This window comes from Alcanivorax sp. VBW004, assembly GCF_009718865.1.
Lineage (GTDB): Bacteria > Pseudomonadota > Gammaproteobacteria > Pseudomonadales > Alcanivoracaceae > Alcanivorax.
In genome coordinates this window covers 213,288-440,942 of record NZ_WNHC01000001.1, presented here as the reverse complement: position 1 = coordinate 440,942, position 227,655 = coordinate 213,288, and the positions used below count along the sequence as shown (strand labels likewise).

The window sequence follows — 227,655 nt, the reverse complement described above, 5'->3', positions numbered from 1 at the left end:
TGGTGGCGCTTGACCCAGGCCAGCCAGCTGGCCAGCACCAGCACCAGCGAGGCGGCCATGGCGCCCAGCAGGAAGGTGCGCCAGATCAGGCTGAAGAAGCGGCTATCCAGCCCGTCGATGCCCGTGCCTACCACCCAGTACAACAGGCGACACACCGGCAGCAAAAAGGCCATGAACAGCACCGCAAAGGCGAAGGCGGAGATCAGCCAGGCAAAACGCGGTCGCACGCGCATGACCTGCCGCCCTCCCAGTTCGCTGAAACGGGCCCGGCGCCGGCCACGGCGCTCCAGCCACAGGGAGACCAGCACAAACAGCAACAACAACGACGCCAGCTGCGCCGCCGCCTGTAAATTGAACAGCCCGTACCAGCTTTTATAAATGGCAGTGGTAAAGGTGTCGAAGTTGAATACTGACACCGCCCCGAAGTCCGCCAGGGTTTCCATCAACGCCAGCGCCAGCCCGGCAGCAATGCCCGGCCGCGCCATGGGCAACGCCACTTTGAAAAAAGCACGGAGCGGGCCATCACCAAGAATCCGTGCCTGCTCCAGCACGGCACGGCCCTGGGCCTGGAAGGCCAGCCGCGCCAGCATGTACACATAGGGGTAAAGCACCAACGAGAGAGTCACCACAACCCACAGAGGATGGCGGGCGCTGAAGCCTGGGAAAGCACTCCACCAGCTGCGCATCTGGGTCTGGATCGGCCCGGCATAGTCGAGCAGATCCACCAGCACGAACGCCAGCACATAGGCGGGCATGGCCATGGGCAGCAGTAACGCCCATTGCAGCCAGCGACGACCGGGGAAATCCAGGGTGGCCACACACCAGGCCAGGGTGATGCCCAGCAGCGACACGCCAATGGCCACGCCGATCATCAGGAATACCGTGTTGCCAATCAGGCGCAACAGCACCGTGTCCATCAGGTGCTGCCAGGTCGCCCATTCCTGCTGTCGCCAAGCAGCGAGCAGCACCAGAATGGGCACCACGACCAACAGGGCCAGCGCAATCACGCTGGCCCCACTGAACGAAAACGCGCCGCGCCGAATCACCGGTTAGCGGTATCCGGCGCGGTCCATCAGTTTCACCGCCTCCACCTGGAGGGCACCGGCCACACTCACGTTCAGATCATCAGACTTGAACTCGCCCCAGGAGCGCACCTCTTCCGGGGGTTTCACCGACGCATTCACCGGGTATTCCAGGTTGCGGTCGGCCAACAGTTGCTGGGCGGCGGGCTGGGTCATCCATTCCAGCAGGGCTTTGGCTTTTTCCGGATGCGGTGCATTCGCTGTAACCCCGGCACCGGAAATGTTCACGTGCACGCCGCTGGACTCCTGGTTGGCCCAGAACAGCCCCAGCGGCAGCTGCGGATTATCGCGCTTCATGCGGCCGTAGTAGTAGGTATTAACGATGCCCACATCACATTGGCCGGCAACGATAGCTTCCATCAAGGCGGTGTCGTTGGAGAACACATCCGTGGCCAGGTTGGCCACCCAGCCGCGCACGATTTCTTCGGCCTTTTCTTCGCCAAGACGCTCAATCATGGTCGCCACCAGCGACTGGTTGTAGACCTTCTTGGAGGTGCGCAAACACAAGCGCCCTTTCCATTTCGGGTCGGCCAGGTCTTCGTAGGTAGACAGCTCGCTGGGCTGCAACCGGTCCTTGGAATACACCAGTGTGCGAGCGCGCACGGTCAGGCCATACCATTGCTTTTTCGGGTCGGTGAGCGCATCGGGCACATTGTTTTTCAGCACCACGGATTCCACCGGGTTAAGCAGGCCTTTTTCTGCCGCATTCCACAGATTACCGGCGTCCACGGTGATCAGCATATCCGCCGGGGAGCGTTCACCCTCGGCCTGCAAACGGGCGGTGAGGGCCGAGGCATTGTCGGTGATGTAGCGGATTCGCACACCGGTGGCCTCGGTGTAGGCATCGAACACCGGTTTGATCAGGTGATCGTTGCGGGAGGTATACACCACCAGCTCTTCATCGGCGGTCGGTTCGGAACACCCCCACAGGCCAGACGCCACAACCAGGGCGCCAACTATGATGCCAAACACGCGCATATCCATTCGCTCCAATTATTCGCAAACAAGAATGATTCTTAACTTCCACCAGTATGGCAGCTAACGCCAGTCAGCTCTAGCGCCAAACGCTGGCGGTTTTGCCCGGGCCGGCAAATCCGTGGTTCGCCCCATGGCCTGACGGGCGAAAAAACCTTTCACCGGGCCGGCCTGATTCACCCAGCGCATGCCCGTGTTCCGCAACCAGCGCACCGGCATGGCACGCTGCTCGAACAGGGACTGGAAGCCGCGCATGGCATTCTGCATCAGCAGGTTTTCGCCGCGGCGGCGGCGCTGATAACGCGCCAGGGCGGCCGGGTCGGCACAGTCTCGCCCGTGCTCACTGGCCCGCGCGATTTCTTCTGCCAGCACCGCCGCATCCAGCAAGCCCAGGTTCACACCTTGCCCGGCCAACGGGTGTATCACGTGGGCGGCATCGCCCACCAGCGCCAGACCAGTCGCCACATACTGGCTGGCGTGACGCTCCTGGATCGGGAACACCGCCCGTTCGCTGAGCAGGGTCACCGGCCCCAGGGCGTCGCCCACGGCGGCCTGCAATTCTGCCGCGAAAGAGACCGCATCCTTGTCGCGCAGTTCCGCAATTCGTTCCGGCCAGCCAGACCAGACGATGGAACACTGACGCTGATCCCCTTGCTCCGCGTCCGTGAATAACGGCAACAACGCCAGCGGCCCGCTTTCCATAAAGACCTGGCGGGCACAGGCGCCATGGGGCTGCGCAGTGGCGATGGTGGCCACCAATGCATGATGGCCACTGTCGCGCGGACCACCACTGATGCCCGCCTGTTCGCGCACCTGCGAGCGGGCACCGTCGGCGCCTATCAGCAGGTCTGCCTGCCAGTGTGTATCGCCACTGCGCACCGCCCATTGGCCGGTGTCGGCATCGCGGCGCAGGGCATCCACCTGCACGCCGCACTGCCAATCCAATGTCGGCAAGGTGGCCGCTTTCCGATACAACGCGGCAGCCAGGTGGCCATTCTCCAGCAACCAGCCCAGGCTCTCGGCGCCCACCTCCTCCGCCTGAAACAGCACCTCGCCGGTGCCATCCTGGTCCCATACCTGCATGGCACTGTAGGGCTGCACCCGCGACGCATCCAGATAATCCCACACCCCGGTATTGCGCAGCAGCCAATGGCTGGCTTCGGTAAGCGTGGACACCCGCAACTGCGCCGGGCCCTGCGGCATGGCCGGGGCAGGCGCACCGTCCAGCACGGTCACCTTCAACCCTTGCTCCGCCAACAGCACTGCCAGCACCCCACCGGTCATGCCACCGCCAACGATGATGATGTGTTGTTCGTTACTGCCAGTCATATAGTTCACCCAAAGGACAGAAATGCCCCTCCACCGTCAGCACCATTCAACCAGCCGCGAAGTTCAAAGTTTAAAGTTCAAACGCGAGGCGGGTTTGGTGCCAATCTGAACGGAAGGTGTTTCGCGCTGAATCGCGGGTTCGGACTTCGGGTACCAAGCCCCCCCTTTGCCCGCGCCTTTCAACTTTAAACTTTGAACCTTCAACTGTTCTTAAAGCCCCATGGCCCGTTTTGCAAAACCACTACGCAGCCCGGGCAGGATATCCATGGCTACCAACCCCAACTGGCGACTGTGCGCAAACAGCGGCTGCTGCACCCGGAACAATTCCGGCACCCAGCGGGATGCCTGGCTGATCAGGGCCTGATCCTTTTCCCGTTTTTGTGCGTAGGCCTGCAGGGTCGCCAGGCTACCGGGGTCGGCATTGCCACCCACGGTCTGCGCCAGCGCCAGCAGATCCCGTACCGCCAGATTAAAGCCCTGCCCGGCTACCGGGTGCAGGGTGTGAGCGGCATTACCGACCACCACCCCATGGGGCACCACCTGGGCACAGGCATCGGTGAGGATCAGCGGGTAACGCTGGCGCTCACCGATACCACCAAGGCGTGGCGCGTCCGCCGGACAACAACCCTGCAGCTGCGCCAGTGCTTCGTCGTCCGCCAACGCCATCCACTGGTTCACCTGCTCCCGCGGGCCGGTCCACACCAGCGCCATGCGCTGATCGGGCAGCGGCAACAAGGCCAATGGGCCGTCATTCAGAAAGCGTTCGTAGGCAATACCCTTGTGCGATTCTTTCAGGGACAGGTTAGCGATCAACGCATCGTGACCGGTGTCGTGATCCCGAGCACTGATACCCAGCCACTCCCGGGTCTTGGACCGGGCGCCGTCGGCGGCAATCAACAGCGGCGTTTCCACCACCTCGCCACTGGCCAGAGTGACCTGGTAACCGCCCTCTTGCCGGCGAATACCCGACAAGGTATCCGGCGCCCGCACCTCAATGCCCTCATCCGCAAACAAGGCACCGAGCAACACAAATCCCAGCCAGCGGTTTTCCACCACCGCACCCAGCTGCGCCACCCCTTCTTCTGCGGCGGACATGCGCGTTATGCCAAGCCGCGATTGTCGCGACACATGCACCGTACCGATAGCCGCCGCGTGCTCACGAACGGCATTGCCAAGGCCAAGATCATCCAGCACCGATAACGTCCCCGCGGACAAAGCAGTGCTGCGGGCATCAAAACTGGGAGTCAGGGGGGGAGCGTCGGGCAGGGACAGCGGGTGACTTTCGATCAGCATCACCCGGGCGGCACCGTGACGACGCAACAACAGCGCCAGCAAGGCCCCGGCCATACCACCGCCAACAATCACCAAAGGCTGTTGCGTCATTCCAACGTCCATTTTCGCTGTAGGAGCACCACTTGGGGCGCGAATCACCAAAGTGCCGAGTTACGAAAAACATAAAGCCCAGGCTTTTCGATACTCGGCACTCGTTACTCGCGACTGCCCTTCATTATCTTTTCAATCTCTGCCACGTCCTTCGGCACCTCGTGACTAAGCACTTCGCAGCCGGTTTTGGTCACCAGCACATCATCCTCGATGCGAATGCCAATACCCCGCCATTGCTCGTCCACTGTGGTGTCATCCGGCGCCACATACAGTCCCGGCTCCACGGTCAGCGCCATGCCCGGCTCCAGTTGGCGCCATTGTTCCTGAATGCGGTAATCACCCACGTCATGCACATCCAGGCCCAGCCAATGGCCGGTGCGGTGCATAAAGAATTGTCGGTAGCCTTCCGTTTCCACCAGCTCGTTGAATTCCCCTTTCAACAGGCCCAGGTCGATCAGCCCCTGAGTCAGTATATTCACCACCTGTTCGTGGGGCACGTTCCAGTGGTTGTCCGGGTGGGTAGCTTCGATGGCCGCATACTGGCTGGCCAGCACCAACTCATACAGCGCCTGCTGTGGTTTGCTGAATGTGCCGTTGACCGGAAAGGTACGGGTAATATCGGATGCATAATGTTCCAGCTCGCAACCGGCATCCACCAGCACCAGATCACCGGCTTTCAGCTTTCCGGTGTTTTCGATGTAATGAAGGATGCAGCTGTTGGCGCCGCCACCGACAATGCTCGGGTAGGCCGGGCTGCGCGAACCGTGGCGCATGAATTCGTGGATATATTCCGCTTCCAGCTGGTATTCCATCATCCCCGGTTTAACCGCCTGCATGGCGCGCACATGGGCGCCGGCTGAAATGCTGGCCGCCTTGCGCATCAGCTTGCCTTCTGCGGCGGATTTGAACAGCCGCAGGTCGTGCAGATGGTGGGCCAGCGCCACAAACTCGCCGGGCGGGTGCGCGCCACTGCGCACCCGTTCGCGAATGCTGTTGACCCAGCCCATCAGGCGCCGGTCGAATTCGCTGTCGTGGCCCAGATCGTAATAGACCCGTTCACTGCCTTCGATCAGCCCAGGGAGAATTTCATCGATATCGCTGATCGGGAATGCATCGTCCGCATCGTATTCCGATACTGCACCTTCCGGCCCGGCACGGTAGCCATTCCAGATTTCCATGGTGCGATCGCGGTCGCGGCAGAACAGCACATACTCGCCATGCTCCCGACCCGGCAGCAGCACCATCACCGCTTCCGGTTCAGCAAAGCCGGTGAGGTACCAGAAATCGCTGTTCTGCCGGTACGGATATTCCACGTCCCGGTTACGGGTGCGCTCCGGGGCGGCGGGCAGAATGGCAATACTGTTGGGCCCCATGATGGTCATCAGTTCCTGACGACGACGGGCAAACTCCTGGCGGCTGATACTCAAAACGACTCCTTAAATAACGCAACAGGCGGCACGCTTCACGCAACACGCCAGACGTCTGACGCCCAACACTTAATGCCGGGTTGGCGGTGTTTTATCCGCTGGCGCCGACTCCGGCTTGCCCTGATGACGCATGACCAGTTCAGTGTAAATCATCAGGGCAGACATGCGGCAGTGCTCGGCCACCTGCTCGAACATGTCTTCCTCCGCGTCGCCGTCATCATCCGGCGTGGCGACCTGGCTGATCGCCGCCAGATCCGATAGCGCTTCCTGTACACCCGGCGACAGATCCTTGTCGTGGGTGTTGGCCGAGCCGGTGCCAAAGCCCACCAGGAAGCCTTCGCTCCACTGGGCCAGTGCGGCCACCCGCAAGCCCAGATCATCCTCATCCGCCGGCAGCAGCAGATTCAGCTCCAGACCGGTGCCCTGATAACCGCCGTGCAACTGGTCCCGAACCGCCAGCAAGGCACCATTCATCTCGGCACCGAAACCCTCCGGCATATCCACGTGGGCAGCCAGCACCCCAAGCAGTTCCTCATTATGGCCGCCGTGACCGGTGGCCAGCAGGCCGGCAATCACCCCCTGCAATTCACTGGGAGAATGCTTTACGCCGGCCGCAGCCAGCCCCTGGACGAGAACCTCAAAATCAATATCGTTGGACATGCGTCTTTCCGTTTTCAACAGCCGGTGATCCGCTGGCGCGGCGGCCCCGGGAAGCAGAGTTGGGGATTACCTGAGAAGTGTGTGCTAAGTGGCTATCACACTTGAATTTCATTGACCCTTACAGACCCCACACCTATAGTACAAAAAGCCTGCAATCCGGGTGGGGGCGCCATCACCGGAAAATACCGGTAAGGTGCAGGGGAGCTACCTTAGGCGAACAGCGACCATTTTGCCATGACGACGGAACAACAACTGAGGCAACTGGAAGCCCGAGTCGATGACCTGCTGCGCATCAGCGCGCGGCTGCGTCAAGAGAACCAGGCCTTGCATGATCGCGAGAGCAAACTGGTGGAAGAACGGGCCCAGTTACTGAAAAAAAATGATGCGGCCCGCAGTAAAGTCGAGGCCATCATCTCGCGTCTGAAATCTCTCGAGCAGGAATCCTGAACGTGACCGCCTGCCTGACTCTGACTCACAGCCAATGCGGTGTAATCCGGAATGTCTAACGAAAACTCCCTGGTAATTCATCTACTGGACAAGGAGTATCGCGTCGCCTGCCCCGCCGGGGAACAGGACAACCTGCTGGCGGCCGCCCGTTATCTGGACGAACAGATGCGCGAAGTGCGTGATGCCAATGTCATCGGCCTGGAACGCATTGCCATCATGACGGCCCTGAACATGAGCCACGAACTGCTCCGCGCCCGCCAGAGCGTCTCCCAGGATTCCGAAAGCGAAGCCCGGGTGCAGGCCCTGCTCGGCCGCCTGGAAGACGAAATCCAGGCCTTCGAAGACGCCCGCCGGAAACTGTAACTCTTCTCCGCCTCGCCTGTAGGAGCACCTCTTGCAGCGGCTTCGCATCCAGACCAAGAACCACCAACGAAATCCCTGCCCTGTCAAGACTGACCCACCCCCCGCACCACTGATATAATGTCCTCAAGTGCTTCCTGGCCCGTGCGCCAGAGGGTCAAGTCCCCTTGCCGATAATGTACTACCCGGGGGCATATATTGCCTTGTCCGTGTGCATGTCCGCCTATTGAGCGGAAAGCCTGAGGGCAAGGCTGCTGCCGCCACCTTGAACCTTCGGTTCAAGGGTCAAACCCGCAGCGGCGGGCCGGGAAGCACCCTTTATTATCGCTGACGCCGGATACCCGATGCCTGACGCGAAAATCACCACCACGCGGCAACGCCAGCAATTACGCCGCCAGTTCCGGCAGCAACGTCGCGCCCTCAGCGTCGGCCAACGCCGCCGCGCCAGCGCCCGTTTCGGCCCAGCCCTGGCCCGGGCCATACAACACCGCCCTGCCCGCCACGTGGCTATCTACCTGCCCAACGACGGCGAACTGGATGTACGCCCCGCCCTGCGCCACCCTCGCTTTCAGCAGGCCTCCACCTATCTGCCTTTTGTCGACGCCCTGCGCCCCGGACACCTGCAATTTCGCCTCTGGCAGCATCACCATCCCATGCGCGCCAATGCCTACGGCATTCACGAACCCGCTCTGCGCTATCGTGGGCGGGCCCTGTGGGCGCTGGATGTGATTATCCTGCCCGCCGTGGCCTTTGATGAGGCGGGGTATCGACTGGGCATGGGAGGGGGCTACTACGACCGCACCCTGGCACAACTGGCACGGCATCCGCGCCGGCCACGGCTGGTGGCCGCCGGGTACGATTTTCAGAAAATGGCGCGAGGTGAGATACCGGTGGCCCCGTGGGACCAACCGGTGGACAGCGTGGTTACTGCTGCGTCTGAGTAACGGTAATGCCTGCACTGTCAGCGTAACGCTGGTAATCCGGTTCATTTCCACCATGAGTCAGGCTGCTAACCAGCACACCTAACCCGAAAACAACCGCCAGTAGCACCAGGGCGTCCGGCTTTTTCTTCATTGTTCTATTCCCCAAAATGGTACAGCAATATGAAAAAAGTGACCCAAAAGTATTAACAAGATTGTCACCTTAGTCTGATTTAACAGCATAAAATGCCAAGTGGGTCAAAATTTGATCATTTCCAAATGTAAAGTCAAGCAGTTAGCGCTGCTTGCTGACACTTCTTAACAGAACACCCCGCTAACTCTCCAGTGTCGCAGGGCGTATTTCACGTCAAGCTAACACGGTGCGCACACAGCAGACAATGTAAAATCAACAGGTTAGCGATCATCGGGCGAAAAGCAGGACACTGACAAGCCAGCAACGGCTACGCCGATTAACTGACCGGTTAAACCGGCGTTAGTTCAAAAATAGCCGGTAGGCAGGGTTGTCGCTTTCTTCCACCATGGGATAGGGCACCTTCTTGAGGTCGGCCAATAGCCTGGCCTGCTTGCCCTCCTCCACCTGGAAACCCACGAGCACACGGCCATAGGCCGCGCCATGGTTGCGGTAATGGAACAGGCTGATGTTCCATTTTTCGCCCAGCGACTGCAGAAATTTCATCAACGCCCCCGGGCGCTCCGGGAACTCCACCCGAAACAGACGCTCCTGCAGGTCCTGGCGTGAGGTATGGCCTCCAACCAGATGGCGGATATGCAGCTTGGCCATTTCGTTGCCACTCATATCCACCACCGGATAACCACGCTCCTGCAATTCGCTCATCAGCGCCTGCAGCGCCTCACCGCCCGGGCGTAACTGGATACCCACAAAAATATTGGCATCGCGATCATCGCTGTAACGGTAGTTGAATTCGGTGATTCCGCGCCGCCCGAGGGCCTGACAGAATGCCCGAAACGCCCCCGGCTTCTCCGGAATGGTCACCGCCAGGATCGCCTCGCGCTGCTCACCCAGCTCGGCACGCTCTGACACATGACGCAGGCGGTCAAAATTCACATTGGCGCCACTTTGAATCGCCACCAGGGTCTGGTCTCGCACATCGTGCTTCGCCACCCAGTTTTTCAAACCGGCCAGTGCCAGCGCCCCCGCCGGTTCGCAGATGGCACGGGTATCCTCGAACGCGTCCTTGATGGCCGCACAGATTTCATCGGTGCTGGCGGTGATCACCTCATCCACATGGTCACGCAGCACCTTGTAGGTTTCCTTGCCGATCTGCTTCACCGCAACACCGTCGGCAAACAGCCCCACTTCAGGCAGCGTAACCCGACGCTTTTTCTCCAGCGCCGCTTTCAGGCAGGCCGCATCCTCCGGCTCGACCGCGATCACTTTCACATCCGGGCGCACGTATTTCACATAAGCCGCCACACCGGCCGCCAAGCCACCGCCGCCCACCGGAATGAAAATAGCATCCAGATCGCGGCTTTGCTGACGCAGAATCTCCATGCCCACCGTGCCCTGGCCGGCAATCACATCCGGATCATCGTAGGGATGAACAAAGGTCAGGTTGTCACGGGCCTGCAGTTTCAGGGCCTGGGCCAGCGCTTCATCAAAACTGTCGCCGTGCAGCACCACCTTGCCGCCATGGCGACGCACGGAACTTACCTTGATGTCCGGCGTGGTGCGCGGCATTACGATGGTTGCCTTGATGCCCATGGACGACGCGGCCAGCGCCAGCCCCTGGGCATGATTGCCCGCCGACGCGCAGATCACCCCAAGGGCAAGCTGCTCTTGCGTCAGCTGACACAGCTTGTTGTAGGCACCACGCAGCTTGAAGGAGAACACCGGCTGCAGATCCTCACGCTTGAGCAGCACCCGGTTGCCAATACGTTTGGAAATCAACGGCGCTGCATGAATGGGAGTTTCCACCGCCACGTCGTAGACGCGGGATTGCAGTATCCGTTTAACGTATTTGTCCAACATGGAGGGTTCCGGGCTCATTCTGTGAAGGGAAAGGAATAGTCTAGGGGCTGGCCGCCACAAATGCGATAGGCCGGGGTCGAGTCAGGGGCGCCGCTGGCCTATAATTGGCGCACCTTTCACGGTCGACACACACCCACACTACGACAGGACAGCCTCATGGATCAGGATGCGCTGAAAAAGCAGGTGGCCGAAGCCGCACTGCGTTTTGTCCCCGAAGGGGAAATCATCGGCGTGGGCACCGGCTCCACCGCCAACTTCTTTATCGACGGACTGGCCACCCTCAAGGATCGCATCAAAGGCGCCGTAGCCAGCTCCGAGACTACTGCCGAACGCCTCAAGCAACATGGCATTGAGGTTTTCTCGCTGAATGATGTAGGCAACCTGTCGGTGTATGTGGACGGGGCAGACGAAGTGAACAGCCACCGGGAAATGATCAAGGGCGGCGGCGGCGCACTCACCCGGGAAAAAATTGTCGCCGCCGCAGCGCGGGAATTCATCTGCATTGTGGATGTCTCCAAGCAGGTGAAACGCCTCGGCGCATTCCCACTACCGGTAGAAGTCATCCCCATGGCCCGCTCTTATGTGGCCCGTAAACTCGTCGCACTGGGTGGGCAACCGGAATACCGCGAAGGCTTTGTCACGGACAACGGCAATATCATTCTCGATGTGCACAACCTGGATATCACCAACCCGATTGAACTGGAAACCACGCTCAACAATATCGTTGGCGTCGTCACCAATGGCCTGTTCGCCAAGCGGCCTGCCGACGTGGTTCTGGTAGGCGAAAATGGCACCGTGAACCAATACTGAGGCGCGACGGAAAACGCTAAAAACTGTTCATCAGTCAACGCTTACAAGAACAAAAAAAGGCCGCGAATCGCGGCCTTTTTTGATCCCGGAAAGAATATTAATCCCAGAAGTTATACCAGGATTTTTCTTTCTTCTCAGCGTCCGCCTTGGCATCCGCTTTCGCCTCCGCATTGACACCGGCGGCCCCCGCTTTCATTTCAGCGTTGGCATTGGCGCCAGCCCCTTGCGCATTATTCATGGCATCTTCATGACGCTGACGCGCGGCGTCACGGTTTTCTTCCATTTTCTTCATGTTGGCATCGTGCTTGGCACGGGCATCATCGCCCATGGCGTTTGCGTCATCCTTCATGGCATCACGCTTTGCCTTGGCGTCTTTTTTCATCTCGTCATGGCGGGCTTTGGCATCGCTCTCCATTTGATCACGCTGCGCCCGCGCATCTTTTTCTGCCTGCTTGGCATCTGCCTTGGCCGCATCTCGCTGGTCACGAACAGTCTGTTCAGCAGCATCGGCATCTGCCTGGGCATTCACGGCAGCATTGACGCCTGCATTCAGGTCTGCCACGGCAGCCTGACTCAACAAGACCGCACCGGAAGCAGCGGCCAACATCCATTTACTGTTCATCATAGACTCCTTGTAAAAACGCAAAATTCCCTAGTCAGGAACCGTGAATCCACATTGTTACAAAGCGGCAACGGGCTCAAGTAACAAAGCGTAAAAAAATGCCTTTAGGCCAGATACTCGTCAATAATCGCGAAAATTTTACGTCTGAACGCTTCATTTTCATTGGCAAGCTGGTGACGAGCCCCGGGCAGCATACGAATATCGGGGCTTTCAAATTTTTTCTTGATCATCTCCAGGTTATATTGCCAATCAACCGTTTCATCCTTGTCCCCCTGAATCACCACCGGCGACACCTTTATTCGCGACGCTTTTTCAAAACCCGGCATCCATTTCTTCAGGGCGCTCACCCAGATGGCGGAAATACGCCGCGCCTGCAACGGGTCCCTGTTTTCCAGAAAATCGAGAAAATCCGGATCGTTGGAATTGATGGTAAAAACCCGTTTCAGGGTTTTGGCAAACGGACTGACCACGGTGTGCAACCAGCGCGCGGTTCCCCACTTGAACGGTCGCACCAGTGGCGCCAGCAGAATCACCTGCTCGAAAGGGTTTTCATCACCCTCACCACGGCTGACCAGGTAATCCATCACGATGGCCCCCCCGGTGCTCTGGGCAATCACATGCCAGGGCTTGGGAAAAGAATTGGTAGCCAGTGACAGACACTGCTCCAGCACGTCGCGGTAGGTACGGAAATCGTCGATCACGGCCTGCGGGCCCGTACTCAAGCCATGGCCGGGCAGATCATAGGCGAGTACCGCATAGCCCAGTTCCAGCACATGACCGATCACATGCCGGTACAATCCCACATGGTCAAAGTAACCGTGACAGATCAGCACGGTACCACGCGGCTGATGGGGCGGCCGGGGCCGCCAGCCATGCACGGAAAGCATATGCCCCGCCGCCTCGAAATAACCGAAGCCATGCTCCAGGTCCGGCAGGCGATCGGCAAAATTGAGACCGTAGTACGCCACATAGCGCTGGCTGGATTCACTCAGCGGGTCGAAAGCCTCCCAATTCAAGGGCTGCCACTGCTGAATAATCTGATCGCGATCGAATGGGTTTGCCATAGCCGGTAACGGATCTCCACGGTTTACTCACGGCACCTACCGATAATACGGGCCTGGGAGGAATCACACCATGCATCTGACAACCGATACACTCAAGGATTTACCCCGCGGGGAGCGGGTCAATCTGATCAATAGCCTGTCCGGCTTCAAAAGCGCCAACCTGGTGGGCACACGCTCCGAGAGCGGACAGGAAAACCTGGCCATGGTCGGTTCCTGCTTTCATATCGGGGCCGACCCGGCATTGATGGGGATGATTTTGCGTCCGCATTCGGTGGATCGGCATAGCCTGGAATACCTGCAGGGCAGTGGCGTTTATACGCTCAACCAGGTCCATGCTGACATCCTCGAAGCCGCCCACCAGACCGCCGCCCGTTACCCGCGGGAGATCTCCGAGTTTACCGCTACCGGGCTAAGTCCGGCTTATCTGCCCGACTTTTCCGCCCCCTTCGTGGCACAGGCGCGGATAAAACTGGGCATGGCGGTGAGGAAGTGCAGACCCTGGCGGTGAACAACACCGTGCTGGTGATCGGTGCCATCGAACATATCCTGCTACCCGACGATGTGCTGGGCGATGATGGCCTTGTCGATATTGAACGGGCCGGGACGGTGGCCCTGTCGGGGCTGGACAGCTACCACCGTAGCCAGCGTATCGGGCGGCTCAGCTATGCCAAGCCAGACAGGCCCGCACACTGGCTGACAAGCGACGACGACTGATCAGGCAGCGGGCGCTGCCTGGGTCAATGCCAGCCAGCCCCACCAGCCGGTTAACACCAGGATCGGCAGCGCCAGCAGCAGCCCCCATAGCACCAGCCGATTGGCCCAGGGATTCAACGTCGGGTGGCGCAGCGCAAAGCACGGAGACGCCGGCACGGGTAGTAACAGAATCGCAAACCCCCATAACCAGCGCCGCTGACCGAATGCCGTCAGCATCAAACTGAGCCAGCCCATCCACAATATGCCGACCCCCACCGCGGACAACATGGCCAGCGGCAACGCCACCCACTGGTGCTCAATATAAAATTCCAGCAACGTATTCAGCATGGCCCGCCATCATTGCGATCAGAAAAGTGAAGATAAGAGAGGATTCACTGCATTGTCCTGTTCCTCCGCGACCAGTCAACGCACTCGCCCCGCCCATTGCAACAACCTTGCGCCACATCAATAAACGCCAGCCTGGCCGGGAACCATATCGCCCCGCACATACACTAAGTAACCAACAACGTCTCACAAGGACACACCATGACCCCATTTCGCCTTCCGCTGCTCCTGGGCAGCGCCGCACTGTTACTGGCTGCCTGCACAGGGCAGCCGACCAACGAGGTACGCACCATGGTTGAAGAGAGCCAGCTGCGTGGAGAAGCCTGGTCCGTCACATCGCTTAATGGCGAAGACGTCACTGACGCTACCGTCACGCTGAACTTTCATCAGCCTGGGCAAGTGGCCGGCAAGGCCGCCTGCAACAACTACATGGCCACCTACGTGCAGAACGAGGACAGCTTCACCATCACCACCGGCGGCGTCACCATGATGGCTTGCCCAGCACCACTGATGGAAATGGAGCGGCAATTTTTGGACGCCCTCAAGGGCGTCAAGCACGCCGACATTAACAAGCAGGGCCAACTGATTCTCACCGGCAGCGATGACATCAGGATTGAAGCCAACCGGTAAAAAAGGGGCCTCACGGATTCGCGCGGCATGGCACCCACCAAAGCCGCTTGATAGCAGCTCCAAAAAACAAAAGGCCGCACCCAATCGGGCGCGGCCTTTTTGTTTTGATCTACGTGTTGCCTGCTGCGTCTCTTATTTAACCCGCGGATCCAGATCACCGGACTCATAACACTGGAACATGGTTTCCAGGCTGATCGGCTTGATCTTGTCCGCATGGCCTGCTGTACCAAAGGCTTCATAACGGGCGATACAGATATCACGCATGGCGGTGATGGATTCTTTCAGGTACTTACGCGGATCAAACTCGGCCGGGTTCTGGGCCAGGAAACGACGGATCGCCCCGGTGGACGCCAGACGCAGGTCTGTATCGATGTTGACCTTGCGCACACCGTGTTTGATGCCTTCCTGGATTTCTTCCACCGGCACCCCATAGGTTTCCGGAATTTCACCACCGAATTCATTGATGATAGCCAGCCAGTCCTGCGGCACGGAAGAGGAACCGTGCATGACCAGGTGGGTATCCGGAATGCGCTGGTGAATCGCCTTGATCTGCTCGATGGCGAGGATGTCACCAGTGGGCGGGCGAGTAAACTTGTACGCGCCATGGCTGGTGCCGATGGCAATCGCCAGGGCATCTACCTTGGTTTTCTTTACGAAATCCGCCGCTTCTTCCGGGTCGGTGAGCATCTGCTCATGGGTCAGTTTGCCTTCCGCACCGATGCCATCTTCTTCACCGGCTTCACCGGTTTCCAGTGACCCCAGGCAACCCAGCTCGCCTTCCACGGACACACCACAGGCGTGGGCCATGTCCACGGTGCGACGGGTCACGTCCACGTTATAGTCGTAATCGGTGGGCGTCTTGCCGTCTTCACCCAGTGAACCGTCCATCATCACCGAAGAGAAACCCAGCTGAATAGAACGCTGGCAAACAGACGGGCTGGTGCCATGATCCTGGTGCATCACCACGGGGATATGCGGAAATTCTTCCGTGGCGGCGAGAATCAGATGGCGCAGAAACGGCGCGCCGGCGTATTTACGAGCGCCGGCAGATGCCTGCACGATGACCGGGGAATTGGTTTTGTCCGCGGCTTCCATGATGGCGCGCATCTGTTCCACGTTGTTCACGTTATAAGCCGGTACGCCGTAGCCAAACTCGGCAGCGTGATCCAGCAGCTGTCGCATGCTTACTAGTGCCATGATGTTTCCCCTTCGTTAATCCGTTCGCGGTGCGCCGCACCGCCTATACTTCGTCCATTGCAGCCTGACGCCAAAGGCCTGACGCTTGACGCCTGTGGGTTTTAGCGTCAGGCATCTGGCGTCCAGCATCAGGCGCTCTATCAATCCTTCGCCCGTGCCTCAAGCATGGCCACCGCCGGCAGTACTTTGCCTTCCACAAATTCCAGGAAGGCACCGCCGCCGGTGGAGATATAGCTGACATCATCAGTGATACCATACTTGTCCACTGCGGCCAGGGTGTCACCACCACCGGCAATGGAAAAGGCATCCGAGTCGGCAATGGCCAGGGCCATTTCCCGGGTGCCTTCACCGAACTGATCGAATTCGAATACACCCACCGGGCCATTCCAGATAATGGTCTTGGCTTCCTTCATCAGCGCCGCCACGATGTGTGCGGTCTGCGGGCCCACATCCAGAATCATGTCGTCGTCGGCCACGTCTTCCACCTTCTTGGTGACCGCCTCGGCAGACTCGGCAAATTCCTTGGCCGTCACCACATCCACCGGAATCGGAATGTGTACTTTCTCGGCAATTTTCCGTGCGGCGGGAATCAGGTCTTCTTCATAGAGAGACTTGCCCACCGGATGACCGGCCGCCGCCAGGAAAGTGTTGGCGATACCACCACCGACCACCAGCTGGTCAACCACATCCGACAACGATTCCAGCACTTCCAGCTTGGTGGACACCTTGGAACCACCAACGATGGCCACCAACGGTTTCGCCGGTGCGTCCAGGGCCTTGCCCAAAGCGTCAAGCTCATTGGCCAGCAGCGGGCCGGCACAGGCCACCGGTGCGAACTTGCCCACCCCATGGGTAGACGCCTGCGCACGGTGAGCGGTACCGAAGGCATCCATCACATAGATATCACACAGCGCGGCCATTTTTTGTGACAGCGCTTCGTCGTCTTTCTTTTCGCCTTTATTGAAGCGAACGTTCTCACACAACACCACCTGACCGTCGGCCACCTCGACCCCGTCCAGCCAGTCCTTGACCAGCGGCACATCACGGCCCAGCAAACCACCCAGATGATCAGCCACAGGCTGCAGGGAAAACTCGTCGGCGTATTCACCTTCGGTGGGGCGGCCCAGATGCGACATCAACATCACCCTGGCGCCCGCCTTGAGCGCATGCTCGATGGTCGGCAGGGAGGCACGGATACGCGCATCACTGGTAACCTTGCCGTCTTTCACCGGCACGTTCAGGTCTTCACGGATCAGAACGCGTTTGCCTGCCAGATCCAGGTCGGTCATGCGTTTGAAGTTCATCGTTCACTTACCTCATTAAATTCTGCCAGACGCAACACGCCTGACGCCGAACGCTAAAGCAACACGTCAGGCGCCCAGCCTTGAGCTCCCAGCCTTGTTCAAAGCCAATTCACTTACCCAGTCCAGCAAACGGTTGGCATAGCCCCATTCGTTGTCGTACCAGGCCACCACCTGCACCATGTCGCCCTGCACCCGGGTCTGGGTCACATCGACGATGGCGGATTCCGGGCGGTGATTGAAATCCACGCTGACCAGCGGGGCATCATTGTAGCCAATCAGGCCCGCAGACGCCGTTGCCTGTTGCTGCAGCCACTGGTTGAGACTGTCCTCATCCGGTGTCTGTTCCAGTCGCAACGTCAGCTCCACCATGGCCACGTTCAGGGTCGGCACACGGATGGAGTCGCCGTTGATTCGCCCGGCAAGGGCTGGCAGCACCTGCTGCACCGCACCGATGGCGCTACTGGTGGTCGGCACAATATTCTGTGCCCCGGCCCGGCCCCGGCGCGGATCCCGGTGGACATGGTCCAGCAGGGTCTGGTCCGAGGTGTAGGCATGGATTTCTTTCATCAACACCTGCTGGATGCCGTACTGCTGATCCAGCCGCTGCAACAGAGGTGCGATACAGTGCGTGGTGCAGGACGCCGCTGACAGCACCTGGCTGTCGTCACGCACATCCTCGTGATTAACGCCGTACACCACGATCTGGTCAGCCAGATCAAAGGGCACCGCACCGATAATCACTTTTCCGGCACCGGCCTGCAGATGGCGCGATGCCCCGGCATGGCTGCGGAAATGGCCGGAACATTCCAGCACCAGATCCACACCCAGCTCGCCCCAGGGCAACAATTCCGGCCTGGGCTGCTCCAGCAGCATGGGCGCCTGCTTGCCGATACGCAGCATGCCTTCGATCAGCTCTGCCGGCTCCGCCAACCGCCCGTGGGTGGTGTCGTAGCGAGTCAGGTAGAGCAGGTCTTCCGGGCGCCCCTTGTCGTTGATCGCCGCCAGCGTAAACGGCGCCTGCCAGCCGGCGCCTTCGCGCTCGGCCAGGGCACGCACAAAAGAGCGCCCGATACGACCGTAGCCATTAATAGCGATGCGCATCAGGCTGCGCCTCGCTGGACGCCGGACGCCAGACGCCAGACGCTAAAAGCCTTAACCTCGCATTCCGTGACCACCGTATCGGAAACGGCAAGGCCATGGCACGCGGGCACGGCCCATTGCGTCAAGCGTCCGGCATCAGGCGTCCGGCGTTTCATTACAGCAACGACTCCACCGCATCCTGCACCGCTTCAGCAGTAATATTGAAGTGCTTGAACAGGTCACCGGCCGGGGCGGACGCGCCAAAGCTGGTCATGCCCACCACCTTGCCGTCCAGGCCCACGAAGCGGTACCAGTAGTCCGCAATCGCCGCTTCCACGGCCACCCGGGCGCGCACGTCGCTGGGCAGCACGCTGTCCTGGTAGGCCTTGTCCTGGGCCAGGAATTCTTCCACGCAGGGCATGGACACCACGCGGATGTTTTTCCCGCTGAGCGCCTGGGCAGCTTTCACTGCCAGCTCCACCTCGGAACCGGTGGCAATGATGATGGCGTCCGGGGTGCCTTCACCGGTCTGCAACAGGGTGTAGCCCCCCTTCTCCACGTCGGCCAGCTGGTCGTTGCCGCGCTCCATGCAGGGCAGGCCCTGGCGGGAGAAGATCAGCGACGACGGGCCATCCTGGCGTTGTACCGCCTTTTTCCAGGACACCGCCGACTCCACCGTGTCGCAGGGGCGCCAGGTACGCATGTTCGGGGTCAGACGCAGGTTGGCCAGCTGCTCGATGGGCTGGTGGGTCGGGCCGTCTTCGCCCAGACCAATGGAATCGTGGGTGTAGACCAGAATGTTCGGCTGATGCATCAGCGCCGCCATGCGTACCGCATTACGGGCGTATTCCATGAACACCAGGAAGGTGCCACCGTAAGGGCGCAGACCACCATGCAGGCACAGGCCGTTCTGGATGGCAGTCATACCGAATTCGCGCACGCCGTAGTGAATATAGTTGCCACTGGCATCGTCGGCAGTGACCGACTTGCAGCCTTTCCAGATGGTGTTGTTGGACCCGGCCAGGTCAGCGGAGCCGCCGGCCAGTTCCGGCAGCAACGGACCGAAAGCGTCCAGGGTATTCTGACTCGCCTTGCGGGTAGCGACCTTGTCGCCTTTTTCCTGACACTCACGGATATAGGCATCCGCCTTGTCGGCAAAGTCTGCCGGCAATTCACCCGCCTGCCGACGCAGAAACTCCGCCGCCAGCTCCGGGTACGCGGCCTGATAAGCCTCGAAACGCTGCTGCCATTCGCTCTGCGCCTTGGCACCCGCTTCCTTGGCATCCCAGGCATCCTTGATGTCCGCCGGGATTTCAAACGGGCCATGTTCCCAACCCAACTCTTTACGGGTCAGGGCAATTTCATCTTCCCCCAGAGCGGCGCCATGGGAATCTTCCTTGCCCTGCTTGTTGGGGCTGCCGAAACCGATAATGGTCTTGCAGCAAATCAAGGTGGGCTGATCCGTATTGGCGCGGGCATTTTCCACCGCCACGGTAATTTCTTCCGGGTTGTGGCCATCCACATTGGGGATCACCTGCCAGCCGTAGGCGCGGAAACGCTCCACGGTATCGTCGGTGAACCAGCCTTCCACTTCACCGTCGATGGAAATGCCGTTGTCGTCATAAAACGCCACCAGCTTGCCCAGACCCAAGGTGCCAGCCAGGGAAGCCACCTCGTGGGAGATACCTTCCATCATGCAGCCATCACCCAGGAAACAATAGGTGTTGTGGTTCACCACGGTGTGCCCTTCGCGGTTGAACTGCCCCGCCAGCATTTTCTCGGCCAGCGCCATGCCCACGGCATTGGCCAGGCCCTGACCCAATGGGCCGGTGGTGGTTTCAATGCCCGGCGCATCGCCGTATTCCGGGTGTCCGGCGGTGGCACTGCCCAACTGGCGGAAGTTCTTGATGTCATCCAGGCTGACACCGTAACCGGTCAGATGCAGCAGGCTGTACAGCAGCATGGAGCCGTGGCCGTTGGAGAGCACAAAACGGTCACGGTCGGCCCAGGTCGGGTCAGCCGGGTTGTGCTGCATAAAACCGCGCCACAGCACTTCGGCGATATCCGCCATGCCCATGGGTGCACCGGGGTGCCCGGAATTGGCTTTCTGTACCGCATCCATGCTCAGGGCACGGATGGCATTGGCGAGGTCACGGCTGGCGGGGGCGCTGGGCATGCAGGGCTCCAAAACTGACTGGTGGCTGAAAAGGGGCGCTATTGTCCCTCAAGGGGGTAATAGCTACAAGCGCAAGCACCCACCGGCAGCCTGCCTCCGCCTGTTTGCGTGCCGCATGGCACCTGTTTCAGGCAGCGAGTTAAGGTAACACCAAAACCTATATCAATTTATTTTGATTTAGTTTTGGATTGCGCTAGACTCCCCCTCTATGAATGCACTGGCTCCCTCTCTACCGGATGTGACCGATCATCTGGCGGGCTTTCTCAAGGCCGCCGGGGACCCGTTACGCCTGCAGGTATTGCAGGTGCTGGGCCAGAACAGCTTCGGGGTGCTGGAGCTGTGCGAGATCATGGCCATGAAGCAATCCGGCATGAGCCACCACCTCAAGGTGCTGGCAAAAGGCGGACTGGTGGAAAAGCGCCGTGAGGGCAACTCCATTTTCTACCGTCGTCGCCTGCCCCAGGTGGATGACGCAGAGGGTGCCGTTCACAGCGCCTTGCTCGACGAGCTGGATGATGGGTCCCTCAATGAGGAAGTCGCGGCGCGACTGGAACAGGTGCAACAGCAGCGTGCCGAGCAAAGCCGCGCCTTTTTTGCCCGGCACGCCGAACAGCATGATGCCCAGCAGGAGCTGATCGCCGAGTACGGGCAATATGCCGAGCAGGCCTGCGAGCTGCTGCTGCGCGCCAGCCCGGAAGGAAAGCAGGTGCTGGAAATTGGCCCCGGTGACGGGCTTTTCCTGCTGGAGCTCGCCGGGCATTTTGAACAGGTTATCGGCCTGGACAATGCCGAGGCCATGCTCAAACGGGCGCGCAAGGCCGTCGCCAAACGGTCAAATGTGGAACTGATACTGGGAGACTGGCCGGAAGCCGCCAGCAACCTGCCCACGGTCGACGCCGTGGTATTGAACATGGTGCTGCACCACTTGCCCGCACCGGCCAGCGCCATCCGCGCCGCAGCAGAACAACTGCAGGCCGGCGGCACACTGCTGATCACCGACCTGTGTCGGCATGACCAGCACTGGGCCCACGAGACCTGCGGGGATTTCTGGCTCGGCTTTGATGAAACCGACCTGGTGGACTGGGCCGGCCGTGCCGGTCTTGAGTTGCAGGAAAGCCAGTTTCTGGCACTGCGCAATGGGTTTCAGGTCCAGGTAAGAACATTTGAAAAACGCGACACGCTTACACGCAGCACGCAGCACGCTGTTCGCGAATAAGTATGTGGCAAAAACGAAAACAACTTGCGCCGCGATCCTGCGCCGCATGGAGATTAACCCGGTTTTCGCGTGATGCGTGTCAGCGTGTTACGTGCAAGCAATTAACTTTAAGGGAGCACTCCAGCAATGAGTGAATATTCCATCTTTACCTCCGAATCCGTGTCCGAAGGCCATCCGGATAAAATGGCTGACCAGATCTCGGACGCCATTCTGGATGCCATCATCAAGGATGACCCCCACGCCCGCGTGGCGGTGGAAACTTTGGTAAAAACCGGCATGGCCGTGGTCGCCGGTGAAGTGCGCACCAACACCTACGTGGAGCTGGAAGACATCGTTCGCCAGGTGATCCTGGATATCGGCTACGACAGCTCCGAGAAAGGCTTCGATGGCGCCAGCTGTGCCGTCCTTAACGGCATCGGCAAACAGTCCGCCGATATCGCCATCGGTGTGGACGAAGCCGAAGAGAAAGAAATGGGCGCCGGCGACCAGGGCCTGATGTTCGGCTTCGCCACTGACGAAACCGATACCCTGATGCCCGCCCCGGTGTACTACTCCCACCGTCTGGTGGAGCGTCAGGCCGAGCTGCGCAAGAACGGCACCCTGCCCTGGCTGCGCCCGGATGCGAAAAGCCAGGTCACCCTGCGTTACGACAACGGCAAGCCCGTGGCCGTGGATGCGGTGGTGCTGTCTACCCAGCATTCCCCGGACATCAAGCTGGCCGACCTGCGCGAAGCAGTGATGGAAGAAATCATCAAACCCGTGCTACCGGAAGAATGGCTGCACAAGGACACCCTGTACCACGTGAACCCCACCGGGATTTTCGTGATCGGTGGCCCCATGGGTGACTGTGGCCTGACCGGCCGCAAAATCATCGTGGACACCTACGGCGGCATGGCACGCCACGGTGGCGGCGCCTTCTCCGGCAAGGATCCGTCCAAGGTCGACCGTAGCGCGGCCTACGCCGGGCGTTACGTGGCCAAGAACATTGTCGCCGCCGGGCTGGCCAGCAAGTGCGAGATCCAGGTGAGCTACGCCATCGGCGTGGCCGAGCCCACCTCCATCTCGGTGAACACTTTCGGCACCGGCAAGATCAGCGACAACGCCATCGTCGATCTGGTCCGTGAACATTTCGATCTGCGCCCGCGCGGCATTATCGAAATGCTCGACCTGCGCAAGCCGATCTATCGTCCTACCGCCAGCTACGGCCACTTCGGCCGCGAAGGCTTCAGCTGGGAAAAAACCGACAAGGCCGCCGACCTGGCCAAGGTACTTTAAAAGAAACGCTTGCACGCAACACGCTTCACGCAAGCACGCCAGACACCGCACGGCTCAGGGAGGAGCCATGCATAGACGCTACAAGGATCTACGGGTGTGGCAATCCGCGATACAACGGGTTATTGCCACACATCAGCTCACACGAACCTTCCCTGCGGAAGAAAAGTTCGTACTGACTCAACAAATGCAGCGCTCTGCATTGAGCATTCCTTCCAATATTGCAGAAGGATACGGAAGAGGAAGTGACGCAGCTTTACGCCGCTTCCTGCTCATTGCAAGAGGCTCATTGTTTGAACTGGAAACACAGGCTCTGATCGCCGCCCAACTTGGCTATCTGAAGGTGGAATCACTTCAGGAAGCGATAGACAAAGTGTTCGCCCAACTGGCCGCACTGATTCGGCGCATCGGCGAACAGTAATTTTTTCAGCGTGATGCGTGCAAGCGTGTTGCGTGCAAGCGGAGACTCACCATGAACGCAAAAACCGATACCTTTACCGACTATAAAGTCGCCGATATTTCCCTGGCAGATTATGGCCGCTCGGAAATTCACATTGCCGAAACCGAAATGCCGGCACTGGTTACCATTCGTGAAAAATACCGTGCCGAGCAGCCGCTGAAAGGCGCCAAAATCATCGGCTGTATTCACATGACCATTCAGACCGCCGTGCTGATCGAAACCCTGGTCGCATTGGGTGCCGAAGTACGCTGGTCCAGCTGCAACATCTTCTCCACCCAGGACCACGCCGCTGCCGCTATCGCAGCCGCTGGGGTGCCGGTTTTTGCCTGGAAAGGTGAAACGGAAGAAGAGTACATGTGGTGCATCGAGCAGACCTGCCGTGACGGCAACGGCGAGCTGTGGGAAGCCAACATGATTCTGGATGATGGCGGCGACCTGACCGGCTACATCCATGAAACTTACCCGGCCATGCTCGACAATATTCACGGCATTACCGAAGAAACTACCACGGGTGTACACCGTCTCTACGAAATGCTGAACAAAGGCACCTTGAAAGTGCCGGCGGTAAACGTGAACGATTCCGTCACCAAGAGCAAAAACGACAACAAATATGGCTGCCGTCATTCCCTGAACGATGCCATCAAGCGCGGCACCGACCACCTGCTGTCCGGCAAGAAAGCACTGGTTGTCGGTTACGGCGATGTGGGCAAGGGTTCCGCCCAGTCCCTGCGCCAGGAAGGCATGATCGTTAAGGTTACCGAAGCAGATCCGATCTGCGCCATGCAGGCCTGCATGGACGGCTTTGAAGTCGTCAGCCAGTACAAGGACGGCATCAACGATGGCAGCGAAGCCTCCATCAACACCGAGCTGCTGGGCAACACCGATCTGCTGGTGACCACCACCGGTAACTTCAATGTCTGCGATGCCAACATGCTCAAGGCCATCAAGAAAGGCGCCGTGGTCTGCAACATCGGTCACTTCGACAACGAAGTGGACACCGCCTTCATGCGCAAGACCTGGGAATGGGAAGAGGTGAAGCCACAGGTACACAAGGTATGGCGTGACAAGGCCGCCGGCGACTTCCTGCTGCTGCTCTCCGAAGGGCGCCTGGTCAACCTGGGCAACGCCACCGGGCACCCCAGTCGCATCATGGACGGCTCCTTCGCCAACCAGGTCCTCGCGCAGATGTACCTGTTCGATCAGGGCTACGCCAACCACTCTGACGCAGTGAAAGAAAAAATGCTCAAGGTGGAAGTGCTGCCCAAACAGCTGGACGAAGAAGTGGCCCGTTACATGGTGGAAGGTTTCGGTGGCGTGATCACCAAACTCACCAAAGAACAGGCCAACTACATCGGCGTCGGCGTGGAAGGCCCCTTCAAGCCGGAACATTACAAGTATTAACGCAGGCACGCGACACGCATCACGCAACAGGCGTGGTGCGTGATGCGTGCAGCATGAAGCGAGCTCGTTATGAAACGAATCAGTTTTGAGTTTTTCCCTCCCAAGACAGAACAGGGAAAGGAAAAGCTGCTGGCGACCCAACAAAAACTGCAGGTGAAGAACCCGGAGTTTTTTTCCTGCACCTTTGGCGCCGGCGGATCCACCCGTGACAACACCCGCGACATGGTCAACAAGCTGCGCGAGCAGCATGGCGATACCGCACCGCACCTGAGCTGCATTGGCCAGAGCCGCGAGGAAATTCTCGAGCTGGTGAACGGTTACAAAGCGGCAGGCGTCACCCGCATTGTCGCCCTGCGTGGCGACCTGCCCTCCGGCATGGGCTACGCCCAGAGCGAGATCAAGTACGCCGACGAACTGGTGCAATTGATCCGTCAGGAAACCGGCGATCACTTCACCCTGGAAGTCGCCGCCTATCCGGAAATGCACCCGCAGGCCCGCAGCTTTGAAGACGACATTGCTCACTTCAAGCGCAAGGTCGACGCTGGCGCCAACAGCGGCCTGACACAGTATTTCTATAATGCCGATGCCTACGGCTATTACATGGATGCGCTGCACAAGGCCGGCTGCAATGCCCCCGTCTACCCGGGCATCATGCCGATTCTCAATGTGGCCAACCTGCTGCGTTTTTCCAGCACCTGCGGTGCCGATGTGCCACGCTGGCTGCAAAGCAAACTCAACGACATCAAGGACGACGATGCTGCAGTAAAAGCCTTTGGCGAAGAAGTGGTCACCCGGCTGTGCGAACGGCTGCTGGCCATGGGCGCACCGGGCCTGCATTTCTACACCATGAACCAGGCAGGCCCGAATCTGCGCATTCTCGACAATCTGGGAATGTGACAAGAGACGCTGCACGCAACATGCTTCACGCGGCAACGCGGGTTGGGTTAAGTGCCATACGGCAACCGCCCTGCCCGCGAAAGGTCAATTGAAAGTTCAAAGTGGAAAGTTGAAAAGCGCAAAACCCTGGAACTTTTCCAGCTTTCCTTTTCTATTTCTTGTAGCTCGTAGCTCGTAGCTCGTAGCTCGTAGCTCGTAGCTCGTAGCTCGTAGCTCGTAGCTCGTAGCTCGTAGCTCGTAGCTCGTAGCTCGTAGCTATGCTTTTCCGCTATAAACATTAGCGCATATTTGTATTTCTCCTCCTTCCTCACTCGCCCTACCCTTAATCAGACACACCGTCACGGAGCGTCTCCTGCGCACCCGCCACAAGCAGGTTGTCAGGCCGCTCCCCAATCCCGGTGACTCGATTCCGGGAGGAGGTTCATCATGCCCGCCCGCGCGCTGGCCGATTTTCTCGATAACAACGGCGTGAATTATCACTGCTACAACCACCCGCCCGCTGTTACCGCTTCAGAGGTAGCACAGTCCGCCCATATTCCCGGCCGGCATATGGCCAAGACCGTGATTGTGGACGTGGATGGAAAGCTGGCCATGGCCGTGCTGCCTGCCAATCAATATCTGGACCCGGAAAAATTACGCCTGGCCCTGCAGGCCAATCGCGTTGAGCTGGCCAGCGAAGACGACTTCAAGGATTGCTTCCCGCTCTGCGAACCCGGTGGCGAGCCCCCCTTCGGGAATCTGTACAACATGAACGTGTATGTGGACGACACCTTGCTCAGCGAAGACTGGCTTGCCTTTAACGCGGGCACGCATACAGAAGTGATAAAAATGGGCATGGGCGATTTTCTTCGCCTCAGTCAGGCCCAGGCGTGTGCCTTTGCCATGCTGCATTGATTCCCTGCCATCGGTTTCCCCTTTCCCCGCCTTCCAGGCGGGGCTTCTTTCTTCAGGTTCATCGCGGATTAGAGTGAATAACACGCTTTTCGCCGTCTGACGGGCTTATCACAAATACCCGGCACTTTGCCAAACGCTGGACGCCGAATACCTGACGTAGAACCCCCATAGCCTGAGAGGTTGCCGTTTTTGCGCAGAGAGCATGGCGACCAAGGTTTTTAGGTTTTGAAGTCAAGCGTCCACCGTCGGGCATCCGGCGTCCTACGGTTACCAGGGCAGGATAATGAGACAAGTTCTGAAACCCGCTGATCACTCAATTCCGCAATGAACCTTTCTTTAAGGATTAAAGTGAACCTCACAGGCCCATGCCTCGCCGGCTGTCATCGTTCGTTCGCGTCCCCATGGTATGCTAAGGCGAAATGATTGATGGAAAGACACGCATGCCCTCTCGCACCCCTCAGCACCCGCTTCGTCGTACCAAGATTGTTGCCACCGTTGGCCCCGCCTCTGCACCGGAACCCATGCTCGACACACTGATCGGTGCGGGCGTGAACGTCTTCCGGCTGAATTTTTCCCACGGCACGGCAGAGACCCACCGGGATACCACCGACAAGATTCGCCGCTGCGCCGAGCAACGCGGCCAGCACGTGGCCATTCTGGCGGATCTGCAGGGACCCAAAATCCGCATTGGCTGCTTCCGTGACGGCCCCATCATGCTCAGCGCCGGGCAGCCCTTTACCCTGGACACGGCCCTGCCGGATGACGCCGGCGATGCCGAACAAGTCGGCGTCAGCTATCCGCCTCTACCCACCGATTGTCAGGCCGGGGATATTCTGCTGCTCAATGACGGCCTGCTGGAACTGGAAGTGAACGCCATCAACGGCACCCGTGTGGAATGCACCGTGCGGGTGGGGGGCGAACTGTCTGATCACAAAGGTGTCAACCGCAAGGGCGGCGGCCTCAGTGCCCGCGCCCTCACCGAAAAAGATCTGGCCGATATCCTTACCGCCGCCGACATGGATGTGGATTTCCTGGCCCTGTCCTTTCCCCGCGATGCCGCTGATGTGGAAGAGGCTCGCCGCCGCTACCAGAGCGCCGGCGGCAAAGGTGGCATCATTGCCAAAATTGAGCGCGCAGAAGCGGTGGCGGATGACGACACCCTGGACGCGATCATCGTGGCCTCAGACGGGGTCATGGTGGCCCGCGGCGATCTGGCGGTGGAAATTGGTGATGCGGAGCTGGTCGGCGTGCAGAAGCACATCATCCGCCGGGCGCGGGCGCTGAACCGTTTCGTGATCACCGCCACCCAGATGATGGAATCCATGATCCACAGCCCCCAGCCGACTCGGGCGGAAGTCTCCGACGTGGCCAACGCGGTGCTGGATGGCACCGATGCGGTGATGCTGTCAGCGGAAACCGCAGTGGGGGATTTCCCCGCTGAAACCGTGCAGGCCATGGACCGCATTATTCTTGGCGCCGAACGCACCTGGCAGGAACGCAGGACCGATCGGCCCATCAATGACCGTGCGGACAACATTGATGAAGTCATCGCCATGGCCGCCATGCAGGCCGCCAACCGGTTGAGCAACGTAGCGGCCATTATCGCCATGACGGAAACCGGCAACACCCCGCGGCTGATGTCACGGCTGCGCTCGGGCATGCCTATTTATGCCTTTACGCCCTACCCCTCAAGCCAGCGGCGGGTGGCGATTCTGCGCGGCGTTCATGCCATCCCCTTTGACAGCCACGCACTGGCCAGCGACACCGTCAACCGGCAGGCGGTGAGCATGCTGGAAGCCATGGGCGTGGTGCAGACCGGCGACCGGATTCTGATCACCAAGGGCAACTACGACGACGCCCACGGTGGCACCAATACACTGAAAATCGTGGAAGTGGGCGGCAATATTCAATAAGAGGGACGCTCTGCAAAATTAACCACACCGGTTTGATTTGCTGCCCTCCTCGCACACCCCGGCCGGCAAGACGCTTGGCGCTAGATGCCCGACGAAAAACCTGCAGCCTGCAGGTTTTCCAGTCAGGCATCTGGCATCCAGACTGCAGCGTTCAAATAACATTCCTACACCATTCCCATACGCAAAAAGACGCCAATAGCGGTACGCCCGTTCTAGACTGAAATCAAACAGGCTCCGTAAGGCGTATAACAATGAAAATCGGTCTGGTTGTGGATTCAGGTTGTGACCTGCCCAAAGACTTTATTGATGCCAACAACATCCTAGTGATGCCGGTTCCGATCCGCATCGGCAAGGAAATCTATGTGGATGACCGGGACCCACAGCGGGCCCGGGAATTCTATGCCCGCCACGAAATCGACAAGAGCCACGACGCAGAAACCGCGCCGCCCTCCGTAGAACAGATCCGCACCCTGTTACTGGACCATGCCGTGGGCGAATTCGATTACGCCCTGGTACAAACCGTTCCCAAGAGCCGCAGCCCCATTTACGACAACGCCACCGAAGCCGCCCATGCCATACTCTCCGGCTACAAAAAAGTCCGCGAGGCCGCCGGCCGGGAAGGGCCCTTCCGCATTCGTGTCAGCGACAGCCAGACCCTGTTCGCCGCACAGGGCGTCCTTGCCGCCGAAACCGTTCGCCTGATCAATGCCGGCACCAAAATTGGCGACATTCGCCAACGCATCAGCGATCTTACCCCCAAGACCACCGGCTATGCGGTGGTGCCAGACCTTTACTACGTGCACAAACGCGCCCGTAAAAAGGGAGACAAGAGCGTTGGCTTTGTCGGCGCGCTGATGGGCTCGGCCCTGGATATCAAACCGATTCTCTGCGCCCGCCGGGACCAGACCTTTCCGGTCGCCAAGGTGCGAGGCTTTGAAAGCGCAGTGGAAAAAATGTTTGCCCACGCCTGCCAATGCGTGGAAGACGGATTGCTGACACCGATTGTCTGCGTCAGTTACGCCGGCGACCCGGATGCCGCCTTCCAGATGCCCGGCTTCAACGCCCTGAAAGCCGCTACCGAGAAACACGATGTCCAGTTGCTGGTCAGCCATATGGGGCTCACCGGCGGCGTGAATATCGGCCCCGGCGCCATCAGCGTGGGGTTTATCACCGACCAGGAAAACTTCCAATAATCGCCGATTACCGGTCATTCGACCGGCCAAGCCGTTTGCCCCTTTTTTCCCGCGACAAACCCGTTAGTATGTCCGCGCACCGTGCACCAATAATGACGCTGGACAGAACGCAAAATAATCCCGGCGCAGGCACACAAAAGCACGATTGCCTCATTGGCTAACGGGAGAAAACAATGCAAATCGGTCTGGTGGTCGACGCAACGTGCGACCTGCCAAAACACTATATTGATCAACATCAGATACAGGTCCTGCCCATATCCATCCGCATCGGTGACGCTGTGTTTGTGGATAGTCGCGACCCTAAACAGCGCCAGGATTTTTACGCCGACAACCGGCTGGACAAAGGCCAGGACGCCGAATCCGTCCCCCTCGACACTGACGCGTTCCGCCAGTTCTTCCTCGACAGAATCGTCAGCCAGTACGACTATGCGCTGGTTCAAACGCTGCCCGCCAGCCGTAGCCCCATGTTCAACAATGCCACCCGCGCATCCCATGGCATCTTGCGCGACTACAAAGCGGTGCGAGCAGAAGCCGGCGTTGAAGGCCCTTTTGCCTTGCGGGTTACCGATAGCCAGACCCTGTTCTGCGGCCAGGCAGTGCTGGCTGCTGCCACCATCAACATGATTGGCAAGGGCATGCGCGTCAGCGCTGTCCGCAATCGGGTTAACGCGCTGATCCCGTTCACCAGCGGTTATTCTGTGGTCGATGATCTTTACTATGTGCAGAAACGTGCGCGCAAGAAAGGCGACAAAAGCGTCAGCTGGCTAAGCGCAAAACTGGGCAGCACGCTGGATATCAAGCCCATCCTCTGCGCACGGGCAGGCGAATCGTTTCCTGCAGACAAAGTGCGTGGTTACCCGGCCGCTGTGGAAAAAATGTTCACGCATGCCTGTGACTGCATTCGCCAGGGCCTGCTGGAACCTGTTGTCTGTGTCAGCTATGCCGGCGACGAAAACCGTATTGCCGAATTGCCTGGCTTCCGTGAATTAAAACTGTGCGCCAAACAACACGGCGTAGAACTGCTCAGCACCGGCATGAGCCTTACCGGTGGCGTCAATCTTGGCCCAGGTGCGGTCAATGTGGGCTTTATCAGCGAGACCACCACCTTCTCCTGACACCCTGGCGGCTCCGCTGGCTGCACAGGCAATCCATGCCTGCCTGTGCAGCCACACCTGCCGCTTTCTGACTTGTAAAATCTCCCCCCAGCGCTTTCTCAAGCGCCGCCCGAATACGGCTTTTCGGCAACAGTCTTCTTTCAGCTTTGCTGGCATAGTAGCGCCTGAATTGAAGGAGGAACCATGTCTGATTCCATCAGTACCTTGAAAAACAAGGGCTTGCCAGCCGATGCGCTGGCCTTTATCGAGTCCTTGCCCGCTGACCAGGCCAGCAAACTGGCGGACACCGTGCTCGCCGCACTGGAAACCAAAGACGCCCGCGTGGAAAAGGCCATGAATAATGCCTTGAACGTAGTGCCCGGGCCTTTCCGTCGCCCAGTCAAAAAGATGTTGTTCGGTTAAGTCAGCAGGAGACAGATCATGCATATTGAAACCCAGGCCGAGCTACTCAAGCTGAGCCGTCTGCTGGAAACCGACGAAGCCGACATGGCCTTTCTGGACGGCCAGGACCTGAATGCCCTGGCCGCGTTCCGTAACAGCGTTTCCAGTTTTTTCTATGAACAGCACCAGGACAGCTACCAGCGCCTGGCCGGTATCAGCAAGCTGGTGCCCACCGGTGCCAGCGCCAAACTGGCAACCACCGTGCTGGGGTCTGTGCTGGCCGCCGGCATCGCCTCCGAGCTACCCGCCGAGCGTGCCATCAAGCTGGCTGACAAGCTGCCCGACGATTTTCTTGCCAAGCTGTGCATCCACCTGGAGCCGACTTATTCCCGCGCCTTGCTGGCCACCATGCCCGACAAGATTGTCGCCACCGTTGCCAAGGCACTGCTGGCCATGAATGAGCACATCACCCTGGCCCGCTTTGTCGCTGTGATTCAGCCATCCGCCCTGAAGGCCGTGACCAGCACTGTTAATGACGGTGAAGCCATGGTGAAAATCGCGCTGTATCTGGAAGACAAAAGCAAACTCGACACCCTGCTTGGGCTACTCAGCGAGACCCAGCAACGGGCCACACTCAAAGCCGCCACGGACCATGAGCTGTGGCCCGCCGTGCTGTCACTGAATGGCCACCTGAACACCCAGCTCCGCGGCCAGATGGGCAACCTGGTGGCCGAACAGGGCGAAACCGTGCTGAGCCGTATCATTGAAGTCGCCAGTGACCAGCAGCTGTGGACCAACCTGCTGCAGGCAGTGAATGCCATGGACAATACCCATCAGCAGGCCGCGGTCAATGTGGCCAAGCTGCGCGAAGAGCACATCATGGAAAGCCTGATCACCACCGTGGCAGAAGAAAACAGCTGGGATGAATTACTGCCGCTGCTGCCGCTGCTGGACCATGCCCACTTGACCCCGGCACTGGATGTGCTCACCGAACGCCAACCCCAGACTCTGGATCAGGCACTCAGCCAGGCCCACGACAGCAACCTGCTGGGGCTGTTCGGGCACTTGCCGGAAGGAGAAGAGCAGCGTGTTGCCAAGGCACTGAAAAGCCACGCGACGGATAGCTGGCAGGCATTCGTTGCGCGTAACAGCGATGCTCAGGAAATCGCCTCCCTCAAAGCCCAGCTGGGCTGAGAGGCGTTAGCTGCGAGGCCGGGTTGCGGCTACCCCGCACCCGGCCCCGACGACGATCACGAACGACCCGCCGGGTACTGCGGCAAGTCATCGTCGATGGACCACCAGTTACAGGCTGAATCCACGTAAAAGTGAAACGCCGGCCGAGTCACCAACGGCTCATTCAACAACCCCGCCCGGATACGCACCACACCCGGCAGGCTTTCAAGGCGACTCAACACCGGCGAACCGCACTCGCGACAGAACACTCTCTGCTTGCCCGGCGTTGACTCATACCCTTTCAATAAATCTTCCCCACGCACCCAGCGCAACTGCGTCGTATCCACCGGAATATTGGTAACCAATGCGGCGCCCTGTGCCTTGCGACACTGCTGGCAGTGGCACACCTGTATCGGCTCCAGCTCACCGTCAATCTCGAACGCGACGCCACCGCAAAGACAACTTCCTGTGTACATATTCATTCCATTTCAGTTGCTGTAGGAGCGCCACTGGCGGCGCGATTACCTGAGTATCGAGTTGCGAAAAGCGATTTTCGAAATTCAAAACCTGAAAACCACATTGTTTACGGTTTTCGCTACTCGATACTCGCAGCTGCTTTTATCGCGCCGCCAGCGACGCTCCTACAAAAGAATGTTTCGGCACCTTATCAACGCGCCATATGCTCCACCAGAAAGTCCACGAACTGACGCACCTTCGGTGACAAGTGCCGATGACGGGGATACACCACCCACACCGCCGTGTGGGTGCAGGCATACTGATCCAGCACCGACACCAGATCGCCGCGTGCCAGATCGTCCGCCACATAATAATCCGGCAATTGCACCAGCCCGATGCCCTTGCGCGCTGCGTCCAGCAAGGCCACTCCGGAGTTGCCTTTCCAGTTCCCCTGCACCTTGCTGTGGCGATGCTGGCCGTCCACATCGAAGGCCCACTGCTCCGAGGACCCCTGCAGGCAATTATGGCCACCCAACTCGCCCAGGGTATGGGGCCGGGCATGGCGCTCGAAATACGCCGGCGATCCCACCACATATTCCCGCCGGGGGCAGAGCCTGCGGGCAATCAGGGAGGAGTCCGGCAAGGCCCCGGTGCGGATCGCCACGTCGAACCCCTCATCCACGATATCCACCCGCCGGTTGGTGAAATCCAGCTGCACTGACAACTGCGGATGGCACGCCAGAAAGTCGTTGACCAGCGGCGCGATAAAACGCTCGCCAAAGGTGGTGGCGCAGGTCAACCGCAACACACCGGTGGGCTGCTGCTGGAAGTCACTGATCGCATTCAGTGCTTCCTGAAACCCATCGAACAACTGGCAACAGTGATCAAAGTAAACCGCGCCGGCATCCGTCAGGGTAAGCCGCCGGGTGGTGCGGTACAGCAACTGCGTCCCCAACTGGGTTTCCAGCCGCGCCACCAGCCGGCTCACGTGAGAGCTGGAGACCCCCAGGTCCCGGGCGGCGCGCGCAAAGGATCCCAGCCGCACCACCTCCACGAAGGCCTCAATTCGGTCCCAATGCTGCATTGTTGCTCCTGAGCAATAATCTATTGCCGAATTGTGCCTTATAGCCTGATTCGTGTCTGCGTATAGTGAATCCACTTACTCGTGGTTCGTTCGGCCGATCCAACGACGTAAACCGGCATCAGCCGGTCTGCGCGGGGCCCAACCACCACTCAAATGCCGTTATCGCTGGAGTCATCATGAAATCACGCGCCGCTGTGGCCTGGGAAGCAGGCAAACCCCTGGTTATCGAAGAAGTTGATGTGGCTGGCCCGAAAGCCGGTGAAGTGCTGGTGCAGATCGTCGCCACCGGTGTCTGCCACACGGACGCCTACACCCTGTCCGGGAAAGATCCGGAAGGGCTGTTCCCTTCCATTTTCGGCCATGAAGGCGCCGGTATCGTTCAGGAAGTGGGCGAAGGCGTCACCAGCCTGAAACCCGGCGACCATGTGATTCCGCTCTATACCGCCGAATGCCGCCAGTGCAAATTCTGCCTCAGCGGCAAGACCAACCTGTGCCAGGCGGTACGCGCCACCCAGGGCAAGGGTCTGATGCCGGATAACACCAGCCGCTTTTCCCTGAACGGCAAACTGCTGCACCACTACATGGGCACCAGCACTTTCTCCGAGTACACCGTGGTACCGGAAATCTCCCTGGCCAAGGTGAGCAAGGAAGCGCCGCTGGACAAGATCTGTCTGCTCGGCTGCGGCGTTACCACCGGCATTGGCGCAGTACTCAATACCGCCAAGGTAGAAGCAGGATCCACCGTGGCGGTGTTCGGCCTCGGCGGTATCGGCCTGTCGGTGATTCAGGGTGCGGTGATGGCCAAGGCTGAACGTATCATTGCCATCGACACCAACCCGACCAAGGAAACCCTGGCACGCCAGTTTGGCGCCACCGACTTTATCAACCCGAAGGATTACAACGATTCGATCCAGGAAGTGATTGTCGAACTCACCGACGGCGGCGTGGATTATTCCTTCGAGTGCATCGGTAACGTGAACGTGATGCGCTCTGCCCTGGAGTGCTGTCACAAGGGCTGGGGTGAATCCATCGTTATCGGCGTGGCCGGTGCCGGCGAAGAAATTTCCACCCGCCCGTTCCAGCTGGTCACCGGCCGGGTCTGGAAAGGCTCCGCGTTCGGCGGCGTCAAAGGCCGCACGGAATTACCCGGTTACGTGGATCGCTACATGAAAGGCGAGATCAAGATTGATGAATTCGTCACCCACACCATGGGACTTGAAGACATCAACACAGCGTTTGATTTACTGCACGAAGGAAAAAGCATTCGCTCGGTGATTCTTTTTTAAGAGGCAATAAATTCCGACCGTAGGAGCACCTCTCGAGGTGCGAACCAGCTTGAGAGAGACCCTTCCGGCCAAGGTTCGCACCTCGAGAGGTGCTCCTACAGCGGCTTCGTTAGAAAGGTTAAATCATGTCTGATATCGAACTGGTTTCTGCCACCAAATCGTTTGGTGGCTGGTTGAAGCGCTACAAACATCGCAGCCAGGTACTCAACTGCGAAATGATCTTTGCCATTTATCTACCCCCAGCGGCAGAAGCGAATGACGTTCCACTGCTGTGGTGGCTGTCCGGGCTGACCTGCACGGATGAAAATTTCATGCAGAAAGCCGGCGCTCACAAAACTGCCGCGGAACTGGGGCTGGCGATTGTCTGCCCGGATACCAGCCCGCGCGGCACCGACCTGCCCGGTGAGCATGAAAGCTACGACTTTGGCTCCGGCGCCGGCTTCTATGTGAATGCCACCCAATCACCCTGGAGCCAGCACTACCGCATGTACGACTATGTGACGGAAGAATTGCCGGCGCTGGTACAGGAACATTTCCCACTCACCGGCAAGCAGGCCATCAGCGGCCATTCCATGGGCGGCCATGGCGCACTCATCTGCGCCCTGAAAAACCCGCGCCGCTACACCTCGGTCTCCGCCTTCGCCCCGATCAGCAACCCGATGCAATGCCCCTGGGGCGAAAAAGCGTTGGCCGGCTACATGGGCGACAACAAGGATAACTGGAAAGCCTGGGATAGCTGCGAGCTGCTGAAGGAAAAAGGAAGTGCGTTACCACTGATGGTCGATCAGGGGGATGCGGATAATTTCTATACCGATGGACAGCTACGCCCGGAAGCACTAAGCGCGGCCTGCGAAGAAGCCGGCGTACCGATCACCCTGCGCATGCAGCCCGGTTACGGCCATTCCTATTTCTTTATCGCCAGCTTTATCGACGACCATCTGAAGTACCACTTTCACCATCTGAGTCAGCCAGCGTAGCCGCTCGCTGTACAGGTCGACCCAGGAAAAACCTGGGCCGACCTGCCCTTCTCTCACATCACTACTTCGCCTGAAAGGCGTCCAGCAACAGGGCGCTGTTGGCTTCAACCGCCGTGGTAATCGCCAGTGCGGGATTTTCGATACGGAATTTCGGGTTGTGATTCAGAGGCGGCAACTCCCCTGTCTGCATGTAGTTCTTCATCACATCCGCGGCGCCGCCACCCACTTCCACAAACAGGGTTTCAGCGCCTTCGATACCCGCCACCAGCATGGGAAAATCCTCGGACCCCATTACCGGGGGAATACCCGGCATCAACCGTTTCTTACCCAGGCTGGCGGACAGGGTGGCATTGGCCTGCTCGGCCAGGGAAGGCGCATTCACCACCGGTTCCGCATAACCGAGCATGGTGTAGGTGGGGGCTCGCTCTTCGGGAACACCCGCCGCATCGGCGATGCCCTGGGTTTCACGCTTGATGGCATCGAGCAGGGTCTGGCGGGTGGATTTTTCATACCAGCGCAGATTCACTTTCAGGGTGCCGGTTTCGGGAATCACGTTATGGGCTTCCCCCACCTGCATGGCGCCTACGGTCAACACGGCGGGTTCCTGGGCCGGAATATTACGGCTCACAATGGTCTGATACGCCATCACCGTACGCGCCCCCATGACCACCGGATCGATGGTGCCTTCCGGCCGGGAACCATGGCCTCCGATACCGGTAAGATGAACATCCAGCTGGTCACTGCCGGCCATGCGACGCCCGGCTTTTACCGCCACAGTACCCGACGGCCATACCGGGTAGATGTGTGCCGAAATCAACAACGAGGGCTCTGGTACCTTGTCGTACAAGCCGTCGTCCACCATGGCCTGAGCCCCGGCAATCAGTTCTTCCGCTGGCTGCCCCACCAACACCAGGGTGCCGGACCAGCTATCGCGGGTTTCCATCATTACCTTGGCAATACCCAGCAACCAGGCGGTGTGCGCATCATGGCCACAGGCATGGGAAACGTACTGGCTGCTGCCATCGTCGAGCGTAACCTGTTTCTTGCTGGCATAGGGCAGGCCGCTGTCTTCCTTCACCGGCAGGGCATCCATGTCGCTGCGGAACATGATGACCGGCCCTTCGCCATTTTTCAGTACTGCCGCCAGCCCCGTTTGCGCAATACCGGTATGCACCTTGTAACCCATTTTTTTCAGCTTTTTGGCCACCAGCGCAGCAGTCTCGTCCAGTTGAAAGGCCAATTCCGGGTTGGCGTGAACCTGCTGGAAAATCGCCTCCAGATCCTGGCTCTGCGCCTGGGCCAGCTGGCGAACCGTCTCACTTAATGCCGGTGAAATCGCCGCGCCTGACAGGCCCGGCAGCGCCAAAGCGGCCGCCACCAGCGGCCCCCGAAGAATGTTGGCTGTGAACATGCTCTCTCCCGTGATTCATTTTTGGAATTGTATTTCATAAATGAATCACGGCGGCCCGGCCCGGTCAAGAAAAGCCCCGCCCCTTATGCCAGAAGTGGGACATAGCCCGGCTGCCCGCGGACCGCATCCAGCCAGGCCCTGACGCCGGGATAGGCCTGCAACGAAAAACCGCCTTCATCCGCCACATGGGTGTAGGCGTACAAGGCAATGTCCGCAATGGAGTAGCGCCCACCCACGAAGAAAGGCTCGGCCTGTAAATGCCGCTCCATCACTGCCAGTGCCTCATGCCCCTTTTGCTGTTTCTCTTGCAAGGCATCCGCATATTTTTCCGGTTCACCCAGCACATGCAGCCAGTAACGGGAAGTCGCAATATTGGGTTCGTGGTTGTACTGCTCGAAGAACATCCACTGCAGCACCTGGGCCTGTTCAAAGGCATCAACGGGCATTAGCTGGCTGTCTCGCGCCAGATACCAGAGCGCCGCATTGGATTCCGGCAGGGCTCTTCCCTCCGGGGTTACCAGCACCGGGATACGGCCGTTAGGGTTGATCGCGAGGAAGTCGTCGCTGCGGGTTTCGCCACGAGTAATGTCTTTTTCCACTCGCTCGAAAGGGACACCAAGCTGTGCCATGGCCAGGCGTAATTTGTAGCAGTTACCGGAAGAGGCAAATTCATACAGGCGATACATATCAGATCCTTCTGATAAGGAATCAAGCACCCCGGCGACAGAATTTCACCGCACCGGGAATCGGGCATCGAGACTGCCTTGTTTCAGAAAAGCGCACAACCACCGGCTTGTCGAGCCACCCTGCTAAATGCATCGCGGTACAGCCGCAAAGCAGCATACAAAAGGTTCATCGCGGAATTGAGTGATCAGCCAGCTCCAGAACTTGTCTCATTATCCCGACTTGGCAGCCGCTGGACGCCGGATGCCCGACGAAGGACGCTTGCATTCAAAACCTGAAAACCTTGGCCGCCATACTCTCTGTGCAAAGTGCATGACCCGATTATTGCCATCAATGATAGCCTCTCAGGCTATGGCGGTTTACGTCAGGCATCCGGCGTCGAGCGTTTGGCAAAGTGCCGGGTATTCGGGATAAACCAGGCAGATGGCGAGAAACGTGTTAGTCACTTTAATCCGCGAAGAACCTAAAAAAAGCCAGGGCATTGCCCTGGCTGGCTCGGGAGAACATAACTTTATTTCAGGAAAATAGTTCTTCAGCGCCTTCCTAGCTTTTCATGATTTCGGCCAGGCGCTGATTAATGGTGCCGGTACATTCGCTGATGATGTCATCGATAATCTCTGCACAGCTCGGGTAACTGTCGATCAGGCCCTGCACCATGCCAGACGTCCAGATACCACCATCGATTTCACCGGAAGTGAGCGCAGCCTTGCCCTTCACGCCGGCAACCAGATCCACGATATAGTCGAACTTCATGTCCTGACCTTTTTCGCGTTCGATTTCATTAACTTTGGTGGCCACCCGGTTTTTGTAAACGCGGGCGGTGTTTTTCAACGGGCGGAAGATCAAAGCGGTGTCCAGTTCGGAGGCTTCGGCAATGGCCTTTTTCATGTTTTCGTGTACCGGGGCTTCTTTGGAAGCCAGGAAACGGGTACCCATATTGATGCCGTCGGCACCCAGCGCCAGACACGCCGCCATCTGTGCCCCCGTACCGATACCACCGGACGCCAACATGGGAATCTTCAACACGCGGGCGGCGGCCGGCAACAGTACCAGGTTGGGGATATCATCTTCACCGGGGTGGCCGGCACATTCGAACCCATCCACGGATACCGCGTCCACACCCACTTTTTCCGACTTGAGCGCATGCCGCACGGACGTACATTTGTGCACCACCTTCACCCCGTATTCCTTGAACAGGGGCATGTGCGGTTCCGGGTTACGGCCGGCGGTTTCCACCACGGTGACACCGTTTTCACAAATCACCCGGGCGTATTCCTCGTAGGGCACCGGCTTGATGGTCGGCAGAATGGTCAGGTTCACACCGAAGGGCTTGTCGGTCATTTCCTTGCAGCGTTTGATTTCCTTGTCCAGGTCTTCCGGGGTCGGCTGCGTGAGGGCGGTGATAATGCCCAGACCGCCGGCATTGGAAACAGCGGCGGCAAGCTCCGCATAACCCACGTTCTGCATGCCGCCCTGAACGATCGGGTACTCAATGCCCAGCAATTCGGTAATACGCGTTTTCATCGATGTTCCTCTCTCATAGTGCCTGTCTCCACCAGCCTCTCAGTTCAGCGTCGTTTCAACGTATAGAGGGCGTCTCGCGGAGCACGATGGCGGGAAATTAATCACGCCGCACGGCGTGCCAGCAATGACCGGAATTCTCACCGACTGGATTGGTTCGGGTAGCAACGCCGACAACCATAGCCCAACACCCGCTGAATTCGCGGCCTGCGCGTTTCGCCGATCCACGTCGGCCGAAAGCACCAAACTACACAGCATTTTCTGTTTTGTATGCCATGGCGGTCTGTTTTCTGGCCCGTGCCGGAGTGGTGCCGGTCCAGCGGCGGTAGGCCCGACTGAAGGCACTGTGCTCGGAGAACCCCAGCAACAGGGCAATATCCCCCAGGGTCAGCGACAGGTCGGCCAGATAGTGGCGGGCCAGTTGTTCGCGGGTACGGTCCAGCAATTCCCGCCAGGTTAATTGCCGTTCCGCGAGGCGCCGTTGCAGGGTACGCACGGACATATGCAGCTCCGCTGCCAGGCGCGGCAGGGTCACCGCCGCTTCCGGCATCAATCGCACCATTGCCTGTTGCAAGGCCCGGTCAAAACTGTCGGAATCCGGCAGCGCCAGCAGCATGGCCTGGGCCTGCCGGTCCAGCAGGCTGCGCATGCTCGGGTCGCTGTGCGGCAAGGCAATGGCAAGAAAATGGACAGGAAAGGCAACGCAGGTATGCGCCTGAGCGAACTGGACCGGGCACCCGAAGAAAGCTTCAAACGCCGCCCGGATCGACGGCCCGGGGGCCGGGAAGGCGAAGGCAACGCGGGTCGGCACCGGTGGTGTATCCACCTGCCGACGCAGGAAGCTGACCAAGGCCGCGATAGCCACACTGTCCGCCAGCTCCCCGGTGGAATCCGCTCCGGGCCAGCGCACCAGCATCTGATCACCTTGCCCCACCACCTCCACCATATCCTGACCATAGAACAAGGTCTCATAGCGCTGGTAAGCCAGCATGGCTTCGCCCAGAGTCCGGCAGGTGAGAATCAGATAGCCCAGCATGCCCACGTGGCGGGGCTGGATCATGGCGCCGATTTCCAGCCCCGGCGCCAACCGCTCCGGGCGCAACAACACTGCCTGCTGAAGCAGATCCCGCCACAGCGGTAACGGCACCACATCCGCTGGCGAACGGCTGTCCAGTACTGTGCGTAATGCGGGGGCGGGCAGGTTTTCCCGGTCCAGCCAGTCGGTCAGCAACTGAACCCAGGCACCGGTGACTCGCATGGCAGCGGCCATGGTCTCTCCTTGCGGGTGACATTTACCCTGTTGGCGTAAATTGTCAAAAATAAGGCATAGAGAGTCAATACTATCAGCCGCGCTTGTCGCACACTGCCAACATCAACACTCCACCGCGCTCCTCACCGAGCTTCGAGGTTTCTATGGCACTGATGGACTGGTTCAACACTATCTGGCTGAACAGCGGGTTGGCACCCCTATGGAATGTCCTGCCCGACTGGCTGGCCCTGGATGCCCGACAGCTGATTTTTGTCGTGGCGACGCCGCTTTTTATTGGCCTGTTCCTGTGGGAGTACCGCAAAATTCGCCACAACAAGAAACTGGTGGATGGTCGTGAATCCTGGCTGAATTTCATGCTGGGGGCGGGCTACCAGACCACCGAGCTGCTATTCGCCGGGCTGATTGCCTTCCCACTTTATGCCTTTGCGTATCAGCACCGATTGCTCGACATTGAGCTCAACGTCTTTACCGCCATCGCCCTGTGGTTCCTGGTGGATTTCTGCTACTACGGTTTCCATCGCACCTCGCACCGGGTGCGCTGGTTCTGGGCCGCCCATGTGACCCACCACTCTTCCGAGCGGATGAATTTCTCCACCGCCATGCGCCAGAATGCCACCAACATTTTCAACGGCGGCTGGTTGTTCTATGTGCCGCTGGCCTTTCTCGGTTACAACCCTGTATGGATAGGGGTGTGCTATGCACTATCGCTGGTGTACCAGTATTTCATCCACACCACCCTGGTGGGCAAACTGCACCCGGCCATCGAATATATCTTCAATACGCCCAGCCACCACCGGGTACACCACGGCCGCAATCCGGAATATATCGACCGGAACTACGCGGGCGTTTTCATCATCTGGGACCGCCTGTTCGGCACCTTTGTGGAAGAAAAAGACGACCAACCGGTGGAATACGGCATCACCCGCCCGGTGTACAGCAATAGCCTGGTGGTGAACTGGTGCCACGAATACGTGGACATGTTCCGGGCTATAGGCCAGAAAGGACCACTAATACAACGCCTGAAACATCTATGGAAACCACCGGAATGGGAGAGGGAGCAATAGTGAGTTGAAAGTTTAAAGTTGAAAAGCGCGGGACAGCGCGGTAATAACGGAAATCCCGTGCCCGCGCACTGAGTATTTTTGGGGCGACCCGCGGCGGCAAAATGACCGACTGGCACCCACCTTGCTCGCGTTTTAACTTTCAACTTGGAACTTTGAACGGACGCCCGCCAGCGCCTGCTGATAGAAACCCCACGCCATCACCCCGGCAAGCACATTGCCGAATGCCGCGCCCAGGGCAAAGCCACCAAAGCCACCCAACTCGAAGCCCAGCCACAACAACGGCAGGTAACACAGGAACAAACGCAAAAAAGAAATCAGCATGGCGCGCATGGGCCAGCCCAACGCATTGCTGGCCGATACCACCAACATGCAAACGCCCAGAAAACCATAGCTGGGCGGCATCCAGCGAATCAGCACGGTCAGGTAGGCCTGCACCGCCGGGGTGTCGACCAATACGCTGGCCAGCGGTGCCGCCAGCAACGCCATGACCAGCCCCAGCAGCACCTGCCAGGTGATCACCATGCCCGCCGCCACCTGCATCAGCCGCCGCACAGTGGCCCAGTCGTTGCCGCCATAACAGCGTCCCAGCCAGGGCGGCAGCGCCATGGTCATGCCCAACACCAACACGATGGAAAAACTTTCCAGCCGGCTGGCCATGCCCCAGGCGGCCACCGCCTGGTCACCGGAGCGGGCCACCAGCGCCGTGGCCACCATGGCCGCCAGCGGCGGCATCAGCTGGCTGATCATGGCCGGGCCAGCAATGTGTACAAACGGCCAGGCCGACGCACGCATCTGCACCAGCATGCCGGTACGTTGCACCCAACCCTTGCCCCGCAAAGACAGGGCCACAATCACCCCACCGATGGAAAACGCCAGCAGTGTCGCCAGCGCCGCACCGGCCAGGCCAAAGCCCTGCCAATCACCAATACCAAAAATCAGGATCGGGTCGAACAACAGATTCAGCAGGCTGGTGAGCACCATCATCATGCCGGGAAAACGCGTGTTGCCGTGGGCGCGAAACAGGCTGTAGCCAAAGTACACGACCCCACCGACCCACATGGCCGGCACCTGCAAGGCCCAGAAGGGCCGGATCATGGCGCGAATCTCTTCACTGGCGCCGAGCAACGCAAAGGCAGGCTCCTGGATCAACCACAGCACCAGCACCAGCATGCCCTGCAGCACACCACCACCAACCAGCACCAGCGCCCCCAGCCGGTTGGCCTGCTCCTGCTGGCCGGCACCGATAGCCCGGGAAATCAGCGCGGCAATGGCGATGCCGATGCCCACCTGCACACCGATGACCAGAAACGCCAACGGAAAGGTGAACGACTGGGCCGCCAGCGGCGCCGTACCCAGCCGAGCCACGAAGATACTGTCGACCAGATAAAACCCCAGCAGGGACATGACGCCCAAGGCCATGGGCCAGGTCTGCTGCCAGAGCTGGCGGACAAGAGTCATTGTTGAGAGGCTGGATTCAGTCACGGGCGATCCGGGTCAATGGGAAAACGTGGCGAGGGTAACACGTTCCCCCGTAGGAGCGACGCTCTCTGTGCCCTACAGGGATGAGCCGCGAACCTGCTTGAGGCAGGCCGTGCCAAGCACGATTCGCGGCTCAAGCGCCGCTCCTACGGAGGGTCTTTACAGCGGTTGCAGGCGGTCCACCAGTTTGCCGGTTTCCACCAGCTCCAGAAATTCATCACCCAGCCGCTGGCTTTCGGCCACCGCCTTGCGCCAATACGCCTCACGGCCAGCATCATCGCCAAGGTAATGTTTGAAGTCCGTGCGGTCGGGCAGCTTGCCGTGGGGCAGGCTGGCCAGATACTCCCGGGACGGGGACACCAGCAACAGGCGCCGCAACCGCTGCGGGTCACCGTTGCGCCAGCGCAGGGGCTTGTCGAACCAGCCGGGGATCACCCGATCGGTGAAGTGCGGGTACAGCACGATGCCGTCGCTCTGGTAAGGCAGGTCCAGGTGATAGTCGAGCATGCCCCCGTCGCGATAGACGCCATCCGGGGCGCCGGGCAAGGCCGTCACTCCATCCAGCACCATGGGGATGGCGGCACTGGCCAGCAACGCTGCGCGCAAATTGTCCGCCTGCAAGTCCACGTGGTGGGTGGTGAAATCATTGAGCGGGCCCACCGGCAAATCCGCGCCTCGCGGGTAGACCAACCCACGCTCCATAAACAGGCCCGTGGCACGGCGGCTGAGCAGGTTGGTACCAATCAACCCCGCCAAACCCAGCCCCAGGCCCAGACCGCCGCGGCGGGCCATCAGCCCACGGCTGCGAATCACCACGATTACCAACCGATAATCCGGGTTATGCAAGATACGCTGGTCGCGATCCTGTAATAGTTCCGACAACATCTGCTCGCAGCGATGGCTCACATCTTTCGCCGTAATGCCCTTGGGGAAACGCTGCCGGGTGTAAAGTTCGGCCAGGCGGGACAAGCCGGTGCGGGCATCGCCCATGGTAATGGCGGCAAACCGCCAGCTGCCAATGGAGGCACCAATCAAGGTACGCGGGCGCGGCGCCGACGGCAGAAAATCCCCGAACACCGCCTGATCCAGGCCGTTGATCCCCAACGCCTTCGGGCCACCGGCCGCCCCGGGAACGATGTCCACATCGGCGGCCCGCAGGCCATGCTCGCGTAAATGCGCAATCGCATCGCTGCCCGCGCGCAGAGTCAGCGCCGGGGCTGAGGTATGAATGGCGACCACCCGATATCTCCGATATCCGCTCCAGAAAGGCCCGTTATGCTAGCGAGAAACGGGGGCAGAGCGAAATAGCATTCCACTATCAGCAAAGAGAAGCAGCACGCACCACGCCGCAGGCGACACGCAAAATCACTCTGTGTCGGCCAAAAAATCACCCAATGCGCGGGTAAACGCCAGTGGCTGGCTCATCAGCGGCACATGCCCGGATCTGGGCAGAACAACATGTCGGGCACCGATCAAACGGGCAAACTCGGCCTGCCCCTGGGCGGGATACAGGGGGGAGCGGGCGCCGGTAATCACCGTGGCCGGCACTCCCCAATCGGCCGCAGAGGACCGGTAGTCATGGGCACCAAACAGGTAGGCATTCAGGTACGCACGGATATCCGCCAGTTCCGTCACCGGCAACACCCGCGCCCATAGCGACGACCAGCGGGCCGTTGCACTGAAGGCGGAGTGCAGCCCCCGACGGCCAGCAATCTGCCCGAGGATATCGGTCAACCTTGACAGGATGGCCGCGCGCAACCCCGGCGCCAGGTTGGCAATGCGGCCCTGGTCTGGCGCACCGTCCAGCAAAGCCAGCAGCTCACGCAACTGGGCGAAGAAATGCCCCTGCCGCGCGCCGAACAACCCGTGAGACCAGTCCGCCTTGTTATCGGTACAGGGCGACTGATCAATATGCAGGTAGCATTTTACCGGAGAAAAATCCCCATGAGCATGCCAGTGCAGGCTGGTGGTCGCCCCCAGGGAATAACCCACCAACGGGAAATCGCGCAGGCCAAAATGGTGAACCAGGTCTTCCATGTCCTGCATGTGATTGTGGAACACATCCGCCTGGTTGAAACGGGCCGCTGCCGAACCGCCAGCACCGCGCAAATCAGGAATCACAAACTGGAAACGACGCAGAAAGGGGAACACGAAGGGAAGCCAGTCACGGCCTTGCATCCCCAGGCCATGCAGCATCAGCACCGGCTGACCTCGGCCCAGCAAACGCACGCGCAGCGTGGCACCATCCCTGGCAGGAAATAACGGCATCAGGCTCCCCCTGGTGTTGGCACCTGTTTTTCGCAGGTGCTCTTATTCTTTTGGCCGTGCAGATTATTCGCCGTACAGGCAAAGATAGGCCGTATCGATGGCCACTTTTACCTGAAATTTCTGGTTCGCCTCAATCTCGAAAGTCTCACCGGCAGCAAACGTCTGCCAGTCGGCACTGCCCGGCAGTTTCACCGTCAGGGCACCACTGGTCACCGTCATGGTTTCATACTCACTGGTGCCGAATTCATAATCCCCCGGCGCCATCACACCCACGGTGGCCGGCTTGGATTCGGTTTGAAAGGCGATGGATGCCACTTTGGCATCGAAGTATTCGTTGACCTTGAACATACAAGCAACTCCGCTGATTCAATGGAGGCGCGAGTATGCCAAAAGCCGGGCCAAATCGCCGCTTATTTCCACGTGCTGGTAATGGCAACGCCCTGCCGCACCGTTTTGGTTACCGGGGTTTTGGCGGCGATCTCCAGCAAACGCTGCCGCTGCTCATCGCTGAGTGGCGCACTGCAGACCAGGATACGGTCGATGTGCTCGCCACCGTCCTCATCCCGGTAAAAATCCAAACGCACATCAATATCACCCAGCTCCCAGCCTTTACGCTCGGCATACATACGCAAGGTAATCGAGGTGCAGGCACCGAGCCCGGACAGCAATAGTTCATACGGGTTGGGGCCACTATCTTCGCCCCCCATTGCCGCGCCCTCATCGGCACTGAGGCGATGCTGGCGTACGTTGATTTGCTGGGCATAATGATGGTGGCTGTGAAGGCTGACTGTGGCCATAAGGCGCGTCCTTTCCCTTGCTTTCCATTGTTGTCACCGCGTTCCATACTCGAAGCATAGTCACGCCCCGCATCTGGACTATGCCACGGAGACAGCCATGAGCAATACCCACGCCAGCGGCGAAACGGTGGAATGCCCCAACCTTGCCAGCCAGCCTACCCTGACGCCCGTGGATTCGCGCAAAAGCATCCTCGGCAGCGGCCTGCCCATCATTCGGCATTTGCCCAGCCGCTCACAGCGGCTCATTGGCCCCTGGTGTTTCCTCGACCACATAGGCCCCACCGACCTGACCCCCGATAATGCAGTCGATGTAGGCACCCATCCGCACATCGGGCTACAGACCGTGACCTGGTTATTTGAGGGCGCACTGCTACACAAGGACAGCCTGGGTTATGAGCAAGTAATCGCCCCCGGCCAGCTGAATCTGATGACCGCCGGCCATGGCATCTGCCATTCCGAGGAAAGCCCGCCGGGATTCAGCGGCCCCATGCACGGCCTGCAATTCTGGATCGCGTTGCCCGCCGAGCATGAGGATATCCCGCCGGCCTTTGCCCACCACACTGACCTGCCCCAGTGGCAACAGGATGGCGCCGACATCACCCTGGTGGTGGGCGAGCTGGCCGGGCGCCGTTCTCCAGCGACGGTTTTCTCGCCACTGGTGGGCGCCGATATTGTTGCCGCACAAGCCTGCCGACTGACCTTGCCCATCCCTGCGGATTTTGAGCTGGGGCTGTGTATCAATGAAGGCCATGCGGAACTGGAAGGAAAAACCCTGGAGAGCGGCGAGCTCTACTATCTGGGGCAGGGCCGCGAGACTCTGGTCCTCACTCTCTCGGCCGGCAGCCGCATCATGCTGCTGGGCGGCGAGCCGCTGGGACAGCCTGTGTTGTTATGGTGGAATTTTGTCGGTCGAGATCAGGAGCGGCTGCAGCAGGCGGTGATCGACTGGCAACAATGGCCCAACGATCGCTTTGGCGAGGTCTCCGCCTACCAGGGAGCACCGTTGACAGCGCCCACGCTGGATCCGTCGGTGCGATTGAAATAAGCGCGGGGTAGATCGCCCTCCCCGGTAGGTCGAATTAGCCTGAAAGGCGTAATCCGACATTCAGCGATGAGGCAAATAGCAAGGTGGGTTGTCGGCTTACGGCTACGCCCTAAGCCGACTTACACAATCAATTAACTGCCTTCAACCTGCTGGCAGAACATCGCCATGTCGGGATCAGCAAACCCTTTGTGAGTAATGATGGCATCGTAAACCTTGCCTGCCTGAACCGGACAAGACACCGTCGCAATCAGGCTGTCATCCGCAGCATCTTTCACTTCCACTTCCAGACGGCTGCTACCATTGGGGGTATCCGAAAAATAAGCTGTGGCTTTGCCATACTGCAGATCTGGAATTGTGCCGATAGAGAAAGCAATGCCTGCCTGCTGACTCATGGCATGAATAAAGCGCACCCCAACGTTTGATGCCATCACAGAAGGCGTCTCTTGACGGAAAGCGTTCAGTAGCGGAGAGCTGTCTGCCAAATCCCCCATCAAGACGAGGGTGTAATTCCCACCCGCTGCCAGCGATATGTCTTTATCCGGTAAATCCACAGTGCTTCTGCGTGGCTGAAAATTGACGGTTTCGTTATCGGCATCCAGTTTCAGGTTCATCCCGCCTTGTTCATCGGTGGAATACCCCACATCTTCAAACAGCGGGTCTGAGGCCTTATTGGTGACCACATCCACACGAATACTTGCTGCATCCGGAGCGGTAAAATCCGTCAGCTGATTGTGGAAATAGAGACTGGCTGGTGCACGCAGCAAATCTTCCACGTCATCATCGTCACCGCCACAGCCGGACAAGACTACTGCGCTGGCTACCGCCAGCATTCCGATCATTCGCATAGATCCTCCCGAGGCAAACGCGAAAGGGGCATCGTAATCATACCGATGCCCCGTTTTTTGGTATTGGTTGGCAGTTCAGAGGTTTTTCGTAGTGAGAAGTTCCCGCCGCTCAGTTACTGAACGGCTGGCAGTACAGGGAAATCTGGTCGTCATCGCTGTCGAATTCCGTGTACGCAATAATGGCATCGTAGCTGCGGCCGCTGCTGACGCTGCAACTCACATCATCGATGATCACGCCCTGGGTTTCGTTGTTGACGGTCACTGCCAGGTTGCTACCCGCACTCAGGGATACGTAGCTGCTGCCATCGCCATATTCCAGTCCACTGACCAACGCCTGGCCACCGGGGGCGCTACCGCTGGCGGTGACGCTCAGCTCATCGCCGGACAGACGCGACAATGTGTTGATAAAGCGCACCCGAATCTGCCCGCTACCCACATCCATTCTCTGGTGGCTGAACGTTTTCAACTGGCGGTTATCCAAGGTGGTATCGCCCATCAAAACCACTGTGTAGCGATTGCCCCCGGTCAGCGTCCGGTTGATCGGGCCGTTAACCAGAGTGCTGCCAGAGTTAACCCCGCGGGCATCGAACGCCACGGACTCGCTGTCATCATCCAGTTCCAGGCTGTTAGAGCTCACGCTGCCCCGGGTGGTGTAGGCCACACCACTCTCCACCGCAGTGGTCTGGTTATCCACGAACAGATCCACGGTGATATCGTCTTCACTGCCCCCGCCCACTTGGGTGAGCTGGTTATGGAAGTAAAGCTGGGCGCTGTCGCTGGAGGAAAAAAGGCCGCCATCGTCGTCTTCATCACAGCCAAAGGCGGACAACCCGGCCACTGAAGCCGCCAGCACCAATCGTAGAAAAATCATCGTTCCTCACTCCCGGAAGGGGTCTCATCCGGTTCGCTTTCGACCGGTAACGCAGGCACACCTTCCTCGTTAAATTCACGGATAAAGATACCCCAGAACGCCACGAAAAGGGCAGCCAGCAAAGGCCCCACCGCAAACCCGGTTATCCCGAACATGGCCAGCCCGCCCAAGGTGGAAAACAACACCACATAGTCGGGCAGCTTGGTATCGCGACCCACCAGAATCGGGCGCAGCAGATTGTCTACCAGACCGATGACGAACACCCCGAACAGAATCAGGATCGTCGCCTCCTTCATGTCACCTACGGCGTAGAGGTACAGTGCCACGGGGAACCAGATCAGGCCCGCGCCCACCGCCGGAATCAACGACAGCACGGCCATCACCACGCCCCACAACAAGGCCCCGGGAATGCCCAGCCACCAGAAGATCAGGCCACCCAGCGCACCCTGGGTAATCGCTACCAACAGGTTACCCTTAATGGTGGCACGGGTGACTTCGGCAAACTTGGCAACCAGCAACTTTTCACGCTCATCGCCCAGCGGCAACGCGCGAATCAGCATGGCTACCATGGAGTCGCCATCGCGGATCAGGAAAAACGCCAGGTACAGCATCAGGCCCAGGTTGAGGAAAAACTGGAAGGTGTTCTGCCCCACCGCCAGCGCCCGCTTGGCAAGGAACTGGCCCGCCCCGGTAAAGGCTTTGACCGCCTGTTCCTTGATTTTCTCCAGGTCCACATCAAAACGTTCTGCCAGCGACTGCACCCCCGGGAAGGCGTGCTTGATCTTGTCCACATAGCTGGCCAGATCAATTTCCCCACTTTGCACTTTCTGGAACAGGCCAACGCCTTCGGATACAAACGACGTGGCCACCGCCAGCACTGGAATCACTACTAACACCACGCACAATAGCAAGGTGAACAGCGCCACCAGGTTGCGCCGTTGCGGCCAGCGGGCCAGCAACCTTTTGTGGAAAGGATAGAAAATAACGCTAATGGCGCAGGCCCAGAAAATGGGCGCGAAGAAAGGCTGAATCAGCAGGGCAAAGACGGCGCTGACCGCCACCAGGGAGAACAGAAAAGCGCGCTGCTCCAGTTTTTCCGATATTCCTGTATCCCGCATACCCTGCCGCTTCCTTGTCTTTCGTCATTAGGTGTCATGCTATTAGCATCAGTGTCGGCCACTGCTTACGCCGGCGGGGATCAGCCCCCCGTCAGCATAGTCGACCCCAGATAGGCCATGTACGCCACATAAACCACCAGCAAGGCGATGCCGTTGTTCCGGGTAATTTGCCCTTTGCGCCCCCACAGGCCAAAACCCATGACGAACAACACCAGCGTCAGCCCCATCATCAGGGACCAGTCACGCTGCAGGACCCCCGCATCCACCGACATGGGCTTGATAGCGCCAGCGATACCCACCACCGCCAGGGTGTTAAACAAATTCGAGCCTAGCACGTTACCAAAGGCAATATCGTGTTCCCCCTTGCGCACCGCCGCAATGCTGGAAGCCAGCTCCGGCAGGGAGGTGCCGATGGCAACAATGGTGAGGCCGATGATCAGGTCACTGACTCCCAGAGACTGGGCAATCAGCACCGCCCCCCAGACCAGCGCCCGGGAACTGACCACCAGCAGGATCAGGCCCACCACCAGCCAGAACAGGGATTGTTTCAGCGGCAGCGGATGCTCTGCCAGGTCGGTTTCTACTTCCCCGGCCAGCACGTCCCCCTTGCCAGTCATGGCGGCATAGATAGACCAACCCATCAGCACCGCCAGCACGCCAATCAATATCCAGGCGTCCATGCGGGAAATGTGCCCATCGATAAGCTGGTAACCCGCCAGCAAGGTGACCAGCGTGAGAATGGGCAGCTCTTTCTTGAGGATGGCGGAGTTCACCAGTATCGGGCTCATCACCGCTACCACCCCGAGAATCAGGGCGATGTTGGAAATGTTGGAACCGTAGGCATTCCCCAGCGCCAGTGACGGGTTGCCTTCCAGCGCCGCCAGCGCCGACACCACCATCTCCGGTGCCGAGGTGCCAAAGCCGACAATCAGCATGCCGATCAGCAACGGCGGCATGCCAGCGTGGGCGGCGGTGCCCGCCGCCCCTTCAACAAACTTGTCCGCACTCCATACCAGCAGTATCAGCCCGCCAATCACGGCGGCAATGGCCAGCAACATCGGCACTCCTTGGGATCATCAATTGTGGGATGGTCAATAATGTCAGGCGCGCACATTGTGGCAGAGAGGAGGGAGGCTGGCACCTCCGGAGACGCAACACGCATCACGCCCCATGCAGCACGCCACGAGGGGACGTGCTGCGTGAGGCATAGCCACGCTATTCAGACATGCTGGTCCTTACCGGGCTTGATGCCATAGACGAGGGTGTAGAGCACCGGAATCACGATCAAGGTCAGCACGGTGGCAAAGCCCAGGCCAAACATAATCACTACCGCCATGGATTCGAAGAACGCATCGAATAGCAGCGGCACCATGCCAAGGATGGTGGTAATCGCTGCCATACACACCGGCCTCACCCGTGAAATGGATGCCAGCACCACCGCGTCGAATGGCTCCCGGCTTTCCATTTCCAGCTTGATCTGTTCCACCAGCACAATGCCATTTTTTACCAGCATGCCGGACAGGCTGAGGAAGCCCAGCAGCGCCATGAAACCAAACGGCGCATTCAGTAACAGCAGCCCCATGGTCACCCCGATGATGGCCAGCGGCACCGTGGCCCAGATCACCAACGGCTGACGCAAGGAATCGAATAGCAACATGGTGATGATGAACATGAACAAGTAGCCCATGGGCAGGCTGCCAAATACAGCTTCCTGAGCATCCCGGGAGGCCTCGTACTCACCGCCCCAGGTGAGGGAATAACCCGGTGGCAGCTCAAGCGACTCAATCTCCGGGCGGATCCGCCGCAGAACATGATCGGCGGTTTCCTCACCCAATACATCCGGCTCTGCCTGCACAGTAAGCGTGCGCTTGCGGTCGCGGCGCATGATCAAGGCGTCTTCCCACTCGGTGTCAAAATCACCGACCACCTGGCTGATGGGGATATAGGTGGAATACACCGGCGACCACACCTGCACATCATTCAGGTTATTGGCGCTGAGCCGCTCATCATCCGGTGGCCGCGCCACGATGGGCAGCAGCTTACTGCCGTCGCGGTACAACCCCACGGTACGGCCACTGAAGTTGAGCGCCAGGGTATTATCCAGATCCTCGCGGCTAATCCCGGCACGGCGGGCCTGGGCTTCAAGAAACTGCGGCCGGATCACCTTTTCCTGCTGGCGCCAATCGTGGCGAATACTTTCCAGCGCTCCGTCATCAGCCATGATGGCCTGGGCCTTGAGCCCCAGATCGCGCAATATCTTCGGGTCCGGTCCGCTGAAGCGCGCTTCAATGGAAGCCGCCGGGCTCGGCCCGATCATCAAGCGCTTCACTTTGGCAAAGGCTTGCAGGTGTTCCTCACGAATCAAGTCACGGGTTGCCGCCAGGGCCGGATTAATACTCTCCCGGTCCTTCACCTGAACAATCAGCTGAGCATAGCTGGGATAACTCTTCTCTGGCGCATAAGGCAGCATGAAGCGCGCAGCCCCCTGACCAATGGTGCTGGTCACCTGGGTCACACTGTCCATCTCCAGCAGCGACGCTTCCAGCTCACTCACCGACTCACGGGTGGCGCGGATATCACTGCCCTGGGGCAACCAGTAATCCACCAGATACATAGGCGTATTGGAAGGAGGAAAGAAGGCCTGTTTGACGAAGCCAAAGCCCACCACCGCCACCACCAACAGCACAAACATGCCTGACAGGGTTAACACCCGGTGATGGATAGCGCGATCCAGCAGGCGGCGATAGAGCACAAACACCCGCCCCTTGTAGGGATCTTCCCCTTCACCGCCTTCGCCACCCACGTCCTTGTCACTGAAGAACTGCTCGGCAAAGAAGGGCACCAGGGTGATCGCGGTAATCCAGCTGAGCATCAGGGAGATCAACAGCACCCAGAACAGGCTATTGGTGTATTCCCCGGTGGAATCATCCGACAAGCCGATGGGCGCAAAGGCCATGATGGCAATCACCGTGGCCCCCAGCAGCGGCCAGATCGTCTGTTTCACCACCAGACTGGCCGCCTGTAATTTGGACAGACCACGTTTCATGCCTACCAAAATACCTTCGGTGACCACGATGGCGTTATCCACCAGCATCCCCAGCGCGATGATCAGCGCCCCCAGGGAAATCCGCTGCAGGTCGATGGCCATCATCTTCATGAGAATGAAGGTACCCAGGATAGTCAGCAGCAATACGCCGCCCATCAGCACCCCAGAACGCAAGCCCATGAATACCAGCAGCACGGCAATCACAATGGCCACCGCTTCACCCAGATTGAGCATGAAGGCACTAACTGACTTATCCACTTCCTGGGGCTGATTATAGATTGTGGCCAGATCCATACCCACCGGGCGCTGGTATTGCAGCTCCTTGAGGCGCTGATCCACACGCGCTCCCACATCCACCACATTGATGCCGGAGGCAAAGGAAATACCCAGGGTCAGGGCCGGGCCGCCATTGAATCGATAAAGATGGTTGGGAACTTCGGCATACCCCCGCTCAATGGACGCCACATCACGCAGGTAAACCAGTTCATTCGCACCGGGCTCGGAAATCAGCAGGTTGCCCATGGCCTGAACAGAGGGGAACTCCCCGGTGGGGTAAATGCGAATGTACTCATTTCCCACCCGGACCTTGCCCGCCGGGTTCACGGTATTCTGGGTTTGCAGCAAGCCAAAGATGCGGTCCGGACTGATCCCCAGCGAGGCCAGGCGGGCACGGGAAATTTCCACCAGCACCTGCTCCTCGCGCTGGCCACCAATCGTCACCTTGCCAACCCCGTCCACCAACACCAGGTCACGGGTCAGGTAGTCAGCGTAATCCTGCAGCTCTTGATAGCTGTAACCCTCACCGGTAATAGCCATGAGGATGCCGTAAACATCACCAAAGTCATCAATCACCTGAATCGTGCCCGCCCCTGGCGGCAGCTGCGATTGCAGGTCGGTCATCTTGTTACGCAGCTCATCCCAGATCTGTTTTAACTCGTGCGCCTTGTATTTGGGTTTGATCTCCACCTGGATCTGGGACAGCCCGTTGCTGGAGATAGACGTGACGTTTTTCACGTAAGGCAAAGTCTGGATGGCCTTCTCAACCGGCAAGGTCACCTCTTCTTCCACCTGCCGGGGTGAAGCACCGCCATAATTGGTAATGACCATGGCGATCTTGAGGGTGAATTCCGGATCTTCCAGCTGCCCGAGGCGGGTAAAACTGATCACCCCGCCGACCAGCAGGATCACGGTGAACAACCAGCTCACCACTTTGTGGCGGATGCTGTACTCAGCGATATTCATTGATTACAGGCCCCGCTCTTTTACCAGTTCACGAACCTCCTGGCCTTCCTCGAGGTGGTGTACACCGGCGCTGACTACCTTGTCACCGGTTTCCAGCCCAGAGGTGATTTCAACACCATTGCCAGTCACCTGCCCGAGGGTGACCGGCACCGCCGACACCGTGCTGTCTTCCGGGTTGAACCGCCAAACATGGGCACTGTCCTTGCCATCCGGATTGAACACTGCCTCCACTGGCACCTGGGGCCAGGTGGTGGCTTTACGCATGATCTTGCTCAGATCAATAGCCACATCCACGCTCATTCCCGGCAGCACCAGAATGCCTTCCGGGTTGGGCATGGTCAGGGTAATGATGTAGGTCTGGGTACGATCGTCAGCGCTGGCCTCATGCTCCTTGTAGCTGGCCTTGAACACCTTGTCCGGGGCACCTTCAAAACTCAGCTCCGGCTGATAATCCTCACCATCCTTTTTCAGGTTCGCAAAGAAACGCTCGGAGACGGCAAACTCGATATCGATATTCTTGTCGCCCTGCAGGTAAAGAATGGGCTGCTTGGCCTGCACGAATTGGTAATTTTCGACTTCGGTGCGGGCTACCGTACCGCCGTAGGGGGCTTTCAAACGCGTGTATTTCACATTGTCCCGAGCCAGGCTCAGGGCGGCCTGGGCCTGCCGACGTTTGGCTTCAATTTCATCGAACTGAGCTTCAGAGATAACGCCCCGATCACGCAGGCTGATGCCACGCTGATACTGGCTTTCGGCCAGATCGTACTGGGCTTGCCGATCGGCCAGCTGGTTGCTGAAATCCGATGGGTCCAGCGCTGCCAGCAACTGCCCTTTCTTCACCTGCTCGCCCGCCCGCACCGGGAAACGCTCCAGCTGACCGGACACCCGGAACGCCAACTCGGACCCTTCGGTAGCCACCACCTTGCCCGGGTAGTGACGTAAAGCGCCATCGCCGCCGTTAACGACTTGCAGCTTTACCGGTTGCGGCATGGGAGCATCCTGCTGTGGCTCATCACTGCAGCCCCACAGGGCCAGCGCCAGGCCCAGGGTTACCCAAAAACGTTGCATCGTGCTCTCCCCGATCTAAAACGGTACTTGTTAGTACCAATTGTCGCACAAGTACGCGCGTATCAGGTGAAGCTTTTTCACCCGCAGCGAGATTTTGACCTTATCAGACGATGGGCGCGCAGGCGCTATCGGGCCAAGCGGCGAGCCAGGCAGGCTCAGACAGGGAACCGGCTCGGGAGCAAACCCGGGCCAACAAGCGATGCAGCACAAAAAGGGCCGACTGACGTCGGCCCCGGTAACGAGTAGAACACTGAATGTGTGCCCAGCGGGCGATCAGCCCAGATGGGCCGACAACATCCAGGCGGATTTTTCATGAATCTCGATGCGGTCACTGGCCACCGCGCCAGAGCCTTCATCTTCATGCTCGCCTGCCAGTTTCAATACTCGATTGGCACGCTCGGCCACCGTGCGGTGGTCCGCGGCCAGCTCCTTGATCATGCCGGACGCATCCGGATCGCCCGTGGCGTCCTCCACCGTGGATAACTTGGCAAACTCCGCATAGCTGCCCGGCGCCTTCCAGCCCAGCGCGCGAATTCGCTCGGCAATGGTGTCTACCGCCTCCGCCAGCTCGGTGTACTGCTGTTCGAACAGCAGGTGCAGGCTATGAAACATGGGGCCGGTTACATTCCAATGGTATTTGTGGGTCTTGAGATAAAGGGTGTAACTCTCGGCCAGTAACTTGCTCAGCTCTTCCGCGACCTGCTTGTTGTGTTCAATCATGGAGTGTCTCCTTTTCCAGTATTGTCCTTGCCCGCAGTGCCTAGCAGGCTGCTGTTTGCCGGGACTACCTAACACCATTGGGTCCGCAAAAGGCATTTCAATGGCAGCGCCCGTCCAGCCTCCTACTTTTGTTTCTTTACAATCAGACGCGCCGCCGTCACAGACGTTCCTGGACTGGCGAGGTATTTGCGTTATCGCGCACATAGGGAAATTCAATATGCCCCTCTGTCCGATTTGGCGCTTTACACTCAGGCCGGCGTCTCGGCATGATGCAACTTCTTCCCTCAACCGAAAGCAGATCCGCCAATGGCCGTAGCCCCTAATCCTGAACCGCCCTATTCGATTCTGGAGGAATGGCTCAATGGCCTGACCCATGGCATCGGCGCGGCGTTGAGTATTGCCGGCACGGTGATCCTGGTGGTGGCGGCCAGCCTGCTGGGGGACCCCTGGAAAATCGTCAGTTTCAGCATTTTCGGCGCCAGTCTGATTCTGCTTTACAGCGCCAGTGCGCTCTATCACAGCCTGCGTAGCCCGAAGTGGCGCGCCGTATTCAAAATGCTGGACCACTGCGCCATTTACGGCTTGATCGCGGGCACCTACACCCCCTTTCTACTGGTCAACCTGCGTGGCCAGACCGGCTGGATTTTGTTTGCCGTAATCTGGGCCCTGGCCCTCACCGGCATCGCCCTGAAAGCGCTCTATGGTCACCGCTTCAAGCTCATGCGGGTGGGCATTTACCTGGCCATGGGCTGGCTGATTCTGGTGGCCTCCAACGATCTGACCAGCAAACTCAACGACACCGGCTTCTGGCTGATCCTGGCCGGCGGCATTACCTACACCGTAGGCGTCATCTTTTACCTGGCCGACCGGTTTATTCCCTTTAACCACGCCATCTGGCACCTCTTCGTCATGGGCGGCAGCCTCTGCCATTTCTTTGCGGTCTATTACGGAGTATTGCCGTTTACCGCACCAATCAGCTGACGCAAATCACATAAAATGAACATAATTCAAGAAAGTGCTTGTGATTGTCTCAACAAAAATATACTTTTTATTTAAATATATATTGTTGGATCCATGCACCATGCTCACTATCGACCCGGACGCCCTGCGCGACAACGCCGCCCAGGCCAGCCAGTTACTCAAAGCCCTGTCCCACCCAGATCGTCTGATGTTGCTATGCCGCCTCGCGGAAGGCGAGCGCAGCGTTAGTGAACTGGAGCCGCTCGTCGGGGTTTACCAACCCTCACTCTCCCAACAGCTGGGCATTCTGCGCCGCGAAGGGCTGGTTAGTAGCCGCCGGGAGGGCAAACAGATGTTCTATCAGGTCGCCAACCCGGACGCCCTGGCCGTGCTGAACGTGCTGTACCAACGCTTCTGCGGCGACACGCCATGAATATCGATTGGGAAGCCTTCACTCCCTGGACGTCCCTGGCTGGCGGCGCCTTGATTGGCCTGTCTGCCCTGCTTTTCCTGCACGCCAACGGGCGCATTGCCGGCATTAGCGGCGTTCTTGGTGGCTTGCTGAGCCCCGGCGGGGACGGTCGCCATTGGCGAGTGGCATTCGTGCTGGGACTGGTGCTGGCTCCGCTACTCTGGCGTCTGGCGGCGGACCTGCCACCGCTGGTCGTCGACGCGGACTGGCCACTGCTGATTGGTGCCGGTTTGCTGGTGGGCATCAGCACCCGCTACGGAGCCGGGTGCACCAGCGGCCACGGGGTCTGCGGCGTCTCCCGCCTGTCCCCGCGCTCACTGGTTGCCACACTGGCATTCATGGCCAGCGGGTTTGCCACCGTGTACGTGGTTCGTCACTTGCTGGGAGCGCCGCTGTGAACCGGTCAACACTCACCGCCTTCCTCAGTGGCCTGCTATTTGGCATTGGCCTGTTGCTGGCCGGCATGGCCAACCCGGCCAAGGTTCTGGCCTTTCTGGATATTGCCGGTCACTGGGACCCCTCCCTGGCTCTGGTGATGGGCGGTGCCATTCCGGTGTCAGCCATCGGCTTCTATCTGGCACGTCACCGCACCGCGCCACTGTTCAGCGAACGCTTTCAGCTACCCACCAACACCCGGCTGGACAAGCGTCTGGTGCTGGGTGCTCTGGGCTTTGGTGTGGGTTGGGGGCTGGCCGGCTTCTGCCCGGGCCCGGCGCTGGTTGCCCTGGGTAGCGGCAATCTCAAGGGCATAGTCTTCGTCGCCGCCATGCTCAGCGGGATGGTGATCTTTGAAAGGCTGGAAAAGCGCAAAAGCGGGTAAGGCACTCTGTCGGGCAGTCCTGCCCACGGCCCATGGAAGAAACTGTAGGAGTTCCCTTCCAGGGGACGAACCGAGCAACAGCGAGGGCTATCGCCTTCTGGACAACCCAAAAAACCGTCGCTATGGCCTCAGAGGAATTTCGCGCTTCGCGCGGTTCGTCCCCTGGAAGGGAACTCCTACAGGAAACCCGCACGATTTACTGCCCGCTGGTGGCATCCGGCTTCAGGCCAGCAGCTTCTCAATATCCTTGCGGATGGCTTCCGGCTTGTCCGTGGGCGCGTAGCGCTTCACGACTTTGCCATCCTTGCCCACCAGGAACTTGGTAAAGTTCCACTTGATGCCCTTGCTGCCCATCACGCCCGGCGCGGCTTTCTTGAGGTAATCGTACAGCGGGTGGGCGCCACTGCCATTCACGTCTACCTTGTCGAACATGGTAAAGCTGACACCGTAGTTCTTTTCACAGAAAGCACCGATTTCATCCGCCGCGCCCGGCTCCTGCTTGCCGAACTGGTTACACGGGAAACCAAGAATCTCCAGCCCCTTGGGCTGCAGGGTTTCATACAGACTTTCCAGTCCCTTGTACTGGGGGGTAAACCCGCATTTGCTGGCCGTGTTGACGATCAGCAACACCTTGCCCTGAAACTCGGACAAGGATTTTTCTTCACCACTCAAGGTGGTAGCGCTGTAATCATAGATCCCCATGTTCTCTCCTGACGATGAAACCCAAACAATGAATAATACGGCGCCCGCCGGGAGTGGCAACCACCACCGCCACTCACCACACACCACCAAGGCGGAGGCCTAACAATACGGCATGCCCTGGCGGCCTGCGAGAGCACATTGTCTATCGGCAGGCGCTATTCGCTGTAAAGCTGCGCGATCACCGCCTCGGCCACCACACGGCTGGACTGTGGGTTCTGCCCGGTGACCAGTTTGCCGTCCGTGACCGCATGGGGGGTGAAATCGTCCGCCAGATCGAGACGGGCACCCAGCTCTTCAAGCCGGGAGGCCAACAGAAACGGCATGATCTCATCCAGCCCCACTTCCCGCTCTTCGCTATTGGTAAAGCAGGCCAGCGTCTTGTTCTGCACCAGTGGCGCGCGCTCTTCATTGCGCAAGCCCACCAATGCGGCGGGGCCATGACACGCCGCCCCTAACAGGCCGCCCTGTGCCCAGGTCCGCTCCATGACGGCCGCCACCAGAGGGTTGTCCGGCATATCGAACATGGCGCCATGGCCACCGGGTACAAAGACACCGCAGTAGCCATCTTCCCAGACCGCTTCCAACTCCCGGGTATCCTGCAAGGCGGCAATGGCATCGGCCCAGGCCTCTTTCTCGCTGTCATCCGGCACCGAATTGGGATCCACCGGAATCTTGCCCCCTTTCGGGCTGGCCACCACCACGGGAATATTGTTTTCCCGGAACAACAAATACGGCACGGCAAATTCTTCCAGCCACAGGCCGGTCTGTTGCCCCTGGCCCATTTGCGATGCACTGGTGACCAATATCAGCAGCGGTTTATCCAGATTCATAAATGCCTCCGAAAATTCGCAACGAGAGATGCAATATGCACAGAGGGTGTGGCACAAAGTCGTCGCATGCAAGGATAGCCTGCGTGTAGCATGTTGCGTGCAAGCGTGTAGCGGGGAACCTCATGGATTGGCATCAATTACTGAACAAGGCCCGCCTGGGCGGACGCAGCGCCAAGGATGAAAGTGGTCGTACCGCCTTTCTGCGCGACCACGACAAGATCATTTTTTCCGGCGCCTTCCGGCGGCTGGCCCGCAAGACCCAGGTCCATCCGCTGGCCACCAATGACCACGTGCACAATCGCCTTACCCACTCGCTGGAAGTTTCCTGCGTGGGGCGCACTCTCGGTATTCGCGTGGGAGAACGCCTGCAACAGCGCCAGCTGCTCCCCGACACCGTCAGCGCCACCGATTTCGGCGATATTGTTCAGTCCGCCTGTCTGGCCCACGACATCGGCAACCCGCCCTTTGGCCACACCGGTGAGCGCGCCATTCGCGCCTGGTTTCAGGAACGGGGGCAACGGTTTCTGGATATGCTCCCCGCCCACCAGCAAAGCGATCTGACCTTTTTTGAAGGCAACGCCCAGGGCTTTCGCATCATTACCAAGAGCGAATATCACCAGTACGACGGCGGCATGCGCCTGACCTATGCGACCTTGGCCACCTTCCTCAAATACCCTTGGTTGTCCGCCGATGCCGGCGCCGCCAGCAGCAAACCGGGCAAGTACAGCGCCTTTGTATCGGAAACCGACGCCTTCCATGAAGTGGCCCTCGCCACCGGCCTGCTGGAACACAAACCCGGGCATTTCTGCCGCCACCCGCTGGCGTACTTGATGGAAGCCGCTGATGACTTTTGCTACGCCATCATTGATCTGGAAGATGGCCTGGAAATGGATCTTCTGCATTGGGATGAAGTGTACGCCTTGCTGCAACCGGCCCTGCCAGACAGCGAGGAAGTGCGCGAACTGATTCATTCGGATATCCGCGATGGCCGCAAAGCCGCCCTGCTGCGCGGCAAGATTATCGAACGATTTATCGAAGCAGGCGTAGAAGCGTTTGTAGCCAATCACGAGCGGTTACTGCAGGGTCGCATGGACGGCGACCTGATCAGCCACTGCGAACCAGCGGTGCGGGATGTGGTGGAAAATGCCAAACAACTTTCCCGCTCGAAAGTCTTCGAACATCCGCGAAAAATCGAACTGGAAATTGGTGCCTTTGAAGTGATGGGCGCATTACTGGATGGTTTGATAGAAGCCGCCGTATCCCATGCCTGCAACAGCACAAAAAACTATCGGCATGAACGCATTATCGATTTGATTGGCCGACACAGCTTTCCGGAAAACCTGGAGCAACTACCGGAACAGGAAAGAATTTATCAGTGCATCATGCGGGCACTGGATTTTCTGGCAGGCATGACGGACAACTACGCGACCTATTTGGCCAAGCAGTTTTCCGGGATGGCGGAAACACGCTACTAGCCGCCTGCTTTCCGCATCCCTGCAACGAAAAACGCCCTGACCAATCAGGGCGTTTCTCGTTTTCTACTCGTTTTAATCCTCGCAGCCTAGTCGGCCAGCCTTACACCCACTGCCACGAACGTCTCCAAACCGGAGGTACCGTCGCCTTCATCCAGGTCACCTCCTCCAGACGTGATGATCTTGCCATCAGAAGAGAGCGTGAAGGCTTCGGAGCCACCGTCGCTCCAGGTAACATTGAGCGTCTGCCCGGTTACGGACCAGGAACCGCCACCGGTTTCGTTATCATTCCAGGTATCAACATAGTGCTCACAGCTGAAACTCTCACCTTCGCCGCTACACTGATTGGCATCCAGACTGATAAACCGGCCCTGCTCACTGAACGTTTCGTTGAGCGAACCATCACTGTTGAACGTCAGATCGGCAGTGCCGCCGAAACGTTCCAGATTGGCACCCCCACCGTCATCCAGCTCGATGATACCGCCAGAAAAATACAGCTTGTAGGAAGCATCGCTAACGATGTCGTTCAGGTCTGCCACCTCACCGCTTGCTGCTTCAAGGGCGGTAATACGACTGTTGTTGTCGTTGATCGCAGTGATCAATGCCTGGAAATTGGCATCCACACCGGCCGCCGTTGCGGCCTGGCCGGATTGCGGTGCGGTATAACCAGTCACTTCACTTGCCATTGCGGTGGCGCTCATCACGGCTGCGGTGAGGCCTGTCAGGATTACTTTTTTCATGTCTCTTACCCTCTAAGGTTATGTCCTTTAACCAATGGCCTCACTGCCAGTTGGCTTGATCCCAGTTAAATTGATCCCAGACGGCGGCGGTGGGGCCGGATCCGTCTTCCACAAAGCTGACACTCACAGCACAGTCTTCAGTGATGACATCGGTGGTGTAGGTATTGCCCGCAAGCGTGCCGCCACAACCGGAGATCGTATTCACTTCAAAGCCTTCATCCGGCGTCACCGTCAGCTCGCGAGTCTCACCATGAACAATGTTTTCCAGGTTCTGCCCGACGATCATGCCGTTTTCGCCCTGCACCGTAGCCGTAACGGTGTACGTCTTCTGGGCAAAGCTGGCGGTTACCGAACAGGCTGCAGTGATCGTTGCCGTGGTGAAGGTGTTGCCATCCAGGGTTCCACCGCAGCCGTCCACCCCGGTGAGTTCATAGCCATCATCCGCAGATACGGTAAAGACCTGGGTCTGGCCGTGATCGACCATGGGGTTGGCTGGAGAGAAGGAACCATTGGCTGCAATCGTGGTGATCGGGTACTGAATGGGTTCGAATTCCACGGCAACCGTACAGGCACCGGTGATACCGGCCGTAGTGAAAGTCGTGCCATCCTGTGTGCCACCACAGCCACTGGCCACGGCAACCTGATGCCCCTCATCCGGGCTCAGTGCAAACGCGGTTGTGCTGCCGTGTTCGACCACCACCGTACCCGGGGACACCGTCCCGTTACCGGTCACCGCCGTGTTCACGGTATAGCTCAACAGGCTGAAGCTGGCGTCCACTTGGCAGGCTGACGTTATCGGCCCAACGGTGTATTCACCCGGCGACGCAGACGCAGCCACTTCACAGGCATCCCCCGTCACCGAATCCACCTGGAACCCGAAAGCCGGGGTGACCGTGAGCGTGCCATTCTGACCATGCGCCACCGTCAGGCTTTCCGGCTCGAAACTGCCGGTGCCGGCCGCCACATTGGTGGTTACCGCATATTCTTTTAGCGCGAACGCCGGCGTGATGGAGCAAGCGCCGACAATCGCTCCCGTGGTGTAGGTGGTGCCTGCCAGCGAACCGTCACAGCCTTCCACGCTGACAACGTCATAACCTTCATCCGCCACGATTTCGAACTGGGTGGTATCACCGTGATCCACCACCGCCGCCTCCGGCATCACCTGGCCACCGGTTACGCTGGTGGTGCTGACGGTGTACTCATTGATGGAAAAGGTAACGGACAGATCACACTCGCCTTCAAGTGCACTGGTGGTAAACGACTGGCCATCCAGCGAGCCGGCACAACCGGTTACTTCATCGATGCTGTAACCGGTATCCGGTGTCACCGTGAAGTTCGCACTGGCCCCGCCCAGCAAGGACACCGACGTGGGCGACACGCTGCCGTTGGCACCCGCACTGGCGGTTACCTCGAAGCTGGTCACGCCAAGTTCTTCGTTATCCTCGGCGTAGTCATTAATCGCGTCAGCCAGGTCCGCACTGCTGGTGGGCGGCAGGGTGCCGGCATTGTCCCCGATGGTGATCGCGCCCCCGTTTTTCTTGCCGTCAACGACGCCATCCGAAGCATCGTCGATCAGGGCAATCACCGTTTCAAACGGGTCCGTTGTGCCGCTCAGATTGTTGGCCTGGGTAGACAAGCCCCCCAGCACGGCAGCGTACTGTTTTGCCGCCGCATCATCGCCACTGGTAGCCGGCACCGTGGTCAGCGGATCAAAAGACACACCCAGCACGTCATCGAGCACATCGCGCCCGGCGTTCACGCCGTCTTCCAGCGATGCGCCAGCATTGGCAGCAAGATGCTCACGGGCGGAGCGCACCAACAGTTCGCTCAATGGCGTAACCGCAGCGGTTTGTGCGCCCTCAGGCAGGAAAGAATTAAGATTACCGGCCGTGACGTCAGCACCGGTTGCTTCATCCGTGTAGGTGCCGCCGCTGGATTCGATCAGCAGCGGTCGCGGCACAGAATCCGGCACCTGCACGGACCAGGAGCCATCCGCTTCGGTAACGATCGGGCCCGCTACCGCGTCGCCGGTTTTGTTGCCGGCCGCGTCCATGGCGTAAAGGTAAAGAGTTGCGCCCCCGACAGGGCCCTTGGTTACCGCACCGGCTACGGTGGATTTGGGCGCCGCTGGCGTCGATCCTCCTCCGCCACTGCTACCACCACCTCCGCCGCAACCAGCAATGGCCACCGCCACTGCCAGGCCGGCAATTCTGAATGTTCCCTTCATGTGTGATATCTCCGATCACCCCAGTTTTTTGGTAGAACACCAAACTAAACCGAAGCCACAAGAGCGCACATCACCCATATAGGGTATGAAAATAAAAAATAATGCCGACCCGAAATAACGAAAACACGCACAACGCAACCACCGCCCCACTCATCACCCATCAAGCCTGAGCGGTGCATAAACATGCGGTGGCGGCCAGCCACGCCTGCTTAACCGCAGGCCATCAACACCTTCGCAAGCGTATGCGCAAAAATGCCTGGCTGCTCCATTTGCGGAAAATGCCAGGTACCAGGCTGCAACCACTCGGTCACATGGGGCGCGCAACGCGCACGCGCGGCATCCCCGACAAGGTCGCCGTTGATTGCATGAATCGGGCATTGGATATCCGAAAAAGCCGCCTCCGGGGACCAGCGCAACAGGTCAGACCACAGTGGCAATATGGCCTCCTGACGCGCCGCAGCCATATCATTCTCCAGACTCTGCCTGGCCTGCCCACTCAAATCCGGCCCCGCATTGTTGGCAACCAGGTTGGCAATACCGGACGCAAAGTTTTCCTGAAAAGGCGTTTCAATCTGGCGTGCAGTGTCTTCGTCGAGATCCCCGTAGGGAATAACAAAGGCATCCACCAACACCACGGCTTTGACCGGCTTGAGTCGGGCCGCTTCCAGGACGACAGCACCGCCCATGGAATGCCCCACCAATACCGGATTGTCGATGCCGTCCAGCGCCGCCACCAGCGCCCGTGCCTGCGCCGTCACCGTCCAGGCCGGCAAGGTAACATCGCGCGCATCTCCATGGCCGGGCAGGTCCACGGCAATCAATCGCGTTCCATCCGGCGCCGAATCCAGCAGTGGCTGCCAGTGCTTGCGGTTGCAGGTCCAGCCATGCACCAACACCACAGGCTGCGTGCCGTTACCGGCTTCGGTGACCGGCAAAGCCTGTCCATCGTCGATTGTCAGGGTGGATTCCACCGGTTTCTCCTGTTCACGAAATTGTGATCGAGTTTGTTTACATTCAATTTTCGACCGAGATCGGATAAGTTAGAGATTCACAAGGGGAACAACAACTCATGACTCAGCCAATCTTGGATGGATTGCTGGGCAACGAGCGCGGGGACCTGCTCGACACCCTGTATGAGGCGCCACAGGCTCCTGATGCCTGGCCGCGTTTCCTTGCGCAAGCCGTCAGCGCGACCCGGTCACGTTCTGCCCGCATGCTGGTGCTTGATCGCCGGGCACAGACTGTACTGTCCAGCATCAAGCACAACATTGATGACAGTGATCACCAGGCCTACGTGGATCACTACGTGAACGCCTGCCCGTGGCGCCCGGAATTGAAGGACAAACCTCCCGGCCAGCTGTACTCCACCTTTCTCGATTTTTCCTGTCGGCAAAAGGCCTTCTACAACACCGAATTCTACAATGACTGGGCCCGCACCCAGGATATCCACCATGGCGTGTGCGGCACCGTCTGGCAGGATGAAGACCATACCGTGCAGCTGCTGATTCAACGCACCCGGGATCAGGGCCACTACACCCGGGAAGAAACCGACCAGATCAATGACCTGGTCATGCATGTGCGCCGTGCCGTGCGGCTGCAGACCCAATTCAGCGCGCTCAAGCACCAGCAGCAGGCCCTGGAGCAGGCCCTGGACATTCAGGCACAGCCCTTTGCCCTGCTCGATGCGCAAGGCACCCTGGTGTATATCAGCCAGGAGGCGGAGCAACTGGTGGCCTCGCACCCTCACATGGCGCTGGAAAAACACAGACTGACCTTCCTGGATTCCCGGCGACAGTGCGCGCTTTTACAGCAACTGGCCCAGGTCACTCACCCCAATCCGGCCCTGCGAGGCAGCGGCGAAGTCATTGCCATTCCGCTCAACAGCCACCTGACAACCCGCTGCCTGGTGTCCCCCATGCATCCCCATGCAGCCCCCAGCGGCTTCAATACGCACCCCACCCCCCTGGCCATTGTCTATTTCCAGGACCCATTGGGTGATATCGATATCGACCTGGACAGCCTGATGCAGCTGTTTGATCTGTCAGAAGCCGAAGCCCGGGTCGCCGCAGGCATTGCCCAGGGCCAGTCGCCACAACAGATTGCCGACAGCCATTTTCTGTCGGTGCATACCGTGCGTACCCAGCTCAAAAGCACCTTCCAGAAAACCGGCACCATGCGCCAGTCCGAGCTTGCCAAGTTAATGCTCACTTCCCCTGCCGCCCGGCGCTGGCGCCGCCCCCCTGTGAATCTGAGCTGCTCTGCATAGCCTGGCGGGCCACCTTCAAAAACAGATCAAACTGGTACGCAAAGCGCCAGTCGGCCCGGCGTAAATCCGCCAGGGAGTACCAGCCGATATCACTGACCTCCAGGCGGGCCGCCGCCGGCAACGACAGCGGCACCTCCTCCGGCAAAGGCTCGGCGGGCATGCAACGATAGAGATGGAAGCCGTTCTTCATCACCTGCAAACGCTCCCCCACCAAAACCTGCACCCCCGTTTCTTCCAGGGTTTCCCGGTGCGCCGTGCATTGGGCCAGCTCTTCCGGCTCCAGGGTCCCACCGGGCACCCCCAGCTTGCCGCCCCAGCGATGGGTGATTAGCAACACCTGCTGGTCACGGACGATCAGGCAGCCGGCATTGGCCCGCCGGTCATCTTCCTGCCCGGGCACACGGGGGCAATCCGCCAGCACCTGCAGGGGCAGCCATATCAGGAAAAAAATTATCAGGGCGCGGGAATTCATCATGGATACAGCCTGCCCCGTCACGATGACGGTGTCATGGCATTTTGGCGCAGGAAAGAGGAACGATCACAGCACCACGATCCCCCTTCTTCCTTCCTTTCGCCTTCCTTCTGCAGACTTCAGCTGATCAGCGGCAGGCGATGCTCCCGGGTGGCCGCGACAACCTCATCAGGAATGACGATTTCCGTGGCCAGGGGCAGGTGATCCGACAGCAGGCAGTCGGTCAGCACACGGGTGTGCCGGCTTTCCAGATCCGGCGACAGCAGGATGTGATCGATATGGCGGTCCGGCGCCCAACTGGGGTAAGTGTTGAGGTTATCCGCCTGCACGGTCTGCAACCCCAGGGCTGCCAGCGGCGAATTATCCAGATGAGTCAGGCGGCAATTGAAGTCGCCCATCATCACCAGGTACTTGTAGTCCGCCAACAAGCGGGCCAGGTAGGACAACTGGGTATTGCGCACCTTCTCACCCAGCGCCAGGTGCGCCACGACCACAACCAATGGCTGGATCGGGTGGCCGTACTTGATCACGATGGCACCGCGACCGGGCAACCCGGGCAATCGGTGGTCGGTGATTTCAAACGGCTGGTGTCGGCTGAGAAAGCCATTACTGAACTGGCCAAGGCGGCCAAGATTACGGTTCAACTGCTGATGCCAGAAGGGAAAATCGGCCATGGACGCCAGGTGCACCAGCTGGTTCATGTTGCGCGAACGCAGGCTGCCGCCATCCACTTCCTGCAGCCCCACCACATCAAAGTGGCTTAGCACCTCGGCGATCTGCTCGATGGTTTCCACGCTGCGCGGATGCGCCACCAGATGCTTCCAGCTACCGGTGATGTAATCACCGAATTTCTGGCTGCCGATGCCTGCCTGGATATTGAAGCTCATCAGCTTCACGGTATCCGGTGGCAGTAACACTTCCCGGGTCTGGCGGGTCTTTCTTACGCCTTGCCTGGCGAAGGAAAAGCCCGCAGGGCGGGCTTTCCAGTCACGATAGGCCAGTCTGGCACGGTCCAGCAGCATGTATCAGCTGCCTTTCTTTTCCTTGTTCGCCAGGTACTCAATCACGGCGAACAACTCTTTATCGCTCTTCAGGTTCTCACGCAGCACCAGGTACTTGCCGTTCACCACGAAGTTCGGCACCCCGGGGATCTGGTATGCCTTGGTCAGCGCGTCGGCCTGACGGATCTTGGTGGACACGCCGAAGGAACCGTACAGCTTGTTGAACTCGGCAGGCTCCACATCGTACTTGCGGAAGAAATTGGCCAGCGCCGGCTCATTGAACAGGGGCTCACGGTGCTTGTGGATCGCGTCGAACAGCGGACCGTGGATTTCATCTACCAGGCCCAGGGCTTCTTCCACGTAATAGGCACGGGCCAGCGGCTCGGCATTACGCAGGAACAGCACCGGGGTGCGCACATAGTTGATGTAATCGGGTTTGGTTTTCAGCCAGGCGTTAACCGAAGGCTCCAGGGAATAGCAATGCGGGCAGGCATAGGAAAAGAATTCCCGCACTTCCACCTTGCTGGGGTCATCCACGGTGCCCGGTACATCCAGAATCTTGTAGTGGGTATCAACCGCAAAACGGGTGTGGTCCTCAGCGGCAGCAACTCCGGTCGCCAGCCCCAGGCTCAGCAGCAAAGCCGTCACAATGCGAAACATGCAATCCTCTCCTTTCTTGTTGGTTTCCGCCCACTGAGACAACCCGGACGGCATTTTTCTCCCTGGATGAGTGCAATCGACACTCAATCAGAGCCATATCTTTTCATGTTGGCCATAAAAAAGGCAGCCCGCAGGCTGCCTTTTCTACAAACCGTAACCCAACCGCCCTATTTGGACAGCCCGGAGATGAAGCTTGCTACGGCCTTAATCTGGGTATCGGTCATTTTCGCCGCCACCGTCTGCATCATGCCCGGCGCATCGTTATCCGAGTCATTGGTGCGCTTGATGATGCCGTCGCCCAGATCGTTACGACCTGCCGCACGGAAGGCCTTCAGCTGGTCTTCCAGGTATTGGGCGTTCTGGCCAGCCAGATGCGGGTACTTGGCCGCATCAATGCCCTGACCCGCCGGGCCATGGCAACCGGAACAGGCCGGAATGCCGTTGGCCATGTCGCCACCACGGTAGAGCTTTTCACCCTGCTCCACCCAGTCAGCGCTGGCCTGCCCGGCTTCCGGGGTCAGGCTGGCGTAGAAGGCCGCCACGTCCTGCATGTCCTGCTCGCTCATGCCGGCCACCTGGCCTTGCATAACGGCGTTTTCACGGGTGCCGGACTTGAAATTTTCCAGCTGCTTAACCAGGTACTCTTCCCCCTGGCCAGCCAGTTTCGGGTACGTCCCGGTAAGGGTCTTGTTACCATCCTGACCGTGACACGCGGCGCAGGGGGCGGCTTTTGCTTTGCCTGCCTCAGCATCACCGGCCGCCATGGCCTGGGTGGCTGCCACAGCAGCAGCCATCAGCACGAACAGTTTGAAAAACTTCATGGCCTATCCTTCAGTACAGCGTCTTATTTGCTTTTGGACATGTACTCAATCAGAGCACGGTATTCTTCGTCGCTACAGTCGTTGCACATGCCTTTTGGCGGCATGGCGTTGAACCCTTCCTTGACGTGTTTCACCAGCGTATCCATACCTTTATCCAGGTGTGGCTTCCAGGCGGCTTCATCATGGGAAATCGGCGCTCCAGCAGCACCGGAGGCATGACAGAATGTACAGCTGCTGTTGTAACGTTCCTCTACAGTCGCTGCACTGGCAGCCCCCGTAACCAGAACCATTGCAAGACCTGCTACAAAACCCTTCATACGCTACCTCTGCTATGCTGGCGTCGCCGCTGGCGAAGTCCGTTTGCCGCTACCGGCAAACCGTTGTAGAACGTCGGCCGCCCTCAACATACCGCTAAATATGCCGTTAAGGGGCAAGCGGCCGGGATTATATACCAGTCCGGTGGGCGCCGTCATATTCCATGTGAAGGGTAGGGGTATAGTCCGGTCAAGTCACGCCCGCACCAGCAAAACAGCGGCAATAAAAGACGAAAGTGCCCATACTCTGCGCACTCATTTGCTCCACCGCACGGCTATGCATTGCCAGCCGCATGCCAGACAGCAAGAATAGCCCCCTGACGTGACCCAAAGGCACTTTGCTATGCCCCTGCACCCCATGGAAAAAATGCTCCACCAGGCCCTGTTCCTGCAGAGCGCCCAGCGCCTGGACCAATGCCCGCCCGATGAAGGGCTGGAAGTGGCTTTTGCCGGACGCTCCAACGCCGGCAAGTCCAGCGCCATCAACCGCCTCACCAGCCAGCGCACCCTGGCGCGGACGTCCAAAACCCCGGGGCGGACCCAGCTATTGAACTTCTTCCAGCTGGACGAGGAACGCCGCCTGGTGGATCTGCCCGGCTATGGCTACGCCAAAGTGGCCAAAAGCACGCGCAATGAATGGCAACAGCACCTGGACCATTACCTGTCTGAACGCCAGGCGCTGGTGGGCCTGGTGCTGATGATGGACATCCGCCACCCACTCAAGGATTTCGACCTGCTGATGCTGGAATGGTCGGCCCAGGCCAACATGCCCATCCATATCCTCATGACCAAGGCAGACAAACTGAAATTCGGCGCCGCCAAGTCCACCCTGCTGCAAGTGAAAAAACAGCTCAAGGATCACCCGGCCCCGCTGTCCCTGCAGCTGTTCTCCGCCACCAATGGCACCGGCTGTGACGAAGCCTGGGACAAACTGGCCGAATGGCTGGAAGTATAGAGAAACGCTGCACGCGGTACGCTTCATGCAACAGGCAGAACAACGCCGCGCGTGGGGCGTGCTGGCATGTTGCGGGGGATAAAAAAATCCCTGGCAGCAATCTTGGGGGAAGGGAACGACTGTGCTGCCAGGGAGGCTTGCCACCCTGGCCTCTTTGGGGGAAAAGGCCAGGGTTATACAGCGACGGATCGGTGAGGGTACTGGGGGATCGGGGGTTCCAATCCGTCGCTATGTAGTGAGAGTGCGCCTTTTGCGAAAAAGTTCCAGCCCCTGAAAGTATTTTTCTTCTCAGCTGTCGATCTGCGTCACAAAACTGGCGCATTACGGCATATGCCGCCCGGGTCCCAGGCAGGCAAAACCCTGCCCATGCACGGACAAAGCGTCTATCTCGCTGATCACTAACAGGTAATTGGCGGGGGAGATAAAACTGGCACAGCGCTTGCTTACTCTTTAACCAGCAGGCCCAATAACCTGCAGCCGGCAGAAATGTCAGGCAAAAAAAATCCCTGGCAGCAATCTTGGGGGAAGGGAACGACTGTGCTGCCAGGGAGGCTTGCCGCCCTGATTTCGGGGGAGAAATCAGGGACTCCAAAAAACTACGGATCAGCGAGGGTACTGGGGGATCGGGGGTGCCAATCCGTAGCTATCAATAGGACCGCCGCTTTTTTCGGAAAGTTCCAGGCGGTTTTATCTTTTACAAATTTTACCTTCCAGCCCAACAGCCCTCCGTAGGAGCGTCGCTGGCGGCGCGATAATCCCAGTTTCGAGGTACGAGAAGCGAAAACCAAGACTTCCAGTGAAGGGTTTTGATTTTCGAAACTCGCTTCTCGTTACTCGTCTCTTTCGGGAATCGCGCCGCCACCGAGCGCAGCGAAGGAACGCCCGCAGGGCGGCCCGAAGGGTGAGCGTAGCGAATAACCGACGCTCCTACGGTATGGGTATGCGCCTGGCAGCTAGAAGTTCGCCGCTCTCCTACTGCTTCCAGGGCTCTCCCCGTGTGCCTTTCATCCGCTTCAACTGCCGGTGCATGGCCGCCTTGGCCAGCATGTGCGCCGACACCGGGGCGGTGATGAACAGGAACAGGGTAATCAGCACTTCATGCAGCTGCAGCCCACGCTCCTGCCAGGAAAAGAACAGTAGCGACGCCACGATCGTGCCGCCCACGCCCAGGGTAGTGGCCTTGGTCGGGCCGTGCAACCGGGTATAGAAATCCGGCAACCGGGCCAGCCCAATGGACCCCACCAACGCAAACACTCCACCAATAATCACACTGGCCGACACCAGCCACTCAATCAGAGAATCCATGAACACCTCGCTTACAGGCAACACGCATCACGCAACAACGCGACCACCCGCTTTTGACTCTTGTTACGCATCACCCGCGCCTGTTCAGATCAGCGCGAAACTCCCAGACACCAGCCCGCACAACCTGTCCCGCGTTGTTGCGTGAAGCGTGCAGCATGTTGCGTCTACTCAATAATATCCCCGCGGGTGACGTACTTCGCCACGGCCACGGTGCTGACAAAGCCGATCAGTGCGATCAGCATGGCGGCTTCAAAATAGAGTTTGCTGTCCACCTGGATGCCGTACACCACGATCAACGCAATGCTGTTGATGTACATGGTATCCAGTGCCAGCACCCGGTCCGGCAGTGACGGGCCGATAATCAACCGGTACAGGTTCAATACCCAGGCCAGGGTGATCAGCGCCAGGGCAATGGAAAGGGCCGTGTCTAGCATTCGAAAATCTCCTTCAGCGGCCGCTCATAGCGCTGTTTGATCTCTGCCACTAGCGCCGCCGCATCATCCACATCCAGGGCATGCACCAGCAGGGTTCTGCGGTCCGGGCTCACGTCCGCCGAGACGGTGCCCGGGGTCAGGGAAATGGTGCTGGCCAGCAGCGCGATGGCGAAGTCATCCTCCAGCTCCAGCGGCAGCTCCACAAAACCCGGCCGCAAGGAACGCAACGGCCCCAGCACCTTGATCGCCACAGACACGTTGGCCACCACGATGTCGTACAGCACCACCACCACAAAACCAAGCAGCCGCGGCAGGTTACGAATGCGCGGCACATTCGGCCAGAACGGCCGGGTCCCCAGCGGCAACAGCACGGCCAGAATGGCGCCCAGCACCGCATGGCCCGCAGTGAAACCACTGAGCAACATCCAGGCAAACCACAGAATCAGGCTCAGGCTGGGATACGGCAACACCCGATACATCAGCTTCATGCGTCACCTCCCAGCACCGCAGACAGATACAGATCCGGATCGCGCAATTGGTCCGCCACCGCCGTGGTCAGCTGCAACAGCGGCTCCGCATACACCGTCATCAACGGGCTCAACAGCAGCAGCCACAGCACCGCCACCAGATGCCGGCGCGCCGGGCGCAGGCCGCTGCCGTCCCCGGTGGTACGCCAGAACAACGTGGAACCAGCCCGGCTCAGGGCGATCAGGCCACACAGCCCCGCTACCAGCAGCAACACCCAATAGGCCGGGTCCGGCACACTGCGCAACAGGGCTACCTTGCCCACAAAGCCGGACAGCGGCGGCAGCCCCACCACAGCGATAGCCGCCACAAAGAACAGCACCGACAACCGCCCGCCATTCAGAATCGCCGGGCCAATCTGCAAGTGGTCGGCCACCTCGCCACGGCCCCGGGCGATCAAATCCGCAAGCAGGAACAGGCCGCCGCAAATCAGGGTGGAATGCAGCAGGTAATACAGGGCCGGCCCCAGTGCCTCCAGCTGACCGAAAGCCAGCGCCGCCACCAGTGTGCCCACGGACATCACCACCAGATAAGACACCAGCGTGCCCAGCCGTTTCGAACCCAGCACACCGATACAGGCCAGCGCCAGGGTCACCAGGGCCAGCCACCACAGGGCCGACTGCCCCAGCCCCGCAAAGGGGCCATCGGCAAACGCCAGGGCGTACACCCGCACCATGGCGTAGAAGCCCACCTTGGTCATGATCGCGAACAGGGCCGCCACCCCGGCCGTCGCCCCGGCATAGGCCGCCGGCAACCAGAAATACAGCGGGAACAGGGCCGCCTTGAGGCCGAACACCACCCACAGCATCAACACCGCGATGCTCAACAGGGTGGCGTCCGTTCCCGTCAGCGCCTGCGCCTTCACCGCGAAGTCCGCCATGTTCAGCGTGCCGGTGGTGCCGTAGATCAACCCCAGGGCAATCAGAAACAGCGCCGAGCCCACCAGGTTGAGCACCACATAATGCAGCCCCGCTTTCACCCGCTCCGGGCCACGCCCGTGCAGTGCCAGCCCGTAGGACGCAATCAGCAACACCTCGAAGAACACAAACAGGTTGAACAAATCGCCCGTCAGGAAAGCGCCGTTGACCCCCATCAGCTGGAACTGAAACAGGGCATGGAAATTGGCGCCCCTGCGGTCATCCCCGCAGCAGGCATAGAGCAGGGCCGGGAAGGCCAGCACCGCAGTCAGCACCAGCATCAATGCGCTGAGTTTATCCAGCACCAACACAATCCCGAACGGCGCCTGCCAGTTACCCAGCGCATAGACGGTGATTTCCCCACCCCAGGCCTGATCGCCCAGAAAAATGGCTGTCGCCAGCATCGCCGCACAGGACAACAAGCCGGTGATCCGCCGCAGCCGGTGGCGCTCACGCACCTCCAGCAACAACAACATGCCCGCCAGGGCCGGAATCAGAACCGGCGCAATAATCCAGTGATTCATGAACGGCCTCCGTCATCCGGCTTGCCGTCCACATGGTCGTTATGCAGCTCGCCCTGGCTGCGCAACGCCAGCACCACCAGAAACGCCGTCATCGCAAAGCCGATCACAATGGCCGTGAGCACCAGCGCCTGGGGCAGGGGATCAGTGGGGTCCGGGCTCATGCCGACCACCGCCACCTGGTTCATCTTCAACCCACCCATGGCGAACAGAAACACGTTCACGCCGTAACTCAGCAGCGTCAGGCCCATGACCACCGGGAAGGTCCGCGCACGCAGGCACAGATACACTCCGGACGCCACCAGCACACCAATAATGATTGCTACCAGCAGTTCCATCAGGCGTTCTCCCTCTTGTCATCCAGCAACGACAACTTGCCCAGATTGGCCAGCATCAGCAGCGTTGACCCCACCACCGTGAGGAACACCCCGGTGTCGAACAGCATGGCCGTGGCCAACTCGAATTTGCCGATCACCGGCAGTGACACATAGGTGAACGAGCTGGTCAGGAAGGGGTACCCAAAGGCCCAGCTACCCACCCCGGTCAGCCCGGCCAGCAACACACCCAGCGCCACCACCGGGTGATAATCCCCGGGCATGCGGCTATGCACCCAGCCCACCCCGGACGCCACGTACTGCAGCACCAGCGCCACCGAGGTAATCAGCCCGGCCACAAAACCGCCGCCGGGCAGGTTGTGGCCACGCAGGAAGATATACACCGCGATCAGCAGCGCCAGCGGCAACAGCGGCCGGGAGATCGTTACCAGCACCAGCGGGTGGGCGTCTTTTGCCCAGGGCCGCCCCAGCGAATCGTATTTGGCCGACGCCAGATTCAGATCCTTGAGCAGGGCATAAATGCCCATGGCGGCAATCCCCAGCACGGTGATCTCACCGAAGGTATCGAAGCCGCGGAAGTCCACCAGAATCACGTTGACCACATTGGTGCCACCGCCGCCGGACTTGCTGTTATCCATAAAGAACTGGCTGATGGTAGTGGTATCACCGGTCATCACCAGGAACGCCATCACCGCCACGCCAGCGCCAACCACAAGCGCCAGCAGCACATCGCGCAGCACCCGCACCGACGAAGACTCAACCTTGGTACGCACCGGCAAGAAGTACATGGCGAGCATCAGCAGCAGCATGGTCACCACTTCCACCGATAATTGCGTCAGCGCCAGATCCGGCGCCGAGAAGCGCACGAATAACAGCGACACCATCAGCCCCACCACACTCAGCGACATGATCGATGTCATCCGGTGGCGATGCAGGATGGTGGTCAGGAAAGCGGCCGCCACCAGCATGGCGGTACACAGAATCGCCACCCCATCCATGGGCAACATACCCACATCCAGGCTCAGCGCCGGCAAGTGCCACATCTGGGTGAGCAGAATCACCGCCACCAGCGTCACACCCCAGGCCACATAACTCTGCAACGAGCCATTCTGCAGCCGCCCGGTAATCGCACTGGCCAGCCGGCCCAGCTGCTGAATGCGCCCTTCGAACACCAGCTTGGCGTCCACCTCGGGCAAGCGCGCGTACAGATCAAACAAGCGGCGGCGCTGGGAATAAATAAAGATGCCACCAAACAAGGCAATAAAGCTCATCACCAACGGCAGGTTAAAGCCATGCCAGATGGCCAGGTGATACTCCGGCAGCTCGCCGCCCAGGGTCGCGGTGGCGGCCACCGCCAGCAGCCCGGCCACGGTGATCGCCGGGAACACCCCCACCGCCACACACAGCGCCACCAGAATCTCCACCGGCACCTTCATATAGCGCGGCGGTTCATGGGGCGGGTATTTGGGCAGATTGATGGGCTCACCGTTGAAGAACACGTCGTGAATAAAGCGCGCCGAATAGGCCACCGAGAACACCCCGCCCAGGGTCGCCCCCAGGGGCAGCAACCAGCTCAAGGCCCCCAGCTGCTCAGACTGCAAGGTCTCGGTAAAGAACATCTCCTTGGACAGGAAACCGTTCAGCAACGGCACCCCCGCCATGGCCGCCGACGCCACCATGGCCAGCACCGCCGTATAGGGCATGTACTTCCACAGGCCATTGATACGGCGCATGTCGCGGGTGCCGGTCTCGTGATCAATAATCCCCGCGGCCATGAAAAGGCTGGCCTTGAAGGTGGCATGGTTAATGATATGGAACACCGCCGCCACGGCCGCCAGCTGGCTGTTCAGGCCGAACAACAGCGTGATCAGGCCCAGATGGCTAATGGTGGAATACGCCAGCAGGCCTTTCAGATCGTGCTGGAACAGCGCCGCCGCCGCACCCCAGAGCAGCGTCGCCATGCCCGCCAGGGTAACAATCTCGAACCACAAATCGGTGCCCGCCAGCGCCGGATACAAACGCGCCAGCAGGAACACCCCGGCTTTCACCATGGTCGCCGAATGCAGGTACGCACTCACCGGAGTAGGTGCCGCCATGGCATGGGGCAGCCAGAAATGGAACGGGAACTGGGCGCTCTTGGTAAAGGCCCCCAGCAGCACCAGACACAGAATCAGCGGGTACAACTCACTGCCGCGAATCAGGTCACCGCTGGCCAGCACCTCGGTCAGTGAGAACGACCCCACCACATCACCGATCAACAGCACCCCGGCCAGCAGCGCCAGGCCGCCCATGCCGGTCACCGTCATCGCCATGCGCGCGCCCTTGCGGGCCCCGGTCTGGTGGCCCCAGAAACCGATCAGCAGGAAGGAACTAAGGCTGGTCAGCTCCCAGAACACCACCAGCAGCAACAGGTTATCGCTGGTCACCACCCCCAGCATGGCCCCCATAAAGAGCAGCAGGTAGGCGTAGAAGCGCCCCGCTTTCTCTTTAGCGGACAGGTAATAGCGGGCGTAGAGGATCACCAGCAGGCCAATACCCAGCACCAGAATGGCAAACAGCAACGCCAGGCCATCCAGGCGGAAAGCCAACGACAGGTCCAGCGAAGGTATCCAGGTCAAGGTGCTGTGCAGGGTCTCCCCGGCAAACACCTTACGGGCCGGGTTGAAGAGCAGCGCCAGCGCCAGGGCCGGCAGCGCCGCCGCCCCGCAGGCCAGCAAGGTGCGGTTCCCCGTTACGCGCTCCACCAATGGCGGCAGAAACGCGCCCAGAAAGGGCAACATCACCACAAAGGCAAGATTCATAGTCAATCCGTTGTCATTGTCACAAGGGCGGCAACCCGCCCGTTAGCTTGAACAGGGTGAGCTAGAAAGACAACGGCGGATCAGGAAAATACGGACGACGTCCCCGGCGTGGACACTGGGACAGGATGATGCGGCAAGGCTGGACCAAAGAAGCGGTCATAACATCCGTATCGATGATAAGGGACACCGAGTATGCCATGGGGGCACCGTGCCGGGCCAGAAGCGAGATACGAGAAACGAAAACCTGAGCAACAAGCACCTGTAGGAGCACCTCTTGAGGTGCGAACCGAGCGCCAGCAGGCTACGTACTTGCCGTCCACCCGCACAGGCGATACACCACCGCCGGCCAGCATCACCCTTCCCCACCGGTTTACGTTGCCCCTCGCCGGGTTCGCACCTCAAGAGGTGCTCCTACCGCTATCCCCCGGCCCTGCCGAAAGCGCCCTTTTCCGCTACACTCTCTGCATCTTTTAGTCAGCAGAAGTCGAGCCCCATGTCCGCAGCCGAAAAACCCATCATCCTGGTCGATGGTTCCTCCTACCTGTATCGCGCCTTTCACGCCCTGCCGCCGCTCACCACCTCCAGCGGCCAACCCACCGGGGCGGTGCGCGGGGTCGCGTCCATGCTGCGCAAGCTGATCAAGGACTACGACCCGCAATACATGGCGGTGATCTTTGACGCCAAGGGCAAGACCTTCCGCGACGAGCTGTTTGAAGAGTACAAATCCAACCGCCCACCCATGCCCGACGACCTGCGCGCACAGGTGCAGCCCCTGCACGATCTGATCCGCGCCATGGGCCTGCCGCTAATCATCGAAGACGGCGTGGAAGCGGACGACGTGATCGGCACCTTCGCGCGCATCTTCGGCGAGCAGGGCGCACCGGTGCTGATCTCCACCGGCGACAAGGACATGGCCCAGCTGGTCACCGACAAGGTCACCCTGATCAACACCATGAACAACGCCCTCTACGACATCGACGGCGTGAAACAGAAATTCGGCGTGGGCCCGGAGCTAATCATCGATTTCCTCGCCCTCATGGGCGACAAGGTGGACAACATTCCCGGCGTCCCCGGTGTGGGCGAGAAAACCGCCCTCGGCCTGCTACAGGGTCTGGGGTCGCTGGAAACCATCTACGACAACCTGGACAAGGTGGCCGACCTCAGCTTCCGGGGAGCCAAGACCCTGGGCAAGAAGCTGGAAGACAACAAGGAAATGGCATTCCTTTCCTACCAGCTGGCCACCATCAAGCTGGATTGCGACGTCAGCGACGATCTGAACGAGTTAAAGCTGCAAACCCCGGACGCGGAAAAGCTGGCCGAATATTACCGCAGCCTGGAATTCAAAGGCTGGCTCAGTGAACTGCTGGAAGGCCAGGACCCGGCCGCTGAAGACGCCGGCAAGAAAGTAGAGCTTGAAGCCGACAGTGAGTCCGTACAGAGCATCGACAAGGAAGGCTACGAAACCGTCCTCGATGCAACCGCCCTCAATGCCTGGATTGACGCGCTCAAGAACGCAGACGTGTTTGCCTTCGATACCGAAACCACCAGCCTCAACTACATGCAGGCAGAACTGGTGGGCGTGAGCGTGGCAGTGGAAGCGGGCAAGGCCGCCTACATTCCCTTCGGCCACAACTACCCGGGCGCTCCAGACCAGCTCGACAAGCAGTTTGTCCTCGATGCACTGAAACCGATTCTCGAAGACGACAACCTCAAGAAAGTCGGCCAGAACCTGAAGTACGACATGAGCGTACTCGCCGAAGACGCGGGTATCACCCTGCGCGGCGTGGCCTTCGACACCATGCTGGAATCCTACGTACTCGATTCCGTGGCCACCCGCCACGACATGGACTCCCTGTCGCTCAAGTACCTGGGCCACAAGACCATCGGCTTTGAAGAAATCGCCGGCAAGGGCGCCAAGCAGCTCACCTTCAATCAGGTAGGGCTGGAAGAAGCCGGCACCTACGCCGCTGAAGATGCAGACATTACCCTGCGCCTGCACCAAAGCCTGTGGCCGAAACTGGAAAACGAAGGCAAATTGCCAGAGGTGTTCCGCGATATCGAACTGCCGCTGGCTACCGTGCTCAGCCGCATCGAGCGCAACGGCACCTACGTGGACGCCACCCTGCTCAAACACCAGAGCCAGTTCCTCGCCAAGCGCATGGCCGAACTGCAGGAAAAGGCCTTTGAAATCGCCGGGCAGGAATTCAACCTGGCCAGCCCCAAACAGCTCGGCGAGATTCTCTACGAGAAACTGGCAATCCCGGTCATCAAGAAGACCCCCAAGGGCGCGCCGTCCACGGCAGAACCAGTGCTGCAGGAACTGGCCCTGGAGTACCCGCTACCCCAGGTGATCATGGATTACCGTGGCGTGGCCAAACTGAAAAACACCTACACCGACAAACTGCCGGAGCTGATCAACCAGCGCACCGGTCGCGTGCACACCTCCTATCATCAGGCGGTGGCCGCCACCGGGCGCTTGTCCTCCAGCGACCCGAACCTGCAGAACATCCCGGTGCGCTCTGAAGAAGGCCGCAAGATCCGCCAGGCCTTCCTGGCCCCCAAAGGGCGCAAGATCGTCGCCTGTGATTACTCGCAAATCGAACTGCGCATCATGGCGCACCTGAGTGACGACAAGGGCCTCACCGACGCCTTCGAAAAAGGCCTGGATATCCACCGCGCTACCGCCGCCGAAGTGTGGGGAAAAACTCTCGACGAGGTGAGCGACAACGACCGTCGCAACGCCAAGGCCATCAACTTCGGCCTCATCTACGGCATGAGCGCCTTCGGCCTGGCCAAACAATTGGGCCTGCCGCGCAAAGAAGCCCAGGAATATATCGACCTCTACTTTGAGCGTTACCCCGGCGTGAAAAAATACATGGCCGACACCCGCGCCCTGGCCGCAGATAACGGCTACGTGGAAACCGTCTACGGCCGCCGCCTCTACCTGCCGGAAATTCACAGCAAAAACGGCCAACGCCGCCAGGCCGCCGAACGCGCCGCCATCAACGCCCCCATGCAGGGCACCGCCGCGGACATCATCAAGAAAGCCATGATCAAAGTGCACGACTGGCTGGAAACCACCGACTTCGACGCCAAGATGATCATGCAGGTGCACGATGAACTGGTGTTTGAAGTGGCCGAGGATCAGGTGGAGGATCTGGTGAAAGAGGTTAAGGCTCGCATGGAATCAGCGGCGGAATTGAAAGTGCCGCTGATTGTGGATGCGGGGATTGGGGATAACTGGGAAGAGGCGCATTGAGAAACGCAGGCATGCCACACGCTTCACGCGAACACCTACGCACTTCCTGACCAGGAAATATGCCGATATAGAAGCGGGTGCCCAGACACCCGCCAGCTCACGCTTTCTTAAGCCAAGACAAACCGGTTTTTTTATTCCCAGTCACTTTTGTTGTCTTGATCCTTGGCCAGTGAATCTACACCACGATCTCTAAGGGCATCGGCACCGCAGTATTCATAAACGGCGTTCTCTCCAGCGCCCCACCCCCAGCAAGTAGCTGCAATCGGGAAACACCGCTGCCGCATATTATTGAGCGTATCGCCTGGATACTGCTCTCTTTTACTTTCCACACACGCCTCTACATCTTCAACAGGCTGCGCATGCGACTGCGGCACCATCACGGCCACGAGCAAAAGCCCAGATAACACTTTAATGATCATGGAAACTCCATTTGTCAGCCACCCCAGACGGGGCAGGATTGATCAATGACTTGGCGGCGCATACCGCACAATGAAAAAAACATTGATCATATTTTGTATATTCGTGTCCGCATCAGTGCCACACGGCCCCCCTGAAGTCTCATCCAGGAACATGAAGCACCATCAAAGCACTGCTTCCCATCTTCCCTGATACTCACAGAGAAACCATCACCCAAATAAGGTATCCGGTAATCAAAAGGAGGCCGAGAACGAAGGAGAGAACACGCACAAACCCTCTTAAACAGCCCGAACGCGGATTAGAATAGATAGAACCAAAAGGAGGAGGGAGGCGCGATAGCCAAAACGCTACCGCGCATCGAAACTCAGTGACAGTGGTATGGTTTTTTCCCTGCATGACAGCCGTTAGCATCAGTACCGCCGGAGTGGGCCAGTGCAGTTCCGGAAATCATCATAACAAGAGCAATTGCTGCCATTACTTTCTTCATAGTCACTACCTTCCCTTTTTTGTATTTCAACCATGATGCATCGCACAACAATCAAGGGCAATAACTGACCAAAATATCAGCCTTTGTTTATGCCCCAAGAAAGTCATACCTCATATGAGGTATTTCACTCTTGCCGGTACATTAATGAGCAATTACAGATTGATGCTTTATTTATGACAGCATATTCTTTGCACTCAAAATTATACTGGGGAACACAATGAAAACGGATTTCAACAAGATCATTTCTGTACTGGCCATTTCGGCGTTACCGGCTTTTGCCATGGCAGACAATGCTTTTTCTGGCTTTCAAGCAGGGGCAGCCCTGGGTTATGAAGATGTCAGCATGGATTGGGAAACAGACCACTACATTAGCGCTTTCGACCAAAGCCGCGGCAATCCGAGCGGTGATACTTCCGAATCTCTCGATGATTCTGCCTTTGCTTATGGTGTCTTTGCCAACTACAACATGGCGCTGAATGGTAACTGGATTATCGGCGCTGAATTGGGATATCAAGGCAGCAGCATCAGCGATTCTGTGAATCGCATTCCCGGCAGCAACCCCTTTACCGGCCCCAGCCCCAACAGAACAAAAGCTGAGGTTGATGTAAATGACACCGTCCTTATTGGTATTAAGGGTGGTTACTTGCTGAATGACTCCACAATGGCCTATAGCACCTTGAGCGCCACGTTTACAGAAGTAGAGGTGAGCTCTAATTGTGCTTCCGACAACATCCTCTGCGACGGTTCAGCCCCTGCTCATTCTTCCAGTGACGACGACAGCATCACTGGTTGGGCCTTGGCACTGGGCGTTGAAAAATCTCTGTCAGATAACATCTCTGTCCGCGCCGAGTACCGCTATGCTGATCTTGGCACCGCGGAGCTGGCCGCTGTTCAGTACAAAAACTCGGCAGCCATTGGCGTCGAAACCGATGTCGATGTAACCAGCCAAACTCTCCAAATTGGTGCGGCTTACAAGTTCTAAGATTTGTGTGCGCAGGCCAAGCCTGCGCACACTTCCTCATGTCGCCTCAGCCCCGATCACCGCAACACCACAATGTTAGCCAATCGATACCCCTCCACCTCACCGCCGCTCCAAAAACTCCACCATCATTCGATAACTCAACCCCCAAATGCAGTAGCCCTGATAGCGGCAGCACGGCAGCGTCACCGCCCCCATTGGTGTGCGGTAGGTGAGGGTGCTGCGGTTATCCGGGTTGCTCAGAAATTCCATCGGAATCCATACCCCGTGGCGGGCTTCGTGGTTCAGGCGCAGCGCGTCGTCGCCCTGCCAGGCAAACACATGGGGCGTGACCACCATCGGCCGCCAGCGGCTGTGGTGGCGGGTCAGCCGGTCTGTCAGGCGCTCTTGGTAGTGCCCGCTCTGGTACAGGTCGAGCCCGGTTTCTTCAGCGGTTTCGCGCATGGCGGTGTCACGGCTGGAGGTATCGCCGGTTTGCAAGCGCCCACCGGGGAAGGCCATGTCTCCGGACCAGGGGTCCCCGGGGCGATGGGCGCGCTGGATAAAGAATAGCTCGCCCTCCGTTATCCCCCCGCGATAAACCAGCGCCACAGCGGCACGGGTGACACGGCGCCGGAAGGGCAATTTCTGCGGGCGGGCTCTGTTGAGCCAGGTCAGTGGGGGCACGACGGCCTCTCTATTGGCTACAATGCGCCCAGCATAGCACCCTGGCGGCTCTCACCACGCCAGGCCAAGGGCGAGCAACGCTCCAAATCAGCGCTGACCGCCCTCCCCGAACGTCAATCCGGTACGATTTAGCTGTACACGGAGCAATAATAGGGTTATGTTCTGGCCCAGCTAAAAGATCGCGCTTGAATCACGTACTCCATTTCGTTGTTTACATTGTATAACTCGTCCTGCAGTTCTGAAGTCCAAGTCTCCGTTTTTCAGCTACACCCGCCGTAAAAGGCAAAACTTCATTTTTCAGGATTAGAGATATGTCTACAGTTAAAGGCACCGTTAAGTGGTTCAACGAAGCAAAAGGTTTTGGTTTCCTGGAGCAGGAAAACGGCCCTGACGTTTTCGCTCACTTCAGCGCAATCACCGGTTCCGGTTTCAAGACCCTGGCCGAAGGCCAAGCGGTTGAGTTCACCGTGACCCAGGGCCCTAAAGGCCCGCAGGCTGAGAACATCGTCGCTCTGTAAGCGATCGTTCCAGTAGAAAAAGGCGCCCTCGTGGCGCCTTTTTTATTGCTTGCTGACTGACTCCGCCACCCGCAACGCGCCCTCAAAACACCGTTTCTCCTTTCTCCCCTCCCCCTTTGAATCGCGAAAATCGCGAAGCGCCCGCTCTACGCCCTGAACAACATTTTGAATTGCCTGTTTTTTGTTATCGATTTTTATCCGATCAGGCATCCGTTTTGCCCAAAAACAGCCTCCCCCACCCGTTTTTGTAACCTTGCGTAAGCCACACCATTTTTGCCGTCATGGTTTGTTCATACCCACCCGTCAGCATCAGCGCGTTTTTAATGGGGGAGATCTTGATCATGTGGCGTACCGTTATTCTCAGTTTACTGGCAACCCTGCTGGCCGCTTGTGGCGGTGGTGGCAGCAGTGACAATACCAACCCGACACCCAACACGCCGCAGAATCAGGCCCCGACAGGCAGCCTGACCGGCGACAGCACCATGCCGGCAGGCAGCAGCCGCATCTTCCAGCTGCAAGCCAGCGACGAGGATGGCGAAATCATCAATATCGAGTGGGCAGTGGAAGGGCCACTCGATATTGAAGCCACAACTGACGCATTCATTCAGGTTCGTGCCGATACGGTCGGCACGGATACTGCCGCCACCGTGATCGCCCGGCTGCATGACGACGATGAGGCCACCACCACCCTTCGCCACCCTCTGACAGTGACGCCGGTCAGCACCACTGCACCCACGGTGGACGCAGGCATGGACCAACAGGTGGAGGAAACCGCGAGCTTCATTTTGCAGGGCGGCGCCACGGCCACCGGTGGCACCACTATTCGCCGCCTGCAATGGACCCAGCTCGAGGGACCTTCCGCCACCGTGGATGGCGCCAGTGATCAAAACCTGATGACCGCTACTGCGCCACAAGTGGATAGCGATACCGATCTGGTGTTTGAGCTGGAAGCCGAAGACAGCAATGGAAACCTCGGTCGGGACCAGGTAACGGTGACGGTCACCAACACCGTGAACAATCCACTACCGGTGGTCGATGCCGGGGCCGACCAGACGGCCACCAGTGGCGATGAAATCATATTGTCCGGCAGCGCCACCGATGACGGCGCCATCGCCTCGGTGCTCTGGGAAGTGACCGCCGGTCCCGCTGTTACCTTTCAGCCTGAAGATGACCTGAACACCCGTTTCGCTGCCCCCCAAGTGAGCAATGAAACCGACTTGGCAGTGACCCTCACTGCCACGGATGATCTGGGCGCAGAAACCAGCGACACGCTGACCATCACGCTCTCCCCGTTACCGGGCAATAATGCCCCCATCGTGGACGACGCCTATGCAGACCCCGGTGTGGCCACCAGCGGTGAATCCATTCAGCTGATTGGTGAGGCCAGCGACCCGGAAGGCGATGCTCTCATGTACGTCTGGACTCAACTGGACAATGGCGCGCCGACGCTGGCCATCACCGATTCCAGCCAGGCAACCGCCTCGGTGACGCTGCCCGAGCTGGATATGTCCACGACCTTTGCCTTCCGCTTTACCGCCAATGACGGCGCACAGGAGGCATATAGCGACATCACCCTGCAGGGCACACCCACCACACAACCCTCACCCAGTGTACTGGAATGCCTGTTCCGCCCCCTGCAAAGCGGCTGCCCACTGGCCGTACTCGGCAATCTTCTCAACCCGGACAGCGTCAGCGCCTGTTTCAGCGACCCAAACTCGCCCGCCTGCCCCTTCTCCGGTCTGGCCAGCCTGGACGAAGATCTGGCGCACTGCTTCGAACACCCCGCCGACGATGGCTGCACCAGCCTGCTGGGAAAAATCACCGACCCTTTGTACGTGCTGGAGACCCTGCCCCCGCAGGCACCAGCCAATACCTGCACCCCTGCCTACGACAGCCGCACTTTCGAACAATACATCGGTGTCTTGCACGCCCACACCGGTTACTCCGACGGCGCTCTCAACTCTCGTCCTTCTGATGTATTCGAACGCGCAAAAGCGCTGGGGCTGGATTTCACCGGGGTCACAGACCATTCTGACAATGTGCGGCTACCGCTCACAGTAACTGGCGACTGTCTGTCCGAGGATTTTTTCCAGTGCCTGATCGCCGATGACGACGCCCCGTTCGACTCCTTTCGCAAGTGGGACGCCACGGCGGAACAGGCCGACGCTGCCAGCGACGAACGCTTTACCGCCTTCCGCGGTTTCGAATGGACCTCCGACCGCTTTGGCCATATCAACCTGTTCTTTGGGGACAATGTGATCAACGCCAAAACCGGGCCCGGCTATGCCGTCTCCATGGGCCTGTTCTGGCAGTGGTTCAGCTACCCGGCACAATTCGGTGGCGGCGACGACGCCCTGCTGGTGTTCAACCACCCCGGCCGCGAAGACGCCATCGAAGGTATCGTGGAGCCCTTGGGCGGCGACCCGGCCTACACCTTCAATGACTTTCGTTATGTGGCCGCCGCTGACCGGCGCGTGGTGGGGCTGGAAGTGTTTGGCAAAGGCTCCGAGTACGATTCCGGCGGCCCCGGTGGCAGTTGGCTGTCCTACGCCCTGGACAAGGGCTGGCACGTGGGCGCAGCAGGCTCGGAAGACCACCACGATACCGAATGGGGCGACCCGGACCTGCCCAAAACCGTGCTGGTGGCCCGTTCGCGCAGCCGCGATGATTTACGCGAAGCCATGCAAGCCCGCCGCTTCTATGCCGTGGCCCAGTTCTATAACGACCTGCGCATGACCTTCACCGTGGATGGCTCGCCAATGGGTAGCCGCTTGCGTCGCCCGGCAGGCAGCCTACTGCCACTGTCAGTTAGCCTGACCCGGAACGGCGGTGACTTTATTGGCATCGTGGAAGTGGTGACTCGCAACAACGCGGTAGTCGCGACTTTAACGGGCAACCACGTGGAAACCCTGGTGCCGGTCACTGACGAGGAAAGTTACTACTTCCTGCGCGTCCGTGATCCACAAACCGGTCGCCCGGTGGCATTCAGCAGCCCGGTCTGGGTAATGCCCGGCGCCAGCGCTCTGCCGGTGTGCGAGGCCACGCTCTAGATCACCACAGTGCACGGATTAAAAAAGGCGCCGGATATGGCGCCTTTTTTAATCCTTAAATAAACAGGTTACGATCCCGCCCCCCTCTCTACTCAGCCTTTCGCCAGCTCACCCTCTCTTTAAAAAGTAGGTCGGATTTACCCAAGGGCACAGAGAGCCTGAAAGGCGTAATCCGACACTCAACACACTCAAGGACAAGGCAGCAGAAACGGCCCATTATCGGCTTACGGCTGCGCCTAAGCCGACCTACGAGTTAGCCGCTGATTCAGACTTATTGCTCAAACAAACCTTTAATCGGCATCAGGTCTGGATATTCGGCCTGTTGTTTTTGCGCCTGGGCCTGGAACGTCAACATCATGTCATCGGGGCGGAACATGCCCGCCTGCCAGGTGGCCATGTACTTGAGGCTGTCTTCCACACTGTGGTCGCGGCTGAAATTGAGCATTTCCTTGCAGCCGGTCACGGCCAGCGGGGAATTCGCCGCAATCTCCGCAGCAATGGCCATCACCGCCGTCAGCATATCCTCCGCGTTACCATAAACACTGTTGACCAGCCCTTGCTCCAGCGCTTCCCTGGCGCCGAACTTGCGACCGGTATAGGCCAGCTCCCGCACCAGGCCCTGGGGCATCAGCTTCGGCAGACGCTGCAGCGTGCCCACATCTGCGGTCATACCCAGCGGGGTTTCCTTGATGGTAAAGAACGCATCCTCTGTGCAGTAGCGGCTGTCCGCCGCACAGACCAGATCCAGTGCACCACCAATACATCCGCCCTGGATCGCCGCCAGCACCGGAATACGCACCTGCTCCAAGACACTCAGACAATCCTGCAGCTGCAGCACCACCCGGCGAAGGTTTTCTGCCATTCGCCCCTGGTCGCCACCCATGGGGGCGCCGCTGGGGTCGGAAAACACCGCCAGATCCATGCCTGCAGAAAAGTGTTTGCCGGTGGAAGAAATCACCACCACGCGAGCGTCTGTCCCCGTCTCGATATCCCGCAGGCAACGGGGCAACTCCAGCCAGAAATCCTTGTTCATGCTATTCAGCGCTTCAGGGCGACTGAACTGCACGTGAGCAATATAATCTTCCACGGCAACATCGAACGAGCGGTATTCAGGTAATGCGGACACGGTGTTCTCTCCCATTGTTATAAGCACTCTTTGTATAAGCACCCTGCCGAGGCTTTCGGCATTTGCCTCACAGCCTTACCCAATCAGCCCGCATTGAACAGCCCCGATCACGCAATAAACCATGCTCAAGACGACATGCCTTGGAATAACTTTCCTGTTACCCAAGATACCGGGAATGGGGCCGGTCGACCGCCGGATCCGCCTACTTGCAACGCCCTCGCTTCGCTCACCCTTTGGGTAGCGCGGAACTGCCTGCGTTACTCCGCTTTGCGGCATTCCTGCAGCTGGTTTTTTCTGTTTGTGTGGCTTTCGCGGCTGGTGTTCGGCGTCGGGTATCCAAAGTACGCGATAAACCATAAAAAACGGCGCGCTGTTGCCAGCGCGCCGTTTCATTTTGCAGTGATCAAAAAGGAACTACTTCAGGTCAAAGCGCTCCAGTTCCATCACCTTGGTCCAGGCGGCCACGAAATCGTGGACGAACTTCTCCTGAGCATCGGCACAGGCATACAACTCCGCCAGCGCACGCAATACTGAATTGGAGCCGAACACCAGGTCCACACGGCTGCCGGTCCACTTCAGCTCACCGCTGTTGCGGTCGCGCCCTTCAAACGTTTCTTCATCGTCGGATACCGGCTTCCACTCGGTGCCCATGTCCAGAAGGTTCACGAAGAAGTCGTTGGTCAGGGTGCCGGGCTTGTCGGTGAACACACCCAGGTCGCTGCCACCGTAGTTGGCACCCAGCACGCGCAGGCCACCAACCAGCACCGTCATTTCCGGCGCCGTCAGCGTGAGCAGCTGGGCGCGGTCAACCATCAGATGCTCGCCGCCCATGGAGAAGCGTGCCTGCTGGTAGTTGCGGAATGCGTCCGCTTTAGGTTCCAGCGGTTCAAACGACGCCACATCGGTTTGCTCCAGGCTGGCATCGGTACGCCCCGGTGAAAACGGAACGGTGATGTCCATGCCGGCCGCCTTGGCCGCTTTTTCAATGGCGGCACAGCCGCCCAGCACGATCAGATCCGCCAGCGACACCTTCTTGTTGCCGCTATTGAAATCGGCCTGAATTCCTTCCAGGGTTTTCAATACCCGGGCCAGTTGCTCCGGCTGATTCACTTCCCAGTCTTTTTGCGGGGCCAGACGGATACGGGCACCGTTGGCACCGCCACGCTTGTCACCGCCACGGAAAGTGGCAGCAGACGACCAGGCGGTGTACACCAGCTCGGACACACTGAGGCCGGAATCCAGGATCTTGCTCTTCAGTGCAGCAATGTCCTTGTCGTCCACCAACTCATGATCCACCTCGGGCACCGGGTCCTGCCAGATCAGCTCCTCGCCGGGAATCTCCGGGCCCAGGTAGCGGGCACGCGGCCCCAGGTCACGGTGGGTCAACTTGAACCAGGCCCGCGCAAAGGCATCGGCAAACTGGTCCGGGTTTTCATAAAAACGCCGGGAGATTTTTTCGTAGGCCGGATCAAAGCGCAGCGACAAGTCCGTGGTCAGCATCATCGGCTTGTGCTTCTTGCTCTTGTCCTGGGCATAGGGCATCTGCGGTTCAGCGTCCTTCGCTACCCACTGCTTGGCACCGGCCGGGCTCTCGGTGAGTTCCCACTCGAAACCGAACAGGTTTTCAAAGAAGTAATGGCTCCACTGTGTCGGCGTCTGCGACCAGGTCACCTCCGGGCCACCGCCCATGGTGTCGTCACCCTTGCCGGCACCGACACTGCTACGCCAGCCGAAGCCTTGCTCGGCCAGCCCGGCGTCTTCCGGGTCAGGTCCGACTTTTTCCGGGTCACCAGCACCGTGGGCTTTACCGAAGGTGTGACCACCGGCAATCAGGGCAACGGTTTCTTCATCGTCCATGGCCATGCGCGCAAACGTTTCGCGAATGTCGTGGGCGGCAGCCTTCGGGTCCGGGTCGCCATTGGGACCTTCCGGATTCACATAGATCAGCCCCATCATGGTGGCTGCGAGAGGGTTCTCCAAGTCTCGCTTATCCGAGAACCGGGTGTCATTGGTGAGCCAGTCTTTTTCGCGGCCCCAGTACACGTCCTGATCCGGTTCCCAGGTATCTTCACGGCCACCGGCAAAACCAAAGGTTTTAAAGCCCATGGATTCCAGTGCCACGTTACCGGTAAGAATGATCAGATCCGCCCAGGAAATCTTGCTGCCGTATTTCTGTTTCACCGGCCAGATCAGTCGGCGGGCCTTGTCCAGATTGACGTTATCCGGCCAGCCATTGAGCGGGGCAAAACGCTGCTGGCCGCGACCGCCGCCGCCACGCCCATCACCAATCCGGTAGGTGCCGGCGCTGTGCCAGGCCATCCGAATGAACAGCCCACCGTAGTGGCCGAAGTCCGCCGGCCACCAGTCCTGTGAATCGGTCATTACCGCGTGCAGATCTTTTTTGACCGCCTCCAGATCCAGGCTATTGAATGCCTTGGCATAATCGAAATCCACATTCATGGGGTTCGACAGTGAGGAATGCTGGTTGAGTAGATCCAGACGCAACTGGTTGGGCCACCAGTCCTTGTTGGTGGTTCCACCACCCGCCGCATGCATCGGGCATTGACTTGCATCAGCCATGACTCTCTCCCTGTTGAGTGTGTGTTAGCTGTTGATTCAGTTATATCCCTTAACCCTCGCCCCCGGCCAGTTGGCTTTGGCAAATGCGCCGATAGTTTTTATCAAACGCCATAGCCAGAACAATAGTTCAAATAGCCAATGCTCAGCTGTTGATAACGACGTCGGCCGCCCCGCTGACGCCTTCTGAATATCCTATTCACAACGTCATTCTCTTACCACCATATGGTGGTAAGGTGACAATGCACACAACAACAAAGGGAACCGGTTGCCACGCGCAGCGGCCTGACACGGAGATTTCACCCCCATGCGTTTGACTCGTTTTGGTTTGCCCGTCCTGTTTCTCGCCTTAGCTGCCTGTGAAGAGCCGCCCGCCACCGAAGCGCCGCCACCGGAAGTGTTTGTGGTCACCGCCAGCGAGCAGCCCTACCAGCCCGAACGCACTTTCACCGCCCGGATTGATTCGCGCAGTGACGTGAACATCACCGCTCAAGTATCCGGCAAACTCACTGCCGTGCATTTCCGCGAGGGCGACACGGTGGAAGCCGGCGCGCCCCTGTTCGATATCGACCCGGCGCCCTATAAGGCGGCCCTGTCGCGGGCCAAGGCCGAACATGAGCGCGCCAAGGCCACTCTGGCGGAAGCCAGAAGCAACTTTTCCCGCGCCAACAAGCTGGTGGACAAGGGCTATATCTCCGATTCCGAATACGACACCCTCAAGGCCCGCCAGCAGGAAGCCGAAGCCGCCGAGCAATCTGCCCGCGCCGCACGGGAAAGTGCCCAGGTGGATCTGTCCTATACCCACATCGAGGCCCCCCAGGCCGGTCGCGTGGGGCGCTCCATCGCCTCGGTGGGCGATGTGGTCAGCCCCGGTTTCGGTACCCTGACCACCCTGGTGGGTGGCAACGACATGCAGGCGGTTTTCCAGATCCCCGAGCGACTGCTCACCGAAGCGGCCATGAGCGACAACCAGCCCAAGCCTTCAGAGATTGAAGTGGGCCTGGAACTGCCCAACGGCAGCGAGTATCCCTACACCGGCAACATCGTTTACGTCTCCAACCGGGTGGACAGCAACACCGGCACCGTGGAAGTCCGTGCGGCCATGCCCAACCCCCGCGACCTGCTTCGCCCCGGCATGTTTGTGCAGGCCCATGTGCGACTCAAGCAAAGTCTGAGCGGCCTGATGATTCCCCAGGCGGCCCTGCAGGTGGATCAACAAGGCACCTATGTTTTTACCGTCAACACCAACAATCTGGTGCTGCGCAACAACCTGATGACCGGCGACCGCTTCGGCGAAAATGTGCTGGTCACCGAAGGTCTGGTGGCCGGGGAAAAAGTCATCCTCCGCGGCATCCAGAAAGTGCGCCCCGGCAGTGAAGTCCAGGTCTCTGACTACAAGCCAGCCACCGATCCCCATACCGGTAGCCAGCCCCAAAAAAATCAGAACGAAGACACCGACAAAACCAACGCGCCAGCGGCGACGGACAACAACGGGGGTACTGCCCCGTGATCAGTGGCGTCTTTATCCAGCGACCCAAGCTGGCCATGGTGGTGGGCCTGGTGATCACCTTCACCGGCCTGCTGGCCATGAAACTGCTGCCTATTTCCGAATACCCGGAAGTGGCGCCACCGCAGATTTCCGTGAGTGCCAGCTGGCCCGGTGCGTCCGCCGCGATCATGGAAGAATCTGTGGGGCAGGTGATCGAGGATGTGGTCAACGGGGTGGAAGGCATGGAATACATGTCGTCCAGCTCATCCAATAATGGCAGCTACAGTCTCGCGGTGACCTTCGAGGTCGGTGAAGATCCGGACATGGCTCTGGTGCGGGTGCAAAACCGGGTCAAGCTGGCCGAGCCCTCGCTACCGGCAGAAGTCCGCGCCCAGGGCCTGACCATCGACAAGCGTTCCCCGGACATTCTCTTCACCATCAACCTGTATTCCCCGGACGGCTCACTGGATGAACTGTTCATCGCCAACTACAGCCTGCTCAATGTGCAGAACCCGCTCAAGCGGGTAGAGGGCGTGTCCGATGTGAGCGTGTTCAGTTCCGCCGACTATTCCATGCGTCTGTGGATGGACCCGCCACAGATGACCGCACTGGGCATTACCCCGGACGACATTTCCAATGCCCTGCGCGAACAGAATGTGCAGGTCCCCGCGGGCAAGATCGGCGCACCGCCTTTCGACGGCAAGCTCAGCACCGAGTATGCCCTGCAGCTGGAAGGGCGACTGAAAGATGTGAAGGAATTCGAGAACATCATCCTGCGTGCCGACGAGAACGGCGCCATGGTGCGGCTGGGGGATGTGGCGCGCATCGAGCTGGGCCAGCTTTCCTACAGCATTGCCGCCAACTACCAGAACCACCCCACCACGGTGATGGCCGCCTATCTGGCACCGGGGGCCAATGCATTGGCCACCGGCGATGCCCTCAAGCAGGCCCTGGAAGAACAGAGCAAAACCTTCCCTGACGGGCTCGAATACGCCATCGGCTACGATACCACCCGCTATGTGGAAGTGGCGATTCAGCAGGTCACCACCTCGCTGCTGATGGCGGTGGGGCTGGTCATCCTGATCACCTTTATTTTCCTCGGTGACTGGCGCCCGACCTTGGTCCCCACCGTGGTGATTCCCGTGTCCCTGATCGGGACGCTGGCGATCATGCTGGTGGCGGGCATGTCCATCAACACCATTACCCTGTTTGGCCTGATCCTGGCCATCGGCATCGTGGTGGATGATGCCATCCTGGTGGTGGAAAACACCGACCGGCACCTGCTTGAAGACCCGGACATTTCCACCCGTGACGCGGTCACCCGCACCATGGAAGAGGTCACCGGACCGATCATCGCCACCACCCTGGTGTTGCTGGCCGTGTTTGTGCCGGTGGCGCTGATGCCCGGCATCACCGGCATCATGTACAACCAGTTCGCGGTGACCATCTGCGTGGCCGTGGTGATTTCCTCCATCTGCGCATTAAGCCTGAGTCCGGCCGTGGCCAGCCTGGTGCTGCGCCGCAAAGACAGTGAGCCCACCTGGTATCGCGCTTTCAACAAGGGCTTTGCCAAAATCACCCTGGGCTATTCCCGGGTGGTCGGTGGCCTGCTTGGCCGACGCGGCCTGACTTTGGTGCTGTATGCGCTGATCATGGTGGGCCTGTTCTTTGGCGCCCGCGCCGTGCCCACCGGTTTTGTGCCCATGGAAGACAAGGGCTTGCTGCTGGTGAACGTCCAGTTGCCGGATGCGGCGTCCATCAACCGCACCGAAGCCGTTATCGAGCAGGTGCAGCGCCTGCTCGACAATGATCCGGCGGTGGAATCCGCCACCATGATTGCCGGCTTCTCCATGCTCACCGGCGGGGTACAAAGCAACGGCGGGACCGGCTTCGTGGTACTCAAGCACTGGGATGACAGGCCGGACTTCCAGGACATCTCCCTGGCCGTCTCGGCGCGGGTGACCCAGCAGGCTTACCAGACCATTCCCGAGGCCCAGATCCAGTCCTTCCCGCCGCCCTCCGTACCGGGCATGGGCGCCGTGGGCGGCCTGGAACTGGTGCTGGAAGATACCCTGGGCCGCAGCCATGCGGACCTGGCCGGGGCCATGCAGATCCTGACGGCGGCGGCCAACCAGTCGCCATTGATTGGCAGCGCCTCCACCAGCTTCCGGGCCAACGTGCCCATGTACCGCATCGATATTGACCGCAACAAGGCCAAGACCCTGCAGGTACCCCTGACCAACATCTTCTCCGCCCTGCAGAGCCAGCTGGGCTCCAGTTACATCAATGACTTCTCCCTGTTCGGGCGCACCTTCCGGGTGATGATGCAGGCCGACCCGGCCTACCGCTCCGACCTGAAGGATATCGAACGGCTTTATGCCCGCAGCAACAACGGCAACATGGTGCCGCTGTCCACCCTGCTCACCACCGAGCCGGTACTGGGCGCGGACATCACCAATCGCTTCAATCTGTACCGCTCCGCCATTCTCCGCGCCCAGCCCGGCGAGGGCGTCTCCAGCGGCGACGCCATGGCCGAACTGGAACGCGTGGCCACCGAGGTTTTACCGGATGGCTATCAGGTGGAATGGACCGGACAGAGCTATCAGGAGCGCAAGGCCGGTAACCAGATCGGAATCGCCTTCGCCCTGGCCATGGTCTTCATCTACCTGTTCCTGGTGGCGCAATACGAGAGCTGGTCGGTGCCGGCGGCGATTATCCTGGTGGTGCCCATCGCGGTGGCCGGGGCCATCGGCGGGCTGTTGATGGTGGGACAGATCGGCATCCCGCAGCTGGGCGCGCTGGATCTGTTTGCCCAGGTGGGGCTGGTGTTATTGATCGGCCTGGCCGCCAAAAACGCCATCCTGATTGTGGAGTTCGCCCGTGAACGGCGCGAGCAGGAGGGGCTGTCCATTCTGGAAGCCGCCGCCGAAGCCGGCCGCCTGCGCTTCCGCGCCGTGTGCATGACCGCCCTGTCCTTTGTGCTCGGTATTCTGCCGCTGGCCTTTGCCTCCGGTGCGGGCATGTTCAGCCAGCTTTCACTGGGGCATACGGTGATGTGGGGCATGCTGGCCGCGCTTCTGATCGGTACACCGATGATCCCGGCGTTCTACGCCATGGTGCAAAGCACCCGGGAATTTCTTAAACAGAAGCTACTGAAGTGAATCAGCAGAGAATTGCGAGAGAACGACCAGGCCAATGTAGGAGCGCCGCTCGCGGCGCGAACCCGAGCCTTGGCGAGGGAAACATTTCCGCTGCGAAATATTTTCTGAAACCTGTCGCACGCTGAAAAAACGCCTGATCGCCCTTCGGTCGATTCCGTGCTGCGCACGGTTCGCCCCCTGGAAGGGGGCTCCTACAGCGGCACGCGCGTGTTGCGTGTTGCGTGTTGCGTGTTTCATCCAGTTTTTCAGGTGTTTGAGATCTTCAATGGCCGTGCTGATCTCGATGTAGGCCTCGAAGGGCGGGCGGCCGATATCCGCATGCAGGGCGTCCTGAATCTGACCCTGATACTGCACAATGGCCTCTTGCAGCTTTTTCAGCTGACGCAGCCGAAATGCATAACTGCGGGTCGCCCCGGATTCAAAGTAGTTACGTTGACGGGCGACGGCACTGGCCGCCCATCCCTGTGCTTCATTCAAATTGCTGTTATCCAGAACCGCACCCACCATGAGAAAAGTGCGCGAAACCTGACATAAAAAACCAACCGAAGTCATTTACCTCCACAAAGTAAACAAGCTCTTACTTATTGTTTTTCTTACAGAAAATGGACCATCCACAGATTCGCACCGAGCGTCTACCTGGTGACTGTCGATGAGCGCACCAGCGTCAGGCAGGAACAGGGACTGTTGGCTCTGTCACACCCACTCGCATTACGTGGCAGCGCAGGTGGTAGGCCTGTACATTTTCTCCTAGTATCGAACAAGACCGATCCAGTGAATCCGGTACCGATAAAAAAATCAGGGGAGTTCATCATGAATAGGGATATTCTCGGCAAGCTTTCAGCAGCCGTTGTTTCACCGCGTTTTCGTCAATCTCTTGTCGCCCTTCCTGTGGCCGTGTTGATCACCGGTTGCGCCACCACCGCGACCCAGACCCGCACAGCCAATGAGCGGACGCTGGAATCCCTGAAGCAGCCCAGCGAACAGCAAGCCTGCTACGACCGGGAAAAAGAACCCTACACCCCGCTGGTGGATGCCCACTTTCACCCCCGCCCCTTCGGTGGCGCCGCCATTCCACCGGAAAAGCTGCACACCATGCTGGAAGACCAGGGTGTTCGCGTTGTGAATTATTTCGGCATCGGCCAGATACTGGAGCTGGATTCCGGCTGTAACTACTACCTGGACTGCCCCGGCGTTACTGCCGAGCCGAGCATCAAGAACGATTTCGTCAATGGCATGGAAACGGTGGCCTACCCCAACGACAATTTGCACATCACCCTGTCCATGACCTTCATGGACCTGGCGCATCCGGAAAACGTGGTGGAGCTGATCGAACTGTATGACCGGGAGTACCCGGGCATGTTCAGCTGGAGCGGCGAGCTGAATGTGGTGAAACAGGCGCTACTGAAAAACAATCACGAACCGGCCACCATGCAGAGCATCGATCAATGGGCGCCATTCATGGCGGTGCTGCAGGAACGCGGCATTCCCGTTACCTTCCACTCCGACCTCGGTAACGACGCCAACCCCACCGAACACTTGCCCTTGATGAAACATATCCTCGCCACCTACCCGGATAACAAGATCGTGTGGGCGCACATGGGGCTCTCCAAGGAATTGGGCAAGATGAACCCGGTGCAGCATGTCACCATCCTCAAGGGGCTGCTCGACAAGTACCCCAACCTGATGCTGGATATCTCCTGGGACGTGCTTTACAACGAGTATCACCAGTGGGGTGATATCTACATTCCCTTCTTTAACGAATACTCCACCCGCATCCTGCCAGGCACCGACTTTGTGGCGGCTGGCTACAAGGCAGATGACCAGTATGGCAAGGAGCTGGACGTCACCAGCCGTGCCCTGAAAGCCTTGGACGACGAGGCATTCCATAATATCGCACTGGGCGCCAACTACTTCCGTCTGATGGACCTGGATTACAACGCACCCAACGTTTGCCCTGCAGATGACACCAGCAAAAGCGGATAATAAAGGACTCGGGAATGCGAAAAATCACCTCTTCTTCGGCAGCGCTCTGCGCGGCCTTGCTTGCCAATCCGGTACAAGCTGAAACCACCGACCCGGCGGTGGAAAAACAGCTTCAGGAACTGCGCTCCCTGCGCCAGAACCTGGAGCAACAGAGCCAGGAGTTCGATCAGCGCATCCAGCAGCTGGAAACCGAACTGTACGGGGAAAGCACACCGGCCCCCCAGCACCCTGCCGATAATCCTGGCAGCAGTTTGGGCTACCGGCCGGGCAAAGGCTTTAACCTGTTCAACTCGGACATGGGTGAAGTCAACTTCGGGGTTTTCAGTTACACCCGCTATCTGAATCAAAAGGATTTCGAGCGCAGCTATACCGATGATTTCGGGCGCACCTCGAGTGTCGATCCGCGTAATGACTTCCAGTTTCAGAAGGTAAACATCAGCTTCAGGGGCTGGATCTTTGATCCCAAGCTGCATTACCTCTTCTACACGTGGACGTCCAACACCAGCCAGGGCGACCCGGCACAGGTAGTCGTGGCCGGTAACCTGGGGTACCACTTCAACCCGGCGTTCAAACTCTATGCCGGTATCGGTGCCTTGCCGTCCACGCGCTCCACCAACTACACCTTCCCGAACTGGCTGAAGAACGATCATCGCACCATTGCGGATGAATTCTTCCGCGGCTCATACACCACCGGTATCTGGGCGGAAGGTGAAATTGCCGAAGGGCTGATGTACCGCGCCATGCTCGGTAACAACCTGAGCCAACTGGGGGTCAGCGGCAGTCAGCTGGATGACGGACTCAACACCGCATCGGGCGCCCTGTGGTGGATGCCCACCACCGGTGAGTATGGCCCCGGTGAAGGCCTGGGGGACTACGAGTTCCACGAACAGCTGGCCACCCGTTTCGGCATTCATTTCACCCACAGCCGAGAAGATGCCCAGGCCCAGCCCGGTACAAACTCGTTCGAAAATTCCCAGATTCGGCTGTCCGACGGCACCCTGATTTTCCAGGCGGATCCGTTCAACAACGGCACCGCCATCGACCAGGCCACCTACCAGATGGCCGCCGCCAATGCGGGCCTGAAATACCGGGGCTGGTTCCTGGAGGCCGAGTTCTACCATCGCTGGGTGGACAAGTTCGATGCCAACGGGCCACTGCCGGTGGACGAGCTGGACGACAAGGGGTACCAGGTACAGGCGTCGATGATGGCCATCCCGAAAACCCTGCAACCCTATGTGGCCTATTCCGAGATCCAGGGTGAGTACGGCACGCCCCACGACCTGAGCGTGGGCTTCAACTGGTTCCCGTTCAAACGCAAGGAGTTCCGCTTCAACGTGCAGGGCCTCTACCTGAAGGATTCACCGGTGGGGTACAGCAGCGTGCCGTTCCAGCTGGGCGGTAACGGCTGGGCCTTCACCACCGATATGGTGCTGGCATTCTAAAACCACCCGGCAGGCCTCTCGGTTCGAGGCCTGCCCGCTTCTCCCTTCTTACGTTCCGACACCCACTCACCAAAGACGCCTTGACCCAGCATGCGGTTATTGCGCGTCAGCCTCACGCGCCGCTTTTGCCGCAGAGACTGGCGCAGAGAGCTTGTCCGCATGGCGCGGCGTCGCTCGCGCAAAGTGCGAGTAGATCTGCTGAAGATCCGCTTCCATATCATCGCCGGGATAAATCACCACGGGGAACGAAAAGGTCTTTGCCTTGTAGTCCGCCAACGCCAGAATAATCGGCACGTTGGCCTGGCGGGCAATGTGATAGAACCCCAGTTTCCATTGGTCTGCATTGCTGCGGGTGCCTTCCGGGGTCACCGCGATCAGCAATTTCTCACGCTCTGCAAACGCCGCCACAGTTTGTTCAACCATACCGCCGGCCTTGCCCCGCTCAATCGGCATGGCCCCCAACGCGTGCAACAACGCCCCCAAGGGCCCCTTGAACAGGCTGCTTTTGATCATCACGTTGACGTCTTTCTGCAGCGCGGAGCGGCTCACCAACGCCAGCACACCATCCCAGTTGGAGGTATGCGGGCCGCCGGCAATCACTGCACGGTCGATATCCGGGAAGGGGCCGGCTGTCCAGCCGGTGAGCCGCAGCAGAGCCTGGCCGATTCGCTGCCCCAATGGCACACGGGATGGCCCGCCTGTGGACTGGTTCTGCATACCCTACCCTCAAATGGTTGTTATCTTTCGTCCTGCGGACCGGGCCGCAGCGTAACAGAGCACCGCAGTATATCGGATAGCCCACCGCACCCGCATTGACGACAACCACCCCGACTTGCCCTGTCACCGGTCTGCCTCTGTATAATTGCCCATCAAGACACGCTCATTACTGCCGACAGGACCCCTTATGCCGTCTTTCGATATTGTTTCCGAGATTGATGAAGTCGCCCTTCGCCACGCGGTGGATAACGCCAACCGCGAGCTTTCCACCCGGTTCGATTTCCGCGGCGTCGAGGCCAGCATCGAGCAGAACGGCCTGGCCGTTACCCTGAAAACCGAATCCGATTTTCAGGTTCGCCAGCTGGAAGAACTGTTCGGCAAAGCCTGCCTGAAACAAAACATCAGCGCCGCCGGCGCCGACAAACCGGAAGAGCCTGAACACAGCGGCAAAACCTTCTCACTGACCCTGACCTTCCGCCAGGGCATCGATCAACCCGTTGCCAAGCAAATTGTGAAGCAAATAAAGGAAAGCAAGATCAAGGTGCAGGCCTCGATCCAGGGTGATCAGGTACGGGTGAACGGCAAGAAGCGCGATGACCTGCAGGCAGTAATGACATTGCTGCGGGAATCAAAAATCGAAACGCCGCTGCAGTTCAATAATTTCAGGGACTAAACCACACCGTTCTATTCAACCGCTCAAGCGCCAGTAACCGATTACAGGAATCACTTATGTCCGCGTCCAGCTCCGCCGTACAGCGGCTTAATATGTTCTGGTTTCTGGTGCTCTCCGCCCCCATGCTGATCGGGATCGCCATCGCCGGACTGGTCTGGTTTGGTAACTACACCGCCTCCGTTGATCTGCTGCCGCAGGAAACCCTGCGCATGGGGGCTATGGGTGCCATGGGCTTGATGCTGGTGGTGGCACGACCGCTGCGTAATGTGCTGCTATCTCCCTCAGCCATCGCCAGCCGCCAGGCCCAGACCGTTACTCCCGCCGACTCTTCCGACGATCAGGCGGTTGCCAAAGTGCAGGCCAGCATGTTCATGCTGCTGGGCATTCTGGATGCGGTTTCCATGGGGGTGATCGCCCTCAGCCTGATGCAGGCTGATGTGCTGCTGGCATTGCTCAACGGTGTCTACACTCTGGTGCTGGCCGTCATTGCCCGCCCGGATTTCGCTGCATTAGTCGATGCCACACGTAAACAACTGATCCATAACGGGTAATACCCACATTCGCGTTCTATTGAACACCTTGCGACATGTCTTGTTAATGAACACTGTTTAACAAAAGAGACGCCAGCGCGTACAACGTAGCCCATGACCGATAACAAGGAGAATCCTCATGGGTTTCAGGAATCGATTCCAACGTCTTCTCGCCACGGTGGCGCTGACACTCAGCGCCCTGACCGCCACTCAGCACGGCATCGCCGCCGGGCTGATGGCCCCCGTCGACAGCAACCTGCCACCGCTACAGATCCGCGAACAGCATGTCACTGTGGATGTGGAAGACGGCTATGCCATCACCGAAGTCGAGCAGGTGTTCCACAACCCCAATGATCAGGACCTGGAAGCCTACTACCGCTTTCCGGTTCCCGAAAAAGGCACCGTGGCCGAATTCACCGTATGGATCGACGACAAACCGGTGATCGGTGAAGTGCTGGAAAAAGAGCAGGCCCGCCAGGTATACGAGCAGGAAAAAGCCGCCGGCCGTGAAGCCGGGCTCACCGAGAAAGACAGCTACAAGGCGTTTGATGTGAAGGTGCAGCCTGTGCGCGCCGGTCAGGATACCCGGGTGCGGCTGGTCTACATGCAGCCTGCCTCCGTGGATACCGGCATCGGCCGTTATGTGTACCCGCTGGAGGAAGGCGGCGTGGACGAGAAGAAGCTGGCCTTCTGGACCGCCAACGACAGCGTTGAAGAACACTTCAGTTTTACCCTGAACCTGCGCAGCGGCTACCCGGTGGATGCACTGCGGCTGCCCAAACATCCCCAGGCACAGATCCAGCAGCTGGGCCCACAACAATGGCAGGTAACACTGGACAACCGCACGGCCACCGCCAGCAGTGAAGAAGAAACAAACAGCGAGAACCCCAACTTCGCACCACCGGCTGCCAACGGCCAACCGGCCAATGCCTTCACCCTGGACCAGGACATCGTGGTCTACTGGCGCCACCAGCAGGACCTTCCCGGCAGCGTGGATCTGGTGGCCTACAAGGCACCGGGCAAGGACCGTGGCACCTTCATGCTCAGTATCACCCCCGGTGATGATCTGCCCCCGATCACCACCGGTAGCGACTGGGTGTTCGTACTGGATATTTCCGGCTCCATGAGCGCCAAACTGGCCACCCTGGGCGACGGCGTCAGCCAGGCGCTGGGCAAACTGCGCGGCGGCGATCGCTTCCGTATCGTGCTGTTCGATGACCGCGCCGAAGAACTCACCAGTGGCTTTGTAGACGCCACCCCGAACAATATTCGCCAGTACACCAAAAAGGTCATGCAGCTCCAGTCGCGGGGAGGTACCAACCTGTTCGGCGGCCTGAGCCTGGCCCTGAACCCACTGGACGCAGACCGCCCCACCGGCATCGTGCTGGTCACCGACGGTGTGGCCAACGTGGGCAAAACCCAGCAAAAAGATTTTATCGACTTGCTGGAAAACCACGACGTTCGTCTGTTCACTTTTGTCATGGGTAACAGCGCCAACCGGCCCATGCTTACCGCCATGACCAATGCCAGCAACGGCTTTGCCATCAGCGTCTCCAACAGCGATGACATCGCCGGGCAGATTCTTAACGCCACTGCCAAGCTCACCCACCAGGCCATGAATGACGTTGAAATCGATATCGACGGGGTACGTACCGCAGATCTCCAGCCCCAGCGCATCGGCAGCATTTACCACGGCCGCCAAATCGTGCTGCTCGGCCATTACTGGGGCGACGGCCCGGCAAAAGTCACCCTGCGTGCCAACGTGGCGGGCCAAAACAAGCAGTACAAAACCCGCTTCAATTTCCCCGCCCAGGGCGGTGACAACCCGGAGCTGGAACGCCTGTGGGCCTATGCCACCATCCAGGACATGCAGCAGGAGATTAATTATTTCGGGGAGGAAAAGGACCTGCAACAGGGCATCGTGGATCTGGGCCTGGAATACGGCCTGGTCACCAACTACACCTCCATGGTGGTGTTGCGCGACGAAGTATTCGCTGAATACGGTATCGACCGCCGCAACGCCAAACGCCGGGAAATCGAAAAACTGGCCAAGGCCCAGCGTCAGGCTAACGCCCCCACCAGCAACCGTGCGGACACCGCCCAGCCCATGTACACCAGCAACCGGCCGTCCTATAGCAGCGGTGGTGGTGGAGGCGGTGGCGCCTTCGGTATCGGAGCGCTGCTGCCCTTCCTTATCCTGCTGATCGGCGGCGGACTGCGACGCCGCCACTGATCCAACGACAGCAAAATTGCCCGGACAGGCAGCCCTGTCCGGGATTTTTTTGCTCATCGCAGTCTGCAAACGTTTCTCGTCAGACTTTCAGCGCCGAGCTTTTTGCAAAATGCCACAGCTTCACAATAAATCGATCAGCCTGCCGTCCACGCTCATCCACAAAGCGCCTTTTCCTGTCACTCCTGCCGGCCTTCGATAGCTGACATCAACACCCCGGCAGCAATCCCCAAGCGCTTGTCCAACCGACCCTCACGATCGGCTGTGAAATCCACATCCAGCTTCAGAATGAAGGGATTGAAGCGCTGGCGATACTCGGCCACGGGGCTCTCCCCCACGGTGGCGTGGTAGTGCTGCGGAAAGAAAAAAGCCAACGCTTCGATATAGCGGCGCACCAGTGCCTTGAGCATGGAGTCTTCCTGCAGGGTACCGATTTCCTGGCCACCACTATCCAGAAAGGTCCAGTGATCGCGCAGGAACGACGACTTGAAGCCCGACCGCCGCAGCGTCCCCACATGCTCATCGCTTTGCGAATCATGTACGTCATAGGCGCCAGCGAAATCGAAAATGCTGCGAGTGGAAATTCGCAGCAACTCCTGGTCCTGACTTTCGTCCGCGTAAAGCCGGATGTCTTCGCGGATGCGGAAGCGCTTCATGTTGGAGTAAAGCGCCAGTTCCCCATCATCCGTATAAAGGTGGAACGCATCACCGAAGAACCGGAAGAACTTGCGGCGAATGGTGTAGCGTGGATGTTGAAAGCGCACAGCGTGCGTCATGACTTGTTCTCCATCAGCATTCGGTGAAACCCTCTTCTGTATTCAGGGAACGCAACCCCATCACCAGGGCAGCACGCTGCCATCGGAGTGCCAAAAGGTCCCGCTGTTTTCCAGGGTCAGGGCGTCCATCCGCGCAATCAGATCGCTGGCCGCTTCTTCCACCGTCAGATTACCGCTCTGCCGGGTCATGTCAGTCTGCACCCAGCCCGGGTGCAGAATCGCCACCGCAATGCTGCGCGCCGCCAAATCCACCGCCAGGGACTTGCCAACCGCATTCAGGGCGGCCTTGCTGGCCCGATAGCCGTATTTGGCGCCGGAGGTATTATCCGCTATGGACCCCATTCGCGAGGTCATCAGGCCCACCTTGCTGCCCGCATGCAGGTTGCCCAGCAAGGCCGTGGTGACCCGCAGCGGCCCCAGCGTATTGACCTCAAACTGGTCGCGCATGGCGTCAAAATCCATGGCGTCCACCGTTTCACTGCACATGATGCCGGCGTTGTTATAGAGCACATCTACCGAGGTCTCGCCCAGCGCATTCTGCAGGTTCATCACCCCGTCCGCCGTGCTCACATCCACGCCATCGATCACTTTGGCGCCGCTTTCCAACAGCGCTGCAGAGGGCTGGCGGCAAGTGGCCAGCACAGTATCTCCTCTGGCACACCACGCCTGCGCCATGGCAAGGCCGATTCCGCGATTCGCTCCGGTAATGACTATTGTCTGACCCACAACTTTCTCCTTTTGCCTGTTTCAACAGATAGTTACCCTGAACCTGTTTCGCATTCAACACCAGCGGACAAGCCACATTCACAGGCCCCTGTGGCGGTGGTTTGCCTCTCTGTCCGTAAACACCCTTTTTTGTCCGTGTCTCTTTGCTACAGTGAGTGTCCATTCTCAAGCCAAGGACGCGAATCATGAGCATTGCAGTTGGCGATACCCTTCCCTCCATCACCCTGAAAACCAACGGCCCAGATGGCCCGGAAGACCTCAACACCGGGGAATTTTTCAAAGGTCGCAAGGTAGTGCTGTTTGCCGTACCCGGCGCCTTCACGCCCGGCTGCTCCAACACCCACATGCCCGGCTTTGTCGTGAATGCCGACGCCCTGCTGGACAAGGTGGATGCCATTGCCTGCATGGCCGTTAACGACGCTTTCGTGCTGGATGCCTGGCAGAAAGACCAAAACGCCGAGCGCCTGACCATGCTGGCAGACGGCAATGCCGAGTTTGCCAAGGCGCTGGGGCTGGAACTGGACGCCACCGGTGGCGGCATGGGGATTCGCAGCAAGCGTTTCGCCCTGATCGCCAACGATGGCGTGGTGGAATACATCGGTGTGGACGCCAAAGGCGTGGACAAAAGCAGCGCCGACACGGTGCTGGGCCAGCTTTAATTTTACCGGTACAAAGGATGCCTGTAGCCAGCCTGGCTGCAGGCAGCCTGCCACAGACAACACTCTCTCTATTTTGCGGTTTTGAATAAACGGAGAAGACGCCAGGCATTCGGCGTCGCGCACGTCACCTCACCACTTATATCTCCAGGGCAAGCCCCAGGGTAGCGGTAAAGTCGTCTTTTTCCGGGGTAATGCCGTCGCTGTCTGGTTGCGGGCTTTCAATCCGCTTCCAGGTACCCGCCAGCCTCAGGTCCAGACGGCTGGTCAGATCCACGTCCAGCGCCATATAGAAGTCATGCTTGGCACGGCCCGCGTCCTCTTCCGTCAAGGTCACCTGGTAATCAATCTGGAAATCGATATTGTCGGTAATATCCTGATCGTAATAAGTGCCCAACAGCAATGCAGGCGTAGACACGGTACGGTCTTCGCCGGGCGCCACGTCCACGTACTCGGTACGCTGATAGCCGGGACCGGCCGAGACCGTCCAATCCAGCTTCGGCGTATCAAAAATCTGGTACCCCGCACCAAAACCTACCGTCCATTCTGCTTCACGGTTCTGGAACGGATCACGGTAATATTCCGCCTGAATCGGCCTGAAAAACCACTTATGGCTGATCCGATAATCATGACTCAGGCTCGCCGTGTGGTTATTGGCCAGCTGCTCGGACTCCGATTCCGAATAGTTACCGGTATAACTCATCTTGGTATTATTCTTTACCGTGCGGCGTTTCAGTGAAACCTTGGTGTTCAGGTCTTTCTGTTCCACGTTACCACTGCGGAAATTCAGGCCCACCGAAACATCTGCGGTCCACAAATCAAACTCTCTGGGTGAAGCCGAGGCAATACCCACGACCTGCGGAAACTCAACCGGTTCACCGCCCACCAGCAGTTTGCCCCGCTCCGTGGTTAAACGCCCCAGGATCACTTCACCGCCATCCAGCAGCACCGACATGACGCGCCCCGTGCGGATATAGGCCACGTCTTCCCAGTCAATCGAAATCAGATCGAAATGATCACTGTCGATTTCCACCGACTCTTCATGCAAGACCTTTATACGGCCCTTCACCCACTCACCAGTATCCAGCTGAATCCAGTCCCATTGCTGCACATCAAAGCTGGGCGGTTGCCAGATCTCCGGCGGGGTACTGGCCGTGTCAAAGGTTTGGTCCGCAGCAAAGGCAACGGCAGGAAAGGTGCCGACAACCAAACAGGCAGCCCAGAAGGCTGCCTGTTTGGTTGTCTGGCAGGAAGCACTGTCAGACGAGAAAGGTCGGCCGGCCATTACCGGCCAGCCATTAACAACGACTTTTTTCATTACTTACCATAAGGTGCGGCTTCGTACGGGTTGCCCCCCAGCGCTGCGGAGATATCAGCAATGGCTTTCTGGGCACGTACGCTGTTACCGGCCGCATCCAGCGGCGGGGAAATAGCCGCGATGCCGAACTTGCCCGGGGAAACGGCAATAATACCACCGCCCACACCACTCTTGGCAGGCAGGCCGGTTTTGTACAACCACTTGCCCGCATCGTCATACAGCCCGGCCGTCGCCATCACCGCCAGAATTTCCGGCATGTCTTCCGGGTTGACCAGCGACTTACCGGTAACCGGGTTGGTGCCTGCATTGGCCAGAGTGGCTGCCATCACCCCCAGATCCTTCGTGTTGACACCCACAGAGCATTGACGGGTATAAATATCGGTGGCCTGCAGCGGGTCGCCTTCGATATGGCCGTAGGCATACATCAGGTGAGCAATCGCCTGGTTACGCTGGTTGGTGGCAGCTTCCGACTTGTAGATATCTTCCAGCACGGTCAGATCCCGACCAGCAAAATCACTGTAATAACCGAGAATCTTGTTCCAGATTTCGTTGTAGCTCTTGCCCTGCACCATGCTGGTGGTGGTAATCGCACCGGCATTCACCAACGGGTTCATTTCATGGCCCTGGTTCTGCTCGATGGCATAGATGGAATTGAATACCTGGCCGGTGGCGTCTACGCCCACATTCTTGGGCAGGGCATCAATGCCTTTTTCCTCTGTCACCTTGGCCATGGTGAAGACCTTGGAGATGGACTGAATCGACACTTCCGATTCGATGTCACCCACGGTGTAGACCTTGCCGTCCACCGTCACCAACACAATACCGAAGATGTTGGAATCCACCTTGTCCAGCGCCGGGATGTAATCCGCGTTGGCGCCTTCCTTCAGGCCCTTGTACTTGTCGTAGGCCTTTTTCAATTCGGCATTGATGTTCTTTTCGGTGAGCTTGCTGTCCACCGGAGACGCCGCTGGCGCCTCGTTTTCTGCCGAGCAGCTGGCGCTTGCCACCGCCAGCATACCGGCAAAAAACAGGCTGAAGAACTTACGTGAATATTGCATTACTCATGCTCCCTCTGAGAGATTCCGGCTTCCACTTAAAGCAGATTGCCACTGGAAAAGCTGTATTTGACGCTGAACTGGACACGGCGGTCGTAACCCTTGTCACCGTCATTGGCGGTGCGCTTACCAAACAGGTATTCCACCCCCATCATTACCTTGTCATTAGGGGTATAGAGCAAGTTGGTGGAGGCATACTCGCCCTTATTGAAGGCATCCGGGCCCTGGAAATCCGTGTTGTCGATTTCGGTAGAGCTATAGCCAATAGCGGAACTGTAACGGTCATTCCAGGCATGTTCGTAATAACTGATCAGGCCGGTCAGTGGCACCACCTGGTAATCCGGATCAATGGCATTACCATCCGGCGCCATATCGACCCCACCGTCGTTCATGTAGTTGGAAATACCATCACCATGAACTACACCCAGAATCAGGCGGTCTTTTTCCAGCAAATTGATCGTCGTGGTCAGGTTAACGCCCCACCCCAGCTCGCTGTCGTCCGGGCTCCCATCGGGAGCGCCGGGAGTGTCATAGCCCACTTGGCGCAAGATACCCGCTACCTGGAAGTGCCCCCAATCGCCAACCTGGCGGAAGTGCGCAGTGAGATCAGGGTATTCGTTATCACCCGCAGTGGTATTCGGATCCAGCCCGTTATCTACCCCGCTACCCGGAGTTTCAATCGCGACTGCCACGGTCTGGTCGCCCTGCACCGGCGTCCAGCGAATCTGCGGATTACGCAGGAACACCATGCCGGACGGGCCCCAATAGTCGATCACATTAGGGAACACATCCCCGTCCATGAAGACACTGTTGGTTTGCCCGGCCAGAATGGATTTCCACTCGCCGTAGGCATGACGCAAACGAATCGTCGTCTGACCCTCATCCGGGCCGACGCCGTACATATCGAATTCGAATTTGGTAGTCAGTTCACTGTCACCGGCCATGGTGCTGCTATTCACACCCAGGCGGCTCTGGCGGACACTCAGCGTGGCCTGGCCGTCACTGCCAACAGAGGACGCGTTGGTGGGAATACGGCTGGGGCGCAACGCCCCCACCCAATCCGGATTGGGTCGATCAAACGCCTGTACATAATCCACCATCCCGAAGCCGTAAACTTCGAAAGAGGAATCCGCCAGACAAGTGAGAGGAGCAAGAAGCAGCGCTGTACCGAGGGTGCGCCTGGAAGCGAGAGTACCCATGATCATCATCCCTGTTCATTGTTTTGTTAATCGCCGCCATTCCCGGGCAGAACTGTTGAGCACCCCGAGCTGCAACGTTAAACCAGTGATCCGCCTCCGATAGAAGCACAAATTTTACAGAGTGTCACGATAGTCCCACCCAAAGCTTTTCAAAATGGTGACACGTCTTACAGAGCCTTAAAAAACACACGCGGTTGTCTATACTGGTGGTTAAGCTTAACGGCATGGCGACACGCCAATGTGACCAGGATATAACCCACTACTCACAACCCACGGGCAACCTCATAATGAGCATCCTTCAACTGCCCCATGCGCGTCCCGATGTCATTCTGATCGACTGGCACGCCACCCTGGTGGATACCCATGACGCCATGTATCACGCCGTGGATGACATCCTTCCCCAACTAGAAAATCTCGACCTGTGGGACCGGCTGCTGGACCCGGATGAATCCAAAACCATTGAAGATGCCAAGCTGCTGATTTATGTGAAAGATCACCATCGTCTGCACCCGAAAATCGTGTCTCAACGGAAGATTTCCCGCACCGATATTTTCGAAGTGCTGTTCGGCAGTGATCAGGACGCCAAAGGGCGCGCCCACCAGGCGTTTGACCAGGCCTACCGGAAATACGTGGCCGAGGTGCATCCACTGGAACCGGACATTCGACCGCAACTGGAACACCTGCGTGAGCTGGGCGTGAAAACCGGGCTGATCTCCAACCGTAAACGGGAATTTCTGGAGCATGAACTGGCGCTGGTAGACGGCACCGGCTGGGAAGACCTGTTCGATGTCGTGGTATGCGGCAGCGATGTGGAAAAACGCAAACCCTCGCCACAGATGCTGTTGAAGGCCATGGAGATGCTCAACAGGCCTCCCGCCGAAAGCTGCTGGTACGTGGGCGACAGCACCACCGACGTGATTGCCGCCAAGGAAGCCGGCGTCACCTCCATTTTCTACAATGGCGCGGGCTGGGATCAGGCCTGGCTGGACAAGATTTTTCCGCACACGGTCAAACACCCCCACCGCCCGGATGCCGTGGTCGGCAGCATTGCCGAACTGACCACCCTGGCCCGCCACTTGCTGGCCCAGCACAAGCGCGTGGAACGGGCCCGCCCCTGAAAGCCTCTGCCGCCAACCCGATTGGCCCGATCCGCCCCTGCCTGGCTCGCGTCAAATTGGTACATTCGTGCAAAATAACAACCTGCCCGTGAGAGACCATGACACAGCACACGCTTCACGCCTTTACCGATGACGCCCTGGGCACCGATGATGCCACCGCCCTGGCAGAACGCCTGCAGCGCGGCGACATCAGCACAACCGACGCCACCGAGGCCGCCATCGCCCGCTTGCAGCGGGTCAATCCCACCCTCAACGGGCTGGTGCTGGACACCTATGCAGAAGCGCGAGGACGAGCCAACAACAAGCATTTTGAGGGCTTTTTTGCCGGCGCTCCCAGCTTGATCAAGGACAATATCGACCTGCGCGGCCTGCCCACCGGCCATGGCAGTGCCGCCGTGGGCGGCAAGCCCATGAAGAAAACCAGCGTACTGGCGAAGCAGTATCTCGCTCAGGGTTTTAACTTGCTGGGCAAGACCACCCTGCCCGCCTTCGGCTTTACCGCCTCCACCGAGATGGCTCACGCCCCGGCCACCCGCAACCCCTGGCACCTGAACCACTCCGCCGGCGGTTCTTCCGGCGGCAGCGCCGCACTGGTGGCCGCGGGCGCCGTGCCCATTGCCCACGGCAACGACGGCGGCGGCTCCATTCGCATCCCCGCCGCCGTCTGCGGCCTGGTGGGCCTGAAAAGTACCCGTGGGCGCCTGGTCACCCAGGAAGCCGCCAAAGCCTTGCCAGTCAACATCATCAGTGATGGCGTACTCACACGCACCGTACGCGACACCGCCAACTTCTTCGCCGAAGCCGAAAAGTACTATCGCAACAGCAAGCTCCCCGCTGTCGGGCACGTCACCGGCCCCGGCAAACAGCGGCTACGCATCGGCCTGATGGTGGACTCCATCGCCGGCGACCCCACCTGCCCGCAAACCCGCGCCGCCGTGGAAACCGCCGCCAAGCAGCTGTCCGATCTAGGGCATCATGTGGACGTGGCTCGCATCGATTTACCGCAACGTTTCGTGGACGACTTCCTACTTTACTGGGCCATGCTGGCTTTCTTCGTCAGTAAATTCGGCCGCGCCCTTTTCCCTCAGGGGTTCGATAGTCAGCAGCTGGACCCGCTTTCACAGGGTCTGGCCCGCTATTACCGTCAACGCTTCCTGAAAACCCCCGGCATGCTGCGCCAGCTTCGCCAGAGCCAGGCCCGCTACGCAGAAGTATTCAACCAGTACGACGTGGTGCTCACCCCGGTGCTGGCCCACACCACGCCGGAGCTGGGCTATCTGGGCGCCGATGTGGACTTCGACACCCAGCTGGAACGCCTGCTGCGTTACACCACCTTCACCCCGGCCAACAACGCCTCCGGCAGCCCGGGCCTGTCCCTGCCGCTGGGCCAGGCCGACAACGGCCTGCCCATCGGCGTCCAGCTCAACGGCCGTCACGGCGAGGAGCGCACCTTGCTGGAGCTGGCGTTTGAACTGGAACAGGTACAGCCGTTTATCCGGCTTGATCAACACTGATACACAAGCCAATTCAATACACAAAAGGATCATCATGACGCTGTCATCCACATTCAATCGCAACAGCACCGCCGACCAAGTGCTGGAAGGAAAGAACCTGTCAGGGAAAATCGCCATGGTGACCGGCGCCAATGGCGGCATTGGCTATGAAACGGCCCGTTCTCTGGCTGCAGCCGGGGCGCTTGTTATCCTGGCCTGCCGAAATCCAACCCTTGGCGAAGATGCCATTTCCAGCATTCGCCGCGACCACCCCGATGCCCAGGTTGAACTGGTCTCTCTGGACCTTGCCGATCCAGCCAGCATCCAAGCCTGTCTGGAGGATATTGCCCAACGTGAGCACATTCCCCAACTGGACATACTCATCTGCAATGCCGGCTCCATGTCGACCAAATATCGGCTAACCGATCAGGGAATCGAGCGAACCGTGGCCGTCTGCCACCTGGGCCATTTCATGCTGACCAAAGGGTTGCTCGACACGATCCTCAAGGCGCCAGCCCCTCGTGTCGTCATGGTCTCCAGCGAATCACACCGGTATCCCTTGCGGCTGAACTTCGACAACCTGCTTGTGGCCAAAAAACAAAACCGCATAACCGCCTTTAATGCCTATGGCCAAGCCAAGCTGTGCAATGCCCTGATGGCGCTGGAACTCCAGCAGCGCTATGGCAGCCAAGGCCTCACCGCGTGCGCCGTACACCCCGGCGCGCTGGTCACCACCGGATTCGGCCGTGAATCCTGGCTGACCCAGGCACTCTTCACACTGGTCAGCCCCCTTACCAAAACACCGCATCAAGGCGCCGCCACCAGCGTCCTGTGTGCCACCCATGACAATGCTGAAGACATCGCTGGCGGCTATTTTTCCCATTGCCGGGCCGCACGGCCTTCAGCAGAAGCGGGCAATACAGACGTCGCAAAAAAACTGTGGGATTTTTCAGAGCATCATATGCACAATTATGCCAACGTCTGAAAATATGTAGACGTAGAACCAACCACAACCAGCAAACCGGGTAACCGTGGCGGCAACAGGGAGGAGGCCATCATGAAAAACAGCACCATCAGCGGTGGCGTCGTCCACGCCTTGCCCGACGACTTGCGGCAAACCCTGCAAACCGATCCAGCCATGCTCACCCAGTGGGAGGACATCACCCCACTGGCGCGCAACGAATGGATCTGCTGGATAGAAGACGCCAAGAAAGCCGACACTCGACGGGGTCGCATTACCCGTGCCCAGGAAAATCTCACCGCCGGCAAACGCCGCCCCTGTTGCTGGCCGGGCTGCCCCCACCGTGAACGCACCGGCAAGGCGTAAAAACTTCGCTTCTGATCTGGGCACCGCCCGCCGGGCCAACCGGATGCACGAGAAACCGCGAGCTGCCTGAGAATGACGACGTACTAACATAAGACCAGCAGAGTGCTGGCTTGCTTTTTTTCAGCAGAAACGGCCCCGCTTACGCACCGCACCCGCCACAATTTTCTTTATAATCAAGTACCTTGTTGTCATCCAATAGATGACAACTCTCCAGGAGTTATATAGAACGCTCCTTTTAACTGCGTTTAGGCAATTAGCTATAGCATCGCAACCTATTGTTATGGCAGGATTTTTGTGGTTAAGGGAGCACAGCTCCAGAGTTATAAGGAACCGGGTTATGCGGAACGTTCTAATTAATACGCTGTTAGGCAAAATATGAAATACGTTCTGATAATCATCGTCATCTTTTGTGTAGGCTGCTCGTCTGCGATTCGAGATCGTAGTTACGTTGCGATAAACGGTGAGGGTTGGGAGATCCAGAACGGACGTGCGAGCTACGATTGTGGACTTTCTGTATTGTCTCTCGGAAGTGTAGCGGAATCTCGGCTCTTCGTAGCTGGACCTGTCGTTCCTTTGGTTCCGTTTACGCATGAATATCCTGGCTACCTTACAATCACTGCTTCGGAGTCTGAATCGTGTCCCACTATTATATTAGGCGACTCAGAATTAGAGGCATATGAAAATCACCAGGACGAACAAGACATCACGTGCCAGTACAAGCTTGGCAGGATAAATGATAAAGATGAAGTCGTTTTGGAGTTTTCGCAAGGCCCTTCATGCAAGGCAAATCCTTTGCGGTTTAAGCAGAAAAAAAGCTGGGATTATTGCCTTGTGTGCAGCGCCTAACAAATCGCGCCAGTCTGACAGACATAAACACCGGCCTAGAAAACAGGCCGCCACTTATGGCTACAGCTGCGCTCGACATTGAACGTCAATTATGGACAGAGTTTTTACCGATGAATCAGCGTTGAAGCGGTATGCCTCAAAAGCGATTGAGCTGGCTGGTTCATTGCTTGAGTCTGATGCAGACTATCTAGAGAAGGTACTGGAGCTGAATTCCATTGGTACTTGTCTTGTCGGCGAAGTTTGGGAGACGGAGTTCCATGTTTTTGGCGTAATCGCGTCTGATACGGATCATTTTCCAACAAAGAAGGTTCGCCCGCTATGTTCTGCCGCCATGCTGGAAAAATCCGATAATGAGTTGCGTGAAATTATTAACTCATACAGAACGGAGGTTTCGGATGCGTGCCGTCGAATTGTATCCAAGTACCAAAACGTATAACCAGTCAATTAAGTTTTTTGCGGCGTTCGGCCTCCACCCCCCCTGCCGGGGCGCCGCTTAGCTTGGCGTTAAGCGAAATTACGCCCCCCCGTTACATATTTCCAATTCATCTAATGGGCAAATGTCCAGGCCAGCACTCGAGCAACCTTGTTACCCTGCTTCATCTCAATTTCCCGTATATCAACGGCACCGACCTTCAGCATCAATTTCTTCAAAGGTCTCAAATTGTCGGATTTTGAAACCAGGCTGGTAAACCAGCGGCATTGCGGTGAATACACCTGGCTTTCTCTTACCATTTTCTTGAGAAACAACAGCTCGCCGCCCTTGCACCAGAGCTCAGCGCCCTGACCACCAAAATTGAGATTCGACGCCTTTTTTTTCACCTTTGCCTCACCGCGATTGCGCGCAAGGTTCGAGGCTTTCATTTGGCTACTTTTCAGTGCCTCATCCTGCGAGGCATGGAAAGGCGGGTTGCATACGCTGACATCAAACCACTCTCCCGGCTGGATGATACCTTCAAAACTATGGTTCTTGTCGTTTTGGGTGCGCAGGGTGAAGCGCTCTTTGAGGTCGGGATTACTGTCGATAATCGCAGCCACATTTGCAAGCGACTGAGCGTTAATGTCACTACCGACGCACTGCCAGCCGTAAATCCGGCAGGCCAGTAGCGGATAGATGCCGTTTGCGCCAGTGCCGATATCAAGCAGCTTGGTGTCGGGATTTTCAGGCCCAATCAGATCGGCAATGTAATGGATATAGTCCGCCCTGCCCGGGATGGGAGGGCAAAGTGCACCGTCCGGAATATCCCAATCGGCAATGTTGTAGTATCGCTTTAGTAACGCGGCGTTGAGTGCCTTGACTGCCAACGGGTTTGAGAAATCGATGGAAAGATCGCCGTAAGGATTCGGCTTCACATGGGAAGCCAACGCCGGGTAGCTAGTTACCAGAGCAGGAAAATCATAACCCTGGTTGTGCAGGTTTCTCGGGTGCAGACCTTTGCGAACCGGGTTGGACTGGCTTTTCTTGCTTCGCTGGCGGGTGCTCACAATTACAGGCCTGAGGCGGAGAGTTAACAATTAGAGTAGATGCAAATTAGCCAGTGATTATAGTGTTTTATGTGTCTCGGGCATAATCGACAGTCTGGGAACCTTGGAGTCAGATTTTGACCCCAATGCTTCCGCCTTCCCCAGAGCTTCCATCTTTTGACTGACAACCCCAACGGCATACACTGACAGAGTCAGAGCCGTGTCGAAATCAGCCAGGCCCATTCGATCATGAAGTCAATCACCCTGAAAAAGGAGCCATGCTCATGACCTCGGATAAAACTGCGCTGCCGCAAATCACCTCCCAAAAGGAGTGGGAAACCTCTCTACAGGCCCTGCTTGCCAGGGAGAAGGCATTGACCCGAATGCAGGATGAACTGGCTGCCGAACGCCGCCGGTTACCGATGGTGCCCGTGGAAGAGAACTACACCTTCACGGGGCCGCAGGGAGAGGTAGGGCTGGTGGATCTGTTTGCGGGGCGTCGGCAATTGATTGTCTATTGCGCCATGCTGGAGCCTAGCGCCACTCCCTGCGAGGGGTGCTCCATGGTGATGGACAACATTGGCCATAATCTTGCCCACGTTAACGCCAGGGATACGACGTTCGTGTTCACCTCGCCGGCGCCGCAACAGGATATTCTGGCCCTGCAAAAGCGTATGCACTGGCAAGCGCCCTGGTATACCGATCACCAGCGGCATTTCGCGGATGCGTTCGGCGCCGGCAAGGGGTTTGCGATCAACGTGTTTATCCGCGACGACGACAACCAGGTCTATCGCACCTACTTCAGTAGCAATCGTGGTGGCGAGCTATTCGATACCCATTTCCGTCTGCTGGATATCACTCCGTACGGTCGCCAGGAACAGTGGGAAGACTCGCCCGCTGGCTGGCCACAAAGCGCGCCCTATCGATGGTGGCGCATGCACGATGACTACTAGTCACAAGCACGCTTGAGGGAACCTTGGAGTCAGGTCTTACCCCGTGCGTGCGCATGATCACTTGCACACGGCTCGAGACTTGACTCCAGTGTTTTATTCCATTCCTCCAGATTCTTTCCTGAACGTTCAGGCTCGCCCATATTTCCCATTACAGGAATGTCGGATTACGGCTTCGCCTAATACGACCTACACAAGACGCTCATCGCGCTCTGCTCCCGGTGCTCACGTTTTTCCAATGGCACTGCGAGGTCCAAAGGCGTCACTCCGGTTTTTATTGCCCCGATGACGCACTTACATTTTTTCAGGCTACCTTGTCGATTTTCGCCATGCCAGTTCGACTGGTCAGTAACAACACGTCCGTTAATACGATTAAGGAGACCGACATGGCAGAAGCAACGGGGACCGTCACACTACACCGAGTACTGCGGGCACCCACTGATCGGGTGTACAAGGCATTCATTGACAAACAGGCGCTGGAATACTGGCTGCCGCCCTACGGCTTCACGGGAACCGTGCATGAAATAGACGCCAGCGTTGGGGGTGGATATCGGATGTCGTTCACCAATTTCAGTACCGGTGAATCACACTCCTTCACGGTGAAATACCTGGAGCTGGAACCCAGCAAACGCCTGTGCCACACGGACCGTTTTGACAGTGAAGAACTGCCCGGGGAAATGCGGGTAACCATTACCCTCAACGAAGCACCCTGCGGCACGGAGCTTCGCATTACCCAGGAAGATATCCCTGCGGTGATTCCGGAAGCCATGTGTTACCTGGGTTGGCAGGAATCACTGGCGCAACTGGCCAGACTGGTGGAGCCCGACATCCCTGAGGGGTAATTCGCCTCAGAAAGAATAATCCCGTCACCGGCACCCCATTGCGCAAGCGCGAGGGGCTGGCGTCTTTGTGCATACTGCACGGCTTCAGGCATCGCTTTTCACAAGCATCCAGCCCTTCGCGGGGTTGAAACTCTCGTTATAGCCCTTAGTCTCACGCACCCGGCCCTGCTTTAGCCGGGGCGTGCGCACAGGCAGGCTCCCTGCCTCCGCCCTGTGTGGCGCCTTTTTCTGCCCCGGCCGTGCGGGGATGTGTTACCCACGGAGACAACCAGGAAGCCTCATCGCAAGGCTGTTTCTGATTTCTGCACCAGATTACGGAGGTGATTTGATGTCAGCGCAGAACCTGACTTGCCCGGCCCCGATTTCGGCCGACCCCTACCCCACCCGGTTGCACCAGCACCCGGAACAACCCTGGCGCGATCGCCGGGAACATACCGTAAAAGGCCGCCATCTGCCCGGCCCGTTGACTGAACAGCAGCTTGATCGCTTTGAGGAAAACGGCTTTTTGTTCGAGCCCGGCTTTCTGCCGGCTGATGAGGTAGCCACGCTGACCAAGGCAATGAGCGAGTTGCTCAACCGGGATGACTACCGAGGCCAGCCTTTCACGATCACTGAGCAGGACAGTCAGGAGATCCGGTCCGTGTTTGCCGTGCACTTTCTGCACCGGGCATTTCAGCACCTGGTCCGCGATCCCCGCCTGACTCAACGTGTGGAGCAGATTCTCGGCGGTGGCCACTATGTTCACCAGTCGCGCATCAACTACAAGCCTGGATTCAAGGGCAAGGGATTCAACTGGCACTCAGATTTTGAAACCTGGCATGCGGAAGACGGCATGCCGGCCATGCATGCGGTAAGCGCCTCCATCATTCTGACGGACAATCACCTGTTCAACGGCCCCCTGATGCTGATCCCCGGCTCCCACCAACACTTTGTTCCCTGCGTGGGCCCAACACCGGAGGAACATCACAAGCAGTCACTGAAGACCCAACAGATCGGTGTGCCTTCAGAACACGCGCTGACGAAAATGATACACCGCTACGGTATCGAGGCCCCCACCGGCCCGGCGGGCAGCTTGCTGCTGTTTGACTGCAACACCCTGCACGGCTCCAACGCCAATATATCACCGGACCCACGCAGCAATGTGTTCTTTGTTTTTAATCGCCGGGACAACGCCTGTGGCGAACCCTATGCGGCGAACAAACGTCGGCCACGATTTCTCGGCCATGAACCGGATAGGCTTTGGCAAGCGGAAGATAATTAATAGTTAATACTGAATAATTCACGACAAAAGCCTTCGACAACTTAAAAAAACAAAGGCCGCGTCCACAGTCTATGGCGCGGCCTTTTTTTTGTTTTCGTTATTAATTATTAACTATTCATTATTAATTGCTTTCTTTACTTTCTTTGTGGCGAAAAAACCGCTGAATACTGGAAAAATCTTTTTCAGAGTAGCCATGATTTCCATGAGCGGCGTAGAGGCTTTTTGCCAAGTTGCCCATGGGCGTGGCGGATTGGGTGCTCAGGCCTGCCTGCAGCGCCAGCCCCAGATCCTTGTTCATCAACTTTACCGCAAAACCGCCTTCATAGCCTTTGGATGACGGCACGTTTTCCATCACACCCGGCCAGGGATTGTACTTGTCCAGTGACCAGTTATCGCCGGAGCTGGCTTTCATGATGTCGGAAAGAACGGCGGGGTCCAGGCCGTGGTCGGCGCCCATTTGCAGGGCTTCGGCGGTGCCGATCATGTGGATAGCCAGCAACATGTTATTGCAGATTTTTGCCAGTTGGCCGGCACCGTTGTCCCCGGCACGAAACACCTGGGCGCCCATGCATTCCAACACCGGACGGGCACGATCGATGGCATCTTCCGGGCCACCACAGATAAAAGTGAGCGTACCGGCCTTGGCACCGCCAACGCCGCCGGAGACCGGCGCATCGATCATTACCCTGCCCTGCTCCCTGGCAATGACGGCCACGTCACGGGCGGTGTCGGCATCGATGGTGGAGCAGTCGATAATCAGGGCGCTTTTATCAATGTGCGACAGCACACCCTCCTCTCCCAGGTACAGACCACGAACCGCACCCGCTGACGGCAGCATGCTGACAACCACGTCGACTCCGGCGACAGCATCAACCGCACTACTCGCCGCCCTGGCACCTTCCTGAACGACGGTTTCCAGCAAGGCGGGCATCAGGTCAAACGCCACCACCTCATGGCCGGCCTTGACCAGATTGGCGGCCATGGGCCCACCCATATGGCCGACACCGAAGAATCCGATTTTCATAGCGCACTCCTTATCATTATCGCACCACGCTTCAGGCACCATGAATGCACGCGTGCCAGCATGTTGCTTGTTGCGTTTCTTATAAAAAAGATAAATCTTTCAGCACATTGCGCGCGATGATCACTCGCATGATTTCATTGGTTCCTTCCAGAATCTGGTGCACCCGCGTATCGCGCACATAACGCTCCAGTGGGTACTCACTGATATAGCCGTAACCGCCATGCAGCTGCAGCGCCTGGTTGCAGACGTTGAAACACAAGTCCGTTGCCAGGCGTTTTGCCATGGCGCACAACATGCTTTTATCGCTGTGATTCTGATCCAGTTTCCAGGCCGCCAGGCGGACCATTTGCTGCGCCGCCACTAACTCCGTGGCCATGTCGGCCAGAGTGAATTGTACGGTCTGAAAATCGCCAATGGCCTGGCCAAACTGTTTGCGTTCCTGCACGTATTGCTGCGCCTGATGCAACGCCGCCTGGGCCGCCCCCAGAGAGCAGCTGGCGATATTGATACGGCCACCATCCAGGCCGGCCATGGCGATACGAAAGCCCTGCCCTTCTTCACCGATCAGGCAGTCCGCAGGAATGCGGGCGTCTTCGAGAATCACTGCCCGGGTAGGCTGGCTTTTCCAGCCCATCTTGGCTTCGTTACGGCCGTAGCTGATGCCCGGCGTATCCGCCGGCACGGCAAAGCAGGAAATGCCCCCTGCACCAGGTCCGCCGGTACGTGCCATCAACACCAACACATCGGTATCGCCCGCGCCGGAAATAAACGCCTTGGCGCCATTCAGCACATAATCATCGCCGTCTTTTTTTGCGGTGGTGCTTAACGATGCGGCATCGGAACCGGCACCCGGTTCGGTAAGGCAATAGGACGCCAGCTTTTCACCGCTCATTAACACGTCGGCCCAACGGGCTCGGGTGGTGTCGTTACCGAAACGGGTGAGCATCCAGGTGGCCATATTGTGGATGGTGATGAAGGCGGTGGTGGAGGTGCAGCCCTGGGAGAGCTGCTCAAAGATCAACGCCGCATCCAGCCGACTCAATCCCATGCCGCCGTGTTTTTCATCGCAGTACAGGGAGCAGAAGCCCAACGCCCCGGCTTCGCGAATGGCGTCTTTTGGGAAGAGGCTATTGGCATCCCATTCTGCGGCGAAAGGCGCCAGCGCTTTTTCAGAAAACTGCCGTGCCGTTTCCCGGAATGCCTGTTGTTCTTCAGTGAAAGAAAAGTCCACGCATTGATCCTTTCAAGACCGTTTAATCATTCAAGACCCTGCCGAAGGAGCGCAGCGAATAAAGTCGCTGGCGGCGCGATAACCTGACGCTGGAATCGCGCCGCAAGCGACGCTCCTACGGAAAACCCCGTCACTTCAAATTAATGCTCATATTCGGCCCTGCTGCCGCCGGAATATCCGAATCGAACCAGCGGCTGGTGACGGTCTTGGTTTCGGTATAGAAACGCACACCCTGCTTGCCATAAGCGTGCTGATCACCGTAGAACGATCCTTTCCAGCCGGTGAAGCTGAAGAACGGCAGCGGCACCGGGATCGGCACATTGATCCCCACCTGCCCCACTTCCACTTCGTGCTGGTATTTCCGCGCGGCGGCGCCATTGGCAGTGAAGATGGAGGTACCGTTGCCGTAAGGGCTGTTGTTGACCAGTTCGAGGGCCTCATCCAGCGAGTCCACACAGACGCAGCACAACACCGGGCCGAAAATTTCTTCCCGATAGATGGACATCTCCGCGGTCACATCAGTGAACAGCGTCGGCCCGACCCAGTTGCCGTCCGGCAATCCTTCCACGGTACAGTCAGACCCATCCAGCAAACAGGTGGCGCCTTCCTGCTTGCCCTGTTCGATCATTTTCAACACCCGCTGCTTGGCCGCCGGGCTGATCTGCGGGCCGTACGCGGCCTCCGGGTCGTTCCAGGCGCCGGGGCGGATCTGTGCAAACTGGCTGGCCAGCTCGTCGATCCAGGCCTTGGAATCGCCCACAAACACCGCCACGCTGATGGCCATGCAGCGCTGCCCTGCCGCCCCGCAGGACGACCCCACCAGGCTGCTGACCACCTGCTCCTTATTGGCATCAGGCATGATCACCATGTGGTTCTTGGCGCCGGCAAAGCACTGCGCGCGCTTCATATTGTCGGTGGCAGTGCGGTACACGTGCTGCCCCACCGGCACCGAGCCCACGAACGAAACCGCCTTGATGTCCGGGTGCGACAGCAGGGTATCCACCTGCTCCTTGCCACCGTGCACCACCTGCAGCAGGCCCGGCGCTGCGCCGGCTTCCTGAAACAGTTCGGCCAGCCGATTCGGGGTCATCGGGTCCTGCTCGGAGGGCTTGAGTACGAAGGTGTTACCCGCGGCGATGGCCAGCGGGAACATCCATAGGGGAATCATGGCCGGGAAGTTGAACGGGGTGATCCCCGCACATACGCCCAGCGGCTGGGTCCAGGAATGGGTGTCGATGCTGCGGGCCACGTTTTCCACGGTTTCGCCCATCATCAGCGAGGCGATATTGGCGGCCTGCTCCGCCACTTCGATGCCACGCCACACATCCCCTTTGGCGTCCTCGAAGGTCTTGCCGGTTTCCTGGCTGAGGATTTCGGCGATCTCGTCGTGGTGCTCTTTCAGCAGCGCCTGATAGCGCAGCATCAAGCGGGCGCGTTCGGACACCGGCACTTCTTTCCAGGTCTGGAACGCGGCCTTGCCCGCCGCAATGGCCTGCTCCATTTCTCCAGCGGTAGCCGCCGGGGCTTCGCACAGGGTTTCCTGGGTGGCCGGGTTGGTTACCGCAATCCACTGGTCAGTCTGGCTGGCAACAAATTCGCCATTAATCAGCAAGGGTAATTGGTGGGCCATCGAGTTCTCCATCCTTTTTCTGGCTCCGGGCTGGGTGTGCCAGCGTGGAGCGTGTCTGCGTACCCTGTTGTAGCACAGCCTATCTGCCATGCAGATAGCCACTTTTATCGTCAGATGGACTATATTGCTGTTTATGATGAGCGAACAACGCCAAACAGCAGAAACGTCACGCTGGCCGCTACCCGCCAGCGGGCAGCGTACCGTGATCCCGCCTGCGGTACTGTCCAGTGTCAGCCAGCACCCACTTTGCGCAGGCTGCATGCCCCATGGGGTGGGATTTTATCCCCAGGCTCATGGTCATCGCATGGCACGCCAGCAACCCGCCGATGATCTGCTGATCTACTGTGTGGCCGGGGCCGGGACAGTGACGTATGAGGGCCAGAGCCAGCCGGTGGAAGCCGGTGAGCTATTGCTGTTTCCCGCCGGGCTGGCCCATCACTACCAGGCAAACCCCCAGCAGCCCTGGAGTATTTACTGGGTGCATCTGGGCGGCCATGAGGTACAGGCGTATTTCGACGAAATTGCCGGGCAACCACAAAGCGGTATCCGCAAGGTCAATGTGGGGGTGCACTCACGGCTGGCAGAGGATTTTCAGACCCTGATGGCAGCGGCCACCAACACCCAGCCGGAACACCTGATGTATGCGGCCAATCTGCTGCGCAGCCTGCTCGCCTACGCAGCCCTGATGCGCCGCCAGCACCAGGTACGCCATGCCACCCTGGATGTGAATCGGGTAAACAGTTACCTGCAAACGGCCATCGCCCGGCGCCTCAGCCTGGATGCGCTGATCGCCGCCACCAGCGATTTATCCCGCTACCATTTTATCCGTGAATATAAACGCCAGACCGGACAAACCCCCATGCAGGCATTCCAGCGTATCAAGGTCAGTCATGCCTGCTACCTGCTGGATATCAGCGAGCACAGCGTGGCCGCCATCGCGCTGCAGCTGGGGTACGACGATCCCTATTATTTTTCCCGGCTGTTCAAGAAAGTGATGCGCGTTTCGCCGCAGCAATACCGCCAGGAGAGAGGAAAAAATTGATAAAAAAGGAAACTATTTTTAAATTTTCAGGGCCGGCTGTCCCAGCTCATGGTTAACACCTGCGGATTGTTTTCACACTGAAAAACATAGGCACAACCGCTGTTTCCAAACCAGAAGGGCAGGGTGTCGGTGGAATCAATCTGAAAAATAAATTTCATGGGTTTGTTGCAACAGGAACAGGGCGGGTAGTCCACGTCCGTCACCCAGTGAGGCCAGCCAAGAAATTTATCGCCCGCATGCGGGGCAGGGCGGTGGGCCTGGAGCAGGGCGACCATGCCATCCGGCACATCCTCATTGATAGCCACCGTTTCCTGACGATCAGGAAAATCCACCATGCACTGCCAGCCGGTCAGCGCCTGCTCGACAAACGCATCCGGTATGCCCACCGGCAGGGCATCAAAACCATCGGCCTGCTGACGGGGAATCATCCGTACCAGGCTGGCATCAGAGAAGGGCAGGTGCGCATGCCCCAGCACTTCACAATCTTCTTCCCCGTTGGTGCAGTAAAACACCTGCAACACCCCGTCGCCGAACCCCGTGCGGGCATCCACCGGCAGGTCATGGGAGTCGAGTTGCACAAACAGCTGCATGGGCTGATGACAGTGGCCACAGCAGGGCCAGGATTCGTCCGCCTTCAGCAATGGCGAGCCGCCAAACTTGGACCGTGCGCCCGGCACGGCCGGGCCGACTCGGGGACGCCACCCCGGGCGGGACAGGGTGGCCAGCTTGTGTTTGATTTCTTCGGGTAACATGACTCGTCCTCGTACGGTCGTTTCATGTTCACCTTCACGCAACCTTGACGCAATGAACGACCTTCAGTTACCCGCTGCCAGGCTGATTTTTCCGGTTAAGCGGCGTGCAATTATCTGCCCCCGCCCGGTTTTCTCCTGCCACTGACGCCCGCGTCAGGACGGATTCAGGGTCAAGGTGGCGGTCATTCCCGCCGCCAGCACGGTGCCCTCGGGCAGGCTGTCTGCATCAATCGACACCCGCACCGGCACCCGCTGGGCCAGGCGCACCCAGTTAAAGGTGGGATTCACGTCTGCCAGCAGGTTGGCGCCGGTGGGGTTATCCCGGTCGGCAATACCGTGGGCGATGCTGTCCACCGTGCCCCGGGCACGGATACCGCTGAGCAGGCGCACCTGCACCGCATCGCCCACATGCACATTGGGCAGTTTGGTTTCCTCGAAGTAGCCGTACACCCAGAAATCATGGCGATCGATCAATGCCATGTGCGCCTGCCCGGCGTGGGCATAATCGCCCGGATACAGTTCCAGGTTGGTGACGTAACCGTCCACCGGGGCGCGCACTTCCGTGCGCTCCAGGTTCAGCTGCGCCAGCGCCAGGGCGGCATTGGCCTGCTGCAAGCGGGCCAGTAATTGCTGCTGGCTGGCGGTGGCCCGTTGATGGCTGGCCTGGGCTGCCTGTAGCTGGGCCTGGGCCGCATCGGCGTTACTGTGGGCGTTATCGCGCACCTCCCGGGACACCGCTTCAGCGATACGATCCCGGCGCCGGGATTCCGCCTGGCGCATGGCAAACTCGGCCCGCGCCTTGGCCGCGCTGGCTTGGGCAGCACGGATATCCGCCCCGGCCGCGCGGGCGGCCGCTTCGGCGGCGCGCTGGTCCGCTTCCGCCTGCTGCAGGGCATTCTGGTAACGGCTGCGGTCGATCACGAACAACAGATCGCCCTGCTGCACGGTCTGGTTGTCAGCCACGGCCACCTCGGTGACCAGCCCGGACACATCCGGCGCCACCTGCACCACCCGCGCCCGCACCCGGCCATCCCGGGTCCAGGGAGAATACATGTAGTGCTGCCACAGGGCCCAAGCCAGCAAAGCGGCCAGCGCCACCATAAACAGGGTGACCGAGGCCCGGATCAGGGATTGGGTTTTCATGGTTTTCTCTCCTCCGTCCTTACTTTCCTCACTGCATGGCCAGCAGCCCGAGGCCACCGAAACAGCAGAAAAACACCGCTACCCGGAACAACGGCGGGTGCCAGACATAGCGGTACAAGCCATAGCGGCCGCCCACCCAGTCCACCGCCCACTGCAGCAACAAGCTAAAGACGAACACCAGCAACAGGCTGGGCACCAAGGCATCCAGCACGGCGATTTCACGGGGCATGGGGCGCCTCCTCCTGATGCGAATGGAAATTGGGCGTCGGCGTCGCCACCAGCACCGAGCCGTTATCCAGCAAGGCCAGACGCAGCAAGTGCAGCTGGCGCAGGGCAGGGCGGTCCGTCACCGTGACCATGGCCGTATCCAGCGCCAGCAATGCACTCTGGTGGGCAACGTCCTGCTTGCCCGCATCACCGCGATAGAGGCGGGCGAAGGCCTCCAGCACCGCAGCAACAGCCGCCTGTTCGGCCAGCGGCAGGGCGATATAGCGGCGCCGTAACTCCACCACCGCCCGGCCGGTTTCATGCACCGACAACGCCCAGGGCAACCAGTCACGGGCGCGCGGCCCGGCATGTACCATGATCTGCATGAACAGATCCCGAGTGGCGCTTTCCAGGCGGTGGCGTAACCCGTTCAGCGGCGCCTCGCAGGCACGGGCCACCTGATACCGCAGCTGGCGCAACAACCGATGTCGCAACCAGCCATTGCTGGAGGCATTGCCGAACAGGCTGAAGGCCACAGCTACCGCCAGCACCCCGCCAATCTGGCTGATCGCCTCGTTGGCCACATACACCGGGTCAAACGTCATCGGGCTGTGCAGATTCAGCAGGTAGATAAAACTGAGCACATAACCGGTGCCATAGCCGGCCAGCGTCGGCCGGGTGGTGAGGTACAGCCCGGTGAGCAGAAACGGCACGGTGCCGGCCACCATCAACCCGAAACCGTCCATGTGGGTGAGCACCAGGAACTGACAAAGGAACGCCAGCGGCATGCCAGTGGCAAAGCCCAGGGTAATCTGGCGCACCACCGCCGACGGGTTTGGCGCGCTGGCAAACAGGCCGGTGAAGATCGTGGCCAGCATCATGGCACTGCCCCCATGCACCCAGCCGGACAGACTCCAGAAACTGCCCATCACCAGCATGGTTACCGTGGCCCGCACCCCACTCACCAGCGCGCCCAGGCGGTCATTACCATGCTGAAACACCACCTCTTTCTCCGCCGCCGTGGCCACACCGGGGCGACGCAACACCGCATAGGCCTGCACATAGGCCCGTAATTCCTGCAGACAACGGCCCAGCAGTTCGGCGCCGGTATCGAAATCCAGTAATTCCCGATGCGAGGTCAGCCCCTGACGCTGCTCACGGATCTTGCCGGGCAATACCCGCTCGGTCTGTTGCAACGCCAGCGACAGCCGCGCCGCAGCCTCCGGGCTGGGCTGACAATCCCCTTGCAGCGCAGTGGCGGTAAACACGCACAATTGCCTCAAGCGGTCGCGGGTGTCCCGGTGATGGGGCGCATGCATGCGGTTCATCAGATGGTGCAGGGTCTGGTAGCTGGTGGAGACCTCCATGAAATGCTGGTTGAGCTGGCGCAGACGCGGGCTGTGCGCCCGCACCCCGGCATCCTCGAACACCACGGAGCTGCGCAAGTTTTCCACCTGAATGGTCTCGCCAACAAACCGCATGTGGGCCTCTTCCAGCGCCTCACGGGCCAGCACGCCGCCCAGGCTGCCGCGCACAAACGCCAGAAAACCGCTGTATTGATCGGCCAGTTGCTGGCGCAGGGCCATGCGCAGCCGCTGGGGAAACAGCACATCCCCCACCAGCCCGGCCACCAGAATGCCCAGCATCACTTCGCTGACCCGCATCACCGCCGAATCAAACAGCTCCAGCGGATGCTGCACCACCGGCAGCACCACGATGGCCACGGTGTAGCCAGACAGCACAAAACCGTAGGACATGAAGTTGCGATACAGGGACGCCCCGGCGGCGCACAGACCAATCCACAGGGCCATACCCACCAGCAACAGTTCACGCTGCTGCGGGAACAGGCCCACCAGCGCGATAGCCACGCCACAGCCCACCAGTGTGCCCATGGCCCGGTAGAAACTTTTCGCCAGCACCATGCCACTGGCCGGGTGCATCACCAGTGCCACCGTCATCATGGTGGTGGCCGGTTGCTGCAGGTCCATGCGCATGGCCAGCCAGCCACCGATAAAAATGGCCAGCAGCGCCTTGCCCACGTAGAGCCAGTCCAGGGTCGCCTCGCGGAGCATGCCCGCCAGCGGCGGCGAGGACTCGGCGGTGTCATTGTCGGCACTCATGGCGCGGCGCTCACAGGTCCCGCTCGATCTGTTCCGCAGCGCCCAATAACCGCTTCAGCAGGGTTTCCAGCTGGGCGGTTTCCCGGGCATCGAAAGTGGCGCCGTACTGGTTCAGCAGCGAGGACATGGACGGCAGAAACTGCTCCACCAGCGCCTCCCCTTCCGGGGTCAGGGACACCAGCACGCGGCGCCGGTCCTGGGGATCGGCAAAGCGGGCCATCCAGCCCCGGTCGTAGAGAATATTGCACACCCGGGTCACGTTGGCCGACTTCTCTGCCGCCGCATCACGCAGCTGGGTGACGGTCATGCCCTCCTGCTGGCAGCCATACAGCATCATCAGCACGTTGTAGTCCGTGTGATTAAGCCCGTACTGGCGCAGCACCAGGTTGGCGGTGTCATGGACGTGCTGGGAGATGGCTTTTACCAGCCGCACCAGCATGGCCGGTTCCCGGGGGTAGCCGGGAAAGCGCTGGTGGGTCAGGTTGATGCGGTTTTCGGTGGCGTCGAAGCGGCTCACACAGCCCTCCTGAATCTTTATGAACATGATTCATAAAGTATACAACGCAATAGTACACAAATGAACTATTGCGTTGTCACCGAGTTATCGCCGCTTGGGGGTTCCCCCTATGCCACTGATATTAATAGCTTAATTGGGAGGCGCTTCGCCGGATTCCTGAAAAGGCCGTAGCTGCCACTGGGCGAACGCCTGCTGGGCCAGCTCCAGTTGCTCGATCAACCGCTGGCGTTTGCTGGGATCAAAACGGCGGCTGGCGAGGGCCTGCAGGCTTTTTTGCAGGCCATTGCGATGGCTGCGCTCCATCTGTGCCAGCCAGTGGCCCTGCGCCCCGGTAACCACCAGCACATCGCGGCCGGCGTGGTTGCGCTGGCTGACCTGATACCAATGCACCAGGGCCCGGCCCAGCACCACATAGGCAAACTGCGGGTCCCGCAGGGGGCCGTAAACCGCCTCGCGAAAGCCGCCACTGAGCGGGCCGAATTTCAGTTTGGTGAGCTTGTCGCTGTAGTAGTAGCTGCCGGCAGCACCCAGCAGCCCGCCAATCAACGCCCCGGCACCCAACGAATGCCCCAGCGCCACCGCATCAATGCCGGCACCGCCCACGGCGCCAGCGCCGAAACCGGCGGCGGCCAGCTGGGCCTTGCTGATGCCCCATAGCTGGCGGGTGCGCTCACTGAACAGGTCACCGCCTTCCGGGGTCACCAGCGCCTCTTCCTGACGCTGCAGGCGGCGATGCTGGTACAGGTCTTCCACCGCCACCCGCAGCCGTTGTTCGCGCTCACGCTGCCAGTTCTGCCAGCGCTGTTGCAGCTTGGGCAACAGGGGGCTGGCGTCTTCGAACTCACTCAGCCGTGCGGTTTCCTGATGGCCGAGCATGTCGATCAGGGCATCGGCGATGCGCTCCAGGGCCTGACTGTCGCGGCCGAACTTTAGGGCCTGCAGATACTCCAGCGCGGCATCCAGCGGTTCGCGCCAGTGGGGCGCCAGCTGGCCAAAACTGCGTAACAGGTCCAGGTGTTTTTCAAACGGGGCGCGCACCGCATCGAAGCGGCGCACGATCTGGAAATACTGGCCCAGCGCCGCCTCCCAGGCAGCACTGTGGTCGTCCGGGCCGATCTGGTTGATCAGCGCCAGGCTGGGCCGGCCGGTCCAGCGCAGGATGTTCATTTCCGCTTCGTGCTCGCGGTTATAGGGCACCGAGCCATCCACCACATAGATGATCCCGGCGCCCTCCACGATGGGCCGCAACAATTCACACTCGTCGTGGTAACGCGGGTCATCACGGTGCTGGGTCACGAAAGCGGCCACTGTCTCCGGCCGGTCTGAGGCGGACAGGCTGTGGCCCTGTAACCAGGCCAGCACTTTGCGGGGGCGTTGAAAGCCGGGGGTGTCGATCAGCTCATAGAGCGTCACCTCATCCACTTTCATCGGGTAACGGTGGCTGTCGCGGGTGGTGCCGGGCTCCATGGCGATGGCGATGCTGTCGTTCTGGGCGAGCGTCGCCACCACGCTGGACTTGCCCTTGTTGGGATGGCCCACCACGGCAAAGCGCGGCAGATCCACGGAAGGCGCGGGAGTGGGGCTGTCTGGTTCGTGCATCAGGCTTCCTGCTCCTTCTCTGCCGCAACCGGGGCACACAGCAATAACTGGCTGTCGCGCTGGCGGTCCACAAAGCGTTGCCACTGGGCGAGCAATCCCGCGTCGGCCAACGCCTCGCCACCTTCATCAGCCAATGGCACCAGCGCCAGCAGCGCCGTCACGCCCTGTTCGCGGGCATCAAAAATAAAATCGCTCAGCTCACCGGTGGGCGGTTCCCAGCCCCGGGCCACCACAATCACCGGCTGCCCGGATTCCGCCGCCTGCGCCAACACCCGGGCATCCTCATCCAGACTGCTATTGCCGCCGGCACGCAACTGCAACGGCGCCGGGTCCACCGACAGGGCGGCACCGAGTGAGGCAGACTGCAGGCCCGCGCCGGCCCAGTGAATCAGGGTGGTGCTGACAGGGAGTGGCGACAGGGCGGTGTGGGCCGGGGCCGGGGCTGCCTGCCCCTCATCGTCGCCTCGGGTGTCCACCCAGGGCGTATCGAAGCGGTAATGGAGCGGCTGCCAGCCCGGGTGGGCGCGCAGGGCACGGTGGCTTTGCCAGCGTAATTGCAGCGCCGCCAGCATCAGCAACACACAGCGGGGCAGCAGCACATACACCAGCCACAGCATCAACACGAACGGCCACCAGGTCCCCAGCAGGGCCGGGTTGGCCACGCCACTGTCCTGCTGTAGCCGGTAAAACTGGGAGGCCTCCACCAACGCCAGCGACGGTACCGCGTCCGGCCACAGGGACTGCCAGGGCAGCGCCAGCGCACTGATCCACTGGTGATAACCGACGGCGGACGCCTGCAAGGTAGTGCTCCAGCCAAACGCCAGATCCTGCACTGCCACCAGCAACAGCAAGGTCAGCAACCCGGTGAGGGCAAACATCAAACCGCCGGTGTGCGCCACCCGGGCGGATAGCACCGGGCGCAACGATGCCAACGCATCGTCATTTCCACGCCAACGGCCCAGCAGGGTGCGCCAGGGCTGCCAGCCCAGCCAGGCCTGCACGCTGGTGAACAATGCCAGCAGCCCTTGCAGACCCACCAGCGCCACCAGCAAGGTCACGTTGATCTGCTGGCCACCATCGTAATAGAGCAGGCCCAACATGAAGACCACGCCCAGCACGGCTCCCAGACCAGCAAACACCCAGCGCGCCTGACGCCAGCCACGCAGGCGCGGATCGCTGCCGCTGTCCACCTGACGCTGGCCATTGAGGGCATGCAGGGACGCCAGCCAGGCGGGCACCGTGAGCGGCTGCCGCTGTTCCTGTTGCTGCTGGGCAAAACGCCGATCACGGCGATGCAGGAACGCGTGGTTCTGATCCACATCGCGGCGATACTGGTCGTCAAAATCCAGCAGCAGGGTTAACGCGTTCGCCAAAGCGGCCTCGAGTCAGGGCAGATCAATAACGGGACGGCGCGGCGGGAGCCGCTTCATCCGCAGGTGCTGCCGGCGTCTCGGGCACCGGGCCCGGCATATTCGGGTCGTTCTTTTCCGAGGTATATTTCACGCCATCGGTGGCGCAGGCCCCACAGGCGTTGGAGAACTCACCCAGAATGCCGCCCTGCTGGTCGTAACCAAATACCGGGCGGTAATCCATGGTGCACGCATCGGGCGGATCATCCGGGCAGGTGAGCGTGTCGTTCGGCAGGCCCATGGGGTAATCGTTGTCGTACGAGGAACTACAGCCCGCCAATACCAGGGCCAGACCCGTTGCAGCCAGAACGGCAGCTTTCATATTGCTCTCCTTGTCGCGTGTGTCGGCGCGTGTGCCGCGTGCATCAGCGCACGCGTGAATGCGCATTACACAGGATATCTCTGAGACCCAAGCATAGATAAAGTTCGCTACGAACGCAGCCTGCGTTTGCCCATGGGGTGCGTTAAACTTTGGCAGCCATTATTTTTCCGTTGCCCGTGAGGCTTTGCATGCACTCCACCCATCGACCCATCGACTGGCGCCACACCCCGGCGGCCATCTGGCGTGGCCGTTCACAAACGCTGCGCCCTGTTCCTCACCCGGACCCGGTACGCCTGCATGACCTGCTCGGCATCGATACCCAGAAAGCCAAACTGGTGCAGAACACGGAACGTTTTCTGGCCGGCCAGCCCTGCAATCATGTGTTGCTGTGGGGCAGCCGTGGCACCGGCAAGTCTTCCATCGTCAAAGCCTTGCTCAATGAATACTCCCCGCGCGGACTGCGCGTGATCGAGGTGGACAAGGATGACCTGCACGACCTGCCGGACATCGTTGACGATATTCGCGATCGCAGTCAGCGCTTCATCATTTACTGTGATGACCTGTCCTTTGAAGATGGCGAAAACCAGTACAAGCATTTGAAGAGCGTGCTGGAAGGGTCACTGGAGTTGCCGCCGGAGAACGTGCGCATTTACGCCACCAGCAACCGCCGCCATCTGCTCCCCGAATACATGAAAGATAACGAGCAGACCCAGGTGGTAAACCGGGAGCTGCATCACGGCGATGTGGTGGAGGAAAAAATCTCGCTGTCCGACCGGTTCGGCCTGGGGCTGAGTTTTTATCCGATCAATGAAGCCCAGTATTTCGAGATCGTCGACCACCTGTTCGGCGCAGTGGAAGACCGGGAGCAACTGCACGTGCGGGCCCGGCGCTTTTCCATGGAGAAGGGCGTGCGCTCCGGCCGCACCGCGCGGCAGTTTTATAACCAGTTTGTGGGGGAATTTTAAAGACCCGCTGCAAGCAACAAGCTTCAAGCTACAACGCGAATCAGCCCTTGCAGTCTTGCCTGCACAGAAGTCGCGCCCAAAGCACCGGGCGCGACTTGAAGCTTGCCGCTGATCTACAACCGCTGAGCGGTGGCATCACAGATGTCATTCAACGCCTTGCGGGCTGCCGGAATCACCCCGCCCATGGAAATAAATCCATGCACCAGTTCCGGGTAATCCAGTGAGGTCACGGTGCTCCCCGCCGCACGCAGTTTTTCGGCGTACTCCAGGCCTTCATCCCGCAACGGATCCGTCGCGGTAATCACAATTGCCGGGGGCTGACCGGCCAGATCCGGGTTGCGCAGGGGGGAGATGCGATAGTCTTCGATCAGTGCCTGGTCCTGAATAAAATGGTCACGGAACCAGTGCAGCAAGGCCAGATCCAGCCCGAAACCCTGCCCCAGCGTCTGCACGGAAGGGTGGGCCAGGGCTCCGTCCGTAGTGGGGTAGATCAACACCTGCAACGCCGGCAGCGGCAGGCCTGCCAGCTTGGCCTGTTGTGACACCACCGCACTCATGCAACCGCCAGCACTATCGCCCATCACCGCTAACCGCTGCGGATCCAGGCCCAGTTGAGCGGTGTTATCCAGCAACCAGCGCCAGGCGGCAAACGAATCATCCATGCCGGTGGGCGCAGGATGCTCCGGGGCCAACCGGTAATCCACACTGAGCACCACCGCATTGGTGCGATCAGCAATATAGCGGCACAGCCGGTCGTACTCTTCCACGCCGCCCACAGTAAAACCGCCACCGTGAAAAAACAGAATGGCGGGAGCCACTCGCGGCGCATTGGCCGGGCGGTAACGACGCACCAGAATCTGGCTGCCATCGTCCACCGTGACCTGGTGATCCACCACCACGGGGAGACGAATCGGCGCCACATCCAGCAGCGCGATCATCTCCCGGTAGGTTCGCCGGGCCTGCTCCACCGTGCCTGAATCCAGCGTTGGCTTGGCGCTGCTGAGTGCCAGCAGAAAACGCAGCCGCGCATCCAGATGTGAACGACTGTGGGTTTCCAGTCCAGCAGCAAAACGCGCCAGCACCGGGCCGGGCAACGTCATCAGGGCGCGTACGGTCGCCCGCTCAAAAACAGCAGGATTCATGAGTTCTCCTTAAAAGGCCGCCACAGGCGGCATGCACCACGCGGCACGCTAAACCGGGAAACCCGCAGCCACATCTGGCGCTCAGGGCTTTCCCGTTTCACGTGGCGTTCTTTTACCCGTGTTGCGTGCAGCGTGAAGCATGCCGCGTTATCAAAAATACCATTCCAGGCCACCTTCGATGCCGGTGACGGTCAGGTACTCTTCATCGATGTATTGCATGTATTCCAGGGTCAGCCCCAGATTGAATTCCGTGCGCAGGCCAATGCCCGCACCAAAGGCCAGGCTGGTGTCGTCATTGCGGGCGGTATCGTCCCGGCAGCCCCGCGCATTGCATTTGCGGGTAACGGTTTTCACCTTCACATCTGCAATGCCGGCAAAACCCTGCACAAACAGGTTCTCTACATAGGGCAGGGCCACCGGTGACTTGAACGGGAAACGCCCGGTGGCCAGCAGGGCTCCTACGTGGTCTACGGTATAATCAACCTTGGTGCGGCTGTTTTCCGGCCGGTAGGTGTCCGGCGACGGCCCGGTGGCCGCGCGCAGCTCCACCCCCCAGTAGGGATTGACCATGCCACCCAGACGCAGGCCAACCCCGGAGGGCGTTACCTCCCGGCTGTCATAATCGAGATTGAGGTGCATCAGGTTACCGGCCACATAGGCGGAACGCTGATCCTGATAGTGGGCTACCGGGTCCGCCCACAGAGCGGGACTGAACAACAACCCGAAAAGCATCCAGTAACGCATTGCCTGTCGTCCTTTTTGTTATTGTTGGGATTATGCGCTTTGCTGATGCGCATCGACGGCCTGTTATACCATTGCCCGCGTGCAGAGTCTGGTCATCTGCGGCCTTTTTTCATCAAGCAAGAGGATTGTGATGTCGGTGTACACCCCGCTCAGCCACGCCCAGTTGGCAGACGTGCTGACGCCGTTCGGTTTCCAGCTGCGTGATTATCACGCCGCCAGCCACGGCATCGAGAACAGCACCTTCCTGATCGAGGCCCGTGATCGCCATGGTCAGCCCAGCCCGCTGGTACTCACCGTGTTCGAATCCCTGGACCCGACGGCCCTGGCGCCGTACCTGACCCTGCTGGAACATCTGGCGGAACAGCACCTGCCGGTTCCCGCGCCGCTGCCGGATGCCGACGGCAAGGACCAGATTACCGTGGCAGGCAAACCCGCGGTGCTGATGCCCCGATTGCCCGGCCAGCACGATTTTGCCGTGGATGCGGATCGCTGCCGACAGGTGGGCACCTTGCTGGCCCGGCTGCACGCCAGCGACACAAGCTCGCTGCAGTCATTGCCCAGCGAACGTGAGCGCCTGCGTGACTTCTCTGGCCACCTGCGCAGGCTCCCCGAAGCCGAGCGCGACACCGCCGCCGCCCTGCTGCATGACTGGCTGGCCCAGCCCGCCGGCAGCACCCTGATCCACGGCGATCTGTTTCGCGACAATCTGTTATGGGAAGACGGGCAGATCAGCGCCCTGCTGGATTTCTACAACGCCTGCCTGGACCACCCGGAATACGACCTGGCCGTGGCCCTCAACGACTGGTGTGTGGACGCCCATGGGCAGATCGAACCCGAGCGGGAACAGGCGTTGCTGTCTGCCTACCGGGAACAGGGCCGCAGCGTGGACCACAGCCGCCTGTGCGAAGCGCTGGCAGTGGCCGCGCTGCGATTCTGGTTATCGCGCCTGGCCGGCCCGGTGTCCGACCACAGTGAAGGGCAGGGCAGCAAGGACCCGGAGGAGTTTGCGCGGATTTATCGGCAGCGACTGAAGGCGTTAACGGTGTAGGAAAGAGAGACGCCGCACGCTACACGCCCCCAAGCTACAACACGAACCACTGCCGCCCAGACCTGCAACGTTCGGCGCCGCGCCCAAACACGATGGGTGCACTATTTGCCGTAATGGCAAAGCACAGAGTCTTCCTGCGTTGTAGCTTGGGGCGGGTAGCGTCCGGCTATGACGAGCCAGACAGAATCAGGTGATTCAGGTGCGCCAGGTATTCCTCTTCCTGCCATAACCAGGGGTAACTGGGGCTCGCCAGCGAGGTGGGCGTCAGCGCTTCCACGCCCTGGGTCAGGGCATTCACCACCATCATTTCATGCAAGTCCGCCCACCCCGTGGGCAGCTTGCGCAAATCCTGTGGCTGGCGCACAAAGCCTTCGCTGATCACCGGCTGCAAGCGACGCAGTCGGGTGAATGCCATGCGCCGCTGCAACTGGTCTTCCAGCCGCCGCTGCCAATGCATGCCGCCGGCGTCCAGCAACAGCTGCTTCATGGGATTGGCCAACTTGCCCAGCAGGCCGGCGGCCAGCATGGCTTCACCGCTGGCCAGCCGGTAGCGGGGGTCATCATCCAGCCACAAACTGAAATCGAGGAAATCCAGCTCACTGGTATCCAGCTGCCGCAGCTGCTCACTGAGCGCCGCCGTGGTACTCAGCCCCACGGGCACAGACGGAAACAGGGCGTGCAAGGCACGGGGAATATCGCGCAGATATTCTTCCAGACGTTCGCTGGCCGTAGCGGACCAGTGCGACGGCAGTGACCGTTCCGGGGAGCGCCTGAACACGCGCCGGGCAACCCCGTGGGCGTGAGGCAGCGACGGAAACTGATAGCAGAAGTCCAGCCCTGCCACGTCCCCCAGATACCCCCACTGCTCCACCAGCGACAGGGTTTCACTCCACACCGCCACAAAATCTTCCGGGCGACGCACAAAGGAACGGCGCGCGCGGCTGTCGTTGATAAAACGGCTGCTGAACCAGACCTTGAAGCCACGCTCGTGGGCCGACTGCAGTAGCTGCTGAAGCTGATGGCGGATTTTCACTTCCACCGCCGGCGCGCCCTGGGGCATCAGCTCGCAGCGGTCCATATGGATACCGTTTTCCGGGGTGGCGATCAGGTGGGGGCAGGGGTCCAGGCGCAGGGTGTTAAAGCCGCGCCGCTCGGTCTCATCCAGCACGCGCTCCAACGAAGCATAGGCGCCATCGCGAATATCGCGCTGCAGCAGCCAGGATATATCCCAGCAGGCCATCGCCAATGGTTGTGCGTCGTGTTGCGCCATGCAGGTCTTACCGCCTTTTTAGATCAAGCGCATCAGCATACCCGTTTCGGAGGTTGCCTCAATGGCTCTACACCCTGTCACCCGCGTATTGACCCGCCTTGACACTCAACAGGGCGGTAAAAGTGCGAACCGATTCCCCCTTTCGCTCGAGAGCGCTATGATCAGAACCATGAAAACAATACTAAAAACACTGATTCTGGCCCCGGGCCTGGCCTGGGCGGCCGAGCAACTGCCGGACACCGCCCCGCCGGACGATGCGGCCCCGCAAACCCGGGAAAAAGGCCCCGCCCACCCCATGGATGGCGAGGAGATGGATTCCCTGTACCTGCAATCACCGGTGGAGCTGGATACCAGCGACGAGAACCGGGGACTCAATGCCCTGAGTGCAGAAGCGCGCTATCTGGAAAACGAACAGCAGGAGATGCGCCAGCGGCAGGCCGAAACCGTGCGCCCGGCGACGGTGCCAGAAAATACCCCGCCGCCCGCTCCGCCAAACCTGATCCCGATACGCGACCTGTAAGCCGGCCCCACCCCATGCGGCAACCCCGTGCCGCTCAGGAACCAGGCATTCAGCCGCGCGCCGCGCGCAGGCACTGGGCGAAACCGGCGCTGAGCTCCGCCAACCAGGGCAGGTATTCCTGTTGTGACGAATCACGGCCCAGCGGATCCTGCGGCTGGACATAACAGTCCGGGCACAAACGCTTGAGCAAGCCGGCCCGCGCCTCCGGTTCCTGCACCGCGCAACGCACCTGCTGATCACGCACCTGCCCTGCCAGAGTGACGAAACGCCGGCTGCCCGGCCCCGCATCCAGCTGTTCCGACACCACCAACGGCTCCGCCAGCCCCAGGCTCTCGCTCAGGTAGCCCCAGGGTTGGTGATAGCTCAGCCAGGGCACCTGGGCCAGCGGCGTCAACCGCTCGCGCTCCGCCTGCAACTGATCCGCGGCCGCCTGCTGCCACTGCTGCGGCTGGCCCGGCCGCAACCCCGCCGGAAAACGTTGGCCCACCGCGCCCGCCAGTAGCGCCATATTGTCCACGGACAACCACAGGTGTGGGTCGGTGGTAGCGTCATGGCTGGTGCGCGGATCATGATCATGGTCGTCGTGATGGTCGTGCCCGCCAGTGCGCCGGTGCACCCCCTCCAGTCCCAACAGGGCCACCGATGGCCCCTGGCGACGGGCCACCAGCGGTGCCAGCGGCGCCTCCACCCCGGCCCCCAGCCACACCATCAGATCCGCCTGCTGAACCGCCAGCGCCTGCCTTGGGGAGAGCGCCAGCTGATGCGGATTCTGGTTGGCCTGCAGCAGGGTCGTTACCGTGACGCTATCGTCATAAAGGCTGCGCAGCACCTTGGCCAGCGGCTCCACACTGGCCACCACCGTCTGACTCCAGGCGGGAGAGCAAAGCAACAGCAGAGTTGTTAACCAGAGACGACGCATGGGGTTCCTCATGTACGGCCAGACAGGAAGGAGCAAGTTGAAAGTTCAAAGTTTAAAAACGCGGGATGGCAGCGGTGCCAACCATCAAACCTTCGTGGTCGCGATTTCCTTCCCCCAAGAGCGGATCGTTAGGGCCGTGCGGCGCGGCTGAAGCGGCTGCCGTGTGGCTCCGGGCATAACCCGCGCTTTTGAACTTTAAACCTTGAACTTTCAACTCGCTCTCCGCCTTCAGTGCAGGCGAAAGAGCGGCAGTATATCATTGCGCCTTTGTACTTCGGGCCCTTTCTTATGTCAGAACCTCTTGTCACGGTGCAGTCGGTGTCCGTCACCCTCGGCGGCAATGCCGTGCTGTCTGACGTCAGCCTGACCCTGGCCCCCGGCCGCATTACCACCCTGATCGGTCCCAACGGGGCCGGCAAGAGCACCCTCGCGCGACTGGTGCTGGGGCTGGTGCAACCGGATAACGGCAACGGCAGCGGCGGCACCGTCAGCCGCCGCAAGGGCCTGCGGGTGGGCTACATGCCCCAGCACATCAAGATTGACGACAGCCTGCCGCTCACCGTGGATCGTTTTTTGTGGCTGGCCGCACCGGGGCCCACGGCCTCCCGGCGGGCCGCGCTGGAGCGGGCCGGGGTGGCACATCTGCGCCGGCGCGGTGTGCAGCAGTTGTCCGGCGGCGAGATGCAGCGGGTACTACTGGCCCGGGCCTTGTTGCGCAAACCAGACCTGCTGGTACTGGACGAACCCGCCCAGGGCGTGGACGTGGCCGGGCAAAATGCCCTCTATGGCCTGCTCAAGACCGTGCGCGACGAACTCGGCTGCGCCATTCTGCTGATCTCCCACGACCTGCACCTGGTCATGGCCGCCACCGACGAGGTGATCTGCCTGCAGCGCCACGTGTGCTGCTCCGGCAGCCCGGAATCGGTAAGCCGGGACCCGGCCTACCATGAGCTGTTCGGCCCCGGCGCCGGCACCCCGAACCTGGCGCTGTATACCCACGATCATGATCACGACCATGACCTGCACGGCAACGCCACCCATTCCCACGAGCACAGCCACACGCATCACCACGACCACGACGGGCCCTGCAACCATGATTGAACTGTTATTGCCCCCGCTGCTGGCCGGGCTCGCCGTGGCCCTGGTATCCGGCCCCATGGGCGCCTTTGTGGTGTGGCGACGCATGGCCTTTTTCGGCGACACTCTGGCCCACGGCGCGTTGCTGGGCGCGGCGTTGGGGCTGGCCCTGGATATCAGCCTGTACGTGGCGGTGGTGGCCGTCTGCCTGGGGCTTGCCGCTGCACTCAGTGGCCTGCAACGGCAACGGCAGCTGGCCGGCGACACCCTGCTCGGCATTGTCGCCCACACCACCCTGGCGCTGGGGGTAATTGCCATCAGCCTGCAAACCGGTATTCAGGTGGACCTGTTCGCCTATCTGTTCGGGGACCTGCTGGCCGTGGGTTGGCAGGATGTGATCGGCCTGTGGGTGGGCGCCATCGTCATCTTGCTACTGATGCTGTGGCAATGGCGGGCGCTGCTCAGCATTACCGTCAACGAAGAGCTGGCCCAGGTGGAAGGCATCGCGGTGCAACGCACCCGGTTATTGCTGATGCTGTTGCTGGCCCTGCTGATTGCCGGCGCCATCCGTACCGTGGGCGTGCTGCTGATTACCTCGCTGCTGGTGATTCCTGCTGCCAGCGCCCGCCGGCTGACCCACACCCCGGCGCAGATGGCTGCCGTGGCCAGCGTGCTGGGCACCGCGTCGGTGCTGGCCGGGCTGGCGGTGAGCTGGTTCGCCAATACCCCGGTGGGGCCGTCTATCGTGGTGGCCGCCAGCAGTTTGTTTGTGCTGACGTTGCTGCGCAAACCCGTCTGACGGTTTCTCTCTGAACCTGTCGCGATCAGACATGCCTGATCGCCCTTCGGTCGATGCCGAGTTGCGCACGGTTCGCCCCCTGGAAGGGAGCTCCTACAGCGGCTTCGTAAAAGGGTTTTCCGGAGTTTGAATGAATCTGACCCTTAACCAACGCATCTGGATGCTGGCCTGGCCGTTGTTGCTGTCGAACCTGACCGCGCCGCTGCTGGGGCTGGTGGATACGGCAGTGGTGGGGCACCTGGAGCATCCCCGCTATCTGGCCGCCGTGGCGCTGGGCAGCAACTTTTTCATGTTCCTGTATTTCTCGTTCAATTTCCTGCGCATGGGCACCACCGGGTTTGCCTCGCAGGCGCGGGGCGGGGAACGGGACACCCGCGTGGTGTTACTGCGTGGCTTGTTGCTGTCCGCGTTGCTCGGGCTCGGGTTGATTCTCATGTCGCCGCTGCTGCGTGATACCGGCCTGTGGTTACTGGGTGGCAGTGACGCGGTGCAACACCTGGCGCAGGATTACATCAATATCCGCATTCTTGGCGCCCCCGCCGCGCTGGCCAACTTCGCCCTGATCGGCTTCGCCATCGGCACCCATAACACCCGCGTTCCCCTGAAAATGACCGTGCTGATGCACAGCACCAACGCGTTACTCGATGTGCTGCTGGTGCAGGTCTGGCACCTGGATGTGCGCGGCGTGGCCATCGCCAGCGCCTGTGCGGAATATGTGGGCCTGGCCGGCGGACTTTTCTGGCTACGCGCCGCCCTGCGCCCACCTGCCAACCGGGAAACCCTGTGGCAGCCGTCGGCGATTCTGGCGTTGATGGCGGTGAATCGGGATATCTTTATCCGCAGCCTGGCGCTGCTCACCTGCTTCTTTTTCTTCACCGCCCAAGGGGCCCGACTCGGCGATGCGACGCTGGCGGCCAATGCGGTATTGATTACTTTCTTGCTGTTGCTCAGCAACCTGCTGGATGGCTTTGCCAATGCCGCCGAGGCACTGGTCGGCGAGGCCCACGGGCAACGCGATCGCGCAGCTTTCCAGGCCGCGGTGCGCGCCACCGGCCGCTGGACCGTGGGCTGCGCGGCGTTGGCGATGCTGGTTTTTGCTCTGGGAGGCGTGCCGTTGATTCACTTGCTCACCGACCTGCCATCGATCCGCGATACGGCGGTGGCCTATCTCCCCTGGATGCTGCTATTGCCACTCACCGCCAGTGCCGGTTTCTGGCTGGATGGCATTTTCGTGGGCGCCACCTGGGGAGCCGCCATGCGCAACACCATGTTGGTCGCAATGGGGCTGTTCTTTGCGCTATGGGCACTGACACGGGGCTGGGATAACCATGGCCTGTGGCTGACCATGAACGGCTTTATGGCCGGGCGGGGCATCTTGATGGGGTGGGTGCTGTGGCGTCGCACCACAGCACCCGGGCATACCGGTTAACGCGATACCCTAACGCTTCAGGGCACCATCACGGTCAAGCTTGCCTACCACGCTTTTGGCATAGCCTTCCGCACCGCTTTTCAGGTTATAGGGGTTCATGCTGCGGGACTGGGCCTGCCACACCGGCTTTTCCGTCTCGGCGTTATAAAGCTGGGTCTGCAGGTAGTAGTCAGTGGCATTCTGGTAGTAGCCGGGCTGGTATACCGCGCTGTAGCTGTAACCCACATAGGGGCCGTAACCCAGGTACATGGGCGCCGACGCCATGGGCAGGTAGTCCACCGTGGGCGGCATGTATTCGTCACGCTCCTGGCTTTTCAGCAGGGTGATCACCATGACGCCATCGGAGCCGCTCTCTTTTACTGCCTGCTCCACCTTGCTGCGGAAATCCGCCGCCTGCTGGTTGGCTGCGGGCAGGGTGGCGCTGGCCAGCGTGGCGTCCACCTTGCGCTTGGCGAGGCTCTTCTTCACTTGCTGTTCCACCGCCGCAGAGGCCACTGCATTTTCTGACAGCACCAGCACATAAAGGTGGGCAAAGCTCGGCCGTGCTTCGCCGGTTTTGGTTTGCCAGGTGGAATTGGTTTCGGTGGTGGTGGCGCAGGCCGCCAGCAGCAGTACCGCACAGAACGCAAAAACACGTTGAGCCATCAACATACACAGTCCTTGAGGCGAATGGATTGGAAAGCGCTTACAGACTACTGGGGTTCCCGGTTCAGGCCAAGGCCTGACGCGCGCCCGATGAAGGGAGAAAGGATTGTCGGGTTACGCCTTTCAGGCTCTCTGTGCCCTTGGGTAAACCCGACTACGGGGCTGATGCTATATCAGGGGGAGGAAAAGCTTGCGTGGATCGAATCTCCACACCGAAAAAGATAGCCCGTTCAGCCACCTTCGGCACTACTGTTCCAGCGGCTGTCCCATGTCACCCAGGAGAGTGAATTCTTCCGGTGTACCGGTTACCACCTTGCCATCACTGAAGAACCGGGCGGCCACAACCGGGATGCCGGCGGCCTGCTCGGCCTGGACTATGATCACGTAGCCCGAGGCAGCCTCGTTGCTGCCGCGGAATACCGCATACTGGGGGACCTGAATATCCAGTGGCTGGCCAATAATCAAACCGTCTTCCTTGAACAGGAACACCGCATCGCCCGCACTGACATCCGCCTCGGTCGCAGCCCGACCGGAGACAAAACCATAGGTATCCAGCGGTGGCAGGGAAAGCACGTCCCCTGCCTGGGCCACAGCAGCCACCGCCAGCAACGCAAGGCCAGACAACAGATGCTTCATGGTTATTTCTTGCCGCCGGGCATGATGAATTTCATCAAGGTCATGAACCACATAAGCTGGCCCGGGTCGCCTTCGATCTTGATATCACCGGCCTGCATGCCTTCCATAAAGGCCATCTGGTTCTTGCCCGCCACCTGCAGGGTGCGGAACGCGTAACCAGCATCCTTGAAGTTCAGGGTTACCGTAGGCTCACTGTGAATGCCGGCCTTGGATACCACCTTGCCGGGCATAAAGTGAAAGCTGCGCGCCGGCTTGCCCGCAAACGTCCGCCACTGCATCACCACATTGCGGTTCTCCAGTTGCTTTTGGAAGCCAGCGTTTCGCGACGCCAGCCAGCGCAGCCGCCAACCAAGCACCAGCAATACCAGTGAAAATTTCATGGACCGTCCTTAATCAAATCAGCAACACGCCACATGCTACACGCACCACCGGTGTGATGCGTGAAGCGTGTTGCGTCCCTACGGCATGACTGCCGGCAGTTCCTTGTTGAGTTTCATTTTCTCTTTCACCGCTTCACCGGTAAGGGCATAACCCAGCAGGCTGCCGTCCTTGCCGCGGAACAGTGCCTGCACGGTATTGCCATCCGCTTGCACTTCCCAGTCGCCTTCGCTGCCTTCCGCAGCAGGGCAGACCACCACCGGGCACGCCGGGGTCTTGATGGTCACCGGCATCACGCCGTAGCTGACTTCGGTGGTATCGCCGGCCAGGGTTTTCGCCAGGGCACGGGCAGAGGCCATCAGCGGCAGGACGTAGGGCAGCACATGGCCCTGCACTTCCGCGCAGTCACCCAGCGCATAAATGTCGTCCGCACTGGTACGCAGGGTCTTGTCGGTCAGGATGCCGCGATTGGTGTCCAGGCCGGCTTCCTTGGCCATGCTGATACGCGGGCGCAGGCCAATGGCCGAAAGCACCACGTCGGATTCCAGTTTGCTGCCGTCGGACAGCTCGGTGACCAGTTGGCCGTTGTCGCCGTGATGTACCGCCTTGGCCAGCGGGCCAAAATGGAACTGCACCCCCAGATCCGCCAGGCCACGGCCCACGGCTTCGGAAGCCTGCTCCGGCAACAACAGCGGCAGGCAACGGCCCATGGGCTCGACCAGGGATACCTGGAAACCACCGTTGGACAGGTCATTGGCGAATTCACAGCCGATCAGGCCGCCACCGAGGATGGTCACGGTTTTCTTGCCGTCCACCGCCGCGCGGAATTTGCCGTAGTCCATCAAATCATTGACCGAGAACACCTCACCCACCGCGTCGCCTTCCAGCGGCGGGGTCCAGGTGTCGGCGCCCAGTGCCAGTACCAGCTTGCTGTAGTCCAGGTGGTCATCAGGCAGCAGCACGCGCTTGTTGGCGGCATCAATGCCGGCCACATGCACGCCGGCGCGCACGTCTACATTGAATTGCTCGGCCACTTTTTCCGGGGTGGCCATGCACAGGTCATCGGCGGTTTTTTCCTTGGTGAAACCGGCAGACAGCATGGGCTTGGAGTAGTTGCGGCCGTCGTCAGCGGTGAGCATGACGATAGGCGTTTCCTTGTCCAGCTTGCGGAATTCCTTGACGGTGTTGAAGCCGGCCAGGCCGGTACCGATGATGACAATAGGGTGCATGAGCAATCCTTAACGATTAATGGACGGGCGATGTGACTGACGCAGTGGCCTAGATTTCCACCATCTCGAAGTCTTCCTTGCCCACGCCGCAATCGGGACAGACCCAATCTTCCGGCACGTCGTCCCAGGCGGTACCCGGTTCGATACCCTCGTCGGGCAGACCTTCGGCTTCGTCATAGATGAAACCGCACACTACACATTCCCACTTCTTCATCGTGAACCTCATCGGTAAAAGTGAGCACTTGCTCACTACGCTACATACAGGGTGTATCTCGGGGGGCGTTAACCTATCGGCGTGCGGCGCAAAAATCAATGACAGCGGGCACTGTCATATTAGGACGCGAGGGCGCCATTTCTCTTGCCCCCCGGGGCATTTGGCGACCGCTTGCTCTGTCGCAGGACATGGGCCATAGTCCTGCCGCCCGCGAAAGTACGCGATATCCTGAGAGAGCCATGCTGCCTGCCGCCCTGCATCCTGACAGCCTTTGGCGCCCGCTGGAACAGCTGGTGCTGCCCCCGGTTATTCGTGACTGGATGGCCGACCCGGACTCCCTGACCCGGCGCCTCAAGCGTCACGGCCACTTCAGTGTGGTGCCCGGCCTGCATGCCATCGCCTTTCCGCGGGCCGACGAACGGCAGCTGCTGGCGCTGCCTGTGCGCCGCGCCGCCCTGATCCGCGAAGTCACCCTGCATCTGGACGGTACTCCGGTGGTGGCGGCCCGCAGCGTGCTGCCACTGACCAGCCTGGCCGGCGCCAACCGTTCCCTCGGCCACATGGGCAGCCGCTCCCTGGGCCTGGAGTTATATAACCGCCCGGTATGCCAGCGGGATCAGGTGTGGGCACGGCTGGCCTCACCGGGCCAGAACCACCCGGTGTGCTGGGGCCGGCAGTCGCGCTTTATCAAACGTGGCGCGCCCCTGCTGGTGGCGGAGTATTTTCTGCCGGCGCTGTGGGAGAAGGTGGAGGCAGAGGGGCTGCAAGGCGCAAACTCCAGGCAACTGCACGTCTAAAATCCCCCTGTAGGAGCACCACTTGAGGTGCGAACCGAGCGCCAGCGAGGAAATGGCGTCGCAACCGCTCCCATCCCTTTCCCGAAAGAGCTGTCGAGCCCTGACATTCCTGATCGGCCTTCGGCCGATGCCGCGTTCACACGCGGTTCGCACCTCAAGTGGTGCTCCTACAGGAGGGGGATACCAGGCACCGGTGCGTGACTGCAAAACGGTTGGCAACAACCGCGATTCGCGCCTTGAAACTTTCCACTTTCAACTTGAAACTTACCCCCTGCCCTGACAATCGGATGTCCCATGTTTGCCTTTGTTGAACAACGTTACCCCGCCCTGTGGCCCTATATTCAACTGATGCGCCTGGATCGCCCCATCGGCACGCTGTTGTTGCTCTGGCCCACCCTGTGGGCGGTGTGGATTGCCGGGGCCGGCACCCCCAGCCTGACCGTGATTGTGGTGTTCTTCCTGGGTGTGGTGATCATGCGGGCGGCGGGCTGCGTGATTAACGATTTTGCCGACCGGGATTTCGATGGCGATGTGGAACGCACCCAGGGGCGCCCGCTGGCCACCGGCGCACTGAGCGCCAAGCAGGCGCTGGCGCTGTTCTGTGGACTCGGGCTGCTGGCCTTTGGACTGGTGCTGTTTCTCAACGAATTGACGTTCTGGCTCTCCTTCGGCGGGCTGGGCCTCGCCGTGCTGTACCCCTTCACCAAGCGCTTCACCTTTATGCCCCAGCTGTTCCTGGGCGCGGCCTTTAGCTGGGCGATCCCCATGGCCTTTGCCGCTGAAACCGGCGAGGTGCCGGAAATCGCCTGGCTGCTGTACGTGGCCAATGTGCTGTGGACCGTGGCCTACGACACCGAGTACGCCATGTGCGACCGTGAAGACGACCTGAAGCTGGGCATCAAGAGCACCGCCATCCTGTTCGGCGATGCGGACCGTTTGATGATCGGCCTGCTGCAGGCCCTCACCCTGCTGGCACTGATCATGGTCGGTCAGCGGCTGGACTTCAGCTGGCCCTGGTACGCCGGGCTGGTCGGCATGGCCCTGAGCTTTGCCTACCAGCACAGCCTGATCCGCTACCGCGAACGCTGGCCCAGCTTCCACGCCTTCCTGAACAACCACTGGGCCGGGGCCTGCGTGTTTATCGGCCTGTATTTTCAGTATTTTTAAGAGACGCAACACACTGCACGCACCACGCAACAACACGAATTACCCCTGCAGGGAACGGGAAACCGCATCACTTCGCGCCGAGGCGTTTCATCTGCGGCCTTCGGCCGAGCCATGCCGGACACCGTAGAAACCGCCTTCCATGGCTCGCGGCCCGCCACGTTTCTGCCCTTTCGTACAAACCCAGATCCGCGTTGGCGCATGTTGCTTGTTGCATGCTGCGCCTCTATCTGTCATACGGATGTCATAAAAAGGCAATCTAATAGGGCAACATTCCGGGTAGCGCATGCGCGCCCATGACAGGCAAGGAAGGTAAGCCATGTCCCGTAACCGCATTTTGATTGTTGATGACGAGCCCGCCATCCGTGAGATGGTTGCCGTCGCCCTTGAGCTGGCTGATTTCGATGTGCTGGAAGCAGAAAACGCCCAGCGCGGCCATGAAATCATCGTGGATGAACGCCCGGATCTGGTGCTTCTGGACTGGATGCTGCCATCCGTCACCGGCATCGAACTGGCTCGCCGCCTGAAGCGTGATGAAACCACCAACGAGGTGCCAATCATCATGCTCACCGCAAAAAGCGAGGAAGATAACAAGATTCAGGGGCTGGACGTGGGGGCCGATGATTACATCACCAAGCCCTTCTCCACCCGCGAACTTATCTCTCGCATCAAGGCGGTGCTGCGTCGCGCGTCCAGTGTGGCAGCGGAAAAGGCCATTGAAGTGGAAGGGTTGTGTCTGGACCCGGTCAGCCACCGCATCAGCGCGGACGATTACCCCGTGGACATGGGCCCCACCGAATACCGGTTACTCGAGTTCTTCATGAGTCACCAGGAGCGCGCCTATTCCCGTACCCAACTGCTGGACCAGGTGTGGGGCGCCAACGTGTACGTGGAAGACCGCACCATCGACGTGCACATCCGCCGGCTGCGTAAAGCCCTGGCGCCGTTCGACTATGACCGCTTTATCCAGACCGTACGCGGCACCGGCTACCGCTTTTCAGTAAAATCCGCAAAAGCCGGCTGAGACAGCAGCCACGCAGCTGCTTATACTGGAGGCCCATTGTCGGGCCCTCGCCCGGCAACCTGCGAACCCGGTAACGAATCGCGGTGACTGACGCATGAAAGCCAGCCTGGCCAAGGAAGTAAATCGCATTGCCGGCCTGATTTTTCTGGCCGCCCTTGCCGCTCTGGCGGTAGGGCACATCTGGCCGCTGCTGGCAGGGCTGGTGGGGTATATTTTCTGGAGCACCCGCCAACTGTTCGCCCTGTACAGCTGGCTGGTTCGCGATGATCACACCGAACCCCCGGACAGCATCGGCCTGTGGGGCGAGTTTTATACCCGCCTTGAGCATTTATTCCAGAAGGAACGCCGCGCCCAGGAAAACCTGCAGGGCATTATTCATCGTGCCCAGCAATCGGTGAATGCCCTGGACGACGTGGTCATCCTGATCGACCAACACGGTTACCTGGAATACTGGAACCATGCTGCGGAACGCGCCATGGGGTTCAATGCCGGCCAGGATCTGGGGCAACCGCTCACCAACCTGATTCGCCACCCCCGCTTCACCGAGTACCTGACCAAGAGCGAGTTTGACGAAGCGCTGGAAATTCCCTCGCCGGTGGACGACAACCGCATCCTCCAGTTCCGCGTCACCGAGTTTGGTGTCGGCGAACAACTCTTGATCGCCCGTGACGTGACCCGCCTGCACCACCTGGAGCAGATGCGCAAAGACTTCGTCGCCAACGTCAGCCATGAGCTGAAAACCCCGCTCACCGTGCTCAAGGGCTACCTGGAAACCCTGCTCGATACCATCCCCGATGAGCAGGCACGCCTGCGCCGGGCGCTGGTGCAGATGGACAACCAGTCCAACCGCATGGAAGCCCTGGTCGCCGACCTGTTGCTGCTGGCCCGACTGGAAGGCACCGAAGCCGACAGCGTGCGGCAAGCCGTACCGGTACACGGCATGCTTAACCGCATGAAAGACAATGCGCTGGCCATCAGCAGCGACAAACACCACCGGATTGAACTGGATGTCCCCCTGGACGCCCGGCTGATCGCCAATCCCGCTGAACTGGAAAGCGCCTTCGGCAACCTGATTACCAACGCGGTGAAATACACTCCGGCCGAAGGCACCATCCACATCCGCTGGTGGCAGGATGCCCACGGCGCGCACCTGTCCGTCACCGACGACGGCATCGGGATCGACCCGGCCCATATCCCCCGGCTGACCGAACGTTTTTATCGACCGGACAACAGCCGCGTCACCCAGACCGGCGGCACCGGTTTGGGGCTGGCCATCGTCAAACACGTGATGATCCGCCATAACGGCCGCCTGGAAATCACCAGCGAGCTTAGCAAGGGCAGCACCTTCACCTGCCATTTCCCGGCGGACCGGCTGGTAAGCAAGCCTACAGCGGTGGCGGGCTGAGCGCGCCCACCGTGACAGCTTAGATATATAGCGTAGGAGCGTCGCTGGCGGCGCGATTCCAGACGTTGATGATCGCGCCGCCAGCGACGCTCCTACAGAAAAGCCGACCTTATCTTGTCCTGTTGGAGCGGTGGCTCCACAGTGGCGTCTATCCCCAACCGTCAGCGAGTAAAAATTTGCTCTTTAACTGGGGACCTACAGCACAGTGCATTAGGAAATGTCGATGAAAAGAATCTGCGTCTATTGTGGTTCCAGCCCCGGCAATAATCCGGTCTACATTCAGGCGGCCGAAGCACTGGCCGAGGCATTAGTGCACCGCAACATCGGGCTGGTTTATGGCGGTGCCAGCGTCGGCGTGATGGGTGCCATTGCCAACGCAGTCATGCGCCAGGGCGGCGAGGTAATCGGCATTATTCCGCAAGCCTTGATGCGTCGCGAGATCGGCAATGACCACCTGACCGAACTGCAGGTGGTCGATTCCATGCACGAGCGCAAAGCCGCCATGGCGGATCAGTCCGACGGCTTTATTGCCCTGCCTGGCGGCATGGGCACGCTTGAGGAAATTTTTGAAATTCTTACCTGGGCCCAGCTGGGCTTTCACCAAAAACCCTGCGCACTGCTAAACGTGAATCATTATTACGATTCTCTTCAGAATTTCCTGCAACACAGCGTGGCAGAAGGCTTCCTGAAAACGGAGCACCACCAACTTTTGCAAGTCCACACGGACCCGGCCACGCTGCTGGAGCATTTTCAGGCGTTTTCCCCGCCCCGGGTGGATAAATGGCTGGACCGGCAATCCCAGCTGTAACAAGCACAATGTGAAAGAAGGTCAAATAGTCGAGTCGTTCCGGGCCAGCATCAACCAGAGTACGTTACGGTGAAATGGAAAGTGTAATCACACACCAACCATGGATGAGGTAACCATTATGCTTGGATGGGCTCTGACATTTCTTATCGTGGCCATTATTGCCGGCGTACTCGGCTTTGGCGGCATCGCCTCCGGCGCGGCCTCCATTGCCAAAGTAATTTTCTTTATTTTTCTGGTCTTGCTGGTCATCAGCTTGGTCGCCAATGCGGTGAAAGGCCGCGGCCCTAAAATCTGACAAACAATTCAGAATTCTTGATAGAGAATAGCAAAAGCAAACAGGCCGGGTATGGACTGCCATACCCGGCTTGCATTCATAATGTCGTGCATCACCGCTTTTGCAGATTGACTGCGTTACGACAAACGCTGGTGCCACGCCTGCAGTGCAACCAGTTGACTGGCCACCATCTCCCGGGTTTTCTCATCCACCAAATCACCGTTCTCATCGCATTTTTCATGAGCCGCCGACACAAACACTTCCGGTTTGTTCAGTGGGTGCATGTCCAGAAACACCAGCACCTGGCGCAAGTGATACTGGCTTCGACTGGTGCCCATGCCACCCATGGACGCACCCATAATGGCCGCAGGCTTACCCGTAAAAATATCACCCGGCACACGCGACAACCAATCGATAGCGTTCTTTAACACGCCGGGAATCGAGTAATTGTATTCGGGGGTGGCAAACAGCAAGGCGTCCGCCTGAGCCACCTGCTCGGCCAGCGCCATCACCGCCGCGGGCCGGTTATCCCCGTCATCATCACCGTTGTACAGCGGCAGCGGGGCGATGTCCCCGATGGTCAGTGTCATGCCGGATGGAGCCAGTGCCTGAGCGGCGCGCACCAGACCCCGGTTATAGGATTGCTCCCTGAGACTGCCTGCCATTGCCAGAACCTTCATGTTGTCACTCCTTGTGGGATCGTTCTGTGTGAGTCCTTCTCAATAAGCGACCGGCATCGGCCACCTGTCACCCGGTTAATATACCCGGCCGACGAGTTTTTCCAGCTTCTCCCACGTGCGAGCAACAGGCAATACGCATTTATCCCCCATATGGGTGACGCACTTATACCGCCACCGCTTTATCCTTTGTGGACCATTCACTCACACCGACCCGCGATGTCCGCTGATTCTCTTCACTCCAGCCCGCCTTTCATTCCTGGCCCTGCGCTTTACCAGCAGCTGGCTATTCTCAATGGCTTGTTGATTCTCGGGTTAAGCGACAAAAAAAGTGAATCCCAACAAATCCAGCACCTGAGCCTTGATCAGCAACAACACATTACGCTGTTTCGTGGCAGCAGCCAGAGCCGCTTTGGCATGGCATTCCGGTTTCATCGTCAGGATGTGGAACAAATTGAAGGGATAACCCTGGAAGGAGGGCGCGGGCATCTTCTTTTGCACACCCGCCCCGGTGCGATTCAAAGCCTGACCTTCATGCCTGGCGCTACCGCCGCCAGTGACACCGGTTACAACGGTGGCACCCGCAACAGCGTGGACCTGCTGGTCCCCGCCAAACGGCTGGAGCAGGCGGAAGCCGCGCTCATTCGCATCTTTCGAATGGCCGGCTCCACCTGGTATCCCGATCTACCGCCCCATTGGCGAGGCGACTAGCGAGCGCTATAGCCGCGATGCTTCCGCCGTCAGCGTGCCATCGCGATAATCCCGCAGGGCCTGGTTAATTTCATCCTGGGTATTCATCACAAAAGGGCCGTACTGGGCAATGGGCTCCCCCAGTGGTTTGCCCGCCAGCAACAACAAGCGCGCACCTTTGTTTCCCGCAACCAGGGTAACCCTGTCGCCATCGGTGAAGGTGGCCAGGTGATCCGTTTCCAGCGTCGCCTCCGCCACACTGACACGGCCCTCGAACAGATACATGAAGGCGTTATAGCCGGATAAAACAGGCACCATCAGGGTTTCATCCGGGCGCAGGATCACGTCCAGATACAAGGGGTCGGTTTTGCCCCCTTTTAGCGGCGCGCTCAGCGACTGTCCAGCGATGGTCACTTCACCGGCGATGGCTTTCACCTGCCCACCACTGGCCAGGTCCACCCGCGGCATCTCATGATCGGCAACATCCCGATACCCTGCAGGCTGCATTTTTTCCGCCGCCGGCAGGTTGATCCACAATTGAAAACCGCGCAGCAAGCCGTCTTTCTGTTGCGGCATTTCTTCATGAATAATGCCACGTCCGGCCGTCATCCATTGCACGCCACCCTGTTTAAGATCGCCCTCATTGCCCAGGTGATCCCGGTGACGCATGTGGCCTTCCACCAGATAGGTCACAGTTTCAAAACCGCGATGCGGATGCGGCGGAAAACCGGCGATGTAATCCTCTGGATTGTCGGAAGAAAACGCATCCAGCATCAGGAACGGGTCCAGGCGCACGGCAGGCGTCGACCCCAGTGCCCGCTTCAGCCGGACACCGGCACCGTCGGATGTATCCATTGCCGGAATTGTGTTGAGAATTGTGCGTTCCATGGGGGCCTCCTGTGAAAGCAGCTGCGAGCTTCGAGCTACTAGCTGCCAGTTGAAAAGAAAACCGGGTTGGTTTTTCTCGCCGCTAGCCGCTCATAGCTAGCCACTGATTTTTCTTTCGCCCAGGCGCTCGCGGCCGTGGGGCGAGGTCCAGTCCAGTTGCGGGCCGATGGAGATAATCCCGTGGGGGTTCACCGTCGGGTGACTGCAAAAATAGTGATGGCGGATATGCGCCATGTTCACTGTGTCGGCTACACCGGGCAGCTGATACAGCTCTTGCAAAAACCCCTGCAGATTCGGGTAATCACTGATGCGCTTGCGATCACACTTGAAATGCGTGACGTAGACCGGGTCAAAGCGCACCAGAGTGGTCCACAGACGAATGTCCGCTTCGGTCAGGGTGTTGCCGACCAGGTAGCGGCTTTCGCCCAGGCGCTGTTCCAATTCCTCAAGACGCTCGAACAGGGTCACCACCGCTTCGTCATACGCCTGCTGACTGGTGGCAAAACCGCTCTTGTACACGCCGTTATTCACGTCGTGATACACCCGCTCATTGATGGCATCAATGTCCGCCCGGAGCGCTTGCGGGTAATAATTTCCCGGCGTGGCACCCAGAGCATCGAAGCTGGTGTTAAGCATGCGGATGATGTCTGCAGACTCATTGCTGACAATGGTTTCCCGTTGCGTGTCCCAGAGCACCGGAACGGTCACGCGGCCGGTGTAGTGACTGTCCGCTTTCAGGTACAGCTCGTACAACTTGCTGAAACCGTAGAGCGCATCGCCAGTGGCACCCGCAAACCCGTCATCCAGTTCCCAGCCACTCTCCAGCATGTGCGGATGCACCACAGATACACCGATGTGATCCTGCAGCCCTTTCAGGGCACGCATGACCAGGGCGCGATGGGCCCAGGGACACGCATAGGACACATACAAGTGATAACGCCCGCTCTCAGCCGCGAAGCCACTGTCACCCGTGGGCCCGGCACTGCCATCGGCCGTTACCCAGTGGCGAAACTGACTTTCCGAGCGCTTGAATCGCCCGCCGGTACTTTTCGTGTCGTACCACTTGTCTTGCCATTTCCCGTCAACCAACAGTCCCATCATTGTCTCCTTACGTTGACTGTCGAGGAGCGAGTGACGAGAAACGAAAGACAAAACCTTGTCCTGATTTTCGAAACTCGCAACGCGCTACTCACTTAGTATCAACAAAGTGTTAACCCGCCAGCGCCGCCTGTGCTTCGCTCATGGCTTTCTCTTTAGTCTCGTCACCCATGTTCAGCCCCTCCGCATAAACGAAGTTCACATCGGTCATGCCAATAAAACCAAAGAACAATTTGATATACGGGGTCACCGTATCGTTTTCGGTGCCGGCATACAGACCGCCCCGGGCCGCCAGCACCGTCACGGGTTTGTCGTCCAGCAAACCCTGCGGGCCATTTTCGGTATAGCGGAAGGTAATGCCCGCCCGGGCCACATGATCGATCCAGCTCTTCAACTGGCTGGGAATACCAAAGTTGTACATGGGCAGGCCCAGCACAATGTGATCTGCCGTTTTCAGCTCGTCGATCAGCGCCATGGAAAACGCGTCCACCGCCTGTTGATCGTCACTACGCTGGTCTGCCGGCGTAAAGAAGGCCCCTACGCGCTCCCCGTCCAGGTGTGGAATCGGGTCTGTGGAAAGATCACGGACCACCACGGTGGCATCCGGGTGTTGCGCTTGCAGCGCCGCCAACTGGCTGTTGACCAGCGAGGAAGAATTGCCGTTATCGCCGAAAACACTGCTTTTGATGACCAGAATATTCATGACCCCAACTCCTGTTTCTGTCTTTGCATGGTGCGGTCGGCGCCCATGCGCCGACGGGATTGTTTCGATGGGGCTATTGTGGTTTCAGTAAATAAGATATAAAACGGGATAAAACTGCACATTTAGCTCAGGAATTTCGATATGTCAGCCAAAATCACGCTGGATCAATGGCACGCCCTGCTCGCGGTGGTGGATGAGGGCGGCTACGCCAGCGCCGCCGAAGCGCTGGACAAGAGCCAGTCGGCGATCAGTTACGCCGTGCAGAAAATCGAAACCGAGCTGGGGGTGCGTGCCTTCACCCTGGAAGGGCGTCGCGCCAAACTCACCGAAACCGGGCAAATGCTGTACCGCCAGGCCAAGGTGCTGGTGGAAGAGGCCAGCCGCATCGAAAGTGCCGCCATCCAGCTCAGTCAGGGCTGGGAACCACTGGTGCGGGTAGCCGCAGACGGCCTGTTTCCGCAGCACTGCATGCTCTCCGCGCTGGATGCCTTCGCCCAGCACAGCCCGCTGACCCGGGTGGAGTACAGTGAAACCATCCTCTCCGGCTCCGATGAAGCCTTGTTGCGCAAGGAAGCGGATGTGGTGGTGGGCGGGCGCGTCCCGCCCGGCTTTTTTGGCGACCCGCTGATGCGGGTGCGCTTTCTGGCGGTGGCCGCCGCCGACCACCCCCTGGCCCAGGCCGACCACCTGACCCACGAAGACCTGCGCCAGCACCGCCAGATCGTGATCCGCGATTCCGGCAGCCGCCGCATTGATTCCGGCTGGCTGGGCGCCGAACAGCGCTGGACCGTCTCCCATGCCACCACCCGCATCGCGGCGATCCGCCGTGGACTGGGCTTTGCCTGGGTGCCGGAAGCGGAAATCGGTGATGGCTTGGAGACCGGGGCGCTGAAGATGCTGGCCCTGGATGAAGGGGTGGAGCGTATGGTGGACCTGTACCTGATTTATGCCGATGGCCAGTATGCGGGCCAGGCCGCGCGCTATCTCGGGGAACGGATTCGCGATGCGGCTGCCTTATCCTGTCCAGGGGTGACGGTTTAAAGCCGGGCCAGCCACTCGCCGGCGGCCCTCACCCGGACATGACGCACAAGGCGTAGAATGAGAGTACCAGCTCAACGTCAGGAGATTGCCATGCAAGGATTACCGATTCAGGCATTATGGGTGTTCGCCGCTACGCTGCTGCTCAGCGCCTGTGTCAGCCCGGTGGTGATCGACAGCCAGTCCGGCGCCGATCTGCAGCAATACCGCACCTACGCCTTTGTGCCCCAGGACGAGGACAAACCCCGCGAACTGGATGACCAACGCACCCAGGCTGCCCTGAAGAAAGCGCTGGCCGCCAAGGGCCTGACGGCAGCCGCCGCTGCCCAGGCCGATGTGCAGGTGAAACATTTCTTCAAACGCGAGCAGCGTTTCGATGGTTCCACCTTACAGTTCGGTTTCGGCTTTACCCGCAACAACATTGGCCTGGGCGCCAGCACTCCCACCGAGGGTGAAATCACCGAGGAATACAAACTGGTGGTGCAACTGATCGATCAGCAAAGTAAGGATGTGGTCTGGCAGGCCACCAGCCGCGACGAGCTCCACGACGACATGAGCACCGAGCGCCGCAGTGCGCATATCGAAAAAGCCGTCGAGGACATGTTCAAGCGCTACCCGTAAGCGGCCAGCTCAAGGTTGCGCGGAGCCCGGCGCCGGCACGGTTTTCCAGCGCCAGTTGACCGCCACTGCGGGCCATCACCGAGGCAACAATAGCCAGCCCCAGTCCGGTTTGCCCCCGATCCCCCCGGTGCCCACGCGTGCACAAGGCCTCCGCATTGGCCGTTATCCCCGGCCCCTGATCTTCCACATGGATGTGCAGGCCCGACGCATCCGCCACCACCCGAATCCACACTGGCTCGCCCGGCGGCGTATAGCGCAACGCGTTCTCCAGCAGGTTGCGTAATGCCAGGCTGGCCAGGGAAGGGGACGCCAATTCCATTCCGGCACACGTCACGTCATCCCGCTGCACTGCCGCACGCTGCGGATGCCCGGCGAGCTGGGCCAGACTGTCATCGATAACTTCCTGCACCGGGCGCGGACAACTCTGCGGCACCCCATCCAGGCGGGCCAGGGCCAACAGCTGCTGCAGGTTATCTGCCATTCGCGAGCTGGCGTTTTCCGCCGCCGCCAGTGCCGCCATAGCCGGTGCATCCGGGGGCAACTTCAAGCGGGCCACCTGCAACTGGGTTTTCAGGGCAGCCAGTGGCGTACGCAGTTCGTGGGCCAGATCGTCGGTCAGGCGCCGCTCGCGCAACAACGCTTGCCGTGCCTGATCAGCCCAGCGGTCCAGCGCCGCCACCAGGGGCACCAACTCCGTGATCCCGGCCGCGCTGGGTGTCGCTGACGCCGCCTGCACCGGGCGCGACTCAAACTCCTTGCGCACCGCGTCCAGCGGCGCCAGGCCGCGGCTCACGGCCCAGCGCACCGCCAACCACGCGCCCAGCAGGGCCAGCAACAATCCCACCAGCAATGCCCAGGCCAGAGTCGCCAGCAACGATTCACGCACCGCCATGGGTTCAGCGGTGGCAACCCGTACCTGCCCCTGGCTGACGGTATAAACACGCCAGCGCTCCCCCGCCAGGGAGCGCTCTGTAAAGCCGTCCTGGCTGCTGGCAAGGTGGGCGGACGGCGCGCCGCCGGAGCGCGCCAGAATCTCGCCACGCAAGTTCATCACCTGGCAAAACAGCCCGCTATTTACCACCGCCTGCAGCTCCGGCTTGGCAGATAACGCCGGTGCACTGGCATTGGCCATGGAGGCCACCATCCGTGCCGACGCCGCCAGACGCTGGTCCAGCGCCGTGCCCAGATGCTGCTTGACGGTATTGTGTAACCACAGTGCCAGCAGCAGCCAGACGCTCAGCAAACTGAACGCCACCAGCCACAACACCCGGGAACGCAGCGAGCGCGCCATCACGACGGCGCCCCCAGGCGATACCCGCCACCGCGCACGGTTTCCACAATGCCGCTGCCCAGCTTGCGGCGCAGGTTATGGATATGCACCGCCAGCGCATTGCTCTCCACGCCATCCACCCAGCCATAGACACGGTCGGCCAGCTGGTCCGCCGTGAGCAGCCGACCCCGGCTTTGCAACAAGGCAAGCAACAACGCCATCTCCCGCCGTTGCAATTCCACCTCCTGATCCGCCAGCCAGACCTGCTGGCGAAACGGGTCCACCCGTACCCGGCCATGTTCAATCAACGGACTCGCCTGGCCGCGACTACGGCGCAGCAGTGCCTGCAAACGCGCCGCCAGTTCGCCCAGATCAAACGGCTTGACCAGGTAATCATCGGCACCGCGCTGCAAGCCATCAATGCGGTCCTGTACCGCGTCTCGGGCAGTGAGGATCAATACCGGCGCAGTGAGCCCGGCGTCGCGCCACTGGCAAAGGGCCTGGCCCCCATCCTGGTCAGGCAGCCCCAGATCCAGCACCAACGCATCGAACTCCACGCTTTTCCAGGCAGCCAGCCCTTCGCGCGCACGCGTCACCCAGGCCACGGTAAACCCCATGGCCTGCAGCCCGGCCTGAATACCATCACCCAGCAAGGCGTCATCTTCGATCAATAAAATATGCATGTGGCTCTGACCCGGTTAGGCTGCGCAAGTTGCAGCCCAGTGTCGGCGCCACCGGTTAACCCACGGTTAATGCAGCCGGGCCACACTGGCGCTTCCCTGACTGGAGATACCGTGGACGCTGTCATTATTGGCCCCCTCGCGCTGCCGGCAGGCACCTTCGTGGTCCTGATCGGGTTTCTCGCCGCCACCCTGACCAGCCTGTGGTGGCAACGGCGTGGGCAACACATCGAAGCAACGCTCTGGCGGATTGCCATCACTGCCGTGCTCGGCGCCCGTCTGGCGTTCTTATTGCGCTATCACAGCCAATATGAATCCTGGCTGGCCATGCTGGATATCCGTGACGGGGGCTGGTGGTGGCCCGGGGCCTTACTGGCGCTGCCGGTGCTGGCCGTCAGCCTGTACCGGCAGCCCCGTGTTCGCGCCGCGCTGGTGTCTGCCAGTGCCGCAGCACTGCTCAGCATGACGTTGACGTTTGCCGCACTGGAAGCCTTGTCGCCAACGCCCAGCACGCTACCGGAGGTCACCCTGTATAACCTGCAAGGAGAGGCCACCACACTGGACGCCGCATCCAGCGGGGTAACGCTGGTGAACCTGTGGGCCACCTGGTGCCCGCCGTGCCGGCGGGAAATGCCGGTGCTGGAGGCCGGGCAGCAGCGCTATCCCGGCGTTCGCTTTATTCTTGCCAATCAGGGGGAGAACCCCAATCAGGTCCGCCAGTACCTCACCGAAGGGCAGCTGCACTTTGAGCACCTGTTACTGGATCCGCATGCGGATCTGGGTCGCTATGCGGGCAATCGTGGCCTGCCGCTAACCCTTTTGTTCGATCAGCAGGGCCAGGAAGTAGGGCGCCATTTTGGCCCCCTGTCCGACGCCAGCCTGCATCACTTTCTTAGCCAACACCTTCCGGGAGACACTCCATGATCAAACCTGCTGCCTTGCTGCTCACCCTGCTGATGCCCCTGATCGGCCAGGCCGACGACGGCCCCTCCATGGACAGCCTGCTGGCCAAGCTGGAAGCCAGCACCTGGGTAGCGGAAGGCGCACAGCAGCCGCAACGGGTGGCTTATGTGTTCACGGATATGGCCTGCCCCTACTGCGCCAGATTGTGGGAAAACATGCAGCCAATGATCGAAGACGAAGACAACGTGCTGCAGGTACGCCACATTATCGTCGGGCTGATCAATCCCAAACGCAGCTTCACCCAAGGTGGCGCGATACTGGCCGCCCCGGACCCGGCCGCCGCCCTGGCGGAGCACGAGGCGCACTACGATGACGGCGGCATTCGCCCACTGGAGCGAGTACCCGATGCCATTCGCAGCCAGATCCAGAGCAACACCGGGCTGATGATCGGGCTGGGCCTGCAAGGCACGCCGGCCCTGATTTTCCAGGACAGCCAGGGGCGCTGGCGTGTGGCGCCGGGGGTCGTTGGGGAGGAGGCGTTGCGGGTGGAGGTGTTTCAGATCAATGAATAATTAATAGTTAATAATGAATAACTCTAGACCTGATTTTGTTGTTTCCCAGACGCAAGAAGCCGCGCCCAAGGTCTGGGTGCGGCTTCTTGCGTCTAGAGACAAATAACGCGGTTTCGCGTCGCTATTCATTCTTAACTATTCATTGCCTAATCGCTTAGCCAGCTCACCTTGCCCTGGCACACCGTCAGTTTCACGCTGCCCTTGAGCTGGGCATGACGCCAGGGGGAGTTGTTGCCTGCGGACAGCCAGTCTTCGCGGAGGTCCTTGACGCCCGCCGGGTCCAGCACACAGAGGCTGGCAGGGCGACCGGTTTCCAGCTGGCCAGCCTGGATTCCCAGGCAACGGGCCGGGGCCGCGGTAACCGCATCCAGTGCGCGCGACAACTCCAGCTTGCCCTCACTGACCAGCTGCAAGACCAGCGAGAGCAGCACATCCAGCCCGGCCATGCCCGGTTTGGTGGCCGGGAACGGCGCCGCCTTGCTGGAGGAACCAATGGGGGTGTGCTGGGAACAGATAGCGTCGATGGTGCCATCGGCCACGGCTTCCAGCAGGGCCTCACGATCGGCGGCGCTGCGCAGGGGCGGAATCACATGGCAGTGGCTGTTGAAACCTTCCAGCGCCGACTCGTCCAGCAGTAGGTGCTGGATGCTCACGTCCGCCGTCACTGGCAGGCCGCGGCGTTTGGCGGCGCGCAGCAGGCGCAGGGAATCGCGACTGGAAATCTGCTGGAAGTGCGCCCGCACCCCGGTGGCCTCCACCAGCAGCAGGTCGCGGGACAGGTCGACACTTTCTGCCACGGCGGGAATACCGGGCAAACCGAGGCGGGTCGCCACCGGCCCTTCGTGGGCACAGCCCCCGGCGCTGAGCGCCGAATCCTGCGGGCGGAACATGACCGGCAGATCAAAGGTGGCGGCGTATTCCAGGCTGCGTTTGAGCACCAGCGCATTGGCCACCTTGCCGCCGGCATTGCCCACCGCAATACAACCGGCCCGGGCCAGGGTAGACATCTCCGCCAGCTGCTCGCCCAGTAATCCCTGGGTCATGGCGGCGATCGGCATGATACGGGCAAAGCCGGCCTGGCCGGCCTGCTCACGGATCAACCGCACCACCGCGGTGGAATCCACCGGGCCGCAGTCGGGCTGGGCCGCCAGGTGGGTGATGCCCCCGGCCGCAGCGGCGCGGGTTTCACTGGCGATATCGCCGGTGCGGCCGCTACCGGGCAGCGACAAGTGCACACAGGCATCCACCAGGCCAGGCAACACCCAATGGCCGTCGGCCTCCACAATATCGGCCCCCGGTGCGTCCAGGCTGGCGCCGATGCGCGTCAGGCGGCCGTTTTCAATCAGCAGGTCAGCCACGTCATCACGGCCACTGGCCGGGTCGATAACCCGCCCCTTGCGGATCAGGATATGGGCGCGGTTACGGTTAGCGCTGGCCACGTGCACCTCCTGCTCCTTCCATGCTTTCTGTGGAGGCGGCCAGAGCATTGCTGTCGCTGTCCTGGCCGCTGATGGCCATGGACATGACGGCCATGCGCACGGCGATGCCGAAGGTCACCTGGTTGAGAATCACCGAACGGGGGCCATCCGCCACTTCCGAGGCGATTTCCACGCCCCGATTGATGGGGCCGGGGTGCATGACGATGGCGTCATCCTTGGCGAAATGAAGCTTGTCGTTGTTCAAGCCATACAGGCGAAAGAACTCGCCTTCGCTGGGTAGCAGGGCGGAATCCATCCGTTCTTTCTGCAGGCGCAGCATGATCACCACATCCACGTCTTTCAGGCCCTGGGCCATGTCCGTGAACACCGTGGCGCCCAAGGCTTCGGCATCCACCGGCAGCAGCGTCTTGGGGCCGATCAAGCGAACTTCCTCGGCACCGAGAATATTCAGTGCGTGAACCTGGGAGCGCGCCACCCGGGAATGCAGGATATCGCCGACGATGGCCACTTTCAGCCCGGCGAACCCGCCCTTGTAGTGGCGGATGGTATACATGTCGAGCATGGCCTGGGTGGGGTGGGCATGGCGCCCGTCACCGGCATTGATCACCGCCACGCTGGGCGTTACTTCGTTGGCAATGAAAAACGGCGCTCCGGAATCCTGGTGGCGCACCACGAACATGTCCGCCGCCATGGCTTCCAGGTTGCGCAGGGTATCGAGCAGGGTTTCGCCCTTGCTGGTGGCGGACTTGGCAATATCCAGGTTGAGCACGTCAGCGCTGAGGCGCTGGGCCGCCAGCTCAAAGGTGCTGCGGGTACGGGTGCTGGATTCGAAAAACAGGTTCACCACGGTCTTGCCGCGCAGCAAGGGGACTTTCTTGATGGCCCGGCCACCCACATCCACGAAGCTTGCGGCCGTATCGAGAATATCTTCCAGCAAGGAACGGGGAAGGTGCTCAGTGGTGAGAAAATGGCGAAGCTTACCGTCGTCGGTAAGTTGTACGCGGGAGGATGGCGCAAGCGTCATTCTTCAGGCCTTGTGTCTCGTATCTCCGCCACAAGGGGGGCGGGCCCCCGTAATTCTACCCGTTGATGGGGTGGCAATGCCAAAGTTTCCCCACAAATATCGGCACGAATTGGCAATTGTCGGTGGCCGATGTCGAACAGCACCACCAGGGAGATAGACGCCGGACGACCAAAATCGAACAACTCGTTCATGGCCGCACGGATGGTGCGCCCGGTCATCAGCACATCATCCACCAACAAAATATGCTGGCCATCCACATCAAATGGCAGCTTGGACGGCGTCACCGTGGGCTTGAGTCCACGGGTGTCGAAATCATCCCGGTAGAACGCAGGATTCAGCGACCCCAGCGGCAGCGCCGTGGGCAAACGGTCATTAAGCGCCTGCGCCACCCAGGCACCCCCGGATTCAATCCCCACCAGCAGCGGCGACCGGTCCGCAAAGCGCTCATTAATGGCCGCCGCCATGGCATCCAGGTGTGTCTGCAATTGTTGCTCATCCCAGCTCAAGGCCGCTCTCCCGCAATCCATAAGGCATATCCAAGGCGTAAGAGTAGCAGAAGGCCGGGGCGCTGAGGCAATCAACGGAACAGCTGATCAAACCGTTCAGTTTTTTGCGCTGTGTCCCGACCTGAAATACCGACAAGCTAGTCGCCTACGCATAACGCCTGTAAGTTTTGTATAGGCGGGAACCTGACGCGCTGTGCGGACTCTGAACAAGAAGGGATCGCCCGGCAACACGGGCAGCAACACCGGAAGGGAACCATCATGAAACTGCGCAACGACTCGCAACGCTTTGGCGCCATTGCCGTTCTGTTCCACTGGCTGGTGGCATTGGCGGTGATCGGCCTGTTTGCGCTGGGCTTTTATATGGTGGACCTGGGCTATTACGACCCCTGGTATCGCAAAGGGCCGGACCTGCATCGCAGCATCGGCATCCTGCTGTTTATTGCCATGCTCCTGCGCCTGGGCTGGCGCTTTGTCTCACCTCCTCCCGGGCCGCTGCCCACCCACAAGCCCTGGGAAAGAATCAGCGCACATCTCACTCACTGGGCGCTGTACCTGCTGCTATTCACCGCCATGATCAGCGGCTACCTGATCAGCAGCGCCGATGGCTCTTCCGTGGATGTGTTCAACTGGTTTGCGGTTCCCTCAGTGAGCGGCCACCAGACCGGCCTGGAAGACACCGCCGGCCTGATTCATTACTGGGCCACCTGGGCCGTGATCGGTTTGGCCGGCCTGCACGCGCTGGCCGCCGTCAAACATCATCTTTTTGATCGCGACGACACCTTGCAGCGCATTCTCGGCCTCGCGCCACGAAGCACAACGCACACCCCAAACGACACTCACAACCTATCTTAATCACCTGAAACGGAGTTTGATGCTTATGTTGACGTTATTGAAAAAAGTCACGATCCCCGCCCTGGCGCTGCTGCTCAGCAGCATGGCGTTCGCCGACCAGCCCGGCGGCACCTACAAGTTCGACACCAAAGGCACCCACCAGTTTGTCATGTTCAAGATTTCCCACCTGGGTTACAGCTGGCTGTATGGTCAATTCAATGATTTCACTGGCGATTTCACCGTCGATGCAGAAAACCCGGAGAACAGCCAGGTAAACGCCACCATCCAGACCGCCAGCGTAGACTCCAACCACGCTGAACGTGACAAACACCTGCGCGGTGATGATTTCCTGGACGTGGACGAATACCCAACGGCCACCTTCAAGAGCACCAACATTGAAAAAACCGGCGAGAAAACCGCAAAAATCACCGGCGACTTCACCCTGCATGGCGTGACCAAACCGGTAACCCTGGATGCCAAACTGATCGGTTACGGCGATGACCCGTGGGGCGGCTACCGCATGGGCCTGGAAGCCTCCACCACACTGACGCTGTCCGACTTCGGCATCACCAAGGATTTAGGGCCGGCTTCAGAAACTGTGGACATTATTATTTCTGTGGAAGGGATCAAGCAGTAAGCTTTGCTGGTTTTGGTAGGTCGGATTAGCCATAGGCGTAATCCGAATTTCGGCCTTCTTTTTACGTATGGGGCACAAGTCGGGTTACGCCTTCAGGCTAACCCGACCTACATTCGTGCACCCATTAGCCAATGGCCTCGGCGTCCCCGGCAAAGAAACCTTCCGCAATAATCACCGCCGCCATGGAATCCACCCGGCTATCGGCTTTCTGGATACCCGTACGTTCGCGGGCTTCGCGGGTGCTCAAACGCTCATCCACCAGCCACACTTTTTTCCCGAAGCGCCCATGCAGACGATTGGCAAATTTACGTGCCCGTGCTGAGGACTCGCTATCACTGCCATCCATGTTCAGTGGCAACCCAACGACCAACGCCTCCGGCTCCCACTCTTTTAACAGCGCGGCAATGTCATCCCAGTTGGGCTGGGTGTTTTTGCAGGGCAGGGCTTTCAATGGCGTGGCGGTACCCAGCAGCATATTGCCACTGGCCACACCGATTTTTTGTGTACCGTAATCGAAGGCAAGAATCATAGGGGCAATGAATAGTTAATAATGAATAGTTAATAGTTGCGCGATCTCGTTGCTTTGATTTTGCAAGGTTCGTGGCCGCGCCGGGTGTTGCGACCGCGGCTTGTAACCTTGCAATAACAAGGACTTCAACCGCGCCGCTATTAATTATTAACTATTCATTATTAATTGCCTTTCAGCTGTGCCCCGCCTGGGTGGCAATCAAACTCATATCAACGCCAATGCGCGCGGCGGCCGCGTGCCAGGTTTGTTCGAAGGGGGTGTCGAGGACCAGTTCGCGACTGGCGGGGGTGCTGAGCCAGGCGTTATCCACCAGCTCCTGCTCCAGCTGCCCGGCATCCCAACCCGCATAACCCAGACAAATCAGGGACTGCTCCGGGCCTTCACCAATGGCGATGGCTTCGAGAATGTCACGGCTGGTGGTCAGGATCAGGCCATCACTGAGGACGGTGCTGGCGTGCCAGCGGGTGGCGGCACTGTGCAGCACAAAGCCGGCTTCCTGCTGGACCGGCCCACCGGCCACCACGCGATGCCGCTCGGAGGGCGGCACTTCGATTTCAATATCCATGTCGCTGAGGATATCACCCAGGCTGATCTGCACCGGGCGGTTGAGGGTCAGCCCCATGGCGCCCTCGCTGCTGTGCTCAACGATATAGGTAACGGAATGTTCAAAGTCCGGGTCAGCCATTTGTGGCATGGCCACCAGCAACTGGTGCTTCAAGGGTGTGTTTTCCATGGGGACAGTATCCGGGGAGGGAAGGAGCGCTGCAAGCTCAAGGAGCCCCGAGAGGGGCAACCTGGGAGAATTTCGTACAGAAGCAGGGGAAGGCAGGCGCTGGAAGACCAAGCCCGGCCAGATCCGCCTTCCTTCGGATCAAGCCCGACTCGCAAAGTCCGGAGCTATCGCTGATCCGCCCCTCACCTTTCAGGCGGGCTCAAGCTCCGACTGGCAACGGGCCCTCAATGCCACCCGAATATCATTGGCTAAATTGATCAGGCAGCTCTCCGTGCTTGACCAGTCAAGGCAAGAGTCCGTTATAGAAACCCCGTGGCGAAGCTCTTCCTTGCCTTTAACGTCGAGGCTTTGATTGCCAAAGTTAAGATGGCTTTCCATCATGAAGCCAACGACGGAGCGATTACCTTGCTGAATCTGGGAGGCAATATCACTCACCACCAAGGGCTGGCGTGTGGGATCCTTCCCTGAATTGGCGTGACTGCAATCCACCATAATGGTGGGCTCCAACCCGGCATCCGCTAATACAGCCTCACACTTCCCGACACTCTGCCTGTCGTAATTTGGCCCAGCATCACCACCACGCAGCACGATATGTGAATAATCATTGCCTTTGGTTTTGATAACCGCCACCTGCCCCTGGCCATTGATGCCAAGAAAGCGATGAGGATGCGCAGAAGACTTCAGCGCATTAACCGCCACCATCAAACTACCGTCAGTGGCATTCTTGAACCCCACCGGCGACGAGAGACCACTGGCCATTTCCCGATGGGTCTGGGACTCGGTCGTTCGCGCACCAATAGCATACCAGCTGATCAAATTAGACAACCTTTCTTTCTCAACAAAAGGCACACTCGTGCCAAAGGAAAAATCTGAAGAAGATTCAGAAATAGACACCGCCGAAAGCAGTCCGAGGCCAGCGCAACTATTACCTTAATGCCCACGATTTGCACCTTCTGTGATCATTAATGGGATCCTATTCGCACTTTCCCTGTATTCGTTTACACACTAAACAGGCCCTGTTTGACCTGCCAAATAACGTCATGATACTTTCAGGAACGATCATTCCTAAATAAAAGAAATGATCTGCATTAAATACACAAACCAAGGAAAAAGGATGAATGACCTGAAAGGAAAGAAGGCTGTCATTACGGGCGGCAACAGCGGTATTGGCTTTGCCACTGCCAAAAAGTTTGCTGAACTCGGCGCGCAAGTAATGATCACCGGCCGGTCAGCTGACAAGGTGTCTTCCGCTGCTGAGTCCCTCTCTGTTATCGGTGCTGTTGCTGACGTTCAGGACCTGTCCCAGATCGATAATCTGGTCGATAAAGTCAAGAGGGAGTTTGGCACGATCGACATTCTGTTTGTTAATGCCGGCATCTTCGCACCGGCACCAATAGGTCAGATTTCGGAAGAAATGTTTGACCAACAAATGGGGATTAACTTTAAAGGCGCTATCTTCACCATTGAGAAGCTCCTTCCCGTTCTCAATGAAGGGGCGTCAATCATTAATTTGTCATCGATCAATGCCTATACCGGGATGCCCATGACTGCTGTTTATGCTGCTTCAAAAGCAGCACTCAATGCTTACACTCGAACAGCAGCCACAGAGCTTGCACCCAGAAAAATCCGTGTCAATGCTGTCAATCCTGGCCCGACTGAAACCCCGATTTTCGAAAAGACAGGCATGTCACAGGAAGAGCTTGGCGGCTTTGCCCAGGCACTCCAGGCGAACATTCCCCTCAAGCGCTTTGCGCAGCCCGACGAGATAGCCAGCCTGGTTTCCTATCTGGCTTCTGACGACGCGGCCTTTGTCACAGGCGCTGAATTCAACATTGACGGCGGCGCCAATATCAATCCGATTCTGGCCGGCTAACAGATTCGTCAGACTGTTAGCTCTCATTGAGAAAACGCTATGCATGACCACTCCCGCATGCATAGCTCTTGCATTTACATTAAGGATCAAAAAGAACAGGGATGTGGCGTATTCTGGCGAGAGAGGAAAGAGTAAAACGGGGATCGGCGCTATCTAGACCGCATCATTTATGCAATGGCGCATGCGTCATGCAGAACTTCTTTGAACAGACGATTCTGGAAATTTCGTGCGGATAACCCAACAAAATGGCTTCGCTTTCTTACTATCCCCACCGGGAGACCCAGGCGAATTTGTCGACTCTGGCAACGGACATCAATCCAGCAAGCCAACAATTTGATCAATCTGGGCCATCAACTTTTTCGGGCTTTTCTCCAGCTTGGCAATCACATTGAGCCCTGAAAAAACGGTATATATCAAACCCGACAGTGTTTTTATGTCTTTATTCGGCGGTATCTCACCTGTCGCCTGACCTTTCTGCAGAAATTCGAAAAACACTTTCTCAAAAGACGCTCTATTTTTTGAAAGCGCCTTCAGCATTTCGTCATCTCCCGGCACAAGCTCTGTGGTTGAATTGACCACAAAACAGCCTTTCTTGTCTGCATCACTAATTGTGCAGTGGATAGATGACTCAAGCAGGTTTCTTATTCCTGACTTGACACTTTTCTCATTACTCAACAGGGCCTTAACTCCCTCCCTGTTAGTGCGGCAGTAATTACCCAGAGCCTGGTCAAAAAGCCCCTGTTTGCTACCAAACGACTCATAAAGACTAGAGCGGCTCAGCCCGACGTTCTGAACAATATCTTGCATGCTGGTGGCGTGAAACCCCTGCTTCCAGAACAGGTTCATTGCACGCTCCAGAACATCGTCTTTATTGAAGCTCTTTTTTCTTGCCATAGGTATCGCTTAAAGCACGGTTAAGGTATCTATCTTGCCAAGGAAAGCCTGGATAATTCATCTTCCCACGCGCACGATGGCCAGCAAGGCTGCCAGGAGAGCAACACATTGCATACCTGACGCCTCTGCGCTGCATGTTAAAACATGCCCGTTGCACAGACCTTTAATACAGCATACCTGCTTCGCTCTCGGCAAACTGTATAACATCATCAACCATATAGTCTGCTTCTATCATTGGAAAAACGCCGGCAATCCCTCTGACTCGAAGCTGCCCACTGATGATTTATATTCGCCTTTGTGGTGTTTCTTTCAGGGCACCTGCCGAACATTTTCTTACCGCACTAACGCCATAATAACTGGCACGCCAACCCCCTCCGTCTTCAATCGTGAAGCAGGAAAATTGACGCCGCCAGCGCGATACTCATTGGTGGCACGCAGACCGGGTGGAGAAGGGAAGGGCTTGTGCAGGCATTATGCCTGCACGCTACCGGGACGATACTTGCTTGTTCCTGTCGAACTTCCAGGTGCGGATAATTTCCAGCACGTCCATGTTCCGGCGCATTTCCGCTGTAAACGCATCGAACGGAGCCGCCAGACGCACACTCTGGATGGCGGCCTGATCAAGGAACTTATGGCCGGAAGACTTTAGCAGCCGCACTTCTTGCAGTGAGCCGTCTTTCTGGATCGCTACCATCAGGCGCACAGAACCATAGGTATTGCTGTTCAGGGCCCGGGTGGGGAAGTTGCGGGTACCCATGTCTTCCACCTTGCGACGAAAGCCATCGATGTAGACCGCTTCGAAGTGCGCCTTGGCGGACACAGAGGTGAGCCGCCGTACCCGCGGGCGCTTGGCATAGGCTTGTTTTTGTTCGTCCAGACGCGCCTGCAGGCTGGCGATCTGCTGGCTCAGGTCCTGCAGGTTTTCCTGCTTGGCTACTTTCAGGGGTTTGGGTTCGGTCTTTTCTTTCTGGTCAGCGTTAACCTTGTGCTCACTGTCACGGGCGGTGGTGATTACCAGTTGCTGGCTGACTCGCTCCCGGCGCTCCAGGGTGGTCTTTTCCTTGAGCTGCACGTTTTCCAGTTTACTGTCGGCAAAATCTGCCTGTTCCGTGGTGGTGAGCTCCTGCTTGTCAGCCTGATCACCGGAGCCTTCCTGATTACTCTGGGCAATGAAGTCAGCTTCTTCCGGCTCGCTGTCGCTGCGATGCTGGGCCAGGGTGACTTCCAGGGTATGCGGGGCCGCACGCTGCAACTCCGGCGCAAAGCTCACCCCGAAAATCAGGATGCCATGGAACGCCACCGCCAGAAAAACGGTAAAGGTGAGACGGTCGGAGGCGGTAACAGATGCCGGATTTGATGCCATGTTATTGTTTTCACTACTACTTTTAAGCGGCCTCAGTCAGCCATTGAATTCAGCCATGGCGGACAGCGCCCGCCACAACAGAAGGTCGGCCAGTGTGCCCCGCAGCGGCGGTCGGGTCTATGACGACGGCCGCAACTCCAGCAGGGTATCAAACAGCTGCCCGGCGATATTGATGTCAAAAATCGCATCCAGTTCGCGGATACAGGTAGGGCTGGTCACGTTGATTTCGGTGAGATAATCGCCGATCACATCCAGCCCGACAAAATACAGCCCCTTGCGTTTCAGGGTCGGCCCCACCTGCTCACAGATCCAGCGGTCCCGATCACTCAGCTCCCGGCCCTGGCCGGTACCACCCGCCGCCAGATTGCCGCGCAGCTCGCCTTCCTTGGGAATGCGCGCCAGCGCATAGGGCACCGGTTCACCGTTGATCATCAAAATGCGCTTGTCGCCTTCGGTGATCTCCGGCACAAAGCGCTGGGCCATGATCGGCGTCTTGCCGTGCTGGGTGAGCACCTCGATCACCACCGAGATGTTCGGGCTATCCTTGCGCACCCGGAAAATGTTGCTGCCGCCCATGCCGTCCAGCGGCTTCATCACGGTGTCACCAAACTCCTGTACAAAGTTGCGCAGCAGTGTGGACTGGCTGGATACCAGAGTCGGCGCGCAGCACTGCGGGAAGTCGGTGGCGAACAGCTTTTCATTGCTGTCGCGCACGCTGCCCGGGCGGTTCACCACCAGCACCCCTTCACGCTCCACTTTCTCGAGCAGATAGGTCGCGTAGATGTATTCCGCATTAAAGGGCGGGTCCTGGCGCATCAGGATAATGTCCAGATCGGCCAGGTCGTGATTCACGGCGTCGGCCAGACGGTACCAATCGTCGTTATTGTCGGTGACAGACAGTGCCCGGGTAGTGGCAAAGGTGCGACCATCGCGGACATAAAGGTCTCCGGGCTCCATGTAGAGCAGGGACCAGCCGCGCCGCTGCGCTTCCAGCAGCATGGCAAAGGTGCTGTCTTTCCAGGGTTTGATTTTGGCGATGGGGTCCATCACCACACCAACACGCAGGCTCATGAAGTCTCCGTTCTACAGGGCGCGGGCAGCCTGACGGCTGCGCGCGGGGATTTGGTACGGGCATTGCGTATACCAACAATGGCCGAGGCAATGTTAGCAGCGCACAGGCAGGTTCGCTATGCGCGGAGAAGCTTATTCAACGTCCCGTCTGAGGGACATTTTCTCAAGTTTCATAGGGTCTTATAGATTGATTGTAGAATCTGTGTTAAAAACTTCGCTTGGGCTGACACCGCCACAGGCCCCGCCCAGCGAATTACTAGAAAGGCCAAAAATTACAATAAGTTGCGGCCAATTACGGTTCACGGTTAAAGGCAGTTTCCATGACTGACAATTTCCAAGACCTCAAGGTGATGGTAATCGACGATTCCAAGACGATTCGTCGTACCGCCGAAACCTTGTTGAAGAAAGCGGGTTGTGAAGTAATCACGGCCACCGATGGCTTCGATGCCTTGGCCAAAATCGCCGACAGCAAGCCCAATATCATTTTCGTCGATATCATGATGCCGCGTCTCGATGGCTATCAGACCTGCGCGCTGATCAAGAATAACAGCGCTTTCAAGGCAACCCCGGTGATCATGCTGTCGTCCAAGGATGGCCTGTTTGACAAGGCCAAGGGACGCATTGTCGGTTCCGATGAGTACCTGACCAAGCCGTTCTCCAAGGACGAGCTACTGGGTGCGATTCGTCAGCATATCAACGGTTAAGCGGCATCGCCGCTGAACCTGAAGAGGGTAAGATGGCACGTATTCTGATTGTGGATGACTCGCCCACCGAGACATACAAGTTGCGCGAGATTCTGGAAAAACATGGCCACGAGGTAATCGAGGCCGCCAATGGAGCCGATGGCGTTGCCACGGCCCGTTCCGAGCTTCCCGAGCTGGTTCTGATGGATGTGGTGATGCCTGGCCTGAATGGCTTCCAGGCCACCCGCCAGCTCACCAAAGGAGCGGACACCGCCCATATTCCGATCGTTATCGTTACCACCAAGGATCAGGAAACCGACCGCGTCTGGGGCAAACGCCAGGGCGCCCGGGATTACCTGACCAAGCCGGTGGACAAAGACGTGCTCCTGCAAACCGTCGACCGCATGCTGGCCGACGCCTGAAGGAGCCGCCCATGAGCAGCAACGCCTCCGCCGCCTACATCAAACTCGCTGAATACAATCAGCGCTGCCGGGAGCAGGCCAAAGATCTGCCCATGCAGCAGGATGCGGTCAGCTACTGGAGTGGCGTGGGGTTTGTGCTCGACGGCAAGAAATACGTGGCACCGCTGGATGAGGTTTCCGAAATCCTCTCGGTGCCGGCCTACACCCGCATTCCCGGCGCACGCAGCTGGATGAAAGGGGTAGCCAACGTCCGGGGCCGCCTGATGACCGTCATGGATCTCAGCGGCTTTCTGGAAAAGAGTTCACCGGTTCAGGAAAAGCGCCGCCGGCTGCTGGTGCTGGACCAGGACGACCTCTACACCGGCATGGCCGTGGACGAGGTACTGGGGATGCAACATTTTCCCATTGATGAATTTGTGGAATCACTGCCGGTCAGCGACACCAGCGTCACGAACTTTGTGCGCGGAGCCTACCGACGGGAAGGGGAGTATTGGTCCGTGTTCAGCCTCACCCGGCTGGCAGAGGACCCGCGTTTTATGCAGGTAGCCCGTACCGGCTAACCGCATAGAACAACTCGGGGAATATAAGAAGAGTGAACGCCAGGCCAGGAGCCAGACTATGAAGTTCAATTCGGGAGCATTGTTCGAAAAACTGCGGGGGGGCTCAGGCGGCGGCACGCTGAATATTGCCCTTTATGTGGGCCTTGCCATTTTTATCGTACTGGCACTGGCCAACTTCCTGCTGTCCGCCACCACGGCAAACCGGGCGCAGGAAAACATTACCCGCGCCTCCGAAATGCGGGTAATTTCCCAGCAAATCGCCAAAAACGCCCTGGAAGCGGCCGCCGGTAACGCCGACGCCTTCGAACTGCTGGATAAATCCCAGAAAAGCTTCCAGTCCGCCTGGGACAACGTCAAGGACGAGCCGGTCAGCGACCCGCAAGCCATGGCGCGCCTGCAAACCCTGTGGGATGAAGTGAACGCCAACGCCGGCGTGATCCTGAAAGGGGAAGACACGGTACTGGATCTGCACGAAGTGGCAGACACTCTGGCCCAGACCATTCCTTCCCTGCAGGCTGAATACGAAGGCGTCGTGGAAATTCTGGTGGCCACCGATGCGGAACCGGAACAGATCGCCTTTGCGCAGCGCCAATCCTGGCTGGCTGAGCGCATCGTACGGTCCATCGCCAAGGTACTGGAAGGCGGCGACGGCGCGGTGATCGCGGCAGACTCCTTCGGCCGTGATGCCAGCCTGTTCGGTCGTGTCATGAACGGCATGATCGAAGGCGACGCCGCCATGGGTATTGACCAGGTGAATGACCCCGATGCCCTGGACTACCTGGCCGAAATTGCTGACCTGTTCGACGAATTCGTAAACCAGTCCGTGGATGAGATTCTGGAAACCGCCCCCGAGCTGTTCCAGGTACGTAACGCGGCCGACACCATCTTCCGTCGCTCCCAGGACCTGCTGCAGGAATCCACCAACCTGAACAACCAGTTCGAAGACAGCACCAGCGGGCTGTTCCCCTCGGTATGGCTGGGTGGCGTTTGCGCCGGTCTGGCCGTGTTGTTCTTCTTTATCATCATGGCCCAGCGGAACCGCCAGGCGGCGAAGCTGAAAGACGAACTGGAAAGTGAGAACCAGCGTAACCAGGCGGCGATTCTGCGTCTGCTTGATGAACTGGGCGACCTGGCTGACGGTGACCTGACGGTACAGGCAACGGTAACCGAGGACTTCACCGGTGCCATCGCTGACTCCATCAACTACTCCATTGACCAGCTGCGCAGCCTGGTACAGACGATCAACAACTCAGCGGTACAGGTGGCCTCGGCGGCCCAGGAGACCCAGTCCACGGCGATGCATCTGGCCGAAGCGTCCGAGCACCAGGCCCAGGAAATTGCCGGCGCCTCCGCCGCTGTAAACGAAATGGCGGTGTCCATTGACCAGGTATCCGCCAACGCCGCCGAATCGGCAGCGGTAGCGGAACGGGCGGTAGCCATCGCCAACAAGGGCGCCGAAGTGGTACAGGCCACCATCCACGGCATGGACACCATCCGCGAACAGATCCAGGAAACCTCCAAACGGATCAAGCGTCTGGGTGAATCCTCCCAGGAAATTGGTGACATCGTATCCCTGATTAACGACATCGCCGACCAGACCAACATCCTCGCATTGAACGCCGCCATTCAGGCGTCCATGGCCGGCGAAGCCGGCCGGGGCTTCGCGGTGGTTGCGGATGAGGTACAACGCCTCGCGGAACGTTCTGCTGCGGCAACCAAGCAGATTGAAACCCTGGTTAAAACGATTCAGACCGATACCAACGAAGCGGTTATCTCCATGGAAGCCACCACTGCCGAGGTAGTGAAAGGGGCACGCCTGGCACAGGATGCGGGTGTGGCACTGGAAGAAATCGAGAACGTATCCAAGACCCTGGCGGACCTGATCCAGAACATTTCCAACGCGGCACGCCAGCAGGCGGCATCCGCGGGTCACATTTCCAACACCATGAACGTGATCCAGGAAATTACCTCACAGACCTCTGCCGGTACCACCGCAACAGCACGGTCCATTGGTAACCTGGCCGAAATGGCCCAGGAAATGCGTAACTCCGTTGCCGGCTTCCGCCTGCCGGAGCACTCCTGATCCGGCCTGAGCCGGTCTCGGGAGACATGCCATGGGTGCTGCAGTGACAGATCGCTGGTCGATCAAAAGCACGCCCGCCATGGATGCGGAGCAGTTCCAGCTATGGCAGGCGCTGCTGGAAGACCGCACCGGCATGTCGCTGTCCAACGAGCGCAAGACCTTCCTCGAAACCAGCTTGAACATTCGCATGCGCGAGCTGGGCATCGAGGACTACGACACCTATTACGAACACCTGATGGTGGGTTCCACCCAGTCACGGGCCATGGAATGGTCCGTGCTGGTGGACCGTCTGACCGTCCAGGAAACCAGTTTCTTCCGGCATCCCGGTTCCTACGCGCTGGTGGAAGAATTTACTCAGCGCTTCATGGCCGAACAGCCGGCGAGCGCCAGCCTGGACGTGTGGAGTGTGGGGTGCTCCACCGGTGAGGAAGCCTATTCCCTCGCCATGATGATCAACGAGCAGTTTTCCGCCAGCGAGCAAAAACGGTTCTACGGCATCACCGCCACCGACATCAGCCTGCCCACCCTGGCCAAGGCCCGCAAAGGCGAATATGCCGCACGCCGGGTATTGCAGGTCGATCCGCTGTTGCGGGACAAGTATTTCGAGCCCACCGGAAACGGGCAAACCGTGACCATCACCGGGGCACTTCGCGAACGCATCTGCTTCGCGCGGCTTAATGTGCTGGATCTCAGCACCGCACCAATGAACAACATGGATCTGATTTTTTGTCAGAACATGCTGATTTACTTCCGCCGCTGGCGGAAACGCCAGATCGTGAACCGGCTGGCGGAACGGCTCGCACCAGGAGGCATCCTGATACTCGGGCCCGGGGAAGTGACTGATTGGCAACATCCGGATCTGGAACGGATTCACTTTGCCGATACGCTGGCATTCCGGCGCTGTCGATAGAAACGCAGAAAGACATAACGCAACACGCGGCACGCAACATGCGGCTCGCGAAAAAGAAAAGGCTTGGGGTAGCACCCATCAGCAACCACCGGCTCGGGGCCTGCTGCATGTTACGTGTTGCGCATTGGGGCCTGTTAACGCTACCGAAATGGTACCTGTTGAGCCCCAAAATCCGCCAATCTAGGCATGAGGAGCGATGTTTGGTTTCTCTAAATGAGTGACGAATAACAACGAGTGGCGGGGTTTGGGGCTCAACCCGAAGGGCTGATCCCTTTTTCCGCCCAGCAGCGCCATCTGCTGTTTATGTAGACTAACTACACAGCACATCGGCTGACACTACTGGACGAAAAAATGCATTCAGCAGGTGCCATTTCGGTAGTGTTAACAGGCCCTATTAAAACCTGCCCACCAAAGAAGGCGGGTTTATGTATGACAGGAGACGTCATGAGTGACCGTCACGACTATCTGGCTCTGGACTGGGTTCGCGGGGAAATCCAGGAAACCCTGAACCAGGCGCAACAGGCACTGGAATCGTTCGTGGACAACCCGGACGACGCCACTCGCATGCGTTTCTGCCAGACCCACCTGCATCAGGTGTACGGCACCTTGCAGATGGTGGAGTTCTACGGTGCGGCACTGCTCGCCGAAGAAATGGAAAAACTGGCGCAGGCACTGCTCGACGGCAATGTAGGCAATGTGACTGACAGCCAGGAAACCCTGATGCGGGCGATCCTGCAGCTGCCGCCGTACCTGGACCGGGTCGCCAGCAACCGCCGTGATCTGCCGGTGGTGCTGCTGCCACTGCTCAATGACCTGCGCGCCGCCCGCGGCGAATCCCTGTTGTCGGAAACCTCCCTGTTCAAACCGGATCTCAGCGAAGCAACCGGCCAGGGCCAGATTCCTGACGACCTGCTCAACGATCCACGCTTTATCCTGCTGGCGAAAAAAATCCGCCAGATGTTCCAGATTGCCCTGCTCGGCGTACTGCGCAACGACAACATGGGCGAAAACCTGGGCTACATGGCCAAGGTCTTCACCAAACTGGAACAGGTCACCGGCGACGCACCCCGTGCACCGCTGTGGTCGATCAGCAATGCGCTGGTGGAAGGCCTCTCAGAAGACGCCATTATTCTCGGCACCTCCGTCAAGCTGATGCTCGGGCACGTGGACCGCAACCTGCGCGAGCTGGCGGTGGAAGGGGCTGCCAGCCTGAACCGGCCAGCCCCCACCGAACTGATCAAGAACCTGCTTTACTACGTGGCCAAGGCCGACGTGGACAGCCCGCGCATCCGCGATGTAAAAGCCCGTTTCCGGCTGGATGAAGCGCTGCCGTCCGATGATCTGGTCAATGAAGAACGCCAACGGATGACCGGCCCGGACGCCCAGGCCATGAACTCCGTGGTGCAGGCGCTTTCCGAGGAGCTCACCACAGTAAAAGACGCGCTGGAAAGCTTCGTGCACAGCGGCGACACCGATACCAGCAAGCTGCAGCCACTCACGCTCACCCTGAAGCAGGTGGCCGACACCGTGGCCGTACTCGGCCTGGGCCAGCCTCGCACGCTGGTGGAAGAGCAACTGCATGCCATGGAGGATATCGTCGCCGGCAAGGCGCCCGCCGAGCGCGAAAGCCTGATGGACATCGCCGGGGCCCTGCTCTACGTGGAAGCCACCCTGGCCGGCATCAGTGGCGACCGCCGCAGTGCCAGCTACAACGGCCAGGGCGACGACATGCCCAGCCATGTGGGGCAGGCCATGGACGCCGTGCTGCGCGAATGCCGGGCCGGGCTGGAAGAAGCCAAAGACGGCATCGTGGAATTCATTGCGTCACAGTGGAATACCGATCCGCTACAAGTGGTGCCCGAACGCCTGAACGCCGTGCGCGGTGGCCTGGACGTGATCCAGCTGGGCAAACCGGCCCTGATTTTGCGCCAATGTGTGCAGTTCATCGAAGAAAAGCTGCTGCAAGCGGACCAGCCCAAGCCGGACTGGCGCAGCATGGACACCCTCGCTGACGCCATCACCTCGGTGGAATACTACCTGGAGCGCCTCAGCGACGACCCGGCCACCACCGACGATATCCTGCAGCTGGCCCGCGCCAGTGTGGAAGCGCTCGGCTATCCGCTGGAAGAAGAGCAGGACTTTGCCGACAACGATATCGATGTAGAACGCATTGAGCTGGAACAAACGGGACTGGACAGCCCGGCAGAGAGCCACGACTCTGCCGACAGTGCCGTGGCGGAGCACGACGTGGATGCCTGGTCCGGGTTCTCTGCCAACGAGCAGCTCGACGACGAAACCGACACCACCGCGCAGGGCCAGGACCCCACGCTGGAACTACAGCCGCTGGAGAGCGACGACGAGGGCCCGGATTTCGACAGCAGCGACGATGACGAACTGCTCGATCCCACCCTGGAAATCACCGCCCCGGCAGAGCCCGAAACGCACGCACCGGAAGCATCCGACGCCGACACCCATAACGACGATGACGACGACCTGATCGATGACGAAATCATCGAGATCTTCCAGGAAGAAGTGGGCGAAGTACTGGACGCCCTGGACGAATACTTCCCGCGCTGGGCCGCCAACACCAGTGACGAAGAGTCCCTGGTGGAATTCCGCCGCGCCTTCCACACCCTGAAAGGGTCCGGCCGCATGGTCGGTGCCAGCACCGTGGGGGAACTGGGCTGGTCCGTAGAAAACATGCTGAACCGGGTTATCGACCGCACCATTGTGCCCACTGCCGTGTTGATCGCCCTGGTCCAGGAAGTTCGCAATCGCGTGCCCGCCCTGGTCAATGCCTTTACCCTGCGCCAGCCGGACCCGTTTGACGTGCAGCCGCTGGCCGATGCCGCCGACACCCTGGCCGCCGGTGGCCAGATCGATCAGGTGCCCGTGATCGTTGCCGACGACAGCACCACCGACGCCATCGACAACACCGCCACAGACACTACAGCTGATGTCAGCCCGGACGCCCCGGACACCCTCGTCCTGGAAGCCGATGCGCACAGCGAGCCCGACAGCACCCTGGAACTCACCGAGCTGCCGTCCGCTGAAAACGCCGACGCCACATCCAGCGAGCATACCCTGTCCGCCGAGGATCTGGCCGCCTTTGATGCCGCCGCCAGTGAAGATACCCTCACCCCCTGGGACACTGACGACAGCAGTGATGACATCCACGTGCTGCCGGTGGACAACGACCTTACCGAGATCGACGAAAGCCTCACTCTGGACCTGCCAGAGCAGGAACCGGACTACGACGCCCAGGCCCCCGCCCACAGCAGTGCTGCGGCTGCCGAGAGCCTGTCCGACATTCCGGACATGAGCGACGGCGCTCCCGGGGATGATGCGCCCGCGGATGGCGATAATAGCGACGAAGGCCCGGACACCGTCCTGCTGGAAATCTTTTCCAGCGAAGCCCGCCGCAACCTGGCATTGATTGCCCAATGGCTGGCCGGCAATGACACCGACCTGTCCGAGCACCCGGTGGATGATAGCGTGCATCGCGCCCTGCACACCCTCAAGGGCAGCGCGCGCATGGCAGAAATCGAAGCCGTGGCCGAAGTGGCCGAGCCGGCTGAAAAGCTGGCCCGGGACCTGATCAGCAGCAACCGCCGCGCCAACCAGCAACAGGTTGACCTGCTGGCCCAGAGCCACGATCTGATTCTCACCAGCCTGGATCAACTGGACCCGACCCCGCCGGCCCATCTGCCCGGCGCCGACGCCCTGATCCAGTCGCTGAATCAGCAACGCGATCAACTGCAGGGCAGCGACAGCCCCGGCCCGGATCCGCACATCCTGTCCGTGTTCCTGTCCGAAGGCATGGACCTGATCGTGGATGCTGAGCAGCTGCTCAGCCAGTGGGCACAGCACCCCGAGCACACCGATGAACTGGTGCGGCTGCGCGACGAACTGGAACTGCTGTCCAACAGCGCCACCACCGCAGGCCTCAACGAGATTCACGATCTGGCCGCGGCTCTGGCGGGCTGCTACAGCGCGGTGGAAGGCGGTCGCCTGGCCTACAGCGAGCGCTTGTTCGCCCTGGCGGGCGAAGGCCAGGACGCGCTGATGAACATGATGGACTGCCTGGCCGCCGGCCAGACCGTCCGCCCGGAACTGGGACTGGTGGATGCCCTGCGCGAGCTGGCCGAAGGCGACGGGCCCGATGGCGGCCCGGACGGCGGCCTGCCTGTCGATGACCATAACGACGACAGCGGCGACACCCTGCAAAACAACACGGCCCCGGTTAGCGAGCTCTCCGCAGAGACCCCGGACAGCAGCCGCTACGAAGCGCACCTGGACCCGGAGCTGGTGGAACTGTTCCTGGAAGAAGCCGAGGAAATTCTCGAATCTGCCAGCCACATTCTCGACCAGTGGGAAGCCGGCGACAGCAGTAACGTGAGCAGCCTGCAGCGAGACCTGCACACGCTCAAGGGCGGTGCCCGCATGGCCGGTGTTGCCCCGGTCGGCGACCTGGCCCACGAACTGGAAAACCTGTACGAAGGCTACAACGCCGGCCAGCTGGAGTCTGATGCTGCCCTGTTCCAGCTGCTGCATCAGTGCCATGACAGCCTGGCGGTGATGATCGAAAACCTGCAGGCCAATATCGCCCCGGCGGATGCGCCGGCCCTGGTGGCGGCCATTCAGGCCTTCATCCGTGGCGAAGCCCCGGGGGCAGTTACCCCCTCGGCCCCGGACGACGACAACGCTTCGCCGTTCTCGAATACCGGGGAGAGTGAATCTGCCGATAGCCCGGTGATGCCCGCCGCCAACGCTACTGACGCCCCCGCGCCCGTTGCGGTTGAGGACGCGCCCGAGCCCACCGAGGCGCCCCCTCAACCGGAGCGCGACCCGGAACTGGTAGAAATCTTCCTGGAAGAAGCGGACGAAATTCTCGAATCCGCCGGCAACAGCCTGGAACTGTGGATCAGCCAGCAAGACAACCTGATTGAGCTGCAATCCCTGCAACGGGATCTGCACACCCTCAAGGGTGGCGCACGCATGGCGGAAGTGCCGGAGCTTGGCGACCTGGGCCACGAGCTGGAAACCCTTTATGAGGGCCTGGCGCAAAGCCAGCTGGCCATCGAACCCACCTTGTTTGACCTGCTCCACCGCTGCCACGACCAGCTGGCGGAAATGGTGGAAGCCCTGAAAGCCAACCGGCCGTTGCCCAGTGGCGAGGTGCTGATCACCTCCATCCATGGCTACGCAGCCGATCCGGCGGGCTTTACCCTGCCCGCCATGGCGGCCAGCCCGCCGCCAGCAACAGCAGCCAGCGAGGCACCCGCGCCGGCCAGCACCGCCGCCGATGACGCCTGGCAGGCGGACAGCGACCCGGAAATCCTGGAAATTTTCCTGGAAGAATCCGAAGAACTGTCAGACATCATCGATGCCTGCCTGACCTCCTGGAAAGATCACCCGGAAAGCACCGACTTTATCGACGATCTGAAACGGGCGCTGCACACCCTGAAAGGGGGCGCACGACTGGCCGGCCTCAAACAGCTGGGCGACATCAGCCACGATTTCGAAACCTATTTGCTGGAACTGGAAAGCCGTCGCCAGACGCCCGCCCAGAGCGATTTCCAGCCCATGCTGGATTGGCACGACCAGATCAATCGGGGCATGGAGTCCGTCGCGGCGGCCGCACAAACCAACGCACCGGTCGCCGAGACCCCGGATGCCGCGGCACCGGCCAACACCTTGCCGGCAGCCACCGACAAACAGCCCGCGCCACAGCAGCCGCAGAAAGACGACCGGCGCCAGCGCCAGAATCAGGCGCAACCGCAGGAAATGGTACGGGTTGGCGCAGATGTGCTGGAGGCCCTGGTCAACCTGGCGGGGGAGACCTCCATCAACCGTGGCCGGGTCGAGCAGGGCATCACCGAGTTCGCCTTCAACGTGGAAGAAATGGGCAACACGGTACAGCGCCTTTACGAACAGCTACGCCGGCTGGATTCGGAAACCGAAGCGCAGATCATGTCCAACTACCAGAAGGGCGTGGATCTCGGCGAATACGACGAGGACTTCGATCCGCTGGAAATGGACCAGTACTCCGAGCTGCACCAGATCACCAAGCAGCTGTCCGAGTCCGCCTCTGACTTGCTGGATTTGAAGAACACCCTGCTGGACCGCAACAAAGACACCGAAACCCTGCTGCTGCAGCAGGCACGGATCAACACCGAGCTGCAGGAAAAACTGATGCGCACCCGCATGGTGCCCTTCAGCCGCCTGGTGCCGCGTCTGCGCCGTATCGTCCGGCAGATTTCCGGCGAAGTGGACAAGCGCGTGGACTTCGATGTACTCAACCCGGAAGGCGAACTGGACCGTTCCCTGATGGAACGTGTGGTCGCCCCGCTGGAACATATGCTGCGTAATGCCGTGGACCACGGTATCGAAACCAGTGAAGGCCGCCAGTCTGCCGGCAAGGACGGCACCGGGCGCATCAACCTGGAGCTGGGTCGTGAAGGGGGCGAGGTGGTAATCACCCTGTCCGACGACGGCAAGGGCATCGATACCGATGCGGTGCGCCAAAAAGCCATCGAGCGAGGCCTGATCGCCGCCGACGCGCAACTTTCCGAGCAGGAAATTCAGCAGTTCATCTTCCACGCCGGCTTCTCCACGGCCGCCGCCGTGACCCAGATTTCCGGGCGCGGCGTGGGCATGGACGTGGTCGCCAGTGAAATCAAGCAGATGGGCGGCTCGGTCACCATCGACTCCCGTAAAGGGCAGGGCACCCGCTTCATCATCCGCCTGCCATTTACCCTGGCCATGAACCGCGCCCTAATGGTGAAAGCGGCGGAAGACTCCTACGCGATTCCGTTGAACCAGATCGAAGGTATCGTGCGGATCAGCCCGTTCGAACTGCAGCACTATTTCGAAGAAGAGAACCCGGTTTACACCTACGTGGGCCAGGATTACGAACTGCAGTACCTGGGCCACTTTGTCCACGGCAACCGAGTGCCGCACCTGGAGAACCAGACCACCCCCATGCCGGTACTGCTGATTCGCAGCACCGAACACACCGTCGCCATCGTCGTGGACGACCTGGTGGGTTCCCGGGAAGTGGTGGTGAAAGCGGTGGGCCCGCAGCTGGCCACCGTGGCTGGCATCAGCGGCGCCACCATCCTCGGGGATGGCTCGGTGGTGATCATTCTGGATATCCATTCCCTGATCCGTGCCGCTCACGTGCAGACCACCGCCCTGGCAGCCGGCGAGACCGTACCGACACTGCCCCAGGAACCCGAAGAAGAGCTCCAGCCGCAGCGTGACACGCCGTTGGTCATGGTCACCGATGACTCAGTTACCGTGCGCAAGGTCACCACCCGCCTGCTGGAGCGTAATGGCTACGAAGTGGTCACCGCCAAAGATGGCATCGACGCCATCGCCAAGCTGGAAGATATTCGCCCGGATGTGATGCTGCTGGATATCGAAATGCCCCGCATGGACGGTTTTGAAGTGGCCACCCACGTACGCCACGACAGTCGCCTGCAGGATGTGCCGATCATCATGATCACCTCCCGAACCGGTGAGAAACACCGCGAGCGGGCCTTCGATATTGGCGTGAACTGTTACATGGGCAAACCGTTCCAGGAGAACGAATTGCTGTCCACCATTCGCGAACTGCTGGGCGAACTGCAGGAAACGGATAACGGATGACCGCGCCCGGCCGCGTCGGCGTCATCGCCGACAGCACATTGCAGGGGCACCTGCTGTCCAGTGCGGTGAAGGGCCAGGGCTATCAGGTACTGGTCAGCACCGAACCGGAAGCCCTGGAGGACCGCTGGCTGGCCGCAGACGCGCTGGACCTGTGGGTGGTGGATCTGTCCAGCGAAGATCGCTGGCAGCACTTCCTCGACGACCTGCTGGAGCGCGCCGAGGTACCGATTCTGTTTTGTGACGGCCAGGCCCCGGCGCGCACCGATGTGCGCTACCCCAAATGGGAGCGGCGCCTGGTCACCAAGCTGGTGAGTTTTATCGGCAAGCCGGCGGCGGAAGAGCGGCTGGACGTGATCCCCGCACCACCACCCCGGATCCGCATTCCCCAGCCACGGGAGTTCCAGGCCATCCGCCCCGGCGATCGCCCCCGCCAGGTATGGGTATTGGGCGCCAGCCTGGGCGGGCCGGCCGCGGTAAAACTGTTTCTCGACTGCCTGCCCGCCAATTTACCCGTGGCGTTTGTGCTGGCCCAGCACATTGACGGCAGTTTTCTGGATACCCTGTGCGGGGTGCTGGGCCGGGATAACCCGATCCAGTGCAAAATCGGTGTCGATGGTGAAGCCTTGCGACACGGCGAACTGGCCATTGTGCCGGTGGAATATGCCGTGCGCTTCCGCCATGACGGCCGTATCCAGTCCACTGGCGAGACCTGGGAAGGCCCCTATGCGCCCTCCATCGACCAGGTTATCCAGCATGTGGGGGACGGCTTTGGCAACGCCTGCGGCGCCATTCTGTTCTCGGGCATGGGCAACGACGGTGCCATCGCCGCGCCACGCCTTGCAGCCACTGGTTGCCCGGTGTGGGCGCAAAGCGCAGACACCTGCGCGGTCAGCAGCCAGCCGGATTCCGTGCGCGAGACCGGCTGCGTCAGCTTCAGCGGTTCCCCCGAACAGCTTGCACTGCAGCTGGTGGAACGGGTAAGAAGGGAGCTGACGCAGGCGCCGCTGCCGCAATAACAGCACCCTTACCACAGAACGGTAGCACCAACAGTACAACACGCGCTTGGCCACCAGCCGGCCCGCGACGACATACGCGATGACAAGAAAAGGAACAGCACTATGGCGCAGTTGCCCTCCGATATTTCCAGCCTGCTGATCCCCATGCAGGGACGCCCCTGGATGGTGCCCAATATTGTGGTGGCCGAGGTGATTCCGTTGCGCCAGCCAGATCGCCCGGGCCATGGTCCGGAGTGGCTGCTGGGCTGGCTGAGCTGGCGTGACCAGCAGATCCCGCTGCTGTCATTCGAAAAACTCAACGAATCCGGCCAGGTCACCATCGGCCAGGATGCCCGGATTGCCGTGCTCAACACGGTAGCCAGCAAGGCGCCTTTTTATGCGGTAATCGTGCAGGGGATTCCCCGCCTGATGAAAGTGGCCAAGGACGACCCGGTGGAAGAGCCGGTGGACACCGGCCCGGCGGAGGCCATGTATATTCAGGTCGGTGGCGATCTGGCGGTAATCCCGGATCTGGACGCCATTGAAGGTGCTGTGGCGGGACTACAGAAACCGGCATGATCGACCGTGAGCGACTGGCCGCGCTGGCCGCCGAAGAACCCGCCAGCCAGCGCCGCAAGCACGCTTTCCGTAACCGGTATGCCACTGCGCACCACGGGCTCGGCTCCTTCCTGCGCTGGCAGTGGCAATCGCGCGGACGTTTTCCCGACCATCAGTCCTTTCCGCTACACACCCCGGACCCGGAACAGCTGACCCAGCCAGGCAATCACCCGCAGATTACCTGGATCGGTCATGCCACCTACCTGTTCCAGCACCGTGGCTGGAACCTGCTCACTGATCCGGTGTTTTCCGACCGTTGCTCCCCGTTCACCTTCGCCGGCCCGAAACGGGCGGTGCCGCCAGCACTGACCATCGAGCAACTGCCCGACATCAATGCGGTGCTGATATCCCATAACCACTACGACCACCTGGACAGGCCCTCGGTAAAGCAATTACAGGCCCGCTTCGGGCGCGACATTCTCTGGTTTGTGCCCCAGGGTATCGCCGCCTGGCTGCGCAAGCTGGGTGTAGAGCGAATCATCGAGCTGGGCTGGTGGCAGAGCGACTACCACGGCCAGGTGGAGGCTTTCTGTTTGCCCGCCCAACATTTCAGCGGGCGCGGCGCCAACGATCACAACCAGACCCTGTGGTGCAGCTGGCGCCTGAACTTTCCGGACTTCAGCCTCTATTTTGCCGGTGATACCGGGTATGCACCGCTGTTTAACGAAATTGGACAAGTATTCGGGCCGGTAGATCTGGCATTATTGCCCATTGGGGCCTACGAGCCGCGCTGGTTCATGTCACCGGTGCACATCAACCCGGCAGAAGCGGTTAAAATCCATCAGGATATTCAGGCGCGCCAGTCCCTGGCCATGCACTGGGGCACCTTCGTGCTCACTGACGAACCCATGGATGCGCCGCCCAAAGCGCTGGCTCGGGCCCTGACAGAACAACACATTGAACACGCACATTTTCGGGTTCCGCAGCATGGCGAAACCCTGACCATTGAACTGACACATGAATAAACAATACCCCGGCCGCCGTCTCTGGATGGTGGTTCGCCTTCTTGCCTGGCTTCCCTTGCCACTGGTCACCGGATTCGGTGCCGCCGTTGCTACCCTGGTGACCCTGGTACCGCTGCGCTATGCCAGCGCCTACCGGGTGGTGCTGATCAACCTGCTGGCCACGCACCCGCACATGACCTATGCCCAAGCTAAAAAAATCGGCCGCCAGAGCTTCCGCGAACTGGGCCGCACGCTCACCGAATTCAGCCACGTCTGGCACCGGCCCGTGGAGGAAACCCTGTCACGGGTCACCCATATCCATGGCGAGCAGGCCTTTCTCGATGCCTGCGCCAGCGAACGGCCGGTATTGATGCTGTCACTGCACCAGGGCAGCTGGGAAATCAGCAACCTGTATGTGGGCGACAAGGGCAGCCGGGACAAGACGCTGATCATGTACCAGCCTCACCCGGCCACGCTGATGGATGCCATGGTCAAGGCGGCCCGCGAACGCACTGGCTCCGTACTTATCCCCACCAACAGCCAGGGCGTCAAACAGGCGCTGGCGGCCATGAAAGCCGGTGGCACTCTGGGTATTCTCTCCGACCATAATCCGGGCAACCGCAGTAATCCCTCTGTGCCTTTCTTTGGCTATGACGTGCCCACCCCGGCGCTGATCGACAAACTGGTCCAGCGTTACCGCCCCCATGTGTTTATCGTTTCCTGCATTCGCGGCGAAGGCGGAGTGAAAGATATCCACCTGCACTTCGAAGAGGCCCCGGCCATCGAGCAGGCCAACGACACCGCCGAAATCCTCACCGCCATGAACAGCGGCCTGCAACGCTGCATTGACCGCAACCTGAGCCAGTACCAGTGGACCTACAAGCGCTTCAAATGGAGCCCCCGCGGCCGCCGTAACTGGTACCGGCAGTCCAACCGCCTGCTGAGTGAGATTCGCAAGGGTACAGATCGCAAAGCGCTGGGCCTGCATCCCGACGCGAAGCAGTGAACCCCGCTGCCGGCCAGCGCTCGGGTGGTGTAGAATAACGCCATTGTTTCATGCGTTTACGCAACGCGCTCATTCATCTGTGACCCAAGGTCCTGGCCGCAGTTACCGGGTTTTCCGTTCTGGTCTCCTTGTTCGCCGCAGCATCGCCTGCGCCCCGGTCGCGTCTCACAGGAGACCGCAATGTCTTTCTTGTCTCGTACCTTTCAGGCCGTGGATGTGCCGGTCTTTATTCTCAGCGGCGGCCTGATCCTGCTGTTTGTGGGCCTGTCCCTCTGGGATATTGAGCAAACCGCCGCCTGGGTACAAACCAGCTTTGCCTGGTCCACCAAGTTGTTTGGTGCCTATTGGCAGCTGCTTATGCTGGCCACCTTTTTCGTCTCCCTGTACTTGGCCATCAGCCGCACCGGTAACGTTCGCCTGGGAGGGATGGACAAACCGGAGCTGTCCACCTTCAAGTGGGTGTCGATCATTATATGTACCCTGCTCGCCGGTGGTGGCGTGTTCTGGGCGGCAGCGGAGCCCATTGCCCATTTCATCTCGGCGCCGCCGTTGTTTGGGGAAGGCAACACGCCCATGGAGCAGGGCACCAATGCGCTGGCGCAAAGCTTCATGCACTGGGGCTTTCTGGCCTGGGCCATTCTCGGTTGCCTGACCAGTGTCACCCTGATGGTACTGCACTATGAAAAGGGCTTGCCGCTAAAGCCCCGGACCCTGCTGTATCCGGTATTCGGTGACCGCATTATCCACGGCGCCGGCGGGGCAATCGTCGATGCCTGCTGTGTACTGGCGGTCGTCGCTGGCACAGTGGGGCCCATCGGCTTTCTTGGCCTGCAAGTCAGCTTCGGGCTCAATGATCTATTCGGTATCGCCGACACCTTCCGCACCCAGCTAGCGGTCATCCTCGGGTTGGTTTGCATCTACACCATCAGCGCCATTACCGGCGTAAACCGGGGCATCCAGATACTCAGCCGCTTTAACGTATTGCTCGCCATTGCACTAATGGCCTTTATCCTGATCGCCGGCCCGACCGCGTTCATTATCGACGGTTTCGTGCAGGGCCTTGGCACCTACCTGGGTGAGTTTTTCCCCATGGCCACCTTCCGTGGTGACCCTGGCTGGCTGGACTGGTGGACGGTGTTCTTCTGGGGCTGGTTTATCGGCTATGGCCCCTTGATGGCACTGTTTGTGGCACGCATTTCCCGCGGTCGCACCCTGCGACAGCTGGTCGGCGTCGTGGCCCTGGTGGCCCCTCTCGTCACCTGCTTCTGGTTCACTATTGTCGGCGGCACCGGCATCTCCCTGGAAATTGCCCAGCCCGGTATTATTTCCCAACCGTTCGAAGGCTTTAATCTGCCCGCCGCCTTGCTGGCCACTACCCAGGCCCTGCCCTGGGGCACCTTGTTGTCCGGCCTGTTTCTGGTGCTGACCACCATCTTCGTGGCCACCACCGGCGACTCCATGACCTATAGCGTGTCCGTGGTGATGACCGGCACAGAAGAGCCCCCCTCCGCCATACGGGTATTCTGGGGCATCATGATGGGCGCCAGCGCCGCCATTTTGATCAGCATCGGTGATGGCGGCATTGATGCCTTGCAGAAGTTCATTGTGGTCACTGCGGTGCCGGTTTCACTGGTTCTGTTGCCCAGCCTGTGGACCGGCCCGGCACTGGCCGGCGAACTGTTGCGCAAGCAACAAGCCTAATTGCCTGCGGCTCAGGGCGGCGGCACAATGCTGCCATCCCGGGCTCGCATCCGGCTCCCCCTATTTTCAGCCCCTGGAGTGGCGCGCATGACTATCGAAAACGGCAAGGTGGTCACCTTGCAATACAGCCTGTTCAACGCCGATGACGGCAGTGAAATTGAAAGCTCCCGGGAAACCGGCGAGCCCATGGCCTACCTGCACGGCTACAACAACATCATCAAGGGGCTGGAAGCGGCTCTGGAAGGCAAGAACACCGGTGACGAAGTGGATGTCACCATCACCCCGGAAGACGCCTACGGCGAATACAACAACGAGCTGTTCCAGCGTATTTCCCGCAAATACCTGAAACACGCAGGCAAACTGGAACCCGGCAAAGTGGTCACCGTTTCCACCGATGAAGGCCCGCGCATGCTCACCATCCTGAAAGTGGGCCTGAAAACCGTAGACGTGGACGCCAACCATCCACTCGCCGGCAAGGCCCTGCGTTTTGTGGTGGAAATTACCGATATCCGTGACGCCACCGACGACGAAAAAGCCCACAAGCACGCCCACGGGGTTGGCGGGCATCAGCACTAAAGGCCGCTTCACGCATCGCGCGGCACGCAACAACGCGGGGGAAGGCCGAATAAACTCACAGGCCTTCTCCGCGACCTCACCGCAGGTGCTGGAACCCTTGGTTCGAGTAACGAGTTTCGAAAAGCGAAAACAGTGGGCCCGGTTTTGCCTTTCGAAACTCGTTACTCGTCACCGCTCCCCGAAGCGCGGCCCACCTTATCGCCCAACCCAACACCCCTCCCCGCGTTGCAGCTTGAAGCTTGAGGCTTGCACTACGCATTTTCAGCCATTTCCTACCGACGAACCTGTCACCAACGTGCTATCTTAGTCCATCAAAATAATGCACACGCTACAGGGGCACAGGAATGGATCTGCCGGAGTACAGTTACTGGATTATCGCCGGGCTCGCCTTTGTGATTGCCGAATTTGCCGTGTCCGGGCTGGTGGTGATCTTCTTCGGGATCGCCGCTTTGCTGGTAGGCAGCCTCAAGTTTCTCGGGCTGCTGGATGACACGACCTGGGAGCTCACCATTTTTGCCGCCACCAGCCTGTTATTGCTGGTGTTTGTCCGCCGCGTGCTCAACGACAAGCTGATGGGCAATGAGCGACCCCGTGGTGAAGGTGAGGCAGACAGTGCCGGCCTGGTCGGTGGCCGCGCCACCGTGTCTGAAGCCTTCGCCAAAGGTACCGGCACCGTCAACTATCGCGGCGCTCGCTGGCAGGCACAATGCGCCCAGCCCCTGCAGCCCGGCGACATGGTGCGCATCACCCACCACGACGGCCTCTGGCTCACCGTAGAGCCCTGGGTGCCAGAGCCGCAGACGCCACCGGCTGAATGACCCCTATCGCCAACCCGTTTTCATCTCAACTCGCTAGCAATAACAAGGAACCCTATCCATGGCAGGTTTAATTATTTCCGCTCTCATCGCCCTCGGCGTTGTCATTCTGCTCTTCATGGTGATTCGCATCGTGCCGCAGCGGCAGGTGTATGTGGTGGAACGGCTGGGCAAGTACCAGACATCCCTGGAGGCGGGCCTCCACTTTCTGATGCCCTTTATCGACCGGGTTGCCTACAAGCATTCCCAGAAGGAAATCGTCCGTGACGTGCCACGCCAGAGCTGTATCACCAAGGACAACATCGAAGTCTCCATCGACGGCGTCATGTACCTGCAGGTAATTGATCCCAAGTCCGCCAGTTACGGTGTGGATGACTATGTCATGGCTGCCCAGCAACTGGCCCAGACCACCCTGCGTTCCGTGATCGGTAAAATCGATCTGGACAAGACTTTCGAGGAACGCGGCGAAATCAATATGGAAGTGGTCAAGGCAGTGGATGAAGCGGCCCAGCCCTGGGGCGTGAAAGTCCTGCGTTACGAAGTGGCCGACATCAACCTGCCCGTATCTATCAAGGATGCCATGGAGAAACAGGTCCGCGCCGAGCGGGAACGTCGCGCGGTGGTTGCTGAATCCGAAGGTGAGCGCCAGGCCGCCATTAACCGTTCCGAGGGTGACCGCCAGGCGGCGATCAACCGCTCCGAAGGTGAAAAGCAGGAGATGATCAACATCTCTGAAGGTGAAAAAATGAAGCAGATCAACGAAGCGGAAGGGCGCGCCCAGCAAATCGAGCTGATCGCCACCGCCACCGGTGAAGGTCTGCGCCAGGTTGCTGCGGCCGTGAAAGAAGACGGCGGCCAGGAAGCGGTCAGCCTGCGCATCGCAGAGCAATACGTTACCGCTTTCGAGAAAGTGGCCAAGGAATCCACCACCATGCTGCTGCCCCAGGGCCTCAGCGATATTGGTGGCACCGTCGCCAGTCTGCAAAAAGTCCTCAAGACCGTGGAAAAGACCCCGGCTTGATTCCCGACCCTGCGAGCGATCGTCATGCGATCGCTCGCAGGATTATTCCCTTCTTCGCACTCTTCTTCCCTTGCTAGCGCCCCGCAAACCTCGCCCTCTTCCCCCTTCCTTGGTTAACCCGTATAAATAGAAAAGCCTGTTATCTGGCCCATGGTAATTAACCGGCCTCTGCTATAGATTTCATAAGGACAGGAATTCTGACACGGAGAGTATTATGAAACCCGGACTCCTAGCCGCTGGTCTGCTTGGGGCTGTTGCCCTTGTCGGCTGCAACAACGACAGCTCTGAAGAATCCGCACCGACCAACACAGCGCCTCCCGAAAACACCCCCGCAGCAGCCACCACAGCTCCTGACAGTGAAACCCTTTCTCGCTCATTTGAAGACCTGAACCAGCCCGAAGAAGGGGCATCCATGTCAGAGTCTTACGCCAGGGTGGTTGCCGCTCAGGCCTATGTCTGGGCCTGGCCCATGGTCAACCAGGCGAATCGGCGCGCGGGCATTACCCAGGCACCCAAACCCGGGTTACTCAACGGCATCGTACCGGTGGCCCCGCAGGGGCACATTGCCATGCTCAGTGACTACATCGATCCGGCAGAAACCTTTGTCACCTGCCCCAATCAGGATGTGGTTTATGGGCTGGGTTTCTTCTCACTGAACGAGCAACCCGTTGTCATCCAGGTGCCGGATTTTGGCGACCGTTTCTGGGTCTACGCAATTTATGACCAGCGCACCGATCAGGTAGGCGAGCTTGGCACACCCTACGGCACCAAACCCGGCTTTTACCTGTTGGTAGGCCCGGACTGGGAAGGAGAGGTTCCCGAAGGGATCAATGATGTGATCCATTCCTCGACGGAGCTGGCCAACATGATTCCCCGGGCGTTCATGGATTCCACAGAAGAAGACAAGAAAGCCATTCAACCGGTGATTCGCCAAATCAATGCCTACCCGCTGTCAGAGTTCGATGGGGAAATGAAAACCGTAGACTGGTCGCAACTTCCCTCTTTCCCGGCCCCCCAAAGCGATGGAGAGACCAAGTGGGTGGTGCCGGAAAAATTCTTCGAGCAATTGCCCGCCGTACTGGATCAGGTGCCACCCTTGCCAGGCGAGGAAGCCATTTACGCCAATGTTCGTGCACTGCTTGCCGCCGCCGAGCGCGATCCTGACATCAAACAAGCCATTCTCGACGTTGCCATCGAAACGGAAAAGACGGTGATTGCCGACTTTTTCAAATGGGAAAACAACGGCAAGCCTGCCGGCAATGGCTGGAACCGTTCCGTCAACAATGCAGAGTGGGGCGTGGATTACACCATGCGCACCGGCACCGCCCGCTCCAACATGTTTGATAACCGCCCCAACGAAACCCAATATTTCTATACAGACAACGACGGCAATGACCAACAGCTAACCGGGGATAATCTCTACAGCATTACTTTTGCCAAGGGAGAAACCCCGCCGGTGAAGGGCTTCTGGTCGCTGACGCTGTACAACGATAAACATTTGTTCTATCCCAATGATCTTCAGCGTTACTCTCTGGGCACCAAGAACAAGGACCTGAAGCGTAACGATGACGGCTCCCTTACCTTGTACGCCGGGCACAACAAGCCATCAGAGGACAAGCTAAGTAACTGGCTGCCAGCACCGAAAGGCACCTTCTCTCTCTACATTCGAGCCTATTGGGGCAAACAAGCCATTCTCGATGGCACCTGGAAACCTCCGGTCATCAAGAAGGTCAGCCCGTAAGCTATCCGAAAGGGGCGCACTCAGCGCCCCTTTTTTCAGGTCCATCACCAAACGTCGTGCGGGACACATTCTTGCAGCACACCTTGCACCTACCCCATGCTTTCAAACTATTGCGGTCGCACTTTCACCCGCTACCGGGTTGCATTCCCTCCCCGCCGTCCCGATAGTCTGTAGCACCCTATGCACTGACTGATCTGGAGCCCCCATGTCCCGTCATTTTGAAAAAGCGGAAGGCCTGTTCGAACACCCGGATGAGGTCACCCATGAGTACCTGTTCAACCAGACCATGTTGCGGATCAAGGATCCAAAACCAAGCCTGGACTTCTACACCCGGGTGCTGGGCATGCGACTGGTGCGCAAGCTGGATTTCCCCGAGATGAAATTCAGCCTCTATTTCCTCGGTTATCTGAGCGAAGAGGAAGCCGGTGACGTACCTGGCAACGACGCCAAACGACTGACCTTTACCTTCGGCCGCGAGGCCATGCTGGAGCTGACCCACAATTGGGGTACCGAAGATGAGCCGGAGTTTTCCTACCACGATGGCAATGCCGAACCCCAGGGCTTTGGCCATATCGGCATTACCGTTCCCGACGTTTACGCAGCGGCGGAGCGCTTCGAAAAACTCGGCGTGAGCTTTATTAAACGTCCTGATGACGGAAAAATGAAAGGCCTTGCCTTTATCAAGGACCCGGACGGTTACTGGATTGAAATCCTGCAAGCCAACATGATGGAGAAGCAGCAATCCTGATTGTTTTTTATTTCACTTTTTTGACAGCAAAAATTCCTTTTTGCATTCCCTCCTGACTCTCCCTTATGGTTTGAGTTTGGCATAACGCCGAACTCACCATACGGGGATGACTTGATGACCACCTTGCTTACTGCGGCACAGAAGAAAGCCTGTCAATCTCACGAACACAGCCCTGCACCCAACGGCCCGCGCGCCAAAGCGCTGCTGGCTCTCAACAACGGGGCAACACAGCAGCAAGCCGCCGCCGATTCCGGCCTCAGCATTGGCCAGGTGCGTTACTGCCTGCGCCGCTTCCGGCTGGTAGGCCTGGATGTTTTTACAAAACTGAAACCGACAAAAGACAGCGCAACCAACACCCAAAAAACCAAAGAAAAAAAGCCCAAGAAAAAATCCGACAAGGGAAGCAAGAATACCGAAAAGAAAAAGAACAAAAAAACTGAAAAGAAAGGAAAGAAAAAAGACAGCAATAAAGGCAAAAACGCCAAATCGAAAAAAGACAAAAAGAAGAAGAAAAAGTAATCCGGAATTACTTTTTCTTGCAAGAAACTCTGCTTATTTCGCGCCAGTGATACAGCGAATGTCAGAGGCCAGAGGGCTACACCTGCCAGGCATAATCCATCTGCCGGGCGGTGCGCACGGCCAGTTCGCGACTGTGCAACCGTTCCACCAGATGCAGGCTCATATCGATACCCGCTGAAATACCGGCAGAGGTTAGCCGATTGCCATCCTCAACCCAGCGGACCCCACTCTGAACGTCCAGCCCCGGAAAGCACGCGCGCAGCTCAGTAATGTCTTCCCAGTGGGCTGTCACTTTTTCATCGGTCAGCAGCCCGGCTTTGGCCAGCAGAAACGCGCCCGTACAGACCGATGTCACCCAGCGGGCCTGTTCCCCGGCCCGGCGAATAGCGGCAAGCAGGGCAGCACTGCTCATGGCTTCGGTATGCACCCCACCGCTGACCAGCAGCACATCCAAAGGCGGGTGGTTCGCCAGGGTGAAGTGACTTTGCACAGGAAAACCACCCCGGGCCATTACCGCCGTTTTTTCGCTGATTAACGAGACACGCCAGGGCGGGGCGTCACATAACCGGGCCGCGGTGGCAAACACCTCATAGGGGCCAGCAAAGTCCAGCACCTCGGCCTCATCGAAGATTACAATTCCGATTTGCAGCATGACCGCTCCTGTCCATTATTTGGCGGGAAGAAGACGCACGAATTCAAAGCACGCGGAAAGCCAGCGTTGCAGCACCTCATCGTCCGACAGCACCGCATCATCCACCATGATCATGCCCTTCATGGGCCGACCGGTGAAATCCATTTCGCTGGCCCCCGGCTCCAGCAACAAGGCGTCATAAGCCTGCGGCCCAACCCGGGCCAACAACCGCTCGCCAAGAATACCGCAACACATGTTGCCCGCGAGCATGAAGCACAAGCCGCCGAACATGCGTTTTTCATCTGGCAGCGTGCCGGCCACCTGCAGCCATTGCTCCCGTACGCGCCGGGCCAGCTCACCATCGAATGCCATCAATCCCTCTCGACCATGCCGCTCAGCGGGACGCGCCGCGCCGAATCACTAACGCAATGCCGCCCAGAATCGCCGCCGATGCCAGCAGCAACCGCAGGGTGAAGGCCTCGTCCAGCCATAGCACCCCGGCCAGGGCCGCCAGCACCGGCACACTCAGCTGCACCGTGGCCGCCGTGGAGCTGACCAGCCCCCGCAACGCCAGGTACCAGATGGCATAACCGGCTCCCGACGCCAGGGCACCGGACAATACCGCATACACCAGCCCAGCCCCCTGAGGCCATTGTGCCGGCCAGGCAAATAGCGCCAGTGGCAGTAGCCAGATCAACGCCCGCAAGAAATTCCCGGCGGTTACCGCCGTCGCATCGGCCGCGCCCTTGCCGCGCAAGGAATACACCCCCCAGGCAGCCCCCGCCACCAGCATCAAGGCGGCGGCGGCCAGGGGCGGTGCCGTGGCACCGGGCAACATCAGCGCGACCAGACCCGCCAAGGCCAACATCAGCCCCAACCACTGCAGCGGCGCCAATCGCTCACCACGATACAAACCGATACCGATCATGGTGGCCTGCACTGCGCCAAACAGCAGCAAGGCGCCAGTGCCCGTGGCAAGCTCAACGTAGGCCAGCGAGAACCCGGCAGCGTAGACAAACAACGCCAACGCCGACCCCTGACTGCCCTGCGCAGCCATGGCTTTCACACTGCGATCCCGCAACAACAGAATCAATCCCAGTGTCAGTGCGCCGGACACCAGCCGCACCGCCGTAAAGCTGGCGGCATCTATCGCGCCTTCGCGCAGGGCAAGACGGCACAGCACCGAATTGGCCGCAAAGGCCACCATGGCCAGGGCGGTTAACACCAGGGTGCGCTGCGCCGGAATCAAAGCACCGCCCATAAGGCGTTCGCGGCAAGGCCAACCAGGGCCAGCGACGACAGGGTGAACAATACAAAGCGCAGTTCTATTTTGTTGATCAGCGCCTGCAACAAGGAATGCACAACCCGGATACCCACGTAGGCCCACGCCAACGCCAGATTGATGCCGTCTCCCTGCCCCAGCAGTGCCAGCGACAGCGCGACCGCATAAAACGCCGTGGGCTGCTCCATCAGGTGATTGTAGTTGTCCGCTTTCCAGCGCACGCGGGCGGGCAGGGTGCTCATCTGCTCACCGCGGGGCGCCTGCGGATCCGGCTGCATATTGGCCGCTTTCATGGCCGGCAGGCGGGTGACATACATCCATAACCACATGACCATGGACCAAGCCACCAGGACCACCACCGGGGTAATAATCGGGCTGGTTAACGGCATTACGTTCTCCCTTCTCGTGATTGTTTGTGCGGGCCCGTCACTACCACAGCAACGCCGCCACCATCGCCAGATTCAGCAGCACCGTGCACCAGAAAATGCCCGTGAAAGGTTGCTTGCGGGTCTTGTGGCGAAACAGGGGGCGAGCCAGCATCGCTCCCGGCCAGCCACCCGCCAGTGCCAGCAGGTGCAGGGTTTGTTCCGGAATCCGTGACCGGGCCTGCATGGCCGCGCGTTTGTCCCACGCATATAAACCCAGCGTGAGCACCGCAAGCACGGCATACGCACCGGCCAGCCAAGGCAACAGGCGGTCATAACGGGCATAGAGACCCAACACCAATGCAAACCCGGCAATGCCAATCAGCGGCGCGGCGAGACTCGCTGTTCTGCCAGAATGACGACGGCGAGGGCGTCTACGCGCCTTCGCCCTAGTGGCCATGCCACGCCCACAGCGCCGCCAATAGCGCCACCGGGGCGGTTTCCGCCCGCAACACCCGGTTGCCCAGGGCGAAAGGAGTAAAGCCGGCATCCGCCGCGCGCCGCAACTCGTCATCGGAAAACCCACCTTCCGGCCCCGTCAGCAATACCAGTTCGGGTTGCGTCTGCAAGGCAGCCGGAGAGAACGGCTTTTCACCCGGGTGGGCAATCAACTTCAGGGCGGGAAGGTCCGACGCCAGCCAGTCACGCAGACTCAGCACGCCACGCACGGCAGGCACCCGGTTCATCCCGCACTGCTCGCACGCACTAATCGCCACCTGCTGCCAATGGGCCAGCTTCTTGTCCTGGCGCTCACCTTTGAGGCGCACTTCGCAGCGTTCGGTATCCAGAATGACCAACTCACCGGCACCCAGCTCGGTGGCTTTCTGGATCGCATAATCCATGCGCTCGCCCTTGATCATCGGCAGCGCCACCGTCACCGCCAGCGGGGCAGTGCGGTCTTCATCAGTGAACCCCTGCGGTTCGATGGTGACGGCTTTCTTGCTGATGGCAGCGATACTCGCCAACCATTCACCGCCACGACCGTTGAACACCACCAACTCATCGCCCACCGCCATGCGCAACACCTTGCCAATGTGGTGACTGGCGCTGGCACCCAGCTCTACGGCTTGCCCGGAGAGGAAATCCTGATCATCAAAAAAACGGCGCGGCATGGAATCTCCGTCATGAATAGCTGCCAGCGAGAAAAACAAAAGGCTACCATACGTGCGCCACGCGTCAGGCGTGATTTTTCCTTCCCGCTGGATGAGACCCTGCCTATGGGCGAGATCGTACGGTCAGCATTTCGACCGCCACTATGGTTACGCAACCCGCACCTGCAGACCCTGTGGGGGCCCATGGGCCGCAGCCTGCCCGAAGTGACACGGCGCAGCGAGCGGCTGAACCTGAAAGACGGTGACTATTTACTGCTGGACTGGGCCGGGCCGGAAAGTCGCCCGGGGCAGCTCACCGTGCTGTTACTGCATGGGCTGTCCGGCTGCAGCGACTCCCATTACATGCGCGGCATGCAGAAGGTGCTGGCCGAGGCGGGCATTCGTTCCGTGGCCATCAACAGCCGGGGTGCCAAGAAACCCAACGACACCGCCCTGTGCTACCACGCCGGGGAAGTGGACGATGTGGATGCGGTCATCAAGCATGTGTTCCATGAAAACCCCACCGGACACCGTATTGCCATTGGCGTTTCACTCGGTGGTAGCCGCCTGCTGAACTGGCTGGCCCACCGGGACAATGGCGACCTGAGTGCCGTGGCCACAGTCTGCTCCCCCTTGCGGCTGGACATCTGCGCCAACCGGCTGGATCAGGGCCTGTCGAAACTGTACCGCCAGCACCTGCTGAAAACCTTGCTGGGCAATTTTGCCGTTCAGAAAACCCACCTGGACAAGGTGAATCCCCCGGAAGCCAAACGCCTGCATCGCCTGAACATGAGCGGCATCCGCTCATTCTGGCGTTACGATGACCAGATCATCGCGCCGCTGTACGGTTTCCGTAGCGCCTACCACTATTACGCACAATGCTCCGCCGGCCCCAAGCTGCTACAGATCCGCACCCCCACGCTGATGCTGCAAAACCGCGACGACCCCTTCATGACCCCGGAGACGCTACCGCGCCAGGAAGAACTGGGGCCCGCGGTGACACTGGAAGTCAGCGATTACGGTGGCCATGTGGGCTTTGTGGGAGACAAAAGTCAGCGCTATTGGCTGGAGCAACGCCTGCTGGCGTTTGTGCAGGGGTTTGGGTTTCGCTGACAGGGATGGTTTTCGGCAGAGAGAGGGAACAGGGAGGCGCTGAGGCCAATAACAACATGGGGTCATGCCAGAATGCCATGGAGGTCAGTGAAATGTGGGGTCTGTCCCCGTGCCCGGCTCGCTGCCTATTACCTAAAACGCTTAAAGGATTCATCGAAGACAATCCGTTCGGAAGCGTCTAGGATCTTAGAAAGTCCGTCAATAGTTCTATTGCAAATCTTCTCAGCGCAATAGTATAGCTCTTGATTCTCCTCCTTCCTAAAAAGGTGGAAGTATTTCTTTAATGCATCATTAATCTGAAAATTTAATTGCTCTACTGTATGAGGCATAAACCTCTTATTATCAAATCCTGAAACCTCAATCAAAATGGCCTTTCTATGGATAATATCTCCACGATACTCATGGAGCCTGGTAAACCACTCGCGGTGCTCCTTGGCTAGCAGAGAGCCGAAATCCTTTCCTGCATAAGCATCATTGGTTTTGTTGACGAAGCCACTCCACTTCAAGGTCTGAAACTTTGGCCCGTATAGATACAAACCCAGGTAATTTCCGAAGTAATCTGATAATGATCCTAGATTGAACAGGAGGTTATCAAAACAATAGCTTAGTTGGTTGATAGCGTTGAATGTGAGATCTAGCTGCTCTCCTGTATCTCCGTTGTTCCCTTCGTACTTCTTTATGTGTGCATCTATAAATTGTCTAAGAATAGACATCTGCTGAAATGTCGCCCCGAGCCGATGCAGAACATAGTCCCGGCGTGTGGCGCACTCTTTGGAATGAGGAAACATTAAGTTCTGCCCGTACTTGTTTAGGGCAAGCTGAGAGTTATTCTTTAGCAGCTTTCTGTCGAATTCTCTAAATGTCTGCACGAATGCCTCTCGAAGAGCTTAACGCCCACCATAAACGGCGGAGTGAAACGAGGTCCGGCGACCGTAGGGAGCGTATTTAATGGCTTTGTTACGTGTTTTTGACACTAAGCTCCAAGCAATGGATGGTGTTTCAAGCTATGGTACTTCAATGCCATTTGGAGGCAATGACCTAAAGGCCCTTCTTTAACAGCTGCGCCCAAAGGGACAATAATCGCTCGTTTCCCCTCATATTCAAATTCATCGCGATATATCTCCCTGAAGGTTTCGATCAGTCTAGTCTGGCAGTGGAAATATACCTTTATGGCACCGGGATCTTTTGACTTCCAGTCCATTCGAATCGTAGTACCGCCTTTTACAAGGTAGCTGGCCTCGCCCCACTTGAAAGATTCTGCAACTGCCCCCAAGTCGTTCTCTTCCGCGACAGAAAAAATGAGCCCGCGGACGGCTTCAAGCTGCCTTTGGGCTTCAGCGGGGTATGTCTCAAATTTTGCCTTTATTTCAGGCTTCACGAAGCCTCCGGTTTCAATACACGTAACGCCCACATAAACGGCCGTGATCTGCTACCACTTTCGTGGACACTTTCAGGCATACGCCCGCACATAGCTTGCCGGACTTTGGTACCCAATCCCAGAGTGAAGCCGCTCGCGATTATAGAATTCGATAAACTCAACAATCCCGGCGACCGCTTCAATATCATTTTCAAACTTACGCAGATGAACCAGTTCCGTCTTTAGCGTATGGAAGAACGACTCCACCATCGCATTATCCAGGGGCGTTGCCTTTCGGCTCATACTCCTGCGCATTCCCGCAGCAGCCACCAGATATCGATATTCATGAGCGGCATATTCAATGCCCTGATCCGAGTGAAACACACAACCCAAGCGAGGTTGCTCATGCGTCCGGCGCCGCAGGCGCGAAGTTAATTGACTTGTTATGTGTTTTCTCATTGGGTGAGCTGCGCCACCCTGAACTTAACCATACCAACAACTAACTCTTTGGGGATAGGCTTGCTCAACGGAAATTGCACAGATCCTTTTGCATATTTAAAGCCAACTAATTGCTCTTTAAATTTCTCTATTACGTCAGGATGGGGATAAAACCCAACGTGCTTCTGATAGCCAGCGATCATTATTTGCTGCTCTCTCTTGCCGCCCTCGACTAAAGCGAACGCTGGAATATTATAATTCATAAGTTCACAAACATACGGAGAGCTTTCCCAGATCATTGTGCGTAATTCTTTAAGTGCTTTCTGGGCATCAGACGATTGTGTAGAAATATAATCATCTACCTCAGTAGATTTAAGATCATTACTGCTCATACTTTCTCATTCTCTCGATTGCTGTGAACACATAACAGGCATTAGGAAGCCGGCTCGAATATCCAATGAACGCGCCGGCTTCATATCACCAAATACAAATTTGCATATCGAAAGATAAAACCAGAAAAGTCAGTCAGTTACAAACCGGTCTTTTTACGCATGATTCAATATGTTGACCTCTTCTTTTCCCTGACCCAATAACACTGACCATAAAGACAAAGTTATTGAGAATAGGATCCAGCCCATGCACAAGGAGCCTGCAGGCCGCCCCATAGAGGCAAACAACCATCGGTTATCAACGTCTGCGTTTGAAAGAGGTTGATGGGATGTATTGGGGAAAAGGGCGATGGCCCTGCGTTTTCACCACGAAGGGCCGAGGGCAAACCGAGAAAAGAGGGTTTTCATCAGTGAGCTCTGTGCCCTCTGTGGTAAAACCGTTTTTTGCAGTGGCAGATGGAAGGGCAGCTATTCGCTGCCGGTTCTGTCCAGCCCGGGCACATGGCCCAGCAACAATTCGCTGGTGTTGTCCGCCGCCCGGTAGCGCGCCTTCATTTCCGCCAGATGCTCCCGGGCCTCCCCTTTCAGGAAGGGCTCCTCCAGGCAGATGATCTGATAGACGCCATGGCGCATCAGGCGCTCATCCAGGCCTTCATCTGCCGCCGCGTCCGGGCGCAGGCCATGTATCAGGGCCGCCCACGAAGACATCAGCACCCAGGTGTTGACCATCAAGCCCTGTAGCTGCTCATCGTCCAGCGCCAGAATCCCGCTGCTGCGCAACTCCTCGTAAATCACCGTCCCGCGCACCAGCACCGTTTCCACAAACTGCTGATAGCGGGCCGCCAGTGCCGGGTCCGCGTGCAGAAAGTGAGACAGATCCCGGTGGAAAAACCGGTACTGCCACATGGACGCCAGCAACCCCTCGAAGTAATGCACCTTCACTTGCCAGCTTAACGGCCCCTGTGGCGCTTCCAGCAAAGCCAGGAGCTGGAGCTGATAGCGGTCGAACAGGGCCGCCACAATCGTGCCCTTGTTGCGGAAGTGGTAATACAGGTTGCCCGGGCTGATTCCCAGGGCATCCGCAATGTGATTGGTCGTCACGTTGCGCTCCCCCTGACGGTTGAACAGGGAGAGGCTGGTTTCCAGAATGCGATCTTTGGTGCTGGTCATAAGGGGCCAAATGTGGTCTTTTCGATACACGATGTTGACTCTTAGAGTAATTACTCTAAAAATCAGACTCAAGGTGAATTTTTAATCATTCCATCATACATAACGATTGAACTCGGGAGGCGAGGACCATGGTCGCCGAAGTAAAAGAACTGCAAGGCAACACCACCGCAATTGAGCGCATGCACCGCATCTTTGATGCCCAAAAGGCCGCATTTCGCCAACACCCTTATCCCAGTGCCGAGCAACGCATCGCGCTGATGAACCCTATCAAGCCGATGCTGCTGGATAATATCGACGCCTGGGTCGAAGCGGTCAGCAACGATTTTTCCAACCGCGCGGCAGACGAAACCAAGCTGGCAGAAATTATGCTCAGCGTGGAAGCGCTGAAGTACAACAGCAAGAAGCTGCGTAAGTGGATGAAGCCGGAAAAACGCAGCGTCAGCGCCCTGAGCTGGCCCGGCAAAACCTGGGTGGAATACCAGCCGCTGGGCGTGGTGGGCATTATCGTGCCGTGGAATTACCCCATCCAGCTGGCCATCGTGCCCGTGCTCACCGCGCTGGCCGCAGGCAACCGGGTCATGGTCAAGATGAGCGAAGCCACCCCGCGCACTGGCGCCTTGCTGGAAAAGCTGGTCAGCGCCGCTTTCCCGGAAGAGCAACTCGCCGTGGTCAATGGGGAAGTGGACGTGGCCCAGGCCTTCTCTGAACTGCCCTTTGACCATCTGCTGTTCACCGGCTCAACCGCCGTGGGCAAACACATCATGCGCGCTGCGGCCAACAACCTGACTCCGGTCACCCTGGAGCTGGGCGGCAAGAGCCCCTGCATCATCGGCCAGGACTTCCCCATGAAGGACGTGGCCGAACGGATTGCCTTCGGCAAGTGCATGAACTCCGGCCAGACCTGTGTAGCCCCTGACTACATCCTCTGCCCGGAAAATCGCGTGCAGGAATTCGTGGACGCCTGGACCGCCCAGGTGAAGCAGTCTTACCCCACCATGGTCAATAACCCGGACTACACCGCCATCGTTAACGAGCGTCAGCTCAAACGACTGCAAGGCTACGTCACCGAAGCCCGTGAGAAGGGCGCCGAGGTGATTGAGATCAACCCGGCCAATGAAGACTTCAGCGGCAGCCAGAAACTGCCCCATACCATGGTGCTCAACGCCACCGACGATATGCAGATCAGCCACGACGAGATCTTCGGCCCGCTGATGATCGTAGTGCCTTACAAGACCCTGGACGACGCCATTGATTACGTGAACGAGCGCCCCCGTCCGCTGGCCCTGTACTACTTCGACTGGAACCAGGCCAACGGCGACAAGGTGCTCAAAAGCACTCACTCCGGCGGCGTCTGCCTGAACGACACCATCTCCCACGTGGGCGTGGATGACATTCCGTTCGGCGGTATCGGCCCGTCCGGCATGGGCGCTTACCATGGTCCGGAAGGTTTCAAGACCTTCTCCAAGGCCAAAGGGATCTACAAAAAGGGCAAGTTCAACGCCACCAAGTTTATCCTGCCGCCTTACGGCCGGGGCATGCACAAGTTCATCGATAAATACATGCTGAAATAAAAACGCTGGCAGGTCCTGACCTGCCTTTGCAGTAGCGTCGCTGGCAGCGCCATATTCCAGCGCATGCAATCGCTCCACCAGCGACGCTCCTGCAGATAACGACTAACGAATAAGAAGAGTGCGCTATGGATCAGGGAATTAATCGCCGCGGCTTTCTCAAGCTGAGCGCCGCCGGCAGTGCAGTACTGGCCACCGGTTCCGGGTTGGCCCTGCTCACCGGTTGCTCCAGCAATGACGGCCCGGCAACCGGCTATAAACACTTCCGACAGCAAGACGTGGACCTGCTGACCCCGCTGGTGGGCGCCGTGCTCGGCTCTGCCCTCAGCGATGCGGGCGCCACTGCCGAAGACGGCATGAAAGCCTTCGACGACCTGCTCGACGGCGGCATGCCCGGCACTCGGGGTGCGCTGTTTCAGGTACTGGATCTGATGCAACTGGGCGCCGCCCGCTGGTATATCACCGGCAGCTGGGCCAGCTTTGCCGACCAGAGCGACGACGAGCTCCAGCAAACCCTGGCGAACTGGTCTGCCAGCGAACGGAGCCTGTCCCGCATGGCCTTCAAGGGCCTGACCCAGCCGATCTATATGGCCTGGTATGTCAAACCCACCGGCGCCCGTACCACCGGCTATCCCGGCCCACCCCGGAAAATCGTTGCCTGACACGCGCCGCTTTCGGCCCGCACCACTTTTGGCCGTTATCGCGTGTTACTGCTAGCCAAAGAAAAAGGATAACGCCATGCAGGACCTGACTACTCTCACCATCAATGTGAAAGATCCGTGGAAAGACCCGGCCAACGGCTGGGACGTGCTCGACGGTCGCACCATCACCGACAACCGTACCCTGGAAGCCGATGTGATCATCGTTGGCACCGGCGCTGGCGGCGGCGTCAGTGCGGAAATCCTCAGCCAGCGTGGCCTCAAGGTCATTCTGGTTGAAGCCGGCAAACTGAAAAGCTCCGACGATTTCAAACTGGATGAAGGCGCCGCCTATCGCGACCTGTACCAGGAAGGCGCCCTGCGTGCGACCAAAGACGCCGGCATGACCGTGCTGCAAGGTCGCACCGTGGGCGGCACCACCGTGATCAACTGGACCAGCTGTTTCCGCACCCCCCACGAAACCCTGCAATACTGGCACGATGAATTCGGCGTACAGGGCCTCAGCCGGGCGCAAATGGACCCCTGGTTCCAGCAGATGGAAACCCGACTCAAGGTAGAAAAGTGGGCCATTCCCCCCAACGCCAACAACGACGTGATGAAGCGTGGCTGCGACAGCAAGGGCTGGCACTCCGCATTGATCCCCCGCAACGTGAGCGGCTGCTGGAACATCGGTTATTGCGGCATGGGCTGCCCCACCAACGCCAAACAATCCATGCTGGTCACCACCATTCCCGGCGCCCTGGATCATGGCTCCACGCTGATTCACAGCGCCCAGGCCGACACCCTGATCATCGACGGTGACACCGTCACCGGCGTACGGGTGCGCCCCCTGAACGACGACAAAGTCCCCACCGGCGCCACCGTGACCCTCAAGGCAAAAACCGTGATCGCGGCCGGCGGCGGTATCCAGAGCCCCGCACTGCTGATGCGCTCCGATGCCCCGGACCCCAATGGCCTGGTCGGCAAACGCACCTTCCTGCATCCCACCAGTTTTGCGTTCGGCATCTACGACAAGGAAATCGCCCCGTACTATGGCGCGCCGCAATCCGTGTATTCCGACGAATTCAACTTCAAGCACGGCGTCAACGGACCGGCAGGTTACAAGATGGAAATGATGCCCATGCACCCGGGCCTGTCCGGTGCGCTGATGGGCGGGTTTGGCAAACGGGCCCGCGATGAAATCGAACGTCTGCCCAACCTGGCCGCGTCCATCGCCATGATCCGCGACGGCTTCCACGACGATAACCAGGGCGGCACCGTGGAATTGCGCGATAACGGCGAACCACTGCTGGATTACCCGGTTAACGAGTACCTGCTGGATGGCACCAAACGGGCCCACCTGACCATGCTGGAAATGCAGTTTGCTGCCGGCGCCAAAGAGGTTCGCCCCAGCCACGCTGATGCCGGGTACTACAAAAGCTGGAAGGCGGCCCGCGAAGGTGTTGCACAACTGGACTATGCCCCGGTCATCACCGGCCTGGGCAGCGCCCACGTCATGGGCGGCCTGACCATGGGAGCCGATGAGAGCCGCTGTACCGTCAACAGCGACGGTAGCTACAAACACCTGAACGGCCTCTACGTCATCGACGGCTCGGTGTTCCCCACCAGCATCGGGGCCAACCCGCAGTTGTCCATATACGGTCTCAGTGCACGCAATGCCTCGGCTCTGGCCGACAAGCTGAAAGCCTGAGCGCCCCCTGTCACCCTGCTGCGCCACCCTCGCGCAGCAGGGCTTTTCATCATCCCCCTTACCGCCACACCCGACTTTCTCTGCCCATCCTCGCCGAAAACCGCAGGAAGCAGGCGAAGCCGTGCGCCAAATAAGGTATAAGTGCGGCATGAAAACCCCGCAACGTTTACAGCCCCTGGTCGATGACGGTCTCGTCGATGAGGTCATCAGCCGTCTGATGAGTGGCAAGGAAGCCGATATTTTCGTGGTCCGCTGTGGCCAGGAGATCCGCTGCGCGAAAGTCTACAAGGAAGCCGCCAAGCGCAACTTCAAGAAAGCCGCCCAGTATCGGGAAGGGCGCAAGGTGCGTAACAGCCGCCGCAGCCGGGCCATGGAAAAGGGCTCCAAATTTGGCCGCGAACAGCAGGAGCAAATCTGGCAGAGCGCGGAAGTGGATGCCCTGCGCCTGCTTGCCAGCGCCGGGGTGCGCGTGCCCAAGCCCTACGACATGCTCGAAGGCGTGCTGTTGATGGAACTGGTCACCGACGACGAAGGCGATGTGGCTCCCCGGCTAAGCGAGGTGGTGATGTCCGCCGAGCAAGCCGAGGAAGACCATGCCCTGATGATGCAGTACGTCGTGCGCATGCTCTGCGCCGGCGTGGTTCACGGTGATCTGTCGGAATTCAATGTGTTGGTGGATGACTACGGCCCGGTCATCATCGACCTCCCCCAGGCCGTGGATGCAGCCGCCAACAACAATGCCGAAGCCATGCTCTACCGGGATGTGGACAACATGACCCGCTATTACGGCCAATACGCACCGTCACTGCGCGGCAGCCGCTACGGCCAGGAAATCTGGGCCCTGTATGAAAGCGGGGAGCTGACACCGGACAGCGAACTGACCGGCCAGGTGGACGACGACGAGCATATTGCCGATGTGGATGATGTGCTGGCAGAGATCAAGGCCGCCTTCGAAGAAGAGCAGGAACGGCGCGAACGCCTTAGCGGCGACGCAGAGGACAGTGGTTACTGAACAGCCCTGAACACACCGGGCTGGCGCTAACGCTCAGCCGCCGTGAGCCCTGGCAATCAACACTGGACTGGAATGTATTGCATCACTGCCGGCACCCTGTCGGAACAGCCACGCACACATTCCATCGTCACCACACGGGTTTTCTTTTCCGGCTCGCCTACCTGCTGATACAACGAACCACTCAGGCCATTGCCGGGCGACCCGGAGCACACCAGCATCATGGTATCGCCCTTCATGAAGACACAAGGCTCATCCGTGAACCGGTGTATCGAGTCGAAGCCGCTATCCGCCGCTTGAGGCAACCGGACAACACCGATGCTTTCCATACCAAGACGAAACGTCTGACCGTCGTCACTCTGGCCTTCAAGACGCCCCACCGACTCTGCAGACACCAGCGGCGATATCAGCAATAACACAATCACCCACGTTCGCATGACAACCTCCTTGTCATTGAAGCGAACCCTCACTAGAGCAAATTTGTGCGCATTTTGAAATAGCTGCTGCAAGGCGGAGCCCGGAAGCGTGACTCCATGAGCGGATCATTCAGAGAACATTCCGAGACTGCAGAGCTCAGTTTCCGTCGCGACGCAGCACAAAGAAAAACGGCTGCTTCATGCCTTTCAAGTCCATGATGCCGAGCACGGTATTGTCATCCACCTTGCGGAACACATCGTTGATCGGCAGGTTGTCGTACATCATGGTCGCCGTGGCCACCCCCCGGTAGGTGGTGGTGCGCAGTCGCGCGGCGGACTTGCGCCCGGATAGCAACGGCAAGATCCACTGGAACACCTTGCCCACAAACGCCGAATTCAGGAACGGCATCTGATCCAGCAACCCCAGCCCGGGCATGGTCAGTAACGGCTTCACCGAGGTGAGCTTGCCGGAGACCTTGCGGAACACCAGCGGGTGCACATGCTCTTCGCTCTCGAAACGCTTGCCGTGCCAATGGCAACGCTCCAGCACCCCATCCATCGGGTGGCCGGTTTCAAACCCTTCGCCTTTCCAGGCACCGATCATGAAATCCGGGGCCACCGGTTCCAGCGCATCAAAAATGGCCAGTGCCTCATCCCCGGTCGCTTGCCCCTGTGCCTTTGCCGCAGTGAAAGACAGGCCCGGTACAGCCTGAACAGAAGGATTGGCTTGCGTTGCGCGATTCATGGGCATTCCTCACAGGTGATGAAACAGATGGGCAATCACGCTAATGGCCGCGCCGTCTCTGCACCAGTAAAAAACCGCACTTGTCCGACCAGGACGCTAACCAAAACCACCAGAATTGACGAGAAGTATCGATTTCCCCACAAGCAGTAAACCTTCTGGCGCGATACATTTACCCTGCGCAGGCCTGGCTCCGCCGCTGCGCCTCGGCACTGGCAAGCAAGCGTTTCTGCTCCGCACCCAACATCCGGCTAACCGCCTTCAGTTCCGTGATCTTGCGATCCACCGCGGCTTTTTTCTCGGCCATCAACGCCGCGCCCTGGTCACAATCGATACTGTCACTGCGCAGGGCGTCCAGCACCTCGCGGATCTCCTTGAGCGAAAAGCCAAGCGCCTTCAGCTGGCGCACCATGCCCACCCGCTGCACCGCTTTCTCCGAATAATCCCGGTAGTTATTGCCTCGCCTGCCGACCTCCAGCAACAACCCCTCTTTCTCGTAATACCGCAAGGTATGGCGGCTCACACCGGTCCGCTGTTCCAGTTCTGCAATGCGCATAGGAGGCTCACTTATTCCCTGTTGACCTTAGAGCATACTCTACACCTTAGCGTAGTCGTGAGCTTTCTCCACACCTCCGTGAAAACAGGAAAAGGACATCACCATGATCTTCTTTATCACCGGGGCCACCGGTTTTATCGGTCGCCACGTCTGCGCCAGCCTGACCCGCCAGAACCATACCGTCGTCGCCATGCTGCGACGCCCAGAGGCCCAACTGGATACCCTGCGCCAACAGGTAGACGCCCTTGGCGGGCAAGGTCACTTGCTCCAGCCGGTCAGCGGCGACCTGGATCAGACCCATCTGGGCCTGACCGCCCCCCTTCCCGAACTCGGCGCCGTCATTCATCTCGGCGCCCGTTTCGCCTGGCGGCTGGACACCAGGACCGCCCGCCACACCAATGTAGCGGGCAGCCTGGCCGTGGCAGAACTGGCCCGCCAGCACCAATGCCGCCTGGTATTTATCAGTGGTTTCATGCTGGAAAACCAGGCGCACCTGAATCGGCTTGGCATTGATACCGCCGCGCCATCAGGCACCGACTGGCCGAAGGTCTACCGACGGGCCGGCGGTTATGAAGCCAGCAAACTGGAAGCCGCCTTTCGGGCACGGGCTTTTGCCAAACAGCACGCGCTCGATTTTGTGGAAGTCCAGCCCGCTACGGTGGCCGGCAACAGCCAGACCGGCGAGCTGGATAACAGCCAGCCGCTATACAGCCTGCTCGACAATCTCGCTCGCGGTCGCCTGGCACTGGTGCCCGGCACGCCGGCACACTGGTTGCCTCTGGTGGCCGTGGACCACCTCGCAGACATCATCCGCCTGGCCGCCACCGCAGAGACCGTGCCGGAAAAACTGCTGGCCCTGGATGGGCAGACACCGAATCTTCAACCGATGCTCGCACAAGCGGCCGCCCACATGAACAAACATGCCCCGCGTCGCTATATCCCCATTCCCGTTCTGACTGCGCTGCTACGCCTGCCCGGCCTTGCAGCATTGATGAATACCTACCCGGAAGCGCTCCACTTTATTCAACCTACACGCTTTGATACCGCCATTACGGACGCTTTTCTCCAACATCATCACGCCACCACCCCAAACATCAAGGAGGTGATAGAAAGGAGCACCCGACGATACCATCAGCAGCAAGCCAACACTGAGGCACAATAAATTTCCAAGAAGGAATAAGGAAAAACTGAAAGGGGAAAAGAAAAAGAGGAATAAGAAAAAACCCCGCCAACCAAAAGGCATGGCGGGGTGAAAGCAGATTACAACGCCAGCGTGGATTCCACTTCCTGACAGTTACGGCGAGCCAGGGCCAAATTCGATTTGCTTTTGTCCAGCACCAGATAGATAAACAGCCCTTCTTTCGAAGCTACCGGACGAATAATGTGATACTGGGTCCCGAGGGTAATCAGGATGTCTTCAATTTTGTCATTGAGGCCCAGGGACTTCATGGTTTTCAACTTGGCGCGGACCACTTCCGTGTTGCCCGCCGCTGCCAGCTCCAGGTCCAGACCGGTACCGGCCTGACCCAGCACCATACCACTGTTGGCATCAACAATGGCGGTACACATGGCACCATCAGACTGCAGCAATACGTCCATACTTTCTTTGATACTCGCCATGGTAAATCTCCTTCAACACTTATGTTATCCCGATATTTTCATCGGGTTATAAAATTTACTTTTTTAGTTTTTCCTCAAGAGCGGCACAACAGTTCTTGGCCCCCCAGAGAAGCTGCCCCAACAAAGAGGCATCGTTCGCCACCACTGCAAGAGCCAGTGGTGGCTTTAGATTCGGAACCTTCATGACCGCAACCACACCTTCGTCCGATTCAACAATCAATCTGCTGCATTCAGAGATGCCCGCTTCCTTGGCGATAGCGGAACTTATCGCCGCCAACGAACTGCCCATGGCCGCAAGCCGGCTTGCGCTGTCCTTGTTCACCTGCAACGAGGCCACTTCAAAACCATCCGTACTGAGCAATACGGCGGAGGTAACACCTTTGGTATTTTCCTGAAAGTTTTCCAGTTCTTTCTGGGCAACCGCCGTTTCAGTTTTTCCAAGCGGAGAGGCGACTTTCATGCTTGCATCATTCCCATTTCGTTAACTTCAATCTGGCAGAGCAACGCCTCGACCAGTAACAGAACATCGTCTTTTTCTCGGACATCCACAGAAAAAATGGGCGGTGAAATATGACGCTCCAGTAAGGTATCAGTGATCCGCTCGATAATTTCAAAATCCTCGCTGGCCAGCCGGCCTACGCCGATAACCATGGGCATGGCACCCTGTTCCCAGAATGCATCGACGAACACTGACAGGTGGCTATCCAGATCCGGATGTTCGCCATTCAACAGCACGATCACACCAGCAGCATTATTGGCAAGGATCGGCCACATAAACCGGAACCGTTCCTGCCCCGGCGTGCCATAAAGGCGCACACCACCACCGCCAGGAATATCGATGAAACCATAGTCCAGCGCTGCCGTGGTCATTTCCTTGTCGCACTGATCAATATCGGTATTCACCACATCCGTGGACACACATTCCTGGTCACTTAACGCAGTAATTGCCGTGGTTTTCCCTGCCCCCATGGGGCCGGTAAAAAGAATTTTGAATTCGTCATTTGTCATTGCTAAGCACTCAACCCCAATCGACTGCGCAAGCCTTTGATCAAACCACCAAAGCGTCCTTTTCCTTCCTCGGCAGCGGCCTCCGGCAACGGCACCTGGACGGCTTCCTCGAACACCATCAGGTCACTCATTTCACACGCATTGATGAACCGGTCCAGCTCTTCCTCACTGCAGTGTGAAACTTGCTGAAGTTGCTCACGGGTCAGGGGGCGCTTGGTCATCAAGGCGCACAGAGACAAATGCGTGCGGCTCTTTTCCAGGGTGCCAAAACTGGGCCAGCGTTTAAGATGAAACGCCCCTTCAGGATTCATCCACGGCGCCAGATGCGTTGCGCCGTAACGTGACACCATCCAGCACAATGAAAACAGCGGGCAAGCCACCATCTCTTCCGGTAACGGCTCTGTGGTAGGTGTCAGTGGGCCTAACTCTACGGAGCCTGCAGCCAACTGGCGGAACAGCGCCTTGCTTGCATAGAAACGCTGGGACGCCGGCTTGAAATACAGCACGCCATGGGACGACGACGACACCAGCAGCCCCGCCGGGTCAGGCACGTTTCCGTTAACTGCCTCATGCAGGGATAACCAGAAAGGGGAGACATTATTGGATACAGCGGTAGAGGGCGCAGCCACCTGGGCGGAGGAATGGGACGGTGACGCCCCCCCGGACGACAAGGTGTCCGCAACTTCGTCGAGCACGGATAACAACTGCATGACCCGGAAAGGGTGCTGCAGAATAAACGGCGACGCCGGTTTTTGCTGATTACCGTGGTATACGACAATGCGCGGCTTGTCGCTGCGCTCCCAGCGTTGCGTTTCATCCGTTTGATCGCAGGAAATCATCAGCACATCTGCGCTGTCGGGATCACTGTGGCTCCAATCTACTTCAGACCGGCCATCCATGATCTTCAACATGGACAAGCAGGCGCTTGCCGTGTCATCCCCCAATCCTACAAAGCCCAGCCGTTGCTTTCTCATCGTTTCCACAATCCATGAAATCGGCATCTATCCCTGAACATCCCAGACAAGAAGACCTTCCCTGGGACCGGCGGCTTCCGGTGCTACACCCGGTTAATACTTTATGTGACTTGAGTCCCAAATTAGTCCTGCGGCTTTTCAACCGGCAAACGGATGACGACAAGCGGGCGATTAAAGAGGATGAAAATATAAAACTAATTGCTGATCTCTGGTTTCCACGAAAATCAAGCACCAAACCTTGCGCATTTTCCCTCACTTTGTGTAAGCAAATGCTTACATTTGGGTGCCCCATTTCATCAATCCTGCCCCCATTAGCGGGTTCCAACGTCCTTCTAACCGGTTTCAAACCCAGGTCCGCTATACCTGCAACTCTGCCAACGCATCGGGTATGCTTGCGGCACAGTGGGTATCCGGGGTGCTCCCGGATACGGTTTCTACCGCGACAGAGCGAGCCAAGCATGACCAACCGCGTAATTTATCCCGGCACCTTCGACCCGATTACCAACGGCCACCTGGACCTGGTGGAACGGGCCGCCAAAATGTTTGATGAGGTCGTGGTAGGCATCGCCGCCAGCGAGAAGAAGGGCCCCCTGTTTACGCTGGAAGAGCGCGTGGATCTGACCCGGCGCGTGCTATCGCACCTGCCGAATGTGAAGGTCACCGGCTTTTCCAAGCTGCTGGCCCATTTTTGCCGGGAGGAGGGCGGCAACATCCTGTTGCGGGGCCTGCGCGCGGTCAGTGACTTTGAGTACGAATTCCAGCTGGCCAACATGAACCGCCAGCTGGCGCCAGAGCTGGAGACGGTATTCCTGACCCCCGCGGAACACCTGTCCTTTATTTCCAGCTCCCTGATCCGCGAAATCGCGCTGCTGGACGGGGATGTGAATAACTTTGTGCCACCCCTGGTCGCCGAAGCCCTGGAAGAGAAACGCAAGGCGCGGCAGAAGTAGCAGTGACAAGTTAAAAGTTGAAAGTTAAAAAGCGCGCGCCAGGTGATTGGGTTCTGAACGGCTATACCCGCGCCATTACCAGTGTGCGCGGGCACGACCAGGCAGAAATCGAGCCCTGTCCGCGTTTCAACTTTAAACTTTTAACTTTCAACTCAGCCATAACAACAAAGCCGGACACCGCTCCACACCCACCGGTTCTCAAGGAGGACACCCGATGCGCACCCTGATCCCGTTACTGCTGCTGATCACCGTTACCGCCCAGGCGGCCGGGCCGGGCAAGAACGCGGTGGCCAGCGCCCACCCTCTGGCTACAGAAGCCGGGCTCAACATTCTCGAGCAGGGCGGTAATGCCTTCGATGCGGCCGTGGCCGTGGCGGCTGCCCTGGCGGTGGTCGAACCCTATTCTGCCGGTATGGGCGGGGGCGGCTTCTGGCTTCTGCACCGGGAACAGGATGGCTTGCAGACCTTTGTAGACGCCCGTGAAACCGCCCCCGGCGCCGCCACGGCCACCATGTATCAGGACAAGGATGGCAAGGTAATGCGCGACTGGGCGGTGAACGGCCCCAGCGCCGCCGGCATTCCCGGCCAGGCTGCCGCCTTCGCCCACCTTGCGGACAACTACGGCAAATTACCCCTCACTGCCACCCTGGCCCCGGCCATTGCACTGGCCGAGAAAGGCTTCCGCGTAGAAGAGCATTACCGCAAGCTCGCCGGTTACCGCGAAGACGTGCTCAACCGTTTCCCGGAAGCCGCCGCCATTTTCCTGCACAACGGCAAGGTGCCCCCCAACAACCACCTGATCCAGCAACCGGATCTGGCCCGGGTACTCACCGCCATCGCTGAACAGGGCAACGCAGGGTTCTATCAGGGCGAAGTGGCCAAACAGCTGGTAGACGGCGTGCAGCAGGCCGGCGGCATCTGGACCCTGGACGATCTGGCTGACTACACCGTGGTGGAACGCACACCCACCGTCAGCCCGTTCCGCGAGGGGCGGGTCATCTCCGCACCGCCGCCGTCCTCCGGCGGCATCGTCATGGGCGAAGCACTGAACATCCTCAGCCAGTTCAACGCCGGTGACACCGGCGACATGACCCCGCACCTGGCCATCGAAGCCATGCGCCGCGCCTACCAGGACCGGGCACGGTATCTGGGCGACCCAGACTTTGTGGATATGCCTGTGGATAAGCTGTTGAGTACCGACTACGCCAAACAGCGCGCCAGCAGCATCACCCTGGACAAGGCCACCCCCAGCAGCAGCCTGGGCGAGCCCATCGGCGTGGAAGAAGGCTTTCACACCACCCATTTCTCGGTACTGGATAAAGACGGCAACCGGGTCGCCGCCACCCTGAGTATTAACCTGCCGTTCGGTAGCGGCTTTGTGGCCCCCGGCACCGGAGTGCTGCTCAACAACGAAATGGACGATTTCTCCGCCAAACCCGGCAGCCCCAATGCCTACGGCCTGGTGGGTAGCCAGGCCAACGCCATTGCCCCCGGCAAGCGCCCGCTTTCTTCCATGACCCCCACCTTCGTGGAGTTCGACGACCGGGTCGCCATTCTCGGCACCCCCGGCGGCAGCCGCATCATCTCCATGGTGATGCTGGGAGTCATTGAAGCCGCCAACGATAAACCAGTCGAAGACTGGGTCAGTCGTGTGCGATTCCACCATCAGTTCCTGCCTGACGAAGTCCAGGCAGAGCCGGAATTCGTCGGCAGCCAGGCCGCCAAGGAATTGATGCTAATGGGCCACAAGGTGGTTTCCACCGGCCGCAACTACGGCAACATGCAGGCCATCCTGTGGCGCAAGGGCAGTGGCAAGAACAGCGGCGAAGTCACCGCCGCCAGCGACCCCCGTGGTATTGGCAGTGCCGAAGTGCGCTCACCCCAGCCGCACGCCGAGTAACCACCGGCTTTCATACGCCTGATTAAAACCGGAGCCCTGTCATGAGTGAGCTTTTCCAGTTCGGCAAACAGGTTCTTGCCAGCCAGCCATTCAGCGCGCTGCTGGGCACCGAACTCGAGGCCTTCGAACCCGGCAAGGCCGTGCTGACACTGGCTGTGCGCGATGAACTGAAGCAACAACACGGCTTTGTCCACGGCGGTGTTGTCAGCTATCTCGCCGACAATGCGCTCACCTATGCCGGCGGCTCCGTACTGGGGGACTCGGTTACCTCCGAATACAAGATCAACTATCTGCGCCCGGCGCTGGGGGAGCGGCTAACGGCCCGTGCCACAGTGCTTTCCAGTGGCCAAAAACAGGCTGTCTGCCAGTGTGAAGTGATCGCCCTGAATAACGGCGAAGAACGGCTCATCGCTGTTGCCCAGGGCACCATCAGCAAGGTGGAAGGCAAACGTTAACTCACCCCCGGCACGGCAAAACGCCTGCCATCGGACGGATAGCCGCGTGCAACCCGACGTCACACTACAACCACTCAATCAAGGCCTTGCGCCCGCGTTGTTTGCACTCACTGATTGCAATCGCCGCTTCCTGCGCGAGTGGCTACCCTGGCTGGATCAGGTACGCACCGTCGATGACACCCGGCACTTTATTGAAAGCGCAGAAAGCATGGCCGCATCCAATAGCGCCCCCACTTTTGCCATTATTCATGCAGGGGACTTATGTGGCGTTACCGGGTTCCACAGCATTAACAAGCCGCACGGCACCGGATCCATCGGTTACTGGCTCGGGCAGGACCACACCGGCCAAGGCATTGCGACAACCGCCGTCCGACAACTCATTACTATCGGTTTCACGGAATGTGACCTTAACCGGATCGAGATTCGCTGTGCCATCAACAACCGACAAAGCCGGGCTCTGCCGGAACGATTGGGCTTTATCCATGAAGGCACGCTCAGGCAATCGGAAAGGCTTTATGGCCGATTCCTGGACCAGGCGCTCTACTCACTGCTCGCATCTGACAGCCATGCAAGCACCTCAGGTTCCGGCAAATGACAACACCCATCGTGCTGACCGGCGGACCCGGCGCCGGCAAGACAGCAGTTATCGAGCATATTGCCCACCTTGGTTTTCGCTGTTGCGAAGAAGTCGGCCGTCAGGTGATTCAATCCCAGGTTGAGCAGGGCGGAAAGGCCGTTCCCTGGCAAGACAAAACCGCTTTTCGTGACCGGATGCTGTCAGCCGAGCAGGCCAACCATGCCCGCGTTGCGGACCATAAGGGGACGGTCTTTTTTGATCGGGGCCTGGTCGATATCTATGGCTACTCACGCCTTGAAGGTCTGATGGTTCCCTCCTCTCTGGTTCAAGCCTGTGAAGCGCAGCGATACCATGACCCCGTCTTCCTCTTCCCTCCCTGGGAGGCTATCTTTACCAACGACAAGGAACGCAAACAATCGTTTGCTGAAGCCGTCGCCACCTTCGAGATCATGCAAACGGCCTATCGGCATTTTGGCTATACGCTAGTGGAGGTGCCCCGAGCCCCGGTCCACATCCGGGCCGAATTCATCCTGGATCGTGTGATTCGCTGACCCTCTTTCCAGCCTGACGAGGAACCGCCTATGCGACCGCTGTTCAACACTGCTCTGCCACTAATCCAGGCTCCCATGGCCGGGGTGCAAGACTGGCGTCTGGCAGCTGCCGTCTGTGCGGCGGGTGGTTTGGGCTCTGTGCCGGCCGGCATGCTCGATGCCGCCGGCCTGGAACAGCAACTGGCGCAACTGAGTGCCGCCACCGACACACCCTGGAACGTGAATTTTTTCTGCCATTCGTCACCGCCACCGAACCCGGCCGGGGAGCAGCGCTGGGCGCAGACCCTGCGCCCTTACTATGAGGCATTCAGAGCCGATAGTTCGGCGATTCCCGAAGGCCCATCACGCAAGCCGTTTGATGCCGATTGCGCGGCAGTGCTGGCACTGTTCCGGCCTGCAGTGGTGAGCTTTCATTACGGCTTGCCGGAGGCCAGCCTGCTGGATCGGGTAAAAGCCACCGGGGCCACCGTACTGTCCAGTGCCACCACGGTTGAAGAGGCACTCTGGCTCCAGGCACAAGGCGCCGATGCGGTGATTGCCCAGGGGCTGGAAGCGGGTGGGCACCGGGGCCATTTTCTCAGCGATGATCTGAGTCGCCAGCAGGGCACCTTTAGTCTGTTGCCGCAGGTCGCCGATGCCGTCTCCATTCCGGTGATCGCCGCCGGCGGCATTGCCAGCCCCGCCGGCGTGCGGGCCGCCATGGCGTTAGGCGCAACCGCAGTGCAAGTGGGCACGGCCTACTTGTTGTGTCCGGAAGCCACCACCAAACCCGTGCATCGAGAATGGCTGAACAGCGACCGGGCTCGGCACACCGCATTAACCACGGCTTTTTCCGGCCGTCCCGCCCGGGGCATGGTCAATCGGCTGATGCACGAGCTGGGCTGCTTCCCGGACACCGCGCCGGCATTCCCGCTGGCGGGCAACGCTATCGGGCCACTGCGTGCCGCCGCAGAAGCGCAGGGCAGCGGGGACTGTTCGCCATTGTGGGCCGGACAGAACGCCAGCGACTGCCGCGAGGACAGCGCAGCAATGATCACCGCCTGGTTGGCTGAAGGGTTCGACAGCACACGCTCTGGGGAAGCGTAGCCGCCATTGGCAGCGCTATGGCCCAAATTAACCTTGCGGGTGGACAGCCAACAGGCAGAATCGACACCCTGTTTACTACCGCATTAGGTAGTATGAAACGTTTCCGGCGGCCTGCCGGGCAGAAGTGGGAGCAACCGCCATGCAACGCATCGACATTTCCAAGACTTTCCCGTTCTCCGTGGACAAGCTGTTCGACTTTCTCAGCGTGCACGAAAACCTGGAGCTGATTTTTGCCCCGGCCAAGATCAAGCGCATCAAGGACGGACAGGACAGCCCCAACGGTGTGGGCTCTACCCGGAAAATGCAAATTCTGGTGGCGCCACCGTTCGAAGAAACCGTCACCAAGGTGGTTCCCAACGAGCGCATTGAATACACCATCACCAAGGGCAGCCCGCTGAAGCACCATAAAGGCATCATGCGCTTTTCCGAAGCGGCCAATGGCGGCAGCCAGCTGGACTACACCATCGAATTTGAAGGCAAGCTGCCCCTGATCGGCCCGATCATCAAAGCCGGCCTGGGCCAGGCCATCAGCCGTGGGCTGAACAAGCTGAAGCTGTAATCGTTCCGTGTACGGGCAGGTCGGATTAGCCTGAAAGGCGCAATCCGACCTGCACTGGCCGGGGCATCTCCGGCGCCCCGGAAACGCGGCTTATCGCAGCACCACTATGTCTTTCCCTCCGACAGCAACGACTGCAATTCCGCCCGGCCTTTGGCATTGGTTTCCACCAGCATGTCCATATCGGCACGATGCTCAATCTGTTCCAGCAACAGGCGCTCATCCAGCTCCCGGAAACTGCGCACCAGATCAATAGCCGTGGACTCGGGAACCCCCAGCTGCATCAGTGTCAGGCGGGCACTGAGCAGGGCTGATTCAAAGCTTTCCCGAATCACTTGATCCACGCCCAGGGCATGTAGCTTGTAAGCGTGATAGCGGTCGCGGGCGCGAGCCACGATGGTGACGCTGGGAAAGTGGTGGCGTACCAGTTCTGCGGCTTTCAGGGAGGCGTCCACATCATCCACCGCCAGCACCAGCACCTTGGCATGCTCCAGGCCCGCGTTGTGCAATAGATCGAGCCGGGTTACATCGCCGAAGTACACTTCGTTGCCGTAGCGCCGCAGCATATCAATTTCGTCCGGGTCGGAATCCAGTGCGGTGAAAGGAATCTGGCGACCTACCAGGATCCGGGCGGTGATCTGCCCGAAGCGCCCGAGCCCGGCAATCACCACCTGGGGATGGTGCGCAGGCATGCTTTCTTCTTCCAGGTCCTTGCGTGGCCCCTTGCTGCTCGCCTTGGGCCACAGCATCGCCATCAGCTTCAGCAATAACGGTGTGCACGCCATGGACAATGCCACCACCAGATTGAGCTGCCCGGCAACGGCCGGGTCGAGCAGGTTCAATGTTTGCGCCTGGGTCAGCAGCACAAAGGCGAATTCGCCCCCCTGGCTGAGCAAAATGCCGAACATGAAGGTACTGCGCCACTCGCCACCACGCAGGCGGCTGATCACGATCAGCACCAGCGCTTTCAGGCCCAGCAGCATCACCAGGAAGAGGGCGATGTTACCCGGGTGGTCCAGCAGCAAACGCAGGTCCATGGTCATGCCGATCGCCAGGAAAAACAGCCCCAGCAGCAGGCCCTTGAAAGGCTGAATGTCGGTTTCCAATTGCTCCCGGTAGGGCGAGTTGGCCAGCAGCACACCCGCAACAAACGCACCCAGGCCCATGGACAGGCCCAGGTGCTCCATCAGCGCGGCAGAGCCCAGCACCAGCATCAGTGCACTGGCGGTCATCAACTCCCGGTTACGCAGCTTGGCCAGCCAGCCCAGCCAGGGGTTCAGCGCATACTTGCCCGCCAACACCATGGCCACCAGCGCCGCCAGGCCCGCCAGCAATTGCGGGCTGTCCTCCCCCGCCTGGGCCCCAGCGAGCACCGGCAACAGCAACAGGATGGGAATCACCGCCAGATCCTGAAACAGCAAAATAGAAAACGCGGAGCGCCCCTGCGGGGTGCCCAGCTGGTTGTTCTCCACCAGCATCTGCACCACAAAGGCCGTGGACGACAGCGCCAGCGTCGCGCCGATGGCCAGGCTCTGGTTGGTGCTGAAACCCACCAGCCAAAACCCGCCTGCCAGCAACAACGCGCTGAAGACCATCTGGCTGGCACCCAGTCCCACCAGTCGACGACGCTGCGCCCACAACTGCTGGGGGGCCAGTTCCAGGCCCACCAAAAACAGCATCAGCACCACACCCAACTCGGCAAAGTGCAGCACATCGTTACCGCCACTGACCAGGCCAAACCCCAGCGGCCCTACTGCGATACCAGCCGCCAGGTAGCCCAGGATGCTGCCCAGTCCCAACCGCTGAAACAACGGCAACAGCACCAGTGTCGCCCCCAGCAACACCAGCGCCTGCGAGAAAAATCCGTCCACACCGATCTCCTTTTTTGTCTTGGCTCATGCTAGCGGATTTGCCAGGCTCGCGTTGTTAAAAAGCCGCCACAGGCTGCCGACGGCCATCCTCAGCCCCTGCAGGCCATGATCCAGGCCATGCAGAACGCACCATAATTGCCCAAAGGGCCGCAAGGCCTTAGTATGCGCGCTCTTTTTCTGCCCCGGATTAGTGCACACCATGAGTAAGGAAAGTGACCAGCTCCGCCAGCAACTGGTCGGTGGCCTGTTGCGGCAGCTGCATCTGGAAACCATGAGTGAGCGCTTTAATCCCCGCGTGGTGTTGGCGCTGTTCAACCTGGTCAACGGCGGCCTCAGCATTGCGCTGATCGCCAGTGTGGCGCTGGTGACCCAGCAGGCGTTTATCTTCCCCTCACTGGGTGCGACGGCCTTCCTGCTGTTCCACCTGCCCCTGGCGGAAGCGGCTTCCCCCCGCAATGTCCTCAGCGGCCATCTGATTGGCGCCCTGTGTGGGTGGGCATCACTGTGGCTATGCGGCCTGCACGATGCCCCGGCCGCCTTTATCACCGGCGTTGAATGGTCACGGGTGGCCGCCGCCGGCCTGTCGCTGGGGCTCACCAGCGCACTGATGATTCTGTTCCGGGTTGCCCACCCGCCTGCTGGCGCCACCGCGCTGATCGTGTCACTGGGGTTGATGCACGAACTGCAGCAGCTGCCGGTGTTGCTCAGCGCAGTGGCCCTGCTGGTCGGCCAGGCCTTCGTGATCAACCGCCTGGCCGGCATCCCCTACCCGCGATGGGCCCCTCGCCAACCGGGCGTCTGATCCTCTCACCTCAGTAATGAGAATGATTCCTTTTTGTGCTAGGCTGCGCCGCATTGTCAGCCCCGGTTGGATTTCCCATGCGCGCATTTCTGGTTCTGCTTCATCGCTGGTTCGGCCTTTTCATTGCCGTCTTCCTGATTATTGCCGGCCTGACCGGGGCACTGATTTCCTGGGACCACGAGCTGGACGAGTGGCTCAATCCACATCTGTTTAAAAGCCAGAGCCAGGGCGAACCGCTACCCATGCTGGAGCTGGTTCGCCATGTGGAAGACGCCGACCCCCGGGTGCGTGCCAGCTTCTTTGGCCTGGAAGCCGAGCCCGGCCATAACGCGGAAATCTGGGTGGACGCCCGGGAAAACCCGGAAACCGGGCAGCGTTATGAACTGGGTTACGATCACGCCTTCGTGGACCCGGTCACCGGCGAGATTGTCGGCAAGCGCGAGTGGGGGAAAATCTCCCTGCACCCGGAACACCTGATGTCGTTCCTCTACAAACTGCACTTCACCCTGCACCTGCCGGAATGGAAGGGCATCGACCACTGGGGCGTCTGGCTGATGGGCGCCGCCGCCATGGTCTGGCTGTTCGATACCTTTATTGCCATGGCACTGACCCTGCCGCGCAAGCGCCGCGTGCAAAAACCCGGGGGCAAAAGCTGGCTGCAACGCTGGAAACCCGCCTGGATGATTCGCCGTGGCGCAGGCGCCTACAAACTGAATTTCGACCTGCACCGGGCCGTGGGGCTGTGGGTATTCGGGCTGCTGCTGATGCTGGCCTTTACCTCTTTCTCCCTGAACCTGTACCGGGAAATTTTTTACCCGGTCATGTCCATGGTGTCCGAGACCACCCCCGGGCCGTTTGAAACACGCACGCCCACCGCCTTGCATGATCCGGTAGAACCCCAGGTAAGCTGGCCTGAATTATTTGCAAAAGCCCGGACCGAAGCGGACAACCGCGGCTGGGAAGAGCCCATCGGCGATACCTTCTACAGCGACAATTTCGCAGTCTTCGGCGTGCGTTTTTACTACCCGGGTGAAGACCACGACAGCGGCGGCATGAAAGTGAAAAGCCTCTACTATGATGGCAAGAGCGCGGACTTGATCGGTGACGAAGTGCCCTGGGAAGGCACCGCCGCCGACGTCTTCAACCAGCTGCAGTTCCCCCTGCACTCCGGCCGTATCGCCGGCCTGCCGGGCCGCATCATCGTGTCGATCATGGGCATTGCCGTAGCCATGCTGTCGATCACCGGGCTGGTGATCTGGTGGAAGAAACGCAAGGCGAGGGTGGCCAGCAAACGACGCAAGCAGGACGCAGCACTGACGGCCACGTCTGCAACCTGATCGGCTTCATACCGAAGCCTCTGCAGGAACGTAGCGAAGCGGGGTAACGCACATAGTGCGGCCCAACGGGTGAGTGCAACGAATACGCCACTTGAGGCGCGAACCTCGCGAAGCGAAGCGACAACGTATCCGTTACCCGACGGTGCGCTCTCAAACCTGTGGGTGCTGTTATTCCTGATCGTCCTGCGGACGATTTTCGCGCTGACGCGCGGTTCGCACCTCCAGAGGTGCTCCTACAGGGAGTTATAACCAGACGGCGTTCCAGTAAGGATAATCACGCAGAGAGCGCACAAGACCTGCTCTCAACGGATTCGCCACAATATATCGCGCCACATCCTGAATATTTTCTTCCCTACGAATGGCGTGATCGTGATAGCCCCTCTGCCAAAGCGGTAACCCGCAAAGCCGCCCACTGCGACCTTTCACCCGCAACATCACTTTAGACAGCATTTCGTCATCCCCCAGCTGAAACAGCCAATGCAAATGATCAGGCATCAGCACATAGCAAAGAGAGGTTGTGGAGCCTGACTGATCACTCCAGAGCAGCGTCCGGCATACCAGACTGGCCAGGTGACTGTCGGAAAAATAGGGGTAACGACCCTTGGTCACCGTGGTGACATGGTAAATCCGGCCCTGCTCTGAAAATCGCCCCTGACGCAGACGCGACCCGTGATAGATAGCTGTCATAACAGGCATGCTTACCTGCCACAATTCCACACAATATAAGCAATGTCTGATTTTTCTGTAGGAGCACCTCTCGAGGTGCGAACAAAGGCCTTTACGTTACTGCACAGGGTTTTGCGACACTCATATACTGCGGTTCGCACCTCGAGAGGTGCTCCTACCGGACTGCGCCGGGAGCGCTTCACCTGAAACAAAAACCCCCGCGTTGCGGGGGTTTGGGGTTTACCACTTGAGGGGGGCTTCCGAGGATCCCGGGGTGGCGGCCTGGCCGGCGGGTTGCGCCGACGCGTTTTGGGCCTGCTTGTCCGGGCGGACCCGGTCACCCACCTGCAGGGCACTGGCTTCGCCTTCCACACGGGCAATGCCATAGTCGGTACGCACGTCGCTGACCTTGAGGGTCGCCAGCGCTTCGCCTTCCAGCTTGATGGTCATGCCGGTATCCGGGTCTTTCATTTCCCCGGCAGGGCGATACACCTTCATGATGCCGTCTTTTTCCAGACGACCCTGGCCCTGGCTGAGGAACACGGTCTCGCCGTCAACCTTGATCACCTGCACCGGGTAGAGCACGTCGGTGGCATCACCGGCGATGGCGCGGGCAATCTCGGGATAGAGAATGTCAGCCAGACGCTCCGGATGGTTGCGGTCATCAATTTTCTGCTCGCGGGCCAAGGCGCGGATAGTGGCTTCCGACTTGTCCCACTCGTAAAGATCGCTCCACAGGATTTCCGTGGTGGTGGTATCGATCAGGCGATACCGTACGCGGACGTAGGGGTCGTACCCGCCCATCTTGGCGCCGTAGAACTCCCGATCACTGTCACCAATCTGGAAATCTTCGATGGTACCCACCAGCAGCAGATCCGCGCCTTTACGCTGACCGAGACGGGCCATTTCTTCCGGCGCCACACTGCCTTCGGAAACTGTCTGCAGCTCTTTTTCAATATCGGCCAAATAAGAACGATCCAGCACCCGGAAACGCCCGGACTGGGTGAAGGCCATGGACAGGTTTTCGCTCAGATCACGCTGCACTTGCGAAGCCGGGACTTTTACGTCACCAAGATCATAGCTTGCGGCGCGGGTATCGAAGGTCGCAATGGCAATGCCGGGCAGGTGGGAACGGTCCGGCCCGATGGACTTGGGACGCAGGATTTCCGCCTGCACATCCGCCTGCCACATGCCGTCATCCACCTGCTTCACAGACTGGACTTCATAGGTCTTGATGTTACCCAGCGTCGGCAACTGCGGCTCCGGCACGGACGTTTCCTGGCCCATCCATGTAGAGACGTCACCCTGGGACTGGATCACCCATTCATACACATTGGTGCGGAAGTTGGGGTCCACCGCCAGGGTGACACCGCCCCCCTGGCGCACGGCGGCGACCAGGGCATTGGTCATGGCCTGCTCCGGGTTATCGCCATAACCCCGTGCGGACACGGAAACGGTTTCCGTCATCGCATGACTGAAGGACGACCACAACAGCAGGACAAGAAAAAAGGGAGAGAAAAGACGTTTGATCATGATGACCTCCTTGCCAGTAGCGACAATCGTGCCACCACTTATATCACGAATAAGGCCGGCGTGAGCCGGAAACGGGCGGTATCGATGATACCGCCCCGGCGCACCTCAAACGGCCGAGGAAGGGCGTCCCTGCCTCCAGCCACCCCGCAGATCCCTGCGCGCTGGCCGCTACCGTTTGCGGTCGCGAATACGACCGGTTTACAGGCCGAACAGGCTCTTGGACTTGGTCTTGCGAATTTCTTTCTCGTTAGCCCACTCGATGATGCCGGTCTGGATGTTGAGCAGCTTCAGGGTGAACTTGTAGTACACGTCCTTGGTGCTGCCATCGCGCTTAACGATGGAAGAGAAGTTACCGTACATCATGAACTCGGCGCCGATCTGACGACCCATGGCCGCAGCGGTGCTCTGATCCACCAGGCCGGATTCACTCTGGTAATCCAGCTGTTCGCGCACGCGCTCTACGACCGTCATGTCCGCGAAGCGGAACTTGCCGGAGTTGATCAGCTTGGACTGGATGGTGTCGGTGATGGATTCGGTGTCCACGTGCTCGGTGGTCTTGTTCTTGATGCGATCCACAAACACCACCGGACGACGGCTCTGGGTCATCTGCACGATGGGCGGGAAGACCAGCATGTCATCGACCATCTTGCTGGCAATCATCTGCAGGTCGGTGGAACCGAAATCGGTATTCACGGTTTCGCGGCCCTGGGCATCGCCATAATCCACGGTGGAACAGCCAGACAGCACCAGTGCCGCGCCGAGCATCATCATTGAAAATACACGTACCATTCTTGTTTCTCCTTGTTCCTTGTTACGTCAGCTGGGCTGACCGTTATTCCTGCACCCAGATTTCGAAGCGCACGGCGGACGGGTTGGGGGAGACCCCCTGCACACTGTTCTGGCTGCGACCGGCCATGACCACCTGCCGCCAGGGCTGGGCTTCCGGCTCCAGTTCGAAACCGTCAGCATCAAACCATTTGAACTTGTATTGGAAGTCGAGCTGGAATTTCCAGTCATTCTCCAGCACGGCCTGAACCTGAAGCAGGTCACCGGCGCGCTTCTGGCGCAGGTCTTCCACGGAAATGCGGCTGGAAAGCAGGCTGTTGTTGGAATACACCTTGGTGACGACTTCGCCGTCTTCGGTGACTTCCATCTGGCCTTTATTGCTGGCGGAACATGCGGCCAGCATCAGCGCGACCAGTATCGCCAACATCGGGCGTAAGAATGTCATAAGGGTCCCTCCTGAACGGGTAATACGCGAGTAATCAATTGGCCATGTACAGCCACTGCATGAATCACGGTGAGGCCCCGGCGTACCACCGGCACCGTCAGCGTTCTGTTGCCTGCCGGGGTACTGAGCACCAATGCATGCTCGCCCTGGGGCAGATGAAAACGGGTCGCCTGGGCATAAGCCGGCAGGCTCAGCCAGCTACGTCGATCGGCCTGCTCACTGACCAGATTATAGATCTGCGTACTCAATGAGCCTAGCAGACCAAAGTTGTCGTTGGCCTGCTTTTGCATGTTGTATTTGGCGGTGGCCCGCAGGGTCTGGCGCACCAGCATGCCGGGCATACGCTCTTTCAGGTCCTTGGCGGCCAGGCCCCCCACGTCCGCCAGCACCACGGTCTCGCCCAGCGGCTGGCTGGCGCTGTCCAGCACCCGCAGGCTGTTCGGGCGTGGCTTGCTGCCAATAGCGTAGGTGGGGAAGGCCACGGAAAACACGCCGTGCACGGTGGGAATCGGCAGGGTGAACTCTTCCCGGGGTTGCACAAAGCCCTGCTCGTACAACACCGCAACCATCCCTTCATCGCTGCCCCGCCGGGCACGGGGGTTGGAGACCCGCTCCACGTCTTCCTTGATCATATCCACGCCGGGATTGATCTCCAGCGCTTTCTTGTAATCCACCAGGGCATCGTTGTATTCACCGTGGGCTTCCCAGAAGAGGGCAGAGAGGTAGAAGGTCCAGGCGTTCTGGAAGCTGGCCTTGACGCCACCGGCCACCGCATCGATGCCGTCGAAGTAACCGTCGAACTGGCCAATGTCGATTTCGTTCTCTTCAGCCTCTTCTTCGGCCTTGGCGATTTCCTTTTCCCGCTTGTTGGCCGAGACCCGCTGCTCCAGGGCCGCCGCGCGCAATTCCACAGCGGTGCCGGTGACATCGTTTTCCGCCCAGTAATTGAGGGCCTGATAGGCACGGGTGAAGATGCGCTCGTAGTCCGGCGCCACATAAGGGCGAGCATTGTCGTTGGTGATCAGCGAGGTGCCGGAGGCCGCCAGGGACGAGACCTGGATCTTTGCGCTGGCGTCTTCCGCATCGTATTTGGACACCGCGTCGGCAAAAGCATTGCGGCTGGCTTCACCTTCGCCATTGAGCTGCGTGACCCGCCCCAGCTCTTGAAGATAGAGCACGCCATCGCCCCCGGCGGTAGCCTTCTCCAGCTTCAATGTCGTCCCTGAACTGGCGGCCTCATTCCCCAATGTGGCCTTCCATTTCTCTGCCTGACTGGGGTAGGACACGAACAGGGAGTTCGTGGCACAGCCGCTCAACATCGCCAATAACGCGACAGACAGGCATCCCTTCCTGAAGAAATTCATGATCTTAGTGTACGCCCCAAGAAAAAAGCCGAAGCAGGCAAGTTAGCCTGACTCCGGCTTTTTGTCGAGCAGTTCACATCCTGCTGGCACATTATGCCAACATTTGTATCCCGCTATTTCGACTAGAACAGCACCCGGGTGCGGATGGTGCCGTCAATGGTGCGCAGCTTCTCCAGCGCCAGCTGGCTGTAGCCCTTGTCCACATCGATCACCACGTAACCAATCTCTTCGTTGGTTTGCAGGTACTGGCCACAGATGTTGATGCCGTTCTCGGAGAAAACGGTGTTGATCTGGGTCAGCACGCCGGGCACGTTCTTGTGGGTGTGCAGCAGGCGGTGCATGTCCGGGTGCGGCGGCAGGGCCACTTCCGGGAAGTTCACCGCACCCAGGGTAGCGCCGTTGTCGGAATAACGGATCAGCTTCTCGGACACTTCGGTGCCGATGTTCACCTGCGCTTCCTTGGTGGAGCCACCAATGTGCGGGGTGAGGATCACGTTATCGAATTCGCGCAGCGGGCTGACGAACTCGTCGTCGTTACCTTTGGGCTCTTCCGGGAACACGTCGATGGCCGCACCCAGCAGGTGGCCGTCTCGCAGGGCCGCCGCCAGCGCGTCGATATCGACGACTTTGCCGCGGGCGTAGTTGATCAGGTAGCCCTTGGGCTTGATCGCGCGGATCTGCTCTTCCTGAATCATCCAGCGGGTGTCGGCGGTATCCGGTACGTGCAGGCTGACCACATCGGACTGGGCCAGCAGGTCGGTGAGCGTACCCACCTGTTCTGCGTTGCCCAGCGGCAGCTTGGGCACCACGTCGAAGAATTTCACCTTCATGCCCATGGATTCGGCCAGCACGCTCACTTGCGCACCAATGTTGCCGTAACCCACGATCCCCAGGGTCTTGCCACGGATTTCGTAGCTGTCCTTGGCAGACTTCAACCAGCCGCCACGGTGGGCCGACGCGTTCTTCTCGGGAATGCCGCGCATCATGTTGATGGTGTGGGCAATCACCAGCTCCGCCACGGAGCGGGTATTGGAGTAGGGCGCGTTGAAGACCGGGATACCACGCTTGAGGGCGGACTTCAGGTCCACCTGGTTGGTACCGATACAGAAACACCCGACGCCAATCAGTTTTTCCGCCGCCTCGAACACCTCGTCGGTGAGCTGGGTGCGCGAACGAATGCCGACAAAATGGGCATCCTTGATTTTGGCAGTCAGGTCATCCCCGGTAAGCGCAGTGGGCAGCAGCTCCACATTGGAGTAACCGTTCGCTTTCAGGTTCTCCACGGCGTTTTCGTGGATGCCCTCGAGCAGGAGAACGCGGATCTTATCCTTCTCAAGAGAAGTATCGGCCATGATTCTGTCTCGGTAGCCTGTGAAATGGGCGCGTATGTTAACATAGCGCGCTCAAATTGAGAGCAACCCATGCTGTACTTCTGTTCAAGTCAGCGTGAAGCCGTTTCAAGCCCCCGGTTAGACCCGTTCAGGAGACCCGTTGATGACTGCCCTTGCCCATGCTGCTTTGGAGCAACTGACTGATTTGCTTGGCAATCGCTGCCT

The 227,655-nt window shown here is 59.3% G+C and carries 226 protein-coding genes and 1 other RNA gene (2 of these 227 running past the window's edge); 104 read left to right on the top strand and 123 right to left on the bottom strand.

Annotation, left to right across the window (positions count from 1 at the left end):
- The 6 genes from F1529_RS02090 to F1529_RS02065 all read right to left on the bottom strand — a co-directional run.
- Positions 1–1,046: the 5' portion of an iron ABC transporter permease gene (locus F1529_RS02090; RefSeq protein WP_007150382.1), read on the bottom strand. 529 nt of this gene lie to the left of the window's left edge; only the first 1,046 of its 1,575 coding nucleotides appear in the window; the start codon lies at positions 1,044–1,046; the stop codon falls past the left edge of the window.
- 3 nt (positions 1,047–1,049) lie between these two features.
- Positions 1,050–2,060, bottom strand: coding sequence for an extracellular solute-binding protein (locus tag F1529_RS02085; protein WP_230457845.1), 1,011 nt, complete (start codon positions 2,058–2,060; stop codon positions 1,050–1,052).
- Between the two features lie 60 nt (positions 2,061–2,120).
- Positions 2,121–3,386: a UbiH/UbiF/VisC/COQ6 family ubiquinone biosynthesis hydroxylase gene (locus F1529_RS02080; protein ID WP_155131713.1), complete on the bottom strand. Its 1,266-nt coding sequence runs from the start codon at positions 3,384–3,386 to the stop codon at positions 2,121–2,123.
- Between the two features lie 210 nt (positions 3,387–3,596).
- On the bottom strand, positions 3,597–4,769 hold the full coding sequence (locus F1529_RS02075; RefSeq protein WP_155131710.1) for an FAD-dependent monooxygenase: 1,173 nt from the start codon (positions 4,767–4,769) through the stop codon (positions 3,597–3,599).
- A 104-nt stretch (positions 4,770–4,873) separates the two neighbouring features.
- Positions 4,874–6,196: a Xaa-Pro aminopeptidase gene (gene pepP / locus F1529_RS02070; RefSeq protein WP_155131707.1), complete on the bottom strand. Its 1,323-nt coding sequence runs from the start codon at positions 6,194–6,196 to the stop codon at positions 4,874–4,876.
- A 69-nt stretch (positions 6,197–6,265) separates the two neighbouring features.
- Positions 6,266–6,856 carry a UPF0149 family protein gene (locus F1529_RS02065; protein WP_155131704.1) on the bottom strand — a complete coding sequence of 197 codons (591 nt, stop codon included), beginning with the start codon at positions 6,854–6,856 and terminating at the stop codon, positions 6,266–6,268.
- Positions 6,857–7,090: 234 nt separating this feature from the next.
- On the opposite strand from F1529_RS02065, the gene F1529_RS02060 reads away from it, so the two are divergent.
- The 4 genes from F1529_RS02060 to F1529_RS02045 all read left to right on the top strand — a co-directional run bounded on the left by F1529_RS02060 (position 7,091) and on the right by F1529_RS02045 (position 8,607).
- Positions 7,091–7,303, top strand: coding sequence for a TIGR02449 family protein (locus F1529_RS02060; protein ID WP_007148702.1), 213 nt, complete (start codon positions 7,091–7,093; stop codon positions 7,301–7,303).
- Positions 7,304–7,354: 51 nt separating this feature from the next.
- Positions 7,355–7,666: a cell division protein ZapA gene (locus tag F1529_RS02055; RefSeq protein WP_007149380.1), complete on the top strand. Its 312-nt coding sequence runs from the start codon at positions 7,355–7,357 to the stop codon at positions 7,664–7,666.
- Between the two features lie 128 nt (positions 7,667–7,794).
- Positions 7,795–7,978: non-coding RNA, 6S RNA (gene ssrS, locus F1529_RS02050), on the top strand.
- Between the two features lie 29 nt (positions 7,979–8,007).
- Entirely contained in the window at positions 8,008–8,607 is a 600-nt protein-coding gene (locus F1529_RS02045) for a 5-formyltetrahydrofolate cyclo-ligase (RefSeq protein WP_155131701.1), read from the top strand.
- Here the strand turns inward: F1529_RS02045 and F1529_RS02040 are convergent.
- Both F1529_RS02040 and ilvA read right to left on the bottom strand, forming a co-directional pair.
- Entirely contained in the window at positions 8,588–8,737 is a 150-nt protein-coding gene (locus tag F1529_RS02040) for a hypothetical protein (RefSeq protein ID WP_155131698.1), read from the bottom strand. The two genes, F1529_RS02045 and F1529_RS02040, sit on opposite strands and share 20 nt — an antisense overlap.
- Before the next feature lie 339 nt (positions 8,738–9,076).
- Positions 9,077–10,612 (bottom strand): threonine ammonia-lyase, biosynthetic, encoded by a 1,536-nt coding sequence (gene ilvA, locus F1529_RS02035; protein WP_007149560.1) that lies wholly within the window; start codon positions 10,610–10,612, stop codon positions 9,077–9,079.
- Positions 10,613–10,750: 138 nt separating this feature from the next.
- On the opposite strand from ilvA, the gene rpiA reads away from it, so the two are divergent.
- A complete protein-coding gene (gene rpiA, locus F1529_RS02030) occupies positions 10,751–11,404 on the top strand; it encodes a ribose-5-phosphate isomerase RpiA (protein WP_155131695.1) in 654 nt (217 codons plus the stop codon).
- Between the two features lie 97 nt (positions 11,405–11,501).
- Here rpiA and F1529_RS02025 read toward each other — a convergent pair whose 3' ends face one another.
- Together F1529_RS02025 and F1529_RS02020 are read right to left on the bottom strand one after the other, a co-directional pair.
- Positions 11,502–12,026, bottom strand: coding sequence for a hypothetical protein (locus F1529_RS02025; protein WP_155131692.1), 525 nt, complete (start codon positions 12,024–12,026; stop codon positions 11,502–11,504).
- 104 nt (positions 12,027–12,130) lie between these two features.
- A complete protein-coding gene (locus F1529_RS02020; protein WP_155131689.1) occupies positions 12,131–13,090 on the bottom strand; it encodes an alpha/beta hydrolase in 960 nt (319 codons plus the stop codon).
- Between the two features lie 70 nt (positions 13,091–13,160).
- Between F1529_RS02020 and F1529_RS02015 the strand changes: the two genes are divergently transcribed.
- Together F1529_RS02015 and F1529_RS17565 are read left to right on the top strand one after the other, a co-directional pair.
- On the top strand, positions 13,161–13,598 hold the full coding sequence (locus tag F1529_RS02015) for a flavin reductase family protein (protein WP_230457682.1): 438 nt from the start codon (positions 13,161–13,163) through the stop codon (positions 13,596–13,598).
- On the top strand, positions 13,580–13,804 hold the full coding sequence (locus tag F1529_RS17565) for a hypothetical protein (RefSeq protein WP_230457681.1): 225 nt from the start codon (positions 13,580–13,582) through the stop codon (positions 13,802–13,804). Before F1529_RS02015 ends, F1529_RS17565 begins: the two co-directional genes overlap by 19 nt.
- Here F1529_RS17565 and F1529_RS02010 read toward each other — a convergent pair whose 3' ends face one another.
- Positions 13,805–14,131 (bottom strand): hypothetical protein, encoded by a 327-nt coding sequence (locus F1529_RS02010; protein ID WP_155131686.1) that lies wholly within the window; start codon positions 14,129–14,131, stop codon positions 13,805–13,807.
- A gap of 198 nt (positions 14,132–14,329) precedes the next feature.
- On the opposite strand from F1529_RS02010, the gene F1529_RS02005 reads away from it, so the two are divergent.
- A complete protein-coding gene (locus F1529_RS02005) occupies positions 14,330–14,758 on the top strand; it encodes an META domain-containing protein (protein ID WP_230457680.1) in 429 nt (142 codons plus the stop codon).
- Positions 14,759–14,890: 132 nt separating this feature from the next.
- On the opposite strand, the gene fba is transcribed toward F1529_RS02005, so the two are convergent.
- The 4 genes from fba to tkt form a co-directional block, all read right to left on the bottom strand.
- The gene (gene fba, locus F1529_RS02000) at positions 14,891–15,955 is read right to left on the bottom strand and encodes a class II fructose-bisphosphate aldolase (RefSeq protein WP_155131683.1); all 1,065 of its coding nucleotides are present in this window, start codon (positions 15,953–15,955) and stop codon (positions 14,891–14,893) included.
- Between the two features lie 140 nt (positions 15,956–16,095).
- Entirely contained in the window at positions 16,096–17,259 is a 1,164-nt protein-coding gene (locus F1529_RS01995) for a phosphoglycerate kinase (RefSeq protein WP_155131681.1), read from the bottom strand.
- Between the two features lie 66 nt (positions 17,260–17,325).
- Entirely contained in the window at positions 17,326–18,360 is a 1,035-nt protein-coding gene (locus tag F1529_RS01990) for a type I glyceraldehyde-3-phosphate dehydrogenase (protein ID WP_155131678.1), read from the bottom strand.
- A gap of 154 nt (positions 18,361–18,514) precedes the next feature.
- Positions 18,515–20,515 (bottom strand): transketolase, encoded by a 2,001-nt coding sequence (gene tkt, locus F1529_RS01985; RefSeq protein ID WP_155131675.1) that lies wholly within the window; start codon positions 20,513–20,515, stop codon positions 18,515–18,517.
- A gap of 208 nt (positions 20,516–20,723) precedes the next feature.
- Here tkt and F1529_RS01980 point away from each other — a divergent pair, with 208 nt between their 5' ends.
- The 11 genes from F1529_RS01980 (at position 20,724) to F1529_RS01930 (ending at position 32,451) form a co-directional block, all read left to right on the top strand.
- Positions 20,724–21,731, top strand: coding sequence for a metalloregulator ArsR/SmtB family transcription factor (locus F1529_RS01980; protein ID WP_155131672.1), 1,008 nt, complete (start codon positions 20,724–20,726; stop codon positions 21,729–21,731).
- 126 nt (positions 21,732–21,857) lie between these two features.
- Positions 21,858–23,006 (top strand): methionine adenosyltransferase, encoded by a 1,149-nt coding sequence (gene metK / locus F1529_RS01975; protein WP_007149486.1) that lies wholly within the window; start codon positions 21,858–21,860, stop codon positions 23,004–23,006.
- A gap of 67 nt (positions 23,007–23,073) precedes the next feature.
- The gene (locus F1529_RS01970) at positions 23,074–23,424 is read left to right on the top strand and encodes a four helix bundle protein (protein ID WP_155131669.1); all 351 of its coding nucleotides are present in this window, start codon (positions 23,074–23,076) and stop codon (positions 23,422–23,424) included.
- A 51-nt stretch (positions 23,425–23,475) separates the two neighbouring features.
- Positions 23,476–24,864, top strand: a complete 1,389-nt coding sequence (ahcY, locus tag F1529_RS01965; RefSeq protein WP_155131666.1) for an adenosylhomocysteinase — start codon at positions 23,476–23,478, stop codon at positions 24,862–24,864.
- 69 nt (positions 24,865–24,933) lie between these two features.
- The gene (gene metF, locus F1529_RS01960) at positions 24,934–25,761 is read left to right on the top strand and encodes a methylenetetrahydrofolate reductase [NAD(P)H] (RefSeq protein ID WP_155131663.1); all 828 of its coding nucleotides are present in this window, start codon (positions 24,934–24,936) and stop codon (positions 25,759–25,761) included.
- Positions 25,762–26,187: 426 nt separating this feature from the next.
- On the top strand, positions 26,188–26,655 hold the full coding sequence (locus tag F1529_RS01955) for an aminoacyl-tRNA deacylase (protein WP_007150313.1): 468 nt from the start codon (positions 26,188–26,190) through the stop codon (positions 26,653–26,655).
- Positions 26,656–27,074: 419 nt separating this feature from the next.
- Positions 27,075–28,568: a pyruvate kinase gene (gene pyk / locus F1529_RS01950; RefSeq protein WP_155131660.1), complete on the top strand. Its 1,494-nt coding sequence runs from the start codon at positions 27,075–27,077 to the stop codon at positions 28,566–28,568.
- A 251-nt stretch (positions 28,569–28,819) separates the two neighbouring features.
- Positions 28,820–29,761, top strand: coding sequence for a DegV family protein (locus tag F1529_RS01945; protein ID WP_155131657.1), 942 nt, complete (start codon positions 28,820–28,822; stop codon positions 29,759–29,761).
- Between the two features lie 173 nt (positions 29,762–29,934).
- A complete protein-coding gene (locus F1529_RS01940; protein ID WP_155131654.1) occupies positions 29,935–30,876 on the top strand; it encodes a DegV family protein in 942 nt (313 codons plus the stop codon).
- A gap of 183 nt (positions 30,877–31,059) precedes the next feature.
- On the top strand, positions 31,060–31,278 hold the full coding sequence (locus F1529_RS01935; RefSeq protein WP_007151188.1) for a hypothetical protein: 219 nt from the start codon (positions 31,060–31,062) through the stop codon (positions 31,276–31,278).
- Between the two features lie 18 nt (positions 31,279–31,296).
- On the top strand, positions 31,297–32,451 hold the full coding sequence (locus F1529_RS01930; RefSeq protein WP_155131651.1) for a hypothetical protein: 1,155 nt from the start codon (positions 31,297–31,299) through the stop codon (positions 32,449–32,451).
- Between the two features lie 56 nt (positions 32,452–32,507).
- Here the strand turns inward: F1529_RS01930 and F1529_RS01925 are convergent, their stop codons facing one another.
- Together F1529_RS01925 and F1529_RS01920 are read right to left on the bottom strand one after the other, a co-directional pair.
- On the bottom strand, positions 32,508–32,906 hold the full coding sequence (locus F1529_RS01925; protein ID WP_230457679.1) for a GFA family protein: 399 nt from the start codon (positions 32,904–32,906) through the stop codon (positions 32,508–32,510).
- Positions 32,907–33,097: 191 nt separating this feature from the next.
- Entirely contained in the window at positions 33,098–33,970 is an 873-nt protein-coding gene (locus F1529_RS01920; protein ID WP_007148345.1) for a LysR family transcriptional regulator, read from the bottom strand.
- A 176-nt stretch (positions 33,971–34,146) separates the two neighbouring features.
- Between F1529_RS01920 and F1529_RS01915 the strand changes: the two genes are divergently transcribed.
- Positions 34,147–35,256, top strand: a complete 1,110-nt coding sequence (locus F1529_RS01915; RefSeq protein WP_155131645.1) for an S-(hydroxymethyl)glutathione dehydrogenase/class III alcohol dehydrogenase — start codon at positions 34,147–34,149, stop codon at positions 35,254–35,256.
- Between the two features lie 125 nt (positions 35,257–35,381).
- Complete coding sequence (gene fghA / locus F1529_RS01910) at positions 35,382–36,233, top strand: S-formylglutathione hydrolase (RefSeq protein ID WP_155131642.1); 852 nt, start codon at positions 35,382–35,384, stop codon at positions 36,231–36,233.
- Between the two features lie 61 nt (positions 36,234–36,294).
- On the opposite strand, the gene F1529_RS01905 is transcribed toward fghA, so the two are convergent.
- From F1529_RS01905 to F1529_RS01890, 4 genes are all read right to left on the bottom strand, one after another.
- Entirely contained in the window at positions 36,295–37,644 is a 1,350-nt protein-coding gene (locus F1529_RS01905; protein ID WP_155131639.1) for an amidohydrolase, read from the bottom strand.
- Positions 37,645–37,727: 83 nt separating this feature from the next.
- A complete protein-coding gene (locus F1529_RS01900) occupies positions 37,728–38,330 on the bottom strand; it encodes a glutathione S-transferase family protein (protein ID WP_155131636.1) in 603 nt (200 codons plus the stop codon).
- 541 nt (positions 38,331–38,871) lie between these two features.
- The gene (locus F1529_RS01895) at positions 38,872–39,852 is read right to left on the bottom strand and encodes a nitronate monooxygenase family protein (RefSeq protein ID WP_155131633.1); all 981 of its coding nucleotides are present in this window, start codon (positions 39,850–39,852) and stop codon (positions 38,872–38,874) included.
- Between the two features lie 244 nt (positions 39,853–40,096).
- The gene (locus F1529_RS01890) at positions 40,097–41,119 is read right to left on the bottom strand and encodes an AraC family transcriptional regulator (RefSeq protein WP_155131630.1); all 1,023 of its coding nucleotides are present in this window, start codon (positions 41,117–41,119) and stop codon (positions 40,097–40,099) included.
- Positions 41,120–41,262: 143 nt separating this feature from the next.
- Between F1529_RS01890 and F1529_RS01885 the strand changes: the two genes are divergently transcribed.
- The gene (locus F1529_RS01885; protein ID WP_155131627.1) at positions 41,263–42,183 is read left to right on the top strand and encodes a sterol desaturase family protein; all 921 of its coding nucleotides are present in this window, start codon (positions 41,263–41,265) and stop codon (positions 42,181–42,183) included.
- 132 nt (positions 42,184–42,315) lie between these two features.
- On the opposite strand, the gene F1529_RS01880 is transcribed toward F1529_RS01885, so the two are convergent.
- The 5 genes from F1529_RS01880 to F1529_RS01860 all read right to left on the bottom strand — a co-directional run bounded on the left by F1529_RS01880 (position 42,316) and on the right by F1529_RS01860 (position 46,727).
- Positions 42,316–43,602, bottom strand: coding sequence for an MATE family efflux transporter (locus F1529_RS01880; protein WP_155136872.1), 1,287 nt, complete (start codon positions 43,600–43,602; stop codon positions 42,316–42,318).
- A 219-nt stretch (positions 43,603–43,821) separates the two neighbouring features.
- Entirely contained in the window at positions 43,822–44,901 is a 1,080-nt protein-coding gene (locus tag F1529_RS01875) for a patatin-like phospholipase family protein (protein ID WP_370456932.1), read from the bottom strand.
- Positions 44,902–45,027: 126 nt separating this feature from the next.
- Positions 45,028–45,930, bottom strand: a complete 903-nt coding sequence (locus tag F1529_RS01870; RefSeq protein ID WP_155131624.1) for an alpha/beta fold hydrolase — start codon at positions 45,928–45,930, stop codon at positions 45,028–45,030.
- A gap of 63 nt (positions 45,931–45,993) precedes the next feature.
- Positions 45,994–46,278: a pyrimidine/purine nucleoside phosphorylase gene (locus F1529_RS01865; protein ID WP_007150934.1), complete on the bottom strand. Its 285-nt coding sequence runs from the start codon at positions 46,276–46,278 to the stop codon at positions 45,994–45,996.
- 62 nt (positions 46,279–46,340) lie between these two features.
- Positions 46,341–46,727 carry an OsmC family protein gene (locus tag F1529_RS01860; protein ID WP_155131621.1) on the bottom strand — a complete coding sequence of 129 codons (387 nt, stop codon included), beginning with the start codon at positions 46,725–46,727 and terminating at the stop codon, positions 46,341–46,343.
- Between the two features lie 97 nt (positions 46,728–46,824).
- Between F1529_RS01860 and F1529_RS01855 the strand changes: the two genes are divergently transcribed.
- Positions 46,825–47,772 carry a pirin family protein gene (locus tag F1529_RS01855; RefSeq protein ID WP_155131618.1) on the top strand — a complete coding sequence of 316 codons (948 nt, stop codon included), beginning with the start codon at positions 46,825–46,827 and terminating at the stop codon, positions 47,770–47,772.
- Positions 47,773–47,903: 131 nt separating this feature from the next.
- Here the strand turns inward: F1529_RS01855 and F1529_RS01850 are convergent, their stop codons facing one another.
- The 7 genes from F1529_RS01850 to F1529_RS01820 all read right to left on the bottom strand — a co-directional run bounded on the left by F1529_RS01850 (position 47,904) and on the right by F1529_RS01820 (position 56,682).
- Positions 47,904–48,617, bottom strand: coding sequence for a DUF4397 domain-containing protein (locus F1529_RS01850; RefSeq protein WP_155131615.1), 714 nt, complete (start codon positions 48,615–48,617; stop codon positions 47,904–47,906).
- 109 nt (positions 48,618–48,726) lie between these two features.
- Complete coding sequence (locus tag F1529_RS01845) at positions 48,727–49,488, bottom strand: DUF4397 domain-containing protein (RefSeq protein WP_155131613.1); 762 nt, start codon at positions 49,486–49,488, stop codon at positions 48,727–48,729.
- Complete coding sequence (locus tag F1529_RS01840; RefSeq protein WP_155131610.1) at positions 49,485–50,606, bottom strand: AI-2E family transporter; 1,122 nt, start codon at positions 50,604–50,606, stop codon at positions 49,485–49,487. The genes F1529_RS01845 and F1529_RS01840 overlap by 4 nt, the downstream gene beginning before the upstream one ends.
- Before the next feature lie 80 nt (positions 50,607–50,686).
- Entirely contained in the window at positions 50,687–51,664 is a 978-nt protein-coding gene (locus F1529_RS01835) for a calcium/sodium antiporter (protein ID WP_155131607.1), read from the bottom strand.
- Positions 51,665–51,825: 161 nt separating this feature from the next.
- Positions 51,826–54,894: an efflux RND transporter permease subunit gene (locus tag F1529_RS01830; RefSeq protein WP_155131604.1), complete on the bottom strand. Its 3,069-nt coding sequence runs from the start codon at positions 54,892–54,894 to the stop codon at positions 51,826–51,828.
- Positions 54,895–54,897: 3 nt separating this feature from the next.
- Entirely contained in the window at positions 54,898–55,962 is a 1,065-nt protein-coding gene (locus F1529_RS01825; protein WP_155131601.1) for an efflux RND transporter periplasmic adaptor subunit, read from the bottom strand.
- Positions 55,963–56,235: 273 nt separating this feature from the next.
- Positions 56,236–56,682, bottom strand: coding sequence for a Dps family protein (locus tag F1529_RS01820; RefSeq protein WP_007149511.1), 447 nt, complete (start codon positions 56,680–56,682; stop codon positions 56,236–56,238).
- A 306-nt stretch (positions 56,683–56,988) separates the two neighbouring features.
- Between F1529_RS01820 and F1529_RS01815 the strand changes: the two genes are divergently transcribed.
- The 4 genes from F1529_RS01815 to F1529_RS01800 all read left to right on the top strand — a co-directional run bounded on the left by F1529_RS01815 (position 56,989) and on the right by F1529_RS01800 (position 58,934).
- The gene (locus F1529_RS01815) at positions 56,989–57,663 is read left to right on the top strand and encodes a hemolysin III family protein (RefSeq protein ID WP_155131598.1); all 675 of its coding nucleotides are present in this window, start codon (positions 56,989–56,991) and stop codon (positions 57,661–57,663) included.
- Between the two features lie 100 nt (positions 57,664–57,763).
- A complete protein-coding gene (locus F1529_RS01810; protein WP_155131595.1) occupies positions 57,764–58,075 on the top strand; it encodes a metalloregulator ArsR/SmtB family transcription factor in 312 nt (103 codons plus the stop codon).
- Positions 58,072–58,512: a YeeE/YedE family protein gene (locus F1529_RS01805; protein ID WP_155131592.1), complete on the top strand. Its 441-nt coding sequence runs from the start codon at positions 58,072–58,074 to the stop codon at positions 58,510–58,512. Before F1529_RS01810 ends, F1529_RS01805 begins: the two co-directional genes overlap by 4 nt.
- Positions 58,509–58,934: a YeeE/YedE family protein gene (locus F1529_RS01800; protein ID WP_290493555.1), complete on the top strand. Its 426-nt coding sequence runs from the start codon at positions 58,509–58,511 to the stop codon at positions 58,932–58,934. Before F1529_RS01805 ends, F1529_RS01800 begins: the two co-directional genes overlap by 4 nt.
- A gap of 222 nt (positions 58,935–59,156) precedes the next feature.
- Here the strand turns inward: F1529_RS01800 and F1529_RS01795 are convergent, their stop codons facing one another.
- Positions 59,157–59,636 (bottom strand): glutathione peroxidase, encoded by a 480-nt coding sequence (locus F1529_RS01795; RefSeq protein ID WP_155131589.1) that lies wholly within the window; start codon positions 59,634–59,636, stop codon positions 59,157–59,159.
- Positions 59,637–59,791: 155 nt separating this feature from the next.
- Entirely contained in the window at positions 59,792–60,466 is a 675-nt protein-coding gene (locus F1529_RS01790) for a type 1 glutamine amidotransferase domain-containing protein (protein WP_155131586.1), read from the bottom strand.
- 122 nt (positions 60,467–60,588) lie between these two features.
- On the opposite strand from F1529_RS01790, the gene F1529_RS01785 reads away from it, so the two are divergent.
- Positions 60,589–61,941 (top strand): deoxyguanosinetriphosphate triphosphohydrolase, encoded by a 1,353-nt coding sequence (locus F1529_RS01785; protein ID WP_155131583.1) that lies wholly within the window; start codon positions 60,589–60,591, stop codon positions 61,939–61,941.
- 86 nt (positions 61,942–62,027) lie between these two features.
- On the opposite strand, the gene F1529_RS01780 is transcribed toward F1529_RS01785, so the two are convergent.
- The 3 genes from F1529_RS01780 to F1529_RS01770 form a co-directional block, all read right to left on the bottom strand.
- The gene (locus F1529_RS01780) at positions 62,028–62,678 is read right to left on the bottom strand and encodes a hypothetical protein (RefSeq protein WP_155131580.1); all 651 of its coding nucleotides are present in this window, start codon (positions 62,676–62,678) and stop codon (positions 62,028–62,030) included.
- Positions 62,679–62,718: 40 nt separating this feature from the next.
- Positions 62,719–64,905 (bottom strand): hypothetical protein, encoded by a 2,187-nt coding sequence (locus tag F1529_RS01775; RefSeq protein WP_155131577.1) that lies wholly within the window; start codon positions 64,903–64,905, stop codon positions 62,719–62,721.
- Positions 64,906–65,114: 209 nt separating this feature from the next.
- Positions 65,115–65,876, bottom strand: coding sequence for an alpha/beta fold hydrolase (locus tag F1529_RS01770; protein WP_370456931.1), 762 nt, complete (start codon positions 65,874–65,876; stop codon positions 65,115–65,117).
- Positions 65,877–65,974: 98 nt separating this feature from the next.
- Between F1529_RS01770 and F1529_RS01765 the strand changes: the two genes are divergently transcribed.
- Positions 65,975–67,171, top strand: coding sequence for a helix-turn-helix transcriptional regulator (locus F1529_RS01765; RefSeq protein ID WP_155131574.1), 1,197 nt, complete (start codon positions 65,975–65,977; stop codon positions 67,169–67,171).
- Here F1529_RS01765 and F1529_RS01760 read toward each other — a convergent pair.
- The 5 genes from F1529_RS01760 to F1529_RS01740 all read right to left on the bottom strand — a co-directional run bounded on the left by F1529_RS01760 (position 67,110) and on the right by F1529_RS01740 (position 70,442).
- A complete protein-coding gene (locus F1529_RS01760; RefSeq protein ID WP_155131571.1) occupies positions 67,110–67,646 on the bottom strand; it encodes an NUDIX hydrolase in 537 nt (178 codons plus the stop codon). The two genes, F1529_RS01765 and F1529_RS01760, sit on opposite strands and share 62 nt — an antisense overlap.
- A 116-nt stretch (positions 67,647–67,762) precedes the next feature.
- Positions 67,763–68,665 carry an endonuclease/exonuclease/phosphatase family protein gene (locus F1529_RS01755; protein WP_155131568.1) on the bottom strand — a complete coding sequence of 301 codons (903 nt, stop codon included), beginning with the start codon at positions 68,663–68,665 and terminating at the stop codon, positions 67,763–67,765.
- Between the two features lie 3 nt (positions 68,666–68,668).
- Entirely contained in the window at positions 68,669–69,304 is a 636-nt protein-coding gene (locus F1529_RS01750) for a thiol:disulfide interchange protein DsbA/DsbL (protein WP_039926666.1), read from the bottom strand.
- Between the two features lie 167 nt (positions 69,305–69,471).
- Positions 69,472–70,125 (bottom strand): cytochrome c, encoded by a 654-nt coding sequence (locus F1529_RS01745; protein ID WP_155131565.1) that lies wholly within the window; start codon positions 70,123–70,125, stop codon positions 69,472–69,474.
- A 23-nt stretch (positions 70,126–70,148) separates the two neighbouring features.
- Positions 70,149–70,442, bottom strand: a complete 294-nt coding sequence (locus F1529_RS01740; protein ID WP_039926665.1) for a cytochrome c5 family protein — start codon at positions 70,440–70,442, stop codon at positions 70,149–70,151.
- Between the two features lie 340 nt (positions 70,443–70,782).
- Between F1529_RS01740 and yihA the strand changes: the two genes are divergently transcribed.
- Positions 70,783–71,394: a ribosome biogenesis GTP-binding protein YihA/YsxC gene (gene yihA, locus F1529_RS01735; protein WP_155131562.1), complete on the top strand. Its 612-nt coding sequence runs from the start codon at positions 70,783–70,785 to the stop codon at positions 71,392–71,394.
- A gap of 972 nt (positions 71,395–72,366) precedes the next feature.
- On the opposite strand, the gene F1529_RS01730 is transcribed toward yihA, so the two are convergent.
- The 6 genes from F1529_RS01730 to F1529_RS01705 form a co-directional block, all read right to left on the bottom strand.
- Positions 72,367–72,699 (bottom strand): Na+/H+ antiporter subunit G, encoded by a 333-nt coding sequence (locus tag F1529_RS01730; RefSeq protein WP_039927428.1) that lies wholly within the window; start codon positions 72,697–72,699, stop codon positions 72,367–72,369.
- Positions 72,700–72,863: 164 nt separating this feature from the next.
- A complete protein-coding gene (locus F1529_RS01725) occupies positions 72,864–73,133 on the bottom strand; it encodes a K+/H+ antiporter subunit F (protein WP_007148419.1) in 270 nt (89 codons plus the stop codon).
- Positions 73,127–73,621 (bottom strand): Na+/H+ antiporter subunit E, encoded by a 495-nt coding sequence (locus F1529_RS01720; RefSeq protein WP_007150422.1) that lies wholly within the window; start codon positions 73,619–73,621, stop codon positions 73,127–73,129. The genes F1529_RS01725 and F1529_RS01720 overlap by 7 nt, the downstream gene beginning before the upstream one ends.
- The gene (locus F1529_RS01715) at positions 73,618–75,099 is read right to left on the bottom strand and encodes a monovalent cation/H+ antiporter subunit D (protein WP_155131559.1); all 1,482 of its coding nucleotides are present in this window, start codon (positions 75,097–75,099) and stop codon (positions 73,618–73,620) included. Before F1529_RS01715 ends, F1529_RS01720 begins: the two co-directional genes overlap by 4 nt.
- Complete coding sequence (locus F1529_RS01710) at positions 75,096–75,434, bottom strand: Na+/H+ antiporter subunit C (protein WP_007151081.1); 339 nt, start codon at positions 75,432–75,434, stop codon at positions 75,096–75,098. Before F1529_RS01710 ends, F1529_RS01715 begins: the two co-directional genes overlap by 4 nt.
- Complete coding sequence (locus tag F1529_RS01705; protein ID WP_155131556.1) at positions 75,434–78,232, bottom strand: monovalent cation/H+ antiporter subunit A; 2,799 nt, start codon at positions 78,230–78,232, stop codon at positions 75,434–75,436. Before F1529_RS01705 ends, F1529_RS01710 begins: the two co-directional genes overlap by 1 nt.
- Positions 78,233–78,725: 493 nt before the next feature.
- Here F1529_RS01705 and polA point away from each other — a divergent pair, with 493 nt between their 5' ends.
- Positions 78,726–81,491 carry a DNA polymerase I gene (gene polA / locus F1529_RS01700; protein WP_155131553.1) on the top strand — a complete coding sequence of 922 codons (2,766 nt, stop codon included), beginning with the start codon at positions 78,726–78,728 and terminating at the stop codon, positions 81,489–81,491.
- A 131-nt stretch (positions 81,492–81,622) separates the two neighbouring features.
- Here polA and F1529_RS01695 read toward each other — a convergent pair whose 3' ends face one another.
- Both F1529_RS01695 and F1529_RS01690 read right to left on the bottom strand, forming a co-directional pair.
- Entirely contained in the window at positions 81,623–81,910 is a 288-nt protein-coding gene (locus F1529_RS01695) for a hypothetical protein (protein WP_155131550.1), read from the bottom strand.
- A gap of 362 nt (positions 81,911–82,272) precedes the next feature.
- Positions 82,273–82,359: a YHYH domain-containing protein gene (locus F1529_RS01690; protein ID WP_230457842.1), complete on the bottom strand. Its 87-nt coding sequence runs from the start codon at positions 82,357–82,359 to the stop codon at positions 82,273–82,275.
- A gap of 253 nt (positions 82,360–82,612) precedes the next feature.
- Here F1529_RS01690 and F1529_RS01685 point away from each other — a divergent pair, with 253 nt between their 5' ends.
- Entirely contained in the window at positions 82,613–83,377 is a 765-nt protein-coding gene (locus F1529_RS01685) for an outer membrane protein (RefSeq protein ID WP_155131544.1), read from the top strand.
- Positions 83,378–83,476: 99 nt separating this feature from the next.
- Here the strand turns inward: F1529_RS01685 and F1529_RS01680 are convergent, their stop codons facing one another.
- The gene (locus F1529_RS01680) at positions 83,477–84,040 is read right to left on the bottom strand and encodes a CoA pyrophosphatase (protein WP_370456930.1); all 564 of its coding nucleotides are present in this window, start codon (positions 84,038–84,040) and stop codon (positions 83,477–83,479) included.
- A 311-nt stretch (positions 84,041–84,351) separates the two neighbouring features.
- Between F1529_RS01680 and F1529_RS01675 the strand changes: the two genes are divergently transcribed.
- The gene (locus F1529_RS01675) at positions 84,352–84,558 is read left to right on the top strand and encodes a cold-shock protein (RefSeq protein ID WP_007149147.1); all 207 of its coding nucleotides are present in this window, start codon (positions 84,352–84,354) and stop codon (positions 84,556–84,558) included.
- A 202-nt stretch (positions 84,559–84,760) separates the two neighbouring features.
- Here the strand turns inward: F1529_RS01675 and F1529_RS01670 are convergent, their stop codons facing one another.
- Positions 84,761–84,901 (bottom strand): hypothetical protein, encoded by a 141-nt coding sequence (locus F1529_RS01670; RefSeq protein WP_155131541.1) that lies wholly within the window; start codon positions 84,899–84,901, stop codon positions 84,761–84,763.
- Between F1529_RS01670 and F1529_RS01665 the strand changes: the two genes are divergently transcribed.
- Complete coding sequence (locus F1529_RS01665) at positions 84,900–87,608, top strand: PKD domain-containing protein (RefSeq protein WP_155131538.1); 2,709 nt, start codon at positions 84,900–84,902, stop codon at positions 87,606–87,608. The two genes, F1529_RS01670 and F1529_RS01665, sit on opposite strands and share 2 nt — an antisense overlap.
- A 271-nt stretch (positions 87,609–87,879) precedes the next feature.
- Here F1529_RS01665 and F1529_RS01660 read toward each other — a convergent pair whose 3' ends face one another.
- Together F1529_RS01660 and katG are read right to left on the bottom strand one after the other, a co-directional pair.
- Positions 87,880–88,734, bottom strand: a complete 855-nt coding sequence (locus F1529_RS01660) for a crotonase/enoyl-CoA hydratase family protein (protein WP_290517088.1) — start codon at positions 88,732–88,734, stop codon at positions 87,880–87,882.
- Positions 88,735–89,148: 414 nt separating this feature from the next.
- The gene (gene katG, locus F1529_RS01655) at positions 89,149–91,314 is read right to left on the bottom strand and encodes a catalase/peroxidase HPI (RefSeq protein ID WP_155131531.1); all 2,166 of its coding nucleotides are present in this window, start codon (positions 91,312–91,314) and stop codon (positions 89,149–89,151) included.
- 304 nt (positions 91,315–91,618) lie between these two features.
- Between katG and F1529_RS01650 the strand changes: the two genes are divergently transcribed.
- Both F1529_RS01650 and F1529_RS01645 read left to right on the top strand, forming a co-directional pair.
- Entirely contained in the window at positions 91,619–92,821 is a 1,203-nt protein-coding gene (locus F1529_RS01650; protein ID WP_155131528.1) for an efflux RND transporter periplasmic adaptor subunit, read from the top strand.
- On the top strand, positions 92,818–95,961 hold the full coding sequence (locus tag F1529_RS01645; RefSeq protein WP_370456929.1) for an efflux RND transporter permease subunit: 3,144 nt from the start codon (positions 92,818–92,820) through the stop codon (positions 95,959–95,961). The genes F1529_RS01650 and F1529_RS01645 overlap by 4 nt, the downstream gene beginning before the upstream one ends.
- Here the strand turns inward: F1529_RS01645 and F1529_RS17560 are convergent.
- Complete coding sequence (locus F1529_RS17560) at positions 95,950–96,513, bottom strand: hypothetical protein (protein ID WP_230457678.1); 564 nt, start codon at positions 96,511–96,513, stop codon at positions 95,950–95,952. The genes F1529_RS01645 and F1529_RS17560 overlap by 12 nt on opposite strands.
- Positions 96,514–96,771: 258 nt before the next feature.
- Here F1529_RS17560 and F1529_RS01635 point away from each other — a divergent pair, with 258 nt between their 5' ends.
- The gene (locus tag F1529_RS01635) at positions 96,772–97,944 is read left to right on the top strand and encodes an amidohydrolase family protein (RefSeq protein WP_155131525.1); all 1,173 of its coding nucleotides are present in this window, start codon (positions 96,772–96,774) and stop codon (positions 97,942–97,944) included.
- 14 nt (positions 97,945–97,958) lie between these two features.
- Positions 97,959–99,386, top strand: a complete 1,428-nt coding sequence (locus F1529_RS01630; RefSeq protein ID WP_155131522.1) for a hypothetical protein — start codon at positions 97,959–97,961, stop codon at positions 99,384–99,386.
- Positions 99,387–99,482: 96 nt separating this feature from the next.
- Here the strand turns inward: F1529_RS01630 and F1529_RS01625 are convergent, their stop codons facing one another.
- Complete coding sequence (locus F1529_RS01625; protein WP_007150593.1) at positions 99,483–100,103, bottom strand: 1-acyl-sn-glycerol-3-phosphate acyltransferase; 621 nt, start codon at positions 100,101–100,103, stop codon at positions 99,483–99,485.
- A 187-nt stretch (positions 100,104–100,290) separates the two neighbouring features.
- Between F1529_RS01625 and F1529_RS01620 the strand changes: the two genes are divergently transcribed.
- From F1529_RS01620 to F1529_RS01610, 3 genes are all read left to right on the top strand, one after another.
- Positions 100,291–100,776 carry a YajQ family cyclic di-GMP-binding protein gene (locus F1529_RS01620; protein WP_007151374.1) on the top strand — a complete coding sequence of 162 codons (486 nt, stop codon included), beginning with the start codon at positions 100,291–100,293 and terminating at the stop codon, positions 100,774–100,776.
- A 56-nt stretch (positions 100,777–100,832) separates the two neighbouring features.
- Positions 100,833–101,327, top strand: a complete 495-nt coding sequence (locus tag F1529_RS01615) for a hypothetical protein (protein ID WP_230457677.1) — start codon at positions 100,833–100,835, stop codon at positions 101,325–101,327.
- A 118-nt stretch (positions 101,328–101,445) separates the two neighbouring features.
- Positions 101,446–103,539: a VIT and VWA domain-containing protein gene (locus tag F1529_RS01610; protein ID WP_155131519.1), complete on the top strand. Its 2,094-nt coding sequence runs from the start codon at positions 101,446–101,448 to the stop codon at positions 103,537–103,539.
- Positions 103,540–103,715: 176 nt separating this feature from the next.
- Here F1529_RS01610 and F1529_RS01605 read toward each other — a convergent pair whose 3' ends face one another.
- Both F1529_RS01605 and F1529_RS01600 read right to left on the bottom strand, forming a co-directional pair.
- Complete coding sequence (locus tag F1529_RS01605) at positions 103,716–104,312, bottom strand: hypothetical protein (protein WP_155131516.1); 597 nt, start codon at positions 104,310–104,312, stop codon at positions 103,716–103,718.
- Positions 104,313–104,372: 60 nt separating this feature from the next.
- A complete protein-coding gene (locus F1529_RS01600; RefSeq protein WP_370456928.1) occupies positions 104,373–105,038 on the bottom strand; it encodes an SDR family oxidoreductase in 666 nt (221 codons plus the stop codon).
- A gap of 185 nt (positions 105,039–105,223) precedes the next feature.
- On the opposite strand from F1529_RS01600, the gene F1529_RS01595 reads away from it, so the two are divergent.
- On the top strand, positions 105,224–105,697 hold the full coding sequence (locus tag F1529_RS01595) for a peroxiredoxin (RefSeq protein ID WP_155131514.1): 474 nt from the start codon (positions 105,224–105,226) through the stop codon (positions 105,695–105,697).
- 136 nt (positions 105,698–105,833) lie between these two features.
- Here the strand turns inward: F1529_RS01595 and F1529_RS01590 are convergent, their stop codons facing one another.
- From F1529_RS01590 to F1529_RS01580, 3 genes are read right to left on the bottom strand one after another with little or no spacing between them, the layout of a single operon-like run.
- Positions 105,834–107,012, bottom strand: coding sequence for a YdiY family protein (locus F1529_RS01590; RefSeq protein ID WP_155131511.1), 1,179 nt, complete (start codon positions 107,010–107,012; stop codon positions 105,834–105,836).
- Entirely contained in the window at positions 107,012–108,070 is a 1,059-nt protein-coding gene (gene glsA / locus F1529_RS01585) for a glutaminase A (protein ID WP_155131508.1), read from the bottom strand. The genes F1529_RS01590 and glsA overlap by 1 nt, the downstream gene beginning before the upstream one ends.
- Before the next feature lie 35 nt (positions 108,071–108,105).
- Positions 108,106–109,266 carry a DcaP family trimeric outer membrane transporter gene (locus F1529_RS01580; RefSeq protein ID WP_230457676.1) on the bottom strand — a complete coding sequence of 387 codons (1,161 nt, stop codon included), beginning with the start codon at positions 109,264–109,266 and terminating at the stop codon, positions 108,106–108,108.
- Positions 109,267–109,553: 287 nt separating this feature from the next.
- Here F1529_RS01580 and F1529_RS01575 point away from each other — a divergent pair, with 287 nt between their 5' ends.
- From F1529_RS01575 to F1529_RS01555, 5 genes are all read left to right on the top strand, one after another.
- A complete protein-coding gene (locus F1529_RS01575; protein WP_007151379.1) occupies positions 109,554–110,384 on the top strand; it encodes an HAD family hydrolase in 831 nt (276 codons plus the stop codon).
- Between the two features lie 98 nt (positions 110,385–110,482).
- Positions 110,483–111,898 carry an amidase gene (locus tag F1529_RS01570; RefSeq protein ID WP_155131505.1) on the top strand — a complete coding sequence of 472 codons (1,416 nt, stop codon included), beginning with the start codon at positions 110,483–110,485 and terminating at the stop codon, positions 111,896–111,898.
- Positions 111,852–112,862 (top strand): SDR family oxidoreductase, encoded by a 1,011-nt coding sequence (locus tag F1529_RS01565; RefSeq protein WP_155131502.1) that lies wholly within the window; start codon positions 111,852–111,854, stop codon positions 112,860–112,862. Before F1529_RS01570 ends, F1529_RS01565 begins: the two co-directional genes overlap by 47 nt.
- Positions 112,863–112,934: 72 nt before the next feature.
- Positions 112,935–113,204, top strand: coding sequence for a YdeI/OmpD-associated family protein (locus tag F1529_RS01560; RefSeq protein WP_007149738.1), 270 nt, complete (start codon positions 112,935–112,937; stop codon positions 113,202–113,204).
- Positions 113,205–114,141: 937 nt separating this feature from the next.
- Positions 114,142–114,486, top strand: a complete 345-nt coding sequence (locus tag F1529_RS01555) for a hypothetical protein (protein WP_155131499.1) — start codon at positions 114,142–114,144, stop codon at positions 114,484–114,486.
- A 110-nt stretch (positions 114,487–114,596) separates the two neighbouring features.
- On the opposite strand, the gene rlmF is transcribed toward F1529_RS01555, so the two are convergent.
- Entirely contained in the window at positions 114,597–115,532 is a 936-nt protein-coding gene (gene rlmF, locus F1529_RS01550; protein ID WP_370456927.1) for a 23S rRNA (adenine(1618)-N(6))-methyltransferase RlmF, read from the bottom strand.
- A 263-nt stretch (positions 115,533–115,795) separates the two neighbouring features.
- Between rlmF and F1529_RS01545 the strand changes: the two genes are divergently transcribed.
- From F1529_RS01545 to thpD, 3 genes are all read left to right on the top strand, one after another.
- Positions 115,796–116,464: a DUF899 domain-containing protein gene (locus F1529_RS01545; RefSeq protein WP_155131493.1), complete on the top strand. Its 669-nt coding sequence runs from the start codon at positions 115,796–115,798 to the stop codon at positions 116,462–116,464.
- Between the two features lie 383 nt (positions 116,465–116,847).
- A complete protein-coding gene (locus F1529_RS01540) occupies positions 116,848–117,303 on the top strand; it encodes an SRPBCC family protein (RefSeq protein ID WP_155131490.1) in 456 nt (151 codons plus the stop codon).
- 328 nt (positions 117,304–117,631) lie between these two features.
- On the top strand, positions 117,632–118,564 hold the full coding sequence (gene thpD, locus F1529_RS01535; protein ID WP_155131487.1) for an ectoine hydroxylase: 933 nt from the start codon (positions 117,632–117,634) through the stop codon (positions 118,562–118,564).
- A 121-nt stretch (positions 118,565–118,685) separates the two neighbouring features.
- On the opposite strand, the gene mmsB is transcribed toward thpD, so the two are convergent.
- The 3 genes from mmsB to F1529_RS01520 form a co-directional block, all read right to left on the bottom strand.
- Complete coding sequence (gene mmsB, locus F1529_RS01530; RefSeq protein ID WP_155131484.1) at positions 118,686–119,588, bottom strand: 3-hydroxyisobutyrate dehydrogenase; 903 nt, start codon at positions 119,586–119,588, stop codon at positions 118,686–118,688.
- 79 nt (positions 119,589–119,667) lie between these two features.
- Entirely contained in the window at positions 119,668–120,819 is a 1,152-nt protein-coding gene (locus F1529_RS01525; RefSeq protein WP_370456926.1) for an acyl-CoA dehydrogenase family protein, read from the bottom strand.
- 130 nt (positions 120,820–120,949) lie between these two features.
- Positions 120,950–122,449, bottom strand: a complete 1,500-nt coding sequence (locus F1529_RS01520; RefSeq protein ID WP_039926647.1) for a CoA-acylating methylmalonate-semialdehyde dehydrogenase — start codon at positions 122,447–122,449, stop codon at positions 120,950–120,952.
- A 136-nt stretch (positions 122,450–122,585) separates the two neighbouring features.
- Between F1529_RS01520 and F1529_RS01515 the strand changes: the two genes are divergently transcribed.
- Entirely contained in the window at positions 122,586–123,491 is a 906-nt protein-coding gene (locus tag F1529_RS01515) for an AraC family transcriptional regulator (protein WP_230457675.1), read from the top strand.
- 26 nt (positions 123,492–123,517) lie between these two features.
- Here the strand turns inward: F1529_RS01515 and F1529_RS01510 are convergent, their stop codons facing one another.
- The 8 genes from F1529_RS01510 to F1529_RS01475 all read right to left on the bottom strand — a co-directional run bounded on the left by F1529_RS01510 (position 123,518) and on the right by F1529_RS01475 (position 131,560).
- On the bottom strand, positions 123,518–124,243 hold the full coding sequence (locus tag F1529_RS01510; protein WP_155131478.1) for a DUF1963 domain-containing protein: 726 nt from the start codon (positions 124,241–124,243) through the stop codon (positions 123,518–123,520).
- Between the two features lie 153 nt (positions 124,244–124,396).
- Complete coding sequence (locus F1529_RS01505) at positions 124,397–125,386, bottom strand: HlyD family secretion protein (protein WP_155131475.1); 990 nt, start codon at positions 125,384–125,386, stop codon at positions 124,397–124,399.
- A 28-nt stretch (positions 125,387–125,414) separates the two neighbouring features.
- Positions 125,415–125,615, bottom strand: a complete 201-nt coding sequence (locus F1529_RS01500; protein ID WP_007148706.1) for a DUF1656 domain-containing protein — start codon at positions 125,613–125,615, stop codon at positions 125,415–125,417.
- Positions 125,605–127,713 carry an FUSC family protein gene (locus F1529_RS01495; RefSeq protein ID WP_230457674.1) on the bottom strand — a complete coding sequence of 703 codons (2,109 nt, stop codon included), beginning with the start codon at positions 127,711–127,713 and terminating at the stop codon, positions 125,605–125,607. Before F1529_RS01495 ends, F1529_RS01500 begins: the two co-directional genes overlap by 11 nt.
- Positions 127,714–127,723: 10 nt before the next feature.
- On the bottom strand, positions 127,724–128,230 hold the full coding sequence (locus F1529_RS01490; RefSeq protein WP_370456925.1) for a MarR family winged helix-turn-helix transcriptional regulator: 507 nt from the start codon (positions 128,228–128,230) through the stop codon (positions 127,724–127,726).
- Between the two features lie 129 nt (positions 128,231–128,359).
- On the bottom strand, positions 128,360–129,829 hold the full coding sequence (locus F1529_RS01485) for a GTPase/DUF3482 domain-containing protein (protein ID WP_155131469.1): 1,470 nt from the start codon (positions 129,827–129,829) through the stop codon (positions 128,360–128,362).
- The gene (locus F1529_RS01480; protein WP_155131466.1) at positions 129,829–131,202 is read right to left on the bottom strand and encodes a DUF2868 domain-containing protein; all 1,374 of its coding nucleotides are present in this window, start codon (positions 131,200–131,202) and stop codon (positions 129,829–129,831) included. Before F1529_RS01480 ends, F1529_RS01485 begins: the two co-directional genes overlap by 1 nt.
- Positions 131,203–131,224: 22 nt before the next feature.
- Positions 131,225–131,560, bottom strand: a complete 336-nt coding sequence (locus tag F1529_RS01475; RefSeq protein ID WP_155131463.1) for a hypothetical protein — start codon at positions 131,558–131,560, stop codon at positions 131,225–131,227.
- 188 nt (positions 131,561–131,748) lie between these two features.
- Between F1529_RS01475 and F1529_RS01470 the strand changes: the two genes are divergently transcribed.
- A complete protein-coding gene (locus F1529_RS01470) occupies positions 131,749–132,525 on the top strand; it encodes an ATP-binding protein (RefSeq protein WP_155131460.1) in 777 nt (258 codons plus the stop codon).
- 113 nt (positions 132,526–132,638) lie between these two features.
- Here the strand turns inward: F1529_RS01470 and F1529_RS01465 are convergent, their stop codons facing one another.
- The gene (locus F1529_RS01465) at positions 132,639–133,667 is read right to left on the bottom strand and encodes an alpha/beta hydrolase (protein WP_007151635.1); all 1,029 of its coding nucleotides are present in this window, start codon (positions 133,665–133,667) and stop codon (positions 132,639–132,641) included.
- 150 nt (positions 133,668–133,817) lie between these two features.
- On the bottom strand, positions 133,818–134,411 hold the full coding sequence (locus tag F1529_RS01460) for an outer membrane beta-barrel protein (RefSeq protein ID WP_155131457.1): 594 nt from the start codon (positions 134,409–134,411) through the stop codon (positions 133,818–133,820).
- A 130-nt stretch (positions 134,412–134,541) separates the two neighbouring features.
- Here F1529_RS01460 and F1529_RS01455 point away from each other — a divergent pair, with 130 nt between their 5' ends.
- On the top strand, positions 134,542–135,459 hold the full coding sequence (locus F1529_RS01455; RefSeq protein WP_155131454.1) for a homoserine kinase: 918 nt from the start codon (positions 134,542–134,544) through the stop codon (positions 135,457–135,459).
- Positions 135,460–135,625: 166 nt separating this feature from the next.
- Here F1529_RS01455 and F1529_RS01450 read toward each other — a convergent pair whose 3' ends face one another.
- Positions 135,626–136,729, bottom strand: a complete 1,104-nt coding sequence (locus tag F1529_RS01450) for a cellulase-like family protein (protein WP_155131451.1) — start codon at positions 136,727–136,729, stop codon at positions 135,626–135,628.
- Between the two features lie 169 nt (positions 136,730–136,898).
- Here F1529_RS01450 and F1529_RS01445 point away from each other — a divergent pair, with 169 nt between their 5' ends.
- A complete protein-coding gene (locus F1529_RS01445) occupies positions 136,899–137,249 on the top strand; it encodes a hypothetical protein (RefSeq protein ID WP_155131448.1) in 351 nt (116 codons plus the stop codon).
- A 49-nt stretch (positions 137,250–137,298) separates the two neighbouring features.
- Here F1529_RS01445 and F1529_RS01440 read toward each other — a convergent pair whose 3' ends face one another.
- Entirely contained in the window at positions 137,299–138,168 is an 870-nt protein-coding gene (locus tag F1529_RS01440; RefSeq protein WP_155131445.1) for a metal ABC transporter solute-binding protein, Zn/Mn family, read from the bottom strand.
- 288 nt (positions 138,169–138,456) lie between these two features.
- Between F1529_RS01440 and znuC the strand changes: the two genes are divergently transcribed.
- The 3 genes from znuC to F1529_RS01425 all read left to right on the top strand — a co-directional run bounded on the left by znuC (position 138,457) and on the right by F1529_RS01425 (position 141,473).
- On the top strand, positions 138,457–139,269 hold the full coding sequence (gene znuC / locus F1529_RS01435) for a zinc ABC transporter ATP-binding protein ZnuC (protein WP_155131442.1): 813 nt from the start codon (positions 138,457–138,459) through the stop codon (positions 139,267–139,269).
- Positions 139,262–140,044: a zinc ABC transporter permease subunit ZnuB gene (gene znuB, locus F1529_RS01430; protein WP_007149437.1), complete on the top strand. Its 783-nt coding sequence runs from the start codon at positions 139,262–139,264 to the stop codon at positions 140,042–140,044. The genes znuC and znuB overlap by 8 nt, the downstream gene beginning before the upstream one ends.
- A 130-nt stretch (positions 140,045–140,174) precedes the next feature.
- Positions 140,175–141,473, top strand: a complete 1,299-nt coding sequence (locus tag F1529_RS01425) for an MATE family efflux transporter (protein ID WP_155131439.1) — start codon at positions 140,175–140,177, stop codon at positions 141,471–141,473.
- 9 nt (positions 141,474–141,482) lie between these two features.
- On the opposite strand, the gene F1529_RS01420 is transcribed toward F1529_RS01425, so the two are convergent.
- The 5 genes from F1529_RS01420 to rd form a co-directional block, all read right to left on the bottom strand.
- Positions 141,483–142,118 (bottom strand): hypothetical protein, encoded by a 636-nt coding sequence (locus F1529_RS01420; RefSeq protein WP_230457673.1) that lies wholly within the window; start codon positions 142,116–142,118, stop codon positions 141,483–141,485.
- Between the two features lie 246 nt (positions 142,119–142,364).
- Entirely contained in the window at positions 142,365–142,754 is a 390-nt protein-coding gene (locus F1529_RS01415; protein ID WP_155131436.1) for a hypothetical protein, read from the bottom strand.
- Positions 142,755–142,756: 2 nt separating this feature from the next.
- On the bottom strand, positions 142,757–143,134 hold the full coding sequence (locus tag F1529_RS01410; protein ID WP_007151199.1) for a hypothetical protein: 378 nt from the start codon (positions 143,132–143,134) through the stop codon (positions 142,757–142,759).
- Between the two features lie 78 nt (positions 143,135–143,212).
- Positions 143,213–144,361 carry an NAD(P)/FAD-dependent oxidoreductase gene (locus F1529_RS01405; RefSeq protein WP_155131433.1) on the bottom strand — a complete coding sequence of 383 codons (1,149 nt, stop codon included), beginning with the start codon at positions 144,359–144,361 and terminating at the stop codon, positions 143,213–143,215.
- A 49-nt stretch (positions 144,362–144,410) separates the two neighbouring features.
- Positions 144,411–144,575 carry a rubredoxin gene (gene rd / locus F1529_RS01400; RefSeq protein WP_007149887.1) on the bottom strand — a complete coding sequence of 55 codons (165 nt, stop codon included), beginning with the start codon at positions 144,573–144,575 and terminating at the stop codon, positions 144,411–144,413.
- A gap of 239 nt (positions 144,576–144,814) precedes the next feature.
- Between rd and F1529_RS01395 the strand changes: the two genes are divergently transcribed.
- The 6 genes from F1529_RS01395 (at position 144,815) to F1529_RS01370 (ending at position 150,068) form a co-directional block, all read left to right on the top strand.
- Entirely contained in the window at positions 144,815–145,372 is a 558-nt protein-coding gene (locus F1529_RS01395) for a chorismate lyase (RefSeq protein WP_007149459.1), read from the top strand.
- Positions 145,373–145,666: 294 nt separating this feature from the next.
- Positions 145,667–146,539 (top strand): 4-hydroxybenzoate octaprenyltransferase, encoded by an 873-nt coding sequence (gene ubiA, locus F1529_RS01390; RefSeq protein ID WP_155131430.1) that lies wholly within the window; start codon positions 145,667–145,669, stop codon positions 146,537–146,539.
- Positions 146,540–146,855: 316 nt separating this feature from the next.
- A complete protein-coding gene (phoB, locus tag F1529_RS01385; RefSeq protein ID WP_007148894.1) occupies positions 146,856–147,560 on the top strand; it encodes a phosphate regulon transcriptional regulator PhoB in 705 nt (234 codons plus the stop codon).
- A gap of 94 nt (positions 147,561–147,654) precedes the next feature.
- Complete coding sequence (phoR, locus tag F1529_RS01380; protein ID WP_007150285.1) at positions 147,655–148,965, top strand: phosphate regulon sensor histidine kinase PhoR; 1,311 nt, start codon at positions 147,655–147,657, stop codon at positions 148,963–148,965.
- Positions 148,966–149,188: 223 nt separating this feature from the next.
- On the top strand, positions 149,189–149,773 hold the full coding sequence (locus F1529_RS01375) for a TIGR00730 family Rossman fold protein (protein ID WP_155131427.1): 585 nt from the start codon (positions 149,189–149,191) through the stop codon (positions 149,771–149,773).
- Positions 149,774–149,891: 118 nt separating this feature from the next.
- Complete coding sequence (locus tag F1529_RS01370) at positions 149,892–150,068, top strand: DUF1328 domain-containing protein (protein WP_155136839.1); 177 nt, start codon at positions 149,892–149,894, stop codon at positions 150,066–150,068.
- Positions 150,069–150,184: 116 nt separating this feature from the next.
- On the opposite strand, the gene F1529_RS01365 is transcribed toward F1529_RS01370, so the two are convergent.
- Positions 150,185–150,727: an NADPH-dependent FMN reductase gene (locus F1529_RS01365; protein WP_007148623.1), complete on the bottom strand. Its 543-nt coding sequence runs from the start codon at positions 150,725–150,727 to the stop codon at positions 150,185–150,187.
- 216 nt (positions 150,728–150,943) lie between these two features.
- Between F1529_RS01365 and F1529_RS01360 the strand changes: the two genes are divergently transcribed.
- Complete coding sequence (locus tag F1529_RS01360) at positions 150,944–151,435, top strand: hypothetical protein (RefSeq protein WP_155131424.1); 492 nt, start codon at positions 150,944–150,946, stop codon at positions 151,433–151,435.
- Between the two features lie 6 nt (positions 151,436–151,441).
- On the opposite strand, the gene F1529_RS01355 is transcribed toward F1529_RS01360, so the two are convergent.
- From F1529_RS01355 to F1529_RS01345, 3 genes are all read right to left on the bottom strand, one after another.
- Complete coding sequence (locus F1529_RS01355; protein WP_155131421.1) at positions 151,442–152,302, bottom strand: pirin family protein; 861 nt, start codon at positions 152,300–152,302, stop codon at positions 151,442–151,444.
- 96 nt (positions 152,303–152,398) lie between these two features.
- The gene (locus F1529_RS01350) at positions 152,399–153,400 is read right to left on the bottom strand and encodes a glutathione S-transferase family protein (protein ID WP_155131418.1); all 1,002 of its coding nucleotides are present in this window, start codon (positions 153,398–153,400) and stop codon (positions 152,399–152,401) included.
- A 112-nt stretch (positions 153,401–153,512) separates the two neighbouring features.
- Positions 153,513–154,103, bottom strand: a complete 591-nt coding sequence (locus F1529_RS01345; protein ID WP_007150074.1) for an FMN-dependent NADH-azoreductase — start codon at positions 154,101–154,103, stop codon at positions 153,513–153,515.
- Between the two features lie 141 nt (positions 154,104–154,244).
- On the opposite strand from F1529_RS01345, the gene F1529_RS01340 reads away from it, so the two are divergent.
- Both F1529_RS01340 and F1529_RS01335 read left to right on the top strand, forming a co-directional pair.
- Positions 154,245–155,144, top strand: coding sequence for a LysR family transcriptional regulator (locus F1529_RS01340; protein WP_155131415.1), 900 nt, complete (start codon positions 154,245–154,247; stop codon positions 155,142–155,144).
- 90 nt (positions 155,145–155,234) lie between these two features.
- On the top strand, positions 155,235–155,762 hold the full coding sequence (locus tag F1529_RS01335) for a DUF4136 domain-containing protein (protein WP_155131412.1): 528 nt from the start codon (positions 155,235–155,237) through the stop codon (positions 155,760–155,762).
- Here F1529_RS01335 and F1529_RS01330 read toward each other — a convergent pair.
- The gene (locus F1529_RS01330) at positions 155,746–157,053 is read right to left on the bottom strand and encodes an ATP-binding protein (protein WP_007149396.1); all 1,308 of its coding nucleotides are present in this window, start codon (positions 157,051–157,053) and stop codon (positions 155,746–155,748) included. The genes F1529_RS01335 and F1529_RS01330 overlap by 17 nt on opposite strands.
- Positions 157,053–157,715 carry a response regulator gene (locus tag F1529_RS01325; RefSeq protein ID WP_063519776.1) on the bottom strand — a complete coding sequence of 221 codons (663 nt, stop codon included), beginning with the start codon at positions 157,713–157,715 and terminating at the stop codon, positions 157,053–157,055. Before F1529_RS01325 ends, F1529_RS01330 begins: the two co-directional genes overlap by 1 nt.
- Positions 157,716–157,826: 111 nt before the next feature.
- Between F1529_RS01325 and F1529_RS01320 the strand changes: the two genes are divergently transcribed.
- A complete protein-coding gene (locus tag F1529_RS01320) occupies positions 157,827–158,636 on the top strand; it encodes a TlpA disulfide reductase family protein (RefSeq protein ID WP_290519154.1) in 810 nt (269 codons plus the stop codon).
- Positions 158,633–159,187 carry a thiol:disulfide interchange protein DsbG gene (gene dsbG / locus F1529_RS01315; protein WP_155131406.1) on the top strand — a complete coding sequence of 185 codons (555 nt, stop codon included), beginning with the start codon at positions 158,633–158,635 and terminating at the stop codon, positions 159,185–159,187. Before F1529_RS01320 ends, dsbG begins: the two co-directional genes overlap by 4 nt.
- Before the next feature lie 146 nt (positions 159,188–159,333).
- Here dsbG and F1529_RS01310 read toward each other — a convergent pair whose 3' ends face one another.
- From F1529_RS01310 to pyrR, 3 genes are read right to left on the bottom strand one after another with little or no spacing between them, the layout of a single operon-like run.
- Positions 159,334–160,626 carry a dihydroorotase gene (locus tag F1529_RS01310; protein ID WP_290517134.1) on the bottom strand — a complete coding sequence of 431 codons (1,293 nt, stop codon included), beginning with the start codon at positions 160,624–160,626 and terminating at the stop codon, positions 159,334–159,336.
- Positions 160,613–161,650 carry an aspartate carbamoyltransferase catalytic subunit gene (locus F1529_RS01305; RefSeq protein WP_155131403.1) on the bottom strand — a complete coding sequence of 346 codons (1,038 nt, stop codon included), beginning with the start codon at positions 161,648–161,650 and terminating at the stop codon, positions 160,613–160,615. Before F1529_RS01305 ends, F1529_RS01310 begins: the two co-directional genes overlap by 14 nt.
- Positions 161,647–162,177 carry a bifunctional pyr operon transcriptional regulator/uracil phosphoribosyltransferase PyrR gene (pyrR, locus tag F1529_RS01300; protein ID WP_155131400.1) on the bottom strand — a complete coding sequence of 177 codons (531 nt, stop codon included), beginning with the start codon at positions 162,175–162,177 and terminating at the stop codon, positions 161,647–161,649. The genes F1529_RS01305 and pyrR overlap by 4 nt, the downstream gene beginning before the upstream one ends.
- A 237-nt stretch (positions 162,178–162,414) precedes the next feature.
- On the opposite strand from pyrR, the gene F1529_RS01295 reads away from it, so the two are divergent.
- Together F1529_RS01295 and F1529_RS01290 are read left to right on the top strand one after the other, a co-directional pair.
- The gene (locus tag F1529_RS01295; protein ID WP_155131397.1) at positions 162,415–163,008 is read left to right on the top strand and encodes a cytochrome b; all 594 of its coding nucleotides are present in this window, start codon (positions 162,415–162,417) and stop codon (positions 163,006–163,008) included.
- Between the two features lie 25 nt (positions 163,009–163,033).
- Positions 163,034–163,624 (top strand): YceI family protein, encoded by a 591-nt coding sequence (locus F1529_RS01290; RefSeq protein WP_155131394.1) that lies wholly within the window; start codon positions 163,034–163,036, stop codon positions 163,622–163,624.
- Between the two features lie 124 nt (positions 163,625–163,748).
- Here F1529_RS01290 and ruvX read toward each other — a convergent pair whose 3' ends face one another.
- The 3 genes from ruvX to F1529_RS01275 all read right to left on the bottom strand — a co-directional run bounded on the left by ruvX (position 163,749) and on the right by F1529_RS01275 (position 165,780).
- A complete protein-coding gene (gene ruvX, locus F1529_RS01285) occupies positions 163,749–164,153 on the bottom strand; it encodes a Holliday junction resolvase RuvX (RefSeq protein WP_155131391.1) in 405 nt (134 codons plus the stop codon).
- A gap of 172 nt (positions 164,154–164,325) precedes the next feature.
- A complete protein-coding gene (locus tag F1529_RS01280; protein ID WP_155131388.1) occupies positions 164,326–164,886 on the bottom strand; it encodes a YqgE/AlgH family protein in 561 nt (186 codons plus the stop codon).
- Positions 164,887–165,075: 189 nt separating this feature from the next.
- Positions 165,076–165,780, bottom strand: coding sequence for a 3-deoxy-7-phosphoheptulonate synthase (locus F1529_RS01275; RefSeq protein WP_370456924.1), 705 nt, complete (start codon positions 165,778–165,780; stop codon positions 165,076–165,078).
- Between the two features lie 220 nt (positions 165,781–166,000).
- On the opposite strand from F1529_RS01275, the gene F1529_RS01270 reads away from it, so the two are divergent.
- Positions 166,001–166,759 (top strand): SDR family NAD(P)-dependent oxidoreductase, encoded by a 759-nt coding sequence (locus F1529_RS01270; protein WP_155131385.1) that lies wholly within the window; start codon positions 166,001–166,003, stop codon positions 166,757–166,759.
- Between the two features lie 312 nt (positions 166,760–167,071).
- On the opposite strand, the gene F1529_RS01265 is transcribed toward F1529_RS01270, so the two are convergent.
- From F1529_RS01265 to gshB, 3 genes are all read right to left on the bottom strand, one after another.
- On the bottom strand, positions 167,072–167,653 hold the full coding sequence (locus F1529_RS01265) for a TetR/AcrR family transcriptional regulator (protein ID WP_155131381.1): 582 nt from the start codon (positions 167,651–167,653) through the stop codon (positions 167,072–167,074).
- A gap of 484 nt (positions 167,654–168,137) precedes the next feature.
- Positions 168,138–169,016 (bottom strand): energy transducer TonB, encoded by an 879-nt coding sequence (locus F1529_RS01260; protein ID WP_155131378.1) that lies wholly within the window; start codon positions 169,014–169,016, stop codon positions 168,138–168,140.
- Positions 169,017–169,133: 117 nt separating this feature from the next.
- Complete coding sequence (gene gshB, locus F1529_RS01255) at positions 169,134–170,087, bottom strand: glutathione synthase (protein WP_007148391.1); 954 nt, start codon at positions 170,085–170,087, stop codon at positions 169,134–169,136.
- Positions 170,088–170,407: 320 nt separating this feature from the next.
- On the opposite strand from gshB, the gene pilG reads away from it, so the two are divergent.
- From pilG to F1529_RS01170, 17 genes are all read left to right on the top strand, one after another.
- On the top strand, positions 170,408–170,791 hold the full coding sequence (pilG, locus tag F1529_RS01250; RefSeq protein WP_007148837.1) for a twitching motility response regulator PilG: 384 nt from the start codon (positions 170,408–170,410) through the stop codon (positions 170,789–170,791).
- A 32-nt stretch (positions 170,792–170,823) separates the two neighbouring features.
- Entirely contained in the window at positions 170,824–171,192 is a 369-nt protein-coding gene (pilH, locus tag F1529_RS01245) for a twitching motility response regulator PilH (protein ID WP_155131375.1), read from the top strand.
- A gap of 11 nt (positions 171,193–171,203) precedes the next feature.
- Positions 171,204–171,752, top strand: a complete 549-nt coding sequence (locus F1529_RS01240) for a chemotaxis protein CheW (RefSeq protein WP_007150053.1) — start codon at positions 171,204–171,206, stop codon at positions 171,750–171,752.
- Between the two features lie 58 nt (positions 171,753–171,810).
- Positions 171,811–173,835, top strand: coding sequence for a methyl-accepting chemotaxis protein (locus F1529_RS01235; protein WP_007151052.1), 2,025 nt, complete (start codon positions 171,811–171,813; stop codon positions 173,833–173,835).
- A gap of 31 nt (positions 173,836–173,866) precedes the next feature.
- A complete protein-coding gene (locus F1529_RS01230) occupies positions 173,867–174,745 on the top strand; it encodes a protein-glutamate O-methyltransferase CheR (RefSeq protein ID WP_007151257.1) in 879 nt (292 codons plus the stop codon).
- Positions 174,746–175,189: 444 nt separating this feature from the next.
- Positions 175,190–182,398, top strand: coding sequence for an Hpt domain-containing protein (locus F1529_RS01225; RefSeq protein ID WP_155131372.1), 7,209 nt, complete (start codon positions 175,190–175,192; stop codon positions 182,396–182,398).
- Entirely contained in the window at positions 182,395–183,414 is a 1,020-nt protein-coding gene (locus F1529_RS01220) for a chemotaxis protein CheB (RefSeq protein WP_007149138.1), read from the top strand. Before F1529_RS01225 ends, F1529_RS01220 begins: the two co-directional genes overlap by 4 nt.
- A gap of 102 nt (positions 183,415–183,516) precedes the next feature.
- Entirely contained in the window at positions 183,517–183,972 is a 456-nt protein-coding gene (locus tag F1529_RS01215) for a chemotaxis protein CheW (RefSeq protein WP_007150659.1), read from the top strand.
- Entirely contained in the window at positions 183,969–184,976 is a 1,008-nt protein-coding gene (locus F1529_RS01210; RefSeq protein ID WP_155131369.1) for an MBL fold metallo-hydrolase, read from the top strand. The genes F1529_RS01215 and F1529_RS01210 overlap by 4 nt, the downstream gene beginning before the upstream one ends.
- Entirely contained in the window at positions 184,969–185,961 is a 993-nt protein-coding gene (locus F1529_RS01205) for a lysophospholipid acyltransferase family protein (protein WP_196220349.1), read from the top strand. Before F1529_RS01210 ends, F1529_RS01205 begins: the two co-directional genes overlap by 8 nt.
- 180 nt (positions 185,962–186,141) lie before the next feature.
- Positions 186,142–187,662 (top strand): BCCT family transporter, encoded by a 1,521-nt coding sequence (locus F1529_RS01200; RefSeq protein WP_155131366.1) that lies wholly within the window; start codon positions 186,142–186,144, stop codon positions 187,660–187,662.
- Between the two features lie 87 nt (positions 187,663–187,749).
- Positions 187,750–188,238, top strand: a complete 489-nt coding sequence (locus F1529_RS01195; protein WP_155131363.1) for a peptidylprolyl isomerase — start codon at positions 187,750–187,752, stop codon at positions 188,236–188,238.
- A gap of 344 nt (positions 188,239–188,582) precedes the next feature.
- Positions 188,583–189,056: an NfeD family protein gene (locus F1529_RS01190; RefSeq protein WP_155131360.1), complete on the top strand. Its 474-nt coding sequence runs from the start codon at positions 188,583–188,585 to the stop codon at positions 189,054–189,056.
- Positions 189,057–189,114: 58 nt separating this feature from the next.
- Positions 189,115–190,074, top strand: coding sequence for an SPFH domain-containing protein (locus F1529_RS01185; RefSeq protein ID WP_007148844.1), 960 nt, complete (start codon positions 189,115–189,117; stop codon positions 190,072–190,074).
- Positions 190,075–190,288: 214 nt separating this feature from the next.
- Complete coding sequence (locus F1529_RS01180) at positions 190,289–191,815, top strand: DUF1254 domain-containing protein (protein ID WP_007148809.1); 1,527 nt, start codon at positions 190,289–190,291, stop codon at positions 191,813–191,815.
- A gap of 205 nt (positions 191,816–192,020) precedes the next feature.
- Entirely contained in the window at positions 192,021–192,563 is a 543-nt protein-coding gene (gene gloA / locus F1529_RS01175; RefSeq protein WP_007149371.1) for a lactoylglutathione lyase, read from the top strand.
- A gap of 114 nt (positions 192,564–192,677) precedes the next feature.
- The gene (locus tag F1529_RS01170) at positions 192,678–193,082 is read left to right on the top strand and encodes a helix-turn-helix domain-containing protein (protein WP_155131357.1); all 405 of its coding nucleotides are present in this window, start codon (positions 192,678–192,680) and stop codon (positions 193,080–193,082) included.
- 76 nt (positions 193,083–193,158) lie between these two features.
- Here F1529_RS01170 and F1529_RS01165 read toward each other — a convergent pair whose 3' ends face one another.
- Genes F1529_RS01165 through F1529_RS01140 form a run of 6 tightly spaced genes read right to left on the bottom strand, consistent with a single transcriptional unit; the run spans position 193,159 to position 196,532 of the window.
- Positions 193,159–193,734, bottom strand: coding sequence for a DJ-1/PfpI family protein (locus F1529_RS01165; RefSeq protein ID WP_155131354.1), 576 nt, complete (start codon positions 193,732–193,734; stop codon positions 193,159–193,161).
- 15 nt (positions 193,735–193,749) lie between these two features.
- A complete protein-coding gene (locus F1529_RS01160) occupies positions 193,750–194,085 on the bottom strand; it encodes a TfoX/Sxy family protein (protein ID WP_155131351.1) in 336 nt (111 codons plus the stop codon).
- A 22-nt stretch (positions 194,086–194,107) separates the two neighbouring features.
- Positions 194,108–194,974, bottom strand: coding sequence for a DMT family transporter (locus F1529_RS01155; RefSeq protein ID WP_155131348.1), 867 nt, complete (start codon positions 194,972–194,974; stop codon positions 194,108–194,110).
- A complete protein-coding gene (locus F1529_RS01150) occupies positions 194,959–195,384 on the bottom strand; it encodes an MAPEG family protein (protein ID WP_155131345.1) in 426 nt (141 codons plus the stop codon). The genes F1529_RS01155 and F1529_RS01150 overlap by 16 nt, the downstream gene beginning before the upstream one ends.
- Before the next feature lie 40 nt (positions 195,385–195,424).
- Positions 195,425–195,820, bottom strand: coding sequence for a DUF1294 domain-containing protein (locus F1529_RS01145; RefSeq protein ID WP_155131342.1), 396 nt, complete (start codon positions 195,818–195,820; stop codon positions 195,425–195,427).
- Positions 195,810–196,532, bottom strand: a complete 723-nt coding sequence (locus F1529_RS01140) for a 16S rRNA (uracil(1498)-N(3))-methyltransferase (protein WP_155131339.1) — start codon at positions 196,530–196,532, stop codon at positions 195,810–195,812. The genes F1529_RS01145 and F1529_RS01140 overlap by 11 nt, the downstream gene beginning before the upstream one ends.
- A 105-nt stretch (positions 196,533–196,637) precedes the next feature.
- Here F1529_RS01140 and F1529_RS01135 point away from each other — a divergent pair, with 105 nt between their 5' ends.
- On the top strand, positions 196,638–197,624 hold the full coding sequence (locus tag F1529_RS01135) for a YheT family hydrolase (protein WP_155131336.1): 987 nt from the start codon (positions 196,638–196,640) through the stop codon (positions 197,622–197,624).
- A 128-nt stretch (positions 197,625–197,752) separates the two neighbouring features.
- On the opposite strand, the gene F1529_RS01130 is transcribed toward F1529_RS01135, so the two are convergent.
- The 5 genes from F1529_RS01130 to F1529_RS01110 all read right to left on the bottom strand — a co-directional run bounded on the left by F1529_RS01130 (position 197,753) and on the right by F1529_RS01110 (position 200,978).
- A complete protein-coding gene (locus F1529_RS01130; protein ID WP_155131333.1) occupies positions 197,753–198,493 on the bottom strand; it encodes a hypothetical protein in 741 nt (246 codons plus the stop codon).
- A 104-nt stretch (positions 198,494–198,597) separates the two neighbouring features.
- On the bottom strand, positions 198,598–199,002 hold the full coding sequence (locus F1529_RS01125; protein ID WP_230457669.1) for a DUF1801 domain-containing protein: 405 nt from the start codon (positions 199,000–199,002) through the stop codon (positions 198,598–198,600).
- A gap of 72 nt (positions 199,003–199,074) precedes the next feature.
- Positions 199,075–199,440, bottom strand: a complete 366-nt coding sequence (locus F1529_RS01120; protein ID WP_155131330.1) for an integrase core domain-containing protein — start codon at positions 199,438–199,440, stop codon at positions 199,075–199,077.
- On the bottom strand, positions 199,437–199,811 hold the full coding sequence (locus F1529_RS01115) for an iron chaperone (protein ID WP_155131327.1): 375 nt from the start codon (positions 199,809–199,811) through the stop codon (positions 199,437–199,439). The genes F1529_RS01120 and F1529_RS01115 overlap by 4 nt, the downstream gene beginning before the upstream one ends.
- Positions 199,812–200,276: 465 nt before the next feature.
- A complete protein-coding gene (locus tag F1529_RS01110; protein ID WP_155131324.1) occupies positions 200,277–200,978 on the bottom strand; it encodes a TetR/AcrR family transcriptional regulator in 702 nt (233 codons plus the stop codon).
- A 128-nt stretch (positions 200,979–201,106) separates the two neighbouring features.
- On the opposite strand from F1529_RS01110, the gene F1529_RS01105 reads away from it, so the two are divergent.
- The 4 genes from F1529_RS01105 (at position 201,107) to F1529_RS01090 (ending at position 205,907) form a co-directional block, all read left to right on the top strand.
- A complete protein-coding gene (locus tag F1529_RS01105) occupies positions 201,107–202,549 on the top strand; it encodes a coniferyl aldehyde dehydrogenase (protein WP_007148412.1) in 1,443 nt (480 codons plus the stop codon).
- A gap of 125 nt (positions 202,550–202,674) precedes the next feature.
- Complete coding sequence (locus F1529_RS01100; RefSeq protein WP_007149357.1) at positions 202,675–203,208, top strand: twin-arginine translocation signal domain-containing protein; 534 nt, start codon at positions 202,675–202,677, stop codon at positions 203,206–203,208.
- Between the two features lie 76 nt (positions 203,209–203,284).
- Positions 203,285–204,895, top strand: a complete 1,611-nt coding sequence (locus F1529_RS01095; RefSeq protein ID WP_007151553.1) for a GMC family oxidoreductase — start codon at positions 203,285–203,287, stop codon at positions 204,893–204,895.
- 148 nt (positions 204,896–205,043) lie between these two features.
- Positions 205,044–205,907, top strand: coding sequence for a PA4780 family RIO1-like protein kinase (locus tag F1529_RS01090; protein WP_155131321.1), 864 nt, complete (start codon positions 205,044–205,046; stop codon positions 205,905–205,907).
- 56 nt (positions 205,908–205,963) lie between these two features.
- Here F1529_RS01090 and F1529_RS01085 read toward each other — a convergent pair whose 3' ends face one another.
- The 3 genes from F1529_RS01085 to F1529_RS01075 all read right to left on the bottom strand — a co-directional run bounded on the left by F1529_RS01085 (position 205,964) and on the right by F1529_RS01075 (position 207,618).
- Entirely contained in the window at positions 205,964–206,341 is a 378-nt protein-coding gene (locus tag F1529_RS01085) for a hypothetical protein (protein ID WP_039926621.1), read from the bottom strand.
- A 136-nt stretch (positions 206,342–206,477) separates the two neighbouring features.
- The gene (locus tag F1529_RS01080) at positions 206,478–207,065 is read right to left on the bottom strand and encodes a DUF4334 domain-containing protein (RefSeq protein ID WP_230457668.1); all 588 of its coding nucleotides are present in this window, start codon (positions 207,063–207,065) and stop codon (positions 206,478–206,480) included.
- Between the two features lie 169 nt (positions 207,066–207,234).
- On the bottom strand, positions 207,235–207,618 hold the full coding sequence (locus tag F1529_RS01075; protein ID WP_155131315.1) for a MerR family transcriptional regulator: 384 nt from the start codon (positions 207,616–207,618) through the stop codon (positions 207,235–207,237).
- Positions 207,619–207,721: 103 nt separating this feature from the next.
- On the opposite strand from F1529_RS01075, the gene F1529_RS01070 reads away from it, so the two are divergent.
- Positions 207,722–208,780 (top strand): SDR family oxidoreductase, encoded by a 1,059-nt coding sequence (locus tag F1529_RS01070; protein ID WP_155131313.1) that lies wholly within the window; start codon positions 207,722–207,724, stop codon positions 208,778–208,780.
- A gap of 98 nt (positions 208,781–208,878) precedes the next feature.
- On the opposite strand, the gene F1529_RS01065 is transcribed toward F1529_RS01070, so the two are convergent.
- From F1529_RS01065 to F1529_RS01050, 4 genes are read right to left on the bottom strand one after another with little or no spacing between them, the layout of a single operon-like run.
- Complete coding sequence (locus tag F1529_RS01065; RefSeq protein WP_155131310.1) at positions 208,879–209,238, bottom strand: hypothetical protein; 360 nt, start codon at positions 209,236–209,238, stop codon at positions 208,879–208,881.
- Between the two features lie 55 nt (positions 209,239–209,293).
- Positions 209,294–209,698, bottom strand: a complete 405-nt coding sequence (locus F1529_RS01060) for a roadblock/LC7 domain-containing protein (RefSeq protein ID WP_155131307.1) — start codon at positions 209,696–209,698, stop codon at positions 209,294–209,296.
- Positions 209,695–210,246 (bottom strand): ATP/GTP-binding protein, encoded by a 552-nt coding sequence (locus F1529_RS01055; protein ID WP_007151251.1) that lies wholly within the window; start codon positions 210,244–210,246, stop codon positions 209,695–209,697. Before F1529_RS01055 ends, F1529_RS01060 begins: the two co-directional genes overlap by 4 nt.
- 2 nt (positions 210,247–210,248) lie before the next feature.
- Positions 210,249–211,220: a hypothetical protein gene (locus F1529_RS01050; RefSeq protein ID WP_155131304.1), complete on the bottom strand. Its 972-nt coding sequence runs from the start codon at positions 211,218–211,220 to the stop codon at positions 210,249–210,251.
- A gap of 458 nt (positions 211,221–211,678) precedes the next feature.
- Between F1529_RS01050 and coaD the strand changes: the two genes are divergently transcribed.
- The 7 genes from coaD to F1529_RS01015 all read left to right on the top strand — a co-directional run bounded on the left by coaD (position 211,679) and on the right by F1529_RS01015 (position 217,298).
- Positions 211,679–212,170, top strand: coding sequence for a pantetheine-phosphate adenylyltransferase (gene coaD / locus F1529_RS01045; RefSeq protein ID WP_007150106.1), 492 nt, complete (start codon positions 211,679–211,681; stop codon positions 212,168–212,170).
- A 214-nt stretch (positions 212,171–212,384) separates the two neighbouring features.
- Positions 212,385–214,070, top strand: a complete 1,686-nt coding sequence (ggt, locus tag F1529_RS01040) for a gamma-glutamyltransferase (RefSeq protein WP_155131301.1) — start codon at positions 212,385–212,387, stop codon at positions 214,068–214,070.
- A 41-nt stretch (positions 214,071–214,111) separates the two neighbouring features.
- Positions 214,112–214,525, top strand: a complete 414-nt coding sequence (locus tag F1529_RS01035; protein WP_155131298.1) for a PaaI family thioesterase — start codon at positions 214,112–214,114, stop codon at positions 214,523–214,525.
- Positions 214,526–214,571: 46 nt separating this feature from the next.
- Positions 214,572–215,120 carry a GNAT family N-acetyltransferase gene (locus tag F1529_RS01030; RefSeq protein ID WP_370456923.1) on the top strand — a complete coding sequence of 183 codons (549 nt, stop codon included), beginning with the start codon at positions 214,572–214,574 and terminating at the stop codon, positions 215,118–215,120.
- Positions 215,117–215,653 carry an AAA family ATPase gene (locus F1529_RS01025; protein ID WP_155131295.1) on the top strand — a complete coding sequence of 179 codons (537 nt, stop codon included), beginning with the start codon at positions 215,117–215,119 and terminating at the stop codon, positions 215,651–215,653. Before F1529_RS01030 ends, F1529_RS01025 begins: the two co-directional genes overlap by 4 nt.
- Before the next feature lie 30 nt (positions 215,654–215,683).
- Entirely contained in the window at positions 215,684–216,739 is a 1,056-nt protein-coding gene (locus tag F1529_RS01020) for a nitronate monooxygenase family protein (RefSeq protein WP_155131292.1), read from the top strand.
- Between the two features lie 139 nt (positions 216,740–216,878).
- Positions 216,879–217,298 (top strand): SRPBCC family protein, encoded by a 420-nt coding sequence (locus F1529_RS01015; RefSeq protein WP_007151373.1) that lies wholly within the window; start codon positions 216,879–216,881, stop codon positions 217,296–217,298.
- Between the two features lie 104 nt (positions 217,299–217,402).
- Here the strand turns inward: F1529_RS01015 and F1529_RS01010 are convergent, their stop codons facing one another.
- Entirely contained in the window at positions 217,403–219,166 is a 1,764-nt protein-coding gene (locus F1529_RS01010) for a monovalent cation:proton antiporter-2 (CPA2) family protein (RefSeq protein WP_370456922.1), read from the bottom strand.
- 199 nt (positions 219,167–219,365) lie between these two features.
- Here F1529_RS01010 and F1529_RS01005 point away from each other — a divergent pair, with 199 nt between their 5' ends.
- Both F1529_RS01005 and F1529_RS01000 read left to right on the top strand, forming a co-directional pair.
- Complete coding sequence (locus F1529_RS01005) at positions 219,366–219,968, top strand: HPP family protein (protein WP_155131289.1); 603 nt, start codon at positions 219,366–219,368, stop codon at positions 219,966–219,968.
- 77 nt (positions 219,969–220,045) lie between these two features.
- Complete coding sequence (locus F1529_RS01000) at positions 220,046–221,305, top strand: PepSY domain-containing protein (RefSeq protein ID WP_155131285.1); 1,260 nt, start codon at positions 220,046–220,048, stop codon at positions 221,303–221,305.
- Between the two features lie 243 nt (positions 221,306–221,548).
- Here the strand turns inward: F1529_RS01000 and F1529_RS00995 are convergent, their stop codons facing one another.
- The 6 genes from F1529_RS00995 to serA all read right to left on the bottom strand — a co-directional run bounded on the left by F1529_RS00995 (position 221,549) and on the right by serA (position 227,451).
- Positions 221,549–221,992: a transposase gene (locus F1529_RS00995; protein WP_155131282.1), complete on the bottom strand. Its 444-nt coding sequence runs from the start codon at positions 221,990–221,992 to the stop codon at positions 221,549–221,551.
- A gap of 219 nt (positions 221,993–222,211) precedes the next feature.
- Positions 222,212–223,504, bottom strand: coding sequence for a CsgG/HfaB family protein (locus tag F1529_RS00990; protein ID WP_155131279.1), 1,293 nt, complete (start codon positions 223,502–223,504; stop codon positions 222,212–222,214).
- Between the two features lie 198 nt (positions 223,505–223,702).
- Positions 223,703–224,293, bottom strand: a complete 591-nt coding sequence (gene lpoB / locus F1529_RS00985; RefSeq protein WP_007149918.1) for a penicillin-binding protein activator LpoB — start codon at positions 224,291–224,293, stop codon at positions 223,703–223,705.
- A gap of 43 nt (positions 224,294–224,336) precedes the next feature.
- Positions 224,337–224,735: a YcfL family protein gene (locus F1529_RS00980; protein WP_039926612.1), complete on the bottom strand. Its 399-nt coding sequence runs from the start codon at positions 224,733–224,735 to the stop codon at positions 224,337–224,339.
- Positions 224,732–226,021, bottom strand: coding sequence for a COG3014 family protein (locus F1529_RS00975; RefSeq protein ID WP_290517327.1), 1,290 nt, complete (start codon positions 226,019–226,021; stop codon positions 224,732–224,734). The genes F1529_RS00980 and F1529_RS00975 overlap by 4 nt, the downstream gene beginning before the upstream one ends.
- 200 nt (positions 226,022–226,221) lie before the next feature.
- Positions 226,222–227,451, bottom strand: coding sequence for a phosphoglycerate dehydrogenase (gene serA / locus F1529_RS00970; RefSeq protein ID WP_007149220.1), 1,230 nt, complete (start codon positions 227,449–227,451; stop codon positions 226,222–226,224).
- Positions 227,452–227,593: 142 nt separating this feature from the next.
- On the opposite strand from serA, the gene F1529_RS00965 reads away from it, so the two are divergent.
- A protein-coding gene (locus tag F1529_RS00965; protein ID WP_155131274.1) for an FAD-binding oxidoreductase crosses the window boundary here: on the top strand, positions 227,594–227,655 show its 5' end (the start). Its footprint extends 1,333 nt past the window's final position; the window shows 62 of its 1,395 coding nt (coding positions 1–62); the start codon lies at positions 227,594–227,596; its stop codon lies off the right edge, out of view.

What these genes read in the sequence shown, in the direction of transcription:
- F1529_RS02085 (WP_230457845.1), bottom strand. Translation starts at nt 2,060, where the DNA reads ATGCGCGTGTTTGGCATCATAGTTGGCGCCCTGGTTGTGGCGTCTGGC.
- F1529_RS02080 (WP_155131713.1), bottom strand. Translation starts at nt 3,386, where the DNA reads ATGACTGGCAGTAACGAACAACACATCATCATCGTTGGCGGTGGCATG.
- F1529_RS02075 (WP_155131710.1), bottom strand. Translation starts at nt 4,769, where the DNA reads ATGACGCAACAGCCTTTGGTGATTGTTGGCGGTGGTATGGCCGGGGCC.
- F1529_RS02065 (WP_155131704.1), bottom strand. Translation starts at nt 6,856, where the DNA reads ATGTCCAACGATATTGATTTTGAGGTTCTCGTCCAGGGGCTGGCTGCG.
- F1529_RS02060 (WP_007148702.1), top strand. Translation starts at nt 7,091, where the DNA reads ATGACGACGGAACAACAACTGAGGCAACTGGAAGCCCGAGTCGATGAC.
- F1529_RS02055 (WP_007149380.1), top strand. Translation starts at nt 7,355, where the DNA reads ATGTCTAACGAAAACTCCCTGGTAATTCATCTACTGGACAAGGAGTAT.
- F1529_RS02045 (WP_155131701.1), top strand. Translation starts at nt 8,008, where the DNA reads ATGCCTGACGCGAAAATCACCACCACGCGGCAACGCCAGCAATTACGC.
- F1529_RS02040 (WP_155131698.1), bottom strand. Translation starts at nt 8,737, where the DNA reads ATGAAGAAAAAGCCGGACGCCCTGGTGCTACTGGCGGTTGTTTTCGGG.
- ilvA (WP_007149560.1), bottom strand. Translation starts at nt 10,612, where the DNA reads ATGAGCCCGGAACCCTCCATGTTGGACAAATACGTTAAACGGATACTG.
- rpiA (WP_155131695.1), top strand. Translation starts at nt 10,751, where the DNA reads ATGGATCAGGATGCGCTGAAAAAGCAGGTGGCCGAAGCCGCACTGCGT.
- F1529_RS02025 (WP_155131692.1), bottom strand. Translation starts at nt 12,026, where the DNA reads ATGAACAGTAAATGGATGTTGGCCGCTGCTTCCGGTGCGGTCTTGTTG.
- F1529_RS02020 (WP_155131689.1), bottom strand. Translation starts at nt 13,090, where the DNA reads ATGGCAAACCCATTCGATCGCGATCAGATTATTCAGCAGTGGCAGCCC.
- F1529_RS02015 (WP_230457682.1), top strand. Translation starts at nt 13,161, where the DNA reads ATGCATCTGACAACCGATACACTCAAGGATTTACCCCGCGGGGAGCGG.
- F1529_RS02010 (WP_155131686.1), bottom strand. Translation starts at nt 14,131, where the DNA reads ATGCTGAATACGTTGCTGGAATTTTATATTGAGCACCAGTGGGTGGCG.
- F1529_RS02005 (WP_230457680.1), top strand. Translation starts at nt 14,330, where the DNA reads ATGACCCCATTTCGCCTTCCGCTGCTCCTGGGCAGCGCCGCACTGTTA.
- fba (WP_155131683.1), bottom strand. Translation starts at nt 15,955, where the DNA reads ATGGCACTAGTAAGCATGCGACAGCTGCTGGATCACGCTGCCGAGTTT.
- F1529_RS01995 (WP_155131681.1), bottom strand. Translation starts at nt 17,259, where the DNA reads ATGAACTTCAAACGCATGACCGACCTGGATCTGGCAGGCAAACGCGTT.
- F1529_RS01990 (WP_155131678.1), bottom strand. Translation starts at nt 18,360, where the DNA reads ATGCGCATCGCTATTAATGGCTACGGTCGTATCGGGCGCTCTTTTGTG.
- tkt (WP_155131675.1), bottom strand. Translation starts at nt 20,515, where the DNA reads ATGCCCAGCGCCCCCGCCAGCCGTGACCTCGCCAATGCCATCCGTGCC.
- F1529_RS01980 (WP_155131672.1), top strand. Translation starts at nt 20,724, where the DNA reads ATGAATGCACTGGCTCCCTCTCTACCGGATGTGACCGATCATCTGGCG.
- metK (WP_007149486.1), top strand. Translation starts at nt 21,858, where the DNA reads ATGAGTGAATATTCCATCTTTACCTCCGAATCCGTGTCCGAAGGCCAT.
- F1529_RS01970 (WP_155131669.1), top strand. Translation starts at nt 23,074, where the DNA reads ATGCATAGACGCTACAAGGATCTACGGGTGTGGCAATCCGCGATACAA.
- ahcY (WP_155131666.1), top strand. Translation starts at nt 23,476, where the DNA reads ATGAACGCAAAAACCGATACCTTTACCGACTATAAAGTCGCCGATATT.
- metF (WP_155131663.1), top strand. Translation starts at nt 24,934, where the DNA reads ATGAAACGAATCAGTTTTGAGTTTTTCCCTCCCAAGACAGAACAGGGA.
- F1529_RS01955 (WP_007150313.1), top strand. Translation starts at nt 26,188, where the DNA reads ATGCCCGCCCGCGCGCTGGCCGATTTTCTCGATAACAACGGCGTGAAT.
- pyk (WP_155131660.1), top strand. Translation starts at nt 27,075, where the DNA reads ATGATTGATGGAAAGACACGCATGCCCTCTCGCACCCCTCAGCACCCG.
- F1529_RS01945 (WP_155131657.1), top strand. Translation starts at nt 28,820, where the DNA reads ATGAAAATCGGTCTGGTTGTGGATTCAGGTTGTGACCTGCCCAAAGAC.
- F1529_RS01940 (WP_155131654.1), top strand. Translation starts at nt 29,935, where the DNA reads ATGCAAATCGGTCTGGTGGTCGACGCAACGTGCGACCTGCCAAAACAC.
- F1529_RS01935 (WP_007151188.1), top strand. Translation starts at nt 31,060, where the DNA reads ATGTCTGATTCCATCAGTACCTTGAAAAACAAGGGCTTGCCAGCCGAT.
- F1529_RS01930 (WP_155131651.1), top strand. Translation starts at nt 31,297, where the DNA reads ATGCATATTGAAACCCAGGCCGAGCTACTCAAGCTGAGCCGTCTGCTG.
- F1529_RS01925 (WP_230457679.1), bottom strand. Translation starts at nt 32,906, where the DNA reads ATGTACACAGGAAGTTGTCTTTGCGGTGGCGTCGCGTTCGAGATTGAC.
- F1529_RS01920 (WP_007148345.1), bottom strand. Translation starts at nt 33,970, where the DNA reads ATGCAGCATTGGGACCGAATTGAGGCCTTCGTGGAGGTGGTGCGGCTG.
- F1529_RS01915 (WP_155131645.1), top strand. Translation starts at nt 34,147, where the DNA reads ATGAAATCACGCGCCGCTGTGGCCTGGGAAGCAGGCAAACCCCTGGTT.
- fghA (WP_155131642.1), top strand. Translation starts at nt 35,382, where the DNA reads ATGTCTGATATCGAACTGGTTTCTGCCACCAAATCGTTTGGTGGCTGG.
- F1529_RS01905 (WP_155131639.1), bottom strand. Translation starts at nt 37,644, where the DNA reads ATGTTCACAGCCAACATTCTTCGGGGGCCGCTGGTGGCGGCCGCTTTG.
- F1529_RS01900 (WP_155131636.1), bottom strand. Translation starts at nt 38,330, where the DNA reads ATGTATCGCCTGTATGAATTTGCCTCTTCCGGTAACTGCTACAAATTA.
- F1529_RS01895 (WP_155131633.1), bottom strand. Translation starts at nt 39,852, where the DNA reads ATGAAAACGCGTATTACCGAATTGCTGGGCATTGAGTACCCGATCGTT.
- F1529_RS01890 (WP_155131630.1), bottom strand. Translation starts at nt 41,119, where the DNA reads ATGGCCGCTGCCATGCGAGTCACCGGTGCCTGGGTTCAGTTGCTGACC.
- F1529_RS01885 (WP_155131627.1), top strand. Translation starts at nt 41,263, where the DNA reads ATGGCACTGATGGACTGGTTCAACACTATCTGGCTGAACAGCGGGTTG.
- F1529_RS01880 (WP_155136872.1), bottom strand. Translation starts at nt 43,602, where the DNA reads ATGGCCTTGGGCGTCATGTCCCTGCTGGGGTTTTATCTGGTCGACAGT.
- F1529_RS01870 (WP_155131624.1), bottom strand. Translation starts at nt 45,930, where the DNA reads ATGCCGTTATTTCCTGCCAGGGATGGTGCCACGCTGCGCGTGCGTTTG.
- F1529_RS01865 (WP_007150934.1), bottom strand. Translation starts at nt 46,278, where the DNA reads ATGTTCAAGGTCAACGAATACTTCGATGCCAAAGTGGCATCCATCGCC.
- F1529_RS01860 (WP_155131621.1), bottom strand. Translation starts at nt 46,727, where the DNA reads ATGGCCACAGTCAGCCTTCACAGCCACCATCATTATGCCCAGCAAATC.
- F1529_RS01855 (WP_155131618.1), top strand. Translation starts at nt 46,825, where the DNA reads ATGAGCAATACCCACGCCAGCGGCGAAACGGTGGAATGCCCCAACCTT.
- F1529_RS01850 (WP_155131615.1), bottom strand. Translation starts at nt 48,617, where the DNA reads ATGCGAATGATCGGAATGCTGGCGGTAGCCAGCGCAGTAGTCTTGTCC.
- F1529_RS01845 (WP_155131613.1), bottom strand. Translation starts at nt 49,488, where the DNA reads ATGATTTTTCTACGATTGGTGCTGGCGGCTTCAGTGGCCGGGTTGTCC.
- F1529_RS01840 (WP_155131610.1), bottom strand. Translation starts at nt 50,606, where the DNA reads ATGCGGGATACAGGAATATCGGAAAAACTGGAGCAGCGCGCTTTTCTG.
- F1529_RS01835 (WP_155131607.1), bottom strand. Translation starts at nt 51,664, where the DNA reads ATGTTGCTGGCCATTGCCGCCGTGATTGGCGGGCTGATACTGCTGGTA.
- F1529_RS01830 (WP_155131604.1), bottom strand. Translation starts at nt 54,894, where the DNA reads ATGAATATCGCTGAGTACAGCATCCGCCACAAAGTGGTGAGCTGGTTG.
- F1529_RS01825 (WP_155131601.1), bottom strand. Translation starts at nt 55,962, where the DNA reads ATGCAACGTTTTTGGGTAACCCTGGGCCTGGCGCTGGCCCTGTGGGGC.
- F1529_RS01820 (WP_007149511.1), bottom strand. Translation starts at nt 56,682, where the DNA reads ATGATTGAACACAACAAGCAGGTCGCGGAAGAGCTGAGCAAGTTACTG.
- F1529_RS01815 (WP_155131598.1), top strand. Translation starts at nt 56,989, where the DNA reads ATGGCCGTAGCCCCTAATCCTGAACCGCCCTATTCGATTCTGGAGGAA.
- F1529_RS01810 (WP_155131595.1), top strand. Translation starts at nt 57,764, where the DNA reads ATGCTCACTATCGACCCGGACGCCCTGCGCGACAACGCCGCCCAGGCC.
- F1529_RS01805 (WP_155131592.1), top strand. Translation starts at nt 58,072, where the DNA reads ATGAATATCGATTGGGAAGCCTTCACTCCCTGGACGTCCCTGGCTGGC.
- F1529_RS01795 (WP_155131589.1), bottom strand. Translation starts at nt 59,636, where the DNA reads ATGGGGATCTATGATTACAGCGCTACCACCTTGAGTGGTGAAGAAAAA.
- F1529_RS01790 (WP_155131586.1), bottom strand. Translation starts at nt 60,466, where the DNA reads ATGAATCTGGATAAACCGCTGCTGATATTGGTCACCAGTGCATCGCAA.
- F1529_RS01785 (WP_155131583.1), top strand. Translation starts at nt 60,589, where the DNA reads ATGGATTGGCATCAATTACTGAACAAGGCCCGCCTGGGCGGACGCAGC.
- F1529_RS01780 (WP_155131580.1), bottom strand. Translation starts at nt 62,678, where the DNA reads ATGAAAAAAGTAATCCTGACAGGCCTCACCGCAGCCGTGATGAGCGCC.
- F1529_RS01775 (WP_155131577.1), bottom strand. Translation starts at nt 64,905, where the DNA reads ATGAAGGGAACATTCAGAATTGCCGGCCTGGCAGTGGCGGTGGCCATT.
- F1529_RS01765 (WP_155131574.1), top strand. Translation starts at nt 65,975, where the DNA reads ATGACTCAGCCAATCTTGGATGGATTGCTGGGCAACGAGCGCGGGGAC.
- F1529_RS01760 (WP_155131571.1), bottom strand. Translation starts at nt 67,646, where the DNA reads ATGATGAATTCCCGCGCCCTGATAATTTTTTTCCTGATATGGCTGCCC.
- F1529_RS01755 (WP_155131568.1), bottom strand. Translation starts at nt 68,665, where the DNA reads ATGCTGCTGGACCGTGCCAGACTGGCCTATCGTGACTGGAAAGCCCGC.
- F1529_RS01750 (WP_039926666.1), bottom strand. Translation starts at nt 69,304, where the DNA reads ATGTTTCGCATTGTGACGGCTTTGCTGCTGAGCCTGGGGCTGGCGACC.
- F1529_RS01745 (WP_155131565.1), bottom strand. Translation starts at nt 70,125, where the DNA reads ATGAAGTTTTTCAAACTGTTCGTGCTGATGGCTGCTGCTGTGGCAGCC.
- F1529_RS01740 (WP_039926665.1), bottom strand. Translation starts at nt 70,442, where the DNA reads ATGAAGGGTTTTGTAGCAGGTCTTGCAATGGTTCTGGTTACGGGGGCT.
- yihA (WP_155131562.1), top strand. Translation starts at nt 70,783, where the DNA reads ATGCCCCTGCACCCCATGGAAAAAATGCTCCACCAGGCCCTGTTCCTG.
- F1529_RS01730 (WP_039927428.1), bottom strand. Translation starts at nt 72,699, where the DNA reads ATGGATTCTCTGATTGAGTGGCTGGTGTCGGCCAGTGTGATTATTGGT.
- F1529_RS01725 (WP_007148419.1), bottom strand. Translation starts at nt 73,133, where the DNA reads ATGCTAGACACGGCCCTTTCCATTGCCCTGGCGCTGATCACCCTGGCC.
- F1529_RS01720 (WP_007150422.1), bottom strand. Translation starts at nt 73,621, where the DNA reads ATGAAGCTGATGTATCGGGTGTTGCCGTATCCCAGCCTGAGCCTGATT.
- F1529_RS01715 (WP_155131559.1), bottom strand. Translation starts at nt 75,099, where the DNA reads ATGAATCACTGGATTATTGCGCCGGTTCTGATTCCGGCCCTGGCGGGC.
- F1529_RS01710 (WP_007151081.1), bottom strand. Translation starts at nt 75,434, where the DNA reads ATGGAACTGCTGGTAGCAATCATTATTGGTGTGCTGGTGGCGTCCGGA.
- F1529_RS01705 (WP_155131556.1), bottom strand. Translation starts at nt 78,232, where the DNA reads ATGAATCTTGCCTTTGTGGTGATGTTGCCCTTTCTGGGCGCGTTTCTG.
- polA (WP_155131553.1), top strand. Translation starts at nt 78,726, where the DNA reads ATGTCCGCAGCCGAAAAACCCATCATCCTGGTCGATGGTTCCTCCTAC.
- F1529_RS01695 (WP_155131550.1), bottom strand. Translation starts at nt 81,910, where the DNA reads ATGATCATTAAAGTGTTATCTGGGCTTTTGCTCGTGGCCGTGATGGTG.
- F1529_RS01690 (WP_230457842.1), bottom strand. Translation starts at nt 82,359, where the DNA reads ATGATTTCCGGAACTGCACTGGCCCACTCCGGCGGTACTGATGCTAAC.
- F1529_RS01685 (WP_155131544.1), top strand. Translation starts at nt 82,613, where the DNA reads ATGAAAACGGATTTCAACAAGATCATTTCTGTACTGGCCATTTCGGCG.
- F1529_RS01675 (WP_007149147.1), top strand. Translation starts at nt 84,352, where the DNA reads ATGTCTACAGTTAAAGGCACCGTTAAGTGGTTCAACGAAGCAAAAGGT.
- F1529_RS01665 (WP_155131538.1), top strand. Translation starts at nt 84,900, where the DNA reads ATGTGGCGTACCGTTATTCTCAGTTTACTGGCAACCCTGCTGGCCGCT.
- F1529_RS01670 (WP_155131541.1), bottom strand. Translation starts at nt 84,901, where the DNA reads ATGATCAAGATCTCCCCCATTAAAAACGCGCTGATGCTGACGGGTGGG.
- katG (WP_155131531.1), bottom strand. Translation starts at nt 91,314, where the DNA reads ATGGCTGATGCAAGTCAATGCCCGATGCATGCGGCGGGTGGTGGAACC.
- F1529_RS01650 (WP_155131528.1), top strand. Translation starts at nt 91,619, where the DNA reads ATGCGTTTGACTCGTTTTGGTTTGCCCGTCCTGTTTCTCGCCTTAGCT.
- F1529_RS17560 (WP_230457678.1), bottom strand. Translation starts at nt 96,513, where the DNA reads ATGACTTCGGTTGGTTTTTTATGTCAGGTTTCGCGCACTTTTCTCATG.
- F1529_RS01635 (WP_155131525.1), top strand. Translation starts at nt 96,772, where the DNA reads ATGAATAGGGATATTCTCGGCAAGCTTTCAGCAGCCGTTGTTTCACCG.
- F1529_RS01630 (WP_155131522.1), top strand. Translation starts at nt 97,959, where the DNA reads ATGCGAAAAATCACCTCTTCTTCGGCAGCGCTCTGCGCGGCCTTGCTT.
- F1529_RS01625 (WP_007150593.1), bottom strand. Translation starts at nt 100,103, where the DNA reads ATGCAGAACCAGTCCACAGGCGGGCCATCCCGTGTGCCATTGGGGCAG.
- F1529_RS01620 (WP_007151374.1), top strand. Translation starts at nt 100,291, where the DNA reads ATGCCGTCTTTCGATATTGTTTCCGAGATTGATGAAGTCGCCCTTCGC.
- F1529_RS01615 (WP_230457677.1), top strand. Translation starts at nt 100,833, where the DNA reads ATGTCCGCGTCCAGCTCCGCCGTACAGCGGCTTAATATGTTCTGGTTT.
- F1529_RS01610 (WP_155131519.1), top strand. Translation starts at nt 101,446, where the DNA reads ATGGGTTTCAGGAATCGATTCCAACGTCTTCTCGCCACGGTGGCGCTG.
- F1529_RS01605 (WP_155131516.1), bottom strand. Translation starts at nt 104,312, where the DNA reads ATGACGCACGCTGTGCGCTTTCAACATCCACGCTACACCATTCGCCGC.
- F1529_RS01595 (WP_155131514.1), top strand. Translation starts at nt 105,224, where the DNA reads ATGAGCATTGCAGTTGGCGATACCCTTCCCTCCATCACCCTGAAAACC.
- F1529_RS01590 (WP_155131511.1), bottom strand. Translation starts at nt 107,012, where the DNA reads ATGAAAAAAGTCGTTGTTAATGGCTGGCCGGTAATGGCCGGCCGACCT.
- glsA (WP_155131508.1), bottom strand. Translation starts at nt 108,070, where the DNA reads ATGCAATATTCACGTAAGTTCTTCAGCCTGTTTTTTGCCGGTATGCTG.
- F1529_RS01580 (WP_230457676.1), bottom strand. Translation starts at nt 109,266, where the DNA reads ATGGGTACTCTCGCTTCCAGGCGCACCCTCGGTACAGCGCTGCTTCTT.
- F1529_RS01575 (WP_007151379.1), top strand. Translation starts at nt 109,554, where the DNA reads ATGAGCATCCTTCAACTGCCCCATGCGCGTCCCGATGTCATTCTGATC.
- F1529_RS01570 (WP_155131505.1), top strand. Translation starts at nt 110,483, where the DNA reads ATGACACAGCACACGCTTCACGCCTTTACCGATGACGCCCTGGGCACC.
- F1529_RS01560 (WP_007149738.1), top strand. Translation starts at nt 112,935, where the DNA reads ATGAAAAACAGCACCATCAGCGGTGGCGTCGTCCACGCCTTGCCCGAC.
- F1529_RS01555 (WP_155131499.1), top strand. Translation starts at nt 114,142, where the DNA reads ATGGACAGAGTTTTTACCGATGAATCAGCGTTGAAGCGGTATGCCTCA.
- F1529_RS01545 (WP_155131493.1), top strand. Translation starts at nt 115,796, where the DNA reads ATGACCTCGGATAAAACTGCGCTGCCGCAAATCACCTCCCAAAAGGAG.
- F1529_RS01540 (WP_155131490.1), top strand. Translation starts at nt 116,848, where the DNA reads ATGGCAGAAGCAACGGGGACCGTCACACTACACCGAGTACTGCGGGCA.
- thpD (WP_155131487.1), top strand. Translation starts at nt 117,632, where the DNA reads ATGTCAGCGCAGAACCTGACTTGCCCGGCCCCGATTTCGGCCGACCCC.
- mmsB (WP_155131484.1), bottom strand. Translation starts at nt 119,588, where the DNA reads ATGAAAATCGGATTCTTCGGTGTCGGCCATATGGGTGGGCCCATGGCC.
- F1529_RS01520 (WP_039926647.1), bottom strand. Translation starts at nt 122,449, where the DNA reads ATGGCCCACCAATTACCCTTGCTGATTAATGGCGAATTTGTTGCCAGC.
- F1529_RS01515 (WP_230457675.1), top strand. Translation starts at nt 122,586, where the DNA reads ATGAGCGAACAACGCCAAACAGCAGAAACGTCACGCTGGCCGCTACCC.
- F1529_RS01510 (WP_155131478.1), bottom strand. Translation starts at nt 124,243, where the DNA reads ATGTTACCCGAAGAAATCAAACACAAGCTGGCCACCCTGTCCCGCCCG.
- F1529_RS01505 (WP_155131475.1), bottom strand. Translation starts at nt 125,386, where the DNA reads ATGAAAACCCAATCCCTGATCCGGGCCTCGGTCACCCTGTTTATGGTG.
- F1529_RS01500 (WP_007148706.1), bottom strand. Translation starts at nt 125,615, where the DNA reads ATGCCCCGTGAAATCGCCGTGCTGGATGCCTTGGTGCCCAGCCTGTTG.
- F1529_RS01495 (WP_230457674.1), bottom strand. Translation starts at nt 127,713, where the DNA reads ATGAGTGCCGACAATGACACCGCCGAGTCCTCGCCGCCGCTGGCGGGC.
- F1529_RS01485 (WP_155131469.1), bottom strand. Translation starts at nt 129,829, where the DNA reads ATGCACGAACCAGACAGCCCCACTCCCGCGCCTTCCGTGGATCTGCCG.
- F1529_RS01475 (WP_155131463.1), bottom strand. Translation starts at nt 131,560, where the DNA reads ATGAAAGCTGCCGTTCTGGCTGCAACGGGTCTGGCCCTGGTATTGGCG.
- F1529_RS01470 (WP_155131460.1), top strand. Translation starts at nt 131,749, where the DNA reads ATGCACTCCACCCATCGACCCATCGACTGGCGCCACACCCCGGCGGCC.
- F1529_RS01465 (WP_007151635.1), bottom strand. Translation starts at nt 133,667, where the DNA reads ATGAATCCTGCTGTTTTTGAGCGGGCGACCGTACGCGCCCTGATGACG.
- F1529_RS01460 (WP_155131457.1), bottom strand. Translation starts at nt 134,411, where the DNA reads ATGCGTTACTGGATGCTTTTCGGGTTGTTGTTCAGTCCCGCTCTGTGG.
- F1529_RS01455 (WP_155131454.1), top strand. Translation starts at nt 134,542, where the DNA reads ATGTCGGTGTACACCCCGCTCAGCCACGCCCAGTTGGCAGACGTGCTG.
- F1529_RS01450 (WP_155131451.1), bottom strand. Translation starts at nt 136,729, where the DNA reads ATGGCGCAACACGACGCACAACCATTGGCGATGGCCTGCTGGGATATA.
- F1529_RS01445 (WP_155131448.1), top strand. Translation starts at nt 136,899, where the DNA reads ATGAAAACAATACTAAAAACACTGATTCTGGCCCCGGGCCTGGCCTGG.
- F1529_RS01440 (WP_155131445.1), bottom strand. Translation starts at nt 138,168, where the DNA reads ATGCGTCGTCTCTGGTTAACAACTCTGCTGTTGCTTTGCTCTCCCGCC.
- znuC (WP_155131442.1), top strand. Translation starts at nt 138,457, where the DNA reads ATGTCAGAACCTCTTGTCACGGTGCAGTCGGTGTCCGTCACCCTCGGC.
- znuB (WP_007149437.1), top strand. Translation starts at nt 139,262, where the DNA reads ATGATTGAACTGTTATTGCCCCCGCTGCTGGCCGGGCTCGCCGTGGCC.
- F1529_RS01425 (WP_155131439.1), top strand. Translation starts at nt 140,175, where the DNA reads ATGAATCTGACCCTTAACCAACGCATCTGGATGCTGGCCTGGCCGTTG.
- F1529_RS01420 (WP_230457673.1), bottom strand. Translation starts at nt 142,118, where the DNA reads ATGGCTCAACGTGTTTTTGCGTTCTGTGCGGTACTGCTGCTGGCGGCC.
- F1529_RS01415 (WP_155131436.1), bottom strand. Translation starts at nt 142,754, where the DNA reads ATGAAGCATCTGTTGTCTGGCCTTGCGTTGCTGGCGGTGGCTGCTGTG.
- F1529_RS01410 (WP_007151199.1), bottom strand. Translation starts at nt 143,134, where the DNA reads ATGAAATTTTCACTGGTATTGCTGGTGCTTGGTTGGCGGCTGCGCTGG.
- F1529_RS01405 (WP_155131433.1), bottom strand. Translation starts at nt 144,361, where the DNA reads ATGCACCCTATTGTCATCATCGGTACCGGCCTGGCCGGCTTCAACACC.
- rd (WP_007149887.1), bottom strand. Translation starts at nt 144,575, where the DNA reads ATGAAGAAGTGGGAATGTGTAGTGTGCGGTTTCATCTATGACGAAGCC.
- F1529_RS01395 (WP_007149459.1), top strand. Translation starts at nt 144,815, where the DNA reads ATGCTGCCTGCCGCCCTGCATCCTGACAGCCTTTGGCGCCCGCTGGAA.
- ubiA (WP_155131430.1), top strand. Translation starts at nt 145,667, where the DNA reads ATGTTTGCCTTTGTTGAACAACGTTACCCCGCCCTGTGGCCCTATATT.
- phoB (WP_007148894.1), top strand. Translation starts at nt 146,856, where the DNA reads ATGTCCCGTAACCGCATTTTGATTGTTGATGACGAGCCCGCCATCCGT.
- phoR (WP_007150285.1), top strand. Translation starts at nt 147,655, where the DNA reads ATGAAAGCCAGCCTGGCCAAGGAAGTAAATCGCATTGCCGGCCTGATT.
- F1529_RS01375 (WP_155131427.1), top strand. Translation starts at nt 149,189, where the DNA reads ATGAAAAGAATCTGCGTCTATTGTGGTTCCAGCCCCGGCAATAATCCG.
- F1529_RS01370 (WP_155136839.1), top strand. Translation starts at nt 149,892, where the DNA reads ATGCTTGGATGGGCTCTGACATTTCTTATCGTGGCCATTATTGCCGGC.
- F1529_RS01365 (WP_007148623.1), bottom strand. Translation starts at nt 150,727, where the DNA reads ATGAAGGTTCTGGCAATGGCAGGCAGTCTCAGGGAGCAATCCTATAAC.
- F1529_RS01360 (WP_155131424.1), top strand. Translation starts at nt 150,944, where the DNA reads ATGTCCGCTGATTCTCTTCACTCCAGCCCGCCTTTCATTCCTGGCCCT.
- F1529_RS01355 (WP_155131421.1), bottom strand. Translation starts at nt 152,302, where the DNA reads ATGGAACGCACAATTCTCAACACAATTCCGGCAATGGATACATCCGAC.
- F1529_RS01350 (WP_155131418.1), bottom strand. Translation starts at nt 153,400, where the DNA reads ATGGGACTGTTGGTTGACGGGAAATGGCAAGACAAGTGGTACGACACG.
- F1529_RS01345 (WP_007150074.1), bottom strand. Translation starts at nt 154,103, where the DNA reads ATGAATATTCTGGTCATCAAAAGCAGTGTTTTCGGCGATAACGGCAAT.
- F1529_RS01340 (WP_155131415.1), top strand. Translation starts at nt 154,245, where the DNA reads ATGTCAGCCAAAATCACGCTGGATCAATGGCACGCCCTGCTCGCGGTG.
- F1529_RS01335 (WP_155131412.1), top strand. Translation starts at nt 155,235, where the DNA reads ATGCAAGGATTACCGATTCAGGCATTATGGGTGTTCGCCGCTACGCTG.
- F1529_RS01330 (WP_007149396.1), bottom strand. Translation starts at nt 157,053, where the DNA reads ATGGCGCGCTCGCTGCGTTCCCGGGTGTTGTGGCTGGTGGCGTTCAGT.
- F1529_RS01325 (WP_063519776.1), bottom strand. Translation starts at nt 157,715, where the DNA reads ATGCATATTTTATTGATCGAAGATGACGCCTTGCTGGGTGATGGTATT.
- dsbG (WP_155131406.1), top strand. Translation starts at nt 158,633, where the DNA reads ATGATCAAACCTGCTGCCTTGCTGCTCACCCTGCTGATGCCCCTGATC.
- F1529_RS01305 (WP_155131403.1), bottom strand. Translation starts at nt 161,650, where the DNA reads ATGACGCTTGCGCCATCCTCCCGCGTACAACTTACCGACGACGGTAAG.
- pyrR (WP_155131400.1), bottom strand. Translation starts at nt 162,177, where the DNA reads ATGGATTGCGGGAGAGCGGCCTTGAGCTGGGATGAGCAACAATTGCAG.
- F1529_RS01295 (WP_155131397.1), top strand. Translation starts at nt 162,415, where the DNA reads ATGAAACTGCGCAACGACTCGCAACGCTTTGGCGCCATTGCCGTTCTG.
- F1529_RS01290 (WP_155131394.1), top strand. Translation starts at nt 163,034, where the DNA reads ATGTTGACGTTATTGAAAAAAGTCACGATCCCCGCCCTGGCGCTGCTG.
- ruvX (WP_155131391.1), bottom strand. Translation starts at nt 164,153, where the DNA reads ATGATTCTTGCCTTCGATTACGGTACACAAAAAATCGGTGTGGCCAGT.
- F1529_RS01280 (WP_155131388.1), bottom strand. Translation starts at nt 164,886, where the DNA reads ATGGAAAACACACCCTTGAAGCACCAGTTGCTGGTGGCCATGCCACAA.
- F1529_RS01270 (WP_155131385.1), top strand. Translation starts at nt 166,001, where the DNA reads ATGAATGACCTGAAAGGAAAGAAGGCTGTCATTACGGGCGGCAACAGC.
- F1529_RS01265 (WP_155131381.1), bottom strand. Translation starts at nt 167,653, where the DNA reads ATGGCAAGAAAAAAGAGCTTCAATAAAGACGATGTTCTGGAGCGTGCA.
- F1529_RS01260 (WP_155131378.1), bottom strand. Translation starts at nt 169,016, where the DNA reads ATGGCATCAAATCCGGCATCTGTTACCGCCTCCGACCGTCTCACCTTT.
- gshB (WP_007148391.1), bottom strand. Translation starts at nt 170,087, where the DNA reads ATGAGCCTGCGTGTTGGTGTGGTGATGGACCCCATCGCCAAAATCAAA.
- pilG (WP_007148837.1), top strand. Translation starts at nt 170,408, where the DNA reads ATGACTGACAATTTCCAAGACCTCAAGGTGATGGTAATCGACGATTCC.
- pilH (WP_155131375.1), top strand. Translation starts at nt 170,824, where the DNA reads ATGGCACGTATTCTGATTGTGGATGACTCGCCCACCGAGACATACAAG.
- F1529_RS01240 (WP_007150053.1), top strand. Translation starts at nt 171,204, where the DNA reads ATGAGCAGCAACGCCTCCGCCGCCTACATCAAACTCGCTGAATACAAT.
- F1529_RS01235 (WP_007151052.1), top strand. Translation starts at nt 171,811, where the DNA reads ATGAAGTTCAATTCGGGAGCATTGTTCGAAAAACTGCGGGGGGGCTCA.
- F1529_RS01230 (WP_007151257.1), top strand. Translation starts at nt 173,867, where the DNA reads ATGGGTGCTGCAGTGACAGATCGCTGGTCGATCAAAAGCACGCCCGCC.
- F1529_RS01225 (WP_155131372.1), top strand. Translation starts at nt 175,190, where the DNA reads ATGAGTGACCGTCACGACTATCTGGCTCTGGACTGGGTTCGCGGGGAA.
- F1529_RS01220 (WP_007149138.1), top strand. Translation starts at nt 182,395, where the DNA reads ATGACCGCGCCCGGCCGCGTCGGCGTCATCGCCGACAGCACATTGCAG.
- F1529_RS01215 (WP_007150659.1), top strand. Translation starts at nt 183,517, where the DNA reads ATGGCGCAGTTGCCCTCCGATATTTCCAGCCTGCTGATCCCCATGCAG.
- F1529_RS01210 (WP_155131369.1), top strand. Translation starts at nt 183,969, where the DNA reads ATGATCGACCGTGAGCGACTGGCCGCGCTGGCCGCCGAAGAACCCGCC.
- F1529_RS01205 (WP_196220349.1), top strand. Translation starts at nt 184,969, where the DNA reads ATGAATAAACAATACCCCGGCCGCCGTCTCTGGATGGTGGTTCGCCTT.
- F1529_RS01200 (WP_155131366.1), top strand. Translation starts at nt 186,142, where the DNA reads ATGTCTTTCTTGTCTCGTACCTTTCAGGCCGTGGATGTGCCGGTCTTT.
- F1529_RS01195 (WP_155131363.1), top strand. Translation starts at nt 187,750, where the DNA reads ATGACTATCGAAAACGGCAAGGTGGTCACCTTGCAATACAGCCTGTTC.
- F1529_RS01190 (WP_155131360.1), top strand. Translation starts at nt 188,583, where the DNA reads ATGGATCTGCCGGAGTACAGTTACTGGATTATCGCCGGGCTCGCCTTT.
- F1529_RS01185 (WP_007148844.1), top strand. Translation starts at nt 189,115, where the DNA reads ATGGCAGGTTTAATTATTTCCGCTCTCATCGCCCTCGGCGTTGTCATT.
- F1529_RS01180 (WP_007148809.1), top strand. Translation starts at nt 190,289, where the DNA reads ATGAAACCCGGACTCCTAGCCGCTGGTCTGCTTGGGGCTGTTGCCCTT.
- gloA (WP_007149371.1), top strand. Translation starts at nt 192,021, where the DNA reads ATGTCCCGTCATTTTGAAAAAGCGGAAGGCCTGTTCGAACACCCGGAT.
- F1529_RS01170 (WP_155131357.1), top strand. Translation starts at nt 192,678, where the DNA reads ATGACCACCTTGCTTACTGCGGCACAGAAGAAAGCCTGTCAATCTCAC.
- F1529_RS01165 (WP_155131354.1), bottom strand. Translation starts at nt 193,734, where the DNA reads ATGCTGCAAATCGGAATTGTAATCTTCGATGAGGCCGAGGTGCTGGAC.
- F1529_RS01160 (WP_155131351.1), bottom strand. Translation starts at nt 194,085, where the DNA reads ATGGCATTCGATGGTGAGCTGGCCCGGCGCGTACGGGAGCAATGGCTG.
- F1529_RS01155 (WP_155131348.1), bottom strand. Translation starts at nt 194,974, where the DNA reads ATGGGCGGTGCTTTGATTCCGGCGCAGCGCACCCTGGTGTTAACCGCC.
- F1529_RS01150 (WP_155131345.1), bottom strand. Translation starts at nt 195,384, where the DNA reads ATGCCGTTAACCAGCCCGATTATTACCCCGGTGGTGGTCCTGGTGGCT.
- F1529_RS01145 (WP_155131342.1), bottom strand. Translation starts at nt 195,820, where the DNA reads ATGGCCACTAGGGCGAAGGCGCGTAGACGCCCTCGCCGTCGTCATTCT.
- F1529_RS01140 (WP_155131339.1), bottom strand. Translation starts at nt 196,532, where the DNA reads ATGCCGCGCCGTTTTTTTGATGATCAGGATTTCCTCTCCGGGCAAGCC.
- F1529_RS01135 (WP_155131336.1), top strand. Translation starts at nt 196,638, where the DNA reads ATGGGCGAGATCGTACGGTCAGCATTTCGACCGCCACTATGGTTACGC.
- F1529_RS01120 (WP_155131330.1), bottom strand. Translation starts at nt 199,440, where the DNA reads ATGAGAAAACACATAACAAGTCAATTAACTTCGCGCCTGCGGCGCCGG.
- F1529_RS01115 (WP_155131327.1), bottom strand. Translation starts at nt 199,811, where the DNA reads ATGAGCAGTAATGATCTTAAATCTACTGAGGTAGATGATTATATTTCT.
- F1529_RS01110 (WP_155131324.1), bottom strand. Translation starts at nt 200,978, where the DNA reads ATGACCAGCACCAAAGATCGCATTCTGGAAACCAGCCTCTCCCTGTTC.
- F1529_RS01105 (WP_007148412.1), top strand. Translation starts at nt 201,107, where the DNA reads ATGGTCGCCGAAGTAAAAGAACTGCAAGGCAACACCACCGCAATTGAG.
- F1529_RS01100 (WP_007149357.1), top strand. Translation starts at nt 202,675, where the DNA reads ATGGATCAGGGAATTAATCGCCGCGGCTTTCTCAAGCTGAGCGCCGCC.
- F1529_RS01095 (WP_007151553.1), top strand. Translation starts at nt 203,285, where the DNA reads ATGCAGGACCTGACTACTCTCACCATCAATGTGAAAGATCCGTGGAAA.
- F1529_RS01090 (WP_155131321.1), top strand. Translation starts at nt 205,044, where the DNA reads ATGAAAACCCCGCAACGTTTACAGCCCCTGGTCGATGACGGTCTCGTC.
- F1529_RS01085 (WP_039926621.1), bottom strand. Translation starts at nt 206,341, where the DNA reads ATGCGAACGTGGGTGATTGTGTTATTGCTGATATCGCCGCTGGTGTCT.
- F1529_RS01080 (WP_230457668.1), bottom strand. Translation starts at nt 207,065, where the DNA reads ATGAATCGCGCAACGCAAGCCAATCCTTCTGTTCAGGCTGTACCGGGC.
- F1529_RS01075 (WP_155131315.1), bottom strand. Translation starts at nt 207,618, where the DNA reads ATGCGCATTGCAGAACTGGAACAGCGGACCGGTGTGAGCCGCCATACC.
- F1529_RS01070 (WP_155131313.1), top strand. Translation starts at nt 207,722, where the DNA reads ATGATCTTCTTTATCACCGGGGCCACCGGTTTTATCGGTCGCCACGTC.
- F1529_RS01065 (WP_155131310.1), bottom strand. Translation starts at nt 209,238, where the DNA reads ATGGCGAGTATCAAAGAAAGTATGGACGTATTGCTGCAGTCTGATGGT.
- F1529_RS01060 (WP_155131307.1), bottom strand. Translation starts at nt 209,698, where the DNA reads ATGAAAGTCGCCTCTCCGCTTGGAAAAACTGAAACGGCGGTTGCCCAG.
- F1529_RS01055 (WP_007151251.1), bottom strand. Translation starts at nt 210,246, where the DNA reads ATGACAAATGACGAATTCAAAATTCTTTTTACCGGCCCCATGGGGGCA.
- F1529_RS01050 (WP_155131304.1), bottom strand. Translation starts at nt 211,220, where the DNA reads ATGAGAAAGCAACGGCTGGGCTTTGTAGGATTGGGGGATGACACGGCA.
- coaD (WP_007150106.1), top strand. Translation starts at nt 211,679, where the DNA reads ATGACCAACCGCGTAATTTATCCCGGCACCTTCGACCCGATTACCAAC.
- ggt (WP_155131301.1), top strand. Translation starts at nt 212,385, where the DNA reads ATGCGCACCCTGATCCCGTTACTGCTGCTGATCACCGTTACCGCCCAG.
- F1529_RS01035 (WP_155131298.1), top strand. Translation starts at nt 214,112, where the DNA reads ATGAGTGAGCTTTTCCAGTTCGGCAAACAGGTTCTTGCCAGCCAGCCA.
- F1529_RS01025 (WP_155131295.1), top strand. Translation starts at nt 215,117, where the DNA reads ATGACAACACCCATCGTGCTGACCGGCGGACCCGGCGCCGGCAAGACA.
- F1529_RS01020 (WP_155131292.1), top strand. Translation starts at nt 215,684, where the DNA reads ATGCGACCGCTGTTCAACACTGCTCTGCCACTAATCCAGGCTCCCATG.
- F1529_RS01015 (WP_007151373.1), top strand. Translation starts at nt 216,879, where the DNA reads ATGCAACGCATCGACATTTCCAAGACTTTCCCGTTCTCCGTGGACAAG.
- F1529_RS01005 (WP_155131289.1), top strand. Translation starts at nt 219,366, where the DNA reads ATGAGTAAGGAAAGTGACCAGCTCCGCCAGCAACTGGTCGGTGGCCTG.
- F1529_RS01000 (WP_155131285.1), top strand. Translation starts at nt 220,046, where the DNA reads ATGCGCGCATTTCTGGTTCTGCTTCATCGCTGGTTCGGCCTTTTCATT.
- F1529_RS00995 (WP_155131282.1), bottom strand. Translation starts at nt 221,992, where the DNA reads ATGACAGCTATCTATCACGGGTCGCGTCTGCGTCAGGGGCGATTTTCA.
- F1529_RS00990 (WP_155131279.1), bottom strand. Translation starts at nt 223,504, where the DNA reads ATGATCAAACGTCTTTTCTCTCCCTTTTTTCTTGTCCTGCTGTTGTGG.
- lpoB (WP_007149918.1), bottom strand. Translation starts at nt 224,293, where the DNA reads ATGGTACGTGTATTTTCAATGATGATGCTCGGCGCGGCACTGGTGCTG.
- F1529_RS00980 (WP_039926612.1), bottom strand. Translation starts at nt 224,735, where the DNA reads ATGACATTCTTACGCCCGATGTTGGCGATACTGGTCGCGCTGATGCTG.
- serA (WP_007149220.1), bottom strand. Translation starts at nt 227,451, where the DNA reads ATGGCCGATACTTCTCTTGAGAAGGATAAGATCCGCGTTCTCCTGCTC.